Here is a 218,280-nt window from a genome sequence, read left to right on the forward strand (position 1 = left end):
TAATTGCGCAGGCCTTCGTTGGCGATCAAGCTGGAGCCGACATGGATCATCTGCTGGCCGCCGAATTCCACGTCGATGACTTTGGACTGCTCGTCGCCGCTGGAATTTTTCTTGCTCATCGGCTTGTAGGTCTCAATGTGGACTGACTTACCCTTGATCTGGTCGATCTTTTGCCCGTCGTAGTCATAGGTGGAGACGGTAAAGGGGATGCCGACCAGCTTGGACTTGAGGTCCAGGGTGTAGTCGCTGATCATGGAGCAGGAGGACAGGAGAGGCAGGAGGGCCAAGGCCAGGCAGGCCGCCAGGAGTCTTTTCTTTTTCATTTTTTCTCTTCCTTTCATTTAGACAAACGTTTTCTTACTCTTAGTTTAATCGAACTTGCCCCCGAGAAAAATACTATTTTTTATAAAAAAGCCCTTGCCAAGACCCGGCTTTTAGATTATCCTAATAGATGTGTTGCGGAAGTAGTTCAGTGGTAGAACATCACCTTGCCATGGTGGGGGTCGCGGGTTCGAATCCCGTCTTCCGCTTCTTCGGGAATTAGCTCAGTTTGGTAGAGCGCTACGTTCGGGACGTAGAGGTCACAGGTTCAAATCCTGCATTCCCGATTAGCCAATGTGTGATCAAAGCGTTACTTTATAGCGGCGCTTTTTTCTCATTTATGGGCAAAAAAGACTTGCAAAAGAGAAATTTTTTGGTAAACTAATAAATGTATCGCGGAAGTAGTTCAGTGGTAGAACATCACCTTGCCATGGTGGGGGTCGCGGGTTCGAATCCCGTCTTCCGCTTCATCAAAGACTCGCTAATTTAGCGGGCCTTTTCTTTTTGCCTTATAATAGATCTGCAGGGCGCCTGGCTTGTCGAAAAGATCGGGAAATGTTATGCTTGCAAGCATAGCAATTTTTGCCTTTTTACCTATTTACTGGCAGACGTGAAGGAGGAAATCATGGCAGCAGCAAGTCAGGCAGAGTACGAGTTATTGTTTGAGCAGGCCAAGGCCTTGACGGCCGGGGAGAGCGACTGGATCGCCAATACCGGCAATGTTTCGGCCCTTTTGAAGGCGGGGATGAAAAACGTTAATTTTGCCGGGGTCTACCGCTTTGAAAAGGGGGAATTGATCCTGGGACCCTTCCAGGGGATGCCGGCCTGCGTGCACATCCAGCTGGGTAAGGGGGTCTGCGGGAAAGCCGCCCTGGAAAAGAAGACGCAGATCGTGGCCAATGTCCATGACTTCCCAGGCCACATAGCCTGCGACAGTGCCTCCAATTCAGAAATCGTCGTGCCGGTTTTTAACCGGGATGGCAGCCTTTGGGGCGTGTACGACTTTGACTCGACTAATTTAGACAATTTTGATGATTTGGACCAGAAGTACTTAGAGCAGATCGCGGCAGTAGCTTTAGGCAACTAGGTCCAGTGTGAGGCGATTTTTATATGCAAAATTCATACAGTAAGAGCAGCAGACAGGTCTTGGAAATTGCCCAGGAACAAGCCAAGGAGTTTCACCACCGCCTGGTCGGGACAGAGCACGTCCTTTTGGCCCTGGTAATCGAAGCTGACGGCAAAGCCGGCAAGATCCTGCGGACCATGAACGTGACGCCGACCGGAGTCAGGGAAGAAATCGAGCGCTACACGGACTACGGCTCAGCGGCCCCGACCAGCTACATGGAATTTTCTCCCCGCCTGACTTTGGCGCTGGATTATGCCAAGCGGAATTCTGAACTCCGGTCCAGCAAGGAAATCGAAACGACTGACATTCTCCAGGCTTTGGTTTCCAGTGAGCAGATCCTGTCAGCCATGATCCTGCGCAACCTGGACGTGGACCTGGAAAACTTGAAAGACGAACTGGACGACGCCAACCAGGTGACCGGGGAAAGCGGCCAGACCAGCCGGCCAGCCGCGGCAGGCAGCAGCCAGTCGCAGACGCCGATTTTGGACCGCTTCGGGATCGACTTGAACCGGCGGGCTAAAGAAGGCAACATTGACCCGGTGATCGGCCGCCAGCGGGAACTGGACCGGGCGATTCAGATCCTGTCCCGGCGGACCAAGAACAACCCCCTTTTGGTCGGTGAGCCTGGGGTCGGCAAGACCGCGGTCGCTGAAGCTTTGGCCAGCGCGATCGTTGCTAAAAAGGTTCCCCGGGACCTGGCTGACAAGCGGGTGGTTTCACTGGATGTCAACAGCATGGTGGCCGGTACCCGCTACCGGGGTGAATTTGAAGAGCGGATGGACCGCTTAATCAAGGAAGTTACTGCCAGCAAGAATATCATTCTTTTTGTCGACGAAATCCACTCTTTGGTCAAGGCCGGGGACGCGGAAGGGGCGATGAGCGCCTCCAACACCTTGAAGCCGGCATTGGCCCGCGGGGACATTCAATTGATCGGGGCCACGACTTTTGAAGAATACCGCAAGCACATGGAAAAAGACTCTGCCTTTGTCCGCCGCTTCCAGCTGGTCCGCCTGGCTGAGCCAAATGAAGAGGAAACCCTGCAAATTTTGCATGGGATCAAGGACAAGTATGAAGACTACCACCGGGTAGCTTTGTCAGAAGAAGCCTTGCAGGCAGCAGTTGATTTGTCCAGCCACTACATTGCCGACCGCTACCAGCCGGACAAGGCCATCGACTTGATCGATGAAGCCAGCGCGGCGGTTAAACTGGCTAATGACACTGGCGAAGACAAGGACCTGGCTGAAATCGATTTGGAAATCAGCCGGACTCTCAAGCAGAAGAACGATGAAGCAGCCAAGCAGAACTTTGCCCAAGCGGCCAAGCTGCGCAACCAGGAAATCGCCTTGCGGCAAAAGCGGAATGAGATTGCCAAGAAGCTGGCCGGCAAGGATGAGAAGCGGTCAGTCGTTGGGGCTGAAGACGTGGCCAAGGTGGTCTCCATCTGGACCGGGGTTCCGGTAACCCAGCTTAAGACCAGCGAAAATAAGCGCCTGGCCCGCCTGGAAGGGATCCTGCATGAAAGAGTCATCGGCCAAGACGATGCCGTCAAGGCCGTGGCCAATGCCATCCGCCGGTCCAGAAGCGGTTTGAAGGACGAGAACCGGCCGATCGGTTCCTTCCTCTTCCTAGGCCCAACCGGGGTCGGCAAGACTGAACTGGCTAAGGCTGTGGCTGAGGCAGTTTTTGGCTCAGAAGACAATATCATCAGAGTCGACATGTCAGAGTACATGGACCGGGAATCTTCCTCCAAGCTGATCGGGTCAGCGCCTGGCTACGTTGGCTACGAAGAAGGTGGCCAGCTCTCCAACAAAGTCCGGGAACATCCTTACTCAGTGGTTCTTTTTGACGAAGTGGAAAAGGCAAACCCGGAAATTTTCAACGTCTTGCTACGGGTCCTGGATGAAGGCTTCATGACTGATTCTCTGGGCCGGAAGGTCGACTTCAGAAACACGATTATCATCATGACTTCCAACCTTGGTTCCAGAAGCTTGGAAGCTGACAGCCACGTGGGCTTCTCAGCCAGCCAGGAAGACCAGGGCAAGCTGATCGCGGAAAAGGTAACCAGGGCCACCAAGGACTTCTTCCGGCCGGAATTTTTGAACCGGATCGACGAAAAGATCGTCTTCAAGCCCCTGGAAGCCAAGCAGCTGCGGGAAATCGTGACGCTTCTGACCCGGAAACTGGTCAAGCGGCTGGCGGAAAAAGATATTACTTTGCGCCTGTCGCCAGCTGCCTTGGACCAATTGGCCAAGGACGGCTACAATCCGGAAATGGGGGCCCGGCCATTGCGGCGGACCATCCAGGATGAAGTTGAAGACGAATTGGCCCAGGACCTGGTCAGCGAAAAGCTGCAGGCCGGCGACACGGTCAAGATCGGTGCCCGGGGCGGCAAGCTGCGCTTTGAAATCGTCAAGGCCAAGACTGGTGAAAAGATCAAGGGATAATCAATAGATTTTTGGAGGCAGATTATGTTTGGCAAGAAGAATAAAGCTGAAGCTGCTAAGGCAGAACAAGAAGCAAGCAAGAAGACTGACGGGCGGATCCTGCTTTACAGCGACATCATCGACGCGCTTTACGACGAAATGCCAAGAGAAAGCGGGAGGCCCTGCTGGAAGCTAAGCAGCAGCTGGAACAGAAGGTCTACCTGGGCAAGGTGATGCGGGACTTGCGGATCGCTTTAGAGCCGGTCGCGATCAAATCCCAGCTCAGCCCGCAAGGCAAGCAGATTTTCTGGAATATCACGGCTGGCGGCTACCAGCTCACCGGGGTTGGTCTGGCCAGCCAGACAGCCATGCTTTTTAGCGGCCGCTAGGGCTTGCTTTCCTTTAAAATTAGTGGTACAATATTGGGCGATTTAAAAGGCTGAAGTTCAGGATTTTACTGATATATTGTCCAGTAAAATGATACAGACAAAAACGACTGGTTCGTTTTTGTCTTTTTTATGCCCAAAATCCCGGCCTTTTTTAAATGTAACACAAATGTAATATTTGCTTTCTTCAACAGGATAGAAAGGATGTTTTCCTTGCTAAACGGACACGTAGTAAATTACGGACAACACCGGACAAGACGCAGCTTCTCACGGATTAAGGAAATCCTGCCGCTGCCAAACTTGACCGACGTACAGACTGAATCATACAAGTGGTTCCTTGACGAAGGCGTTAAGGAAGTTTTCGACGACATTCTGCCAATCAGCGACGCTTCTGGCCGCCTGACTCTGGAATACGTCGACTACAAGCTGCAAGAACCTAAGTATACTGTCGATGAATCACGCAAGCACGACGCGACTTACTCCGCTCCAATGCACGTGACTCTGAAGCTGACCAACCACGAAACTGGCGAAATCAAGACCCAAGACGTCTTCTTCGGCGACTTGCCGCTGATGACCAAGTCCGGCTCCTTCATCGTTAACGGGGCGGAAAGAGTTATCGTTTCCCAGCTGGTTAGATCACCTGGTGTCTACTACAGTGGCGAATTCGACAAGAACGGCCGGCAAATCTTCGGCACGACTGTCATCCCTAACCGTGGGGCTTGGCTGGAATTCGAAACTGACGCCAAGAACATTTCCTACGTCCGGGTTGACCGGACCCGGAAGCTTCCTTTATCTGTCCTGGTCCGGGCCCTGGGCTTTGGCTCTGACAGCGAAATAAAGGAAATCTTCGGCGACAGCGACACTTTGGACCTGACTTTGGACAAGGATGTTCACAAGAACCCAGCAGACAGCCGGGTAGCAGAAGCCTTGAAGGACATCTACGACCGCCTGCGTCCAGGTGAACCAAAGACTACCGACTCATCCCGGAGCCTCCTGGTTTCCCGCTTCTTTGATCCACGCCGTTACGACCTGGCTGCTGTTGGCCGCTACAAGGTCAACAAGAAGCTGAGCTTGAAGAACCGGCTTTTGGGCTACACTTTGGCTGAAACCCTGGCTGACCCTGACACTGGAGAAGTTCTGGCTGCCAAGGGGACGGTTGTCAACAACGAAGTCATGGACGTTCTGAAGGACTACCTGGACCGCGACGACTTCAAGACTGTTACCTACACCCCATCTGATGAAGGTGTAATCCCAGAACCTGTAACTGTTCAGGAAATCAAGGTCTTCTCCCGTGAAATTCCTGACCGGGAAATCAAGCTGATCTCCAACGGCCACATTGCTGAAGACGTTAAGTGCATCACTCCAGCCGACATCATCGCTTCTGTCAACTACTTCCTGGAACTCCAAGAAGGCGTCGGCAACATCGACGACATTGACCACTTGGGTAACCGTCGCATCCGCCGGGTTGGCGAATTGCTGCAAAACCAGATGCGGATCGGTTTGGCCCGGATGGAACGGGTTGTCCGCGAACGTATGTCAATTCAAGACGCGGCTACGGTTACTCCGCAGCAATTGATCAACATCCGGCCAATCGTTGGTTCAATCAAGGAATTCTTCGGTTCATCCCAGCTTTCCCAATTCATGGACCAAAACAACCCGCTGGGTGAATTGACCCACAAGCGGCGTATGTCCGCCTTGGGGCCTGGTGGTCTGTCCCGTGACCGGGCCGGCTACGAAGTCCGGGACGTTCACTACACCCACTACGGCCGTCTGTGCCCAATCGAAACGCCAGAAGGCCCTAACATCGGTTTGATCAACTCCATGGCCACTTACGCCATCATCAACAAGTACGGCTTCCTGGAAACCCCATACCGGCGCGTTTCCTGGGCAACCCACAAGGTTACCGACAAGATCGACTACTTGACTGCCGATGAAGAAGACAACTACATCATCGCCGGGGCCAATACTCCTCTGAACGAAGACGGCTCCTTCGTTGATGACGTGATCCTTTGCCGGCACCGGGAAGACAACGTCGAAGTAAGTCCAGACCGGATCGACTACATAGACGTTATTCCAAAGCAGGTTGTTTCCGTAACTTCCGCATGTATTCCATTCCTGGAAAACGACGACTCCAACCGGGCCTTGATGGGGGCCAACCACCAACGTCAGGCTGTTCCTTTGATCAACCCGCACGGTCCGCTTGTGGCTACTGGTATGGAATACCGGGCAGCTCACGACTCCGGTGACGCCTTGCTGGCTGAAGCAGACGGTGAAGTTGAATACGTGGACGCAAACGAAATCCGCGTCCGCCGCGAAGACCAGACACTGGACACTTACACCCTTGAAAAGTACCGCCGGTCAAACGCGACTAAGAACTACAACCAGACGCCAAACGTCAAGCGCGGCGACAAGGTTGTTGACGGCCAGGTAATTGCCAACGGTCCGTCAATGGCTGATGGCGAACTTGCCCTGGGTCAAAACCCGGTTATCGCCTTCACCACTTGGAACATGTACAACTTCGAAGACGCCATCATGCTGAGCGAACGCCTGGTTAAGGAAGACGTCTACACTTCAATCCACATTGAAGACTACGACTCAGAAGCCCGTGACACCAAGCTGGGGCCGGAAGAAATTACCCGGGAAATCCCTAACGTTGGTGAAGACGCCTTGAAGGACCTGGACGAAAACGGGATCATCCGGATCGGTGCCGAAGTTCACGACGGCGACATCCTGGTCGGCAAGGTTACCCCTAAGGGGATAACTGAACTGAGCGCTGAAGAAAGACTGCTGCACGCCATCTTTGGTGAAAAGGCCCGTGAAGTCCGTGATACTTCATTGAGGGTACCTCACGGCGGTGGCGGTGTGGTTCAAGACGTTCAAGTCTTCACCCGTGAAGCCGGCGACGAACTGGCACCAGGCGTTAACACCCTGGTTCGGGTTTACATCGTACAAAAGAGAAAGATCCAAGTCGGGGACAAGATGTCCGGTCGTCACGGTAACAAGGGTACGGTTGCCCTGATTGCTCCAGTTGAAGACATGCCTTACCTGCCAGACGGTACTCCAGTCGACATCTGCTTGAACCCAATGGGTGTGCCATCACGTATGAACATCGGGCAGCTGCTTGAAATCCACTTGGGCCGGGCAGCCCGGGCCTTGGGTATCCACGTGGCTACTCCGGTATTCGACGGGGCCAGCGAAGACGACGTTTGGGACTTTGTCCGCGAAGCCGGTGTTGACTCAGACGGTAAGACTGTCCTTTACGACGGCCGGACCGGTGAACCATTCCACAACCGGGTTTCAGTCGGGGTTATGTACTACCTGAAGCTGACTCACATGGTTGACGACAAGATCCACGCGCGGTCAATCGGGCCTTACTCACTTGTTACCCAACAGCCTTTGGGTGGTAAGGCGCAATTCGGTGGCCAGCGTTTTGGTGAAATGGAAGTCTGGGCTTTGGAAGCCTACGGTGCAGCCTACACCCTGCAAGAAATCTTGACCTACAAGTCTGACGACGTTGTCGGCCGTGTCAAGGCCTATGAAGCAATCGTCAAGGGCGAAAGAATTACTAAGCCAGGCGTGCCTGAATCATTCCGCGTTTTGGTCAAGGAACTGCAATCATTGGGTCTGGACCTGCGCGTTTTGGACAGCGACGAAAACGAAGTTGAACTGCGCGACATGGACGAAGACTCAAATGAACATGTAAACATCGATGCTTTATCTCGCCTTGCGGAAGCGCAAGAAAAGAAGAAGTTGGCCGAAGAAGAGGCCGAAATCGCCGCGGAAGGCAGCGCGGAAGAAGACGCAGCTGAAGCAGATGCTGATGCAAATGAAGCTGAAACTGCTGACGACGACAAGGCTTCAAAGTAATTGGGAGGTTAAACTTTGATCGACGTAAATAAGTTTGAAAGCATGCAGATTGGTTTGGCTTCACCAAACAAGATCAGAAGCTGGTCTTACGGGGAAGTTAAGAAGCCGGAAACCATCAACTACCGGACTTTGAAGCCAGAAAAAGACGGTCTGTTCGATGAACGGATCTTCGGGCCGACCAAGGACTACGCTTGTGCCTGTGGCAAGTACAAGGGCGTTCGCTACAAGGGGATCGTCTGTGACCGGTGCGGGGTTGAAGTAACGACCTCTCACGTGCGCCGGGAACGGATGGGCCACATCGAGCTGGCTGCTCCTGTAACCCACATCTGGTACTTCAAGGGTATCCCATCAAGAATGGGTCTGGTTTTGGACGTGTCTCCAAAGCAATTGGAAGAAGTTATCTACTTCGCTGCCTACATTGTCATCGATCCAGGTGACACTGGCCTGGAAGCCAAGCAGCTCTTGACTGAAGCTGAATACCGGGAAGAAAAGGCCAAGTACGGCAACCGCTTCGTGGCTAAGATGGGTGCCGAAGCTATCCGCGACCTGCTTAAGCAGGTTGACCTGGACAAGGAAGTTACTGCCCTTAAGGCAGAACTGCAAACCTTGAAGGGGCAAAAGCGGACCCGGGCCATCCGCCGGCTGGACATCCTTGATGCCTTCAGAAACAGCGGCAACAAGCCTGAATGGATGGTTATGGAAACTGTTCCGGTTATTCCGCCGGACTTGCGTCCAATGGTTCAGCTGGAAGGTGGCCGTTTCGCCACTTCCGACTTGAACGACCTTTACCGCCGGGTTATCAACCGTAACAACCGGTTGAAGAAGCTGCTGGACATGCACGCTCCTAGCTTGATCGTGCAAAACGAAGAGCGGATGCTGCAAGAAGCAGTTGACGCCTTGATCGACAACGGACGCCGGGGCCGCCCAGTTGTTGGGCCAGGCAACCGGCCACTGAAGTCTATCTCACACATGCTGAAGGGTAAGCAAGGGCGTTTCCGTCAAAACTTGCTTGGTAAGCGTGTTGACTACTCCGGCCGTTCAGTTATCGACGTTTCTCCAAAGCTGAAGCTTTACCAATGTGGTGTTCCGCGTCCAATGGCTCTGGAATTGTTCAAGCCATTCGTTATGCGGGAACTTGTCCGCCGGGGCATTGCTTCCAACATCAAGAACGCCAAGCGCAAGATCGATCGGGAAGACGACGACATCTGGGACGTATTGGAATACGTCATTAAGGAACGTCCAGTTCTTTTGAACCGGGCACCTACCCTGCACCGGCTGTCAATCCAGGCCTTTGAACCAGTTTTGGTCCCAGGCAAGGCCCTGCGTTTGCACCCGCTGGCTTGTGAAGCCTACAACGCCGACTTCGACGGTGACCAGATGGCCATCCACGTGCCGTTGTCAGACGAAGCTGTAGCTGAATCCCGCCTCTTGATGCTGGCTGCCCACCACATCTTGACTCCTAAGGACGGTACGCCAATCGTTACTCCGTCCCAGGACATCGTTTTGGGTAACTACTGGCTGACCCAGGCTGAAATCGGCCGGGAAGGCGAAGGCATGATCTTTGCTACTCCAGAAGAAGCAACCATCGCCTACAACAACGGTGATATTCACTACCACACCATCATCGGTGTGTCAGCCGCTTCAATGCCGAAGAAGGACTGGGGCGCGGGCCACGAAGACAGCATTTTCGTAACTACTTACGGCCGCTTGGTCTTCAACTCCCTCTTCCCAGACGACTACTTCTACATCAACGAACCAACCCAGGACAACTTAAAGCAGCCAATGGCTGACAAGTACTTCCTGGAAGATGGCCAGGACATCCAGGACAAGATCGCTGAAATTGGCCAGGACCTGGTGGCTACGCCATTCAAGAAGGGCTTCCTGGGTGACACTATTTCTGAAATCTACAAGCGCTACCGGGTACAAAGAACTTCTGAATATCTGGACGACTTGAAGGAAATGGGCTACTCAGCTTCAACTATTTCCGGCTTGACCATCGGTATGGCTGACGTTCCGGAAACCAAGACCAAGGATGCTTTGGTTGCTGAAGCCCGCAAGAAGGTTAAGCAAGTATCCAAGATGTTCCGCCGGGGCAAGCTGTCCGACAAGGAACGTCACGACAACGTCATCAAGATCTGGACTGACTGTAAGGATGCCGTTCAACAGGAAATTGCTGAATTCAAGGACCAAAGGAACCCAATCTCCGTCATGCAGCAGTCCGGTGCCCGTGGTAACATCTCCAACTTTACCCAGCTGGCTGGTATGCGTGGTTTGATGGCCACTCCAAGTGGTGAGTTGTTCGAAATCCCGGTTATCTCCAACTTCAAGGAAGGTCTGACCGTTCTGGAACTGTTCATGTCCACTCACGGCGCCCGGAAGGGGATGACTGACACGGCCTTGAAGACTGCCCAGTCTGGTTACCTGACCCGTCGTTTGGTCGACGTTGCCCAGGACGTTATCATTCGTGAAGACGACTGTGGCACTGACCGCGGCATTACTGCCAAGGCCATCGTTGACAAGGATGCCGGCTTGATTGAATCACTTTACGACCGTCTGGTCGGCCGCTTTACCAACCGGACTATCCGTGACCCGCAAACTGGTGAAGTCATCTGCCCTAAGGGAGTCTTGATGGACGAACAAATGGCGCAGAAGATTGTTGACGCTGGCGTGCAGGAAGTTCAAATCCGGTCAATCCTGACTTGCAACACTTCCCACGGTATCTGCCGGAAGTGCTACGGCCGGAACCTGGCCACTGGCGAAGAAGTTGAAATCGGTGAAGCAGTTGGTACGGTTGCCGCTCAGTCAATCGGTGAACCAGGTACCCAGCTGACCCTGCGTACTTTCCACACCGGTGGTGTTGCCGGCGCAGAAGACATCACTCAAGGTCTGCCTCGTGTGCAAGAATTGTTCGAAGCCCGCAACCCTAAGGGTCGCGCGGTTATCTCTGAAGTTGACGGTGTTGTTGACAAGATCGAAAGTAACGCGGCTGAACACTTGCAGGAAATCACTGTTAAGGGCAAGATCGACACCAGAGTCTACACCATTCCTTACACTGCTAAGCCAGCAGTTCAGGAAGGCGATGAAATCCACCGTGGTGACAAGCTGATCCCTGGTTCTATCGACCCTAAGGAATTGATCAAGGTAACTGACACCTTGACGACTGAAGAATACATCCTGGCTGAAGTCCAGAAGTCATACCGGACTCAAGGGGTTGACCTGGCCGACAAGCACGCCGAAGTCTTGACCAGACAGATGCTGCAGAAGGTCCGGGTTCTTGACCCAGGTGAAACCGACATCTTGCCAGGTGAAGTCATGGACATCGCTGAATTCCGCGACAGAAACCGTGACGTCATCATCAGCGGCGGGATCCCGGCTACTGCCCAGGCTGACATTCTGGGTATCACCAAGGCTGCCTTGGAAACCAACAGTTTCCTGTCAGCTGCTTCCTTCCAGGAAACTACCCGGGTTCTTACCGACGCGTCAATCCGCGGCAAGAACGACCCGCTTCTCGGTTTGAAGGAAAACGTCATCATCGGGAAGATCATCCCAGCTGGTACTGGTATGCCAATTTACCGCGACCAAGTGCCAAAGGCCGATGTTCAACAACCAGACTCAGTTTACTCAATCGCTGACCTGGAAAAGAAGATGGAAGACGAAAACAAGGAAACTGAAAGCAAGTAATCCAGTTTAATTAACAAGAAAAACGCTCGAATGGCTCAAAGTCATCCGAACGTTTTTTCTTTTACCCTAAAGGAAAAATTGGAGGTTGAGGCCCCAGAATAAGTAGGGCAGGAAGGCAAAGGGCTCTTTACCCGGCCGCTTATGCCAAAGCGCGTGGGCGATGGCCAGCAGGGAGGCCAGCAGGAAACTCTTCACAGCAACGGGACATGAAAAATTTAAAGACAGGAGTAAAAAATGCCAAACGTCTCCGCTGCCCATTTTCCCTGTAAAAGCGAGCCAGACCAGGACTGCCAGAAAAATTGCAGCCTGCCCCAGGCCTTCCGTGTTTGGTGCCTGGAAAAAATGCATCAGCCCGGTGGCCAGCGGTACGACGAGCAGGCAAGTATCAAAAGACTGTTCATGCAGGTCGCTGACAACCATTAAAAAGAAGTTGATTATAAAGAGCAAAGAAATAGCACTGCTCCTAGAATTGGAGATTAAATAAACTAACAAATTTCCGGCCAGAATGATGTAAGGGATATCATCCGCCAGCCAGCTTTTACACTCAAGAAAGGTATTATAACGATAACGGTCGGCGATGAAAACTGCCAAAAGACCGCAGAGTAAAGAAATCATTTCGCTGAGCATTTTTTCCCTCCACTTACTATTACACCTTTTTTGCCAATATTTTTTAAAAAGGCAAAAAATTGTCAGTTTAGGGAAAATTACCTGCTAAAAAACAAATTTCTCCAGAGATTGGGCAATCCCGTCTTCATCATTGCTACTGGTGACATAGTCAGCGGCTTGCTTAACCAGGTCATTGCCGTTGCCCATGGCCACGCTGGTGCCGGCAAAAGCAAACATGTCTAAGTCGTTTCTCTCGTCGCCGATCGCCATGACTTCTTCTGGCGCGATTTCCAGCCGGCCGCAGAGTTCTTTGAGCCCCTGGCCCTTGTTGACCTTGGGATTGAGCAGTTCAAGGAAGCAGGCGTCAGTCCCGCGATTGGCCGGCCGGAACAGAGAACGATTTTAACGCCGCGGTCAAGTGCCTTAGAGATGGCTTCCTTTGTGCTGGCCTGGATTTCTCCTTGGGAGTTGAGCAGGGTACCGTCAGTGTCGATAGCAATTAATTTGATCATTTTTTTACCTCATTTTTTCTTTTCTACTAACAATAAATTAATTTTTTCGCATAAAATCAATCTTAGCATAGATAGAAAACGCTGCCATCGAGTGAAAAAGCGCAGCTTTTTCCAGGCTGGAAATTCTAGAAAAAAGCTTTGCATTAGCTGGCAAATGGAGTATACTAACAGATGTATGTTTTGAAGATTACTCCGCGAGGCAAAAAAGAAACTCCCGGATATGTGAGCAAAATGATATATAAATTTAGGAGGAACTAGTTAATGCCAACCATTAATCAATTGGTTAGAAAAGGCCGTCACTCAAAGACTACTAAGTCAAAGTCACCAGCCTTGAACTACAGCTACAACAGCATGAAGAAGGAACAAGTCTTCAACCCAGCACCACAAATGCGTGGGGTTGCGACTCGTGTCGGTACTATGACGCCAAAGAAGCCTAACTCAGCTTTGCGTAAGTACGCCCGTGTACGTCTTTCAAACTTGACTGAAGTTACTGCCTACATCCCAGGTGAAGGCCACAACTTGCAAGAACACTCAGTTGTACTGATCCGTGGGGGCCGTGTAAAGGACCTTCCTGGTGTACGTTACCACATCGTTCGTGGTGCCCTTGACACTGCTGGTGTTGACGGCAGAAAGCAAGCTCGTTCCAAGTACGGCGCTAAGAAGGGTTAAAGGAGGACTTAAATAATGCCAAGAAAAGGTCATGTTTCAAAGAGAGACGTTTTAGCAGACCCAGTTTACAACTCAAAGCTGGTTACTAAGCTGATCAACCACTTGATGAAGGATGGTAAGAGAGCTCAAGCTTCATCAATCTTGTACGATGCTTTTGACATCATCAAGGACAAGACTGGCAAGGAACCAATGGACGTCTTTGAAGAAGCCATGAACAACGTTAAGCCAGTTTTGGAAGTTAAGGCTCGCCGTATCGGTGGATCTAACTACCAAGTTCCTGTAGAAGTTCGTCCAGAAAGACAAACTACTTTGGCATTGCGTTGGTTGGTTTCATACTCCCGCCTGCGTAACGAACACACTATGGATGAACGTCTGGCAAACGAATTGATCGATGCCTCAAACAACACTGGTTCAGCCGTTAAGAAGCGTGAAGACGTGCACCGTATGGCAGAAGCTAACCGTGCCTTCGCTCACTACCGTTTCTAATCCAGTGCTCGTTATCTAAGGAGATAGAAAATTATGGCTAACAAACGTGAATTCTCATTAGAGAAGACTCGCAACATCGGTATCATGGCCCACATCGACGCCGGTAAGACTACTACTACTGAACGTATCCTTTACTACACTGGTAAGATCCACAAGATTGGTGAAACTCACGAAGGTGACTCCCAAATGGACTGGATGGAAGAAGAAAAGGAACGTGGGATCACGATCACTTCCGCAGCCACTACTGCGCAATGGAAGGACCACCGGATCAACATCATCGACACCCCAGGACACGTCGACTTCACTATCGAAGTTGAACGTTCCCTGCGTGTCCTTGACGGTGCCGTAACTGTTCTGGACGCACAATCAGGTGTTGAACCACAAACTGAAAACGTTTGGCGTCAAGCTGAAAACTACGGTGTTCCGCGGATCGTCTTCGTTAACAAGATGGACAAGATCGGTGCCAACTTCGACTTCTCAGTTAAGAGTCTGCACGAACGTTTGAACGCTAACGCTATCGCCGTTCAAATGCCTATCGGTGCTGAAGACCAATTCGAAGGCGTTATCGACTTGTTCGACATGGTTGCCGACGTCTACGACGAAGACAAGCTGGGCGCAAACTGGGAAACTATTCCAGTTCCAGACGAATACAAGGAAGAAGCCGAAAGCCGTCGTGAAGAAATGATCGAAGAGATCGCTGAAGTTGACGACGACATTATGGAAAAGTTCCTTGGCGGTGAAGAAATCTCCAACGAAGAACTTAAGGCTGCCTTGCGCCGGGCAACTTTGGACTTGAAGGCCTTCCCAGTATTTGCTGGTTCAGCCTTCAAGAACAAGGGTGTGCAAATGATGCTTGACGGTGTTGTTGACTACCTGCCATCACCACTTGACGTTAAGCCTTACATCGCCCACGACAAGGAAGGCAACGAAGTTGAATTGCTGGCTGACGACAACAAGCCATTTGCAGCTTTGGCCTTCAAGATCGCCACTGACCCATTCGTTGGTCGTTTGACTTTCATCCGTGTCTACACTGGTTCATTGGAATCAGGTTCTTACGTTTTGAACGCTTCAAAGAACCAACGTGAGCGTGTTGGTCGTTTGCTGCAAATGCACGCCAACTCACGTACTGAAATCCCAGAAGTCTTCTCAGGTGACATCGCTGGTGCCATCGGTTTGAAGGACACTACTACTGGTGACTCTTTGACTGACCCAGCTCACCCATTGATTCTGGAAAGCCTGGACATCCCAGCTCCAGTTATCCAAGTTTCAGTTGAACCTAAGTCAAAGGCTGACCGGGACAAGATGGATGTCGCTTTGCAAAAGCTGACTGAAGAAGACCCAACTTTCCGTGCTGAAACTAACCCAGAAACTGGTGAAACTTTGATCTCCGGGATGGGTGAACTTCACCTGGACATCATGGTTGAACGTATGAAGCGTGAATTCAACGTTGAAGCAACCATCGGTGAACCACAAGTTGCCTACCGTGAAACCTTCACTGTACCAACTCGAGCTCAAGGTAAGTTTGTTCGTCAGTCCGGTGGTAAGGGTCAATACGGTGACGTTTGGATCGAATTTACTCCAAACGAAGGCAAGGGCTACGAATTCGAAGACGCCATTGTCGGTGGTGTAGTTCCTCGTGAATACATCCCAGCAGTTGACGCTGGTTTGCAAGAAGCCATGAAGAACGGTGTTCTGGCTGGCTACCCATTAATCGACGTTAAGGCTAAGCTGTACGACGGTTCATACCACGAAGTCGACTCAAGTGAAGCTGCCTTCAAGGTTGCCGCATCATTGGCGTTGAAGAACGCTGCTCCAAAGGCCGGCGCTGTTATCCTTGAACCAATCATGAAGGTTCAAGTCATCGCTCCAGAAGAATACCTTGGTGACGTTATGGGCTCAATCACTGCTCGTCGTGGCCAAATGGAAGGTATGGAAGACCGAGCAGGTGCCAAGGTCATCAACGCGATGGTTCCATTGTCAGAAATGTTTGGTTACGCAACTACCCTGCGTTCATCTACTCAAGGCCGTGGTACCTTCACGATGGTTATGGACCACTACTCACCATGTCCTAAGTCAATCCAAGCTGAAATTATCAAGAAGCGCGGCGGCAATGCTTAATGCTTCCTAGCATGATCTAGGCCTTGATTTAGACCAAAACAGAAATCCTAGTAAAGACATTACTTGTCCTTGCTAGGATTTTTTGTATTTTTTAAGAAAAAACTGGCTTCTGGAAATATAAACATGTTAAAAAGGAAAGAAAAAGTTCTCTGCCAAGGGAAAGGAATTCCAGGAAACTTTTTCGAAAAAATAGGGCTAAACCCTTGCTATTTAAGGCTTAAGGCCTTATACTAGATGAAGTGCTTTTGAGAGGGAAAATGCCCTCTGAGTACAAATTGTAGTTAGCTTAGACGCGGAAGGTTGCGGCACACTAGGCTGCATTGCCACAGTGGTTGTGCAGGGAATTTTCGCCGAGCTAGTCATCTTTTAAAGAAGACGTATAGGAGGTAATTAGATGGCAAATGAAAAGATTCGTATTAGACTAAAGTCTTACGAACACAGCATTCTCGATGAATCAGCTGCTAAGATTGTGGACACTGCGAAGAGAACTGGTGCTGAAATCTCAGGTCCAGTTCCGCTTCCAACTGAAAGAACTTTGTTCACTGTTCTGCGTTCACCACACAAGAACAAGGACTCACGTGAACAATTCGAAATGCGGACCCACAAGCGCTTGATCGACATCTTGAGCCCAACCCCTAAGACGGTTGACTCATTGATGAAGCTCGATCTGCCAAGCGGCGTAGACATCGAAATCAAGCTTTAATTTTTAGATAGAAAGAGGTGTAATCATGACCAAAGGAATCTTAGGAAGAAAAGTTGGCATGACTCAAATCTTCACTAAAGATGGTGTTCTTGTGCCAGTAACTGTTATTGAAGCAACTCCAAACGTTGTTATGCAAGTTAAGACTGTAGAAAACGACGGTTACGAAGCTGTACAATTGGGCTACCAAGACAAGCGTGAAGTTTTGAGCAACAAGCCAGAAAAAGGTCATGCTGATAAGGCAAAGACTTCACCTAAGCGCTTCATTCGTGAACTCCGCGGAGTAGAGCTTAGTGACTACGAAGTCGGCTCAGAAGTTACCGTGGAGACGTTCAAGGAAGGTGACGTTGTCAACGTTACTGGTACTTCAAGAGGTCATGGCTACCAAGGTAACATCAAGCGCCACCACCAATCACGTGGTCCTGAAACTCACGGTTCCCGTTACCACAGAATTCCGGGTTCAATGGGTTCAATCATCAACCGCGTGCCAAAGGGCAAGAAGTTGCCAGGTCACATGGGTGTGAAGACTGTTACTATTGAAAACTTAGTAGTAGAAAAAGTTGTTGCAGACAAGAACGTTTTGATGATCAAGGGTAACGTGCCAGGCGCCAAGAACTCATTGATCGTTGTTAAGTCATCTGCAAAGGCTAGCAAGTAGGAAGGAGGACTCAAATGGCTAATTTCAAACTTATGGATCAAAACGGCAACAACGCTGGTGAAGTAACTTTAAACGATAACGTGTTTAGCGTTGAACCAAACGAAGCTGTTGTCTTTGATGCAATCATCAGACAAAGAGCTGGCAAGCGTCAGGGTACCTCTAAGGTGAAGAACAGATCTGCCGTTCGCGGTGGTGGTAAGAAGCCTTGGAGACAAAAGGGTACTGGTCGTGCTCGCCAAGGTTCAATCCGTGCTCCGCAATGGCGCGGCGGTGGTGTTGTCTTTGGGCCTACTCCACGTTCCTACGCTTACAGCATGCCAAGAAAGCAACGCCGGCTGGCTATCAAGTCTGTCTTGTCACAAAAACTCCTTGACCAAAACTTGGTAGTTCTGGACAAGCTGACTCTGGACGCTCCTAAGACTAAGGACTTCGTTGCAATCTTGAACGGCTTGAAGCTTGAAGGCAAGGTTCTGGTTGTTTCAGACGACAAGAACGTACAACTTTCAGCCAAGAACCTGCCAAAGGTTAAGGTTGTTCCAGTTAACGGCTTGAACGTTGAAGACGCCGTTAACTACGACAAGCTCGTTTTGACTCAAGACGACGTTAAGAAGATTGAGGAGGTATTGGCTTAATGGACGCACGCGACATTATCTTAAGACCTGTTATCACTGAAAAGTCAGCCGACTTGATGGACAGCAAGAAGTACACTTTCGACGTGGCCTTAACTGCTACCAAGCTTCAAGTTCGCGACGCTATTGAAGAAATCTTCGATGTTAAGGTTAAGAGCGTGAACATCATGAATGTTCGCGGCAAGGAAAAGCGCGTAGGCCGCTACACTGGCAAGACTGCCCGTCGCAGAAAGGCTATCGTTGCTTTAACTGAAGATTCAAACGACATCAAGATTTTCAAAGACGAAAACAACGAATAAATCAAGTAATTAGGAGGTCAGTCAATTGGCTATTAAAGTTTACAAGCCAACATCAAACGGTCGTCGTAATATGACTTCTTCTGACTTTGCAGAAATCACTAAGTCAAAGCCTGAAAAGACTTTGCTTGCTTCTAAGTCAAAGACTGCAGGTCGTAACTCATACGGTCACATTACTGTAAGACACCGTGGTGGCGGTCACAAGCAACAATACCGTATCATCGATTTCAAGCGTACTAAGGACAACGTTAAGGCTAAGATTGTCGCAATCGAATACGATCCAAACCGCTCAGCAAACATCGCCTTGTTGCACTACACTGATGGTACTAAGGCTTACATCTTGGCTCCTAAGGGCTTGACTGTAGGTTCATGGGTAGAATCAGGCGCAGATGCCGATATCAAGGTTGGTAACGCATTGCCACTGAAGAATATCCCAACTGGTACTGAAGTTCACAACATCGAACTTAAGCCGGGCAAGGGTGGCCAAATCGCACGTAGTGCTGGTACTTCAGCTCAAGTTTTGGGTGTTGACGGCAAGTACACTCAAGTTCGTCTGCAATCCGGCGAAGTTCGTGAAATCCTTTCAGAATGCCGCGCTACTATCGGTGCTGTCGGTAACGAACAACACTCACTGATCAACATCGGTAAGGCTGGTCGTTCACGTTGGATGGGCAAGCGCCCACAATCCCGTGGTTCTGTAATGAACCCTAACGATCACCCACACGGTGGTGGTGAAGGTAAGGCACCTGTTGGCCGTCCACAGCCAATGACTCCATGGGGCAAGAAGTCACGTGGTGTTAAGACTAGAGACAGCAAGAAGGCTAGTGAAAAGTTAATCATCCGTCACCGTAAGGGTCGTAAGTAAGAGAAGGGGGTAATTAAATGAGCCGTAGTATTAAAAAGGGTCCTTTTGCAGATGCCCATCTTTTGAAGAAGGTTGACGAGCAACAAACCGCGGAAAAGAAGCAAGTTATCAAGACTTGGTCACGTCGTTCAACTATTTTCCCTTCTTTCGTAGGGTTGACTATCGCTGTTTACGACGGTAGAAAGCACGTTCCAGTTTTCGTAACTGAAGACATGGTTGGTCACAAGCTGGGTGAATTCGTGCCTACTAGAACCTTCCGCGGCCACAAGGCTGACGACAAGGCATCCAAGTAATAAGGAAGGAGAAACAATTAAATGGCAGAACAAATTAGTTCAGCTAGAGCTGAAGCAAGAACTGTTCGTATCGCCCCAAGAAAAGCTCGTCTCGTTGTAGACTTGATCCGGGGTAAGAGCGTTGCTGAAGCATTGGCAATTTTGAAGTTTACGCCAAAAGCTGCTTCCCCAATCGTTGAAAAGGTTTTGCGTTCAGCAGTTGCTAACGCAGAACACAACTATGATCTTGAAAGTGCAAACCTTTACGTATTAGAAGCATATGTTAACGAAGGTGCTACTTTGAAGAGATTCCGTCCACGTGCCAAGGGTTCAGCTTCTCCAATCATGAAGAGAACCAGCCACGTAGTTGTTGTTGTTTCAGAATTGAACGATTAAGGGAGGTATTTGAATGGGTTCAAAGATTAACCCAATTGGTTTCCGTCTTGGTGTTAACCGCGACTGGGAAGCTAAATGGTACGCTGCTAGAGGCTACAAGGAAACTTTAAACGAAGACCTTCGGATCAGAAAGTTCCTCGATGAAAAGTTGAAGGATGCCTCCGTATCTACCGTTGAAATTGAACGTGCTGCTAACCGTGTAAACATTGCTATCCACACTGCTCGTCCAGGTATGGTTATTGGTAAGGGCGGCGCTGAAGTTGAAACCTTGAACAAGGAAATCAACGCTTTGACTAACAAGCAAGTTCACATTAACATTGTTGAAATCAAGAAGCCAGATCTCGACGCCAAGCTTGTTGCTGACGGCATCGCTCGTCAACTTGAAGCTCGTATCGCTTTCCGTCGTGCCAGCCGTCAAGCTGCACAACGTTCAATGCGTGCCGGCGCCAAGGGTATCAAGGTACAAACTGCAGGCCGTTTGAACGGTGCTGACATAGCTCGCCGTGAATGGCACACTGAAGGCAGTGTTCCACTTCATACTTTAAGAGCTGACATCGACTACGCATGGGTAAACGCATTTACTACCTACGGCGAAATCGGTGTTAAGGTTTGGATCAACCGTGGCGAAATTTTGCCAGGTCGCAAGAATCAACCTGCAAAGCGTTCAAAGGGAGGTAAGAAGTAATGCCTTTAGTACCAAAGCGTGTAAAACACCGTCGTGAATTCCGTGGTAAGATGCGTGGTGCTGCCAAGGGTGGCAAGACTGTAGCATTTGGTGAATACGGTCTTGAAGCACTTGAATCCCACTGGATTACTAACCGTCAAATCGAAGCTGCCCGTGTTGCGATGACTCGTTACATGAAGCGTGGTGGTAAGGTTTGGATCAGAATCTTCCCTCAAAAGTCCTACACTGCTAAGGGTGTTGGTGTACGTATGGGTTCCGGTAAGGGTGCACCAGCAGGTTGGGTAGCTGTAGTTAAGAGAGAAAAGATCATGTTCGAAATTGGGGGCGTTTCAGAAGAAACTGCTCGTGAAGCAATGCGACTCGCAGCAAGCAAGCTTCCAATTAAGTGCAAGTTCGTGAAGAGAGAAGACCAGGAAGCAGGTGGCGCAACTAATGAAGACTAAGGAAATCAGATCATTATCAACTGATGAATTGTTGGCAAAGGAAAAGCAATACAAGGAAGAATTGTTCAACTTGCGTTTCCAACAAGCTACCGGTCAATTAGAAAACACCGCTCGCTTGAGCCAAGTCCGTAAGAACATCGCTCGGATCAAGACTATCTTGAGCGAAAAAGAATTAGAACAAAACTAGTGGAAGGGAGATACTAACTTGAGCGAATCAATCGAAAGAAACCGCCGCCATGTTTACCAAGGCCGTGTCGTTTCCGACAAGATGGATAAGACTATCGTTGTTGTAGTTGATACTTACAAGAACCACCCAGTTTACAGCAAGCGTACTCGTTACTCAAAGAAGTACTACGCTATGGATGAAAATAACGAAGCCAAGGTAGGCGACATCGTTCGTATCATGGAAACCCGTCCATTATCACGTACTAAGCGTTTCCGTTTAGTTGACATTGTTAAGAAATCTGTTTAATTTACGGATTAGCTAAGGGAGGATTTAATAGTGATTCAAACTGAAACTCGTTTGAAGGTAGCTGACAACTCCGGTGCACGTGAATTGCTTGTTATCCGCGTTATGGGCGGGTCAAAGCGTAAGACCGGTAACATCGGTGACATCGTTGTCGCGGCTGTTAAACAAGCAACGCCAGGTGGTGTTGTAAAGAAGGGTGACGTCGTTAAGGCTGTTATCGTAAGAACCAAGTCAGGCGCTCGTCGTGAAGACGGTTCATACATCAAGTTTGACGAAAACGCAGCAGTTATTATCAACGCTGACAAGAGCCCTCGTGGTACTCGTATTTTCGGGCCAGTTGCACGTGAACTTCGTGAAGGGGACTTCATGAAGATCGTTTCACTTGCCCCTGAAGTATTGTAAAAGGAGAGTTGCGCGAATGTTCGTTAAAACTGGTGACAAGGTAAAAGTTATTGCCGGCTCAGAAAAAGGCAAGGAAGGCACTGTCCTTTCCGTAAACGTTAAGAAGAACCGCGTGGTTGTTAAGGGCGTTAACATGATCAAGAAGGCTACCAAGGCTTCAGCTTCTAACGCTAACGGCGGTGTGGTTGAAACTGAAGGTTCAATCCACGCTTCTAACGTTAAGGTTATTGCCAAAGCTGAAAGCAACAAAGACTAATTAGGGAAGGAGGACACTAATGGCTAATAGTTTTGCAACTAAGTACAACGAAGAAATCGTTCCTGCATTGACCAAGAAGTTTAACTACACTTCAAGCATGCAAGTACCAAAGATCGACAAGATCGTTTTGAACATGGGTGTTGGTGACGCCGTTGCCAACGCAAAGAACCTGGACGAAGCTGTTGAAGAATTGACTCTGATCTCTGGCCAAAAGCCAATGATTACCAAGGCCAAGAAGTCAATCGCCAACTTCCGTTTGCGTGAAGGTATGTCTATCGGTGCTAAGGTTACCCTTAGAGGCGACAGAATGTACGACTTCCTGAACAAGCTGATCAACGTATCTCTTCCACGTGTTCGTGACTTCCGCGGTGTTTCAACTCGTTCATTTGACGGCCGGGGCAACTACACTCTGGGTGTTAAGGAACAATTGATCTTCCCAGAAATCGACTTCGATAAGGTTAACCGCACTAGAGGTTTGGATATCGTTATCGTAACTACTGCGCAAACTGATGAAGAAGCTCGTGAACTTTTGACTCAATTTGGCATGCCATTTGCTAAGTAATTTGGAGGACATACATGGCTAAGACATCACAAAAGGTAAGAAATCTCCGTCCTGCAAAGTTTTCTTCACGTGAATACACTCGCTGCGAACGTTGTGGGCGTCCACACTCTGTTTACCGCAAGTTTGGTTTGTGCCGCATTTGCCTGAAGGAATTGGGACACAAAGGTCAAATTCCTGGTCTTAAGAAGGCCAGCTGGTAAATCGGTAAGGAGGATAGCATAGATGGTATTGACTGACCCAATCGCAGACTTTTTGACTAGAATCAGAAACGCCAACATGGCTAAGCACGATTCAGTAGAAATTCCTGCATCAAACATTAAGAAGTCACTTACAGAAATCTTGAAGCAAGAAGGTTTCATCCGTGACTACGAAGTAACTGAAGATGGTAAGCAAGGCGTAATCAAGATTACCTTGAAGTACGGTCCAAACGGTGAACGTGTTATCTCCGGTTTGAAGCGTATCTCCAAGCCAGGCTTGAGAAACTACGTTTCGGCTGACAACCTGCCAAAGGTTCTGAACGGTTTAGGTATCGCCATTGTTTCTACTTCAGCTGGTATCCTTACCGACAAGGAAGCTAGAGAAAAGAACGTCGGCGGCGAAGTTATCGCTTACGTTTGGTAATTCTGACAGGAAGGAGAACAATTAATGAGCCGTATTGGTTTAAAGGTAATTAACGTCCCTGAAAGTGTCACTGTTACCAAGAATGGTAATGAAATTACTGTTAAGGGCCCAAAGGGTGAATTGACTAGGGAATTCGACCCACGCATCAAGTTCGAACAAGAAGACGGAGTAATCCGCTTCAGCCGTTCAAACGAAAATGACAAGGCTATCCACGGCACTATGAGAGCCAACTTGGCTAACATGATCGAAGGTGTCGTAAATGGCTACAAAAAGGAATTGAAGCTGATCGGTGTTGGTTACCGTGCAGTTGCCAAGAACAATGTCTTGACTCTGAACGTTGGCTACTCACACCCAGTTGAAATGAAGGCCCCAGAAGGCGTTACTGTGACTACCTCATCAGCAACTGACGTTACTATTGAAGGTATCTCAAAGCAAGTAGTCGGCCAATTTGCTGCGGAAATTCGTGCCGTACGTTCACCTGAACCTTACAAGGGTAAGGGTATCCGTTACGCTGATGAAGTCGTTCGCCGCAAGGAAGGTAAGACTGGTAAGTAATAGAAAATAAATTTTGAGGTGAAATTGTGATTTCAAAACCAGATAAAAACAAGTTGCGCTTAAAGCGCCACAGACGTGTTCGCGGTAAGATTTCTGGTACTGCTGAGCGCCCACGCTTGAGTGTTTTCCGTTCAAACACTAACATCTACGCTCAATTGATTGATGACGTAGCGGGTGTCACGCTTGCAAGTGCCTCAACTTTAGATAAGTCCGTTTCAAAGGATGCTACCAAGGTGGAACAAGCTCAAGCAGTTGGCAAGGCCATTGCTGAAGCTGGTAAGGCCAAGGGCATCACTGAAGTTGTCTTCGACAGAGGTGGTTACATCTACCACGGTCGTGTAAAAGCTTTGGCTGACGCAGCTCGTGAAAACGGCTTAGAATTCTAGGAAAGGAGATTAACATATGGCAAACCGAAACGATTCAAAAAATCGTAGAAACAAGGACGACATCGAAGATCAATTGGTCGCTATCAACCGGATTACCAAGGTTGTTAAGGGTGGTCGCCGTCAAAGATTTGCTGCCTTAGTTGTCGTTGGTGACAAGAAGGGTCACGTTGGCTTTGGTACTGGTAAGGCAACTGAAGTTCCAGAAGCTATCCGTAAAGCAGTCGAAGCCGGCAAGAAGAACATGATCTCAGTTCCAACTGTTGGTACTACTATTCCTCACGAAGTACTTGGCCACTACGGCTCAGGTAACGTTCTGCTTAAGCCAGCTGAAGCCGGTTCAGGTATTGCAGCTGGTGGTGCCGTACGTATCGTTATGGACATGGCTGGTATCGATGACGTTACTTCCAAGTCTTTGGGTTCAAACACTCCAATCAACGTTATCCGGGCCACTATCGATGGTCTGCAAAAGTTGAAGACTCGCGAAGACGTTCTGAAGCTTCGTGAATCAGCTAAGAGCTTGCAAGATTAGGGAGATTATAGATGACAGATTTAAAGATTACTTTAATTAGAAGTGTTGCCCACCGTCTGCCTGAACAAAGAAAAGTTGTTAAAGCTCTCGGCTTAGGCAAGATCAACAGTACTGTTGTCCAACCAGACAACGCTGCAACTCGTGGCGCGCTGATGAAAATCGCTCACTTAATTTCTGTTGAAGAAGTTAACAAATAAATCAAGGAGGGTCCAATTTAATGAAACTTAATGAATTACACCCATCCGAAGGTTCACGCCACGCTAGAAAGCGTGTCGGCCGTGGTACTTCAAGTGGCTTCGGTAAGACTTCAGGTCGTGGTCAAAAGGGTCAACACGCACGTTCCGGCGGTAACACCCGTTTAGGTTTTGAAGGTGGTCAAATGCCATTGTTCAGAACTATGCCTAAGCGTGGTTTCAAGAACATCAACCGCAAGGAATACGCAATTGTTAACCTTGCAGATTTGAACAAGTTCGAAGAAGGCAGCGTAGTTGACTTCGAAGCTTTGAAGGCTAAGGGCTTGGTTAAGAAGCAATTGTCAGGTGTCAAGGTACTTGGCAACGGCGACTTGAACGTTAAGTTGACTGTAAAGGTTAACAAGGTTTCTGAAGCTGCTAAAAGCGCGATCGAAGCAGCTGGTGGCACTGTAGAGGTGATCTAATGTTTTCAACCTTGAAGAACGCCTTCAAGGATAAGGAAATTAGAAATAAGCTTTTCTATACTTTGTTTATCCTTGTAATTTACCGACTTGGTGCAAATATTATAGTTCCGGGGATAAATGCGAAGGCTCTGACAACAGTTGCTAATACGGGACTTGTTTCCGTGTTAGATACGGTTTCCGGTGGTGGCTTGGACAACTACTCCATCTTCTCATTGGGGGTATCACCATATATCACTGCGCAAATTGTTATCCAACTGTTGCAGATGGACATCGTACCAACGCTTGTCGAATGGGGCAAGCAAGGGGAAGTTGGCCGGCGCAAAACCAACCAGGTTACCCGGTATTTAACGCTGTTTGTTGCTTTTGTCCAGAGTGTGGGAATTACATTAGGTTTTAACGCCTTGTCTTCCTTCGGTCTGGTTAAGACTCAAACTTGGCAAACCTACTTCGAAATCGGTATGATCATGACAGCTGGTACCTTCCTGTTAACTTGGCTGGGTGATGAAATTACCGATAAGGGTTTAGGCAATGGGATTTCAGTAATTATCTTTGCTGGGATCATTGCCCGTCTGCCAGGCGGACTTTACCAAGTCTTCCAAGATCAGGTGATCAACAACAGTGCAAGTGATCGCTGGCAAGGAGTTGCGTTCTTCGTTGCGCTTATTGTCGCAATTTTATTGGTAACGAAATTCGTTACCTGGGTTGAACAAGCTGATCGTCGTATTCCGATTCAATATACGAGAAGAGCGACGATCAGTGGATCAGAAAGTTTTCTACCATTAAAGGTTAACGTCTCCGGCGTTATTCCAGTTATCTTCGCCAGTTCGTTCATCGTTACGCCAGCCACGATTTTGATGGCTTTCCAAGGCAAGTACGGCGACACGACTTGGTATCAGGTCTTATCGAATATCTTTAGCTTGCAGACGACCCCTGGTGCAATTATCTACACCCTTTTGATCATTCTATTTACTTTCTTCTATGCCTTCGTTCAGGTAAATCCTGAGAAGCTGGCGGAAAACTTACAAAAGCAGGGTGCATATATTCCTAGCGTGTGGCCAGGTAAGGACACTGAGAAATATATGAGTTCAATGTTGCTGAAGCTTTCAACGGTCGGGTCCGTATATCTGGGGTTGGTTGCTTTGCTTCCACAGCTTGCAACCAACATCTGGGACCTGCCAAGTTCAATTGGCTTGGGTGGGACCAGCTTGTTGATTGTTATCGGGGTTGTTCTGGAATTGTCACGGCAAATCAACGGTTTGTTGATGAAGCGTGAATATGCCGGATTTATTAGATAGGTGAAAAAATATGATTAATTTGATTCTTCTTGGTCTGCCAGGCGCAGGCAAGGGTACTGCATCTGAACAAATCGTTGACAAGTATCACTTGGCTCACATTTCAACCGGTGATATGTTTAGAGAAGCTATGGCTAACAAGACTCCAGTAGGCTTGGAAGCCAAGTCTTACATCGACAAGGGCGATTTGGTTCCAGACGAAGTAACTGCTAAGTTGGTTGAAGAACGTCTCGGTCAAGACGACGTTAAGAATGGTTTCATTCTTGACGGTTTCCCGAGAACGACTAACCAGGCAGAATTGCTCGACGAAATCACTACCCGCTTGAACAAGCAGCTGACCAACGTCATCGCAATCGATGTCAAGGAAGAGACTTTAATCGATCGTTTATCTGCACGGTTCATGTGCAAGAATTGCGGCGCAACTTACAACAAGTTCTCAAAGAAACCTAAGGTCGAAGGGACTTGCGACCGCTGCGGCGGCCACGAGTTCTATCAACGTGAAGACGACAAGCCTGAAGTTGTCAAGAACCGGCTGGAAGTTAACGAAAAGATGAACGCTCCATTGAAGGAGTACTATGACAAGAAGGGCTTGCTCGCTACTGTAAACGGCGAACAAGCACCTGAAAAAGTTTTTGCAGATATCGACGCTATCCTGAGCAAGGATTAGCCAAAAGAATTTGCAAATTTTTTCGAACATGTTATAATTTCGAAGTATGACTGTTTTGATTGCGGAGGGGCAACTTTGGCAAAAGATGATGTCATTGAAGTAGAAGGTAAGGTAGTTGATACCTTACCTAATGCTATGTTTAAAGTCGAATTGGAAAACGGTGCCACTATTTTGGCTCACGTTTCCGGCAAGATCAGAATGCACTACATTCGGATCCTGCCTGGCGACCGGGTCACTGTGGAGCTGTCTCCATATGACTTGACTAAAGGTAGAATTACGTATCGGTTTATTAAATAAAAACGGAGGCAAACATGAAGGTTAGACCATCTGTTAAGCCAATGTGCGAACATTGCAAGGTCATTAAGAGACATGGTCGTGTTATGGTTATTTGCCCTGCAAATCCAAAGCACAAGCAACGTCAAGGTTAATTTTAGAAAGTAGGAGGTGCATTCTATGGCACGTATCGCTGGTGTTGACTTACCAAGAGATAAAAGAGTTGTTATCGCTTTAACTTACATTTACGGTATCGGTGAACACACTGCACGAGAAATCTGTGCAGCAGCCGGTGTATCTGAAGACATTCGTTCAAAGGACTTGACCCCAGAACAACAAGAAAAGCTTCGTGCAGAAGTCGACAAGTACCGTGTTGAAGGTGACTTGCGTCGTGAAGTAAGCATGAACATTAAGCGTCTTGTTGATATCGGTTCATACCGTGGTATCCGTCACCGTCGCGGTCTTCCAGTTCGTGGTCAAAACACCAAGAACAACGCACGTACTCGTAAGGGTGCTAAGAGAAGCCGTTAATCCAAAAATAATATAAGGAGGTTTATTGATGCCTGCAAATAAAACTGCTCGTAAGCGTCGTGTGAAGAAGCACGTTGAAAGTGGCGTGGCTCACATTCACTCAACGTTTAACAACACTTTAGTTATGATTACTGACGTTCAAGGTAACGCCGTGGCCTGGTCTTCAGCTGGTGCTTTGGGTTTCAAGGGTAGCCGTAAGTCTACTCCATTTGCTGCGCAAATGGCTGCTGAAGCTGCTGCTAAGAGCGCAATTGACCAAGGTATGAAGCACATCGAAGTATCAGTTAAGGGCCCAGGTTCTGGTCGTGAATCAGCAATTCGTGCTCTGCAAGCTGCTGGTCTGGAAATCACTTCAATCCGTGACGTTACTCCAGTACCTCACAACGGTTCTAGACCACCAAAGCGTCGTCGTGTTTAATAAAATCTTATTTTGAGACGTGCGTTTTGAAAGGGGCCCAGTAATGATTGAATTTAAAAAACCAAATATTACCGTCGTGGATCAAGAAGACAGTTACGGTAAGTTTGTCGTTGAACCGCTGGAGCGTGGGTTTGGTACTACCTTAGGTAATTCACTGCGTCGGGTTTTGCTGACTTCTGTCCCAGGGACCGGTTTGGTGAAGGTGAAGATCGATGGTATCTTGCACGAATTCACTACTGTTCCCGGTGTTAAAGAAGACGTAACCAAGATCATCTTGAACCTGAAGAAGCTTGTACTCCGGGCCTACACTGAAGAAGTAAAGACGATCGAACTCGATGTTGAAGGTCCAGCTACGGTAACTGCTGAAGATTTGAAGGCTGATGCTGATGTTGAAGTCTTGAATCCTGACCAATACATTTGTACCATCGCTCAAGGTGGCCACCTGCACATGTGGATTGATGTCTGCAACGGCCGGGGCTACGTACCAGCCAGCGAAAACAAGTCTGCTGAAATGTCCATCGGCGACATTCCAGTTGACTCACTTTTCTCACCAATCGAAAAGGTCAACTACCAAGTTGAATCAACCCGGGTTGGTAAGAGAGAAGACTTTGACAAGCTTACCCTGGAAATTTGGACAAATGGTTCAATCGCTCCGAATGACGCCCTCAACTTTGCCGCCCGTGTTCTGGTCGAACACTTCAAGGCCTTCGAATCAGCTGACGCTGCTGCCGAAATCGGCGAAGTTATGGTAGAACAGGAGAACGACCAAAAGGAAAAGAAACTCGAAATGACTATCGAGGACCTGGACCTTTCAGTTCGTTCATACAACTGCTTGAAGCGGGCTGGCATCAACACCCTGCAAGACTTGACTGTTAAGTCAGAAGCAGAAATGATGCGGGTACGCAACCTGGGACGTAAATCATTGGAAGAAGTTAAGAATAAATTGGCAGACCTGGGTCTTTCACTTCGTCAAGAAGACTAGTCTGCAATAAAGGAGGCACATTAATGTCATACCGTAAATTAGGTTGGGACAGTAGTCAAAGAAAAGCTATGCTCCGTGAAATGACTACCCAATTGATCATTAACGAACGCATCGTCACTACTGAAGCTCGCGCTAAGGAAGTACGTCGCACTGCTGAAAAGATGATCACTTTGGGCAAGCGCGGTGACTTGGCTGCAAGAAGAAAGGCTGCTGCTTTTGTACGTAACGAAATCGCTGATATCCACGAAGAAGGCGACGAAGTAGTTGTTAAGTCAGCACTTCAAAAGCTCTTCAGCGACGTAGCTCCTCGTTACAAGGACCGTAACGGTGGTTACACCCGGATCATGAAGCTGGCAGTTCCTCGTAAGGGTGACGCAGCTCCTATGGTAGTTTTGGAATTGGTTTAATTCTCAAGCTGCAAATTTAATACTTTTTGAAATTATTCATGAAAGTGAGAATAAGCGCGATGATGATGGGGAAACCTTAGTCTAGCTTAGATGGTTCGATATCATCCCTCTTCATGGATGATTTTTTTTTGCGCTTTTTTACCCTGGCTTGATACAATAGAAGGAAATGACCAAATAGGTGGTGACGCGATGAGCGACAATATTATTTCTTTTGACCATGTGACTTTTACTTACCCGGACAGCCCGCGGCCAGCTGTGTCTGACCTCTCTTTTGCGATTGAGCGGGGAAGCTGGACGGCGCTGATCGGGCATAACGGCAGCGGCAAGTCAACGGTCTCTAAATTGATCAATGGCCTGCTGGCCCCAGATGATTTGGATAAGTCCTCTATTACAGTTGACGGGGTCAAGCTGGGGGCTGACACGGTTTGGGAAGTCAGAGAGAAGGTCGGCATTGTCTTCCAGAATCCTGACAACCAGTTTGTCGGGGCCACGGTCAGTGACGATGTTGCTTTTGGCTTGGAGAACCGGGCAGTGCCCCGGCCGGAAATGCTGAAAATCGTCGCTCAGGCGGTCGCTGACGTTGGTATGGCTGATTATGCTGACAGCGAGCCCAGCAACCTCTCAGGGGGGCAGAAACAGCGCGTAGCGATCGCCGGCATCCTAGCAGTCAAGCCCCAGGTCATCATCCTGGATGAATCGACCTCCATGCTGGACCCGGAAGGCAAGGAGCAGATCTTGGACCTGGTTCGGAAGATCAAGGAAGACAATAACTTGACGGTTATTTCCATCACCCACGACCTGGAAGAAGCCGCGGGGGCTGACCAGGTTTTGGTATTAGACGACGGCCAGCTGCTAGACCAAGGTAAGCCGGAGGAAATTTTTTCCAAGGTGGAGATGCTGGAGCGGATCGGCCTGGATATTCCCTTTGTCTACCGGCTTAAGCAGCTCTTGAAGGAACGGGGGATTGTGCTCCCGGATGAAATTGATGATGAGGAAAAGTTGGTTCAGAGCTTATGGCAATTAAATTCGAAAATGTAAGTTATGTCTACAGCCCTGGCTCACCGCTGGAGGCGATCGGCCTGGACCAGCTGAATTTCAGCCTGGAAGAGGGGAAGTTCATCGCTCTGGTTGGCCATACGGGCAGCGGCAAGTCGACCCTAATGCAGCACTTTAACGCGCTGTTAAAGCCCACCAGTGGCAAGATCGAAATCGCGGGCTACACCATCACCCCGGAGACTGGCAACAAGGGCTTGAAGGACCTGCGCCGCAAGGTGAGCCTGGCCTTTCAGTTTCCAGAGGCCCAGCTCTTCGAAAACACGGTTCTAAAGGACGTTGAGTATGGGCCAAGGAACTTTGGCTTCAGTGAAGATGAGGCCCGTGAGGCGGCCTTAAAATGGCTTAAAAAGGTGGGTCTGAAAGATGACTTGATTGAGCATTCGCCATTCGACCTGTCCGGCGGGCAGATGCGGCGGGTGGCCCTGGCTGGGGTTTTGGCCTATGAGCCGGAGATCATCTGTTTAGATGAGCCGGCAGCTGGCTTGGACCCAATGGGGCGGCTGGAAATGATGCAGCTGTTTAAGGACTATCAGGCAGCCGGGCATACGGTGATTTTGGTAACCCACAACATGGATGACGTGGCAGATTACGCCGACGACGTCCTGGTTTTGGAGCATGGCCGCTTGATCAAGCATGCCAGCCCTAAGGAAGTCTTCAAAGACAGTGAATGGCTGCAAAAACACCACCTGGCTGAACCCCGCAGCGCCCGTTTTGCCGCAAAACTTGAGGCGGCTGGCTTAAAGCTGCCGGGCCAGCCTTTAACCATGCCGGAGCTGGCGGACGCGATCAAGCAAAGCTTGAAGGGGGGAGAGCATGAGTAAGATTATTATCGGCCGCTACCTGCCGGGGACGACCTTTGTCTACCGGGTAGACCCGCGGGCCAAGCTGCTGACGACTTTTTACTTTATCATCATGATCTTCTTGGCCAATAACTGGGTCAGCTATCTGGTGATCAGTATCTTCGGCCTGGCCTGCGTTTTCGCGACGGGACTGAAGGCCAGAGTTTTTTGGGACGGAGTCAAGCCAATGATTTGGCTGATTGTTTTCACCTCCCTTCTGCAGACCTTCTTCATGGCCGGTGGAAAAGTCTACTGGCACTGGTGGATATTTACCCTGTCCAGCGAGGGTTTGATCAATGGTTTGTACGTTTTCATCCGTTTTGCCATGATCATTCTGGTGTCAACAGTGATGACGGTGACGACCAAGCCCCTGGAAATCGCGGATGCCATGGAATGGATGCTGACGCCGCTCAAGCTCTTCAAGGTCAACGTGGGCATGATTAGTTTGGTGATTTCGATCGCCCTGCGCTTCGTGCCGACCTTGTTTGACCAGACGGTCAAGATCATGAATGCCCAGCGGTCCCGGGGTGCCGACTTTAACGACGGTGGCCTGGTCAAGCGGGCCAAGTCAGTTGTCCCGATGCTGGTGCCGCTTTTTATCGATTCTCTGGAAGTGGCCCTGGACTTGTCCACAGCCATGGAATCCCGGGGCTACAAGGGCAGTGAAGGCCGGACCCGCTACCGGATCCTGGAATGGAGTAAGGTGGACTTGATTCCAGCAGCCTACTGCCTGCTGTTGACAATTTTGATGATCACGACAAGGAAGCATTGATGACGAGCAGATACAAATTGACATTGTCCTATGACGGCCATGACTTTCATGGCTTCCAGTCCCAGCCGGGGCAAAGAACGATTCAAGGGACGGTAGAGGAGATTCTCAAGCGGATGACTAAGGGCCAGGAGGTCCGGGTCTTCGGGTCAGGCCGGACTGATGCCGGAGTCCACTCAGTCGGGCAGGTAATCCACTTTGACTATCCAGGCAGGGAAATTCCGGCAGCCAACATGATCAAGGCCCTAAATTCCCAGCTGCCGATGGATATGGTTTTTACTGACTGTGAAATTGTGGATAAAGATTTCCACTCCCGTTTTTCCGTCAAGGGGAAGTGGTACCGCTACCGGGTCAGCCTGGACGGCTTCGTAAACCCCTTTAAGCGTTTTTACACAGGACACTACCCATATCCGGTAGATGTGGAAAAGATGCAAGAAGCCGCCAAGGACCTCCTGGGCCGGCATGATTTTACCAGTTTCGCGGCCAGCGGCGGGCAGATTGAGGATAAAGTCCGGGACATGTACTATGTCAACGTGGCCCTGGATGAAGAAAACAACGAAATGATCATGGACTTTATCGCGACCGGCTTTTTGTACAACATGGTCCGGATCCTGGTGGCCACCTTGCTGGAGATCGGCAATGGCCGCCGGCCGGTGCACGACTTAAAGCGGGTGATCGCGGCCAAGAACCGGCTGGAGGTCCAGCAGACCGCCCAGGCCTGCGGCTTGTACCTCTACCATGTCTTTTACGAGGAAGTGCCAAGAAAATATCGGCTCGACCTTGATTTATAATTGACATTTTGGTATTTAGGACATATGATATAAGGGTATGTTTGTCCACGGTAGGCCCCGGAAACTTATTGTATTCAAACTACGAATTAAACGGAGGAATTTACATTGCGTACTACACCATTAGCAAAGACTAGTGAAATTGAACGTAAGTGGTACTTGATTGACGCTACTGATGTTTCATTGGGCCGTCTTTCAACTGCTGTTGCTACTATCCTTAGAGGTAAGAACAAGCCTCAATTTACCCCAAACGTTGACACTGGTGACAACGTCATCATCGTTAACGCTTCTAAGTTAAAGCTGACTGGTAAGAAGGCAACTGACAAGATCTACTACCACCACTCAGAATACCGTGGCGGCTTGAAGTCTGTATCAGCTGGCGAATTGCTTGCCAAGAACCCTGTTAAATTGGTTGAATTGTCAGTTAAGGGTATGCTTCCAAAGAACACTCTTGGCCACCAAGAATTCTTGAAGATGCACGTTTATGCTGGTGAAGAACACAAGCACGAAGCGCAAAAGCCTGAAAAGTTAGACATTAACAATTTGATCTAGGAGGTAGTTTAGATGGCACAACAAGCTGCATATGCAGGTACTGGTCGTCGTAAGGACGCCGTAGCTCGCGTTCGTTTAGTACCAGGCGATGGTAAGATCACTGTTAACAACAAGGATGTTGCTGACTACATTCCATTGCCAATCTTGGTTAAGGACCTTAAGCAACCTTTGACTTTGACTGAAACTGAAGGCCAATACGACGTTATCATTAACGTTAACGGTGGTGGTTTCTCAGGTCAAGCCGGCGCGATCCGTCATGGTATCGCCCGTGCCCTTCTTGAAGTAGACCCAGACTTCCGTGGTCCACTGAAGAAGGCCGGCTTCTTGACTCGTGACCCAAGAATGAAGGAAAGAAAGAAGCCAGGTCTGAAGAAGGCCCGCAAGGCTTCACAATTCTCAAAGCGTTAATCTGGATCGTCAAGAACGGCATCAGATCAGCGGTTTCGAGACTTCAAATGGTCACATATGGTCACAACAGATCATATCGAATCCAAGAGATTTAAAGCATCAGCATCTTGCTGGTGCTTTTTTTCTGCATCAATTTCAGATAATGTTTTTCAGTAGAAACGTGGGTATCTCTTAAGCCATGAAATGTGCTTGTAGGGATGCCCTTTTTTAGCTGTTACTTGTATTTTTGCTTAGTGGGGGTAAAATTGATATGAAATTAAAGGAAAATGCTTACATTATATAAAACGGGAGTATAAAAAGTGCGATGAAAAAAATCTTGACTAGTAAAGTTGCCAGAAGCATATTAGCGTTTATATTTATATTTTTTACGGGGTGGTCTGCCGCAAGATTAACGGTACGGACAGAAAGGTCTAATTCGACATATGACTACTTGATTTTAGGAGGGTTTAGTCTGCTTTTAGGTGTTTTGGAACTCTATAGATTAATGAATAGTAAGTAATCTATAGATCAAAATATAATGTAATGAACAGTGGAGTTTTGCCCATGAATTATGACAATGCCGTTGATCTTATTGACCACTTGATTGACCAGCAATCAGACAAGTATTTTGCTGATTTTGTTCCGTTTACTTTTCAAAATGAAGATTATGCAGAACTAGAGATGTATTTAAACGTACACTTTAAGCCGCGATTTTCAGAAAAATAAAATTTATTGCCTTCGCGCTGATGTACCAGCACGAGTCATATGTCTACTTAGATGAAGCAGTGGCTAATGCCCTTTACCCCGATCTGAAAAATAAGAACCTACGAAACATTGGCTTAGAGCGGCTGGGAGAAATCATCGATACTATGGTGATTGACAATTACGGCAGCTTAAATATCTTGCTTAAGCAGGAGAATGATTTTTCGCTTATGCGGATTGAAGATGGTTTTAGTACAATTTTCTTTAACCTTAAGGGGCAGTTGCGGGAAGAAGTAGAGAGTCTGGTTGAGCACCAAGGATTGTATTTCAAGGAAATTTACTGAGCAGACCAATTTTTCTCCCCAGCTTATCTACATAAGAAAATTAAGCAAGAGTCTAGACCAACTGAATAAAGTAAATCCGTGTCGGAAAGGAAACTTCCAAAATGAAGAGTTTCTCGGAAAAAGGACAAGTCCTTGCATATGCTGCAAAATGGAAATACAATGAGTACAAGCTAAAAAAATTAACTAGTGATGACAAAGGTGTGAAAGCAGGGGACAAGACAATGAAAATTCCGAAAAACTTAGGTCAAGCAGCCTGTGTCTGCCTGGCGGCACTCGCGTTAACGGCATGTGGCTCTTCAAAGGCAAGTTCATCTGCCAAAAAAACTCTGAACTGGTCAGCTAGTGCTGAAATTCCGACCATGGACCTGTCAAAAGCGACCGACTCAGTTTCCTTTACCCAGATCTCCAACACCTTTGAAGGCCTGTACCGCCTGGGCAAGGACTCAAAGATCACTCCCGGCCTGGCAACCTCTGAAAAAGTTTCCAAAGACGGTAAAACTTACACCTTTACCTTGAGAAAGAACGACAAGTGGTCCAACGGGGATCCGGTGACGGCCCAGGACTTTGTCTACTCCTGGCGGCGGACAGTCAACCCGAAGACTGAATCAGAATACTCATACCTCTTCTCTGGCATCAAGAATGCTGACAAGATCGTAGCTGGCAAGAAGCCGGCAACGAGCCTGGGGATCAAAGCGGTTGGTAAGTACAAGCTGGTCGTGATCCTGGAACGGCGGATCCCTTACTTCAACAAGCTGATGGGCTTCGCGGTCTTCTTCCCGCAAAATGAAAAAGCCGTTAAGAACTATGGCTCCAAGTACGGGACAGCTTCCAAGTACCTGGTCTACAACGGCCCTTACATCCAAAAGGGCTGGACCGGGTCCAACCTGTCTTGGAAGATGGTCAAGAACAAGTACTACTGGGACAAGAGCAAGGTCAAGCTGAACCAGATCAACTGGAGCGTACAAAAATCAACCACGACCTCCTACAACCTCTACCAGGCTAAGAAGCTGGACGCTACTTCCCTTGATTCTTCACAAATCAAGCAGCTGAAGAGCGATAAGGCCTTCACCTTGCTGCCGCAAGGCGGGACCTACTACATGACATTCGGCCAGGGCAAGAGCGGCAACGAATACGTCAAGAACGCCAACATCCGCAAGGCCCTGTCACTGGCAATTGACCGCGGGGGCCTGGTTTCTACCATCGACGGCGGGGCCAGCCAGCCGGCCAACACCTTGACCTCCAAGGACTTGACCAAGGTCAACGGCAAAGATTACACTAGCTTGATCTCCAGCAGCGCAAAGAGCCTCTACCCGAAGGACGGTAACAAGAAGCTGGCCAAGCAGTACCTGGCTAAGGGCTTGGCTGAACTGGGCAAGAGCAAGATTAAGCTGACCTTGATCTCCAGTGACACGGACAGTGCCGAGAAGACGGCAGAATCAATCCAGTCCAACATTGAAGCGACCCTGCCGCAGGTTAAGGTGGAAGTTAACAGCGTGCCATTCAAGACCCTGCTGAATCGCCTGGCCAGCCACAATTTCCAGCTGGGCCTGATCGACTGGATCGCCGACTTCGCTGACCCAATCTCCTTCCTGGACCTGTTTACGACTGGCAACAGCCAAAACGACGGGCAATGGTCAAACAGCGAATACGACAAGCTGATTGCTGACTCCAAGACCACCACGTCTGCCAGCCAGCGCTGGAGCGACATGAGCAAGGCTGAAGACATCCTCTTAAACGATGCCGGCATTTGCCCGCTCTACTACTCAACCAGCGTCATGCTGGTCCGGACCAGTGTCAAGAACGCGGTCTACAACCGGGGCAACTGGGACTTCAAGGAAGCCTACGTCAAATAATCGAGATCAAAGATAGTCAAGAAAGCAGATCTCCGGATCTGCTTTTTTGCGCAAAAATTTTCCCCTTTGACTATAATTAAGGCAGAAACAATTACAGCAGAAGGAAGATAGGGCATGATGAAAAAAGGCGACAAATTGATTGACTGGGCCATGGAAATCCAAGCGATCGGGCAGACCGGCCTGGCCTACAGCAAGGACGTTTTTGACACGGAGCGCTACAGCCGCCTGCGGGAAATAGCCGCGGAAATGCTGGCGGAAAAAAGCGCGGTCAGTTATGACAAGGTCAAAGAGCTCTTTTGCAATGAAATTGGCTACCAGACTCCGAAAATCGCGACCAGGGCAGCCATCTTTAAAGATGACCAGATTCTCCTGGTCCAGGAAAAAGAAGGGCGCTGGTCCCTGCCCGGCGGCTGGTGTGACGTCGACCAGTCTCCAGCTGACAACTGCATTAAGGAGTGCCGGGAAGAGTCAGGCTTAACTGTCAAACCGGTCAAAATTATCGCTGTTCAAGACCACTTCAAGCACCATGGCTCCATTCACCCTTATGGGATTACCGACATCTATTATCTCTGCCAGTCTTTAGGTGGGGAATTCCAGGCCAACTCCGAAACCAGCCAGGCGGCCTGGTTTAAGGAAGATGACCTGCCGCCTTTGGCAGAAAACAAGAACTCAACTGAACAGGTGAAGATGTGCTTTGCCGCGCACCGGGATGCCAACTGGCAAACTTTATTCGACTAAAAAACTCGCCGTGCGGCGAGTTTTTACTATCTATTCATTTTTTCAGCTTTTGCCTATTTTTACTTCTTAGCAGCTAATTGCCGGCAGACCAGGACCATCAGAAGGCAGCTGAGCAAGCTGTAGACCCCGACAAAGTAGGGGGTGCTGGCGATCCCGGTCAAGCCTGCCGCTTGCGCTACCGTAAAGGAGCCCAGGGAGATGCCGACATTGGCAAAAATTGAGTTGAAGCTGGAAGCGAAGTCGATTGACTCTGGATATTCAGCCGCGGCCAGGTCTAGGAAATAAACCTGGGTGGAAGACCCGTACATGCTGTTGACGCAGCAGATGCCGACGATGCACAGGAAGGCCAGCCAGGACAGAGGCAAAAGGGGAGCCAAGAGGAAGAGCAGAACAGTCTGGATGCCAAAGACCAAAGGCAGGCGCTTGATCCCGCCATGGTCGGCCGGAAAGCCCCCAGTCTTGTTGCCGGCAATAAAGGCCAAGCCTAGCAGCAAGAGCAGGACATTCAGCCAGCTCTTCGGGAAATGCATGTAGTCGGTGATCAAGGTCCGGATGTAGGTATAGTAGGTATACTGAGCCGCGCAGACCAGGATGATGGCCAGGATGCCAGTTGCCCAGGATGGCAAACTGCTTATTACCCTTGCTGGACTGGCTCTGCGGAGTGTCCCGGGGCACGAAGGCCAGTAAAAGGATAAAGGTTACGAGTGTCGGAAGCGAGATCATCCAGAAACTAGCATGCTAGGAAAAAGTCGTTGAGATCAAGGTCCCGATTGGCAGGCCGATGATGGAAGCAATCGAGAAGCCGGCAAAAATCCAGGAGAGAAGCGAGGCTCTTTTTTTCCAAGGGAGCCACGAAGTTGGCGATAACCAGGATCAGGGAAATAATCGCTCCAGCTGTCGTGGCTGACAGGATTCTGGACAAAAGCAGGCTGACATAGCTGTAAGACAGGGCCGTCCAGGTATTGCCGATAAAGAAGATCCCCATCAAAAAGAAGAGGAGCTGGTGGCGCTTGAAATACTTGGTCAGGGAAGTGACCAGGGGAGTGGCGACAGCATAAACCAGGGCAAATACGGTAACCAGGTAGCCCAAGCTGCTGAGGGAGGCATTTATTTCCCGGGAAATATCCGGCAAAACGTCGACGATCATATATTCATTGCAGCTCAACATGAAGGCTACGAAAACGAAGAGAAAGGCTTGAATTTTGTAACGTGACATGAGAAAACTCCTATAAAATACACCGTTAATTAGTTTAACAGAAAAAATGTTAAAATGAAGATGATGGATAGTAAGTCTTGAGTAAAGAAAGCAGGTTTAACCATGCAGATTCAAGTTAAATTGGATAAGGGCTATTTGCCCGATGAATATGCCAAGTATGCTAGCGTAAAAGAAGCCGGCAACCCGGTAGTGTCTTTTCCTTTTACCCTGACGGACCTGCCGGAAGGGACCAAGTACCTGGCCTGGTCCTTGGTCGACTATGATTCCATTCCGGTCTGCGGCTTTGCCTGGATCCACTGGCTGGCCAGCGACGTGCCAGCAGTCAGCGAAATTCCAGCTGACTTCAGCCGGACGACGGATACGCCCCAGGGTTACAATAGTACTGTTTCCCGCTTTTTAACCGATCCAGAAGAAGTGCATACGGGCTATATCGGGCCGACTCCGCCGGACAAGGACCACGACTACCGCTTCCGGGTTTACGCTTTAAGCGAGAAACTGGACCTGGAGCAGCCTTATTACTACAATGAATTCTTGCGTGCCTTAAAGGGCAAGGTTTTGGCTGAAAACCAGGTCGACCTGCCGGCCCGGGTTTAAGGGAAAAGATTTTTAGAAAAAGTTGCCGAAAACTGTTGACCAAAGCTAGGAAATTAGGTAATATATTATTGGTTGAGCGATCAGCTCACAAGTAAGATTGCGTTATAGCCAAGTGGTAAGGCAACGGTTTTTGGTACCGTCATGCGCTGGTTCGAATCCAGCTAACGCAATAAGCAAGGCCAGGCCGGAAGGCTTGGCCTTTTTTGCGCACCAAAAAAGCAGGTCAAAAATCTGGTAAAATGGAAAAGAACTTTTGTCGTCAGATTGATTTTAAGAAAAGAGGCAGCAAATGGCTGGAAAAGAACAAGAAGTGGAGAAAATTCAAAAGCTGCTGGGCCAGCTGGAAGAAGAAATTTCCTTGAGCTACTTCCTCAAGCCCGGAACAATCACAGTCGGCCGTGACCTCCTGCAGGCCATGCAGGACCTGTTGGCTAATCCTGAAAATTGGGAAGAAAATTAACATATCGCGCTTGACTTTAATTTCTTCTTAAGATATAGTTAAAGCATCAAATGTTGAGAGAGGACAAGAATCATGAACGCTTTAATCAGCAAGAACGCGAAATTCTTTAGCTTTTATTACTGGAACTAGCTTGCATCTGTGGATGCAAGTTTTCAAGCAAGAACATGCATCTGCAGTTTCAATAATAAGAGTTTTCTCAGCATTTTTTGAAACGGCAGGAATCAGGATCCGGCGGTTTCAAGAACACGCGCATTAGCAGACTTTGGTAATCGTGGATCATCTGATCCGCGATTTTTTGTTTTTACGGTAGCCAAGGAGGACACCATGGTTGATTTAACTAAGCACTTTAAGCAGGGAGTAGCGGAAGTAAAGTCTTCAGCTATTCTGAATTTTACCAAGTATACGAGCCAGTACCCGGACATCGTCAAGTTCACGGTTGGTGAGCCAGACTTCAATACCCCGGACCATATCAAGACGGCTGCCATTAAGGGGATCGTGGACAACCACTCCCACTACGCTCTTTCAAACGGGACGCCAGGCCTCAGAAAAGCCGCGGCAGACTTCCTGGCTCGGCATTACGACATGCACTATGAGCCAAGCGAAATCATCGCTACCAACGGGGCAACGGAAGCCATCTACACGGTCATGTCTGCCATCATCAACCCAGGCGACGTGATGGTCCTGCCAACCCCGATCTTTCCTTTATATATTGCTGACGCGGCCCTGGAAAAAGCTGAAGTTGTCCAGATCGACACTTCCCAGACCAGCTTCAAATTAACGCCAGACCAGCTGCAAGCAGCCGTTGACGAATACGGCGACCGCCTCCGGATTCTGGTCATGAACTACCCGACCAACCCGACTGGAGTCATGTACAGCCAGGAAGAGCTGGATGCTTTGGCGGCAGTAATCAAGGACCGGCCAACTTTTGTCCTCTGCGACGAAATCTACAGTGAACTGAACTACGATCAAGAGCACGCCTCAATGGCCAAGTCCCTCAGAAGCCAGGCCATCGTTTTAAACGGGGTCTCCAAGTCCTGGGCCATGACCGGCTACCGGATCGGGATCATGGCGGCTCCCCAGGAAATCACTGACCAGCTGGCCAAGGTCCACCAGTTCATCACCACGACTGAACCGACCCCAATGCAGGACGCGGCCGAGGAAGCTTTTAAAAACGGGGACAGGGATGCCCGGGAAATGAAGGCCGCCTTCAAAGAGCGCCGGGACTACCTCTACCAGGCTTTGACGGAAACCGGCTTTGAAGTGGTCAAACCGCAGGGGGCCTTCTATATCTGGGCCAAGATTCCAGCCGGTCTTAACCAAAAAGACACGGAATTCGTTTATGAGCTGGCTGACCAGGCCCATGTCGGGGTTTGTGCCGGTTCCTGGTTCGCCAAGGGCGGGCAGGGCTGGCTCCGCTTCTCCTACGCGACGGTACTGGACGAAATTAAAGAAGGCGTAAGCAGAATCAAGAAATTTGTCGAGGAAAATAAGAATGACGGAAAGTAAAGAAACAAACGGCCTTAAGCAAGGCACGCTGAACATTTTAAACGGGATCGGACTCGGGGTCATTGCTGCCCTGGTGCCGGCCGCGATTTTAGGCCAGCTGATGAAGGCCCTCTTGGGTGTAGCTCCGGCTTTTGCCCAGACGGTCATCAACATCACTACTTTTACCCAGAGCCTGCTGGCGGCCATGGGCGGCTTCTGCGCGGCCTACCTCTTCCAGATGAACATGATCCAGATGTGTTCGGTCGCAGCCGCGGCCATGATCGGGTCTGGCGCGGTTACTTTTAAAAACGGCTTGATCATGGTCGCCGGGACTGGTGACGTTATCAACATCGGCTTGACGATCACCCTAGCCATCCTCTTGATCAAATTGATTGGCAACAAGCTTGGTTCCTACACGACCATTCTCTTGCCAATCATCGTCTTGGTCGTTGGCGGCGGGATCGGCCTCTTGATATTGCCATACGTTAAAACCGTGACCACTTTTATCGGCATGATCGTCATGGCCTTTACCAAGCTGCAGCCGCTCTTGATGGGTGTCTTGATCGGGATGTCCTTCGCGGCTATGATCGTGTCCCCGATTTCTTCAGTTGGGATCGCGGTGGCGATCGGCTTGACCGGGGTTGCCTCCGGGGCCGCCAACCTGGGCATCACTGGGGCGGCCTACACTTTGGGGATTATGAGCTACAGCGTCAACGGGATGGGGACCACCTTGGCCCACTTCATCGGGACGCCAAAGATCCAGATGGCCAATATGCTGGAGAAGCCGAAGCTTTTTGTCCCGGTCCTGCTTTCGTCTGCTTTGTCCGGTCTTCTGGCCGCCATCTTCAACCTGCAGGGGACGCCTAATTCCGCTGGCTTTGGCTTCAGCGGCCTGATCGGACCCCTGGCGGCTTACGCCAAGATGACGCCAGGCTGGGGGAGCATCATCCTGTTGACGGTTCTCTACGTCGTTTACCCAGTTGCCTTGGGCTTCTTCATGCGCTGGCTCTTCATCGACCGCTTGAGCTTTGCCCAGGCAGAGGACCTGCGCCTGGAAGTTTAAGCCAAAAAGTAAAAAAATCGCCAAAAATCCTTGCACTTGCCCTGTTTTTTTGTTAATATAATAGAGTACTTCAACGGAGGAATAGCGAAGTGGCTAAACGCGGCGGTCTGTAAAACCGCTCTCTCTGAGTTCAGTGGTTCGAATCCACTTTCCTCCATTGATTGCGTTATAGCCAAGTGGTAAGGCAACGGTTTTTGGTACCGTCATGCGCTGGTTCGAATCCAGCTAACGCAATTGTTCTAAAGAACACCCAACCCGAAAAAAGAGCTCCTGACCCAGTCAGAAGCTCTTTTTTTGCCCAAGCAAAAGAAAAATAGTTTTTGGCCAGAAGAAGCGCTTAAAAAACATATGAAAAAACAATTTTAAAAGAAAAAGATTTCTTTCATAAGTAATGATGTACATTCTTAGTATTACTTGCTATACTGAAAAGTAAGTTGTTGGTTACTTTTAGTAAGTTTAATAAATGCAAGTAAGATTAGATTGGATTAGACTAGACAAGTAAACTCTCGGGAGATTAAACGATGCATAAGAAAAAGATTGCTTCAGTAACACTTTTGGCAACGGCCGCGCTTTTGACAGCTTGCGGGCAAAACAAGGGGGCTTCCAGCTCCAAGCAGGTGATGAAGACAGCCGTAACCGGGGAAATCAGTACCCTGGACTCCAGCAAGTACGGGGACACCATCAGCTCTGAAACCCTGCAGAACTCCATGGAAGGGCTCTACCGCTTTGACAAAAAGGGGCAGGCCCGGCTGGCCGGGGCGGTCAAGGTGACCAAGTCCAAGGACCAAAAGGTTTACACTTTTACCCTTAGGAAAAATGCCAAGTGGTCTAACGGGGACCCGGTAACGGCCCAGGACTACGTCACTGCTTGGCGGCGGACGGTTGACCCGAAGAACGATTCCCTGGACAGCGACAGCTACCAGGTGATCAAGAACGGGACGGACATCGTGGCCGGCAAGAAGAAGGTGTCTAGCCTGGGCATCAAGGCCTTGGGCAAGTACAAGCTGCAGATTACTTTGGAAAATCCGATTCAGTACCTGCCGGATCTTTTGACCGGGGCCCAATTCTACCCGCAGGACACGAAGATCGTCAAAAAGTACGGGTCCAGCTACGGGACCAGTTCCAGCAAGCTGGTTTACAACGGGCCATTTACTGTCAGCCAATGGACCGGGTCCAATCTCAAGTGGACTTTGAAGAAGAACAAGACTTACTGGAATGCCAAGTCAGTCAGCTTGAGCGCGGTCAAGGTCCAGGTCATCAAGACTACCTCTACCGGCCTCAACCTCTATAAGGGCGGGCAGCTGGACTACGCGCCAGTTGATTCTGACTACGTCAAGCAGTATGAAAAGAACGCCGACTACCACACGAAGACCACGCCGACCAACGGCTACATGGTCTTTAACTTGAAGCGCAAGACTACTGGTAATGTCCACGTCCGCCGGGCAATCAGCCTGGGCGTGAACAAGCAGGAATTGGTGAAGACGGTTCTGCATTCAGGCAAGGCGGCCCAAGGTTTAGTAGCCAGCGACTTCATCTACGATGAAAACGGCAAGGACTACCGGGCCAGTGCCGGCAAGCTGATGACCTACAATCTGAAGCAGGCCCAAAAGGAATGGGCTTTGGCTAAAAAGCAGCTGGGCAAGTCCAAGATCACCATCGAACTGTTAACCAGTGACATGGACGCTTCCAAGCGGGTAGGCGAATACCTGCAGAGCAACTTGATGAAGAACCTGCCAGGCCTGACGGTAAAATTGCGGTCAATTCCGCTGAAGTCGCGTTTGGCCGACACCACTGCCCACAAGTTTGACATGGTTTACGGGACTTGGCAGCCAAGCTTCCAGGACCCAATCGACTACCTGACTATCGGTGGTTTGTTCAACCTGGAAACTGACTACAAGAACAAGAACTTCTGGAAGCAGATCAACCTGGCTAAGACAACTTATGCAAATCAGCCAGCCAAAAGACAGGCGGCTCTGGTTGCGGCTGAAAAACAGCTGGTCCAAAAGGACGCCTTCACGGCGCCGCTTTACCAGGCTGGGGTATCATACCTTTTAAACAGCAAGGTGAAGGGCTTTCGCCTGTCTCCTTACGGGACTGTTGCCTACTACTGGGACGTCAAGATTAAGTAAAACAAGTTTTAAACCGGTAAAAGCTGCCAGTTTCTTACAATAAGGAAGAAACTGACGGCTTTTTTGCGAAAAAAGAAGCATTCTTCAACTATTTTGCCCGTATAGCGGGTACAATAGTATTTAGTTTTTTGACCAGGAGGCGGACATGAGCAAATACATCAAAGTTGGCAGCGGCGGCGGTGAAATGACCTGGCACCGGGCCATGCTCGACATGGAGCCGGGGGACTATCTGCTGCTGGAGCCCGGCTATTACGTTTGGCCCCGGGGCCGGCTATTAGAAGACGTGACCATCAAGGGCCTGGGGGCCAGTCCGGAAGACACCCGGATCCGCAGCTTTTTCTCCATCGGTGAAAACAGCTCCCGGGTGGTTTTTGAAAACTTGACCCTGGAACCTTACGGGGACGTAAATACCCTGGATTTGCCGGAAGAGACCAACAGCTATCTGATCCTGCGCGGCTGTGTCTTGACCGGGACCGGCAGCAAGACGACTACGATTTCCGTCAACGGCCAGGACACGGTGGAGATGTACTCCTGCCGTCTGCTCAATGGGACCCTGTCCTTTTTTGAAAAAGCCAATTTCCGCCTGGAAATGGCGGACTGCCTGCTGGACTATGAATCAGAAAAATTCGGCACCATCTCTTTGGAAGGGACTGGGACGGCCATCATTAATAACTCTGAGATCCGGGGGACGGTCAACAGCTTTGATTCCAGCAACATTGAATTAAACATCAATAACTCCGCCATCGGCAACCTTAACTTAGGCGGCAAGAGCTGGGTCAACGTTTACGCCTGCCGTTTTCTTAACCGGGACTACAGCCTTTATGCCCGGGGCGAATGCTGGTTGAACATTCTGGAGAGTCAAATGCCCAGTCAATTGGCCATCGAAGACCACTGCCACTTGCTAATGCAGAATAGCCAGCTCTACAATTTCCAGGCCCGGGGGGAGAGCCAGAGCTTTTTGTCCAATGTGCAGATCGCGGCCGCGGCCAGCCTGGAAGGCAAAAGCTTTATGGACGGCAGCTTAGTGACTTTCTCCGGCAATGGCGACTACCCTTACTTCATCTTCCTGGTCGACCAGGCGGTATTGAAGGGGCGGAACCTGCAATTTGACCCGCAAAACTGGCCGGTTCTGGTCGACAATGATGCCCGTTTAGTGGCCAACGCCCTTTACTACCAGGGGGCGCCACTGGAAATCAAGTGCGAGCATCCGGAAAACATCTCTTTGATGGGGATCAAGTGGACTGAACGGAAGGAATAGAAAGGAGCCAGACCATGCGCTTAATCAAAGTAAGCCAGGACCCCCGAGACTTGTCCTGGGAGCAGGCTTTAGATCAGCTGGAAGACGATGACGTGCTCATGCTGGCTCCCGGCTTTTATGAAATTCCTTTTGGGCAAAAGCTGAAGAATATCGTGATCAAGGGGACGGGGACAGCAGCGGATATGACGGTCCTGGTTGGCACGGTCATCCTGGATGGCCGCTATTTGACCTTGGAAAATCTGGCCGTCAAGACTACCGCAATTGCTGGAGCCCTGGTCAGAGTCTATGAAGGAGAAAATGCTCCTTACTTGACCCTGCGCGGCTGCCGGCTGGAAGCAGCAGAAGGGGAGAGGGGCACGTCCCTCATGGCCTTGGGGCCGGTCTGGCTGGAATTCTACTCCTGCCAGGTCAAAGGGGGAATCTGCCTGGTTGGCGATGAGGAGCAGCATGTCCAGATCTCTTCCAGTGAAATCGCGGCAACTCCAGCTGCTTTTACCGGCAATGGCTTTGGCCCATTAGCCATCAGCAAGTCCCAGATCAAGGGGGATTTTGTCCTGGAGGAAAGTTCGGCTTATGAAGGGCACTTTGACCAGACGGCTTTTGACCAGGTGACCAGCTTGAGCGAAGAAAATGACCTTTACTTCACTGAGTCTGCCCTGTCTTTAACTCTGAAAAATGGCCAGGCCGACCTTTTGAACTGCGACTTGCCGGGGACAACCCTTTTGGAAAAAGCTAATTCAGCCGCTTTCCAAAACTGCACTTTTAAGCAATTCAAGCAGGTCAGCGGAAGCAGCAACTTAACCAACTGCCACTTGGAGGCAGGGGAAATCAGGGGCCAGGGCAAGGCTGTTTTTTGCCGGCCGCACTTTTCCTGCAGCGAAGGAACTTGGCTTAGTTTAAGGGATGCAAGCCAGGTCCGCCTGCAGAATGCCCTTTTAAACGTGGCTGGCAGCCACTTGCGCCTGGCTGACAAAGCCGGGATCTTAGGCAATGTTTTGGAGAGCGACCAGGACCAGCTGCTGGTCAAGCAGACTGGCCAGGGCAAGGTAAAATTGACGGGAATAAAATGTAAACTTGTCTAAAGGCCGCCTTTTGCTATAGAATTTAATTAAGATCCAAGCTTGATGATTCTGTGGGGGGAAAGACCGATGCAAGAACCAATGTATATCAAAATTCACAATCAGCTGCGCCGGGACATTGAAAACCATGTCTACCAGGTGGGGGACCGGATTCCAGCTGAACGGCAGCTGGCGGAACAGTTCAAGGTGTCGCGGATGACCCTGCGTCAGGCCATCAAGACCCTGGAGGAAGAAGGGATTCTGGAAAGGCGGCTGGGCAGCGGGACCTACGTGGCCAGCCAGAAGGTCCAGGAGAAGATGTCCGGGATCATGTCCTTTACCGAAATCACCCGGGCTAACGGGCAGACCCCGTCCAGCAAGCTGGTTTCCTACAAGATCACCCAGCCGTCCCTGTCGGAAAAAGAACGCCTGGCCCTGGAGGGCAGCGACAAGGTCCTGCGCATGGAGCGGATCCGTTATGCCGACCAGGTGCCGATCTGCCACGAAATCGTGACGGTGCCGGAAGATTTGATCGCGCCTTTTGCCAAAGATGACGTGTCAAGCCACCTCTACCAGACCTTGGAGAAGCAGGGGGGCTACCAGATCGGGGATGCAACTGAGTACATCTCAGCCGCTGTCGCCAATGAACAGGAGGCCCGCCTGCTCAACTGCCGGCGCGGGGAAGCCTTGATCACCCGCCGGCAGGTTACCAAGCTGGCTGATGGCCGGCCCTTTGAATACACGCGGGCTTCATACGTGGGCGAGCGCTTCGAATTTACTTTCAGCAAATAGCCAGCTGACTAGCTAAAGATAAAAATGACAAAGAGACAGGTTCAGTCCTGCCTCTTTTTGCTTCCTTTAAAAAAGTACAAAAGATGGAACTTGCTTTTGGCGGCAGGGGGCGAATTTGCTAAAATGGACTTGACACTATTAGCTAATGATTAACGAGGCACTATGAAAAGCATACTATTCCGCCTATATCTGGCAGTCATGAAATTTTTGGCCCGCTGGCAAAAAGAAGACTCCAACACATACGTGATCTTGAATGGGGCCGGCCGCTCGGGGTCCAATGGCTACCTCTTTTATAAATACCTGCGCCGCGAGCACCCGGAAGTCACGGCCTACTTGATCGAGCCCTGGCCTTCTTCCCACTTGCCCTGGTCAGACTGGCAAAAAATCGGCCGGGCCAAGTACGTCTTGACCACCCACCAGCCCTTCAAGGTCCGGAAAAGCCAGGTCAACCTGGCCCTCTGGCACGGGATTCCCCTAAAGCGGATGGGGACCATGGCCAACAATACCCAGCGCCGGGACAACCAGAGAAACGAAAAGCTCTGGCACAAGACGGCCGACCTGGTCACCTCCAGTTCGGAACTCTATGAAAGCTTGATGAGCGCCTGCATGGGAATTGAAGGTCCCCGCTATGTCCGGCTTGGTTTCCCCAGGATTGATTCCTTGCTCAAGTCTCCTTATAAAAAGGCCCAGCTCCTGGCTGACTTTTTCTCCTGCCAGGACCCGGAAGCCCAAGTAGGGGTCTATGTGCCAACCTTCCGCTATGAATTGGAAGAGCCGGAAGTGATGGAGCGGATTAAAGAAGGGAACTTTTTTGCCTTCAGCGACTTTGACCTGGCCGCTTTAGACCAGGCTCTGGCTGCTAGAAAGCAGTACCTCCTGGTCAAGCTCCATCCATGGGAAATGAAGCTCTTCAGCGACTTCCACTTGGAGGCCAAGCACGTGGCCTTTTTGAACAATTCCGACCTTTTGGCGAAAAAGCTGGACCTCTACGAAATCCTGGGAGCCACCGACTTCCTCATGACCGACTTCTCCTCGATCTACTTTGACTACCTCCACTTGGACAAGCCGCTGATTTTCATCACCAACTGCCTGGCCCAGTATGAAAAGACCCGGGGCTTTTTGCTGGGGCCTTATGAAAAAATCGTCCCTGGTCCCTGCGTGGCCAGCCAGGCTGACCTGGTCAAGCAGCTGGGTGAAAAAGATGGGTATGGCCTTGAGCGGAAAAAGTGGCTGGAGCTGAGCGACCAGGCCGACCATGGCCAGGCCTGCCAGAAAATTTTTGATTACTTAAGCGGGGTCTGATCCTTGAAAAAAACTTTTCTGAACATCTTTTATAACGCGGTCTACCAGGTCTTCCTGGTCCTGGTGCCCTTGATCACGGTTCCTTATCTGTCCAGAGTCCTGGGCCCAACGACCTACGGGATCTATTCCAGCGTCAACAACACGGTCCAGTTTCTGATGATCTTCTGCGTCCTGTCCTTATCCAATATCGGGGTCAGAAGCATCTCTAAAGCCCGGGCCAAAAGCAAGAGCGGGGAACTGACCGAGGCCTTCTGGGGCCTGTGGTACTTCCAGTTTATCGGCGGCTTGGTAACCATCGCCTTGACTGTCTTGACCTGCCTGGTCTTCAAGGTCCGCTACTGGAACTACTTCCTGCTGATGCTGCCATACTTGATTGCCGCCCAGTTTGACATCTCCTGGTTCTTCCAGGGTCTGGCTGATTTTGGCCGGGTGGTTTTAAGAAATACCATCGTCAAGATTGTCAGCGTTGTCTTTATCTTGCTTTTGATCAAAAGTCCGGCTGACCTTTGGAAGTATTTCCTGATCATGTCCGTGTCCACCATGCTGGGTTCCTTTGTCTTCTGGTTCAGCATCGGCAAATATGTCGGCCGGCCAGTCAAGCATTTCTACTATTTCGCGGAAACCCGCCGGGCCATCATGACCCTGATGATTCCCCAGATCGCGACCCAGATTTACACTTCCTTGGACAAGCCCCTTTTGGGCCTCTTCCAAAATACGGCCCAGGTCTCTTACTATGACAACTCCCAGCGGATTTCTAACATGATCCTGGGGGTTATCACCAGTATTTCCCTGGTAATAATGCCGCAGATGGCGGTCCAGGGGAAGGAAACCCAGAAGAAGGTCTTGAAGAAGTCCCTGGAAGCCACGACCATGCTGGGAACCATGTTTGCCGTGGTGGTCATGGCCAATACCAAGGAATTCGTGCCCTTTTTCTTCGGGAAAAAATATATCCCGATGACCCCCTTGATGTTCTTCTTCACCTTGACCATCATCTTGATTCCCATGGGCGGGGTCTTCGCCAACCAGTTTGCCCTGGCCAACAAGCGGGACAAGGACTATGCCATTCCAGTTACGATCGGGGCGGTCCTAGAGCTGGTATTCAGCTACTTTTTGGACCGGCCTTTCGGGGCAGCGGGGGCCATGGTGGCGATCCTCTTGACCGAAGCCGTTGTTCTCTTTCTGCGCTGCTGGATCGTGCGGGACGGTTATGACTTCAAGGAAACTTTCAGCGACGTGCCCAAGTGCTTTTTGGCCATGGGGATCAGCCTGGCGGCAGGGATGCTGTGGCCTTGGCAGATTCCAAGTGCTTTTATCAACATGACGGTCAAGTCCCTGGTTATTATGGCCTTGTACCTGGCCATCCTCTGGCTCTTGAAGTTTGACTTGAACGAAGACTTGGTCACGATCGTCAAAAAGCGCTTGAAAAAATAGCTATTAATAAGGAAGAAATCAGCAAAAATAAACAAAGAAAGCGTGTAAGCATGGTAAAAATAAACATTTTGGGCGTTGGCTTCGACAAGTACAGCCTGGCGGAATTTGAAGACCGCTTTTTGGACCGCTTGCGGAAAAAAGAATCCACCCTGGTGGTCACGGCCAACCCGGAAATTGTCATGGCCGCTAAGGAAGACCCGGAATACCGGGAAATCATCAACAATGTGGCTGACTACGTGACGGCTGACGGGATCGGCATCATCAAGGGGGCCAAGATGCTGGGGCTGAAGCTGCCGGAGAGAGTAACCGGCTACGACCTCTTCTGCTGGTACCTGCAAATCGCCAATGAAGACCACTTGCGGGTCTACCTGATTGGGGCCAAGCCAGCCGTGATCGCCGCCGTTAAGGAAAAAATTGCCAAGGACTACCCGGGCATCGACTTAGTTGGCGCTGAATATGGCTACTCCAAAGACGCCCTGCCGGAAATTGCCAGCCGGATCGCCCAAAGCGGGCCCGACCTGGTCTTCGCGGCCCTGGGCTTTCCCAAGCAGGAGAAGCTCCTGGCCATCTTGCGCAAGCAAAACTTGTCAGCCAGCATGATGGGGGTGGGCGGCAGCTTTGATGTCTTCGCCGGCGCCGTCAAGCGGGCACCGAAGCTCTTTCAGGACGCCCACCTGGAATGGTTCTACCGTCTTTTGAAGGAACCAAGCCGGATCGGCCGGATGATGGTTTTGCCCAAATTCGTCGTGGAAGTTAAGAAGAGCAAGAAGCAGGACCAGCAATAATGAAAGTACTGCACATCAACGCCGGCCTGGAAAGCGGAGGCGGGCTGACTCATATCGTGAACCTGCTCTCCCAGGCCAAAAAGGCGGGGCAGGACTTTGACCTCTTGACCTTCGCGGAAGGACCGGTTGCCCAGGCTGCCCGGGAAAAGGGGATCAAGACTATCGTTTTGGGCGGCTCCAGCCGCTACGACCTGGCCCTGCTCAAGCGGCTGAAAAAGACAATCAAGGATGGACATTACGACCTGGTCCACAGCCATGGGGCCCGGGCCAACCTTTTTGTCAGCTTGATCAAGTCATCCTTGCCTTGTCCCTGGTTGATCACGGTCCACTCGGATCCCGCGATCGACTTTGAAGGGCGGGGAATCGCTGGGAAGATTTTTACCAAGCTGAACCTGCGGGCGATCAAGCAGGCCGATGGTGTCTTCGCCATCACTCCTCGTTTTGAAAAAATCCTGCTGAATTATGGAGTAAAGCCCGGCCGGATTTACGTTATCTACAACGGGATTAGCTTTAGGGACAATAGAAATATAGCAGGCAAGGAAGACCACGCCGGTTTCAACATCATCAATGTTGGCCGCTTGGAGAAGGTCAAGGGACAAGATCTTTTGCTCAAGGCATTTAAAGCAGCCAATTTGCCGCAAGCTCACCTCTATATCGCCGGCAGCGGTAGCCAGGAAGCGGACTTAAAAAAATTACGGCAGGATTTGGCTTTAACAGACCAAGTGACTTTCACCGGCTTTTTGACCCAAGCAGAATTAAGGCAGCTCTACCGGAAGATGGACCTGGCCGTCTTGTCTTCTTACTCAGAAAGCTTCCCCCTAGTCTTGCTGGAAGCAGCTGACAACCTGCTCCCGCTTTTGGCAACTGACGTGGGCGGGGCCAGGGAACTGATTCCAGAAGGAAAAGGCTGGGTCATGCCGGTCAACGAGGAAAAAGCCATGGCTGACCAGTTAAGAGCAATCGCCGCTTTGCCAAAAGAAGAATTAGCAGCAATTGCCCAAACGGAAAAAGCCTATGCCTGCCAGCACTTTTCCCTGGACCGGCAACTGGCTGACGTTCTGGCCGGCTACCAGGCCTGCCTGCAAGGAGAAAAAGCATGATTCCCAAAATTATCCACTATGTCTGGGTGGGCGGCAATCCCAAGTCCAAGACCATCCAGACCTGTCTGGCCTCTTGGCAAAAGCGCCTGCCGGACTACGAAATCATCGAATGGAATGAAGACAAGCTGGACCTGAATGCCAACAAATATGTCAAGCAGGCCTACCAGGCCAAGAAGTGGGCCTTCGTTTCCGACTATGTCCGGGCCAAGGCCCTCTATGAAATGGGCGGGATCTACCTGGACACCGATGTCATGGTCTTAAAAGATTTTGCCGGCTTGCTAAATGACCGGGCCTTTATCGGCTTTGAAAACAATGACTACTTGTCAGCGGCCATCATCGCGGCAGAGAAGGGGCATCCTTTTATGGCTGACATCCTGCACTACTATGACGACCTGGATTTTGCCTTTGACCAAAAGGACCAGCTGGCCGGGGTCAACTCTCTGTCCGTCACGGAAATTCTCAAAGAAAAGTATGGCCTTAAGACTGGCAACCAAGAGCAAGTGTTAAAGGAGGGAATTCATGTTTATCCAGACGGGATCCTCTGCAACCCTTCCCCTCAGTCCCGGTCCATTCACCTTTTTACCGGGACCTGGCTGGAAGGGAAAAATTCCTGGAAGCACGACCTGGTCACCTTTTTGAAATTACATATCCGCAGTCAAAAAACTGCGAAAATTTACTACCAGCTCTTCAGACGCTAATTTTTTAAAGAATCTCGTGAAAATACATTTCTGAAAGCAGGGACTGCATTTTTTGAGTATAATTAAAGGTAGAAAATACAAAGTAGAAGATTGCGAGGCAGCAAATGAGAGAGTTGCAAAAGAAAATTGTCGAATATGAGCACGTTTTGCCGGAAATCGATCCCCAGGAAGAAATCCGCAAGACAGTTGACTTCTTAAAGGATTACCTGAAGGCTAACCCCTTCTTGAAGTCATATGTTTTGGGGATTTCCGGGGGCCAGGACTCAACCTTGACCGGGAAGCTGACTCAAATGGCAATTTCCGAAATGCGGGAAGAAACTGGCGATGACAGCTACAAGTTCATCGCCGTCCGCCTGCCATACGGCGTCCAGGCCGATGCCGCTGATGCCGCTGACGCGGTAGCCTTCATCAAGCCGGACGTGGACTTGATCGAAAACATCAAGCCAGCCACTGACGCCATGGTGGCTACCTTGAAGGAAACGGGCGTGGAAGTGACCGACTTTAACAAGGGCAACATCAAGGCCCGGCAAAGAATGGTCATGCAGTATGCCATTGCCGGGGCCAATCAGGGCGCGGTTGTGGGGACTGACCACGCGGCCGAAAACGTCTCTGGTTTTTACACCAAGTATGGTGACGGCGCGGCTGACTTAACCCCGCTCTTTCGTTTGGACAAGCGGCAGGGCAAGCAGCTCTTGGCTGCTTTGGGCTGCCCGGAACACCTTTATTTGAAGGCCCCGACGGCCGACCTGGAAGAAGAAAAGCCATCCTTGCCAGATGAAGTTGCCTTGGGCGTGACCTACGAGGAAATCGATGACTACCTGGAAGGCCGGGAAGTCAGCGAGAAGGCAGCGGAAAGAATCGAAGAATTGTGGACCAAGAGCGAGCACAAACGCCACCTGCCGGTTACAATTTTTGATGATTATTACAAAAAATAGGGGCAGATTTGGTAAAAAACTTGTTTCAAGTGCCAATTTTTGCTATATTAATCATGTCATAAGGGAGTAACGGCAAGCATAGCTTGCGACAAGCCCAACAACCGGGAGCCGTGTTGGTTTCCTGGGCTTGTCTTAATTAGTGAGACTTATGTGCTTTTGTTAAGGGGCACGTAAGTCTCTTTTCTTTTTAAAGGAGGAAAATACTGTGGCTAAGAAGTATTACAGCCAGGACATCCCGGGCACTTTAGCCGAGTTTGGCTCGGATGCCAACCACGGGATCAGTTCGGCTGAAGCAAAGAAGCGCCTGGACCAATACGGCCCGAACGCTTTGGCCGGCAAGAAGAAACGTTCAATGTTTGCCCGCTTCATGGACCAATTCAAGGACTTGATGATCATCGTCCTGCTGGTTGCCGCTGTTTTGTCCGGGGTAGTTGCCCAGGAATGGACAGACGCGGGGATTATTTTAGTAGTTGTGCTTTTGAACGCGGTCCTGGGCGTGATCCAGGAAGCCCGATCAGAAGCAGCAATTGAAGCCTTGAAGGACATGTCCACGCCAAGCGCCAGGGTGCGCCGGGACGGAGCGGTAATTGAAATTCCGTCAACGGATATCGTGCCAGGTGACGTGGTCTTGCTGGAAGCCGGTGACGTGGTCCCGGCCGACCTGCGTCTTTTGGTAGCAAAAAGCTTGAAGATTGAAGAAGCTGCCTTGACTGGGGAATCAGTTCCGGTGGAAAAGAGTAATGAAACCCTGCAGGGGGAGGACATTGCCCTAGGTGACCGGATCAACATGGCTTACTCCGGCACCAACGTGACCTACGGGCGCGGGGAAGGTGTGGTTGTCGCTACGGGGATGAACACGGAAGTCGGCAACATCGCCAAGATGCTGAACGAAGCTGATGAAACTGATACTCCTCTTAAGCAGAACTTGAACCAGCTGGGCAAGACCCTGACTTACATGATCCTGGCCATCTGTGTGGTCGTCTTTATTATCGGGGTTATCCGGAACCCGCAGCATGAACCGATGAATGCTTTGCTGATCGACATGTTCTTGACGGCGGTTTCCCTGGCGGTTGCCGCTATTCCGGAAGGTCTGCCGGCGATCGTGACGATCATTTTGGCCTTGGGTACCCAGACCATGGCTGACCATAAGGCCATCGTCAGAAAGCTGCCAGCCGTTGAAACCTTGGGGGCAACGGATATCATTGCTTCTGACAAGACTGGTACCTTGACCCAGAACCGGATGACGGTGGAAAAGGTCTACTACGACGGGATCCTGCATGATGCCAGCGATGACATCGACTTGACCAACCAGGCCTTGATTACCATGCTTTTGGCCAACGACACCAAGATTAAGGACGGCGGGGAACTCTTGGGTGACCCGACTGAAACTGCCCTGGTGCAATTCGGTTTCCACAAGGATCTGCCAGTTAAAGACTTTTTGGCAGAACACCCACGGGTACAGGAAGTACCATTTGACTCTGACCGGAAGTTGATGAGTACGGTCAACAGGTATGACGGCCAGTTTATGGTTGCCGTCAAGGGCGCGCCGGACATGCTTTTGGAAAGAGTCAAGTATGTCAACATCAACGGCGAGCTGAGCGAAATCAGCGCTGAACAAAAGAAAGCCATTTTGGCAAGCAACAATGAAATGGCCAAGCAAGCCCTCCGGGTCTTGGCGATGGCTTACAAGGTTGTTGCTGAGCCATACGCTGACCCGACGACTGACAATGTTGAACAAGATCTGATCTTTGCCGGTTTGGTCGGCATGATCGACCCAGAGCGGCCGGAAGCCAAGGACGCGATCGCGGAAGCTCACCGGGCCGGGATCAGAACGATCATGATTACTGGTGACCACCAAGTTACGGCGCAGGCGATTGCCGAACGGCTGGGCCTGGTTGAAAAGGGCCGCGGCGATGCCGTGATTACCGGGGCGCAATTGGATAAGCTGAGCGACGACTACTTCACCAAGCATGTCGGTGACTACAGTGTTTATGCCCGGGTTTCACCAGAACACAAGGTTAGAATTGTGAAGGCATGGCAGGCAAATGGCAAGATCGTGGCCATGACTGGTGACGGGGTCAACGACGCGCCGAGTCTGAAGCAGGCCGACATCGGGGTCGGCATGGGGATTACCGGTACGGAAGTCTCCAAGGGCGCGGCCGACATGGTTCTGGCTGACGACAACTTCGCGACGATCGTGGAAGCGGTCAAGCAAGGGCGGAAGGTCTTTGCCAACATTCAGAAGGCGATTCTGTACTTGATGAGCTGCAACGTCGGCGAAGTATTGACGGTCTTCTTGATGACTTTGCTGGGCTGGGATGTTTTGAAGCCAGTGCAGCTTTTGTGGATCAACTTGGTAACTGATACCCTGCCGGCGATTGCCTTGGGTGTTGAACCGATTGAAAAGGGGATCATGAATAAGAAGCCGCGGGGGAAGAATTCTAACTTCTTCTCAGGTGGCGTGGCCAGCTCAATTGTCTACCAGGGGATCCTGGAAGGTGCTTTGGTCTTGACCGCTTATGGTTTGGGTCTGCACGTTTTGCCGCAGGGGACTAACCCGCATGAAGACGCGTTGACCATGGCCTTCTTGACTTTGGGTCTGATCCAGCTCTTCCACGCGGTCAACTCTAAGTACTTGAAGCAGTCTATTTTCCAAAAGAGCACTTTTGCCAACAAGTGGTTCAATGGCGCGATTGTTCTGTCAGCCTTGATTATGGCGGCAGTTGAATTGCCATTCTTGACCAGAGTCTTCTCAGTTTCAGAATTGCACCTGGACCAATGGCTGACTGTTCTGGGGATGGGCGTTTTGATGATCGTGATCGTCGAAATCGTCAAGTTCTTTGAGAGAAAAGCTGATCAACGGAATAATTAAAGATAATAATTCACAAAAATGCCTGGACGTAAGTCCAGGCATTTTTTGCTGCGTGAAAAGAGGTACGGTGAAATTGTGGGGACTTGAATCGGCTGCAATGATCTTTATATTATGTTAATAATAACGAGAGAGTTGGAGTAAATAATAAGGTTCAGTGTGGCTTTGTTTGTTAAGAAAAATAGTCTTTGTCTGTTTTTAGGGGCAGTTGTCGGTTTTATGATAACGTTAACTGAAAACATATCAACTGAGATTGGAGGGACTTTATTTACTGTTTCAAATATCTGGGATACTACCAACATTATTAATCCACTAGCGAATGTTATGGTGGAGAATCCATTACCGGCAATCTATTACCTAAATTACGCGACGACTGCAGTTTTCTATATTACGCTAACTGCTGTTTTGTTAAGAATTTGGTACATGAAGAATGTAGAGAAAGGTTAAATTATGCTAAAAACGCGTTATCAGCGCCTAATTGCCATAACACTCTTTTTGGACTTTGTGGTTAGTCTGGGCTGTGGCCTGCAGTTTGCGATGGATGGCGGAGAAGGCGAGATGCCAATGTATTATCTGAATGCCAACTTGATCAGCTTATACATCCAGCCAGGTCTAACCGTCATGGCAGCTGTCCAAATCCTTTCTTTCCGCTCAGTCCGGCCGCTTCTGGCTCCCCGCGGCAAAATGGATTACTTTGACCAGCGCCTGGCCCAGCTGCTTTTCTTAGATTTGGCCATCTACCTTGTTTTCTCCATCGTGCCCTATTTCTTTGACAAGAATCCCTGCTTCCGCTATGGCCCGGCCTGGAAGGGCACCCTCTTGCTTTTGATGCATTACCTGCTGTTCATTGCCTGCTTTATGCTGATCTTGCTCTGCATCAAGACTAAATATCCTTTCTTTATTATCGTTTTTGCCAGTACAGTACCCATTCTTTACCATTACTGGCTGGAGAAGAGCTGGCTTTTACCGAAATACGCTAATATTTATGACCCTCTCTGGCGGGCCATCCACCACATGTATATACTCTAAGTCGAGGAGGAGTTTGTATGTTGAAAGTGGCACATGTTAAGAAGAGCTTTAAAAAACTGGCCGTATTAAAGGACATCTCTTTAGAAACCCAAGCGGGTGAACTGGTCCACATCTCCGGTGTCAACGGCTGCGGCAAGTCCACCCTGTTCAAAATCATCGTCGGCCTCTTAAAAGCTGACAGCGGGGAGATCCACACTGACAAGGATGACTACCTTGGTGCCCTGATCGAAAACCCTGGCTTTATCGAATATGAAACTGCCTGGAACAACTTGACCTTTTTAGGTCACTTCAACCACCGCTTCCAACCCGAAAAGACCCGGGACCTGCTCAAGGCCTTTGACCTGGATCCGGATAACCCGCAATCCGTCGGCAACTACTCAGTCGGGATGCGGCAGAAGCTCGGGTTCGTTAACCTTATGAAAGACTTGCGCAGTGAAAACAAGACCGTCATCGTGGCCAGCCACGACGAAATTCCCGGCCTGGTCTACGACCGCCGTTTAAGAATGAAAGACGGGATCTTGCTGGCCGAAGAGTAAAAGTTGGCATTTTCCGCCTTGACTAGCTACAATAATCCCATGATTAGTGAACAAGAACTGCAGCAGCTGGTCGAAAGCATCTCCCTTGAATCCTTCAGCCGTCCCTTTCTCCACCAAGCGAAAATCAACCGCCGCCTGAAGACTACTGGCGGCCGCTACCAATTATCCGACCATCACCTGGAATTTAACCCGCTCTTTCTTAAGGAAGAAAATCTCCATTATCTGCCGGGCATCATCAAACATGAACTGGTCCACTACCACCTCCACCTGGCCGGCTTGGGCTACCAGCATAAAGACCGGGACTTCAAGCTTTTACTGCAAAAGGTAGGCGGCAGCCGCTATGCGCCAAGACTAGAAGAGAACAAAAGAAGCCGCTGGCACTACCGCTGCCGGCAATGCGGGCAGGACTACTGGCGCCAGCGGCAGGTCAACGTCAAGAAGTATTTCTGCGGCCGCTGCCGGGGAAAATTGGAAAAAATTGCCGGCCCCCTTGCCAAATGAGGGCGGCTTTGCTAAAATGTTAATGTGTTTGCGGGCGTGGCGGAATTGGCAGACGCGCAAGACTAAGGATCTTGTGACCGCTTTTGGTCGTGGAAGTTCAAGTCTTCTCGTCCGCACTAAGATAAGGAGTCGTTGTAAAACGGCTCCTTTTTTGTTGATTCTTAAAACCTGCTTTTCCTCCAATCTGTTATAATTGATAGAACACAATGCAAGATGAATAGAAGGTGTGCTAAATGTACGATTCTGAAGCCAGACAGAAGACCTTGAACCTGACGGTCAGCGCGGTCTTTGTGGCCATTCTGCTGCTGGAAGCTTTTATTCCTAATGTGGGTTACATCACGATTTTGCCGGGCCTGCCGGCCATCACCACGATTCCGCTGACAGTCGCGGTCTTTGCCTCTTTAAGAGGGCCGAAAGCCGGCGCGGCCTTTGGCTTGGCCTGGGGCCTGACTAGTTTGCTTAGGGCCTATGCTGCTCCTAATGGCCTGGTTACCATTCTCCTTTTCCAGAACCCCTTGATTGCCTTATTGCCCCGGCTTGCTGCTGGCTGGGCAGCGGGCCTGGCTGGGCAATTGGCTGATAAATGGGAGAAGGAGAGCGGAAAGCCTCTGGCTTACGCCTTAAGCGGCCTTTTAGCTTCAGCGGTCAACACGCTCATGGTGATCCTTTTGTCTGACCTGGTCTACTTCAGTCATCCCCAGAAGCTGGCTTTAGCCCTGGGGGCCAAGAGCGGGCAGTCTTTGCTGGTCATCCTCTTTACGGCCCTGGCCGTCAACGGCATTTTGGAAGCAGTCTTCAGCGGCTTGATCACGCCGCTCATTACCGCGCCCCTCAAGAAGCGCCTTAAGCGGCGCTAGAAAGCAGATAAGTATGGCTGGACACAGAAAAACACGCAAGGGCAAGCAGACGACCACTATCCTCGTGGTCCGCGTTTTTGCCATCATCCTCTTGTGCCTGGGCTTGTTCGTGGCCTTCCGCTACTACCGCCGCCAGGCCTTGCAGCAAGAACAGATCCGCCAGGCTGAACTGGCCAAGCAGGAAGCAGCCGCTAAGCTTTTGCGGCAAAAGAAAGCCTTTATCCAAAAGGTGGGGCCGATCTCGCAAAAGGTTGACAAGGGGACCGGTCTTTTGCCAAGCATCACTATCGCCCAGGCCTGCCTGGAAAGCAACTACGGGCAAAGCGCCTTGTCCCAGAAGTACAACAATCTCTTCGGGGTCAAGGGGACCAACCCTAACACTTCAGCCGTGATGACGACCAAGGAGTACAGCAACGGCAAGTGGGTGACCGTCAAGGCCCGCTTCCAAATTTATGATTCTTATGAAGCCTCGATCCGGGCCCATGTCCGCCTCTTCCAGCAGGGAACCAGCTGGAACAAGGACCAGTACAAGGACGTTTTGGCGGCCAAGGACTATAAGAGCCAGGCCAAGGCCCTGGTCACTGACGGCTATGCCACCGACCCGGACTACTCGACCAAACTCATCAATTTAATTGAACAATACAACCTGAATAAGTACGATAATTAAGCAGGTTTAACAGGGTTGCCAGAGCTTTTTGGCAGCTTTTTTTGCTATAATGGATAAGCTAAGTTTTTTGATTTTTGAAAGGGTAAAGCATGTCTGAAGCAACGATTTTACAAGGTTTGAATCCGCAACAGGTCCAGGCAGTCAAGACGACTGAAGGGCCCCTTTTGGTAATCGCCGGGGCCGGCAGTGGGAAGACCTCAGTTTTGACCAGGCGGATTGCCTACTTGGTGGAAGAAAAGCGGGTTGCTCCCTGGAACATCCTGGCCATCACCTTCACCAACAAGGCCGCTAAAGAAATGAAGGAAAGAGAAGTCAAGCTCCTGGGCGACCAGGCTGAAAGCATCTGGATGTCCACCTTCCACGCCCTCTGCGTCCGCATCCTCCGCCGGGACGGCCACTTGATCGGCTATGACCGGGACTTCTCCATCGCTGACCCTTCAGAGCAGGTGACCCTGGTCAAGCGCATCCTCCGCCAGCTGGACCTGGATCCCAAGCAATATCTGCCCCGCAACATCTTGAGCCAGATCTCCAATGCCAAGAACCGCCTGCAGACCCCGAAGCAGTATGAGGCCAGCGCGGTCGGTCCTTTTGAAAAAGTTGTCGCCGACGTCTACAAGAAATACCAGGCCATCCTGGAAAGAGACCAGATCCTGGACTTTGACGACTTGATCATGCAGACGCTGACCCTTTTTAAGGCCAGTCCTGATACCCTGGCTTACTACCAGCAGAAGTTCCGCTATCTGCTGGTTGACGAATACCAGGACACCAACGAGGCCCAGTACGAGCTCTGCCGCTTGCTGGCTGACGGCTACCACAATATCTGCGTTGTCGGGGATGCCGACCAGTCAATCTACGGCTGGCGGGGAGCCAACATGGAAAACATCCTCAACTTTGAGCATGACTACAAGAATGCCCAAACTGTCAAACTGGAGCAGAACTACCGGTCAACCGGCCACATCTTGAAGGCGGCCAACTCGGTCATTGACCACAATGAAAACCGGAAGGCCAAGAAGCTGTGGACTGACAAGGGCGACGGGGAAAAGGTCCACTACTACCAGGCCCAGAGCGACCGGGACGAAACCCGCTTCGTCCTTGCCAAGATCAAGGAAGAAGTTGACCAAAAGAAGCGCCGCTACCAGGACTTTGCCGTCCTTTACCGGACCAATGCCCAGTCCCGGGGGATGGAAGAAACTTTGGTTGAAGCCAATGTCCCTTACCAGATCGTCGGCGGGCACAAGTTCTACGACCGCAAGGAAATCAAGGACATCATGGCCTACCTCAAGCTGGTGGCCAACCCCAGCGATTCCATGAGCTTCAACCGGATCATCAACGTCCCAAAGCGGGGGATCGGCCAGGCTACGACTAGCAAATTGGCTGCCTTCGCCGACGAAATGGGGGGCGGGATCTACGAAGCCATACGCAATGTCGAATTGGCTCCGATTTCTTCCGCCGCTGCCAAAAAGCTCCTGGCCTTCAGCGACCAGCTGACTGCCGCCATTGCTTACGCCCAAGACCACACGGTCAGTGAACTGACCGACAAGATCCTGGAAGACTTCGGCTACATCAAAGCCTTGAAGGAGGAAGAAGCTCAAGGGTCCCTGGAAGCTGCCGCCCGCCTGGAAAACCTGCAGGAATTCGCTACGGTTACCAAGCGCTTTGACGACAATTACAATGAAGAAGAAAACCCGGACAGCAGCCGCTTGAGTGACTTTTTAGCGGAAGTATCCCTCTTAAGCGACCAGGATGACCTGGAAGAAAGCGATGACCGGGTAACTTTGATGACCCTGCACGCGGCTAAGGGTTTGGAATTCCCAGTCGTCTTCTTGATCGGGATGGAAGACAACATCTTCCCGCTTTCCCGGGCGATCAAGGACGAAGACCCGAACCAGCTGGAAGAAGAACGCCGCCTGGCTTACGTGGGCATTACCAGGGCCAGGGAAGAGCTTTACTTGACTTCGGCTTACACCCGGATGATGTACGGCAGCAAGCAGTATAATTCCCAGTCCCGCTTCATCGGTGAAATCAAGGATGAGGACCTGGACATCGTGGTTTCAACTGCCCCGAAGTCCAGCACTTCCTTCTTAGACCTGGACCGGCTGCCTTTTGCCGAAAAGTCCCAAGCCAAAGCTGCTCAGCCGGCTAAGATCCACCGGGCCAGCAAGGCAGCCGGGGCCGTCGGCGCTGAAAAGAAGGGCTGGCACCCTGGCGACCAGGTAGAGCACAAGAGCTGGGGCAAGGGCGTGGTCATCAAGGTCACCGGCTCTGGCGAAGACATGGAACTGGACATTGCTTTTGCAAGCAAGGGCAACAAGCGCCTGCTGGCGGCTTTTGCCCCGATCAAGAAAATTTAGGTGAAGAAGCATGGCTGAAAGTTTAGAAGAAGCAAAACAGGAAGTCCGCCAATTGCGGGCCCAGCTGGACCAGTGGGCCAAGGCCTACTATGAGCAGGACGCTCCGGTGGTTGAAGACCACGTTTATGATGAAAAATACGCCCGCCTGCTGGAACTGGAAGCTGCCTATCCGGAATTAAAGTCAGCTGACTCCATCACCCAGAGGGTCGGCGGCGAGGTCAACAGCGACCTGCCCAAAGTTGAGCACCAAGTGCCAATGCTGTCGATGGGGGACGTTTTTTCCAAAGAAGAGCTGGCGGAATTTGACCAGCGGGTGCAAAAAGCAATCGGCCACCCTGTGGCCTACAATGTCGAATTGAAAATCGACGGCCTGTCCCTGTCTTTGGAATATGAAGAAGGGCGCTTAAAGCGAGCCTCAACCCGGGGCAATGGCCAGGTTGGCGAAGATGTGACCAAGAATGTCAAGTATATCAAGGACGTGCCCCAGAAATTGCCGAAAGCCATTACCACTGAAGTGCGGGGGGAATGCTACATGAGCAAGGAGGCTTTCGCCAAATTGAACCAGGAGCGGGACGAGGCCGGGGAGAGTATCTTTGCCAATCCGAGAAACGCCGCGGCTGGTTCTCTGCGTCAGCTGGACCCGAAGGTGACAAAAAAGCGGCAGCTGAGCACCTTTATCTATACCTGGATCAACCCACCAGCCGGTATCGACTCCCAGCACCAGGCGATCTGTGAGATGGCCAAGCTAGGCTTTCACACCAATGAAAACGGCCGCCGGCTGGAAAATCTGGCAGACGTCTACGACTATATCGACGAATTTACCAAAAAGCGCGACAGCCTGCCTTACGTGATCGACGGCATTGTCTTGAAAGTCGATGATCTGGCCCTGCAGGCGGACTTGGGCAACACCGTCAAGGTGCCCCGCTGGGAAATTGCCTACAAGTTCCCGCCGGAAGAAGAAGAAACAGTAGTCCGGGAGATTGAATGGACCGTGGGAAGAACCGGGGTCGTGACCCCGACTGCCGTGATGGATCCGGTGCGATTAGCCGGGACCACGGTAGCCCGGGCCTCTTTGCACAATCCGGACCTTTTGGCCAAACTGGACGTCCGCTTGGGCGACACGGTCAAGCTGCACAAGGCCGGCGACATCATTCCGGAAATTTCCGAAGTTGTCTTAAGCAAGCGGCCAGAAGACTCTGTTCCCTATGAAGTGCCAACTAAGTGCCCTTCCTGCGGGGAAGACCTGGTTCACTTGAATGAAGAAGTGGCCCTGCGCTGCATTAACCCGTCCTGCCCTGCCCAAGTTGAAGAAGGGATTACCCACTTCGCCTCCCGGCAGGCCATGAACATCGCTGGCCTTGGCCCAAAGATCGTCAAGCAGCTGATCGCCAAGGACCTGGTGCACAATGTAGCTGACCTTTACTATCTGACAGCCGACGACTTGAGCCAGCTGGACCACTTTAAGGAGAAGTCGATCAACAATCTTCTGGCGGCCATTGACCAAAGCCGGAAGAATTCCGTTGAGCTGGTCCTCTTTGGCCTGGGGATCGACAATGTAGGCAGGAAAGCCGCCCAATTGATTGCCCAGAAATTTAAAAATATGTCTAAAATCGCTTCAGCAAGCGTGCAAGAACTGACGGCAATCGATACAATAGGAATGACGATTGCTGAGTCTTTGACGGCTTACTTCCAGCAGGAAGAAGCCAAGAAGCTGCTGACCCGGCTGGAAGAGGCCGGGGTCAACATGGACTACTTAGGCGAAGACGGGGAAGCCGCAGACAACTTCTTCAAGGGCAAGACGGTGGTCTTGACCGGGAAACTGGCCCACTATAGCCGGGCGGAGTTTACCAAGAAGCTGCAGGCCTTGGGAGCCAAGGTGACCGGGTCAGTTTCCAAGAAGACCGACTGCCTGGTTTACGGGGAAGATGCCGGCAGCAAACTGGCCAAGGCAGAAGCCCTGGATATTCCGCGCTTAACGGAGGCAGAAGCAATCTCTAAGATCGAAGAGAAGGACACGGAAAAGTGAAGAGATTTTTACAGGCAATAACTTTGGCAAGCTGCAGCCTTCTGCTGGCGGCTTGCGGCAACTTGAAGAATTCCGACCTGGCCAGCAACTCAACGACGACGACCAGCAAGGCGAAGAAGTACGAGACGACTTCCAGCACTGATGGCGGCTACTCCGTCCTTTTGAAAAAGGGGGTCTACAAGACCAGCCCGATCTCCGGCCTGGAAGCCACCAACTATGACAACAGCGTGGACGAGTCGGCCATGGAACGGGGCTTGATCCGGGTCTCCAAGAAGGTCTTCTCAACCAAGGACTATGTCATCCAGGAAGGCCAGCAGCTCGACGAAACGACGGTCACCAACTGGCTGGGCCGGTATTCAAAGAGCAACAAAGAGGGGCTGAACCTCAAGAACAACGGCAAGACCGGGTCAACGACCAGAAACCCGATCATCTTGCAGCAGATCATGGAAGAAGACTTCTATGTCAAGAGCGGGTCCAGCTATAAGCTGGCCGGCATCAGCATCAGCCTGGGCCTCAACTCAGTCGACTACTACACCAAGACGACTGACGGGGCCGAATACAGCACTAAGATTTCCCTGGCCAAGCGGCGGGCCTTCGGGCAGAAGACGGCCAACACGATCGTCTCCCGCTTGCACGCCAAGAAGAAGCTTAAGAATATCCCGATCATGGTTGGCCTTTTCTCTAAGACCGACACCGACTCATTAGTTGGGGGAACTTACTTCTCATATGGGACAGCTAGCGCAAATAGTAGTAAAATATCTAAATGGAATCCCGTGAACGAAAAGACCCAGGTGCTGCCGACAGTCGATGGAGCCAGCGCGGTCAGTGCCAGTGACGAATCCAAATTCACCAGCTTTAAGGATGAAATTGAGGATTACTTCCCGAACGTTTCCGGGGTCACGGCCACTCTGCGCTACTACGATGGCAAGCTGGCTTACGAAAGCATCGCCATCACCACGCAGTTCTATGGCTATCTGCAGGTACAAAGCTTTGCCCAGACGGTTATGAGCCGGGCAAAGAAGTATCTGGGAACCAGCTCACCGGTTGAAATCACCATTTCCTCGGTCAACGACACCCAAGCGGTCGTCGCCAAGGAAACGGCTACCGGGTCTTATCGGATGCACATCTATGGCGGTAATTAGGAGGTACATAAGTGGAAAAGGTAACAAATGATACTATCAAGCACGTTGCGGCATTAGCCCAGCTTGAATTCGGCGAAGAAGAACTGGCCAAGTTCACCTCGCAAATGGGGAAGATTCTGGAAATGGCAGAAGAACTTCAAGCCGTTGACACGACTGGCGTTGAAGAAACGGTGCAAGTAGTTGATCGCGACACTGTCTTCAGAGAAGACGTTCCTGAAAAGTGGCAGACCCGCGAAGAAATGATGAAGAACGTTCCTGACAAGAGCAATGGTTTTGTCAAGGTACCTGTAATTATCGATAAGGATGATAACCAATAATGAACTACTTAAACGAAACGATCGATTCCTTAAACTACAAGCTGAAGAGCGGCGCTGTTTCTGCTGACCAATTGGCCAAGGACACCATCGCCAACATCAAGAAGACTGACGAAAAGATAAACGCCTTTATCACTGTAAATGAAGACGCCAAGCCAGCAGAAGACCTTGACTTTAAAAACAAATTGGCCGGCGTGCCGATTGCCATCAAGGACAACATCATCACCAATGGCTTGAAGACGACGGCAGCCAGCCACATTTTGTACAACTTTGAACCAGTTTACGAATCAACTGTTGTTGCCAAGCTGAAGGCAGCCCAAGCTACCATCATCGGCAAGACCAACATGGACGAATTCGCCATGGGGTCATCCACTGAAACTTCTTACTTCGGTGCCACCAAGAACCCATGGAACTTAAACAAGGTGCCAGGCGGTTCATCCGGTGGTTCTGCAGCGGCTGTTGCCAGCGGTGAAGTGGTTGCTGCCCTGGGTAGTGACACCGGTGGTTCAATCCGCCAGCCAGCATCTTTCAACGGTATCTTCGGGATCAAGCCGACTTACGGCCGGGTATCCCGCTGGGGCTTGATCGCTTTTGCCTCATCACTGGACCAAATCGGGGTGATGAGCAAGCGGGTCAAGGACTCAGCTGAAGTTCTGAACGTGATCGCCGGGGCTGATGACCGCGACGCTACTGTTTCAGAAAAAGAAGTCCCAGACTACACCAGCTTCCTGGGCAAGGACGTCAAGGGCCTGCGGGTTGCCGTTCCTAAGGAATACATGAGCGACGCCGTTGAAGAAGGCGTCCGCAAGGCAGTTGAAGCCCAAATCGAACTTCTGCGGGCAAACGGGGCCATCATCAATGAAGTTTCCCTGCCGCACACCAAGTATGTGGTGCCAACTTACTACATCATAGCTTCCAGTGAAGCTTCAGCCAACCTGGAACGTTACGACGGGATCCGTTACGGTTACCGGGCAGAAGCCAAGAACCTGGACGAAGTCTTCCTCAAGTCCCGGTCAGAAGGCTTTGGCGACGAAGTAAAGCGGAGAATCATGCTGGGTTCCTTCGCCCTGTCCGCCGGCGCTTACGACAAGTTCTTCCTGCAGGCGGCCAAGGTAAGAACTTTAATTTGTCAAGACTTCGACAAGATCTTCGAAGACAACGATGTTATTGTCGGGCCGGTTTCTACCGAAACTGCTTTTGACTTGAACTCAGAAATTTCTGACCAGATCAAGATGTACAACAACGACATCTTGACGATTTCCGCCAACATGGCCGGGATTCCGGCAGCCAGCGTGCCAGCCGGCTTGAGCGAAACGACGGGGATGCCGGTCGGCTTCCAAATCATGGCCAAGCGCTTTGACGAAGGCCATGTCTTCCAAGTAGCTGACTTCATCGAACGCAACAACAAGTTCTACGAACAAACACCAGCTGGATTGGAGGATTAATTTAAATGAATTTTACGTCAACTATCGGTCTGGAAGTCCACTTTGAGTTGAAGACCAAGAGCAAGATCTTTTCACCTTCACCAGTAACTTACGGGGCCAAGCCAAACACCGAAACCAACGTTATTGACTGGGGTTACCCAGGTACCTTGCCAATGGTTAACAAGGAAGTCTACCGCCTGGGCTTGATGGTCGCTTTGGCCACCCACTCTCACATTAACCCGGTAACCCATTTTGACCGGAAGAACTACTTCTACCCGGACAACCCAAAGGCTTACCAAATCACTCAATTCTTCAAGCCACTGGCTGAAAACGGCTATGTTGAAGTCGAAGTTCACGGCAAGAAGAAGAAGATCCATATCCACGAAATGCACATCGAAGAAGACGCCGGTAAGAACACCCACGGGACCAACGGCTTCTCCTACGTTGACTACAACCGGCAAGGGGTACCGCTTTTGGAAGTTGTTTCTGAACCAGAAATGACTGACCCGGACGAAGCTGTTGCCTACCTGGAAAAGCTGCGGGAAATCGTGCAATTTACCGGGGCTTCTGACGTTAAGATGGAGGAAGGGTCAATGAGAATTGACACCAACATCTCCATCCGCCCAGCTGGCCAGAAGGAATTAGGGACCAAGGTTGAAATGAAGAACCTGAACTCCTTTGAACACGTCCGTCTGTCCCTGGCTTACGAACAAAAGCGCCAGCAGGAAATCCTCCTGTCCGGTGGCCGGGTTCGCCTGTCTACCCGCCGTTTTGACACCAACACGGGCAAGACTGTCCTGGAACGTGTCAAGGAAGGGGACGCGGACTACCGTTACTTCCCAGAACCAGACCTGCCTCCATACCACATCAAGCAGGAATGGGTTGATGAAATCGCGGCCAACTTGCCAAAGACGGCTGACGAACGGCGGAAGATCTACGTTGATGAATACGGCCTTAAGCCATACGACGCGAATGTTTTGCTGCAAAACAAGGAAAGCTCAGACTTCTTTGACGCTACTGTAGCAGCTGGTGCTGACCCGCAACAAGCAGCCAACTGGATGAACACCCAGGTTAACGGCTACTTGAACGAAAAGCATGCTGAACTCAAGGACATTGCCTTGACTCCAGAAAACCTGGCAGCCATGATCAAGCTGATTTCTGACGGGACGATCTCATCCAAGATCGCCAAGAAGGTCTTCGCGGAAACTGTTGCCAACGGCACTGACCCGAAGAAGTACGTTGAAGAAAACGGCATGGCGCAATTGTCAGACGAAAGCGTCCTGGCACCAATGGTCAAGGAAGTTGTTGACGCCAACCCGCAGTCTGTCGAAGACTACAAGAACGGTAAGGACCGGGCTATCGGCTTCCTGGTTGGGCAAATCATGAAGCAGACCCGGGGCAAGGCCAACCCTAAGGTGATCAACAAGCTCCTATTGGCCGACCTGGCCAGCCGTTAAGGCAGGAGAAAATTTTTTAGAAAAAGGTGAAGCAGATGACTAAGCGCGCGCGCTTGATTTACAATCCGGTCTCAGGGCATGAACAGATGCCGAAGAACGTTTCTGATATTTTGGATATTTTGGAACAAGCGGGTTATGAAGCCAGTGCATTCAGAACCACGCCAGCTCCGCTTAGTGCTCAAAATGAAGCAACCCGGGTAGCCAAGGACGGTTTTTCACTGGTCGTGGCCGCCGGTGGGGACGGCACGATCAACGAAGTTGTGAGCGGGATCGCCTTTTTGCCTAAGGAAGAGCGCCCGCGCATGGCCATCATCCCGGCAGGGACGACCAACGACTACGCCAGAGCCTTGAAGATTCCGCGCGACGACGTGGTTGCGGCGGCTAAAGTGATTCTTAAGGACAAGGTGCAGAAGATGGACGTGGGCCGGGCCGACTTCGGCGACGGCAGCCAGAAGTACTTCGTCAACATCGCTGCTGCTGGCTCTTTGGCGGAACTGACCTACGGGGTTTCTTCAGACGTCAAGTCCGCCCTGGGCTACGCTGCCTACCTGATCAAGGGGGCGGAAATGCTGCCAAACCTCAGCGAATGCGAAATGCGGCTGACTTTTGACAAGGGCGTTTACGAAGGCAAGCTGTCTCTGCTTTTATTGGGGATGACTAACTCCATTGGCGGTTTTGAAAAGATCATGCCAAACGCGGAACTTTCAGACGGTCTCTTCCAGCTGATCGTGGTCAAGCCAAGCGACCCGGGCAACCTGCTCCGGCTGATGGCTTTGGCTTTGAACGGCAAGCACGTGGACGACCCGAACATCATCTACACCAAGACGACCAGTCTGAAGGCGGAATTGATCGGCCACAACCGCGATGACAAACTTTCCGTCAACCTGGACGGGGAAGAAGGCGGCATGTTCCCGGTAACTTTTGAAAACTTGCGGGAACGGATCGAATTCTACGTCGGTTAGAACTGTTATAATAGAGTTTGACCTTCTGTCAGACTCTATTTTTGTGTTTAGAGGAAAAGCATGATAACCAATATAAAGAAAAAATTAGCAAGAAAGCGGTCTCTGCAGCCTCTGTCGCCAGAAGAGCAGAGCGAGTGGGATCAGCTGCGCCAGTACCGGGAAAAGGCCATTAAGGAGTCCGGAGCCAAATTGGCCGAACACGTGATGACGTTTAACGACGGGGTAATTGCCATTATCATCACCATTGTGTTGGTGGAGATCGCGGATCCCTTGTCCAAGAGTGCCTACCAGGATTTTTTCAGCCAGATTTTTATATACTTGATTTCATTTTTCGTAGTAGCCAATTTCTGGTATGAAATCCACTATACCTTCAGTTTCCATATCATGCGGGCCGGCAAGATGACCATGGTCTGTGACTTTGCCTTTTTGGCCAGTCTGTCGCTGATTCCCGTCATGACAAAGTGGATCATGGGGGATTTATCGGTCTTGAGCGTGGTCTGTTATGGGATCGTCTATTTTTTGGTCCAGATTTTTGAACTGGCAACGGAAATTGTGGGGATGCGGAGCTCACTGCCGCATATCAAGACATTCCGGAAGTTCTGGGGTCGGTTTTCCTGGCTGCGCTTCATCTGGCTCTTCCTGCTCAATTTGGTCTTTATTTTGATATCTTTCGTCCAGCCAAGGTTGGGGATGATTTTGTATCTGGCCTTCCCAATCATCAACTTTGTCATGCCAGATAACCGGAGCCAGCGGGCCCGCAAAGGAGATAAATAATCATGAAGAAAAATGAAATCGTCGAAGTCGAAATCACCGACTTGTCATATGAAGCCATGGGGGTCGGCCATGTTAATGGCGAAACGGTCTTTGTCAACAACGCCCTGCCGGGTGAAGTGGTCAAGGCGCAGATTTTGAAGGACAAGAAGAGCTATGCTTTTGCCAGAATTTCTGAGATCGTCAAGGAAAGCCCGGACCGGGTCAAGGTGCCTCTCCGCCAGTACGTGCAAACCGGCCTGACCAGCCTGGCTCATTTGAAGTACGACAAGCAGCTGGAATTCAAGCAAAAGCAGGTTAAGGAGCTTTTGAGCAAGGCCCACTTGGACCAGATCAAGGTAGCGGAAACTTTGCCAAGTCCCTTGGAAACTGGCTACAGAAACAAGGCCCAGGTACCGGTCAGAATGGTTAAGGGGCAGCTGGAGATTGGCTTTTTCCGCCGGCACTCACATGACCTAGTGCCGCTGGAGGACTTTTTCACCAATGATCCGGAAATTGACCGGGTATTGCTAGCAGTCAGAGATATCTTGCGGGAAAAGCGGATTCCGGCCTATGACGAAGAAAAGCATCAAGGACAGGTAAGATATCTGGAAGTCCGCCGGGGGACGGCTACGGGCGACATGATGGTCGTCCTGGTTTGTCTGGACCGGGACTTCCCAGGCCTGCACGCGGTAGTAGATGAAATTAAGGAAATCGCCGGGGTGAAGTCGATCTTCCTCAACCATAACCCGAAGAGAACCAATGTCATCTTGGGTGAACACGACTACCATTTGTGGGGGAAGAGATACATTGATGACAAGATTGGTGATTTGACTTTTGAAATCTCGCCGCAGTCCTTCTTCCAGATTAATTCTTTGCAGACGCCGCGTTTGTACAAGCTGGCTATTGACCAGGCAGGTCTGACTAAGGACGATTTGATTGTTGATGCCTACTCCGGGATCGGGACGATCGGTCTGTCCGCAGCCAAGTACGTTAAGGAAGTCCGCGGGGTTGAAGTGGTTAAGGCAGCGGTTAAGGACGCCAAGAACAACGCCCGGCTCAACCAGATCCACAATGCCAAGTACTATGCCGGCAAGGCGGAAGAACTGATGCCGAAGTGGGCAGCTGAAGGCTTGAAGACGGATGTGATTTTTGTCGACCCGCCGAGAAAAGGCTTGACCAAGGAATTTATCGATGCCGCGGTTAAGACTGGTCCAAAGAAGGTTGTCTACATCTCCTGCAACCCGGCAACGCTGGTACGGGACATGCAGCTCTTGATGGAGGCTGGTTACACGACTGACCTGGTTTCCCCGGTAGACATGTTCCCGCAGACGCCACATGTGGAATGCGTGACCGTGCTGACGAAAGAATAACTTAGTCGGTCAACCGACGAAAAGATAAGTGACTAAGTTACCGACTAAGATAAAGAAGAGTCCCTTCATGTTTAAGCGTGAGGGGACTTTCTTGTCCAATTATTTGCTCTTTCGTCCAAAATCGGGCAAAATTGGACGAAAAAAGAGCTGGCTGGACGAAAGGAGTAAGACAACTTGGCAAAAAGATGGCTTTACAATCCGCCTGGCAAAGGCCAGTGATGTAGACGATTATTATTTCCAGAACTACTGTCCCTTGGACAGGAAGTGTCCAGACTGACTGGCTGCAAAGAGCATTTTACCAAGGAAGAAGTGACTTCTTTTTTCCTAAAAGCTATCGAAGAAACGGACAGATACTTCTTCTTGATTATAGATCCGAACGGTAAAATTATTGGCGAGAGCGTAATTAATGAAATCGACTGGGACCTGCGTCGGGCTAACTTCCGCATCTCCACCGGCTTGAACTGGACGTCTTCTCTTTTAATCCCCGCGCGGAAAAAGCCTACCTGCGGGCTGGTTTCAAGCGGGAGGGAGTTTTGCGGGATGCAGTTTTCGACAGGGGCCAGTACGCTGACAGTAGATAGTTGATATTTTTATATAAAACTTATTCCATTAAGTCGTTATTTTATAAATAGCAAGCAAGCTTATTATATGGTATACTCAATGTAGTCATGATAGTCATGATAATTATGATAATCATGACGTGATGTACTTATTTTTAAGTAGTTAAAACTCCCTTTAACGTTAAAGTAACGTTAAAGCGATAACTATGATTTGTTGAGGAAAAAATATGACTAAATACCGCGCCGACATTACGGCTCTTAACGCAGAAAAAATTGGCAGCCAGGCTCATGGCTACGTAGAATTCACGACTGAGGCTGACAAGCTTCACATCAAGCTGGAGATGTTCGACACCCCGGCTAACATCCAGCACTGGGAACACTTCCATGGCTTCCCGGACGGCAAGGATGCCCAAGTGCCAACCCTTGCCCAGGACACTAACCAGGACGGCTTTATCGACCTCGTGGAAACCGAACCGGTCTCCGGCACGACTATGGTGCCCCTGGACGCGGCTCCGCACGAAATGTGCATCCCCAACGACAACTACCCAGTTGCCGACGCAAACGGCTACTACAGCTATGAAAAAGATGTCGACTTAGCCAAGCTGGAAGCCAAGTTCAAGGAAGTCTTCAATGACCAGGATCTGGCCCTGGACAAGCGGGTGGTCTACATCCACGGCGTGCCAGCTGACCTGGAATTGCCAGAAAGCGTTGGCGGCAAGATCAACGACCATTACGACCAACACGTCACTCTTCCAATCGCGGCTGGTAAAATCAACCGCGTCGACTAAAACTAAGCCATTCAGAGGATCAAATTCCCCTGGATGGCTTTTTTCGTAAAAAAATTTTTGTAAAAATCCCGATCTTGATAGAAATCAATTGGGAAATCCTGCTTTCCCGGTATATTAAAAGCATCAAAGCAAGGAGGTCAAAAGATCAATGCAAAAATGGTTAATGAAAAATCGCAACCGGCTGACGGCAATTACGGGCATCTTAATCGTCCTGGCCTTTGCCGCAAAATGGTTATTTAAAAGTGAAACAGCAGAGTCCGGCCTGCTCCTGGCCGCCTCCCTCATCGGCGGCTTCCCGATCGCCGCATCCGCTTGGCAGGCCCTGAAAGTCAAAGTCATCAGTATCGACTTGCTGGTGACCCTGGCCATCTTAGGTGCCTTCGTCATCCAGGAATTCGAAGAATCCGCCATCGTGGCCTTCCTCTTCTTGTTTGGGGCTTACCTTGAACAAAGGACCCTGGCCAAGACCCGGTCAGCCATCAAGGAACTGGTGGAGATGGTGCCAGAAACCGCCCTCCGGCAGACGGCAGACGGCGACTTTGAAGAAGTTGACTTAGACGACCTGGACGAAGGGGACATCCTTTTGGTCAAGACCGGCGGCAAGATCCCGGTTGACGGGGAAGTCGTCTCCGGTTCCGGGACGGCCAACGAAGCCAGCATTACCGGTGAATCCATGCCTTTAGGCAAAAAGCCCGGCGACCCGGTCTATGCCGGTACTATTTTGGAAAACGGGACCATCCGGATCAAGGCGGAAAAAGTCGGGGATGAAACGACTTTTGGCAAGATCATCGAACTGGTCGAAGAAGCCCAGGACTCCAAGTCCCAGGCTGAGCGTCTAATTGACCGTTTCTCCAAGTACTACACCCCAGTCGTCCTGCTCCTGGCCATTATTGTTGGCCTCATCAGCCAAGACCTGGAACTGGCTGTAACCATTCTGGTTCTTGGCTGCCCGGGTGCCTTGGTTATCGGGGTTCCGGTCTCCAACGTGGCCGGAATCGGCAATGGTGCCAAGCAGGGAATCCTTTTTAAAGGCAGTGAAGTCATCACCAAGTTCAGCAAGGTCGACACGATCATGTTCGACAAGACCGGGACCTTGACTTACGGCGACCCCCGGGTCAGCCAGGTGAAAAAGTACGGCCAGGGCCAGCTGGCTGAACAGCTTTTGGTCAGCGTGGAAAAAGAATCTGCCCACCCTTTGGCGAAAGCCATCACTGGCTACTATGAAGACCTGGAAGCTAAAGAAGTTGAAGCTTCCCAGGTCCTCCAGGGCGGCGGGATCGTTGCTCAAGTAGCTGGCCAGCAGGTCCTGGTCGGCAACCGCTACTTGCTTGACGAGTACCATGTCCCAGTTACAAAAGAAATGGAAAAGGACATGGAAGAGCTGGCAAGTGCTGGCAATTCCCTGGTTCTGGTGGCTGTAAACGGGCAGCTGGAACTTGCTTTGGGCTTAAAGGACGAGATCCGGGCCGGGGTCAAGGAAGACCTGGCTGCTTTAAAGAAGCTGGGTGTCAAGAACCTGTTCCTCTTGTCCGGTGACAACCAGAAGACGGTTGACCTGGTAGCGGAAGAACTGGGCCTCACTGAGGCATATGGCCAGCTTTTGCCAGAAGACAAGGCCGAATTTGTCAAAAAGCGGCAGGCAGCCGGTGAAATCGTGGCCTTTGTCGGCGACGGGATCAACGACAGTCCGTCACTGGCCCGGGCAGACATCGGGATTGCCATGGGCAGCGGGACTGACGTGGCAATTGAGACTTCAAATGTGGTCCTCATGAACGGCAGCTTTGACCGGATTCCGCGGGCCCTGGCCCTGGCTAAGGCCACCCGGCGGAACATGATTGAGAACATCACCATCGCCCTGGCTGTCGTAGCCGTCCTGCTGGTCAGCGTGTTAGCCAGCTCATGGATGAACATGGCCATCGGGATGTTTGTCCACGAAGGCAGTATCCTGGTTGTAATCTTAAACGCCATGCGCCTTCTGGCCTACCGGTCAAAATTACAAAAATCGCGAAAGTTGATAGAAAACAATTTTTCTCAAGCAACAGGCCCGTATACTAAGGGCATAGAAAGTATCTAATAGAAAAAAGAAAGGACAAGAAATCATGAAAAAAGCAATTTTACAACTTGAAACATTAGCCTGCCCGACCTGCATGCAGAAGATCGCGGGGGCCATCGCCAATGTTGACGGGGTTGAAAAGACCAGCGTCAAGGTCCTCTTCAACGCAAGCAAGGCCAAGGTCAACTTCGACCCGGAAAAAACCAATTTGGACACGATCACTCAAGCCGTGAAGAATATCGGCTATGACGTCTTGAAGGCCAGCGCTAAATAAGAGAAAAAAGCAAAAACAAGAAAAACGACTAATCAAGAAAAAGGAGAAAAATGATGATCAAGGAATTTTTTGACAAGAACGATGAAATGTTAGACTTATATACGCAAGCAATTACCAAGGCCCACGGCGCCCACCACCCGGAAGTCTTTGAAGTCCGCAAGATTTACGAAGACATTCAAAAGAAGGTGAGAGCCGGCCAGGAAGACTTAACTGCCGACTTCAGCAAGCTGCGGTCCTTGACCGCGGATTACACCATTCCGGCTGATGCCTGCGGGGCGATGACTAAGACCTACCAGACCCTGGAAGAATTCGATCACTTGGTCCAGGGCTAATTTTTACCAGCAGAGGAGAGCAAAATGCAGCATATATGTGTCAGCCTGGTTCCCTTATTCGCGGACCTGCCTGAAAAAGATCAGCTTAAGATCAATTCCCTGGCCAGCCACCGGCACTATCAAAAAGGTGAGATGATTTTTCAGCCAGGGGATGAAAAGCTGCAGATCGTGGCCCGGGGAAACATGAAGGTTTACCAGCTGTCCGCCAGCGGCCGCGAGCAGCTGCTCCGGGTTGCCCAGCCGGGTGACTATGAAGGTGAAGCGCAGCTTTTTGGCCTGGAAAACGACAGCTTCTTCGGCCAGGCCATGGAGAATACGGAAATCTGCAGCTTGAGTAAGGCCGACTTCAACCGGGTCCTCATGGAAAATCCCCAGCTCTCCCTCAAACTGCTGGAACTCAGCGCTCAGAAGCTGCTGGCCACCGAAAGACAGACCAAATTCCTGGCCATGGAGCGGGTCGAAGAAAGGCTGGCTAGCTACCTTTTGGACTTGGCTAAGGTGGCTGGCAGCGACCAGGTTCAGCTGTCCATGAAGATGAAAGATATTGCCCTTTACTTGGGAACTACTCCCGAAACCCTCTCCCGCAAATTCAAACTCCTTGAAAAAATGGGCTATCTGAAAAGGACAGGCAAGCAGGTTAAAATCCTCGACGAAGACGGCCTGCTGGACTTGTAGCAAAAAATTTTAATTTTAATAGAGAGCAAATCTCCCTCTAGCAGATCAAATGCTAGAGGGAGATTTTTTGAATTTTAGGCTATAATAAGCAACAGAATAAGAATTTGATGCGTTAAGGGAGAAAAAATGAAGTTTCCGGTAGACCAGCTGACTTGGACCAGAGAACCAGCCAGCTATACTATTTCAGCTGATAAGATTGAGATCGTGACCAAGCCGCACACGGACTTGTGGCAGCGGACTTACTACCATTTCCGCAATGACAATGCCCCGGTTCTGCAAGTGTCCAGTGATGAGAAGTTCTTTTCTTTCATCGTCAAAACTGACTTTGCCAGTCATCATCGCTTTGACCAATGCGGGGTAGTGCTGTACCTCGACAGCGAAAACTGGCTTAAGGGGTCAATTGAATATGAGAATGAAGACTTCCAGCACCTGGGCAGCGTGGTAACCAATCATGGCTATTCCGACTGGGCGACAACCGAGATCCCGGCCACGGTCAAGTCGATGTGGTATCGGCTCAGCCGCCGGGAAGATGACTACTGCATCGAATGTTCAGAAGACGGAGTGACCTACAAGCAGATGCGGATTTGCCACCTGCTGGAAGGCCGCGGGACGGTTCGCTTTGGCATCTACGCCTGCAGCCCGGAAGATTCATCCTTCAAGGCTACTTTCAGCCACTTGGAATTAACTGACTGCCAGTGGCAAAAGCATGATGGCCAGGCTGCTGATCTGGAATAGCGAAAAAATAAAACGAAGCTGATAATGCAAAGGAGAAAAAATGAGCTTAACAGTCAATCTTTATTACCACGGGCAAAACGGCAGTGCCCGCAAGTTTGCGGAAGAAATGGAAGCAAGCGGGGTGGCCCAGGCCATCCGGGAAGAAGACGGCAACCTCCGCTACGAGTACTTCCAGCCGCTCGCTGACCCGGAAACAATCCTCTTGATCGACAGCTGGGAAAGCCAGGAGGCGCTGGACGTCCACCACGCTTCGCCGATGATGGGCCAGCTGGCTGAGCTGCGCGAGAAGTACGACCTGCACATGAGCGTTGAGCGCTATGTTTCAGCAGAAGAAGCAGCTGGCGACGAGCAATTTATCAGAAAATGAAACATACTAATCTAGTGTTGGATGATTACTCGACGGAGTAGTCGTTCAACACTTTTTCTTTCAGCTTCACCATTCAATTGAGAATCTCGTCTAAGTATGTTGGCTGTTAAAGTCCGGTTGAGAAAATTAAATCTGATAGATTAGATGGAGGCAGCTCATCTCCAAGTAAAGCGGAGGTTTATGAGTGACCTTGCTTTCCCTTATATTCTTCAGCCTATTGCTGAAGATCGATTGAAAAAATGCATTCTAATAGTTGAATTCATTTTTTGTGGCTAAGCTAACACTAGCTTGCCCCGCTCGGGTAGAGTTCTGCATGAGATGCGCTCGCTACGCAATAGCCCGTCGGAGATTTTTCTAGCCGGATAATAGGCGCAGAAAAATAGCAGTTCTCCCAGTAGGAAGGGAGAACGCTACTACCTCGTAGAGCCCACACTTTACCTTATAAAGTATAGTAGGTTATACTTTACTTGGGAGTAATCACCGAATTCCAGTTAGAAACTATTTTGTAACTACGTTTTGAGGAGGATAAAATGCTTTCTTACGTCCGGCATTACCCACTAGCGATAGCTAAATTAATGTGTCTGTGCTCTCCTAAAATCTGCTGATTTATTACTGACTAATACAGGAGTTTTTTTATGGGACAGACAATCATATCTGCTATTGGTGTTTATATTTCCACCAGTATAGATTATTTAATTGTTTTGATTATTTTATTTGCACAGCTATCACAGAATAAACAGAAATGGCATATTTATGCGGGGCAATATCTAGGCACGGGCTTACTTGTAGGGGTGAGTTTAGTTGCTGCTTATGTCGTCAATTTCGTGCCTGAAGCATGGATGGTTGGATTGCTTGGTTTAATCCCTATCTATTTAGGGATTCGCTTTGCAATTGTTGGAGAAGGTGAGGAGGAAGAAGAGGAAGAAATTATTGAAAGATTAGAACAAAGTAAGGCAACTCAACTGTTTTGGACAGTTACATTGCTGACAATTGCGTCTGGCGGAGATAATTTAGGTATCTATACACCTTATTTTGCTTCGTTAGATTGGGCACAGACCCTCGTGGCGTTGCTTGTGTTTGCAATCGGCGTAATTATCTTTTGCGAGCTTAGTCGGGTGCTATCCTCTATTCCGTTAATATCCGAGACAATTGAAAAATACGAGCGAATCATTGTGCCCTTAGTATTCATTCCACTTGGACTATACATCATGTATGAAAGTGGCACGATAGAGACTTTTCTAAACTTTATTTTATAGATAAAAAAGCCCCTTAAATGGGCAATGTCATTAAGTTAAGGCATTGACTTTGAACAGGGAACCGCTTTGAGACACTCATCTAAGTTTAGGTGGGTGTCTTTTCTTCTTTTTGGGTATGACAAAAAAACAGAGTTTCCTCTTTAGCTTGGGAAACTCTGTTTTCGCGTTAGGCGCGTTTTTTGCTGATAGCAGCCTTAATGGCTAAAATAACGAAGGTAACAGCGACTGGAACCAGCCAGCCCAGGCCATCCTGGTAAAGGGGTAGGAGGCGGCCGTAAAGGCTAATAACAGCCTTGACCTGCATCCCTGCCGGCAGGGCCTTAAAGAAGTCTCCCAGGGCGCAAAGGAAGGTGACCGCCGTCATAATCTGGTAGTCGACCTGCTTAAAGTCGAAGACCTCGCTGGTCAGTGCCAGCAGGATCAAGGAGATCGCCAGCGGGTAAAGCAGCATCAAGACTGGCAGGGAGAAGGAAATGATGGTGGTCAAGCCCACGTTGGCAATCCCAAAGGCCAGGAGGCTGAAGATAATGGCCCACTTGTTGTAAGACAGGGTCTTCGGGAACATTTCCACGAAGGTCTCGCTACAGGCCGTGATAAGGCCGATGGCCGTCTTAAGGCAGGCCACGAAGATCATCAAGGCAAAAATTACTGCCCCCAGACCTGGGAAGTAGTGGCGGGCAATCTGGGACAGGGCTTCCCCGCCGTTAGCAGCTAAGCCCAAGTCAGTCCGGCTCTGGGCTCCGACCAGGGCAGTAATGGCGTAGATCACCGCCATCAAAAGGCAAGTGAGGACCCCGGTCTTCAAAGTCGCGGAAGCAACTTTTTCCGGCTTGGTAACCCCAAAGGTCCGGATGCTGGAGATGACGATGATGCCAAAAGCCAGGCCTGCCAAAGCGTCCATGGTGTTGTAGCCGGCCAAGACCCCGCTGATTAGTGGGGCGCTGGCGTATTCGCCGACCGGCTTAACTGCATGATAGTTGCCCAAGGGATGCAGCAGCGCCATGATCATGATAAAGAAGAAAAAGAGCAAGAAGGCCGGAGTCAGAAACTTGCCGATCCAGTCCATGATCCGCCCTGGTCTTAAAGAGAAGAAAAGCATGATCGCGAAGAAGATCAGTGAGAAAATAAAGAGGCCGGTGCTTTTTGCCATCCCGCTGGGCAAAAGCGCCGAGATCCCGGTCTCAAAAGGAACCGTGAAGCAGCGGGGAATGGCGAAGAAGGGCCCGATGGTCAAGTACAAAAGGCAGGTAAAGAAGTAGCTGTACTTGTGGCTGACCCGGCCACTGAGGTCTAAAAGCCCTTCTGACCTGGTCATCCCTAATGAGGCGATGGCCAAAAGGGGCAGGCCCACCCCGGTGATCAGGAAGCCCAAGAGGGAGATCCAGAGGTTGGCTCCGCTGGCTTCCCCCAGGTAGGCAGGAAAAATCAGGTTTCCGGCCCCGAAGAAGAGGCCAAAGAGCATGCTGGAAATCGTCAGCGACTCAGCATGCGTCAGCTTTTCTTTCATGTTGATCCTCCATAAACCAAGTTAAAATAACAATACATAGAAATTAAAAACTAGAAAATATAAATTTGAAAACTATTGTGCTAAAGCACACAATAGCTTATATTTTACCATACAACTGACAGAAAGATGAAAACATAGTGAAATGATGCCCCCTTTTGAAAAGTACCAGGCGGTTAAAAAGGCTTATGCGGCCGGGGCTAACAAAGAAAATGCCCAGGCCATGGGCAAGTACATGCGAAATCTTTTTCCCTTCTATGGGCTCAAGACGCCAACGCGGCGGGAATTATCCAAGCCCTTTTTAAAGAGCGTGACTAAGGAAGAAATCGCCTGGGACCTGGTTGACCTCTGCTTTAAAGATGACTACCGGGAAATGCAGTACTTTGCCCTGGACTACTTGAAGAAAGTCCAAAAGCAGCTGACTTTTAAGGACTTACCAAAAATCAAGCAACTGGCTGAGACCAAGTCCTGGTGGGACAGCGTCGACAGCCTGGTCAAACTGGCAGGTCAGATTTTTATCAAAGATGAGGAAAACAAGGAAAAGACGGCAGCCCTCATGCTGGCCTGGGCTCAAGATCCCGACTTCTGGGTTAGGCGGACGGCGATTGAATTCCAGATGGGCTTAAAAGAAGCAACTGACCCGAACCTTTTGGGCAAAATTATCGACCGTAACTTAGGCAGCCAGGAATTTTTTATCAACAAGGCTATCGGCTGGGCTCTAAGGGACTACTCCAAGACCAACCCGGCCTGGGTCAGGGAATACGTGGCTTCCCGCGATCTCTCTGCCTTAAGCCGGCGGGAGGGCAGCAAGTATATCTAGTTGCTGCAGGTAATGATAAGTAAGCAGATAAGAGTGACAAAAAATGTTTGAACTGACCTACTGCCCCCAGTGCGGGCAAAAATTGACTAAAAAGGAATTGCCTCTGGATGGCTTGATCCCTTATTGCGAGCAATGCGGCGACTTCCGCTTTCCATTTTTTTCCGTCGCTGTCAGCATGATCATCATGAATGAAGGAGGCGACCAGGTACTCTTGATCAAGCAGTACGGGAAGGACTCCTATATCCTGGTAGCTGGCTACGTTAACAAAGGGGAGAACGCCGAAGACAGCTGCCGCAGAGAACTAATGGAGGAACTTCATCTAACGGCTAAAAGCCTCCACTTCAACCGCAGCCAGTATTTTGCTCCCTCAAATACCTTGATGCTCAACTACACGGTGACCGTTGACCAGGCTGAAAAGGTTAGTCCAAATGAGGAAATCGACGCCTGGAACTGGCTAAGCATAGACGAAGCCCGCCGGCAGATCCGGCCAAATTCCTTAGCCCGGACTTTTTTGTTGGAATACCTCAATAAATGCAAGCTGGATAGATAACTGAAAACTTATCGCATTAGCGATATATCCTTGATTTATTAAGGCTTACCTAATAAAAGCAATAAGTGCTTTATTATTTCGCGCCAATAGCTTGATTTTATTAATCGAATGCTTTATAGTATTTTTTGCTCTAATAAGGTAGACACTCCCGGCCTAGCCGAGGGTATTTTCTTCAGTTAACGGTATTTTGGCTAGGAAATTTGCATTTTGCTTGGTGAGGTAAAGCTTGGGAAAATACGGCGCTTTTAAAAGGAATTTTGATTTCAGCGGTCTTTCTCTCCCCTGGAAGCTCAGAAAATGCTGGGCTATGTAGAATTGATGAACCAGTGCATGGACCGGGCCTTTAGGGAAAATTCTGGTTACTATATTAGCGATATGGCAGCTTTCAAAGAGACTGATCCTATGTTATATGAGGTATTTTCCCGCCAGGAGCTCAATAGTCTGGTCTTGTGCCCCTTTTACTTTGAAACCGACCTGGTCGGCTTTGTCGGGGTAGATGAACCAAAAGACATGAGTCTGGCCCTCCCGGTCATGCAGATTGCTTCCAGCCACATGTCAGGGCTTTTGCAAAAGTCCTTTTACGTGGAAAAGGGAGCTTCGGCTGACAGCGTGACCAATTTGTGCAGCGTGACCGCCTTCCGTCACCATGTTGCTTATGAATTGGCGGAAATCAAGGCCAATCCCGGCTTGAAGCTGGACCTGGTCCACTTCGACATCAGCAATTTTAAGTTTTTTAATAAAGAACACGGCTTAAAAGCTGGCGATGAGCTCTTAAAGCGCCTGGCCCAGGTGATTAGCCAGGAAGTTGGCAGCCCGTGGCTGGTCCGGTCGGTTGCTGACCACTTTTATGCCTTGATTCCTAATAGCAAGGTGGATCAGGCCATCCGGAACGTTCACGATGTCATTATCGGGGATGAGGCCTTTGGGGCTTCGATCAGAGCCGGGATCTACCCCTTGTCTGCCAGCGACCAGCAGGTCTCCTTTGCCATGGACCGGGCCAGAATCGCGGCCAACAATGCCGTGGGTAACTACCGGAACTACTATTGCCGCTATGAGGAGAAGATGGAGGCGGACCTGACTTTGGCCAACTACTTGCTCAGCCACATCGACGAAGCCGTGGACAAGGGCTGGATCAAGGTCTACTACCAGCCGATCGTGGACACCTTCAGTTCCAAGATCAGCACTTATGAAGCCCTGGCCCGCTGGATTGACCCTAAGTACGGTTTTTTGAACCCGGGAGAATTCATCGAGGTCCTGGAGCGGGGACATTTGATCCACAAGCTGGACCTGCATATTTTGGACCTGGTCTGCCAGGATCTGGAAGAAGCCATGCAAAAAGGTGAGACCTACCCGATGGTTTCGGTCAACTTGTCCCGTTATGACCTGGAGCTGCCCGACCTGCATGAAAGAATCAATAATATTTTGGCCAGTCATGGGGTGAAAAGCTCCCAGATCCGGATCGAAATTACCGAGTCAGCCCTCCTCAGCAACACTGAAGCTGTCATCAAGGAGCACATCAGCCGCTTCCATGAGGATGGCTACCAGGTCTGGCTGGATGACTTCGGCAGCGGCTTTTCGTCTTTGAACAACCTGCAGAACTTCGATTTTGACTTGCTCAAGATTGACATGGCCTTTCTCCGCCACGCCAACGAAAAGACCCCGACCATCTTGATGGACGTGATCGACATGGCCAAGCGGCTGGGGATTGAAACCCTGTCTGAAGGGGTAGAGACTAAGGACGAATACGACTTCCTTCACTCCATCGGCTGCGTTTTGGCCCAGGGCTTCTACTTCTCCCAGCCTTTGCCAAAAGACAAGATTACCGCCAAGCGGAAGGAGCGGGGACTGGAATTTGAAAGTCTGGCTGAGCATGCTTTTTATAAGAAGATCGGCCAGATCAATGTCTTGAACGCCCTCTATCCTTTCAGCGGAAAAAATGACCAGGATCTGGCGGAAACCGTGCCAGTCATGCTCCTTTTGGACAAGGGCGGGGACTTGGAGCCTATTTATTCTAACAAGGCTGCCCAGAACTGGTGCCAGTCCCTGCGTTTAAGGGGGGCTGGATTCGAGTTTGACTGCCGGCGGGAATTTTTGACCCTGGTAAAGCAGCTTGGAGAAACGGCTGACGGTGAAATCATTGAAGAAAATTTCCGGATCAAAGACTATGCCGGCCGCCTGCGCCTGCAGCTGGTGGCAGAGATGCCGGGCCAGCGGGCCTATGTAATCAACACGAATATGGTTTGATTTTTTTAAGGTCTTTTTCTTTTAAACGCTTTTCGCTTATAATTTAACTAGTGTCAATAGTAACCCCTTACTGAAGTAAGGGGCTTGAAGCTCAAGCTTCGGGTCTCTTATCTTTAGCAGGGAAGCTGGAGAAATCCAGCTTTCATTGTCTAGACTAAGCAATCCAATCGGCTTCGGCTGACTGGATTGCTACGTTATCTATGTCATCACACCCAAGGATGATGCCCAAGTCTTTGGCTCTGTGGCAGCTCTGTAAACAGTCATGAGGTTAACGTGACAGTCAACTGCGTTGGCAAGCATGGATAACATTGTCGATGGGCAACAACGCAAATCCGGATTGGGTCTCCTGATTCGGACAAGTGGCAGGAATCACTGTTTCCTGCATTACGGAAAAGGAGAAAAAGCATGAAGCACGAAAATGCCAATCGGGTGTTTCTGCTTAACAAGGACGGCAAGCCGCTAATGCCATGTTGTCCAAGAAAGGCCAGGCTGCTTCTGAAAAGCGGCAAGGCTTTTGTGGTCAAGAAATATCCGTTCACCATTCAGCTGAAATACGGCTCATACGGCTATAAGCAGAAGGTTAGCCTTGGCGTAGACACTGGGCAGAGACACATTGGCTTTGCCATTGTCAGTCAAAACAAGGTGCTGCATCAAAGCGAGGTAGAGCTTCGCCAAGACGTACACAAAAATCTGTACACCCGCAAGATCTACCGCAGAAGCAAAAGAAACCGCAAGACTCGCTATCGCCAAGCCCGCTTTTTAAACAGAGTGCATGGCAAGCGAGACGGCTTATGGCTTCCGCCGTCAATAAAAGGCAAGGTAAGCCATAACATTGCTTGGATCAAACGCTATCTGGCTGTGTTACCAAATCCCGATCTTCACATCGAAGTAGGCAAGTTTGACATGGCCAAAATGGTTAACCCAGAAATTTCGGGCAAGCAGTATCAAGAAGGCTCACTGAAGGACTGGAAGAACTATGAGTATTACGTGCTGGCACGTGACGAGTACACCTGTCAGCTCTGCCATAAACATGGCGAAGGCGTAAAGCTTGTTGTCCACCACATTGTCTACCGCTCACATGGCGGAACGGATCGCATAAGCAATCTGATAACGCTTTGCACGGACTGCCACACGACAAAGAACCACCAGCCAGGTGGCAAGCTCTACAAATGGATGAAAGCCAAGAAGAAAGTGACAAAGCAGCTGAAGGGTGCAACATTCATGAACATTCTGCGCAAGCGGATTATGACTGCCTTCCCAGAAGCAAGCTTTCAGTACGGTTCGCAAACCTACGTAGATCGTAAGAATCTTCTTTTGCCAAAAGGTCACTTTATGGATGCAATCGCAATCAGCGGGATCAAGTCAGTGGGTCAGCTGTCGGATACGGTTACGCTGATCAGCCAGTTCCGCAAGAAGAAGCGGTCGCTTCACGAAGCAACTGCAAGAAAAGGCAGAAAGCAGCCAAATACGTCATCCAAGCGTAATGAGAAGAATATGAATTATGCACGTGGCTTGTGGCTAAATGACTACGTTCGTGTGATAGGAAATCATGCCAAGGGCTATGTAAAAGGCTTCAAGTCGAAGGGATATTACGTTTATCTGACAGACGGCTTAGGCAATTACGTACTAAGCAATGGCAAGAATTACATTAATAGAAAGCAGTGCCGGCTGATCATGCATAACGGCAACTGGCAAAAAGCAGAGCAAAAGCTTTCTCTGTACGAATTTAAGTAAGAAAGAAGGAAGGCAGGCGAGCCCTATTCCTCCACCCATTGAAATAGGTGGAATCCCGGGCTTGCCTGCCGTTGAAAATCATTGAAAAATACTTAAAGGAAAAAGACCATGGATGAACTTGACAAAATGCGCTCCGGTGATTTCTACCAGCTGACGGCACCGGAGGTGGAGCATTACCAGGAAGCGGGAATCATCTGGAACGACGAGTTCAGGCAGGGCAATAACCTGGACCGGCCAGCCCAGCTCCTGCGCTTGAATATGCACCTGAGTGCTTTAGGGGACCAGGCCAGCTTTGGGACCAGCTTCAGCTGCTTGAACGGGCCGAATATCTATATCGGCCATCACTTTCTGGCCGCTGGGGGTTTGACCATCGAAGACGCCGGTGAGGTCCATATCGGCGACAACGTGGTCGTGGAAGCCGGGGCCGTGGTAGCCCAGGATCTGCCCGCCAACGGGGTCTTTGCCGGCATCCCGGCCAGGAAAATCGCTGATCTGGCCAATGATTGCGGATAAGTGTCAACTTATGGTTTGACTTTATCATTATGTTTTAAGTAAAATATCACTATCAGCTTGCACTGAAGTGAAAAGTTGAGGAGTTAACAATGAAAATAGCTTTACAAGTTTTAGCCTGCCTGGTGGCAGTTGAGTTCTTCTATATCATGTATTTGGAAACTTTTGCAACGACTTCCAAGAAGACGGCAGAAGTTTTCCAAATGGACCAGGAAGAATTAAGCCGGCCGTCAGTCAATACGCTGTTTAAGAACCAGGGTATCTACAACGGCCTGCTGGCCGTTTTGACCTTGATCGCGGCCTTTGCCCTGGGCAAGATCGTCCTGCAGCTGGTCTTGGCCTACATGATCCTGGTAGCGGCCTACGGGGCCGTGACCAGCCAGCCGAAGATCCTCTTGATGCAGGGGGGCTTGCCTATCTTGACCTTGATCGTCAGCTTCTTTGCTTAAGGGCGGGATGCAAGATATAACTCTTTTTTCAGAAAAGCCTTGCACTGAATTCTTGTAGGAATATAATATTTTTAATAAAAGGACCAAAATAGTCAGCGCAGCTGTTGAATAGGTGGGAGAAAGAAATGGTTGAATACAAAATCGACAAAACCGACCGGCGCATTTTACAAATGTTGGAAGAGAACGCCCGTATTTCCGTCAAGGATATCGCGGAAGCCAACTTCATGTCTTCTCCGGCCGTAGCCAACCGTATCAGACGGATGGAAGCCAACAACCTCATCAAGCACTACTATGCTGACATTGACTACCCGTCCATGGGCTACGTGGTTAAGGCTTTCATCAATCTGGAAGTCAAGCCGGAAGACAAGAGCGAGTTCTACCCCTTCATCGAAAAGATTCCGAATGTTATCCAGTGCGACTGCGTGACGGGGGACTACTCCATGCTGATTCAGGCTGCCTACCAGCGGCCTGAAGAGCTGGACCACTTAGTCAACGAGCTGCAGAAATTCGGCCGGACCAAGACCGAAATTGCCTTTTCCACCCCGATCGAGCACCGGCCAATCCCGGTCAAGACCGAGAGTGATGACGAAGAAGACAAGAAAGAAGACTGATTTTAAGCCTCTGTCTGCCAAGACGGGGGCTTTTTTTGACCTTTTTGCAAAGAAATAGTTAAGCTCGCCACTTTACCGCTTACAATTATACCAATTTGCGAGAAAAGACTTGACCCGGGCTAAAAAAACGGCTATGATTCCTATTGCAAACGCAAAAATACAAATTAGTCCAATAGCTTAAATTGAACTAGACCAAAGGAGAAGAAATATGTGCGGAATTGTCGGTGTAGTTGGCAAGCCAGCTAGAGAAGTTGTTTTAAACGGTTTGAAGAACTTGGAATACCGCGGCTATGACTCAGCTGGTATCTACCTCAATGACTTACAAGGGCATGAATACTTGACCAAGGCGGTTGGCCGGATTGCCAACCTGGAAGAAAAGCTGACGCCAGAGGAAGAAGGGACGACCGGGATCGGCCACACCCGCTGGGCAACCCACGGCCAGCCAACGGTGGAAAACGCCCACCCACACTACTCAGAAGACGGCCGCTTCTACCTGGTTCACAACGGGGTCATTGAAAACTACCTGGAACTGAAGGAAAAGTACCTGGCAGGCGTTCACTTCAAGTCTGAAACTGATACTGAAGTTATCGTGCAACTGGTAGCCAAGCTGGCCAAGGACGAAAACCTGGATGCTTTTTCAGCCTTCAAGCAGGCTTTGAAGCTTGTTAAGGGTTCATACGCCTTCTTGCTGGTGGACAACACCAAGCCAGACCACATTTACATTGCCAAGAACAAGAGCCCGATGATGCTGGGGTTGGGCGACGGCTTTAATATTATCGCTTCAGACGCGATTTCTGTTTTGGACCAAACCAAGACCTTCATCGCCTTGAACGATGGCGACTGTGCTGACGTAACCAAGGACTCAATCGAAATCCAGGACTACGACGGCAACAAGGTGGAAAGAGAAGCTAAAGTTTTGGACATCGACCCGAACGCTGCTTCCAAGGGCACTTACGAATTCTACATGCTCAAGGAAATCGACGAACAGCCAGCAGTTATGCGCCGCCTGTCAACTGACTACTTAGACAAAGCAGGCAAGCCAGTTGTTGACGAAAAGATCGTCGACGCTGTCAGCCAGGCTGACCGGATCTACATCTTCGCGGCTGGTACTTCCTACCACGCTGGCCTGGTTGGCAAGGAAATTTTTGAGAAGCTCACCGGGATTCCAACTGAAGTTGGCTATGCTTCTGAAGCCGGCTACCACTTCCCAATGATGTCCAAGCACCCATTCTTCATCTTCCTGACCCAGTCCGGTGAAACTGCCGACTCCCGCGTGGTCTTGACTGAAGCCAACAAGCGGGGGATCCCAAGCTTGACCATGACCAACGTTGAAGGGTCAACCTTGTCAAGAGAAGCAACTTACACCATGCTTTTGAACGCTGGTCCGGAAATCGCCGTTGCTTCAACCAAGGCTTATACTGCCCAAGTTGCCCTGCAGGCAATTTTGGCCAAGGCCGTTGGTGAAAAGTTGGGCGACCAGGCGGCCAAGGACTGGAATTTGAAACAAGGCTTGAGCCTGGCCGCTGAAGGTATCCAGGAAATCGTTGACGGCAAGGACAAGATCGAAGAACTGGCTAAGAAGTACCTGGTACCATCTAGAAACGCCTTCTACATCGGCCGGGGGATCGACCATGCCGTTGCCATGGAAGCTGCTTTGAAGCTGAAGGAAGTTTCTTACATCCAAACCGAAGGTTTCGCCGCTGCGGAACTCAAACACGGGACCATTTCCTTGATCGAAGACGGCACACCAGTTATCGCCTTGATCGACGACCCGGTAACGGCTGACCTGACCCGGGGCAACATCCAGGAAGTGGCTTCCCGCGGGGCCAACGTGATCACTATCGTTGGCAAGCAATTTGCTAAGGAAGGCGACAACATCGTCTTGCCGGAAATCGACTACTACCTGTCAGCTTTGCTGTCAGTAGTGCCGACGCAATTGCTGGCTTACTTCGCGTCCAAGAACAAGGGCTTGGACGTTGACAAGCCACGTAACCTGGCTAAGAGCGTTACGGTTGAATAATTTTTGCAGAATATTTAAAACAGGCAGGTGCGGCGGCATCTGCCTGTTTCTGTATCTGAAACTTGCTTTGACTTTTGGCCAAAAATGTATTCTTCTGGTACAATGATAGCGATTTCTTAATGAAGGAGACTGAGCAATGATTGTGACCGACCGGCAGAAGAGAATTCTGCAGATCCTGCTGGAAAATGAAGACGGAATCAGTTTAGCGGAAGTGGAAAAAAGGCTGGAAACCAGCCGGAGGACCCTTTACCGGGAATTTGGCTTGTTGCGCCCGGAACTGGCCAAATCAGACTTGACCTTGACCAATAAGAAGGGCTATCTGCAGCTAACTGGACCGGATGAGTCGATTGCCGACCTGCGCGGCGAACTCAAAGAGAGCCCGGGGCAAGGTGAGATGAAGGCCGAAGACCGGGGAAATGCCCTGGCCGCTCTGCTTCTGTTAAAAGACGAACCGGAAAAAATTATTGCTTTGGCTGATGAGCTGGGAGTCAGCGAAGCGACAGTTCAAGCAGACTTGGCTGCTGTGGCTGAGTCTTTGGCCAAGTACCAGATCGAGCTCAAACGGACCAAGGGCCTGGGGGTCCAGGTCAGCGGCAAGGAAAGCCAGCGGCGCCGGATTCTGAATGGAATCCTGCTCAGTGAAAGCAACGACTATGTCTTTTTCTCTTACCTTAATAAAGAAGATCAGGCCAAGTCGGGAAACTTTTTCATTGACCTGCTCCCGAAAAAAGATCTGCTTAAGTGCTGGCAAGCGGTCAAAGATCTGCTGTCAGTTTTCAATTTTGAGACAGATTATCAGCTGATCGAGCTGATTCTGCTCTTTGCCATTAGCCTGGACCGCCAGCGGCAAGGCAAAAGTGTGGAAAGCATGGCTGCCAAACCGGATTCTTTAAAATACCAAGGCTATGTCTACCAGATTTTTGCCAAGCTAGACGTACCAGAAGTTACCTTGACGCAAAATGAAGTGATCTTTCTCGCTAATCAAATGCAGATGCACGAGGACCAACGGGTGCCTTTTGACAGTGATGACCAGGAAGTCCTCGTCAATCTCCGGGTGGGGCAGTTTATTCAAGACGTTTCTGACCAGGTTCAGTTTGATTTCAGCAAGAATCCGGCCTTTTCCCGCCGCCTGCAAAAGCATATTTCCGCCTTGCTGCAGCACAGCGTCAAGCGCTTGCCAAACGTGCGGATTGAAACCTTGAGTCAGCTGACCATGCACTTCCCCCAGCTTTATGAAGCAATCACGGCTGCCTGGAAGCTGGATTTTTCAGAGGAATTGAATGTAGCTGAATTGCAGCTCTTGCTGCTATATTTTGCCAATGAATATGGCAGCCGGCAGCCCCGCCGCAACTTGTCAGCTTTGGTAATCTGCGACAATGGGCTGGGAACTTCTGCCATTCTGGCGGCTCGCTTGCAAAAAGAGGTTCCAGAGATTAAGCAGGTTAAGACGGCCCGGGCTTCGGGCTTGGCCCAGCTGAAACTGGAAGATTATGACATCATCTTTTCGACTCTGGATTTGCCAGGTTTCCCCCGGGAATACCACTTGGTCAGTCCCTTGCTTTTAGGCGGGGAACTAGACCGGGTCAAGAGTGAGGTGGCCAGTTATGTAGCCAAATACCCGGAAAAAAGCACCGTTCAGCAGCCCTGCCGCTTCAAAAATCCAGCAGCTGTCTTGACCCAGCTGGTAGGAGAAAGCGCCTTTTGCCAGCAGCTTCTGCAACAGATGACCCTGCAGCCGATAGGCAGCCAGGGAATGGATATGAATGCTGTATTGTCGGCGATTGTCACGGCCGTGCCGGATGAGTACGTTAAAGACCGGCTGGAAGTCGCCCAGCGGCTGAAAAAGCGGCTGGACCTGGCTCCCTTGGGTTTGCCAGGCAGTCACTTGGCCCTCTTGCATACGCGGACAAGGGCCGTCAGCAAATGCTTTTTTGCCATTTATGACCTGGCTGAGCCAATTGCCATGACAGCAATGGATCAAAGCAAAATTATGGTTAAAAGGCAGCTCCTGCTTTTAGCGCCGGAAGATTTGCCCGAAGTCAGTGCTAATGTTTTGGGGATGATCAGCAGCTTTTTGGTCATGAGTGACCAGACCCTGCAGCTGTTTGAGTCCGGCAACTGCCAGGAAATCGCGGCTGCTATTGCCCAACAGTACCTGGGCCAGGTAACCCAAAGGCTAAACCAGGCCCGTGGCCAATCTTAATGCAAATATCACAAATAGAAGTCTGACACTGAAACCGATGCCAGACTTCTATTTTCTTTTAATTGAAAGCGGAAACAATTGAAGTTAAGATAAAAATGTAAGTAAAAGTTAAGTAGAGAAAGTTTTATTGGTAATAGTTTTTAGTGTTTAGGAGGAAAAGTAATGTCTGAAACTCAGAGCAAGAGCTCAGCTAAGGCAAAGATCCAGAAATTCGGGACCTTCCTGTCAGGCATGATCATGCCAAACATTGGCGCGATTATTGCCTGGGGCTTCATGACCGCGATCTTCATGTCGCCGAACGGCTGGTTCCCGAACAAGTACATCAATAGCTTTACCAGCTCAATGCTGTACTTCATGATTCCAATCTTGATTGCCTACACGGGCGGCAAGAGCGTCTATGAGGAAAGAGGGGGCGTGGTTGGTGCCATCTCCGTTGTCGGGACCATCGTCTTGGCCTTCCCTTGGGCCAACCCGGTAGCACAGGGTATCGTTTATCCGGCCCTTTACCCATACGCAGCCAACAAGGCTACGGGGATTCCAATGTTCCTAGGGGCCATGATCATGGGGCCGCTCAGTGCCTGGTGCTTGAAGAAGTTTGACCAAGCCTTCCAAAGCAAGGTCAAGGCCGGCTTTGAAATGATCTATAACAACTTCTCCCAGGGGATCATGGGGATGATCTTCGTAGCTATCAGCTACTTCTTGATCGGACCTATTTTGGTTGTATCAACCATTTGGATTGCCAACGGGGTTGACTGGATCATCGCCCACCACCTGCTGCCACTGGCCAACCTGGTTATTGAACCAGCCAAGGTCTTGTTCTTGAACAACGCGATCGGCAACGGTGTCCTGGTTCCTTTAGGTATCCAGCAAGCTGCCAAGGTCGGCAAGTCAGTCCTCTTCTTGATGGAATCAAACCCTGGCCCTGGTTTGGGGATCCTGCTGGCCTGCTCAATTTTTGGCAAGGGTTCAGCCAAGAGCTCTGCTCCGGGTGCAATGATCGTTCACTTCCTTGGTGGGGTGCACGAAATCTACTTCCCATATGTTCTGATGAAGCCAATCCTGATCCTGGCTGCCATGGCCGGCGGGATTACCGGGACCTTCCTCTTTAGCATCCTGGGCGGCGGTTTGACTGCTGCTGCCAGTCCTGGCTCAATTATCGCCATCCTGCTGGTTTCAGCCAAGGATGCCTACTTCGGCAACATTGTCGGTGTGCTTGGTTCAGCAATTGTTTCCTTTGTCGTTGCTGCTGTTATCTATAAGATGGACAAGAGTGATTATGGCGACCTGGCTGCCGCTCAAGGGCAAATGGCAGCTATGAAGGCAGAATCCAAGGGCTTGACTGAAGAAGAAGCCGGAGCTTCAGCTGTTGAAACGGTCGAAAGCTACAAGGATGTGCAAAGAATTATCTTTGCTTGTGATGCCGGCATGGGCTCATCCGCTATGGGGGCATCGCTTCTGAGAGATAAGGTCAGGAAGGCGGGCTTGAACCTGCCAGTTACTAACACTGCTGTCCGCAACTTGAAGGATGAACCGGGCCTGCTGGTCATCACCCAGGAAGAACTGGCTGAACGGGCTAAGGAAAAGACGCCAAACGCTTTGCACGTGGCTGTCGGCAACTTCCTCAGCACGCCAAAATATGACCAGGTCGTTGCCCGTTTGAAGGCAGCTGGTGAAACCCTGCCAGAAGCAGACCAGGTCAAGAAGAGTGAAAAGACAGCTGCTAAGGCAAACAGTCTGGCTTCGATCGATTTCAGCAAGGTTAAGGAAGTCAACTTTATCCGTCACGACCAACATCTAGGTACGGTGACGATGGCGTCAAGCCTGTTCAAGGACCAGATGAAGAAGGCCGGCAAGACAACCCCTGTTAAGGCCGTCAGAATCAATGAACTGGACAATGATCCAAGCCACCTGGTCATCGTTACGCCAATGGCTGGCAAGAACCTGGCTATCCGCTATGACCAGATCCAAGTTATCACCGTTGCTGACTTGCTCAAGGCCGGCGAAGTCAGCGGCCTGGTTGACAAACTGAAGTAAGGAGAGCAGAAGCATGAAACTGGAAAAAGATATGATCAAGTTGAACCAGAATGTTGCCACCCGTGAGGAAGCTATCCGCATGGCCGGGCAGCTCCTGGTAGACCACGGCTGCGTCGAGCCGGAATACATTGACGCCATGCTTGCCCGGAACGCGGATGTGTCAACTTATATGGGGAACTTTATCGCTATTCCGCACGGCACTGATGAAGGGAAGAAATACATTAAGAAGACCGGGATTTCAGTTGTCCAAATCCCAATGGGGGTCGACTTCAGCGACCCAGATAATGACCAGGAGCAATTAGTCACGGTTGTCTTCGGGATCGCAGGCCTGGGCAATGAGCACTTGCAGCTCTTGTCCCAGATTGCCCTGTTCTGCAGCGACGTTGCCAACGTAGCAAAATTAGCCGACGCGCAAACGCCAGAAGAAATTATCGGTTTGTTAGACAAAGTAGGAGAAAATTAAAAATGAGAGCAGTACACTTTGGTGCAGGTAACATTGGCCGCGGCTTCATTGGTGAAACTTTGGCAGCCAACGGTTTTGGAATTGATTTTGTCGACGTTAATGAAACGATCATTGATGCCTTGGTTGAGCGGGGTGAATACGATATTCAACTGGCCGCCCCGGGGAAAAAGAAGATTCACATTAGCAACGTGACCGGGATCAACAACGCCAAGAACCCTGAAAAGGTAGTCGAAGCCATCAAGACAACCAACATGGTTACCACGGCAATTGGCCCCAAGGTATTGAAGATCATTGCTCCTCTGATCGCCCAAGCCTTAAGCGCGAGAGTCAAGGAAAATCACGAACCTTTGGATGTCATTGCCTGTGAAAACATGATCGGCGGTTCCCAGTTCTTGAAGGAAGAAGTCTACAAGCACTTGACTGACGAAGACAAGGCCGAAGTTGACAAGTACGTTGGCTTCCCGAACGCCGCTGTTGACCGGATCGTGCCAATTCAGCACAATGAAGACCCACTCTTTGTTTCAGTTGAAGACTTCAAGGAATGGGTTATCGACGAAAGCCAGATGAAGAACCCGAAGATCCGCTTGGAAGGCGTTCACTACGCTCCAGACCTTGAACCATACATCGAAAGAAAGCTGTTCTCAGTCAATACTGGTCACGCCACTGTTGCTTACACCGGCAAGGCTCTGGGCTATGAAACGATTAGGGAAGCCGTTAAGGATGACCGGGTCGTTGACCAGGTAACCCGCGTTTTGGCTGAAACCCGTTCCCTCCTTTTGGCCAAGTGGGACTTTAGCAAGGAAGAACTTGAAGAATACCATGCTCAAGTCATCAACCGCTTCAAGAACCCATACATCTCTGACGATATCGCCCGGGTTGGCCGGACACCAATTCGTAAGCTGGGCTATGATGAACGTTTCATCCGGCCAATCAGAGAACTGAAGGCCCGGGGTCTTGACTACACGGCCTTGCTTGAAACGGTCGGCAAGATTTACCACTTTGACGAGCCAGCAGACGCTGAAAGCCAAAAGCTGCAACAGATGCTCAAGGATGAACCGCTGAAGGAAGTCGTTTTGGAAACGACTGGCCTCAAGGATGACCCTGACCTGGTTGAAGAAATCATCGCTTCAATCAAGGCGGCTGATTAAGTAAAACAATTTTGCAATAAATTCCAAATCAAAAACTAAAACAACACGAAGCAAAAGCAAGAAGAAAAAGCATGTTTGAAAAAACATGCTTTTTTGCTTCTTATTGAAATATAAATCCGTGGCATTAGCCCGAATTACGCAGGCCGGAAGCGACCCCGTTGATGGTGATGTGGATGATCGATTCGTAGATGCCGCTGAGCTTTTCTTGCCGGCCCCGCTTGATCATTTCCAGCTGGACGTAGTTCAAGACGTTGAAGTAAGGCAGGCGGTAGTCCAAGCTGCTTTCCAAAGACGGGTTGTCTTCCAAAAGCTTGCTGTGGCCTTCGATCTGCAGGATGACTTCCTTGGTCAGTTCCCATTCCTTCTTGATGATGTCAAAGACTGACCGGGTAGCTTCGTCTTCACAAAGACCAGCGTACTTTTCCGCGATTTCCATGTTGGACTTGGACAAAACCATGTCGACGTTGGACAGCAGGGAGTGGAAGAATGGCCAGCCCTGGTACATTTCCTGCAGTTCCTTCAAGTTATTCGGATCAGCATCAATGAAGTGCTTGAAGGCTGAACCAACCCCGTACCAGCCTGGGAACATGACCCGGCTTTGTGACCAGGAGAAGACCCAAGGAATGGCCCGCAAGCCGGACAGTTCAGTAATCTTCTTTCTGGCTGCCGGCCGGGAGCCGATGTTCAAGCTAGAAACTTCCTTAATCGGCGTAGCCTGGAAGAAGTAGTCATGGAAGTGCGGGTTGTCAAAAACAAGTTCCCGGTAAACTCGGTTGCTGTCTTCCACAATGCCGTCCATTGAAGCCGTAAAGTCCTGGATGTGGTCCTGGCTGACATTTTGCTTGGAGACCATCCGGTCAACCGCGGCGGAAACCAGCATTTCCAAGTTGTAGTAGGCAGCGTCCTTGTTACCGTACTTGTTCTGGATGATTTCCCCTTGTTCAGTGGTCCGGATCCGGTCCTTGATGGAGCCGAATGGCTGGGAAGTGATAGCTTCGTATGATGGGCCGCCGCCCCGGCCAACCGTGCCGCCCCGGCCGTGCATGAAGGTGATCTTGATGCCCTGTTCCTCGCCGATGGCTGTCAGTTCCTTTTGGGCCTTGTACAGGCTCCAGCAGGAGGCCAGGTAGCCACCGTCCTTGTTGGAGTCGGAGTAGCCCAGCATGATTTCCTGGTAGTTGCCCTTAGAAGCAACCCAGCGCTTGACGATGTCGAAGCTGAGGTAGCGCTTCATGATTTCCCGGGAGTTCTGCAGGTCTTCCACCGTTTCAAACAAAGGCACCACTTGCACCCGGGCCTTTTCGGAATCGAGCAGGCCGTATTCCTTCAGCATGATGGCTTGTTCCAGCATGTCAGAGATGCTTTCGGTGTGGGAAATGATGTGCTGCTTGATCACATTCTCGCCCAAGGTGTCCTTAAGCAGGCGGGCAGTGTGGTAGATCTTCAGTTCCTTTTGCAAAAGCTCTGACTTCGGTGAGTTGGATGAGTGCAGGCTGCGGGGATCATTGTTTAATTCACTGAGCAGGATCTGGATCTTTTCTTCTTCGTCCAAATCGCTGTAGTTGTCACAAATCCGGGCACTCTTTAAGAGCTCTGCCACGCAGGCTTCGTTGACGCTGGAGTCTTGCCGCATGTCGATCGTAGCCAGGTGGAAGCCAAAGACATCAATAGCTTCTAGGAGGTCGTCAAAGTGGCCGCCGGTAACTGCCCGGTCATGGTTTTGGATTAATGACCGCTTGATGGCTTCCAGGTCTTCCTTGAACTCGTAAGCATCCTTGTAGACCGGAGCCTTGAGGGCAGCTTCTTTCTTAACGACGGCTTCCTTGGAGAAGACGTCCAAAAGCTCCATTTCCGTGTGGGCCAGGCGGCTTTCCAGGTAGTAGAAGGCCCGGCGGTAAGGTTCGTTTTCTCGGAATGGGGAGTTGTCGGCTGACAATTGGCCAGTTCGGTAACTTCCGGCGTTGGCTGCACGTAAGAAGTTGAAACAGACACTGTCCGGTAAAGGTCGTTGAGAGCCTTGATGTAGTATTCAAAAATGACTTCACTTTGAATCGTCGCGCTCAAGCGGAGGGTTTCAGCCGTAACGTAAGGGTTGCCGTCCCGGTCCCCGCCGATCCACATGCCCATGGTGATCGGCGTTGCCCCGTCAACGTTGAGGCCCTTTTCCCGGGCAAGTTCCTTGTAGCGGGCAGTCAGCTTAGTGATGGCCGGAATCAGGGAGTCAGGGTAGTAGACCATGACGTTCTTGATTTCATTGGAGACCTTCAGTTTCTTTTCCCGGATGATGTCCGTCTGCATGATGATTTCAATGTAGCGGCGGAGCTGGTTGGTCCACTCTTTCCGGTTGATGGTGCCGGTCTTGAAGTCCCGGTAGCGGCGGAGCTGGTCGTGGATCTTGTTAGTCAATTCCAGAATGGTCTTGCGCTGCACCTGGGTTGGGTGGGCGGTCAGAACTGGCACGACATTGACATGACTCAGAATTTCAGCGGCATTGTCCTTTTCCGCTACCAGGTCAACCGTTGATTCCAGCTTGCCCAGGTAATCCTTGTCCGTGTTGTTGAGCAGGTTGACTTCGCTGGCCAGGTCAACGTCTTCAGTAATGTTGATCAAAAGTGGCAGGGTCGCGAAGTAGCGGGCGACAATGATCATCTCTTGATTGCTTAAGCAGGCAATCTGACTTTCCAGCTGGCTGTGGTCGCCGCTGGCAGCAATTTTAACCAGGCCCTTGATCTTGGCGAATTCTTCGTCGCCAACCAAATGGCGGGTGCTTTCGTCAAGCAAATCGGTCAAAATCTTGACCTCTTCAGCAATAACCGCGTGGTTACTGTTGTTCTCTAATTTCTTAGCAGTCACGCTTAACTTCCTCTTTCTTTTAAAATAAACTTTGTTTGCTAATGCTTTTTCTCTATCATACGCCTTTTTTGCCCAAAATTGAATTAGCTTGGGCTTGCTTTCAGCAACTTTTTCTAAAAAACGAACAATCGTCTTGACAAAAAATGTCCTTTTTGCTTAATGGGGAACTATACAAGCTGCTTGAGCCAGCTGGCCAGCATAATAATCACGGGCACGCTGACCACAGACATTAAAGTCGACAGGCACAGACAAGCCAATTTTTTCTTAAATAAGGAAGAAGTTGAAAAAAGGGAGGAGAAAATGGTTGAAAAGCATGGAGGCAAAAGGCCAAACCTGTTATACTGATTTAGTCATAATTGCAGTAGAAAATTTAAGAAACAGAGGAAAATCTATTGATCACAGTAACAGATTTAAGTTTGCAAATCGGCAGTCGCACCCTTTACAGCGACGTCAACCTTAAGTTCACGCCGGGCAACTGCTACGGCATCATTGGAGCCAACGGGGCCGGCAAGTCGACTTTCTTAAAGCTGCTGGAAGGAAAAATGGAACCAACCACGGGCTCAATCAGCATGGGCCCTAACGAAAGAATGTCCAGCCTGAATCAGGACCACTTTGCCTTTGAAGATTTTTCCGTTATGGAAACTGTGATTCAAGGCCACCAAAAGCTCTACCAGGTCATGAAGGAGCGTGACGCCCTTTACGCCAAGGCCGACTTTAGTGAAGAAGACGGGGTCAAGGCGGCTGAACTGGAAACGGAATTTGCGGAACTGGACGGCTGGAACGCGGAAGCTGATGCTGCCCAGCTTCTCCAGTCCATGAGCATTCCGGAAGACATGCACCAAAAGCAGATGAGCGAGCTGGCGGAAAGCGACAAGGTTAAGGTCCTTTTGGCCCAGGCCCTTTTTGGCAACCCGGACATCCTTCTTTTGGACGAACCGACCAACGGTCTGGACGTGCACACCACGGCCTGGCTGGAAAACTTCCTGGCTGACTACGAAAACATCGTCCTGGTCGTTTCCCACGACCGTCACTTCCTGAACCAGGTCTGCACCCAGATGTGTGACGTTGACCGCGGGCAGATCAAGCTCTACGTCGGCAACTACGACTTCTGGTACGAATCAAGTAAGCTGGCTACGGAACTGGCCCGCCAGCAAAATGCCAAGAAGGAAGAACAGATCAAGCAGCTGCAGGAATTCATCGCCCGTTTCTCAGCCAACGCTTCCAAGTCCAAGCAGGCTACTTCTAGAAAGAAGCAGCTGGACAAGATCAGCTTGGACGACATCAAGCCATCCAGCCGCAAGTACCCGTACATCAAGTTTGAGGTGAACCGGGACCTAGGAAACGACTTGCTGAGAGTGGACAATGTGTCCTACAAGTCCGGCGACGAGCAGCTTTTGGACAATGTTTCCTTTATCGTCCGGCCAGGTGACAAGGTTGCCTTCTTGTCCAGAAACACCCGGGCAACCACGGCCTTGATGGAAATCATCGCCGGCCGCCTGGAACCAGACTCCGGGACTGTTACCTGGGGGCAGACGACTTCCTTTAACTACATGTCCAGAGACCTTAACGCCAACTTCGACAATGACGAATTGACGATTTTGGATTGGCTGCGCCAATACGCTGACAAGGAACACGACGACAACACCTTCCTGCGGGGCTTCTTGGGCAGAATGCTCTTCAGCGGCGACGAGATCAACAAGCAGATCAAGGTCCTGTCCGGGGGTGAAAAGGTCCGCTGCCAGCTGTCCAGAATGATGCTGGAAGCAGCCAACGTGCTGGTCATGGACGATCCAACCAACCACTTGGACCTGGAATCCATCACCGCCTTGAACGAAGCCATGGAAAACTACCCTGGCTCAATTCTCTTTACCTCCCACGACCACGAGTTCATCCAGACCATTGCCAACCACATTATTGAAGTTGGTCCAAAGGGTGTGGTGGCCCGGGCCGACATCAGCTACGACGACTTCCTGGTCCACCCGACTGTTCAGGAACAAGTTGCAAAGATTTACTAAAAGCAGAAAAAGCCAAAGAAAAAGCTTATCCGTCCTGGATAAGCTTTTTTGCATCTGCCTTATGCTTCATTGTCAAGTACTGACCGGTGACCTTTTAAGGCAAAGACATAAACCAAAAGAGAAATGAAGGCCGCGAATGAGACGTAGTAGAAGAAGAGACTTTCATGGCCGATTGACCGCATGTATAAGGCGACGTATTCGGCCGGTATGTGGAAGACAATTACTACGGGGATGTCTTTGTGATCTGTGTCTTGCCGGATGACTTGTCCATGAAACGAAAAAATAAAATGGTGAAGCTCGAGAATGAGTTTCACCATTTTTGGTATGTGTAATTTTTGGCCACTATTCATGAAAATCGATGGCAAAGCGGGCCAGAAGGATCAGCAAGAGTTGCAAGAGGTTCAGCCAGAGAAAGCCAGAGCCAAAAGCAACAGGGGCGACCATTTCGCCGGCTGTTAAAAGCAGGAGGGCGGCCAGGAAGAAGAAGATTCCCCGGTCGTCCAGCTTGTTTATCCGCAGGCTGAGCCAGGCTTCGCAGATAAGCATGACGATGAAGACCAGGCCGGCGACAATTGAAGGGATGAAAGAGGACCAGCCCATTAGCCTGGCGGAGTTGCAGACGTCAAGCAAGCTGGCCAGGCCGGCCCAAAGAAGAAAGAGGCTGAGCAGAAAGCTGACAGCTTGCAAAATTTTGGTAATGACTTTCAAAAGAACACCTCGATTCTCAAAGAATATTTTTCCTTCAGTATAATGCGAAGAATTTTTTTGAGCAAACGCATAGATTTTGTTAAAATTTGTTATTTTCACTTAAGGACATCTTTGTTTTTGTGAAAAATAGGTAAAATCGGCCCAAACACAGACAAAACAGTGCTTTCTCTTTAGGATAGTCAAGAATAATCTTCAAGCAAAAAGCCCCAAGAATGAATCTTGGAGCTTTTTTGCGCTTAAGCTAGGCAATGTTTTTCAAAATATTAGTCCGGTAAAGAAGCAGGTTGATCACGACAATCCCGCTGGTTATCAGGAAGACGGCGCTGTAGCCGAAGTGGGCGGAAACCGTTGAACCTAGCAGAGGGCCAAAAATATTGCCGACGTACATGGCACTTTGGTTCCAGCTGAAGACCCGGCTGGTCAATTGTTTCGGGCTGTGCTTGGTCAACATGGTCTGCACCTGCGGGAAGAGGCAGGCATCAGTAAAACCGATCAAGAAACGGCAGATTCCAAGTTCGGCGGTATTGCGGACAAAAGCTGTCAAGAAGAAGAGAATGATCGAGCCAATCAAGCCAGCTAAGATGATCTTGTGGGTTCCGATCCGGTCACCTAATCCCCCGAAGTAAGAGGCTGCGGCCACCGTAGCGATTCCTGGCAAAGCCGCAATTACCCCGCTGGCAAAGACAACCTGTCCAGAATTGTGCATCAAGCTTCTGACGTACAAGGAAACGATTGGATTGATGGAGTTATTGGCTGCTTGAATGATCAAAGTAGTTAGCAGCAGGCCGATAATCAGTTGCCCGCTCTTAAACTCCTTAACTGTCTCCTTAAAGTTGCCCCGCTGTCCATTCTTGACCGGCACGAAGTCATCTTCATGGATAAAAAAGACTGACAAGACAAAGCAGATAAAAAGCAGGGTCCCGGTGATAAAGAAGGTTACTCGGTAACTAAAAGCTTGGGAGAGTGCTCCGCCGGCAAATGGCCCTAGCAATTGTCCCCCGGTCGTGGCTGAGCTCATGATCCCTAAGGCCTTGCCCGCCTTGTTTTTTGGCGTTTCTGCCGCGATTAGAGCGTTGGAATTGGAGATAAAGCCAGCAAAAACGCCCTGCATCCCTCTCAAGAACAGCAGCTGCCAGACATTCTGGGCCAGGCCCATGCAGGTAAAGACAACCGCCATCCCCAAAGAAGCCCGCAGAATCATCGGCTTGCGCCCCTTCTTGTCGGCCAGCTTGCCCCAAATCGGGGAAACCAGGGCTGCCACGACGTAAACCGCTGAAAAGACGATCCCGGACCAAAAGCTCAGCTGCTGGTGGCTGAACTTGCCCAGGGTGTCAATGTACAGGGACAAAAACGGCGTGACTTCTGAAAAGGCAATCCCCGCCAAAAAGACGCTGACCGTTGAGACTTGCAGATTTCTTTTCCATACCGGTTTCTTTTGCACTCTAAGACCTTCTTTACAATCACTAATAAATACTTTACATATCTTTTACCTTACTCTTGCAGGAAAAATAGTCAAGGAAAAAAGGCCCTCTAATAGGAAGAGAGCCTTTTCAAAAAAGAAAATCTTAAATTTTAGTTGTCGTTGTCAGCGATCCCGAAGATCCGCAAAAATTGCAGGAAGAGGTTGATGAAGTCCAGGTACAGCATCAAAGCCCCGTTAACGGCCAGGCCAAGTTCTGGCAGCTGGTCGCCGTAACTGGCGTAGATGGACTTCATCTTCTGGGCATCCCAGGCAGTCAAGATCGTGAAAATGATGACCCCGATGATGGAGAAGATGAAGCTGGCTGGCGTGCTCTTCAAGAACATGTTGACCAGGCTGGCCACGATCAAGCCCCAGATGGCGGCTGAAGCGTAAGCCCCGATGGTGTCCAGGTTCTTCTTAGTCACGCTGCCGTAAGCCGCCATCCCGATGAAGACGGCTGAAGCGGATATGAAGGCTCCGCCGATTTGGGCACCCGTGTAGGCAAAAGCCAAAAGGGAGAATTCTAGCCCGTAGATAACCGCGATAGCCATCAACATGAAGAAGGCCGTTGTCGGCTTGCGAGTAGCCTTAAAGCTGATGCCCACGCTCAAAATCAGCGGCAATAGCAGCAAGACCCAGAGGAAGACCCGGTTGGTGAGTAGCGGCAGCAGGCTGCCAGAGAAGACCGTCAAGGTCAAGTAGGCAGTCAAGGCTGAGACCAGAACCGCCAGGCCCATGATGGAATACATTTTCGTTAAAAAGCCATTGAGCGCTGAGTCGTCAACGATGTGGCGGCGCTCTTGTTCAGGCGAAACGTTAAACATAATTTCTTTTGCTCTTTCTAAAAAACTAAAAAAACTGTGGACAGAATTTATTCCCAGATTGCCGTTTTATTCCGGTAATCAACGTGATATCCAGGGTTTAGATATAACAATAACATAGCCTCTAAAAAAAGCAAGCCGGACGGTTCTTCCGCTAAAAAAAACTAAAGAAAAAATCAAGAAAGTCCGGCTTGCAGGAAAAATATCGGAGTCAATAGATTGAAGAAAGCGGATAAAAGGTTCAAAATTAATAGCTAGAGGAGGTCAAAATATGTCAAAAGAATATGCTGATCGGCCAATCGGCGTTTTTGATTCCGGCCAGGGGGGCCTCACGGTCCTCAGCCGCCTGGTTGATCTGATGCCAAACGAAGACTATGTCTTCTATGGCGACTCAGCCAATGCTCCTTACGGGGTAAAGAGCAAGGAAGAAGTCTACCAGCTGGCCAAGCGGGTAGTTGATGAACTGATTGACAAACACCAGGTCAAGGCCGTCATGATTGCTTGCAACACGGCAACCAGCGCGGCGGCTGACCGCCTGCGCCGGGAATACTCCCTGCCGATCATCGGGATCGAACCGGCTGTCAAGCCGGCAGCTGAAGAAAATCCCGGCCGGCAGGTTGTTGCCATGGCCACTCCCTTGACCCTGGAGCAGGATAAGTTCAACCAGCTGGTTGCCGAATGTGCTGAGCCTGGTCAGGTGGTCAAAGTGCCAGCCCCGAAACTGGTCGAATTGATCGAAAAAGGGCAAACTGACAGCCCGGCCATTTACCAGTACCTGGAAGAATTGCTGGCCCCATATGTCGGCAAGGCGGCAGGAGTGGTCCTGGGCTGCACCCACTTTCCTTTTGCCAAGCAGGCCATCCAGGAGATCTTAGGCCCCCAGGCCAAGGTCTATGACGGAGCCATCGGGGCCGCTGCTGAAGTCAAGCGGCAACTGGCCAGCCGGGATGAACTGAATGCCAGCAGCCAGCCTGGCCAGATCCTGTTTGAAAACAGTGCCCCAGCCGGCGCCGATTTGAGCAAGCGCCTCTATGCCCTTTACCGGCAAAAGCAGTAGCTGGCAAAAGGCGTTTTTTCAGCTAGAATAATAGTAAGAAAGCAAACAATTAGCTTTAGATTATTAGAGGAGGATTTATGCAAAAGCCAGCAGAATGCACGACCATTTTAGTCGGCAAGGACGCCACCATTGATGGCTCCACGATGATTGCCCGCAGTGAAGACGGCGGCAGCACCATTATCCCTGAAGCCTTTATCGCGGTTAACCCGAAAGATCAGCCAAAGCACTACAAGGCAGTGATCAGCGGCCAGGAAATCGATGATGAAGACCTGCTGCCAAACCCGCTGCGCTACACCAGCGCTCCAGACGCTTCCGGCAAGAACGGGATCTGGGCCGCTGCCGGGATCAACGACGCTACGGTAGCCATGACGGCCACGGAAACCATCACCACCAACAGCCGGATCCAAGGGATCGACCCCTTAGTTGAAGAAGGGGGCCTGGGCGAAGAAGACTTTGTCACTTTGACTTTGCCATACATCCATTCGGCCAGAGAAGGGGTCAAGCGCCTGGGCTACCTGGTGGAAAAGTACGGGACCTACGAAATGAACGGGTCAGCCTTTGCCGACCATGACGAAGTCTGGTACATCGAAACCATCGGCGGCCACCACTGGGCTGCCCGCCGGATTCCGGACGATGCCTATGTGGCAGCGCCAAACCGCTTGAACATCGATTTCTTTGACTTTAACGACGAAGAAAACTTCATGTGCTCAAGTGACTTGCTGGACATCATCAACGAATACCACTTGAACCCGGACTACCAAGGCTACAACCTCCGTCACATCTTTGGTTCATCCACCATCAAGGATGCTCACTACAACAACCCGCGGGCCTGGTACATCCACCGCTACTTCGACCCTGAATGGGAAGGCGAGCCAGGGGACCAGGACCAGCCTTTCATCACTTACGCCAAGAAGAAGATCAGCCCGGAAGACATCAAGTTTCTGGAAAGCTCCCACTACCAGGACACCAAGTACGATGTCTACAGCACGACCAACACTGAAGCGGAAAAGAAGCTCTTCCGCCCAATCGGGATCAACCGGAACTTCGAAACCCACATCCTACAAATCAGAAATGACGTTGAAGAAGGTATCGCCGGCGTGCAGTGGCTAGCCTTTGGCCCGAACACTTTTAACTGCTTCGTGCCTTTCTACACCAACGTTACGACTACTCCGGCCAGCTTCCAGACCGGTCCGGACTTTGACTTGACCAAGATCTTCTGGCTCAACAAGCTGAACGCCCAGCTCGGCGACACCAACTACAAGGTTTACAGCGCTTTGGAGCAGGCTTTTGAAGAAAAGACCATGGCTAAATTGCGCCAGATCGAAAACGAAACTGACCGGGCTGTTAAGGGCTTGACTGGCCGCGACTTGCAAGAGAAGCTGGAAGAAGCCAACCAGAAGATGGCTGACTTGACTTACAAGCAGACCGTAGCCTTGACCGGGGAAATGGTCAAGGACGGCCACAGCTTGATGAAGCTGAAGTACGACCTGCTGGATTAATTGGAGATTATTGATGAAAAAAGCCGCTGAAATTCAAATGCTGAAGGACTTTTCAAATGCCAACGCCACTTCCGGCTTTGAAAATGAATTCGTTGACCTTTTTACCAAGACGGTCAAGGACTACGCCGACCTTGAAGTCGACGGGATGCTGAACGTCTACGCTTCCAAGAAGCAGAACACTGGCAAGCGGCCGGTGATCCAGCTGGACGCCCACTCAGACGCCGTGGGCTTCTTGACCCAGGCTATCCGGCCAAACGGCTTGATCAAGTTCGTGACCCTGGGCGGCTGGAACAATGTGGTTCTGCCGGCCCTCAAGGTCAAGGTCAGAAACCGGGACGGGGAATACATCCCCGGCGTCGTGGCCTTAAAGCCGCCCCACTTCATGTCGGAAGCTGAAAGAAAGTCTGTCCCGCAGGTCGCTGATTTGTCTATTGACGTCGGCTCCTCCAGCCGGGAAGAAACGATCAATGACTACAAGATCGACACTGGCTGCCCGATTTTCGTTGACGTGGACTGTGAATACAATGAAAAGACTGGCCTCTTCTTCGGCAAGGACTTTGACGATCGCTTCGGCGCTGCTGCCATGGCTGACATCCTGGAAAACTTGAAGGATGAAGAAGTCAACTTTGACCTGGTTGCCGCCTTGTCCAGCCAGGAAGAAGTCGGCCTGCGGGGGGCCTATGTCACGGCCCGCAAGATCAAGCCGGACCTCTGCCTGGTTCTGGAAAGCTGCCCGGCCGATGATACTTTTGAACCGGACTGGCTGTCTCAGACTGGCCTTAAGCGGGGACCAATGTTGCGGGACATGGACGTCACCTTCCTGCCAAACCCCAAGTTCCAGCAATACGCCTGCGACTTGGCTGATAAAAACGGGATTCCTTACACCCGGTCAGTCAGAACTGGTGGCGGGCAAGACGGGGCGGCCATCTACTACGAAAACGGGGCCCCGACCATCGTGATCGGGATTCCGGTCCGCTATGAGCACTCCCCATACTGCTTCAGCAGCTACAAGGACTACAAGGCTGCTGTTGATCTGGCCTTGGCGATTATTAGAGATATCGATAAGGAAAAGCTGGAATCCTTTAAAAGCTTTAATTAATTAAGGGAACTTTTTACCTTGTTAACGCTTTAAGGATCTGCTAGACTAAATTAAGTCAAATTGAATAAAAGCCACTAGGGGAGCGAAAGCTGAGATGACGAAAGTCGACCCTTTGAACCTGACCAAGGTAATTCTTGCGCAAGGGAAGTGTTTCTTAAACATGATTTCAAACTCCTAGCCGGCAATTGTTGGATAGGAGTTTTTTTAATGCTTAGAAGAGAGAGCAAGTGGAATGTGAAGGCTATTATCTTGATGGCCTTGATTGGGATTATTATGGGGGTTATCTACACTTACGTCGTCAACCCCATCTACAATTCAGTTGAATTAGCCTTGAACCTTGTCGGCCTGGGGCCCTTAGCCGGGCAGATCTGCGCCGGTCTTTGGTACATGGCTGCGCCTTTGGCCATGTACTTCGTGCCAACCTTTGGCTCCGGGATTGTCGGGGAAACCCTGGCTGCTACGGTTGAAATGGCCTTCGGTGGCCAGTGGGGGGCAATGACCATCCTGCAAGGGCTGGTGCAGGGGGCCTGCAACGAAATCGGCTTCTTCCCGAAGAAGAAAAACTATGACCGCTTCGGCTGGGGCAGCTTGATTACCGGGGCAGTCTGCTGCGCGGTGGCCGGCTATGTAATGTCTTACTTAACTTACGGCTGGAGTGCCTACAAGCCAGCCCTCTTGATTGAAATGTTCATCGCCTGCATCATTTCTTCCATCGTCTTTGACGCGGTTTTGGTCAAGCTGATCACTAAGCTCTTTGACCGGGTCATGGCCAAGTAGTTTCGTAAAGTTATCATTTTTTTGATAAAAATAATCAAAAAGGCGTGACAAGCCCTCCTTAAAGTTGTATGATGAAAAACATTGTTAGTTATCTTTCAAGGGGGGGAGCAAAATGACGCAATTAATTTTAAGCAGACTAAAGAAGATGAACCGGGCATACTGGAGCACGGTTGGCCTCTTGCTGGCCTTGATGCTGCTGACTACTTGGATTGGCCTGCATACCTTTGCTTACCTGAATCTCTAAAATCAAAATTTGCCAGAAAAAACGCGTGAACTTGCAAGTTCACGCGTTTTTGTTTTCTTCAAAATATTGAGGTTATTTTGTTCCTCTTAGCCGTTGATAATGGACAAGAGCTTGGAGGAGACCATGTCGATGGCCACTTGGTTTTCCCCACCCTGGGGGATGATGATGTCGGCATACTTCTTGCTTGGCTCAACGAACTGGTTGTAGCTTGGTTTAACCGTAGCCAGGTACTGGGAGATGATCCAGTCGATTGACCGGCCCCGTTCCTGGGTGTCCCGCTGCAAGCGGCGGATGAAGCGGATGTCGTCGTCAGCGTCGACAAAAAGCTTGATGTCCATGAACTTCCGCAATTCTTCTGAAGCCAAAACCAGGATTCCTTCCAGGATGATGATGTCGGCTGGCTCAACATGAATAGTGTCCTTGGCCCGGGAGAGGATGTTGAAGTTGTAGGTCGGCATTTCAATTGCCTTGCCATCCAGCAGGTCCTGCAGCTGCTCAATCAAGAGGTCAGTGTCGTAAGCATTGGGATGGTCGTAGTTGATCTTCTTGCGTTCATCCATGCTGAGGGCTGAATTGTCGTTGTAGTAGGCATCTTCAGTCAGAATTAGCACCCGGTCAGCTGGCAGGCGCTTGCTGATTTCCTTGGAGACTGTCGTCTTGCCTGAGCCTGACCCCCCGGCAATCCCAATGACGAGTGGTTTCTGCTTAGCCATTATTCTGCCTCTTTTTCCGCTAAATCATTGCGGCGGAGGATGTCGCGGACTTTCGTGGTCAGCATGTCCAAAGCGACATCGTTGGCCCCGCCTTCTGGCACGATGATGTTGGCGTAGCGCTTGCTTGGCTCAACAAACTGGTGGTAGCTTGGCTTAACCGTGGCCAAGTACTGGTCGATGATTGAGTCAAAGGACCGGCCCCGTTCAGCCATGTCCCGGTGCTGGCGGCGGATCAAGCGGATGTCGTCGTCAGTGTCGACGAAGATCTTGATGTCCATCAAGTTCCGTAATTCTTCCGAGGCCAGAACCAGGATCCCTTCCAGGATGATGATATCAGCTGGCTCAACGTGGACCGTTTCCGTGCTGCGCAGGTGGGTGGTGAAGTCATAGATCGGCATCTCGATGGCTTTGCCATTCAGCAGGTCCTGCAGCTGGCTGATCAAGAGCTCAGTATCAAAAGCATCCGGATGGTCGAAATTAATTTTATTTCTTTCAGCCATGGACATTTCCGGGTGGTTCTTATAATAAGAGTCTTCCGTGATGATCCGGATCCGGTCGTTTTTGAACTGGTCATATAATTCGTGGGCAATGGTCGTCTTCCCCGACCCGCTGCCGCCGGCGATACCAATAATGATGGGGTGTTGCTTTTTTGACATTGTAAAACTCCTTTAGCTATTAATTATAGAGGCCAGCCGGGGCCGGGTCTAGTCAAACTGTGAAAAAACGGGCTTTAAAGCGGTTACGTGTTTCTAAAGTAGAAACAGCTGTTGCTAAACTAGGCAAAATCTAATATAATTAATAATATCTAAGAAGAGGCAAAATGAAATTAAGAATATTTGGGAAAGAAATTAAGATAAGTAAGCAAGTTTCCCGGCTTTTTATTGAAAAAAGCTAAAAGGATGAAGTGGAACTGACAAAAGACTTGCACGAAAGCCCACTTTCTGGTAAATTTAACAAAAATTAAGCATGCTTAAATAAAAATAACCGCTTACGAAAGCAGAAGGGCAAGCTCACATCTCAGATGATTCGGCTCCTGCTTTTAAAAAGGACCGAAAGATCTGGCTGCTTTGCTAAAACAGAGCAAATAAACGAACTTTTACCAAAGGAGCCGCCTGTTTGATCAATACGGCTTAAGCCAAGAAAGCTGAGCCAAACCAACGGTGATTTAATTAAGCAATAATAAAACGAGGAGGACCACTATGGCAGCAATTATCGAATTCAAGAAAGTCAACAAGTTCTACGGTGACTACCATGCCTTAAAAGACATCAACTTAAGCATTGACGAAGGCGAAGTCGTTTCCATCATCGGCCCTTCTGGCGCGGGCAAGAGTACCTTGATAAGAACCATGAACGGCTTGGAAAGAATTTCTTCCGGCGTCTTGGAAGTGGACGGCTATGACCTGGGGGACAAGAAGACTGACTTGAACAAGATCCGACGGAATGTCGGCATGGTTTTCCAGAACTTTAACCTCTACGAAAACCACACCGTCCTGGAAAATGTCATGCTGGCCCCAAGAATCGTTTTGCACCGGGACGAAAAGGAAAACCGGGAAATCGCTGAAAAGCTGCTCAAGCAAGTTGGCCTTTTGGACAAGGAAGACTCCTACCCAAGACAGCTGTCCGGTGGGCAAAAGCAGCGGGCGGCCATTGCGAGATCTTTGGCCATGAAGCCCAAGGTGCTCTTGTTTGACGAACCAACCAGTGCCCTTGACCCGGAAATGATCCAGGACGTTTTGGACGTCATGCAATCCATCGCCGCTGAAGGGATTACCATGGTGGTCGTGACCCACGAAATGGGCTTTGCCAGAGAAGTGAGCGACCGGGTCATCTTCTTTGAACAGGGGCAAGTCTTGGAAGACTCCCACAACCCGAAGGACTTCTTTGAACACCCGAGCAACCTGCGGGCTCAGGAATTCCTCAGCAAGGTAATTTACCACTAATAAAAGGAAAGTAGCGGTTACATGAGACACACGAAACTATTCCGCAAAGTTGCCGCCCTGCTTTTTCTGTTGCTGACCACTGTTTCACTTTCCGCCTGTGCTGTTGAAAGTGACAACTCAGTGCGTGTCTACAACCACGTCAAGAGCAGCAAGACGATTACTTGGGGCGTCAAATTTGATACGGCTTTGTTTGGGATCAAGAGCGTCAAGACCAACAAGCTGGAAGGTTTTGAAATCGACCTGGCCCGCCTTTTGACCAAGGAGATCCTGGGCAAGGACGGCAAGGCAAAATTCATTGAAGTTACGTCCCAAACCAAGATCCCGCAGCTTAAGAACAACAACCTGGACGCGGTTCTGGCCACCATGACCATCACGGATGAGAGAAAGAAGTCGGTTGACTTCTCCACTCCTTACTTTAAGGCGGGGACATCCCTCATGACCAAAACCAGCAGTCCAATCAAGTCGATCAAGGACTTAAACCACAAGGGCCGGGTGGCCATCGTGGTTAAGGGGACAACGGCTGCGGACGATATTGCCCGCCTGGCCCCCAAGGCCAAGATCCGCCAGTACAATGACTACGGTGCCTGCACCAATGCCCTCTTAGCCGGGCAAGGGGATGCGGTCGCCACTGACAACGGGATTTTGGCCGGGATTGCCGAGCAGCACAAGAGCCTGCACCTGGTTGGCGGCACAGTTGCCGTTGAACCTTACGGGATTGCCGTTGAAAAGGGGCAGACCAAGATGCTGGAAGCTATCAACAAGGCTTTGCAGGAAGCTAAGGCAGACGGCAGCTACCACAAGCTTGTCAAGAAATGGTTTGGCAACATTCCAGGATTCAGTGTTAAGGAGGCTGAATATTAATGTTGAGTTTACTTGGAGCAAACTGGTCCACCTTTTTGCTCGGTTTTTGGAATACGATTCTCTGCAGTCTGATTTCCTTGTTTTTCAGTTTGATCATCGGATCCGGCTTAGCCATCCTGGAAACCGTGCCTAACAAGTTCTGGCGCGCGGTTGCCAAGGTCTATGTCGAAATCTTCCGGAACATTCCCTTGCTGGTTGTCACCATGGTCTTTTACCTGGTTTTGCCAACTTACACGCCGCTGAAGCTGACTGGCTTCCAGGCAGGGACAATCGGCTTGTCCATTTACTCATCAGCTTTTATCGCTGAAACTGTTCGCTCCGGGATCCAGTCCGTCGGGACCGGCCAGATGGAAGGGGCCCGGTCAAACGGGATGACCTACTGGCAGGCCATGCGCTACGTTATCCTGCCCCAGGCCTTCAGAATCGTGATTCCGCCATTGGGCAACCAGTTTGTCAACTTGATCAAGAACTCCAGCATCCTGGCTTTCGTAGCCGGCTTTGACTTGATGTACCAAGGGGACATCGTGGCATCCAATACTTTCCAGACCATCCCAAGCTATGTCTTAGTCAGCCTGTTCTACCTGGCTTTGACTCTGCCGCTCAGCTACTACATGCAGTATCTGGAAAAGAAGGGCGTTTAGGAGGCACATAAATGGAAAATCTTACAGAAGCATTATCCTGGATCAACCTCCGCTTTTTGCTGCAGGGTTTCTGGGTCACGATCGAAGTTTCAGTGATTTCAATCATCTTGAGCTTTGTGATCGGCCTGGCCCTGGGTCTGATCCGCTTTACCAGAATCGACGCCAAGACCACCCGGATTTCCAAAGTGGTCGGGGTGATCATCGACATCATCAGAAACCTGCCGCTTTTGCTGATCATCTTCTTCTCCTACTTTGGCCTGCCGGTCATGGGGATCAGAGTTGATGCCGTCCAGGCTTCAGTAATTGCCATGGTGGTCTTTGAATCAGCCATGATCGCGGAAGTTGTCCGCTCAGGGATCATGGCCGTCGACCCTGGCCAGATGGAAGGGGCCCGGTCAAACGGGATGACCTACATGCAGGCCATGACCCACGTGGTTTTGCCCCAGGCCCTGACCAAAATGATTCCGGCCCTTTTGTCCCAGTTCGTGTCCTTGATCAAAGATACTTCCCTGGCCACGATCATCGTTTTGCCGGAACTGCTCTACCACGCTGAAATTATTTACAACCAAAACACCAATTACATGATTCCGATGTACCTGGCCGTGGCAGTAATGTACTTTATCATATGCTTTGCCCTGTCCAGCTTTGCCAACTACTTGAGCAAGCGCATCAAGTACTAAGCACGAAGGAACCAAACCGCGTTTATTGCCGAGGAGAAAAAATGGCACGTAAACTGAGGGAGCTGACCGCCTTTATGGCGGTCTTGCTGTTATCATTAGTTTTTACCGCTTGTTCACACAGTCAATCTAGCAGCACCTATGACCGGGTTAAGCAAACAAACACCATCACCTGGGGGATGCGGGCCGACACCCGCCTGTTCAGCATGATGGACGTGGACAGCGGCAAGGCCACCGGCTTTGAAGTCGACTTGGCCCGGGCTATTACCAAGCAGATCCTTGGCCCTAAAGGCAAGATGAAAATTGAATACATCAGTGAAAAGTCCCGGATCATGGATCTCAAGATCGGCAACGTCGATGCTGTCATGGCTACCATGACCAACACACCCGATCGGCGCAAGATCATCAATTTTTCCGACACTTACTTCATGGCTGGGGAAACCTTGATCGTGCCGAAAAAGAGCAAGCTGAACTCCATCAAGGATTTCAACAACTCCAAGTACTCCATTGCCGCCGTTAAGGGGTCGACCGCTGACAGCGACGTCCACAAGTACGCCCCGAAGTCCCGGGTCATCTTCTATGATGACTATGGTTCTTGCTACAATGCCTTAAAGTCCGGCAAGGCCAACGCCATGGTCAGCGACAACGCCGTTTTGGCCGGCTTGATTTCTGATGACAAGGACAAGTTCAAGATGCTGCCTGATACCTTTACGGTTGAACCATACGGGATCGGCATCAAGAAGGGGGAAGACAAGTTTACGGCTGAGGTCAACCAGGCCTTGAAAGTACTCCGGAAGAACGGGACTTACGCCCGCTTGATGAAGAAGTGGTTCAATGGCGTGCCTGGCTTCAACATCAAGTCCTCTTCCCGCTTGAAGGCAAGCAAATAATTTTTACCAACCTAAGCAGTGTGTTCGACTTTGAACCCGCTGCTTTTTTAGTTCCAGTTAAAATTATGTTAAAAAATAGATTTTTGCCTGGAAAAAGAAGCCGAAGGGGCAGATTTTTTGTACAATTGAAATAGGTGACTTAGCGCTTACAGCTGAGCTTTTAAGCTAATTTGAAATTATTCGAAAGCAACCAGAGGAGAGACATATGAGTAAAAGACAATTTGGTCTAATTTACATATCATCATACCAGGCGCGCCTGTTCATCGTTGACTTGAAGAAACTGGCCATCATTGAACAGTTGAGTTCGGCCCAGTTCGTCCAAGGGGGGAAAAAGTTTGAAGTTTATGAAAACGAACTGCCCCGCTTGACTGATGCCTTGATCGGCTTCAAGCGAAAAATCGCGGAATACGGGATCGACAACTACAAGGTTTACGGTAACCGGCAGCTTTTGGACAAGATTTCTGCCCGTTACCTGGCCGACCAGATCAAGGTCAGAACCGGCCTGGAAATCGAATGGCTGAACGGGGCCCAGATCGCTTACTACAAGATCATTGCCGGAATGGCCCTGCCGCAGTTCTCAGAACTGGCGGATGATGAATTTACTTACCTGCTCAGCATGGGCAGTGCCATGCTCAACCTCACCTTGTTCAAGGGCCAGCACTACCTGTCAACCTGGAACTTTGCCCTGGGCCCGGAAGAAATTGAAGAAATGGCCGCTATGACTCGGGACACGCCAAGCGACCCGATCGACATCATCGGCGACTACATCTCCCGCAAGCTGGTCAGCTTCAAGACCATTGAGAAGCCGACTGGCAAGGCCCGGATCATCATCCAGCATGTCTCCGGCCGAGGCGAGCAGAGCCTGCGGCCCCAAGAAAAGGACCGGGTCATCGACCTCAAGCAGTTTGCCGGCGTTTACTCTGACTTCAGAGAAGCCCCGGACCAGTACCTTATGGAAAAATACGAGCTGGATACCGACTCTTTGGCCCGGATGAAGCCGACCATTGTTTTGATCAACCAGCTGGTTAAGATTATCAAGCCGCACACGATGACTTTGACCCAGTCTTCAGCCATCACCGGTTTGATGATCCAGGAAGCCGCCAGATTGAAGTACCGGCCAGATGAATACTCAACCATCGTTTTGACGGCGACCAAAAATATTGCCCGCCGCTACGAATCAGGCGGCCAGCACATCAACCTGTCCAACAAGTTTGCCCTGCATATTTTTGACCGCCTGGCCCATGCCGGCATGGTTGACCGCCGCGACCGGCAATTACTGGAAATCGCGGCCCGCCTGCACGACATCGGCAACTTCGTCAATTTCCACAACCACTACGAGCACGCTGCCTACATCGTGGGGGCAAACCAGATCATCGGCCTGTCTGACCGGGAAAACGAAATGCTCTTGAGCATTTTGAAGCACCAGGACATCACCAACTTGAACGCTGATGAACGTGAATATCGCCACCTTGACCCGGCCCTGCAGGTCCGGGTAGCTAAGTTGGCTGCCATCCTGCGCCTGGCCAACAGCCTGGATGCTTCCCGCAAGCAGAAGATCAGCAAGATCGTGGTTTCCATCAAGGATGAGAAAATGCTGATCACGGTGACCAGCAAGCGGGACCTGACCTTGGAACGCTGGGTTTTTGAAAAGAATGTCAATTTGGCTGAAGCCGTCTTCGGCATGAAGATTGCCATGAAGCAGAAGAGGGGAAAGTAAAAAATGACAAATGCCAAGAACAAAAAAAAGTTTACCGATCCTAGTTATTACGCCAACCGGGAACTAAGCTGGCTGGACTTCAATGACCGCTGCCTGGACGAAGCCAGAAACCCGGATGAGCCGCTTTTGGAAAGAGCCAACTTCCTGGGGATCACCCAGTCCAACGTTGACGAATTCTACATGGTCCGGGTGGCTTCCTTGAGCAAGCTGGTAGCCGCCGGGGTCAAAAGCCACGATGCCAGTGGCCTTACGCCACTTGAACAATTGACGGCCATCAACCATAAGGAACACGAAGTGGTTGAAAAGCGCTACTCAACTTACTCCCGGTCATTGCTGCCGCTTTTGCGCAAGAACGGGATCAACATTTTGGAAAGTGACGAACTGTCTGAAGACCAGGAAGAATACATCCGCCGCTACTTCTCTAACGAACTCTACCCGGTTTTGACCCCGATGGCTGACGACCAGTCCCGGCCATTCCCGTTCATCAACAACGACTCCTTGAACATCGCCCTGCGCCTTAAGGACCGGGAAAGCGGTGAGCACAAGTTTGCCACGGTCAGAGTGCCGAACATCTTCCCGCGCCTGGTTAAATTGCCAGATGGCGATAATGACTTCATCATGCTGGAAGACATTATCAAGGTCTTTGCCGACCGCCTCTTTGATGGCTACGAAATCCGCCAGGCAGCCTGCTACCGGGTAACCCGGGACATGGATTTGGACGTTTCTGAAAGCGACACTTCCGACTTCCTTTTGGCGGTTAAAAAGCAGCTGGAAGACCGGGAACACGGGCACGTGACCCGGCTGGAAGTGGAAAGCAGCATGAACACCAAGCTGCTCAAGCACTTGATAAAGCGACTGAACGTCGATGAAGGCAGCGTCTTCAGCATCAACGGTCCAATCGACTTGACCTTCCTCAAGAAGCTGCCAAGGATGGTGGAAGGCCATGAAGACCTCCGCTACAAGCCAATGCAGGCCTTTGTTGACCCGGCTTTAAGAAGTGACCACAATATTTTTGACTCAATCCGGGAAAAGGACTACCTGGTGCAGCACCCATATGACAGCTTTGACGCTGTTTTGAACTTCGTCAAGCAGGCCGCCAAAGACCCAGATGTTCTGGCTATCAAGATGACCTTGTACCGGGTTTCCGGCAACTCCCCGATCATCAAGTACCTGGGCCAGGCGGCTAAAGCTGGCAAGCAGGTGACGGTTCTGGTGGAAGTCAAGGCCCGCTTTGACGAATCAAACAACGTGCACTGGGCCAGAACCCTGGAACAGATGGGCTGCCATGTTATCTACGGGCTGGTGGGCTTGAAGACCCACACCAAGGTAACCCTGGTTATCCGCCGCGATGAAGACGGGATCCGCCGCTACCTGCACCTGGGGACTGGTAACTACAATGATGTTACCGCCCACTTCTACACTGACTTAGGCCTCTTTACCTGCGACCGGGATCTGGGCGTTGACGTGACTAATCTCTTCAACATGCTGTCCGGCTACTCCAAGCCGCCTTACTTCAGCGAGCTGCGGATTTCACCAAAATTGATCCGCCAGTTCATCTATGAAAAGATCAACAACGAAATTGCCATTGCCAAGGCTGGCCGGCATGCTGAGATCCACATGAAGATGAACTCCCTGTCTGACCCGGACGTGATCGCCAAGCTCTATGAAGCTTCCGCGGCCGGAGTTAAGATCCACTTGATCGTCCGGGGGATCTGCTGCTTGAAGACGGAAATCCCAGGCGTCAGCGACAATATCGAAGTACACTCAATCGTCGGCCGCTTCCTGGAACACAGCCGGATCTACTACTTCTACAATGACGGCAAGGAAGACGTTTACCTGGCCAGCGCTGACATGATGCGGCGGAACTTGGACCGGCGGGTGGAAACCCTCTTCCCGGTTTTGCAAGAAGACTTGCGGGAAAGAGTTTTGGATATTTTTGCCAAGATGTGGCAGGACAATGTCCAGGCCCGAATCCTGCACAAGACCGAATGGGTGCACGCTGACCGGCGGGGACAGACCCCATTCAACAGCCAGGAATACTTCATCGCTGAAGCCGATGAAAAGGTTCGGATCGTTAAAGAAGAGGAAGAAGAAGAGAAGGCGAAGAAGAAGGACGCTTTTGAAGCTATGAAGCCGCAGGAAAGCGAATTGGAAGACGACGAAAAGTAGGCTGAAAGATGGAAAAAGACCGCCACGAAATCGAAACTTTTAAAATCGATCAAATGTTTATCGGTGACAGCCAGGAAGAACTGATCAAGCAGGGAGAAGGCCGCCGTAAGGAACATCCAATTGCGGCGATCAGCACTTTCAACCCGGTCAAGCGGGACGTGTTTCAATTGATCAAGCTGACTGAGGAGAAAATGATTCCCGAGCTTTTGGGGATGCGGCACAAGCGGATGATGCAGAATCCCTTTTCCTACTTCCGGGCCACGGCCGGAATCATGGAAAAGGACCTGCGCCAGTTTCCAGACGGCCAGTCCCATATCCCGGTAATCATTTGCGGGGACTCCCACCTAACCAATTTCGGCTTCTTCGCTTCCCCGGAGCGCCAGCTTTTGTTTGGCTTGAACGATTTTGACGAGGCCCGGATTGGCAACTGGGAATTTGACCTTAAGCGCCTTTTGACCAGCGTGGTTTTGACCGGCCGGATCAATGGCTATCCTAAAGAGCAGCTGGACGGGATTTTGGCAGAAAGCGTCCACTCTTACCGGCGGGGAATCAAGTACGCCAATTCCTTGCCCCTGCTTGAGCGCTTTAATTTGTCTTATAGCGTTGATGACCTTTTAGGTCAAATGACGGACAATGAGCAAATGAAGCGGGTTCTCTTGAAGGTAGCGGACCGGGCACCGAAGAACAATTCTGATGCTGTGGTCAAGAAGTTTACGGAAAAGACCGAAGACGGGCGCTTGCGCTTTAAGGAAAACCCGCCCCGGGCCCGGCGTGTTTCCCAGAATGTTTATGCCGAGCTTATGGCAGGCCTGGAAGATTACCAGAAGAGCGTAACTGACGACATCCGGGTCCTTTTGATCAATTATGAAGTGACCGACATCATCCGCTACAGCGTGGGCGTCGGCAGCTGGGGAACCCGCTGCTATCTGGCCCTGCTCACTGGCAAGGACGGCAGCCACCTGGTCTTGCAGATCAAGGAGGCATTGCCGCTTCGCTACAACTTGTCTGCTTTGACGGTTGAGGAAAGCCAGGCCCAAGGCAAGGGGGAAGGCAAGCGGATCATTATCGCCCAGCGGGTTTTGCAGACCTACCATGATCCTTTCTTAGGGGCCATGGAAGCTGGCGGCAGAAGCTTTTACGTCCGTCAGTTCCGGGACATGAAGGACTCGATTGACCCGCTCAATCTGGACCAGGAAAGCTTCTCTGCCTACTGCAACATGTGTGCCTTCATTTTGGCCATTGCCCACTACCAAAGCCCGACAGCGCCGATGATTTACGGCTATGTCCACAAGCAAAAAGAGCTGGACATGGGCCTGGCTCATTGGGCCGTCAAGTATGCCGACCAGATGGAAGCCGACTATGCCTGCTTTGCCAAATACCTGCAAGGCGAGGAAGATGAAGAATGATCAATGAAGAATTGACCGACCTGGACCGGGTGGAACTGACCAAGCTGTCTTATGAGGCGCTGAATGTGGGCGAGACAGTTGTAGTCGCCGGCAAAAAGATCGGGCAATTGACCCGGGACGTTTACGCCAAGGACGGGATGCAGGCTTTTTTGATCGAAAACAACAATGAGATTACAGTCTTGTTCAAGGGCTCTTATGGCTTTAAGAAGGGCAACGCGACAACCTGGCGGGACGAGTGGCTGAACACCAACTGGCCGATTTTTCTGGCCATGCTGACTAATCAAAGGCAGGTGCCCAGCGCCTTGGTTACGGCCAGCCGCTATCTTAACCGCTGGCTGGAGGAATTCCCGGATGGTCATTTTTACATCTACGGGCATTCCCTGGGGGCGATCAATGCTGAATACGCTCTGGCTAATTGCCGCTTTCCAGATCAGATCGTTGCTGCTTATCTCTATGAGGGCACCAATATCTGGCGCCTTTTGACTCATAAAGAGCGGCAGCTGCTGGCCCAGCTGCGGGGCAGAATCAATACTTATGTTGATATCTATGACCCGGTGACTTTGGGCTTTACGGCCAGCAAGCGGATGGTGGGCAAGCTGCACTATGTCGACAGCCTGCCCATGAACCCGGTCAAGCAGCACATGTGGGGCGGCTACCGCTTTGATGGAAACGGGAATTTGCTGGAAAAAGAAGTGGACCAGCGTTTTCTGGACTCCAGCAAAATGCAGCAGGCTTTTTTGAGCCGGACCGGGCGGATGGCCAATTACTTGAGGTATCGCCGGAATCTGCAGGCTGACTGGCAAAAGGAGTCTGACCAGCGGGCCGAACAAATCAGAGGAGAATTGTTTAACCACAGCTTTTTGCAAGATTTCAATGACCGAGACAAAAATTCAAAAGATGGTAAAGGCGGGTCCTAGGGCCTGCCTTTTTCTGTATAATTTTTCTTAGATGGATTAATGTGAAGCAGAAAAGAGGAGCATGTAATGAAGATTGAAGAAGTGCTGGCAAAGCAGCTGCTGGCAGAAGACCCGAGCATCGAAAGCTTTGAGGAAGATTTTTACGGGGACTTTTACGACTATTTTGTCAACTTTCTGAAGTTTAAGTGCCTCAGTCAAGGTAAGGACCTGGCCAGCCTGGAAAAGCAGAAACTGGTTTTGTACCTGGATTTGTTTAACTCCCAGGACTTCCCGGGCCGGAAGGCTTACCGTTACAAGTTAGTCTTTGACAGCCAGCTGAACTTTTTAGCGGCGGAGTCAGACTTCACCCTCAGCGCTCTTTGCCGGGACTTGCGGGGGCGGGTGGATCAGCTGAGCGACTACGAGGCTGTCAGAAGCCAGGCCTTAGCTTCTTTGGCAGAACGTTTTGATTCCAAGAATCCAGACCCAAATACCAGGATCCAGAACTTTAACGTTGTCCTGGCCGACTTTTACGACCGCTATAATCTCAGCCGCTTCAAGACGGCCTACCAGTTGGTCGGCTAAAGCGCTTTTTTAAAAGGACGGGAATAGTTATAATTGACTTAGAATTAAAGTTAAGGAGAAAATGCTATGAAAAAGATCGTAGTAATCGGGTCCAGCAACGTGGACACGACCCTGCATGTAGAAAACTTCCCCAAGCCAGGCGAAACCATCAACGCCCACAAGGTCAGCGAGGCTGGCGGCGGCAAGGGGGCCAACCAGGCAGTCGCGGCTGCTAAGAGCGCGGCTGAGACCATCTTCATCTCTAAAGTCGGCGAAGACTCCTATGGGAGCTGGATGAAGGAGCAACTGGCCGGTTACGGGGTCAAGACTGACTATGTCTTGCCAACCGCTGGCGTTAAGACTGGCCATGCCTACATTACCTTGAACGCGGAAGGGCAAAACGACATTATCATCGACCATGGGGCCAACTACAGCTTGACTGAAGCCGACGTTTTGGCGGCTAAAGACGTCATTGAAGCTGCTGACTGCGTCATCGCCCAGCTGGAAACCCCGCTGGAAGCAACAACAGCCGCCTTCAAGCTGGCTAAGGCGGCCGGCAAGGTAACTATCTTGAACCCAGCTCCTGCGATCAAGGACCTGCCAGCTGACCTCTTGGCCGTGACTGACTTGATCACGCCAAACGAAACGGAAAGTGCCCTGCTGACTTCTTTGCCAGTTGTAGAAGAGGCTGACCTGGAAAAGAACGCGGCCAAGCTGCATGAACTGGGCGTTAAGCATGTGATCATCACCTACGGCAGCAAGGGGGCCTACCTGTCTTCTCCAGTCTTTACCGGTCTTGTACCAGCCTTTAAGGTCAAGGCGGTGGACACGACGGCGGCTGGCGATACCTTCTTAGGCTTTTTGGCCGGATCCTTGGCCAGCGACTTCAGCAACCTGCATGAGGCTGCCCGCTTTGCCAACCGGGCGTCGTCTTTAGCCGTGCAGAAGATGGGGGCCCAGCCTTCTATCCCGGACCGGGCCAGCGTTGCGTCTGCGTTAGCTGAGTAAAGGATGGGTGACTAGATGATTATTGCACCCTCAATTCTCAACGCGGACAACCTGCACTTAGGCCAGCAGATCCAGGAAGCAGCTGACAGCGGGATCCGCCGCTTCCACATCGACGTGATGGACGGACATTTCGTGCCCAACCTGTCATATGGTCCCCAGCTGGTCAGTGATTTTAAAAAGCAGTTCCCGGACCTGACCGCGGAAGTCCACCTCATGAGCAACAACCTGCCTGACCTTTTGCCAGCCTTTGTTAAAGCGGGCAGCGACTTGATTGAAATTCACTATGAAGCCGACTACCCAAACCGAATTGACCACTGGTTGGACTACTTAAAGGAAAATGGCGTCTCCTGCGGGTTAGTCCTTAGTCCAGATACTGACATTAAGGTGCTGGAGCGCTACAAGGACAAGCTTGACCAGGTTCTCTTGATGACGGTCTATCCGGGCTTTGGCGGGCAGAAGTTCATGGAAGAAGCAGCAGACCGGATCAAGGCCGCCCGGGCAATTCTGCCAGATCTTCCGATCGAAGTAGACGGCGGGATCAATGCTCAGACGGCGGAAATCACCAAAGAGGCCGGAGCTGATGTTTTTGTGGCGGGCTCTTATATCTTCGGCCGTGACTCAGTGGCTAAGCAGGTAGCTGAGCTGACAAGCATTTTGGAAAAATAGCGGAGGCAAAAAATGGACCAAGCAAAGCAAGATGGATTGAAAAAGGCTGCTGCTAAGAAAGCAGCTGCCTTGGTGGAAGACGGGATGGTTTTAGGTGTCGGCACCGGGTCAACGGTGAAGTTCTTCATCGATGAACTGGGCAAGAAGAAAGCAGCAGGCTTGACTCTTAAGGCAGTCGTGACCACCTCCAGCCGCAGTCAAAAGCAGCTGGAAGGCTATGGCTTTACTGTCAGCCCCCTCAGTGAAGTTGACCAGGTTGATTTAACGGTTGACGGGGCCGACAGAGTGGACAAGCAGTTAAACGGGATCAAGGGAGGCGGGGCCGCCTTGACCTTGGAAAAGAACGTGGCCGTCAACTCCAAGAAGAATGTCTGGATCGTAGACGAAAGCAAGGTGGTTGACCACCTCAGCGGCTTTGCCCTGCCAGTGGAAGTTTTGCCGATCTCCTGCATGCAGGTGGAAAAGCGCCTGGCAGATGAAGGGCTTAAGCCGGAATTCCGTTTAACGGAAGATGGTCAGCGCCTTAAGACCCACTATGGTAACTACATTCTGGACCTCAAGCTGGACCGGATTCCGGTGCCAAGTGGTCTGGCTGACTACCTGGACCATACGGTCGGGGTAGTTGAGCACGGCCTCTTTTTAAACATCTGCGACCAGGTCATCATCGCCCGCGACAACGGGGAGATTGAAGTCCGCAGCCGCTAAAGAAATTTTTTGGAAAAGAAGCAACCGCTTCTTTTCTTTTTATTTGCCGGGTGAAATGATAGAATAAAGCTATTCTGAATAATGGAGAACGATTAATGAACAAGAAACCCTTAATTATTTCAACTGATCCCGGGATCGATGACGCGGTCTGCCTAACGATTGCCCTGTTCGCCAAGGAACTGGACGTGAAGCTGATCGTGCCAACCTGGGGCAACGTTTCTTTGGAGAAGACTTTGAACAACACCCTGCGCCTGCAGGCCTTCCTGGGCACTAAGGTCCCAGTTGTGGCCGGGGCCAAGTTGCCTTTGGTCAAGGAAGCCATCGATGCTTCTGAAGTCCACGGGGCCAGCGGGATGGACGGCTTTGACTTCCCGGAAGCTGACCAGAGCCTTTTGGTAGAAGGCTTAGCCGCGACCAAGATCCACGAAGTAGTCAGCCAAAGCCCGGAAAAGGTGACCTTGATGCAGATCGGGCCAGCCACGGACTTTGCCCTTTACTTCCGCCAATATCCGGAAGACCTGGACAAGATCGACCGCCTTTACATCATGGGTGGAGCCCTGGGCCGGGGCAACTACGGTCCTTACGACGAATATAACGTTTCCGGGGACCCGGAAGCAGCCAAGATCGTCTTTGACTTGGGCGCCAAGGGCCTGGACATCTACGTGGCTCCTTTGGAAGTCGGCAACCAGGCCTTCGTTGACGCGGCCAGCCTAGAAGAAATCAAGGCTTTGGGCCGGGTCGGGGAAATGATCTACGGGCTCAACTCTCAATATGAATTAAACGACGCTGACGCCGATTCTGGCAAGCGGATCTATGACGCCTTGACGGCTGCCATGCTGCTGGCGCCAGATCTGTTTGAAGTCAAGGAAGCTTACGTGGCGGTAGACACCAAGGGTCCTTACACTTACGGGGCTTCAGTCATGGACTTTGAAGGCTTCTTTGGCCAAAAGGCCAACGCCAAGATCGCGGTCAAGGTTGACCGCCAGGCCTTCAAGGACTGGTTCCTGGCTGCAATCGCACAAGCAAAGTAGGTGGCTGAATGGCCGATTATGTTTACCGGACGGTCATGCTTGACATCAAACGCCGGATTTTAGCGGGCGAATATGAGGGGATGCGGCTGCCCGATGAGCGCAGCCTGGCCGAACAGTATCAGGTCAGCCGGTCGTCGATGAAGCGGGCTCTGGAACTTCTTGCCCAGCAAGGTATCGTTTTTAAGAAGCGGGGCAGCGGGACTTTTATCAACCCCTTGTACTTGAAGAACCAGGCCATGTTCCGTTATGAAGGGTCCAACCTGGGCTTGACGGACAGCTTTTTAGCGCCAGGCAAGAAGCAGGGGATTAAGCTGCTGGAATTCAAGGTGGTCAAGGCCAGCCCGGAAACGGCCCAGGACCTCTTCTTGAGTGAAAATGACTTTGTCTACCAGTTCAAGCGCCTCCGCCTTTTGGACGGCCAGCCCTTCTTGATTGAAGAAGGCTTCGTGCCGATCAAGATCCTGCCGGAGCTTAAAGAAGAGATTCTGCAGGGGTCCTTGTTCAACTACCTGGAAGACGCGCAAAACAAGGCGGTCACCCGGTCTTATTTGACCATTACGGTTTCCCCTTCAAGCGCGGAAGACCAAGAAGCGCTGCAGCTCAAGGCCACTGAGCCGGTTGGCGTGATGGACGGGATCTTCTTTTTGGATGACGGCACGCCATTTGAAGTCTCCAGCATGCGGGTTCACTACAAGTACATGCGCTTCAACAGCTTTGTCAATTTGAATTAAGAGTAAATAAAGCGGACAGGCATACCTGTCCGTTTTATTTTTCACTTTTTCTATCTTTTCTATCTTTTGTCTTTTCTTCTTTGCAAAGTATTTTAAGGATTTGTAAAATTGGTAGGATCCAATTATCAGATTGATTGACTTGCTTTTTGTAAATGGTATGATTGAAACAAGTAAAACAGAGAGTTCCTCAAAGGAGTAAAAAGATGACAGCAGATTACGATTCAAAAGAATATTTAAAGAGCGTCGACGCTTGGTGGCGGGCCGCCAACTACTTGTCAGTCGGCCAGTTGTTCCTGCTCAAGAACCCCTTGCTTAAGGAAGAACTGACGGCAGACGACGTCAAGATCAAGCCGGTTGGCCACTGGGGCACGATCGCGCCGCAGAACTTTATCTACGCCCACTTAAACCGGGTTATCAAGAAGTATGACTTGAACATGTTCTACATCGAAGGTTCCGGTCACGGCGGCCAGGTGATGGTTTCCAACTCATACCTGGACGGGTCTTACTCTGAAATCTACCCGGAAATCAGCCAAGACGAAGCCGGGATGACCAAGCTCTTCAAGCGCTTCAGCTTTCCGGGCGGGGTAGCTTCCCACGCGGCTCCGGAAACCCCGGGTTCAATCCATGAAGGCGGGGAACTGGGCTACACTTTGTCGCACGCGACTGGCGCGATTCTGGACAACCCGGACGTGATTGCCGCCGCTGAAATTGGTGACGGGGAAGCTGAAACCGGCCCGCTGGCTGCTGGCTGGTTCTCCAACCGCTTCATCAACCCGGTCAAGGACGGGGCTGTCTTGCCAATCCTGCAGGTTAACGGCTTTAAGATTTCCAACCCAACCATTACTGCCCGCATGAGCGATGAAGAACTGACCAAGTACTTTGAAGGCATGGGCTGGAAGCCTTACTTTGTTTCAACTTTCAAGGGTGGCCGCTTTGACGGGATGAAGGATATTGACCGGATCCATGAGGAAATGGCCAAGACCCTGGATGCCATCATTGAAGACATCAAGGCTATTCAAAAGAATGCCCGTGAAAACGGCGATGAATCATTTGCCCACTGGCCGCTCTTGATCTTCCAATGCCCGAAGGGCTGGACTGGTCCTAAGGCCGATTTGGACGGCAACCCAATTGAAAACTCCTTCCGGGCTCACCAGATTCCGCTTCCGGTTGACCAGAAGCACATGGACCACAAGGAACTGTTGCTGGACTGGCTGAAGAGCTACAAGCCGGAAGAACTGTTTGACGAAACCGGCTACCCGACTGACTTAGTCCTGCAAAACGCGGTTCATGGTGACCAAAGAATGGCTATGAACCCAGTCACTAACGGGGGGATCAATCCTAAGCGCTTGAACCTGCCAGACTGGCGCGACTTTGCCTTTGAAGTTGGCAAGCCGGGCTCCAAGGACGCCCAGGATATGGTGGAATGGGCCAAGTACCTGACCAAGGTGGCAGAACTGAACCCGACTACTTTCCGGGGCTTTGGCCCGGACGAATCCAAGTCCAACCGCTTGTTTGACTTCCTGGATAGCGAAAAGCGGCAATGGGAAAGTGAAATCCACGAACCAAACGATGAAAACCTAGCCGCGCAAGGCCGTTTGATTGACTCACAATTGTCAGAGCACCAAGATGAAGGGATGCTGGAAGGCTACATTTTGACTGGCCGCCACGGCTTCTTCGCTACTTACGAAGCCTTTGGCCGGGTGGTTGACTCCATGCTGACCCAACACATGAAGTGGCTGCGGAAGGCTAAGGAACAATACTGGCGCCGCGATTACCCATCATTGAACTTTGTAGCTACGTCAACTGTCTTCCAGCAGGACCACAACGGCTACACCCACCAGGATCCAGGTCTTTTGACCCACTTGTTTGAAAAGAACCGGCCGGACATGATTCATGAATACCTGCCAGCTGACACCAATACTTTGCTGGCCGTAGCTGATAAGGTCTTCCGTGACCGGGAAGGGATCAACCTGCTGGTAACTTCCAAGCAGGAACGGCCGCAATGGTTCACTCCTGAAGAAGCCGCCAAGCTGGTTGACAAGGGCCTGGGCTACATCGACTGGGCTTCAAATGACAAGGATGCCAAGCCGGACGTGGTCTTCGCTTCAACTGAAACTGAACCGACCATGGAAACCCTGGCAGCAATCGACATCCTGCACCAGAACTTCCCAGACTTGAAGATCCGCTACATCAACGTGGTTGACGTGATGAAGCTGATGGCGCCAAAGGATAACCCAGCTGCTATTTCCCAAGAGGAATTCGACCGCCTCTTCCCAACTGACGTGCCAACCATTTTTGCATGGCATGGCTACAAGACCATGATGGAATCCATCTGGTTTGCCCGCAAGCGTTACAACGTTTCAATTCACTGCTATGAAGAAAATGGTGACATTACCACGGCATTTGACATGCGGGTCTTGAACCACCTTGACCGTTTCGACCTGGCCAAGGACGCGGTTGAACAAATCCCAGCCTTGAAGGACAAGAGTGCTGCCTTCATCGACAAGATGGACAGCCTGCTGTCTAAGCACCACGCTTACATCCGGGACCACGGTGAAGACATTCCAGAAGTAACTTCTTGGAAGTGGACTGGCCTGGACAAGTAAGAGCAGAAATAATTTCGCAAAATTTATTAAATTGTCGTTCCGCGAGGGACGGCATTTTTTCTTTTGACTAGCTAAAAAAGCGAAAACATGGTAAAATGGGTCGGGATTCCCGCCTTCTTTTCACTGACCTGCCCCGGATGAAAAAGGGGGACGTCTTCTACGTCCACAATCTGGGTAAGACCCTGGCTTATAAGGTGGACCAGATTAAGGTTATCAAGCCAACCCAAGTCGACCAGCTCAAGATTGTCAAGGGCAAGGACCTCTGCACCTGGATTCCTTACAATCCAAAGGCCGAAGCCAAGGCTAAGGAGAGAATCCGGAACCGCCTCTTCTGGATCATCATCGCCATCCTTTTACCGGTCTTGGCGATCATCATCTTCATCTGTCACAAGAAGCGGAAGAAGAAGAAGGCTAAGGCAGACAAGGAAAAAGAACAAGAATAAGTAGGTAAAACGGGCCGTCCGGATTTTCCCGGACAGCCCGTTTAATATTTTCCGGGATTAATGTGGTTTGTGAAAAAAACTCTGCAAATGATGATAGAATAAAGGTAAATAGTTCAATTGGAGTAATAGGTGAATTACAGTGACGACAACACAAATCTGGATTAATTTACTAGCAATCGGTGTGATCTTTGTTTTTGCCTCCTTCTTTGTCGCGGCGGAGTTTGCCTTGGTGCAAGTCCGGCCCAGCCAGCTGGAGGACATGATTGCCAACGGGCAGGGGAACGTGAAGAAACTTAAGCGGGCCCTGCACATGTCGCAAAATTTAAATGAGTACCTGTCAACCACCCAGGTTGGGACTACCTTGGTCGGGGTTATCCTGGGCTGGTTCGGGGCGGACACCATCGCCAGCATTTTTGAAAGGCTGCTGGCCCTGACCCCCATATCCAAAAATCTGGTCAACTCAGTCGGAGCCTTGATCGGGGTCATTGCCTTGACCTACTTGGAAGTGGTTTTGACGGAAATCGTGCCGAAAAATATCGCCATCGATGCTCCGGTTAAGATGCTGATGTGGATCGTCAATCCCCTCCAGCTCTTCCACACCTTGGTCTATCCCTTTGTCTGGCTTTTGAACGTCAGCTCCTCTGGCATCTTAAAGATGCTGGGCTTTAACCCGGCCGATGAAGAAAACCAGGTCTACTCCCAGTCAGAAATCATCCGCTTGAGCAAGAACGCGGTGCATGGCGGTGCCCTGGACAAGGAAGACTTGACCTATATGGAAAGAGCCTTCCAGCTGAACGACAAGACGGCTAAGGACATCATGACTGACCGGACCCGGCTGACAGTTTTAGATGCCAGCGAAAACATCAAGACTGCCCTGGACAAGTATCTGGAAGACGGCTACAGCCGCTTCCCGGTAGTGCGAGAAAATGACAAAGATGATGTGGTCGGCTATGTCTACGCTTATGACATTGTTCAGCAGAGCCGGATTGACGACCGGGTACCAGTAACCAGGATCAACCGGACCATCATTACCGTGCCGGAATCTATGCCCATCCAGGACATCCTCCGCTTGATGATCAGCAAGCACACTCCAATCGTGCTGGTTGTCGACGAATACGGCGGCACCAGCGGGATCGTGACTGACAAGGATATTTACGAAGAGCTCTTCGGGTCAGTTAAGGATGAAATCGACGACGTTTCTGATGACTACATTATCAAGGACGCCGAAGACAATATCCGGGTCTCCGGCAAGACCACCCTTTATGACTTTGAGCGCTACTTCCACCAGAACCTCAAGAGCTTCCAGAACAGTGACATCATCACTATCGGCGGCTATATGATGGAACGGTATCCCGACTTGAAGAAGGGAGAGTCAATAGAACTGGAAGGCTTCCGCTTCACCCTGGACGATATCCAGCAAGGTTTCATGCGCTGGTTCATCGTTGAAGGGCCAAAGACAAACGATCAAGCCAAAAAAGAAGAATAAGATTCAGAAAAAAGAACGGTTTTTAGGCAAAATCCGTTCTTTTTTGTTAAAATAATGGTATAATCTTGATATATTATTTTGAAAGCAATTAGCAATCGAGGAAACCTAATGAAAAGTATTCATGACGCAGTTGATCACAAGTTGTACAGCGAAGAAGACATCGCGGAAATGACCAAGCGGCTTGGCCAGCAATTGACCAAGGACTACGCTGGCAAGCGGGTTCTGGTTGTTGGTGCCTTGAAGGGGGCTATCTTCTTTCTGACTGACCTCCTGCGGGAAATGGACCTGGCTTGCGACATTGACTTCATCGACGTTTCCAGCTACGGCAACGGGACTGAATCCAGCGGCAAGATCACGGTAACCCATGACCTGGAAGCTGACGTGACTGGCCGGGACGTTTTGATCGTCGAAGACATCGTGGACACTGGTTTGACTTTGAAGTTTATGAAGGACGAACTGCTCAGCCGTGGCGCCAACTCAGTCAAGTGCTGCGTCTTGCTGAACAAGACGGCCCGCCGGACGACTGAAGTAGATGTTGAATACTACGGCACCCACGTGGGCAACGAATTCGTCATCGGCTACGGGATGGACTTTGCGGGCCTTTACCGGAACCTGCCTTACATCGGCGTCATCAAGCCAGAAGTCGTTGAAGAATTCAGCAGCAAGCACGAACACGACTAATTTTTCCTAAAAGAAAATGGATCATCCAGACGGATGGTCCATTTTTGCTTGATTTTCTTTTGTCTGTTATTTTCTTTTGCCCTAATGAAGCTCTTTCCAGTAGTAGACCGGCAGGCCCAGGAGGGTGATGCTCAGGCCAATCATGGAGAGGGCGAACTGGTTGATGACGGTCATCACGATGATGAAGAGACCCCCGATGATGGAAATCAAGGGAATGACCGGGTAAGCCGGCGTCATGAAAGGCCGGGCCAGGTCCGGCTCTCTTTTTCTCAGCAAAATGACGGCCACTGACAGGAGGGTGGTGAAGGTCCACATGACGAAAACCAGCATGTCGGTCAAGATTTCAAAGTTACCCAGGGAGATCATGATCAAAGCTATGGCATTGATCAAAAGGGCGGAGAAGACCGGGACTCCGCTTCTGACAGAAGTCTTGGCCAATTTCTCAGAGCCGGGCAGGCGGTTGGCCTGGGCCAGGATATATGGCGTCCGCATCCCCGTCAGCATAAAGCCGTTGCAGGCTCCGTAAACCGACAGGAGAATGCCGACCGTGACGATTTTTCCCCCGGCCTGGCCAAAGAGCTTAAGAGAAGCGTAGTAGGCGGTATTGTCGTTGCCGATGATCTTGTCAAAAGGCAAAATCGCCATAAAGGCGTAATTGACCAAGACGTAAACGACCGTGACCAAGGAGAGGCCAAGGATGATGGCCCGGGCCAGGTCCTTTTTCGGATTCTTCATTTCCTTAGCTAGGTTGGTCACCACGATCCAGCCTTCAAAGGCAAAGAGGGCAGACAAGAGCCCTTGGCTGATCCCGGCCAGCCAGCCGCCACTGCTATCCACCGTAACTGGCCAGAGACTGACGGAGACTTGCGGGCGGATGATTGCAAAGACGATGATCAAAAAGAGGGGGATGAGCTTGATGACCGTGATCACCGACTGCATCCAGGCTGAAGCCTTGGTCCCCAGCATATTGATCAAAAAGAGCAAAAGAACCACGCCGGCAGCGATCCACTTGCTGCTGGAGGCCGGCAGGCCCGCCAGGACCACGAACTGCTGGCCGAAAATTGAAGCTAAAGCCGCGATCTGGGCGGGGAAGTAGACAGTCATTTCCGCCCAGCCGAAGAGAAAACCCCAGATATTGCCATAGCTGTAGTCCAGGTATTCAATGGCCCCGTTGACATTCAAGGCGGCCGCGATTTCTGACACGGTCAAGCCCGAGCAGATCGAGATGACTCCGGCTAAAAGCCAGACTAAGATGGTGGCTGAGGCCGACTCGGTGCTTTGGGAGATGCTGCCGATCTTAAAGAAGACCCCGGCCCCGATGACTGAGCCGATAACGGTTGCCAGCGCCTGGCCAAAAGAAATCTGTTTTTTCACGAAATACCTCCAGTAAAACAAGTCTAACACTTAAATTATACAAGAAATCTTTCTGCTTGGTCTAGGCGGATTTCTCGGCTAAAATGGTAGAAGGAGGTTTTGGGCGATGGGGCAAAAAAAGCATTTCCAGCATCCGGCGACACTGCCGGCCCTTTTGATTCTGCTGGCCGCGATTATCAGCCTTTTGGCATATGGCCTGTACAATTATGCCAGCCAGACGACCCTGCCAAAAGGAGCCAGCCAAAGCGCGGTCGGCCTGAAGGTCAGCCAGGCAGATTTTGACCTCAGCCGCCTGGAAAAGGGCGGCTTGTCTTTCGTTTATCTGCCGGTTGACCAGAATTTTGCCGCCAGGCGCGAGCAGGTAGCCAAGACCAAATTGGCCTACGGCAGCATCATTGAGGTGCAAGGGGAAAAAAATGCGGAAAAGCAATTATCCCGGGCGAAGCGCCTGGCGGCTGGGCATTGGGGGGCCTTGCCCATCCTGCTGGACAGCGGGCAAGATGACCCCAGCGCCGCCAATTTAACAGCGATGAGCAAGCTGGCCTATTCCCTGGTCAATAGTCATGAGATTATGGTCAACGCCCCGGTCAAGTACAAGAAGCTTTTTCCGGCGGGATGCAAGTTCCTGGCTACCTCGGCGTCAGCGCCAAGCAAGCTGGACTACTGCTTCTGGCGCTATACGGAAAAGGGCAACGTGGCCGGAGTCAGCGGGATCGGCTGCAAGAATGTCATGTATGCCTATATCGGGACCAGCCAGCAATATAAAGAAAAGTATGGACAATTAGCACAATGATTTACACAGAACAAATTCAAGCAGTTTTGCAAAAGGAAGGCAAGAGCCAGCCAACCTTGATCCAGAAAGAGACTTATGAGGCCATTAAGAATGGGGCCAGCCTGGTCGCTTTGGCCAAGACAGGGACAGGCAAGACCCTGGCCTATGCCCTGCCGGCTTTAGAGCGGGTCATCCCGGGGGAGAAAAATTCCCTGGTGATTTTGGCCCCAACGACTGAACTGGCCGTCCAGATCAGAAATGCCATCCTGCCTTTTGCCAAGGCCCTGGGTCTGAAGACTTTAGCCTTGGTTGGGGCCGGCAACCGGCAAAGACAGGACGAACGGCTGAAGAAGGACAATTGTGAGGTCCTGGTCTGCACTCCGGGCCGCTTCTTTGACTTCTTCTCCTCGGGCCGGATTAAACTGGTCCAGATCAAGACCCTGGTGATCGATGAAGCTGACGACATTTTGGAATTCGCCAAGCTAGAGCTTTTGAGTTCTTTAGGGCAGAACCTGCCTTCTTCCAGCCAGATCCTCCTCTTTGGGGCCACTGAATCCCAGATTACCCAAGAGGCGGAAGAAATTTTTGCCCGCCACTTCCTTTTAGTCGACGTCCGCCCCGACCAGGGCAGCCAGACTGAACACGTCTTTTTGCAGGTGGACAATGAGCACAAGCTGGAATACCTGCAGCGCTTGTGTAAGCTGGACGGCTTCCGGGGCCTGCTCTTCTTTGACTCAAATGAGGGAATGCTGCGCTTTGCCAGAATTTTTGCCCACAGCAAGACCCGCTTTGAAGTTTTGGCCAATAATTTCTCAAAAGACAAGCGCCAGCGGGCCATCCGGGACCTGGCCAAGGGGAAGGTCAAGCTGCTCTTGGCCACTGACCTGGCGGCCCGGGGCTTGGACATTCCAAAACTAACCTATGTGGTTAACTACGAAATCCCGACTGATGCCAACACCTACATGCACCGGGCAGGCCGGACCGGCCGGATGCAGCAGGAAGGCAAGGTGGTGTCTCTGGGTAACGACCACGACCTGCGCAAGCTGAAGAAGCTTTTGGAAGGGGAAGTGACCGTCGACCGGGTCTACTTTGCCGGCTACCACTTGAGTAAAGAAAAGCCGGTCAAGAAGGAAAAGGCTGAAGACAAAGACAAGCCAGCTGTAATTGAGCAGCCAGTTAAGAAGAAAAAGAAGTCCAAGAAGAAAAACAAGAACAAGGGTTATCACCCGCATTATCTGAAGGGGAAGAAGCAAAGTGAATAGCGTGATTGACTGGCTGGAGCGGCACCTGCTGCCCTTGGCCAATAATCTGGCCTCGGTCCGCTGGCTGGTGGCCCTCAGGGATGCTTTTATTTCCACCCTGCCGATCAGTTTGACCGGGTCGGTGGCGGTTTTAATCAAGAGCCTCATCATTGCCGCCAACCGCAACTGGGGCTGGCATGTTTTTTACCAGCTCATGCAGCCATCGATCTCCATCTGCAACTCCGTCTGGCGGGGGAGCGTGGCCATGTTTGCCCTCTTCTTCGTCCTCAGCTGGGGTTACCAATTGGCCAAGGCCTGTGAGGTGGACCCCTTGGCCGGGGCGATGACGGCTCTTTGTTCTTTCATGATGAGCATTGCCAACTATTCCTACCTCATGCAGGGGAATAAGCGGATTAAGCTGGACCAGGCTTTTAACATCAAGCAGCTGTCAACGACAGGGATGTTTACGGCAATTCTTTTTGGCGGCCTGGGCGTGGCCCTGTACATCCTGGGGGTCAAGGCCCGGCTGGGCCTGCATATCCAGACGGCCATGCCCCCGGCCCAGATCGCGGCCTTTGAAGCAGCGATCCCGGTCATGCTTGCCCTCTTTATCGTGGGCGGGCTGAACTATCTCTTCCAGACCATTACCGGCCAGTATTTTGGCGACTGGCTCTTAGAGATCATTCAGCTGCCACTTTTGAAACTGGGCCAGGGCTTTATCATGGTGATTGCCATTACGGCTTTGACCCAGCTCTTCTGGTTCTTCGGGATCAATGGGGCCAGTGCCTTAGCTCCGGTTGTCGGGTCGATCTGGGCTACGGCCCAAAATGCCAACCTTTTGGCGGCGGCTAACGACCACAAGATCCCGTATTTGTGGACCAATACTTCTTTTGTGGTCTTTGGCGTCAATGGGGTCTGCCTGCCTTTAGTCATCGCGATTTTGCTGACCTCCAAGCGGGGGGACCAGCGGACTTTGGCCAAGGTGGCCCTGGCTCCGGCTGTCTTCAACGTCAATGAGCCCATGCTCTATGGGCTGCCGATCATCTTGAACCCGGTCTGCTTTTTGCCTTTTACCCTGGCTCCTTTAGCCAATGTTTCCTTGGCTTATCTGGCGACCAAGCTGGGCTGGATCAATCGGGTCCAGGCTTCGGTGCCTAATATCATGCCCCCGGTCATCGGCCCTTATCTGGTCACTAACTATGACTGGCGGGCCCTGGTCTTGTCCTCGGTCAACCTGGTCATCGCGATCTTGATTTGGTTGCCCTTTGTCAAGGCGGCTGACCAGATTGGGCAGACGGATGAACCCCGCCGTTTTTTCATGCCGCAATACTAATGACTTAAGCGAAAGCACTAGCTTTTTCAACACATTTTTTGTAGAATAAAATGTGTTGTATGGCCTGGTAGCTCAGTTGGATAGAGCACTGGTTTCCTAAACCAGGTTGTCGCGAGTTCAAATCTCGCCCGGGTCATATCTGCCCCTCACGGAAGTGAGGGGTTTTCTTTTTGCCTTTTGCTACTTTTTTCATACTTTTTTCCGCCTTAGCTTATTGCTCTTTGCTTTTAATTTTGGTAAAAAAAGGCTGGTTTTTAACAAAAATTTAAAGAAAATAAAGTATCCAGAAAAAGAAAGTGGATTTTTGCTCTTCAATAAGAAAATTATTAAAGTGTTGACGAACAGCATTGCAAAGGACGGGAGCTTCCTCTTCTGGGCAACCATGAAGGTTGACAAGCCAGGTGTGCAAGTTGCTATCTTCTTAGGCGCCATCAAGATGATGATGCCAAACTTCCTGAGATACCCAGTGATCGGGATCCCGATCGCTTTAACAGCGGCTATCTCAACTCTCTCCGTGCCAATCCTTGGCATGCAGGGGACCCCGGCTTCCGGTGGTTTCGGCTTGATCGGGGCGGTTTCTCCTTTAGCAGCCTACAATGCCGGCTTCCACAACGTGCTGGTGCTGGTCATCGTCTGGGTAGTCGTGCCATTCGCGGTTGGCTACCTGATGAAGAAGGTCTTCGTTGACTGGACCAAGATCTGCAAGCCGGAATACTTCATCAGTCCGGCCCATTAATTGTCATTAAAATACTCCTTAATCTATTCCAATAAACCATATTTTTCCTCAGATAGTTCAAGTCCGCGGCTGAAGCTTTGTCAGCCGCGGCTTTTTCGTCTTCCTTGACAAAAAATAATATTATTAGTAGGCTAAAGTAGTCAATTGTTAAGGAACCTTTAAATTCAGTCCCGTGAGGCTGACAAGGACATTTCTGTTCCGGGTTCCAGTATTTGGAAAGGAAGATTTCTTTTGAAAGAAGACAAGACATTCCGGAACCCTGAAGCGGTTTTGGACGTCCAGGACAAGCCGAAGTTCGGTCCCTGGCTGCTGCTCTCAATCCAGCACCTCTTCACCATGTTCGGTTCGACCGTCCTGGTTCCGCTTTTAATCGGCTTAAAGCCAAGCATCGCCCTCTTCTGTTCAGGGGTGGGGACCTTGGTCTACATCCTCTGCACCCAGGCGAAGATCCCAGCCTACCTGGGCTCATCTTTTGCCTTTATCGCTACTATGCAGGCCTTGATGAAAAATTACGGCTACCCGGCCGTAGGGCAGGGGGCCATCGCGGCTGGTCTGGTCTACGTCATCGTGGCCCTCTTGATCGCCCGCTTCGGTTCCCGCTGGCTGGACAAGATCCTGCCGCCAATCGTGGTTGGCCCGATCATCATCGTTATCGGCCTGTCACTAGCGACGACCGCGGCTAACGACGCCATGTTCAACGCCAGCGGCAAGTACAGCCTGGCTTACTTCGGGGTAGCGATTTTTACCCTGGTTATTACCATTATCTTCAACATGTTTTTGAAGGGCTTCCCGAGCATGATACCGGTTTTGCTGGGGATCATCTGCGGCTACTTCATGGCCCTCTTCTGCGGGATCGTTGACCTGTCCGGCGTTGAAAGCGCCAAGTGGTTCTCTTTGCCCGCCTTTGATGTTTTAGGCGTCAGTTACAAGTTCAAGTGGTACCCGGCCGCCATCATCACTATGGCGCCAATTGCTTTTGTTACTATGACTGAGCACATGGGCCACATCATGGTCTTAAACAAATTGACCAAGCGGAACTTCTTTGAAGACCCGGGCCTGCACCGGACCCTGCTGGGCGACGGTCTTTCCAGCATCATTGCCGGCTTTTTAGGCGGCCCGCCAACCACCTCCTACGGGGAAAACATCGGCGTTTTGGCCATGACCAAGGTTCACAGCGTCTTCGTCTTGGGCGGGGCAGCCTTTTTCGCCATCGTCTTCTCCTTCGTCGGTAAGGTGTCAGCGGTGATCGAATCCATCCCAACCCCGGTTATCGGGGGGATCTCCTTCCTGCTCTTCGGGATGATCGCGGCCAACGGCCTGCGGATCCTGGTTGACAACAAGGTCGACTTTGAAAAGAAGCGAAACCTGGTCATCGCTTCCGCCATCCTGGTTATCGGGATCGGGGGCACCTACCTCAAGATCGGCTCATTCCAGCTGACCAGCATCGGTTTGGCTACGGTCTTCGGGATTCTCTTGAACCTGATCTTGCCGGAAAAGGCAGCCAGCGAACAATAGAACTTTTGCAAATAGCTTTCCATAATTGCATGGAAGGCTATTTTTTATTTAAAAAGCTGCCTTTTTGGTTTAAGATAGGTAAGTAACAAAGAACAAACAGAGGGATTTTTTGATGAACAATTTACCAGAAGAATTAGCAAAAATTGTTAAGGAAGTCGACGAGCAGATCGCCGGCCGCCTGCATGAAATCGACGAACAGGTTATTTACAACCAGGCCAAGGTCCTGGAAGCCTTCGTGGACAACGCGGTCGCTGAATCTGACTTGAAGGGGACCAACGGCTACGGGGACGACGATGAAGGCCGGGACAAGCTGGAGCGGGTCTACGCCCAGGTCTTCCACACTGAAGACGCCCTGGTGCGGCCGCAATTCGTTTCCGGGACCCACACCCTGGCAACAGCCCTTGACGGCAACCTGGTGCCAGGCGACACTTTGACTTACCTGACGGGGATGCCTTACGACACCCTGCAGCACGCTATCGGCCTTACCCCAGACAAGGCCGGCACCTTGATTGAAAAGGGGGTTAAGTTCTCCTATGTGCCGCTAAAAGAAGACGGCAGCGTCGACTTTGAAGAGGGGGAAAAGATCTTAAAGCGGGACCAGCCGAAGATCGTGGCTATTCAGCGGTCCCGGGGTTACGACACCCGGGAAAGCTTCCCGGTTGCCAAGGTCAAGGAAATGATCGACTTTATCAAGGAAGTCAGTCCCCAGTCCTTGATCTTCGTTGACAACTGCTACGGGGAGTTTTCGGAAAAGCATGAGCCGACTGAATATGGGGCCGACTTCATGGCCGGTTCTTTGATCAAGAATGCCGGGGGCGGGATTGCCCAGACTGGTGGCTACATCGTCGGCAGAAAAGACTTGATCCACCGGGCAGCCAGCCGGCTTTTTGCCCCGGGGATCAGCGACTCAGAAGGGCCAACCTTAAACAGCCTGCATGAGTTCTACGAAGGCTTCTTCCTGGCGCCAAACGTGACCGGGGAAGCCATCAAGGGGATGATCTACTCAGCCGCCTTGATGGAAAAGCTGGGCTTCGACGTGTCTCCTAAGTGGGATGCCCCGCGGACTGACCTGATCGAACTGATCACCTTCAACGACAAGGAAAAGATGATCAAGTTCTGCCAGGAAGTGCAGAAGAACTCACCGGTTGACTCCTTTGTTACCCCAATTCCAAGCCACATGCGGGGCTACGAAGATGAAGTCATTATGGCCGGGGGGACCTTTGTCTCCGGGTCAACGGTTGAATTCTCAGCTGACGGCCCGATCCGTCCGCCCTACGCTGTCTACATGCAGGGCGGTTTGACCTACGCTCATGACAAGATCGCCGTGACCAACGCAGTCAAGTCAGTTCTCTTTGGTGACTAAGGGAAAAAGAAAAAATAAAAAATAGTTCAGAAGATAGAAAAAACGTTGGCACGATTGTGTCAACGTTTTTTGTCAGCTTAAGATTCTTTAAGGACTTCAGCCCAGACTTCGCCGTCCTCTTGGTAGACCCCTTGGATTTCCGGATCAAGTCCCGGGAACTTTCGGGCAGCGCCGATCAAGACTTGGAAGTAGGCAACGTCCAGGTCCTGCCAGCGTTCACCAGGTGCCACGATGAAGACACCAGGCGGGTAAGGGAGGGCGCCTTCCAAGGCCATCCGGCCCTTGGCGTCGGCCAGTTTGACCAGTTCGCTGTTGCCATGGACGAATTCGCGGTCAGCTTCTTTTGGCGTCAGCTCGTAATTTTGGAAACTGTCCTTTAGGAAAAGAGCTTGCTGGAGCTTAAAGATCTCATGCTCTTGGTAGTAGTGGTGGAGCTCCTGGCAGAGCTGGTAGAGGGTATAACCCTCGTAGCGGTCAGGGTACTGGGCTACTAATTCCGGCATGATGGCAGACAGGGGCGCCTTAGTCAAGTAGGCTTCTTCAAAGGCCATTAAGGCCGAGAAAAGGCCGTTCATATCGACTTGCCCCTCGCCTGGCGTGAGCAGGTAGAGGGTGGAGTAGCTGTCGGACTTTTCCGGGATGATGTGCTTTTCATGCAGGTAGAGGGAAACGATGGCGCCAGGGATGCCTTCTTCGGTGAAGGCAGCTTTTGCCAGGTCAATGCCGGGCGTCATCAAGGTGACTTTTACCGGGCTTAGGGCAACTTCACCCGGAGCAAGCAATTTGAAGCCGTGCCAGTCATCATCTGGGGACAGTTTCCAGGCTTCCGGGTCCTGGGCCAAGACATCAGTTGGCAGGTTCTCCCACTTTTGCCCGTGGACAGTTGGGGGAACGAGGGGCTTAAAGAGCTTGCTTTCCTTTAAAAGGCGCTTGCGGAAGTCGATGCCTAATTTAACCGTATCGTTCCACCAGCTGTTAACGGCCGGTGAAGCAGCCATGGCGCTGTTAGCGACAAGAGAAGCGTAGACCGGGTAGGAGTAGCTGGTCGTAACGTACTTCATGTAGGCATGGTTAAAGTGCTTGTGGTCGACGTAGCGCTTTTGTCCCTTGATGTGGCTGTCTTTTTTTAAAATCTGGGAGGCCTGGCCCACGCCGGCTTGCTGCTTGTGGACGGACTGGGTGACCAGGATGCCTGGGTCATCGGGGCCGTAGGTCTGCTGGAAAGGAGAGAAGTCTCTGAGGACGTCGACAAATTGTTCATAGCCGCCCCAGGCGCAGTCAAAGAGGATGTAGTCACAGAGGCGGCCGAGCTTTTTCAAGATAAGCTTGGCGTCATAGAAGATGCCGTCGTAGGTTTCTAGCTGCAGAACCGCCAGGCGGAAAGGTCGGTCAGCCTTGGCGCGTCCAGGGGCGACCTTGGCGATTTCCCGGCGGATCAAGTCTTCATCAAGACTGGCGGCGGTCAAAGGCCCGATCAAGCCGTCAGCGTTCCGGTCAGTTGGCAGGTAGACCGGCTTGGCCCCGGTCATGACCAGGGCGCTGTTGTAGATGGACTTGTGGTTGTTGCGGTCAAAAAGGACCAGGTCGCCTTCATCTAAAAGGGCGGTGGTGCAGATAGTGTTGGCGCTGGTTGTGCCGTTGGTGCAGAAGTAGACCTTGTCGGCGTTGAAGGCTTTAGCTGCTTCTTGCTGGGCTTCTAAGGGCCCGCCAGTGTGGTTCATCATATCGCCGAGTTCTGAGACGCAGTCAGAAGTATCGGCTCTGAAGTAGTTGTCACCGAAGAAGTTGCGCAAGACTGCTGCAGCTGGGTGGCGGTCATAGAAGCGGCCGTTGTGGTGGCCAGGAGTATCGAAGACCAGGTCGTCTTGGTCAGAAAAAGCCGTCAGCTCCCGGATGAAGCGGGGAACGTTGGCTTCTTCGTAGGTCTGGGCCAAGCGGCTGATTTCAGCTGGAGAGGTCTCAGGAGTAAATTCGATCAAGGGCAAGTCCAGACCCAGCTTTTCCTTCATGGTCTGGTAGATGCCCCGGGACCGGCTGTCTTTTTCATCGATGACTACGGCAGCCAGGCTTGCGGGGTTGACCAGCTCGGTCAGTTCAGTTTTGGGCCAGTCGATTGGCAGATAGGGCAGAAGCTCTTTTTTAGCAGCGATTGCTAGATAATGCATTGAAAAATTCCTTTCTGTTTCATGGGTTGATGGAAGTTGCTACTTGTACTTGCGGTCACGTTCATCGCGGAGAAAATGATCAAAGAACCAGTCATATTGAGAGACAAACAAGAGGATACCGGCGATGACCGCGATTTGAAGCCAGCCGGGGATGCCATTACCGCCGGTCAGCTTAAGAAAGGCAACCCGCAAGTAGGAATGGCCAACAAAGAGCCAATACAAAGAGTCGAGAATAGCTGCAGCGGACAAAAGTGTCGCGGTTACTCGCAAAAACTTTTTCATATCTGTTCCTTGCTGTTACTTGGCATTTTTCATAAAAGCGCGTACCGCTCAATTCAGCATCTTTATAAAAAATTGTAGTATGCATAGGTAGATTATACACTTTCAAGCTCTTTTTGCCAAAAAGCATTCTTAATTGACGCATTGAGTGATGTTTACTTTTTGCGCATTTACTTGCATGAAAAAGGCCTGCTGTTCTTGCCAAGAGCAAATTAACCAAATATTTTTTACTAAAAGCTGGCTAATGACCGGTATGTGGATAACTTTCACTTAACGCTTGAAAGAATTTTTATCAAATTGAAAAAGCTATAGAATTTTCAAAACAATTGGAATAAAATGAAAACGACACTTTTTTGATTGGAGACGGTGCAGTGATCAGCTTTTTAAAGCGCCAAAATAAGCCCCCGTCCAGGCAAATTGCCGCTTAAGACAATTTGACCAATAAGGAGCTTGACTTACAGAATGATTGAAGAAACCCCAAAAAAGCACTACATGGCCTGGATGACCTTGGCGATGCTCGACTTCGTCACCATCATCCGCTTTGAAGATGTTTTCTACCCATACCAAAACCAAGGTCTGTCCGTAATCTTTTCATGGATTTTCCTTTTGATTTGCTACCAATTGCCATATACTTTGATCGCCACCCAATTGGGCCTGGCCTACAAGGATACTGAAGAAGGGGGCCTGGCCTCCTGGATCCGGCGGGGGACGGGCAGCGACGTATTAGGCTACGCTACCAGCTGGATGTACTGGGCTCAAACCGTGCCCTACCTGGTGGACGTGTCCAACTCCATCATCGTTTCCATTTCCTGGATGATCCTGGGCAACAACACTTTAGGCAAGCACATGTCACCTTTCATGTTCGGCCTTTTGACCTTTGTCATCATCTTGATCTTTATCTTGTGCGAAAGTGCATATAAAAACTCCCTGGACCTTCTGTCCTTGATCGGGGGGATTGCCATGTTCGCCATGTCCGTGATCTTCGTGATCCTGATCATCTGGGCTCTCATGCACGGCGGCCACATCGCCACCAAGATGGAATGGTCCAGCTTTAAGCCGAACTTCAGCGTCCACTATTTCTCCACGACTGGCCTTTTGATCTTTGCCATGTCCGGGGCGGAACTGGCCGCGCCTTACGTTACCCGGCTGAAGAACCCCCGCAAAGAATTCCCGAAGTCAATGTGGATGCTTTTTGCCATGACGGTCTTCATGACCTTGACCGAAACTCTTGGTCTGGCCGTCCTCTTTGACGCTAAACACATCCCGCACGACTTTAAGATGAACGGGGCCTTCTATGCCTTCCAGCTTCTGGGTGAAGAAGCCGGCATGGGCAAGAGCCTCATGTATATGTACGCCATCGTCTGCCTCTTGAACTTCATGGCCGACCTGGCCGCCTTAATCGACGCCGCCAGCCGGGTCTTTGCCTCTGATACTTCTGAAAAGTACATGCCAAGCTGGCTCAGAAAGAAGAACAAGGATGGGCTGCCCGTTAACAGTTACGTGCTGACTTGCAGCATCACTCTCTTCCTTTTGCTTTTGTCAGGGACCTTGCCGGAAATCAACGATATCTTTAACTGGCTCTTGAACTTGAACGGGATCGTATCCCCGTACAAGACTTCCGTAGTCTTCCTGGCCTTCTTAGCCTTCCGCTACCGGCACAAGACTTTTGCCAAGGACGACTTCGTCTTCATCAGAAACAACAAGGGGGCCCTGGCGGTCGGCTGGTGGTGCTTCATCTTCACCTTCATCTGCGCGACGATGGGCTTCCTGCCGCAAGACGTTACTTTTGAAAGTCCGCAATGGACCAAGCAGCTCTGGATGAACATCATCACCGTTATCGTCCTCTTCGGGACTGGCTTCCTCTTGCCATGGCTCAGAAAGCTGGAATTAAAGCACCAAGCCAAGGTGAACAGCTAATAATGCAGTAAAAAGAGTAAAGAAATAAGGAATCAGCTGGACTGATCCCTTATTTTTTGTGCTATTCAGTTTTTTCCCGCCTCATCAATTGATAAGCAGGGGATGCTGCAGGGTCCAAATGCTCAAGAGGATGATGGCTAGGAGCAAAAGGAGGCTGGTAATTCTTAAAATCTGCCGCGTCTTTTGCCCCAAGGACCCGTCAAAGGAGTAGACCAGGCTGAAGCCGGCCAGGATTATCAAGAGGCTGTCACCCAGGAGGGAAAAAATATTGACTGTCATAGTTCACCTCAAAAATGATTTATCGATTATTTTATGAAAAATGCGCCGCTTTCGCGCCTTTTTGCTATGATTAAGTTAGCAATTTACTAAGGAGATTAAGTATGCAGAAAATTAAAGTAATGACCGTTTTCGGTACCAGGCCAGAAGCCATCAAGATGGCCCCCCTGGTGCTCAAGCTGATCAGTGACGACCGCTTCCAGGCAGTTACGGTAGTCACGGCCCAGCACCGGGAAATGCTGGACCAGGTTCTGGAGATTTTTAAAATCCAGCCGGACTACGACTTAAACATCATGCAGCCCCAGCAGACCCTGGCTGACATCACCACCCGGGTTTTGACTGCTTTAAGCCAGATCATCCAGGAAGAAAAGCCGGACATCGTCCTGGTCCACGGGGACACAACGACTTCCTTTGCCGCCAGCCTGGCTGCCTTTTACCAGCGGACTCCCCTGGGCCACGTTGAAGCGGGCCTCAGAACCTGGAATAAGTATTCTCCTTTCCCGGAAGAGATGAACCGGCAACTGACCGATGTCTTGTCCGACCTCTACTTTGCCCCGACCTCTGTCAGCCGGGCCAACCTTTTAAAAGAAGGGCACCCGGAAGAAAATATTTTTGTCACGGGCAACACGGCCATCGATGCCCTGGCCCAAACCGTCCAGGCCGACTACCAGCATGAAGTCTTAGACAAGATTGGCCAGGGCAAGCGGATCATCCTGGTCACCATGCACCGGCGGGAAAACCAGGGCGAGCCAATGCGGCGGGTCTTTAAGGTGATGAAGGACGTGGTCGACCAAACTGACGACGTTGAAATTGTCTACCCGGTTCACCTCTCGCCAAGAGTCCAAGAAGCAGCCAAGGAAGTTTTAGGCGGCGACCCCCGGATTCACTTGATCAAGCCTTTAGACGTGGTCGATTTCCACAACCTGGCCAAGCGCAGCTACTTTATCATGACCGACTCTGGCGGCGTCCAGGAAGAAGCCCCGTCTTTGGGCAAGCCGGTTTTGGTCTTGCGGGACACGACCGAACGGCCGGAAGGGGTGAAGGCCGGAACCTTGAAACTGGTTGGAACTGAAGAAGACGCGGTTAAGGCAGCCATGCTGGAGCTGCTGACTGACCCAGCTGCCTACCAGCAGATGGCTGAAGCTAAGAACCCATACGGGGACGGGCAGGCCAGCGACCGGATTTTAGATGATATTGCCTGGTATTTTGCCGGCAAAAAAGGCTCCAAGCCAGTAGACTTTTCTTGATTGGCCAACTTGCACGAATAAAAAAGCAGTGAAGCTCAGCTTCACTGCTTTTTTATTTTCTTCTCCAGCCGCTTCTTCAGGCTCTTTTCCTGCTTCTCGAAGACTGATTTGGTGGTCAGGTAGTTGAAGATGCCGACCAGGATCTGGTCGATGACCTTGACGATCAAGGCTGGCCAGCCCAGGACAGTCATCCCCAGCCACATGATCAAGGTGTCCGGCAGCAGGCTGATGATCCGGTAGGCAAAAAAGGACAGCAGCTTCTGCCACAATTTGTGTTCATGGTCCACGTTCTTGGTGAAGACCGCCTTGTGGTTGAACCAAAAGGAGGCCAGGTTGGACACGATAAAGGCAATCGTGTTGTCGATGACCAAGACGGTGTGCAAAAAGTCATGCATGAACATGAAGACAACCGTGTTGATCAAGGCCGCTATAAAGCCAAAGAACATGTAGACCCATAAATTGCGGTGGCGCTTGAAGATCCGCTCGCCTAAAGTCCGCCGCCGGTTAAAATCTTTATCCATTTAATTTATCCGCCAACTCCTCAGCAGCTTGATCGATGCGCGCGATATCGTCATCGTCAGGGGCGTTTTCAACCGTGAGCGGGGGAATCAGTTCCTTGGCCCCGCAGGCCAGGAAGGCCTTCTCAAAGTCAAAAACGTTCTCGCAGTAGTGTTCCTTGTAGGTCTTGTCGCCAGAACCCATGACGGCAAAAGACTTGCCGGTCAAGTCCAGCTCCTTGAGCTGGTCGTAAAAGTCGGCAATTTCGTCAGTCATGGCGCCTTCCCCGTAAGTGTAGGTGATAAAGACGCACAGGTCGCTGTCTAAATAATCGCTGGCGTCAGTGAAGCTGACGTCAGAAGAATCTACTTCCAGGCCTCGGTCCAGCAGGCCTTCCTCCAGGATTTCGGCCATGTCCTCGTCGTTGCCGGTCATGCTGGCAAAAACAATCTTTGCTTTCATAAGTTAAGCTCCCAAAAAACAATTTCTAGAGTATTATACACGATTTGCCCCGGCTTGGCGAATCGGGCGCATTGCTACTTTAGCAAACTTTTAAAAAAGGTTATAATAGTGAAGACAAACTACTTCATTATGAAAGGAAAAACAAATTGATTACTATTAAATCTGTTCGTGAATTGAAGGGCATGCAGGCTTCCGGCCACTTGCTGGCGACAATGTTTGAGGCCCTGCGTGACGTGATCAAGCCAGGCATCTCCACCTGGGACATTGAAGAATTCTGCCAGGAATTCGTTTCCAGCCGGGGCGGCCGCTTGTCAGAACAAGGTTTTGAAGGCTATAAGTACGGCACCTGCATCTCTGTTAACGATGAAATTGCCCACAACATTCCCCGTAAAAATGTCTTTTTAAAGGAAGGCGACTTGGTCAAGGTTGACGCAACCTGCAACTTGAACGGCTATGAATCCGACTCTTGCACCACTTACGGGGTCGGCCAAATCTCAGAAGAAGACCAGCACTTGATGGACGTGACCAAGAAGGCCATGTACATGGGGATCGACCAAGCCGTAGTTGGCAACCGGATCGGGGACATCGGGGCTGTCATCCAGCACTATGTGGAGGATGAAGAAGGCTACGGCGACGTCCGGGAATTGATCGGCCACGGCATCCAGCCATCCATCCACGAAGACCCGGAAGTTCCTCACTGGGGCAAGGCCGGCCACGGCCTGCGCCTGCGGGAAGGGATGACCATCACCGTTGAACCAATGGTGGAAGCCGGCGGGGACTGGAGGATTTTGCAAAAGACGGTTGACGACCCGAATGACGACTGGGTCTTCTACGCAACCCCGGACGGGTCCAAGTCAGCCCAGTTCGAGCATACTTTTGCCATCACCAAGGACGGCCCGAAGATCTTGACTTTGCAAAAGCCATACGACGGCCTGGAAAAGTACATTCCGCACTTTGACGAAATGGAAGACTAGGCATGGCGGAAAAAGTTGAGCCAGGACAAAAGGGGGTCCGGCGCTTTCTTACAACTCTTTCCTCGGTCGTTTCCCAGGGGGAGATTTTTCAAAGTTCCATCGTGATTGCCTACTACATCCTGTTTTCAATTTTTCCCATCGTCATCATTGTCGGTAACGCCCTGCCCTGGTTTCACCTGGCCACGGGACCGATTGCTGATTATTTGGAAATGATCTTTCCAAGTGACGTGGCCCGCTATATCATCCCGATCGTCGATACCCTGCTCAAGTCGAATTCGACCAGCTACATTTCCTTCGGTGCGATCATGGCCCTGTGGTCCATGTCCTGTATGGTGAACGCGGTCAGAATCGGGATGAACCGCCTCTATGGCGTCCACAATAAGGAACTGAAGCTGGGCTTCTGGCACTTTATCTGGAACCGGACCTTGACCGTGATCTTCAGTGCCTTGATGGTCACTATGTTCATTATTTTAGCCCTGGTCGTGGTCTTTGGCCAGGAGGTCCTGCATTTCCTGGCTCCTTACTTTAACCTGCCCCTGGCCTGGATTGACAAGCTCTCCAGCTACCGCTGGCTGGTTTTGCTAGTCTTGATGTTGATCGGGGTCTACTATTTAAACGCTGTAGCGCCCAATGTCCACTTCAAGAAGGCTCTTTTGCCCGGGACCATCGTGACGGTGGCCGGCTGGGAAGCCCTGTCTTATCTCTTTTCCTTCTACTTGAAAAATTTTCCGGTTAAGTGGGAAAATTATGGTATAGTTGGAACTTTTATCATTTTTATGCTCTGGCTCAATCTCCTGGCCATCCTGTTACTTTTTGGCACGGCGGTCAATGTCAGTTTGGACCAGCTGCGCTATGGGCCAGCGACCTATTCTAACGGCCCTTTGGCTGAGTTTATCGCCAAGCGGCGGAAAAAATAATTTTCCTTTTTCAAGAAGATTGGTCTAGGTTTACTAGATTCTTTTCTAGAAATATGTTATTATACGCTTGCATTTAAAATGCTTTCATTAATGTGTGAAGTTAAGAAAAGAGGATGTAAATACATGAAAGTCAGAAAAGCGATCATCCCAGCTGCCGGTTTGGGAACCAGATTTTTGCCAGCAACCAAGGCCATGCCTAAGGAAATGCTGCCAATCGTTGACAAGCCAACTATTCAATTTATCGTTGAAGAAGCCATGGCTTCAGGGATTGAAGACATTCTGATCGTTACTGGCAAAAGCAAGCGGGCAATCGAAGACCACTTCGACTCAAACCCGGAACTGGAAGACAACCTGACTGAAAAGCACAAGGACGCGCTTTTGAAGCTGGTCCGGGAAACCACCATGTCTAACACGAAGGTTAACCTTTACTTTACCCGGCAGCCGCATCCAAATGGTTTGGGGGATGCCGTCAACCGGGCTCGCAGCTTCATCGCCGGTGAACCTTTCGTGGTTATGCTAGGCGACGACTTGATGAGAGACAAGACGCCATTGACCAAGCAATTGATCGACTGCTACGATGAAACTCACGCTTCAACCATCGCGGTTATGAAGGTGCCGCATGAAGAAGTTAACAAGTACGGTGTCATCGACCCAATCGGCGAAACTGCTCCGGACCTGTACAACGTTAAGGCTTTTGTGGAAAAGCCAGACATTGACAAGGCCCCAAGTGACCTGGCTATCATCGGCCGCTACCTGCTGACTCCGGAAATTTTTGACATGCTGGACAAGCAAAAGGCCGGTGCCGGCGGCGAAATCCAATTGACTGACGCCATCGACGCCCTGAACAAGACCCAACGGGTCTTCGCCCATGAATTCAAGGGCCAGCGTTTTGACGTCGGCAACAAGGAAGGCTACGTGGAAACTTCCATCCAATACGGTCTTCGTCACCCGGAAACCAAGGATGCTTTGCGCAAGTACATCATTGACTTGGGCAAGCGGCTGGAAAGCGAAGGCAAGAAGAAGCCAGCCGGCAAGTAAAATACGCAAAGAAAGAAGCTGTCTGAAGACCAGACAGCTTCTTTTTTCTACGCTTTTTTGTTACTTGCAGATGATCTTGCCCTCAGCTGGCAGGATCTGGACCCCGTAGACGGGAATTTCTTTTTCCTGCCAGCAGAAGCTGAGGGGGATGGACTTGCTCCCCTTGCCGGTCAGCTGGCGGAATTTAGCTAGGGTCATTGCCTGCCCGCCGCACAATAGCTGGCAGTCTTCCCGAGCCAAGACAAACTTACTGAGGGGGAGGGTCTGGTCTTGTATCTGCAGGTAGAGGACATTTTGCCCGCCCAGGCCAGCCAGGAGCTGTAAAAAATCTTCAAGCAGCATGGATAAACCTTTCTTTTTTTATTGTGGTATACTGTTCATATTGCTTAAAATAAAGGAACAAAGCGATAAAAAATGCAGAAACTATAGATAAAGAGGGAAAGAGGAGAGGAAACTGGTGAAAAAGAAGAATAAAAAGAGAAGCAATTACCGCCTGGTCAAAATTTTAGGGGGCCTCTTAGCCGTCTTAGCCCTGGCCTTGGTCGGGGCCGGCTACTACTTTTTCAACATGGCCGTGGTGCCGGGCAAGAAAAGCTTCGTGACCAACGGGACGGTGCAGTTGACCAAGTCCACCCCCCAGTACAAGCAGAAGCTCTGGTACAAGCAGGTGAAAAAGCAGCACTGGCAGCTGCGGTCGGCTAAGAACAATTATCTCCTGCGGGCCAATTATATTCCAGCTAAAAACTCGGCTAAAACCGTGATTATCCTGCACGGCTACATGTCCAACAAGGAAAATATGGGGGCCTATGCCCAGCTTTTCCACTCCCTGGGCTACAACACCCTTTTGCCAGACGCGGAAGCTCATGGGCAAAGCCAGGGCAAGTATGTCGGTTACGGCTGGCTGGAGAAAAATGATGTCAAGAAGTGGGCCGAGCAGGTTATCAAGAAAAATGGCCAAAAGAGCAAGATCGTGATTTTCGGGGTCTCCATGGGCGGGGCCACGACCATGATGACCTCCGGCTTAAACTTGCCTAAGCAGGTCAAATGCTTTATCGAAGACTGCGGCTACACCAGTGCTAAAAATGAAATCGAGCACGAAGCCCAAGCGCTTTACAATATGCCGGCCTTTCCCCGTTTTCCCCTGGTGGAAATCTTGAGCGGGATTACCAAGTTAAAAGCCGGCTACTTTTTGGCCCAGGCCTCAAGCCTTGCCCAGCTGAAGAAGAATACCCGGCCCATGCTCTTTATCCATGGCAGCAAGGATACCTTTGTCCCAACTAAGATGGTTTATAAAAATTACCGGGCCAGCCGGGGGCCAAAGCAGCTCTTGATCGTCAAAGGGGCCCAGCATGCCAAGTCCTATGAGCACAATCCGGCTTTATATGCACGCGCGGTCAAGCAATTTTTAGCAAAATACGCAAAATAATCCCTTGCAAGCGTTTGCACATCATGCTATACTGAAGGCGTGGAAGAGGTAGAAAACAACTGAACAGAAGTTTTTATCTCCAGATTGTAATTATTATTCGTTGTCTCTCTTATTGAGACCATAATAAAGGCTTGAAGCTTTTAACCAAGTGGCTATACACAATGGTCTAATTCATTTCATACGCTAGCACGTAAAACTCGAACAAGTGACTGTTTTATCTTAGCCGATATTAGCCATTGGTGAATTCTTAAAATTGAATATCGTGACTATTAATTTGATGAGCTACCTCATCCACTTGGAAAGACTGCCGAGGGCAGTTTAAAGGCGAGAAGATTTGATCTTCTCGCCTTTTCTAATGCTTATTTTCTTTTTGTGCTTCCTACTTGCGCAGGGTCAGCTTGGCGATGCACTCGCAGCGCGGGGTCTGCGGCAGCATGTCGACGTTTTCGATGACCCGGACATCGTAAGCCTCGCCCAAAAGGACCAGGTCCTGGGCCAGGGTGGACGGGTTACAGGAAATGTAGACGAAGCTGGCCGGCTTGACTCTGAGCAGGGTCTTGATCAAGGACTTGGCCAGGCCGGTCCGCGGCGGGTCGACGATCAAGGCATCGATTGGCAGACCGTCTTCCTTCAAGCGGGGAAGGAGCTTTTCCACGCTGCCCTGCAGGTATTCTGCGTTTCTGACATGGTTGAGCTCAACATTGTGCTGGGCGTCCAAAACAGCTTCAGGGATGCTTTCGATCCCGACCACCTGCTTGACCTGGTCAGCCGCCAGGATCCCCAGGGTGCCGACTCCGGAGTAAGCATCGATCAAGGTCATGTCCGGCGTTAAGCTGAGCAGCTTCAAGGCTTCAGAATACAGGGTAGCCGTCTGGACCGGGTTCAGCTGGAAGAAGGACCGGGGACTCAAGTCAAACTTCTTGCCCATGATCTCTTCTGTTATCTGGTTCTTGCCCCGGAGCTTGCTGGTCTTGTTCCCCCAGACTTGCGGGTTCTGCCAGTCGGTTTCGTTTTGGTAGACGGAAACGACCTTTGGCAGGCGCATGATCTCGTCAGCCAGCTGCAGCAGATTGTCCAACTTGTGGCCAACAGTGATCAAGGTAACCTGCATCTCCTGGCTGGCTTCCGCCTGCCGGACCACAATAGTCTTAACGCCTGGCAAGTTCCGCCGGCGGTTGGCGATCGGGACGCGGAGCTTGATAATCAGATCCCGGATGGCCCGTTCAGTTGCCTGGGTGTCCTCGCTTTGGGTCGGCATTTCCGGCAGGTCGATCAATTGGTGGGAGTTAGGCGCGTACAGACCCAGGGAAACATGGTGGTTTTCCCGTTCGATCTGGTACTGGGCCTTGGCCCGGTAGTGCCACTGGTCTGGGGCCGGGATGGTGTTCTTGATCTTGTAGTTCTTGTAGCCGCGCGGGTGGTACTTTTCAAGGGCAGAGACCAGATTGTCCTTCTTGAACTTGAGCTGACCCGCGTAAGACAGTTGGGCCAGTTCCAGGCCCCCGATTCTCGGGTCAACGCCGGATGGGAAGGGAACCCGGTCCGAGCTGGCTTCCTTGATCCGGACTAATTCACCTTCCAGGTATTGGGGGTGGTCCTTGACGATCTTGGCCACCACGACTTCGTCTGGCAGGGCGCCGGGGATGAAGATGATCTTGCGCTTGTAGTAGCCGATCCCTTCACCGTTGATCCCCAGCCGCTTGATGGTGATGATGACGTGCCGCTCTTTAGAAGCGTTTTTTGAAAAATGTTTTTTCTGCATGTGAGCCTTCTTCTTTGTCTATTCTTTCTACAATAAAAATAACTGGAAACTTCGTAACATACTATTATACAGGGCTTTTTAAAAGGGGCGCAAGTTTTTCGCAGCTTTTGCGGCAATTTGCTAAGATAGAGTTGCCAGATTTGCCAAAAAAGGAGGAAAAAATGGCCATTATCACGAAAGTTAGTGCACAAAAGCGGCAGGGGCGCTACAATATTTTTTTGGACCAGGAATACGCCTTTTCCGTCAGCGAGAAGACCCTGGCGGAATTTGTCCTGCTCAAGGGCCAGGAGCTTAGCCCCCAGAAGATCAATGAAATCCTGGACTATGAAGCCAGCGCCAAGGCCAGCGACCTGGCAGCCAGATACCTGTCCTACCAGCCCCGGACGGTCAAGGAAGTGACTGACTACCTCAGCCAGCATGAAATTTCTCGGTCAGCGGCCAAGCGGGCCGTTAACGAGCTGACCCAGCTGGGCTACCTGGAAGACGCGGCTTATGCCCGCCTTTTTGTCAAAAATAACCTCCAGGTCGGCAAGAATGGACCAGGGGCTGTCCGCCGGGACTTAAAGAAAAAGGGCGTTGACGATGACTTAATCGAAGCTGCCCTGGCAGACGTGACTGATGAGGAATGGGCCGGGGTTGGCAAGCGCCTGGTCAAGTCACTTTTGGGCCAGCAGGGGAAGATTGCCAAGCGGGAAGTCGACCGCAAGATGCAGACTAAACTGCTCAGCCACGGCTTCTCCGGCTCCCTGGCCCAGGCCGTGACCCAGGATTTAGTCCCGGAAGCAGATGAGGACCAGGAAAGAGCGGCTCTGGCCAAGCAGGGCCTTAAGGCCTACAAGCGCTTCAAGCGCTATGAGCCAGGCGTAAGGGAGCAGAAGATGCGGCAGTATCTGTACAGCCACGGCTTTTCCGGGGATGAAATCAGCGCCTTTTTGGCCGGGGAAATCATTCCTTTAGAAGAACTGGAAGAATACTAGAAAATAGAAAGAAGTAAAGAGATGCAGACAGAAATTAACGAACTTACTTTTATCGGCAAGGCCTTTCCTGACCGGATGATGGATGCAAACGGGACCTTCGCGGCCGCCAACCAGGAACTGGAAGCTGACCCGGCCTTTCAAGCCTTTGTCAAAGAGGCCGGCCTTGCCGGGCAGCGGGCGTCCTTGATCGTTTTTGGCCCGGAAAACTTCATGTACTGGCACGGGGTGATCGCGCCTAAGGATAGCGAAGTTAGCGGCCTGCTCAAGTTTTCCCTGCCAAGCGCCCGGGTTTTCCAAAAAGAAGAGACGGCCAACGCGGCCTATTTCGACCTGCCCCTGAACTTTGAACTGCCCCGCTTTTTGGATGAAGCCGGCGACTTAGGCAGCGACTTCCAGGCTCAGCTGGAGGAGAATCCTAACCCTTATATCCTCCGCCAGCTGGATTTAGGCAGTAAAAAACTGACCAAGAGCCTTTACCTCCCGGTCAGTCAGAATTAGGATTGCTTGATTTCAGCGTCAATGGACAGGTTGTCGTATTCGATATAGGCCCCCAGGCAAGTTGAAATGAACATGACCAAGATGACGAAGCCCATGGAGGTGCCGACGATCCATTCCAGGGGCAAAAGCAGGCGGATCACGATCGTGGCCAGGGTGCAGAGGACAAAGTCCAGGATAAAGTTGGCTACCTGCAAGAGTGGCCGGCGGCGGATGCTGAAGAAGCGGAGAATCTGCTGCAGGAAGCTGTCATAGATATCTCCGGCCAGCAAATTCAAGGGCCGCTGGATCGTGGCCTTGACGGCCAGCATGATGATGGCCCCGACAAAGGCCCCTACAGCCGTGCGGAAGGGGTCAGTCGAGTGCAGGACCAGGGCGTTAAAGCCGATCCCGATGATGGCTAGGCTGCAGATGTAGGGGATCAAGAGCAGGAAAACGAAAACTAACATAATGCGGCGCATTTTCATGGTAAAACACCTCTTTCTACTGGGCTATTTTAACATATTCCCGTAAGATCATATGCTATAATGTAAATATTTAAGGATTTTACGAAAGAGAGTTAAGAAAATGACAAGCGACCCTGCGACCGGCAGCCTGTTTGGCAAACTGAGAAGCCGTTTTTCCAGCAATGAAGAAAGCGGCAAGGACCAGCTGCAGGCAGAAATTGACCAGCTGCATGCCGGCAATGTTTTGACTGATATTGAATATTCGATGATTGAGGGCAGTATGGCTTTCCATGACAAGGTAGCCCGGGAAGTCATGGTGCCGCGGACTGACGCCTTCATGATCGACATTGAGGACGACCTGGAGGAAAACCTGGATGACATCCTCCGCCAGCCTTATTCAAGAATTCCCGTCTACCGCCAGGACAAGGACCAGATCGTGGGTGTCATCCACATCCGTACCATTCTTAGAGAGGCCCGCCAGCACGGCTTTGACCAGCTGACTTATGACCGCTTGATTTCCCCGCCCCTTTTTGCCCCGGAAACGATCGAGCTGGACGACTTGCTGGTGCAGATGCAGACCGGCCAGCAGCAATTGGCCATCCTAACTGATGAATATGGCGGGGTGACCGGCCTGGCCAGCATCGAGGACTTGCTGGAAGAAATCGTTGGCGACATTGACGACGAGGTCGACAAGGCAGAAGTTTTGGTCCGGCAGCTGAATGACCGGCAATTTGACATTTACGGCAAGATGCCTTTGACCGACTTCAACGACCGCTTTGGCACCGACCTGGAAATGGAAGACGTTGACACCCTGGCCGGCTATATGATCACCAAACTTGGCGTGATCCCGGGCAGAGGCGAGCAGCTGGAAGTGCCCCTGGACAACGGCATGGTTTTGACGACCAGAAGAATGCGGGGGTCGCGGCTCTTAACTGTCTTGTTGACCCTGCCAGAAGAAAATTACGAGGAAGAAACTGAAGAATAATGAACAAAGAACTTTTAGACAAAGTAAACAAGCGGCGGACTTTCGCAATCATTTCCCACCCCGACGCCGGTAAGACGACGATTACGGAACAAATGCTGCTCTTGGGTGGGGTGATCCGCAGCGCCGGGACCGTTAAGGCCCGCAAGACCGGGAACTACGCCACCAGTGACTGGATGGAAATCGAAAAGAAGCGTGGGATTTCCGTTACCTCATCCGTTATGCAGTTTGAATACCAGGGCAAGCGGATCAACATCCTGGACACCCCAGGCCACCAGGACTTCTCAGAAGACACCTACCGGACTTTGATGGCGGTTGACGCCGCGGTCATGGTTATCGACTCCGCCCGCGGGATCGAGCCGCAGACCAAGAAGCTCTTCAAGGTCGTGCGGCAAAGGGGAATCCCGGTCTTTACCTTCATGAACAAGCTGGACCGGGACGGCCGGGAACCCCTGGACCTGGTCGCTGAACTGGAAGAAGTCCTGGGCATTGAAGGTGTGGCCATGAACTGGCCGATCGGGATGGGGCAGAGCCTGCTGGGCCTTTACGACCTGGCCAACCAGCGGGTTGAACTCTACCACCCGGAAGAAGGGCAGGACCGCTTTATCGCTTTAGCAGACGGAAAGGCGCCAGCCGGCAGTCCTTTGGCCGATGACCCGCAGTTTGAAGAAACCTTGGGTGAAATCGAGCTTTTGGAAGGGGCCGGGGCCAGCTTTGACCGGGCAAAGGTTTTGGCCGGCCAGCAGACTCCAGTCTTCTTCGGGTCAGCCTTGACCAACTTCGGGGTAGAAACTTTCCTGGAACAATTCGTTGACCTGGCACCAGCGCCAGGCGAGCACGAAGTCAACGGGGATGAAGAACTGAAGCCAGATGATGACGAATTCTCCGGCTTCATCTTCAAGATCCAGGCCAACATGAACCCCCAGCACAGAGACCGGATTGCTTTTGTCCGGGTCTGCAGCGGGGAATTCAGCAAGGGCCTGGACGTAACCCTGGCCAGAACCGGCAAGCAGGTCCGCTTGAACAATGCCGTTGAATTTGAATCCAGTGCCCGGGTCCAGGTTTCTGAAGCCGTGGCCGGGGACATTGTCGGCCTCTACGACACTGGCAACTTCCAGATCGGGGACTCTATCTACGCTGGCAAGCGCAAGCTGGAATTCCCGCCGCTGCCGGAATTTACCCCGGAACTCTTCATGCGGGTTTCACCAAAGAACGTCATGAAGCAGAAGTCCTTCCACAAGGGGATGAACCAGCTGGTTCAAGAAGGGGCTGTCCAGCTCTACCGCAACTACCAGACCGACGACTACATTTTGGGGGCGGTTGGCCAGCTGCAGTTTGAAGTCTTCCAGTACCGGATGAAGAACGAATACAACTCTGAAGTTGAAATGACTTCCATCGGCCACCGGGTAGCCCGTTGGATCAACCCGGACCAGCTGGACCCGAAGATGTCTTCCAGCCGGAACCTCCTGGTCAAGGACCGCTTTGGCAATCCTCTCTTCCTCTTTGAGAACGCCTTTGCTGAACGCTGGTTCCACGACAAGTACCCGGATGTGGAACTGACGGAAAAGTTGTAATGCAAAGAAGCAAGTAAAAACAAATCAGCAAAAGAAGATAGCAAACAAGAAAAACGATGCCGCGAGGCATCGTTTTTTTGCGCATGATTGGTTTGACTGACTAGCATTCAGTCATTTCTGTTTTGCTCTTTGGCAAAAAGTAGTAAACGAGGTCAATGACCGCTTGGGCAAACATTACCCCGGCCATCCAGTACATAGCCATCATCGTCTTGTTGGTAAAGGTGTAGAAGGCGACGATGCCGTACAGTAAGACCCATAAAATCTTCAAGTAAAGGTTGTTGTTCATCATAATTCTGATCCTACAAGTTTTTTAGTGGTGGCTGGCCCCGCTGGTCGCGTCGTGGTGGCCTTCATGACCTGCTCTTGAAGCGGCAGTAACGGCTTCGACCAAGCGGCGGCTGGTCGAAGCTTCAGCCGCGTGGAAGCAGGCACCCATGTCCATGTCTTCAACGTCCATCCCTGGCATGAAGACTTCGCCTGGTTCAACGCCCATTTCTTCTGCAAAGGCGTTGGTGATGGTTTCCATGTCCATCAGCTTGTAGGTCTTGTCCGGATCCTTCGGGTCAACGATTTGGATCTGGGCCATCATGCCGGCATCTTCGTGCTCGATGATGTGGCAGTGGTACATGAAGACCCCGGCGTTTTGGAAGTAGACCTTCAGGCGGACAGTTTCGCCTGGGCCGACTTCAATAGTGTCCTTGTAGACATTGATTTCGTTCGGGTTAGGCTTTTGCCCGTTGCGGGAAACAACCAGGAAGTGGGCCCCGTGGATGTGGAAGGGATGCAGCATCCCTGAAGCAGAGTTGTTGGTGTTTGTTACGTCCCAGTATTCAACTGAGTTCAAGGTCTGCTTCATGTCGATTCTTTCCATGGAGAAGCGGAGACCGTTGATCTTGTCGTGGTCGTCCATGGTTACGTGGCGGACTGGCGCTTCGCTGTTCACAGCCGGGTCGTCCGGAGTGAAGATGTTGAATGGCAGTTCACGGTCGTCTTTTTCAAAGGCGTGGATGCGGAATTCAACCAGCTTGAAGTCGTCAGTGTAGAGGCTGACAACGTCGCCTTCCTTGTAGCCGGCAAAGTCAACGATGACTTGTTGTCTTTCCCCTGGCCCGATCAAAAGCTTCTTAACGTCAATCGGGTGTCTGAGGAAGGAGTCGTCCCCGCCGATTTGCGTCATGGTCAAGTCGTTTTCAAAGTGCAGGCGCCATTCCCGGCGGTCAGACCCGCCCAAGAAGAGCAGACGGACCTTTTGGGTCGTCACGTCAACGTAAGGACGGACCACGCCGTTGATCAAAGGTACTTCACCAAAGACGCCCATCGGGTCGTAGTCAGCCCGGTAGTCGAGCTGGTTGTCGTGGAAGGTCCGGTCTTGCAGGATGATCGGGAATTCGTCAACCCCGTAGTTCTTTGGAATCGGCAGGCGGGCTTCGTTGTCGTCAGTAACCACAACCCCCATGGCCAGGCCCATCCAGACCTGCATGGCCGTTGACGGACATGGGTGGGCGTGCAGCCAGGTCAGAGCGGCTGGCTGCTTGACCGTAAATTCGATGTCTTTTTCTTCGCCAGGGTATACTGGGGCGTGGCAGCCGCCGTCAGTAATTGGTCCCGGAACTTCCATGCCGTGCCAGTGGAATGAAGTGAGGACAGGCAGGCTGTTCTTCAAACGCACGTGGACTCTTTGCCCGGTCTTGACTACCAGGGTCTGGCCCAAAAGGGGAGCGTTGTAGCCCCAGGTCTTGGTCTTCTTGCCTGGCAGGATCTGGCTTTCGCCTTCCTGGGCCTCGATGGTGTAGTAGATGTCATTGCCGTCAACCTTGTCCGGCGCTAAAAGCGGGGGAACGGCCAAAGGCTGGGCCTCAACGCCAGCTGGAATGGTCAGCGGCTTGTAGCCCATGTGGCTCTTATCAAAGTCTTTTTCAGAATAAAAGTAATCCGGATAAACTGTCATGATCAGTGCCTCCTTATTTTTACTAAATCAACAGTTTAAAATTGCTGCTTTTTACACATTCACTTTCTTTTCTAAAAGCGCTTTCCAGTGCTCAAAGGAGATTATAGAACTATTTTTTATAGAAAAATTGACATAGGTCAATTTTGACAATTTTTTTGAAAAAAGGCTGTTTTTCGCAAGTTAATCTGTAATTTTGCTAAAAAACAAGTATTTTTTGAATTTTGCTGAAAAGAATAAGGGAAGAAGACAGGGAAGAAAAAAAGAGCCCAGTGGGCTCTTTTTGCAGGGATTACTTGTCAACGTGGATTTCGACGACCCGGCGGTGCTTGTCAACCGTAAGCTGATAGCTGGTCTGGTCGGGAATCAGCCGCTTGATTACAAATTCGAGTTCTTCCTCGCGGATCTTGCGGTGGTGGTTTTCCAGAACGATCCCAATGGCGATTGGGCTTTCGGTATAAATTACGGTAGTGTTGCCTAAGGAGTAAACTTTCACATAGTTCACGCTCGTAGTATTTAGCTGACTGTGAACTAATTCGGCATAGCTATTAGTGACATCAATTAAGTGCATAAAACTTCACCCGTTTCTATTTGTCTCTGATATTCCCCTCACTTTCATTATAACGCATTCAAGAAAAAACAAGGATCCTTTTTGGATAATCCTTGTTTTTTCTGCTCAGAGATAGTTATTTTTCTTTGCTTGCTTCAGTGACTGGCAAGGCGGGAACTTCTTCGAAAATCGTGATTTCCCCGTCCTTTAAGTCCGCCACTAATTGCTTGGCTTCAGTGTGGTCCAGCTTGTAGTCGGCCACCTTGTCTTCAATTTCTTCCTGGATGACCCGGCGAAGCGGACGAGCGCCCATTTCCGGATCGTAGCCTTCCTCAACCAGCTTGTCCTTGGCCGCGTCGGTAACCTTGATGTGCAGGCCCTGGTCGCTGACCATGGCATTGGTCTTGTCCAAAAGGAGGTTGACGATCTGCAGGAGGTTGCCCTTGCTCAATGGGTGGAACTGGATGATGTCGTCAAAACGGTTCAGGAATTCCGGCTTGAAGTACTGGCTCATCACCTTGCGGGTTTCTTCAGCTTCATTCTTGTTGTTTTCTGCCGCGAAGCCTACGCTGGCCGTCTTGATTCCCTGGCCGGCGTTTGAGGTCATGATGATGATCGTGTCCTTGAAGGAAACAGTCCGCCCTTGTGAGTCGGTCAAGCGGCCGTCGTCAAGAATCTGCAAGAAGAGGTTCAAAACATCCGGGTGGGCCTTTTCAACTTCGTCCAAAAGGATCAAGCTGTATGGGTTGTGGCGGACCCGTTCGGTCAATTGGCCGGCTTCTTCATAGCCGACATAGCCCGGGGCAGACCCAATCAATTTGGAGACGGAGTATTGCTCCATGAATTCGGACATGTCGAAGCGGATCATGGCGTCTTCGCTGCCGAACATCTTCAAGGCCAGCTGCTTGGCCAGCTCGGTCTTGCCGACCCCGGTCGGGCCAACAAAGAGGAAGGAGCCGATTGGCCGGCCGGACTTGTTGAAGCCGATCCGGTTTCTTCTGATGGCCCGGGCCACCTTGTCAACGGCCTCGTCCTGGCCGATAACCTTAGCCTTGAGGTCGCTGGCTAGGTTGATCAGCTGGTTTTCTTCTTGTGCCTGGATGTCGCCGACCGGGATGTTGGTCTTTTCTTCCACGATCTTGTCCATGACCTTGGCCGTAATGGTTGGGGTCTTGTCCGGGTCGACGTTTTGGTCCTTCAGCTTCTCGTATTTTTCGATCTGGTCGCGGTAGTAGGCAGCCTTTTCGTAGTCTTCGTTCTTCAAGGCATCCTGCTTGAGCTTCTCAGCCGCGTCGATTCTTTCCTGGATCTTTTCCTTATCGATGTAAGGGATGGTCAGGTTCATTCTTGACCCGGCTTCGTCCAGAAGGTCGATGGCCTTGTCTGGCAGGAAGCGGTCCTGGATGTAGCGGGCAGACAGCTTGACGGCGGCTTCGATGGCGTCGTCAGTGTATTTGACGTGGTGGTAGTCCTCGTAGCGCTTCTGGATCCCCTTGAGGATCTTGATTGTCTCGTCGATGCTTGGTTCCTTGACTTCAACTGGCTGGAAGCGCCGGGCCAGGGCGGAGTCCTTTTCGATTTCCCGGAATTCCTTGATAGTCGTAGCCCCGACTAACTGCAGCTCACCTCTGGCCAGAGCCGGCTTGATGATGTTGCCGGCGTCCATGCCGCCTTCAGAATTGCCGGCGCCGACGATTTCATGGATTTCGTCGATAAAGAGGATGATGTCCGGCTGGCTCTGCAGTTCCTTGATCAGCTGCTGCATTCTTTGCTCAAACTGGCCCCGGATCCCGGTCCCTTGGACCATGGAAACCATGTTGAGGGAGATGATCCGCTTGTTTTGTAACTTGGCTGGAACTGACCCGTCCACGATGTCCTGGGCCAGGCCTTCAACGACCGCGGTCTTGCCGACCCCGGCTTCCCCGATCAGGACTGGGTTGTTCTTGGTCCGCCGGTTGAGGATTTCAATTACCCGGGCGATTTCCCGGTCCCGGCCGATAACTGGGTCGATCTTGCCCTTCTTGGCCAGAGCTGTTAAGTCGGTCCCGAACTGGTCAAGAAGGGACTGGCCGCCGCCATTGCCGCCCCGGCCCGGGGTCGGGCCGAATGGATTTTGGTTGTTGTAACGGTTTGCGCCATTTGACTGCCCGTTCAAAGCATTGAAGAGGTCGTCAAAGTCGCCGAAAAAGTTGTTATTATTCATTTGATTTCCTTGTTGATTCCTTAACTCTTGGTAGCATTGCTGACATAAGTCTATTTCATTGTTTTGGCCGTTGATCTTCGTGTAAAGATGTATCGAGGCCTGCCGTTGGTGGCAGTTTTGACACAACATGTTAAAATACCGCCTTTCATCAAAGCTCTGCCTAAATTATAGAGCTTAGCACTCTAATTAGTCAAGTGCTAAGACTCGGGGGAGAAAATAGCCGGCCTTTGAGACTTCTTCCTTTAATTTTGACAAAAAATTGCGCTAAAATAATGGACAGGAGGTTGTGACATTAATATGGACTATACTGATATTTTGGAGAAATTGGTCTCAGGCGACTTGCTGGAGTACCAGATCGACCCGCAGAAGGACCCGGAAGATGCGTTTGCTTTCCAGCAGAGCCTGCGCAATTACGGAAAAAACAAGAAAATCACCGGCCGGGCCGGCCGCGGCGGGGTTATTACCTATACTTCGATAGAGAATAAGCCCAAATATTAATGAAAACATTTACAATTAAGTTGTATTGACCTCGAAAACATGTTATTCTTTAAAAGAAACGGTACTTTGGTACCCAATTCTTGATTTTTAAAGGAGATAATTTACGATGGAAAAGAAAGAATTTCACATTATCGCTGAAACTGGTATTCACGCTCGTCCAGCTACCTTGTTGGTACAAGCTGCTTCAAAGTTTGGTTCAGACATCAACCTTGAATACAACGGTAAGTCAGTTAACCTTAAGTCAATCATGGGCGTAATGTCATTGGGTGTTGGCCAAGGTGCAGACGTAACTATCAGCGCTGAAGGCGATGACGAAAAGGAAGCTATCGCAGCTATTGCTGAAACTATGTCAAAAGAAGGTTTGGCTGAATAATGACTGAAACTTTGAGGGGTATCGCAGCCAGTGACGGCGTTGCTGTTGCTCCAGCCTACCTCCTGGTCGAACCGGACCTTTCTTTTGAAAAGAAGTCCGTTGCTGACGTGGAAGCTGAAGTAGCCCGCTTTGATAAGGCAGTTGCCGAATCACAAGCTGAATTGGAAAGCATCCGCAAGGTTGCCGCAGAAAGCTTGGGTGAAGAAGAAGCGCAAGTCTTTGACGCCCACTTGATGTTCCTGTCAGACCCTGAATTCACTGGCCAGATCAGCGCCAAGATCAAGAGCGACGCTGTCAACAGTGAAGCAGCTTTGGATGAAGTTGCCCAAAACTTCATCACTATCTTCCAAAGCATGACTGACAATGCCTACATGCAAGAACGTGCAGCTGACGTCCGCGACGTTTCAAAGCGGATCATGGCGCACTTGCTGGGCAAGGAACTGCCTAACTTGGCAAGCATCGACCACGAAGTAGTTCTGGTGGCTGAAGACTTGACGCCAAGTGACACGGCACAATTGAACAAGAAGTACGTTAAGGGCTTCGTAACTGACCTGGGCGGCCGGACTGCCCACTCAGCCATCATGGCCCGGTCTTTGGAAATCCCAGCTGTTGTCGGGACTGAAAAGATCACCACTTCTGTAGAAAACGGCCAAATGCTGATCGCTGACGGTTTGGATGGGGTGGCTATCGTTGAACCAAGCGAAGAACAAGTGGCTGAATACCGCAAGAAGGGCGACGACTTCGCTAAGCAAAAGGCTGAATGGCGGAAGTTGAAGGACGAACCATCAGTAACTGCTGACGGCAAGCACTTCACGATCGCTGCCAACATCGGTACTCCAGACGACCTGGCTGGCGTTTTGGAAAACGGTGCTGAAGCAGTCGGCTTGTTCAGAACTGAATTCTTGTACATGAACTCAAACGACTTCCCAACTGAAGAAGACCAGTTTGAAGCCTACAAGAAGGTTCTGGAAGGCATGAACGGCAAGCAGGTTATCATCAGAACCATGGACATCGGTGGCGACAAGCACCTGTCCTACTGGGACCTGCCAGAAGAAATGAACCCATTCCTGGGTATCCGGGCCGTTCGTCTGTCCTTGAAAAACAAGGAAATCTTCCGCACCCAGCTGCGGGCCTTGCTGAGAGCATCAGCTTACGGCAAGCTGGGGATCATGTTCCCAATGATCGGTACTTTGGACGAACTTCACCAAGCCAAGGCTGTTTTGGCTGAAGAAAAGGACAAGCTGGTCAAGGAAGGCGTCAAGGTTGGCGACGACCTGCAAGTCGGCATGATGATCGAAGTTCCGGCAGCTGCCGTTCTGGCAGACCAATTTGCCAAGGAAGTCGACTTCTTCTCAATCGGGACCAACGACTTGATCCAATACACTATGGCTGCTGACCGGGGCAACGAAAACGTTTCTTACCTCTACCAGCCATACAACCCGTCAGTTCTCCGCCTCATCAAGCACACGATCGACTCAGCTCACGAAGCTGGTATCTGGTGCGGGATGTGTGGTGAAGCAGCTGGTGACTCAATCATGTTCCCAATCCTGCTTTCCATGGGCTTGGACGAATACTCAATGAGCGCAACTTCAATTCTGCGGATCAGAAACGAAATGAAGAAGCTCTCAACTGAAGAACTCGCTAGCCTGGCTGACAAGGCAACCAAGGAATCATTGACCAACGAAGATAACATCGAACTGGTTAAGAACTTGATGGCTGACAAGTAAAGAGCAAATTAAAAGCGATTAGCGTGAGCTGACCGCTTTTTTCTTGATTAATTAAGAAATTTAAAAGAAAGCCAATTACCCCCCTTCCTTTTTGTAAGTATCCATGCTAAACTATATAGTAAGCAACGAATGTGTGTTCATGCAATCTCATTTTAAAGGAGCGTGGTAACAATGGTAGATTTATATGTTTCTCCAAGCTGCACCTCATGCCGCAAGGCAAAGCAATGGCTTGAACAGCACAATATTCCCTACAAGGAAAGAAACATTATTTCAGATCCTTTGAACCGGGAAGAAATCATTCATGTTCTGAGAATGACTGAAGAAGGCACGGAAGAAATCGTGTCAACACGGTCGAAGGCTTTCCAAGAGCTGAATATCGACCTGGACGACATTTCAATGAATGAACTGATCGATTTGATTGAAAAGAACCCAAGCCTGCTGAGACGGCCAATTATTTTGGATGACCGCCGGATGCAGGTTGGCTACAATGAAGATGAAATCCGCCGCTTCCTGCCGCGCAGCGTGCGCCGGCTGGAAATAGCCCGGGCTAAGCGCCTGGCAGACCAGGATTTTTAATTTCAGAATAGAAAGTTGCAGGCGTTGGCTTCTAGAAGCTAACGCTTTTGCTTTGTTGGCTTTTTAGGTTACAATAACGGTACACATATAAGGAGGGATGAAGATGCGCGTTGAAAAGGTGAATGAGAACACGCTTCGCGTAAGCATGACCCGGGAGGATCTGAACCAGCGGGGCTTGAAGATCTTGGATTTACTCGGCAACCGGGAAAGAGTCCAGGAATTTTTCCTGTCAGTTCTCCGCGAAGTGGACGAGGACAATGACTTTGCCAGCGATGCGCCGGTGACTTTCCAGGTCATGCCCAACGACGGCGGGATCGATCTCCTGATTACCAAGATGAATGCAGGCAGCGACCTGCCGGAAGAAATGCGGCGCTTCTTTGATCCTGAAGCCAATGGGGTCGGAGACGATATGGCGGAAGCGGTTGAGGAAGATGACTGGGCCTTTTCCGACTTGAACCCGGCTGATGACGCTAACACTGAGATGGACCCGGTGATCATGCAGGACCTGGGCAACACCGATGATGAAGACTACGAGGACTACTGGAGTTACCAGGAGACCCATGTTTTAGTCTTTGACGATATCGATGACCTCCTGGCTTTGGCTGACAGCCTCAAGGTTAGTGACCTGGCGTCCAGCGTCTACTACTACAAGCAGCAGTTTTATCTCAAGCTGGCTTTTATGGACGAGAATTACGCGGAAATCAAGCCAGCTGCTGCCTGGGCGATCGCCAATGAATTTGGCCGCCAGGTGTCCGCTGACGAATTCCAGCAGGCCCAAGCCCACGGCCAGTGCCTCTTCCAGCAGGACGCGCTGGGGGCTTTGCGCCGGCAGTTTGCCAGCAAGCGGGCTTAAGAATCCAGATGATAATTTAAGGACTCCTTCGGGGGTCCTTTTATTTTGCCTATTTTAAAAAAATCTCCCCTTTTTGGCGTACTAGTTAATGGGGGATTATTTTGTATGCAGCTTTGTTAAATAAAGAACTGGTCCTGGCCGTCAGTGAGGCCGGCAAGGTCCGGGAGAACCCGGCCTATCTCAACCAGGAAGTCTACCGCTGCCCGCGCTGCCGGAAACCGGTCATCCTGGTTTTATCGCAGAAGGCAGAGCCTTTTTTCAAGCACTACCAGGCTTACCGGGGGCTAGGAGAACAAGAGGAGCACCGGCAGGGGAAAATGCTCCTCAAAGCCGCTTTGACCGCGGCGGGGCTAAATGCGAAAGCTGAAGTGCCGCTGGCTGACGGTGCCTTGCGGGCTGACATTTTGGCCACACCGCTTTTGGCCTTTGAAGTCCAGTGCGCGCCCTTAAGCAAGGGGGAGTTTGCCCACCGGCATGCCCTTTACCAGGCGATTGGGATTAAGGATGTCTGGTTGGTCGGCCGCCGGCATTTTTTAGGGGAAAAGCTAAAGCAGACCCAGCTGATCTTTTTCCGGGAAAACCGGTGCTGGGGAAGCTATTATCTGGAAATCCACCAAGAGGCAGGCTTGATTAGATTGAAGTACCAAATAAGGCAGGCCCCTGTCAGCCAGACCTTGCTGTACCGGCAGGTGGACTTCGCCTTGGACGCGGAAGGAATTGCCGCTTTATGGCACTTTAGGCCCCTTTTGCCCCCGCCTTTGGCCGATGACTGGGTCAAGGAGCGGGACTATCTGGACCAGCAGCTGAAGGAAAAGAGCAAGCTGGGTCAGAAGCTGGGGGAATTGATGTACCTGGCCGGCTACACTGTCTTTACTTTGCCCAAGGAAGCTTTTTCCACTTGGCGCAGGCCGGGGGAGAAAAGCTGGCTCTTGAAATTTTTGCAGCAAAAAACAGCCCCTAAAGGAGAGGCTGGCTATAAGAGATGAAGGTGGCTTACCGGATAATAAAGTGGAGCATTCTCCGTTAGCTGCATCAAGGGTTCAAGGCAGCTGTCTGCGCTGTTTTGGAAAATTTGCAGGAGTTCGTCGTCGCTTAATTCACCATCAAGCAAGAGACCGCTGTCATCGATCTGGTCGTCAAAAATCACGGTTGAAGGCAGGGCCGTGATTTGGAATTTCCTGGCCAGCTGCTGGTCCTGGGCAATGACGTCTTTAAGGCAGGCATCTTTCAAAGTAGATGAAATTTTCTTTGGTTTGATATTGAGGCTTTCCATCAATTCTTCAGCCAAGGCCGGGGAATAAGACCGCTGGCCGTCACTCAAACTTTCCTGCAACTTGAACAAAAAGCTCCTGGCCTTCTTCTTGCCATAAGCGATTTGCACGGCATAGTAAAAGCTCTGGGCGCTGACTGAGGCATTGTGATAATTGGCTAAATTGATGGAAGTGTTGAAGTTCCAGTTCCGCTTGACCATGTCGGCTTTCATGGCTTCCATGGTTACCAGGGGAATGTAATTGACGGAAATTTCAAGTTGCAGTTCTTCCGCCAATAGCCGGATGCGTTTTTCAAGCTGGTAGCAGGATAAACCTAACGGATTGATAAACAGAAAAAGTTCGAACATGGTCGACCTCCAATTTTTGCTTCATCTGCTACTTTAACAAAGCTTTTACTTGAAAACAAAAGAAAAGCTTTCGCCTATTTTTACTTGGCATGCTGGCTGGCCCGGGCAATCTTGCTCTGGTTGTTGGCTGACTTGACCGGCAGGGCAAAGCGGGTCTTAATTTCTGCCAGGGCTTCCTTGATAGCAGCCGGGGAGTCATTTTCAATTTCCATTTCCCAGTCCTGGTAGCCGTCCGGGTAGCTGGTCTGGTCTAAAGTCAGCTCGCAGCCCTTTGGCCCGTCTAAAAGGATCCGCCGGGTCTTGCTCCAGGAAAAAAGGGTCAGCTGGCTGGCTTTGTCTGGGTAATGCTCTAAAAGGTACTGGCCAACATTGCCAGTCAGACTTGGCCGGCCCTTTTTTAAAAGGTCCTCGGCTTCAGGCAGGGTTAAATCATCATTGATTTCCAGGCTTTCATGGTAGGTCTCCTGCAGCTTCTTGACCGGAACCTTGATGGTTTCCTCGGCCCGGTCTTGGAAGCAGCGGATTCTGAGGGCACTGTGGTCTTCTTTTAGCTGCTTGTCCGGGGTGTCAAAATAGTAGTTGCTCTGTTTGAAGTCGCTCTTGACCGGGTAGGCAGCGACGATAGCCTCATAGCTGGCCTGGTCCAGGGCGACTTTGGCTTCAATTTCGCGGTTTTTGCTCATTTTTTAAGACTCCTTTGTTAGATAAAAATTAAAAAGGTTGCGTTGGTGCTTTCGCTAACATCTATGTTAAAATGAATTTGTTTAAGATGGAAGGAAAATGTCTGTGATTACTGATTGGGATACTTTTTTATGGCCATACAATGAAGCCGTAAATGAACTAAAAGCTAAATTCAGAGCTCTCCGGCAGAGTTTCTTGACCAAGGGAGAGCATTCGCCAATAGAATTCGTGGTTGGCCGGGTGAAAACGGTCGACTCCATTAAGGAGAAAATGCAGCGGCGGGTCATCAGCCCGGACGTGATCGAAACCGACATGCAGGACATTGCCGGTATCCGGATCATGTGCCAGTTTGTTGATGACATCTACCGGGTCGTTGACCTGCTCCATGCCCGCGATGACCTGGAAGTCGTCGAAGAGCGCGACTATATCCAAAATGCCAAGCCGTCCGGCTACCGGTCCTACCACATGGTGGTGGCCTACACGGTTTATCTGCCCGAGGGGGCCAAGCGCCTTTTGGCGGAAATCCAGATCCGTACTCTGGCCATGAACTTCTGGGCCACGGTTGAGCATACCTTGAACTACAAGTACCAGGGGGCCTACCCGGAAGATATTTCTGAGCGGCTCAAGCGGACGGCGGAAGCTGCCTACCAGCTGGATGAAGAGATGTCCTCGATCAGAAATGAGGTCAAGGAAGCGCAGAAGATCTTCACCAAGAACAAGGGCAAGGAAAAGTCATGAAAGTAGCTATCGTTCACAATGACCGCGTGACCACCCAGGTGGCGGTCCGGCACCTGCAGGTGCTGCTCGCGGAAAAAGGCATTTTGCAGGACCAGCAGCATCCCGACCTGGTAATTTCTGTCGGCGGTGACGGTACCTTGATCTCTGCCTTTCACAAGTATAAGCAGCAGCTGGACAAGATCTGCTTTGCCGGTATCCACACCGGCCACCTGGGCTTTTACACCGACTGGCGGAACTACGACATGGAGAAGCTGGTTGACGCCCTGGCCAGCCATCCCGTTGAAGAAAACGAGGTGGGCTACCCGCTTTTGGAGATGAAGGTAACCACCAGCTGCGGGGAGAAGCGCTTTTTGGCCTTAAATGAAGCCTCAATCAAGCGGATTTCCAAGACCATGGAAGCTGAGGTCTGGCTCGGGGGCGAGCGCTTTGAGAATTTCCGGGGCGACGGGCTCTGCGTGTCAACCCCGACCGGGTCAACGGCCTACAGCAAGTCCCTGGGCGGAGCGGTAATCCACCCCCGCCTCAAGACCCTGCAGCTGACCGAAATTGCCTCGATCAACAACCTGGTCTTTCGGACGGTGGGCTCGCCCATCGTTATTGCCCCGGATGAGTGGATCACCATCGTGCCGAAGATTTCCGACCGGGCGGTCGTGATCGTCGACGGGGAAAGGATCAGCTTGACCGACGTGCAGAAAGTAGATTATAAAATTGCGGCGGAAGAGATTCGCTTTTACCAGTATGGCCACCACCATTTTTGGGAGCGGGTCAACGACGCCTTCATTGGTGACAGATAGTGCAAGTATACAAAATGATTGTTGCGAAAAATGACCCAGGCCAGCTGAGTCATTTTTTGCTGAAAAAAGGTTTTTCCCGGCGGGCAGTCAACAACTGCAAGAACCACGGCGGGATGATGCTGGTCAACCACCACCGCCGGAATGGCAGCTACCGGTTAAAAGAAGGGGACGTGGTCCACTTTTTGATGGGCCAAGAGCCGGTCAATCCCTGGCTCAAGGTCTCCCGCCTGCCCTTGGACATTGTTGAAGAAACGGCTGACTATTTGGTGATCAACAAGCCGGCCGGCCTTTTGTCGATTCCTTCCGGCTTTCATGCGGAAGACGCGGTAATCAACCGGGTGCTGGCTTACTTTGAAAAGCAGGGGGTCAACCCGGCTTACGTCAAGCCCCACATCGTGACCCGGCTGGACCAGGACACTTCCGGCCTGGTTCTCTTGGGCAAGAACGCCATCGCCCATGACCGCTTCAGCAAGCTGGGCAAGGATACTTTTATCAAAAAGTACCACGCTATCGTGCATGGTAATTTCGCCGAAGGAGATTTAAGCGGTCTGATCGACAAGCCCCTGGCCCGGGTGGGGGACACGGTCAAGCGGGAGGTCAATCCAAAGGGGCAAAGGGCCTTGACTGAATACCGGGTCCTTGACCAGGTCCCGGGGGCCAGTTTAGTTGAACTCCGCCTGTTGACCGGTCGGACCCACCAGATCCGGATCCACATGGCTTCTATCGGCCATGTCCTTTACGGAGACGACCTATACGGGGCCAGGGATGCTTTTGCCCGCCAGGCCTTGAACTGCTTCTACCTGTCCTTCCCCAACCCCTTCAGCGGGGAAGAGCGGGAGATTGAGATTCCCGACCCAGGCGACATGCAGGGCTTGTGGCAGCAGCTGAAGCAAGAAGCAGGGAAATAAATTAGCAGCAAAATAACAAAACAATAAAGTCAAAAAAGGAGACAGGCCGGCCTGTCTCCTTTTCTTATTCATCTGTTATCTATTTTTACGCGTTTGAGATTACTGCCCAAGCCAGGCCCCCGAGGGCACAGATGGCTAGCAGCGGCAAAACTACTGAGCTGAGCAAGGCAAAGGCCAGGCCGACCCCGATCAAAAAGATCAGAACCCGCCAGAGGGCCACGCCCATCTTCCAGCAGAGCCATAAAATAAAAAGTAAGCAAAGCAAACTTAACATGTTTATTCACCGTCCTCTAGCTTGCTATCCTTAAGCGATAATCATAGCATATTTTCGCGTGAATACGAGGATTACGCAAATACCAGACCGCAGATGATGACGATGATCCCCAAAACAATCCGGTACCAGCCGAATGGCTTGAAGTCGTGGGTCTGCACGTACTTCAGCAGGAACTTGATTGACAGGTAGGCCACGATGAAGGAAACGACCATGCCAACCAAGAGGATAGCTAGCTGGTTGCCGACAAAGACGTGGCCGGCCTTGAAGAACTTGAACAGCTTCAAAAGCGACGCCCCGAACATGGTCGGGATAGCCAGGAAGAAGGAGAACTCAGTTGCCACGTAGCGGCTTGACCCGATCAGCATGGCCCCCAGAATAGTTGCCCCAGACCGGGAAGTCCCCGGGATCATGGACAAAATCTGGAAGCAGCCGATCAAGAGGGCGGTCTTATAGCTCATCTTGTTTAAATCAGTCAAGCTCGGCTGCCGCTTGGCGTAGTAGTTTTCCAAGACGATGAAGAGGATACCGTAGATGATCAAGGTGGCGGAAATTACCTGCCAGGAGGTCATGTTTTCTTCCAGCCAGTCATTCAGCGGCAGGCCGATGATGATTGACGGCAGGACAGCCGCGATGACCTTGAACCAGATCTGCCAGGTCTGCCCTTTTTCCCGCTTGCTCTTTGACGGGGCAAAAGGATTCAGCTTGTTAAAGTAGATCACGATGACGCTCAAGATGGCCCCCAGCTGGATGACAACCATGAACATGTTGATGAAGCTGGTTGGCTGGTCTAACTTGATGATGTAGTCGGCCAGGTAGAGGTGGCCAGTTGAGGAGATCGGCAGAAATTCCGTAACCCCTTCGATGATGCCGAGAATGATGGCTTTGAAAATGTCTAGCATGTTACTAAAAAAATACTCCTAATTTAATCAGTGAATAAAACTCTGGTGCCTTCTGGAACCGCGATGTCCTTTTCCAGCGGGGTCAAGGTCCCGTCGCTTTGCCGCTGGTAGAGGGTAGCGTTGTTGCTGTTTTGGTTGGCGGCAACGACGTACTTTTCCTCCGCGTCCCAGTTGAAGTCCCGCGGGAATTCGCCAAAAGTTGACACCCGCTGGACCAGCTTCAGGGCCTGGTCCGGCAAAACGGCAAAGACGGCGATGGAATCGTGGCCGCGGTTGGACACGTAAAGGAACTTGCCGTCACTTGACAGGCGGATGGCCGCCGCCCCGTTGTGCTGGTCCCAGCTTTCCGGAATGGTTGAGTAGGTGGCCAGGGACCGGAACATCCAGTTTTCTTCGTCAAACTTGACTGCGTTGACCTGGCTGGAAAGTTCACCGGCCACGTAGAAGTACTTGCCGTCCGGTGAGAAGGCCAGGTGGCGGCTGCCGAAGCCGTCTTCGTTTTGGTAGCTGGCCAGGTGGGTCAGCTTTTGCCCGTCAAAGCCGTAGAAGTCGACTCTGTCTTGGCCCAGGTCGCAGGAAACCAGGTGCCCGCCCGGAGTTTCATCAAAGTAGTGCGGGTGAGCGCCGGCTTGTTCAGGCCGCGGCCCTAAAGCCTTGTTTTCATGCTTGACCTGGTCAAGCAGGGTCAGCTGCCCCTGGTCATCATAGCTGATGACGGCCAGGACCCCAGTGTGGTAGTTGGCCGTGTAGAGCAGCTTTTTTCCCTTGTTGATGCCGATGTAGGCCGGAGAAGACCCCTCGTGCAGCAGCTGGCTGACCAGCTTGCCGTTTGCAAAGGCCGCGATGCCCCCCTGGCCGTTTTCATTCTTAATGGTAAAAATGAACTGGCCGTCTTTTTGGAAATAGGTTGGCCCGCCGACTTCAACGACGTTTCTTCTTTGTTCCAGATGGGCCTGGTCACCGGAGCCGATAAAGTCAAACTGGTAGATGCCGGCTGACTCGTGCTTGGTGTAGCCGCCAATTAAAATATGCAATTTAAACCTCCTTATTTACTCCACAATAACTCTAGTTTAAATATTAAGCTTATCTTTAGCAAATGTCGATAAGAGATAGTCGTCCGTAAAGAATAATTAACAATTCTTTTCTTCTTAGCTTTAAGTTCCCGGTGAGTATGTTAGAATTTAACCAGGTGATAAAAATGAAATGGATATCTACAATTAAAGCAATCGGACCAAACGCGATCAGTGAAAAGGACCGCGTCGTAATTTTGTTTGGCCAGACGGCCAAAGATGAACTGCAGGACGTTTCCGTCATCCAGGCCTTTGATGATGAACAGGCTGCCCAGGCAGTCGTTCTTAAGAAGGGCGATACGGTGACCATTGACGGGACGACCTTTTTGATCAACTATGTTGGCCCTATGGCGGTCAGCAACTTGCGGGCCTTGCATCACGCCAGCCTCTTTTTCACTGACAAAGTGCCAAAGAAGCCGATGTCCAACGCCCTCTACCTGGACTTGCCAGAAGACCAGGAAATGCCGAAGTTCAGAGTCGACGACGAAATCGTTTACGAACACCTGTAGGCTGGATTAATGAAGAAAAGAGACACGAGCCTCTTTACGGACTGGGTGCTTAACAACCGCTTCAGCGTCGGCTTGATCAATGTGCTCTTGGTCCTGGTGATCGTGCTGGTCTTTAACAAGATTTCCTTTATCTTGAATCCGGTCAACACCTTCATCAGCGCCATCCTGCCACCCCTTTTGGTGGCCATGGTCCAGTACTATCTGATGGAGCCGGTGGTTGATAAGCTGGAAGAGAAGTTCAAGGTGCCGCGGACGGTCACCATCATGGTGATTTTTGCTATAGTCACGGTCTTCTTGATCTGGGCCATCAATTCCCTGATTCCGGTCGTCCAGAGCCAGATTGACTCCTTAGTCAAGAACTGGCCCACGATCTGGAAGAATTCGACCAACGCGGTTGATGAGCTCCTGCACAGTCCGAAATTCAGCGGCCTGCGCGATTCTCTGCAAAAGCAGATGACTTCTTTGCAGAAGAATTTCAGCAAGAGCATGGGGTCAACCGTCTCCAACGCCCTGGGGAATTTAACCAGCGCGGTCACCGTAGCGACAGCCGTCTTCACGACCCTGGCCACAGCTCCGTTTTTGCTCTTCTTTATGCTGAAAGACGGGCACAAACTGCGGCCTTTTCTGGTCAAGTTCGCTCCCCAGCGCTGGGAGCAGGCGACCAGCAAGTTGCTGCATGAAGTCAACCAGGCTGTGTCTTCTTACGTGATCGGCCAGGTTTCCGTGGCTATCTGCGTGGGGATCATGTTATTCATTGGCTATACGATTATCGGCGAGCCTTACGGGGCAGCCCTGGCGATCTGTTCTGGCTTTTTGAACCTGATCCCTTACTTTGGGACCTTCATCGGTTTGATTCCGGCCTTAATCATCGCTTTAGTGACTGATTTGTCGATGGTAGCCAAGGTCTTAGTGGTTTTCTTTATTGAGCAGATCATTGAAACCCGGGTCATCAGCCCGCTGGTTGTCGGCAACCGCTTGAAGATGCACCCGGCGACGACGATTATCGTCATGCTGGGGGCTGGCTCAGTCTGGGGCCTGTGGGGCGTGATCGGCGGGATTCCGATCTACGCGGTGATGAAAATCCTTTTGACCCATGTCTACCGGTACTACCGGAAGGTTTCCCACCTTTATGACGACAGTTTCCAGGATGAAGCAGACCAGGCTGGACGAGAAGAAAAGGAAAGGAAAGGAAATAAATGACCAACCATATTGTTTTGTTTGAGCCGGAAATTCCCGACAACACGGGCAACATTGCCAGAACCTGCGCGGGAACCAACACGGTGCTGGACTTGATCGAGCCCTTGGGCTTCCACCTGGACGACAAGCATCTCAAGCGGGCCGTTTTAGACTACGGCGGTGAAGTTGAAATCCGCCGCCATGACGACCTGCGGGCATTTCTGGCTACTTTGCCGGACAATGCCGAGATGTACTTGATCTCCAAGTTCTCCAGCAAGGCTTATACTGACGTCGACTACACGGACGAAAGCAAGGACTACTACTTTGTTTTTGGCCGGGAAACGACCGGTTTGCCGGAAACCTTCATGCGGCAATACGCGGACCGCAATCTCCGCATTCCCATGTCCGACAAGATCCGGGCCTTCAACCTGTCCAATTCGGCAGCGATTGTAATTTTTGAAGCCCTGCGCCAGCAAGGCTTTCCCCACATGGAAAAGTCCCACCACTATGAAAACGACAAGCTCAAGGACGACTACAATCGTCCTGGCCGCTACCAGCGGAACCTGCCCAAGCATTAGTGGCTAAAAAGAAATTTATGAGGTAAAATCATGGAATTTAACAAGCAGACCCCAATCATCGTTCGTGCCTTTCACTATGACCTGCTCGATGAGCCAGAAGAAAAGAACGAAGTCAACGTAGCCATCCGCCAGGTTGTCGCTACGGGCGAAGACGGCGTTGAAGATGCCGGCGAGGCAGGCGGCTACTACGAAGTAGCCGTTGTCTACGACGTTACGCCAGACGAAGACAACATCATCGAAATCAGCGGGGTCAACACCCAAGTCGTTCAGCTTCTGGGCTACCACGGCGACGGCCAGGACCTGGACCAGGAAACCTACCGTTTGCTCAGCCGGCCGCTGGTTGAATACATCGAAACTTTGACTTACGAAGTTAGCCAGGTCGCCTTGGATGAACCGATCAACTTGGACTTTGAACCTAATTTCTAAGGATTGAGCAGGTGAAGAAATGCCTCGAAAGAAAAGGCAGGCTAATCGTAAAAACAAAAATAAAAAGAAAACAGAAGAATCTTTGAGCTGGGTGGTTACCGGGATCGTCTTGATCCTGGTAGCCATTTTGGCGTTATTACGCTTTGGCTGGTTGGGCAAGGAACTGGCTAATCTTTTGCGGCTCTTGATTGGGGACAGCTATCTTTTAGGCGGAGCCTTCCTGGCCATTTTGGGCCTGGTCATGCTGATTTACGGGCAGCCGCCCCGCTTTGGCTTTAAGCGGACAAGCGGCTTGACTTTGGCTTACCTGGGCCTTTTGTACATTTTGGCCAGCCGCTTTTTCAATGTCAGAAGCGTCCACAGCGAATTTTTGCCCGCCTTCAAGAACGTGATCTTTGAAGAACTGGCCCGGGCCAATGTCACCGTCAGCGTCGGCGGGGGCTGGATCGGGAGCTTCCTGTACGGGATCTTCTACCAGCTTTTAGGCCAGATTGGCGGCCTGTGCCTGGCTGTTTTGAACATAATCAGCGGGATCTTGATGTTCTTTGACGTCAAATTCCGCTCCCTGGTCGCTGCTTTTCAAAAAATCAGCCGCTCCTTTATCCGGCAAAGCAAGGATGGAGCCGGCCAGCTAAAGGAAAAGTACTCTGAATACAGGGAGCAGCAAAAAAAAGATCCCAAAAACCGGGAGAAGCTGACCGACTCTTGGCAGTATAGCGAAGAAGTCAAGCCGGAGAAAAAAACAAGGCAAGAGAAGGCAGAGAAGCAGGCAGCCAAGCCTTCCCTGCCGGAAATCCAGGTGGCAGAGCAGCACCCTGACCCGCCGGTCACTCATTCACTGGAACTGGATGACCCGCCCAAGCCCCGCAGCCAGGCTGAAGATGACCAGAAGATGATTTTGGCCGACCAGCAGGTTGACCATGGTCTGGACAAGAGCACGGTCAGCTATGATGACAACTACCAGTTCCCGCCCCTGTCTCTGTTAAAGGCCGTCCAGGCCAGTGACCAGTCCAGCGACAAGGATAAAATCAAGCAGAGCACGGCTATTTTGGAGGAAACCTTCAAGAGCTTCGGGGTGGAAGTCAATGTTAAAAAGGCTATCTTAGGCCCGACCATCACCCGCTACGAAGTCCAGCCAGCCGTCGGGGTCAAGGTCTCCCGGATTGTCAACCTGGCCGATGACTTAGCCCTGGCCCTGGCGGCCAAGGACATCAGAATTGAAGCCCCGATTCCGGGCAAGCCTTATATCGGGATTGAAGTGCCTAACCAGAAGGCCCAGTCCGTGGCTTTTAAAGATGCCATGGAGCACCAGGACCAAAAGGCCAAGGACCATCCTTTGATGGTGCCTTTGGGCAAGGACGTGACCGGGCAGATCATCAGCGCTGACTTGACCAAGATGCCCCACCTGCTGGTGGCCGGGTCAACCGGGTCCGGTAAGTCCGTGGCCATCAACACGATCTTGACCAGTATCTTGATGAAGGCCCGGCCGGATGAAGTCAAGCTGGTTTTGATCGACCCGAAGATGGTCGAATTGTCAGTCTACAGCGGGGTTCCGCACTTGATGATCCCGGTTGTCACTGACTCCCGCCTGGCTTCCAAGGCCCTGAAAAAAGTCGTCGACGAAATGGAGCGGCGCTACAAGCTTTTTGCTGCCGGCAGCGTCCGCAATATGGGCGAATACAACCGCAAGGTGGCTGAGAACAATAAGGATACCAGCCGGCCGGTAATGGAGCCTTTGCCTTATATTCTGGTCGTTGTTGACGAATTGAGCGACTTGATGATGGTCGGCGGCCACGACGTGGAAAACTCCATCGTCCGCCTGGGCCAGATGGCCCGGGCCGCCGGCATCCACATGATCCTGGCTACCCAAAGGCCGAGTGTGGACGTCATCACCGGTTTGATCAAGGCCAATGTGCCGTCAAGAATTTCCTTTGCCGTTTCCAGCGGGGTCGACTCCCGGACTATTTTGGACCAGGTCGGCGCTGAAAAGCTGCTGGGCAGGGGGGACATGCTCTACCTGCCGATCGGGGCCTCCAAGCCTGACCGGATTCAAGGGGCCTACATCGATGTCGATGAGGTCGAAGCCGTCGTTGATTGGGTCAAGGGCCAGCAAAGCGCTGAATACGACGAGAAAATGATTCCCCAGGCCGGGGATGATGACGAAAGCAGCGATGACGACGTTGACGACGAGTACTACCAGCAGGCAGTGGACCTGGTCCGCCGCCAGCAGTCAGCCAGCACCTCCATGCTGCAGCGGCGGTTCAGAATCGGCTACAACCGGGCTGCCCGCCTGATTGACGAGCTGGAGGAGCACGGGGTAGTCGGCCCGCCGGAAGGCTCCAAGCCGCGCAAGGTGCTTTTGCCGCCTGAAGGACAAGAAGAATAAAAATAATGAACGAAGAAAATATCAGCATTCAAAGCAATCAAAAATTCACCAGCGGCAACCTGGGCCTGTTCGTCCGCCTGCCGCTGACCAAGCACAACATGTCTATGGCCAGCCTGCTCTGCCGCATGCAGATGAACGAAAGCGAACTCTTTCCGGATCCCGGCCTCCAGCAGGTCGAATTGCAGCAGCGCTACTCCTTCCAGTTTGAAGCAGTCGTGCAGCTTTTTGGCAAGGAAATGGTCATTTCTTACCTGGCCAATTTCGTTGAGCCCCAGGAAATCCTGGACCCGGACTACAACTACCGGCAGATAGCAGAAACTTTTGCTGGCCTGGCCACCCGGCCCTTGATTACGCCCAGCTCTGTCCAGCTGGCCCAAAGACAGCTGGAAGAAGAATACCAGGAGCTCATGGCTGAGCCGAGCAACGCGGCTTTAAGCGCCTTTTTCAACAACTGGTACGCGGACCAGCCAGATTACGCGGCCAGCTTCATCGGCTCGATTGAAGATATTACGAAAGCGACCAGCCAAGAAGTCCGCCGCTTTGCCGATGCCATCAAGACCCAGGCCAGCTGCGTATTTGGCCATGTCTATGATGCCCGCCAGGTTAAGCGCCTTTTGCAAAAGAAGCTGCAAGAAGAAGGCTGGCCGGGCCTGGCCTTGGACTTTGGCAGCCGGGACTTATTGATTTCGGCCCCGGACTTGCGGATTGAGAAAACAGACGAGCAGGGCAAGCAGCAGGCCCAGCTTTTCCTGGGCTATGCCTACAAGGGCCAGCCCAGCCTGCAGGATTTGGCCACGGGGACGGTCTTGCGCCAATACTTGACCGGAGACCAGTCCTCCCGGCTCTTCAGCAAGGTCAGGGAGGAAAACGGGGCGGCTTACGCGGTGGAAAGCAACTGGTATGCTGACAATGCCCTCTTCTTGGTCAACGCCGGCCTGGATCCGGACAAGTTGGACTTAGCCCGGCAGATCATCGGCAAGGAGATGCAGATGGTGGCTGACGGCCGGATCGATCCGGGCCTGCTCAAGCAGAGCCGGCAGGCGCTGGCCAACCGCCACTTGCTCAACCAGGACCATGCCAGCTGGCTTTTAGCCAAAGACCTCCGCTACAAGCTCCATGCCGACTACGAGGACTTTGATATGATGGCCGCGGTCAGCCGGGTGACCAGCGGCCGGCTGGCTGACTTTGCCCAAAAGCTGTATCTGAATGAAAGCTATGTATTAAAATGATCAAACCAGAAATTATCAGAAAAGATTTCCCTTCCGGCTTCAAGGCCCAGGTGATCCGGCGCAAGGGTTTTAACCAGCGCTTTTTCGGCATTATCGTCGATTTCGGCAGCGCTGATTCCCAGCCCGTGCCCGGCCTGGCCCACTTTTTGGAGCACAAGCTTTTTGCCGCGGAAGAAGGCGACTTGTCCCTGGAATTTGAAAAGATGGGGGCCAGCGTCAATGCCTTTACCTCTTTCAATGAAACCATGTATTACGCCAGCGGGCTCAAGAATGTTGGCCCCATGATCGACCTGCTCTTCAAGCTGGTTGGCCAGCCCTACTTTACCGATGAGAATGTGGCCAAGGAAATCCCCATCATCCAGCAGGAATTAGCCATGTACCAGGATGAGCCTGACTGGATCCTGGGCGACCGGCTCCTGCGGGGCATCTATGGTGACTGCAATTTGGCCATCGACGTGGCCGGGACCAAGGAATCGATTGCCAGCGTGACTAAGGAAAAGCTCCAGGCTGCTTATGATGAAAACTACGTGGCCGCTCGCATGTCCTTTGTTGCCTGCGGGGACTTTACCGACAACCAGGTCAAGAGCATTCTTAGACAGGCCATGAAATTGTCAAACCAATACCTGCGCCCGGGCAAGCCGCAAAAAGAAGCGGACTTGGTGCCCTTTTTGCCAAGCGGGCAGGACTGGAACCTGATCGGCGGGGAAGTGCCCCTGTTTATGGTGGCTATCCCTTTGCCAAACTTTAAGAAAGTTTTAGCAAGTCGGGATATGAGTCAAATTTTGCTGGAAATCATGCTAGAATCAAAGCTAGGTGCCGCCAGCCACTGGTTTGCCAGCGCCAGACAAGCCGGCCTGGTCAGCCAGCCACTCCAGATCAGCGTAACTTATACCCGGCAGGGGGCCTACGCGGCCTTGCTGGGGATGAGCCCGGAAGCAGAAGAGCTGCTGGACCAGATCAAGGCAGAACTGGCGCCAGACAAGCTTTTTTCCAAAAAGCAGGAAATGGAAATGCGCCAGCTCTTTGAGATTCACAAAAGAAGCTGGCTGGCCCAAACCGTGCGCAGCCTGGACAATTTGTCGGGTTTTGCCGTGGAGATGGCTGAAGAAAGCCTGGGTGAGGAAGACTTGTTTGCCAATGTTGAGCAGATGCAGGCCATGAATTTTGCCGACTACCGGGCCTACTGCCAGGAGCTTTTCAAGGGCGCCAGCATCAACACGGCCCGCCTGCTTGAGGAGCATGACCAATGAAGCGAGCACTGATTTTCGGGGCAACCGGCGGCATTGGCCAGGCCATTGCGGCCCGCCTGGCTGAGTCTGGCTGGTCCATGTACCTGCACTGCAACCGCAACTGGGAAGAGGCCAGCGATTTGGCCAGGACTCTGGCGGAAAAGCATTCCTTGCAGGATTTCATGCCGATCAAGCTGAACTTTTTAGCAGGCGACGACCAGCTCAAGAATTTTGCCAGCAGTCTTTTGCCCGTCAACGCGGTCGTTTTTGCCCAAGGGATCACCAACTATGACTTCCTGGGCAGCCAGAGTTCCCAGGTCATTGACCAGATCATCAAGGTCAATTTGGAGAACCCGATCAAGCTAACCAAGCTTTTGGAAAGCCAGCTTTTAAAGCAAGAGCACAGCCGGATCGTCTACCTGGGCTCAGTTTACGGGGGCCAGGGCAGCGCCATGGAAGCAGTCTACAGCGCGACTAAAGGCGGGATCAGCCGCTTTGCGCAGGCCTATGCCCGGGAAGTTGCCGCCAGCCGCTTCACGGTTAATGTCGTTGCCCCAGGGGCGGTCAACACGGCCATGAATGCCATGTTTTCCCCGGAAACCTTAAAAGAGCTGGCAGAAGAAATTCCGGCCGGCCACCTGGCCAAGCCCAAGGAAATTGCCTACTGGGTTGACTGTCTGCTTAACCCTGAGAGCGACTACCTGACCGGGCAAACGATTTATGTCAGTGGCGGCTGGCTGGAATAGGGCGACACATCCGCGGCTATTGTGCTATAATTTATAAACGAATTTTAAAGTGATTGAAGAGGTTAATAATGTCAGGCATTGGAGAACAACTACGTAAGGCAAGAGAGGCCAAGGGCCTTTCAATTTCCGATATTGAGAAGGCTACGAAGATCCAGAGCCGCTACCTGGAAGCAATCGAAAACAGCGATTTCGACAAGCTGCCAGGCGACTTTTACGTCCGGGCTTTCATCCGCCAGTACGCGCAAATCGTCGGCTTGGACGGCAAGGAATTGCTGAGCCAGTACCAAGGCGAAGTTGCAAATGAAGTCACGAGCGAAGTCAGCCAGCCGGCAGCAAGCAGTCCGGCTCAAGAAGTTCATGAGGAAGCTCATGAAGAAGAAGCAGCTCCAGTAGAGCCGGCCAGAATCAGTGCCAGCCGGCCAGCCAAGCGGGAAGCTGCCGAGAAAGCTCCTAAGGACGCCAAGTGGCGCAAGCTTGTGCCCCGCTTGGCCCTGGGCTGCGGGATCGCCCTTTTGCTTTTGATCGGGGGGATGGTCTTTGCCAACATGAAGAAGACCGGGTCAAGCAGCCAGAAGGAAAATGCTGGCTCCAGCGTCACGATTACTTCCAAGAAGTCTTCCAGCAAGAAGAGCTCATCAGCTTCTTCTTCATCCAAGAAAAAGAAGACCAGCTCAATCAAGGTTGCTTCACTTGGCGGCTCAAGCTACCGGGTAACTGGCATCAAGTCCAGCACGCCATTGGTAGTCCGGTCAAGCAAGCAAAGCATCTACTACTACGTTTCCGTTGACAACGTGATCACCAACCAGGGGACCCTGCAAAGCGGTGAAAAGCACACGGAAACTGTCAAGAAGGGGCAAACTTTGATCGTTTACCTGGGGACTGATACTGGCGTGACTGTAACTGTTGGCGGCAAGAAGATTCCGTTCACTCCAATCAACGGCACGACCCGTTTGACTATCTACCTGGGTGACAGCTCTGCTTCAGCAAGCAGCTCCGCGGCAAGCCGCACGACTAGCACCAACACTAACACCAATACCAGTACGAGCTACAGCAGCCGGGCAAGTTCCAGCGTGCAAAGCTCAGCTTCCAGCCGGCCAGCTGCTTCCAGCTCCAGCGTTAAATCAAGCTCACAAGCTTCATCCAGCGCTGCCCCAAGCAGCCAGTCATCAGCTGCTCCATCATCATCTGCCGCTTCCAGCAGCAAGCAATAAGAGAAGAATGACCATTAATTCTTAAAAGTGAGGAATTTAAAGCAATGAATTTACCAAATAAACTGACTGTTTTCCGAATCTTTTTGATTCCTGTCTTCATGATCCTGCTGATTGCCCAATGGCCAGCCGGCTCATTCACCCTGGCAGGGACTGAAATTCTGTGGAGCCGGGTGGTGGCCATGATCGTCTTTGCCGTTGCTTCCGCAACCGACTGGTTTGACGGTCACATCGCTCGCTCCCGGGGACTGGTAACCAACTTTGGTAAGTTTGCTGACCCGCTGGCGGACAAGATGCTGACCATGACGGCCTTCATCTTCATGGTTGCATTGAATCTGGCTCCAGCCTGGGTGGTAGCCATCATCGTCTGCCGGGAACTGGCTGTGACCGGCCTGCGCCTGATCGTGGTCGAAAACAACGGCAAGGTCATGGCGGCTGCCATGCCTGGCAAGATCAAGACCACCTGCCAGATGCTGTCAATCATCTTCCTGCTCTTTGGCGACATCTTCCACCTGGGCACCATCCTGCTCTACCTGGCTCTGATCTTCACGATCTACTCCGGCTACGACTACTTCCATTCTTCATGGGATGTCTTCAAGGGTTCAATGTAAGCATTTAGAAAATCACTATTCTTTAAAAATGAGTATCAGCAAGGTACTCATTTTTTATTTTTTAAGTCAGATTGGGGAAAAAAGGGCTTTTTTCTTGTACTAGTAAGTGGAGAGGAAACAATTTGAACGTTAGTTCGGATTTTTCTTGCTTTTTACCAGGCCTTCAAAGTATAATGTTTATTAGTAAGTTTCCAGGAGGGAAAAAATTGGCTAAAGATGAAAAACAAGCGGCTCTTGAAGCGGCTTTAAAGAAAATTGAAAAGAACTTCGGTAAAGGCGCGGTCATGCGGATGGGCGAGAAGGTCGACACCCAGATCTCGACTGTTCCGTCAGGCTCACTGGCCCTGGACGCGGCCTTGGGCGTGGGAGGCTACCCGCGGGGCCGGATCGTGGAAATCTACGGGCCGGAATCTTCCGGTAAGACGACCGTTGCCCTGCACGCCGTAGCTGAAGTGCAGAAGCGGGGCGGCACGGCGGCCTACATCGACGCGGAAAACGCCATGGACCCGGCTTACGCTGAAGCCTTGGGCGTGGACATCGACCAATTGATCCTGTCTCAGCCAAACACTGGGGAAGAAGGGCTGCAAATCGCGGACACCTTGATCTCCAGCGGGGCCATCGACATCGTCGTGGTCGACTCCGTTGCCGCCCTGGTGCCGCGGGCCGAAATCGAAGGTGAAATGGGTGACTCCCACGTCGGTCTCCAGGCCCGCCTGATGAGCCAGGCCTTGCGCAAGCTCTCCGGGACGATTGCCAAGACCAAGACCATTGCCATCTTCATCAACCAGATCCGGGAAAAGGTCGGCGTCATGTTTGGTAATCCCGAAACCACCCCAGGTGGTCGGGCGCTGAAGTTCTACTCAACCATCCGGCTGGAAGTCCGCCGGGCGGAACAGATCAAGCAGTCCACCAACGTTATCGGTAACCGGGTCAAGATCAAAGTGGTCAAGAACAAGGTTGCTCCGCCATTTAAGGTAGCTGAAGTCGACATCATGTACGGGCAGGGGATCTCCCAGTCCGGCGAACTGCTGGACATGGCTGCTGACCAGGACATCGTCGACAAGGCCGGGGCCTGGTACTCCTACCACGGTGAAAAGATCGGCCAGGGCCGGGAAAACGCCAAGCAGTACCTGGAGGAACACCCGGACGTTTCCGAGGACATCCAGACCCAGGTCCGCAAGGCTTACGGAATCGATGCTGAATCTCTGGAAGAAAAGGAAAATCCGGAGAAGGTCAAGGAACAGCGGGCTAAGAAGGCAGCTCCTGGCGAAGAGAAGCCAGCAGAGCCGCCAAGTCCGGAAAAGACTGATAAGTAGGTAGTTTTTGGCCAATAAAAAGATTGCCAGCAGAGGCCTGGCAATCTTTTTTGTTTCCGCAAATGCAGCTAAGGAATTGACTTGACCAAAAATGTAACATATGATTAGTAATGTGTGAATAATTCTAAATACAAAGGCGACGTAACTCATGATGAATAATACTATATTTCTTCTCGCAACAGTCGCTGTAATTTTTCTTATTTCACTTGTCGTGGGATGCCTGATTGGTTATGCCATCCGGAAGAATGCCTGGGAAACCAAGGCGGAAAACGCCCGGCAGAGCGCGGAGGCAATTTTGGCCAAGGCGAAAGCCGAAGTCGAAGCAGCCAAGGCTGAGGTCCAGGCGCAGAAGCAGGCCGCTGAAGCCGTTAAGCGGGATGCTGAAACGGAGAAGAAGGCCAAGATCCTGGAAGCCCAGGAAGAAATCAGGGATTACCGGCAGAAGGTTGAAGACGAGCTGAACAGGCGCCGCGCAGAAGCGGCCCGCAAGGAAAACCGCCTTCAGCAGAAAGAAGATGCCCTGGATCACCGCAGCAGCCTGCTCGATGACCGGGAGAAACAACTCACACAAAGGAAAGACCAAATCAAAAAGCAGGAAGAAAAAGCCGCTGGTTTGCTGGAAGAAGCGCACGGGCTGGTCGAGAAGCAGAATGACAAGCTGCTGGAAATCTCCCACTTAGACGAAGAAGAGGCCAAGAAGATTGTCCTGGCCCAGGTCTCCGACCACCTGACCAAGGAGAAGGCGGAGCTGATTCGGGCTAACGAGGAAGAAATCAGTGCCAGAGCCGACCGCTTTGCCCACCAAATCATCGTGGATGCCATCCAGAGCAGCGCGGCGGATACGGTCGCGGAAACGACCGTGTCAGTCGTGGACCTGCCAAACGATGACATGAAGGGGCGGATCATCGGCCGCGAAGGCCGGAACATCCGCTCTTTTGAAGCCATGACTGGGGTAGACTTGATCATTGACGATACGCCAAAGACGGTCACCTTGAGCGGTTTTGACTCCATCAGACGGGAAGTTGCCAAGCGGGCCCTGCAGAAACTGATCAAGGACGGGCGGATTCATCCGGCCCGGATCGAAGAGATGGTTGACAAGGCGCGCAAGGAAGTCAACGACGATATTTACGAGGCTGGTGAAAGTGCCTTGATGGAACTGGGCATCCACCGGATGAACCCGGAACTGGTCAAGATTCTGGGCCGGCTGAAGTACCGGACTTCCTATGGCCAGAACGTGCTGGCGCACTCGATTGAAGTCGGGAAGCTGGCCGGGACCATGGCAGCTGAACTTGGTTTGGATGAAAAATTAGCGGTTCGCGCGGGATTATTACACGATATTGGCAAGGCAATCGACCATGATATCGAAGGCTCCCACGTAGAAATCGGTGTTGAATTGACCCGGAAATACCATGAACCGGACCTGGTGGTCAACGCGATCGCTGCCCACCACGGTGACGTGCCAAAGCTCTCCTTCATCGCTGACCTGGTCGTGGCGGCGGATACGATTTCTTCCGCCCGGCCTGGGGCAAGAAGCGAAAGCTTGGAGAACTACATCCGCCGTTTGACGGAACTGGAAGACATTGCTGGCAGCTATGACGGCGTCAAGCAGGCATATGCCATCCAGGCCGGCCGGGAAGTCCGCGTAATGGTTGAGCCAGGCAAGATCTCAGATGATGAGACCACGGTTTTGGCCCACGAAATCCGGGACAGGGTCGAGAAAGAACTCGATTACCCGGGCAATATCAAGATCACCGTAATACGGGAGAAACGTGCCGTGGCAGTTGCCAAATAAAGCAGAAAGTCCAGATTGAATTCTGGACTTTTTTGTTAGCATTTGGCAAATCGCCTTAAAGCCCGGTATAATTAACTCAACTAGACTCAGAAAGCAGAATTTCATGTTTAAGATTATCGTTGACCTTTTTTTACTGGTGATCATCCAAGTAGCGATCACGCCTTTCATCCGGCGCCTGGCCTTTGTCCTGGGGGCGGTGGACAATCCTAACGCCCGCCGGGTCAACAAGAAACCCATGCCGACTATCGGGGGACTGGGGATTTTCGTGACTTACAATATCGGGACCTTCATCTTGCTCAGAGAGCAGTTTCCGACCCACGAGCTCTTTGCCCTTTTGCTGGCGTCCAGCGTGATCGTCTTGACCGGGATGATCGATGATATTTTAGAACTCAAGCCCGGGCAAAAAATGGGCGGGATCTTCATCGCGGCCATGATTACCTACTTTTTGGCCGAAATCCGGATGACCGAGCTGAATATTCCTTTTACCGGCCAGACCATCAATTTGCCCTGGTATCTCAGCCTGCCGATTACCATCTTCTGGATCCTGGCCTTGACCAACGCGGTCAACTTGATTGACGGCTTAGACGGCCTGGCGGCCGGTGTGTCCTGCATCTCGCTTTTGACCATGGGGATTGTCGGCTACTTCTTCTTGCGTAACCAGGGCCTGTACGTACCGATCGCCTGCCTTATGCTGGCGGCCTGCCTCCTGGGCTTTTTGCCTTACAACTTCAACCCGGCCAAGATCTTTTTAGGGGACACCGGGGCCCTCTACCTGGGCTTCATGATCTCGGTTTTAGCCTTAAAGGGCTTGAAGAACGTGACCTTTATTTCTTTGCTGGTACCGGTGATCATCTTGGGAGTGCCGATCTCTGATACGGTCTATGCCATGATCCGCCGCAAGCTGAACAAGAAGCCGATTTCCCAAGCGGACAAGCACCACCTCCACCACCAGCTGATGAACTTGGGCCTGACCCAAAGACAGACGGTACTGCTGATTTACGCCCTGTCCTTGATCTTCTCCTTCGTGTCCATGCTTTTCCTCTTGTCGCCGATCTGGGCCATGGCCCTCTTGCTGGTCGGCCTCTTGATCGCCGTTGAGCTCTTCGTGGAATCGATCGGCCTTTTAGGGGAAAAATACAAGCCCCTCAGCCACTTGATTAACCGCCTGGTTTTACATAGCACTCACACTAAGGAGCCGGACGTTGAAGTCTGGCATCAGGGCGAGGCCAAGCCCCGGAAGTGGCAGGAGCGGTCCAAGGGGGGGCACAAGCCTGCTGAGAAAAATAGCGGTAAAAAACAATAAAGCTGAACAGACAAAAGAAAATGACCAAGCAGAAATGCTTGGTCATTTTTGGTTAGAATCTTTTTTCTCCGCTTTTAACGGGAATTTCGTTATAGCGCTGGTCCCCCTTGATCAGGTTGGGTTCACCGTTTAAGAGCTCGGTTAGATCGCTGATAAAGGGGTCAATCTGGTCCAGGTCCAGGTAGATGGAAATGGTGATGTTTACGCCATATTCAGTGCCGGCAACGAAGACCTCTTTTTCCTTAAGGAAGTGGTCGACCTTGTCATAGCGGTTGTAGGGGATCGTAAAAATCAATTCCTGCTGCTTAACCCGCTTGACGATGCCGATGGCTTCAGCTGCCTCGCTGACGCTGGAAGAGTATGCCCGGATGAGGCCGCCGGCCCCTAATTTGATTCCGCCGAAATACCGGGTCACGACGACGGCGACATTCTTCAGGCCCATTAATTGCAGGGTCTTTAATTCCGGCACCCCGGCCGTACCGGCTGGTTCGCCGTTGTCGCTGCTTTTGACCCGGTCGTCATTAATGCCCAAGGTGTAGGCATAGGTGTTGTGGGTGGCGTCATGGTACTTTTTGCTGGTCGCGGCAATAAAGTCCCGGGCCTCTTCCTCATCCTGGACCCGGGCAAGAGTCGCGATGAAGCGGCTCTTCTTGATGACCAGCTCATGCTGGCCGTTTTCTTTGATTGTTAAAAAATCTGCTTCTTTTGACAAAAAATCATCCCTTTTTGGTGTATTAGTTAGTGGAGGCAAAAAAATGACAGAAGAAAAAGAATCTCTGACCGGCCGCCAATGGCTGGTTGACAAAGTGGATAATAGCATAAAAGAGGGGCAGACGGCAATTCCCGCCATCGAAAATGGCATCTGCCAGCGCTGCGGCAGCTCATGCTGGGCCCGCCTGCCGTCGGGCTTTTTGTATTGCCGTGCTTGCGTGGGCCTGGGCCGGCTGGATGAGGGCAAGCTTTTGGTCCGCCAGGCGGCTGGCAGTCATTACCCGCCCAGGGCGGGGATGACCTGGACAGGGCAGCTGCAAGAGCGGCAGGAGGGTGTGAGCCGCTTCTTATTGGAGAAATTTGCCGCTAAAGAGGACTGCCTGGTTGAGGCCGTGACCGGGGCGGGTAAGACGGAGATGATTTTCCCCTTATTGGCTGAGGCTTTCAGCCGCGGCTGCCGGGTAGCCATTGCCACGCCCAGAATCGACGTGGTCAATGAGCTTTACCCCCGCCTAGTAGCAGCCTTCGGGGAGGTGGAGATCGGCAAGTACCATGGCCGGGAGGAAAAGGAAGCGGCCAATGAGCAGCTGGTCATCTGTACGACCCACCAGCTGCTGAAGTACTACCAGGCCTTTGGCCTTTTGATCATCGATGAGATCGACTCCTTTCCATATGCCGGCAATCCCCAGTTGCATTTTGCCGCGGGCAATGCTGTTAAAAAAACGGGCAGCCGGGTCTTTTTGACGGCCACCCCGCCTGAGGACCTGCTAAAAGCGGCCAGGCAGGGGAAACTGGCCATCGTTAGGCTCAACCGCCGCTTTCACGGCTATACCTTGCCTGTGCCCCGGCTGGACCTGTACGTCAAGCCTTTTTTGACCAAGGGCCGCCTGCATCCGAAATTAGCCCGGCGGATCAAAATGGCGGCTAAAAGCGGCCACCCCCTCCTGGTCTTTTTGCCCAGAATTGCCCAGATGCCCCAGTATTTTGCCGCTGTCAAAAGGCTCCTGCCCGACTTGCGCCTGGCAACCGTCTATGCCCAGGACCCGGACCAGCTGGAGAAGGTGGAAAAATTCCGCAAAGGCGACCTGGACCTGCTTTTGACGACCACAATCTTGGAGCGGGGGGTGACCTTTAAGCATGTCTGGGTGATCATCGTGGCCGCTGATGATGAGATTTATTCCGCTGCCAGCCTGGTCCAGATTGCCGGCCGGGTGGGCAGAGACAAGCAGGATCCGGACGGGCTGGTGCTTTTTGGCTACCGGCGCTACAGCCGGCAGATCAGAAGCGCGGTCAAGCAGATCAAGGAGATGAACCGGGGATGAGTCTTTGCCTTTTTTGCGACCAGCCTTTTACCGGAGATTTGGACATGAGGCGCCTGCTTTTGCCGGGCAAAAGCAAGACTTCCTGCCTGTGTCCATCCTGCCGCCAGCAGTTTGCGCAGATCGGCCCCGCCTTTTGCCCCCAGTGCGGCCGCCAGCAGGATAGCGGGGAAATCTGCCAGGACTGCCAGAAGTGGCGGCGGATCTACCAGGGGAATTTTTTGCACAACCAGGCCGTCTACTGCTACAACCAGGCCTTTCATGACCTGATGGTCCGCTACAAGCGCTATGGGGACTACTTGCTCTGCCAAGTTTTGCAGGAATTGGCCGCCCCTGCTGTTCAAAAATTAGCGGCCGACTACTACGTCCCGGTCCCGACTTCACCTGAGCACCGGAAAAAGCGGGGCTATGACACGGTCTGGGAAATTTTTACCCCTCTTTTGCCCTTAACGCCTCTTTTAGCCAAGAAGGCTGGAGCTGGGGCCCAGGGGGAAAAGGGAAAAAAAGCCAGGATGCAGGCTAAGCAAAATTTCTTTTTAAATCCGGAATTTAGGGGTACAATAACAGGTAAGATCATCCTTTTGGATGACATTTACACCACAGGCCGAACACTTTACCATGCGCGCGACGCGATTGAAACGGCTTTTCCTAAATGCCAGGTCGAAAGTTTTTCAATTAGTCGCTAAATATTTTCACAAAGCGCTTTCAAATTTGGTATAATATGAGTGTAAAGAAACCGCGCAAGCGTGAAAGGAGATAATTATTATGTTAAAGTACAATGTTCGTGGCGAAAATATTGAAGTCACTGAAGCTTTGAGAGATTATGTTGAAAAGCGCTTGACCAAGTTGGAAAAGTACTTTGATCTGAGCCAGGACGTAATCGCTCATGTAAATCTGAAGGTATACCGTGACCACTCAGCTAAGGTTGAAGTAACCATTCCGCTTCCATACCTGGTTTTGAGAGCTGAAGAAACTACGGATGACATGTACCGCAGCATTGACTTTGTTTCCGAAAAGCTTGAACGCCAAATCAGAAAGTACAAGACCCGCGTCAACCGCAAGAGCCGTGAAAAGGGCGTTGAAGAATTCTTCATCCCTGAAGAAGCTCCGGTTGAAGAGGAGAAGGAAGAAAAGGCTCCAATGTTCAAGATTGTCCGCAACAAGCGGGTTAGCTTGAAGCCAATGGACCCAGAAGAAGCCATCTTGCAAATGGACATGCTGGAACACGACTTCTTCGTCTTCCAAGACGCTGAAACCAACGGCACCAGCGTGGTTTATCGCCGCAACGACGGCAGCTACGGCTTGATTGAAACTAACGAATAGTTTCGCCGCTTATCCAACTGAATACTAAGGCTGCAAGCCAAGCAGGGCACGATAATTATTGTGCCCTGCTTATTTTTGTAGATTATTTTAATTTTTGGCATTTACATGTTAAAATTATTCTGTGATTTTAGACTAAATATCAGAATTAAGGACGATTAGATGGCAAACATTTTAAAGAAGTTATACAACGCTGATAAAAGAGAACTTAAACGTTTTGAAAAAATTGCTGACCAAGTAGAGTCATACGCTGACCAAATGGCCGCTCTCTCTGACGAAGAATTGCAGGCCAAGACGCCGGAATTCCGGAGCCGGATTGAAAAGGGCGAAAGCTTAGACGACCTGCTGCCGGAAGCCTTTGCCGTATCCCGGGAAGCTTCCAAGCGGGTTCTGGGCCTGTACCCATTCCACGTGCAGATCCTCGGCGGGATTGCCCTGCACCGGGGCAACATTGCCGAAATGATGACCGGGGAAGGTAAGACCTTGACGGCCACCATGCCGGTTTACCTCAACGCTTTGTCTGGCAAGGGCGTGCACGTTGTTACTGTCAACGAATACCTGTCCAGACGTGACGAAACTGAAATGGGCCAGCTCTACCGCTGGCTGGGCTTGACGGTCGGCTTGAACGTCAGCACCATGTCCCCGGAAGAAAAGCGGGAAGCTTACGCCTGCGACGTAACTTACTCAACCAACTCTGAACTGGGCTTTGACTACCTCCGGGACAACATGGTTGTCTACAAGGAACAAATGGTGCAGCGGCCGCTTAACTACGCCATCATCGACGAAGTTGACTCCATCTTGATCGACGAAGCGCGGACGCCTTTGATCATTTCCGGTGAAGCTGAGCAAGCCAACGCTGACTACATCCGGGCTGACCGCTTTGTCAAGAAGCTGGTGGAAGACAAGAGCGACAATGACGCCGATGACGATGAAGACCACGGCGATTACAAGATCGACTGGCCAACCAAGACTATTTCCTTGACCAGAACCGGGATCCAGAAGGCCTGCGACCACTTTGGCCTCAAGAACCTTTATGACGTTGAAAACCAGAAGCTGGTTCACCACATCGACCAAGCCTTGCGGGCCAACTACATCATGCTCAAGGACATCGACTACGTTGTCCAAGACGGTGAAGTCCTGATCGTTGACTCCTTTACCGGCCGTGTTATGGAAGGCCGCCGCTACTCAGACGGCCTGCACCAGGCCATCGAAGCCAAGGAAGGGGTCAAGATCCAGGAAGAATCCCAGACCCAGGCCACGATTACTTACCAGAACTACTTCAGAATGTACCAGAAGCTGTCCGGGATGACCGGTACGGCCAAGACTGAAGAAGAAGAATTCCGTGAAATCTACAACATGGAAGTCATCACCATCCCGACCAACCGGCCAGTCATCAGACAAGACATGCCAGACCTGCTCTACCCGACCCTGGACTCCAAGTTCAAGGCCGTGGTTGACGAAATCAAGGAGCGGCACGCCAAGGGCCAGCCAATCCTGGTCGGCACGGTGTCCATTGAATCTTCTGAACGCTTGAGCCACATGCTGGACAAGGAACACATCCCGCACGCTGTCTTGAACGCCAAGAACCACGCCAAGGAAGCAGCCATCATCATGAATGCCGGCCAAAGAGGGGCAGTTACGATTGCCACCAACATGGCCGGGCGTGGGACTGACATCAAGCTGGGGCCTGGCGTCAAGGAACTGGGCGGTTTGGCTGTAATCGGGACTGAAAGACACGAATCCCGCCGTATCGACAACCAGCTGCGGGGCCGGTCCGGCCGGCAGGGTGACCCGGGTTACACCCGCTTCTACCTGTCCTTGGAAGACGACTTGCTGAAGCGCTTCGGGGGCGACCGGGTCAAGGACTTCCTTGACCGCCTGTCCGACAATGACGACGACAAGGTCATCGAAAGCCGCCTGATCACCCGCCAGGTTGAATCAGCCCAGAAGCGGGTTGAAGGGAACAACTACGACATCCGGAAGCAGACCCTGCAATACGACGACGTTATGCGGATCCAGCGTGAAATCATCTACAAGGAACGGATGCAGGTTATCGATGAGCAGCAGTCCTTGAAGAGTGTCTTGATGCCGATGATCCACCGGACTATCGACCACCAAGTGGATATGTTCACCCAAGGCGACCGGTCGACTTGGCGCCTGGACTCCTTGCGCGACTTTATCGTTTCCAGCCTGGCCAGTGAAGAATACGTTAATTCAGAAATCGACTTCAAGACCTTCACGCCAGATGCCCTTAAGCAGCAGCTTTACCAGCTGGTTGAAGACAACTACCAGGAAAAGGAAGCTGCCCTGGCTGATCCGGAACAAATGCTGGAATTTGAAAAGGTGGTTATCCTCCGCGTGGTTGACGAGCACTGGACCAACCACATTGACGCCATGGACCAATTGCGGCAGTCAATCGGCCTGCGGGGCTACGGCCAGCTGAACCCGCTGGTTGAATACCAGGACTCCGGCTACAACATGTTTGAAGAAATGATCAGCGACATCGAGTTTGACGTGACTCGCCTCTTCATGAAGGCGCAGATCAGAAACAACTTGAGTCGGTAATAAATCAGCAAAGAGGGGGCGGGAGCCTCCTCTTTTGGTTATAATTGTAGTAAACAAAAAGAGTATTTTTAGCAAAGGAAAAAGACAATGGAAATCAATGAAATTCAAAATGCTTTAGACGAGTTGCGGACCCGGCTTAACCACTTCAGGGGGTCTCTTTGACTTCGATAATATCAGCGAAAGCATTGAAATCAACGAAGCCAAGATGGCGGAACCGGGCTTTTGGGACAATCAGGAAAAGGCCCAGAAATTGATTAGTGAGACCAACCTGCTCAAGGAAAAGCGGGACTCCTTCCTGGCTCTGGAAAAAGACCTGACCGATGAAGAAACGGCCCTGGAATTGCTGCGCCTGGAAGCAGACGCGGACCTGCAAAAGGACACCGAAGACCAGCTGGCCAAGCTGCAGGAAGAGTTCCACCAGTATGAATTGAACCTGCTCTTGTCGGGCGAGTATGATGACCATAACGCCTTGATGGAAATCCACCCGGGGGCCGGCGGCACTGAAGCCATGGACTGGGGGAACATGCTGCTCCGGATGTACCAGCGCTATTGCGACTCCCGTGGCCTTAAGTTTGAAGTCAACAACTTTGAACCAGGTGATGAAGCCGGCTTAAAGAGCGTCAGCGTCCGGATTTCCGGCAAGAATGCCTACGGGCTGCTGAAGTCTGAACACGGCGTTCACCGCCTGGTCCGGATTTCGCCTTTTGACTCAGCCAAAAGACGGCACACTTCTTTTGCCTCGGTTGAAGTTATCCCCGAAGTCGATGACTCCATTGAAATCGATATTGACCCTAAGGACCTCAGAATTGACGTCTACCGGTCATCCGGGGCGGGCGGCCAGCACATTAACAAGACTTCCAGTGCCGTCCGGATTACTCACATCCCAACCGGGATCGTGACGACTTCCCAGGCCCAGCGGTCCCAGTTCCAGAACCGGGACACGGCCATGAATGAAATGCGGGCCAAGCTTTTCCACCTGGAAGAAGAGAAGAAGCGCAAGGAAAAGGCGGCCTTGAAGGGTGAGCAATTGGACATTGCCTGGGGCTCGCAGATCCGGTCTTACGTCTTCCACCCATACAGCATGGTCAAAGACCACCGGACCGGCTATGAAACCGCCGATGTGGGCGGGGTGATGGACGGGAAGCTGGATCCCTTCATCTACGCCTACCTGCAGTGGCGTTTGAGCCAGGAAAATCCAGAATAAGAGGAAAAATATGTCATTTACCACGATAGTACTGCTGGTTTTGGCGGCGGTAGTCGCCCTGGCCCTGCTCTCGGTTTTCTTCAAGGCCTTGATTGCCTTGCTGCCGGTGGGCCTGGTCGTAATTTTGCCATTATGGCTCTACTACCGCTTTTACTGGCGGAAGAAATACAAGCTGCCCAGCTGGCCGGAGCCAGACAGGTTCAAGCCAGGCCAGGCAGATCCGGAGCGGCCGCGGAAACAGGCGCAAGATGTGACAGTGCGAGATGTTGATGATAGTGAGGTACATGATGACGAACACGGTAAAACTAACTGAGCTCATTAATGACAATTACAACCTGCGGGTTCTGCAGGGACAGGAATGCGTGTCTGGCAAGAAGATTACGGTTTCCGACGTTTACCGGCCGGGACTGGAATTGAGCGGCTACTTTGACTTTTACCCGGCTGACCGGGTCCAGCTTCTGGGCAGAACGGAAATTTCCTACGCTGCCCGGCTGGACCACGACCTGCGCCGGAAAGTTTTTGAAAAAATCTGCCAGAAAGAAACTCCCTGCCTGCTGGTTTCCCGCAACCTGCCGGTGCCGGTTGAACTTAAAGAAGCGGCAGAAGCAGCCGGGACCCCGATCTTGATTTCCAATGACGCCACGACCTACTTGATGAGCATGATCACCCAGTACCTGGCCGTCAAGCTGGCGGAAAGAAGCAGCGTTCACGGGGTCCTGGTCGAAGTTTTCGGGATGGGGGTCCTCTTGACCGGGGAATCCGGGGTCGGCAAGTCCGAAACCGCCCTGGCCCTGGTGCAGCACGGTCACCGCTTGATCGCTGACGACCGGGTGGATGTCTACCAAAGAGACCACGAGACCGTGGTCGGGGAAGCTCCCCGTATTTTGAAGCACTTGATGGAAATCCGGGGGATCGGGATCATTGACGTCCTCAAGCTCTTCGGGATTGGGGCCATCAAGGATGAAACCGAGATCTCCCTGGTTATCAACTTGACCAACTGGGACTCCAAGGCCAACTATGACCGCCTGGGCTTCCAAGAAAACACCCGGATCATCTGCGGGATCGCGGTTCCCCAGGTCACTATTCCGGTCAAGGTCGGCCGGAACATGGAAAACATCGTGGAAGTGGCCGTCATGAACTTCAGAGCCAAGGCCATGGGCTTTGACGCGGCCAAGACTTTTGATGAAAACCTGACCAGCCTGATCGCGGAAAACAGCGAGGAAGAAAAAGGGGGTAAAGCAGACTAATGACTTTAGCACTGAATCCAATCGCCTTCAGTATCGGGGACATTCACGTTCGCTGGTACGGAATCATCATCGCCTGCGGGATCCTGCTGGCTACCTTCATGTCGATCAGAGAAGGGCAAAGACGGCAGATCATGAGCGATGACTTCATCGACTTGCTCTTGTGGGGCGTGCCGATCGGCTTTATCGGGGCTCGGATCTACTATGTCATTTTTGAATGGGGCTACTTCTCCCAGCACCCGGATGAAATTATCGCCATCTGGAACGGGGGGATTGCCATTTACGGGGGCTTGATCGCCGGGGCGATCGTCCTTTTGGTCTTCTGCTACCGGCGCTTCTTGTCGCCATTTCTAGTCCTAGACATCGTGGCGCCGGGCGTGATGGCGGCCCAGGTCCTGGGCCGGTGGGGCAATTTTATGAACCAGGAGGCCCACGGGGCCAAGTGCAGCCTGCAGTATCTGCAAAACCTCCACTTGCCCCAGTTCATCATCGACCAGATGTACATTAATGGCAGCTACTACAAGCCGACTTTTTTGTATGAATCTTTCTTTAACCTGATCGGTCTGATCATCATCCTCTCCCTGCGCCACAAGAAGCATCTTTTTAAGCAGGGGGAAGTCTTCATGCTTTACCTGGCCTGGTACTCCGTGGTCCGCTTTTTCGTGGAAGGGATGCGGACGGACAGCCTCTATATCTTTGGCGTCATCCGGGTTTCCCAGGCCCTCAGCCTCCTGCTTTTAATCGCTGTGGTTATTTTATTTGTCTACCGGCGTGTCAAAGTCAAGCCAAAGTGGTATCTTGAAGGAAGCGGTTTAAAATATCCATACGAGAGGTAGAAAAAATGGCAAAAATTTCCGTTTTAGGCGCCGGTTCCTGGGGGTCAGTCCTGGCCTCCATGCTGGCTGACAACGGCCACGAGGTGGCCCTTTACGCCCACCGGCAAGTTATTGCTGATGAGATCAACCAAGATCACACTAACCTGCACTACATGAAGGACTGGACCTTGAACCCCAGCGTTTGGGCCAGTACCGACATGGGGCAGGTTCTGAAAGACTGTGACGTTATCCTGTTCGCCGTGCCGACCAGCGCGATCCGGTCAGTGGCTAAAGCGGTCCGGCAGGTCTTGGACGAAAATGGCCGCCAGCCTTACCTGGTTTCAGCCACCAAGGGGATTGAACCGGGGACTAAAAAGCTGGTTTTGCAGATTTTTAAAGACGAAATCTACCCGGACGGATTTGACAAGATGATCGTCCTGTCCGGACCCAGCCACGCGGAAAATACCGCCCAAAAGGACCTGACGGCCATTACCCTGGCTTCAACCAGTCTGGACAACGCTGCCAAGATGCAGAAGATTTTTTCAAATGACTATGTCCGCTTCTACACCAGCAACGACCCAATCGGGGTCCAGGTCGGCGGGGCTGTTAAAAATGTCATCGCCATCGCGGCTGGGATCCTGGCGGGCCTGGGCTACGGGGACAATGCCAAGGCAGCCTTGATGACCCGGGGCCTGGCGGAAATCACCCGCCTGGGCGTGGCCTTTGGCGGCCAGCCTTGGACCTTCAGTGGCCTGTCCGGGATCGGCGACTTGATCGTTACTTGTACCTCAGTCAACTCCCGGAACTGGCGCTGCGGCTACCAGCTGGGCCAGGGCAAGCCCCTGGACGAAGTCTTGGCCAACATGGGCCAGGTTGTTGAAGGGGCCACGACCGTCAAGGCCGTGTACGAAATCTGCGACAAGTATTCTTTGGACATGCCGATTTCAGCTTCCATCTACAAGGTCCTCTATGAGGAGGCCAAGATCGACGATGAGATCAAGCTGATGATGAGCCGGCAGATGGGACCGGAAATCAGAATTTAAAAGAGGCTTGCAATCTTTTGAAAATCCTGTATGATATTACTTATAAAAAGTAAGTGGCAAGGAGGCTGTTTATGACTAAAGAAGTTGACGTAGTAATCATTGGTGCCGGTCCAGCCGGCATGACGGCAGCAGTTTACGCGGCCCGGGCCAACCTGAAGACGGTCCTCTTAGACCGGGGGATTTACGGGGGGCAGATGAACAACACTGCCGACATCGACAATTACCCGGGCTTTGTGGAAGTTCAGGGGCCGGAACTGGGCGAAAAGATGTACCAGACCGTGCAAAACGCCGGGGCCAGCTATGAATATGGCGACGTCCAGGCCGTCAAGCTGGAAGGCGACTACAAGCGGGTGATTACGGACAGCGAGGAATACCTGGCTCCAGCCGTGATCATCGCGACTGGATCAGAGCACAAGCACTTGAACGTGCCGGGAGAGGAAACTTATTCCGGCCATGGTGTTTCTTACTGCGCCGTCTGCGATGCAGCTTTCTTCAGAGATGAAGACGTGACGGTGATCGGCGGGGGCGACTCAGCCATCCAGGAAGGGCTCTACCTGGCTCAGTCAGCCAAGTCAGTCACGGTCGTTCACAGAAGAGACCAGCTGCGGGCCAAGCCTGAACTGCAGGAGAGGGCCTTCAAGCACCCGAAGATCAAGTTTGTCTGGAACGCCCTGACTGAAGAAATCGTCGGCGAAGACGGCAAGGTCAGCGGGATCCGTTACAAGGACAAGGTCAGCGGGGAAGAAAAGGAATTTGCCACCAAGGGCGTCTTCATTTACGTTGGCGTTTTGCCAGTGACTAAGGCCCTGGATGGCCTGGACATCCTGGACGAAAACGGCTGGATTCCTACTGACGAATTGATGCGGACCCGGCAGGAAGGGATCTTCGCGGCCGGCGACGTGCGGCCAAAGGATTTGCGCCAGGTAACGACCGCCGTGGGCGAAGGCAGCGTGGCCGGGCAGGAAGCTTACAACTACCTGCAAGCCAAGGGCTTTTTGAAATAGATATTAAAAGCAGCGGACAAGTGGTCTGCTGCTTTTTTTCTTTGAGCAAAATATTGTTAGAATCTATGTTCGGGTAGTAAAATAGATTACGACTGATTATTGCAAGTTTAAGGGGGAAAAAGTGATTAAGCGGCAAGACAATAACAAATTTGAACTCGTCTCACCATATAAGCCGGCCGGTGACCAGCAGCAGGCCATCGACCAGCTGACGGCCGGTTTTCAAGCCGGCGATAAAGAGCAGATCCTCAAGGGGGCAACGGGGACGGGGAAGACCTATACCATGGCCAATGTAATTGCCAAAATGAACAAGCCGACCCTGGTCATTACCCACAACAAGACCTTGGTTGGCCAGCTCTACAATGAATTTAAGGAATTTTTCCCGAACAACGCCGTGGAATACTTCGTTTCCTACTATGACTACTACCAGCCGGAAGCCTACGTGCCCCAGTCAGACACTTACATTGAAAAAGACGCCTCGATCAACGACGAAATCGACCAGCTGCGGCACGCCGCCACCAGCGCCTTGATGTCCAGAAATGACGTCATCGTGGTGGCTTCCGTTTCCTGTATATACGGCTTGGGTGACCCAAGAGAATACGCGGCCAGCGTGTTAAACGTCTATACTGGCCAGGAATACGAAAGAAACACCCTGCTCAGAGACTTGGTCAACATCCAGTACGACAGAAACGACATCGACTTCCAGCGGGGCCGCTTCCGGGTCCGGGGCGACGTCGTGGAAGTTTTCCCGGCCGGCTATTCTGACCGGGCCTACCGGATTGAATTTTTTGGCGACGAAATCGACCGGATTGTCGAAGTTGACCCTTTGACCGGGGAAGTGCACGGGGTCAGAGACAGCATCTCCCTTTTCCCGGCCACCCACTTCATGACCAACGATGATCAGCTGGCCGGGGCTATCGACCGGATCAAGGCTGAGATGGACGACCAGGTCAAGAAGTTTGAAAAAGAAGGCAAGCTGCTGGAGGCAGAAAGAATCAAGCAGCGGACCACCTACGACTTGGAAATGCTGAGAGAAGTCGGCTACACCAACGGGATTGAAAACTACTCCCGGCAGATGGAAAACCGCAAAGCCGGTGAGCCGCCATACACCCTTTTGGACTTCTTCCCCAAGGATTCCCTGATTTTAATCGACGAATCCCACGCCACCATGCCGGAAATCCGGGCCATGTATAACGGGGACAGAAACAGAAAGCAGACCTTGATTGACTATGGCTTCCGCCTGCCATCAGCCTTGGACAACCGGCCCCTAAAGCTGGAAGAATTTGAGCAGCATGTCAACCAGATCATGTATGTGTCAGCCACCCCGGGTGACTATGAATTAAACCAGACTAGCCGGATCGTGGAACAGGTCATCCGGCCGACCGGCCTTTTGGACCCGAAGATCGAGGTCCGGCCAATTGAAGGGCAGATCGATGACCTGGTTGCTGAAATCAACCTGCGGATTGAAAGAAAGGAACGGGTTTTTGTCACTACTTTGACCAAAAAGATGGCTGAAGACTTGACCGACTACTTGAAAGACCTGGGCATCAAGGTCCGCTACCTGCACTCGGACATTAAAACCCTGGAAAGAATGCAGATCATCCGCGACCTCCGCTTGGGCAAGTTTGACGTTTTGATCGGGATCAACCTGCTTAGGGAAGGGATCGACGTACCGGAAGTTTCCCTGGTGGCCATTCTGGACGCGGACAAGGAAGGCTTTCTGCGGGCCTACCGGCCGCTGATCCAGACCATGGGCCGGGCGGCCCGGAACGCCAACGGTGAAGTTATCATGTATGCTGACCGGATCACCGATTCCATGAAGCTGGCGATTGATGAAACGAACCGCCGCCGGGCCATCCAGATGAAGTACAATGAAGAGCATGGGATCGTGCCAAAGACCATCATCAAGCCGGTCCGGGACATGATCTCCGTGGTCAAGGCCGACAAGGAAGCCGAAAAGTCAGACTCCTTCGCCGACCTCAACTTCGACGAGCTGACGGCCAAGCAGAAGAAGCAGATGATCGCCAACTTGAAAGAGCAGATGCAAGACGCGGCCAAGCGCTTGGACTTTGAAAGCGCGGCTAACCTCCGCGACGCGATTATCGAATTGGAAGGCTCTGTAAGAAAACCGATTAAGAAGAAAGGCAAGGACTTCAATGGCAGATAGAAAGATTGTCATCCGCGGTGCCCGTGAGCACAATTTAAAAGATATCGACGTAACCATTCCTAAAGACCAGCTGGTCGTTATTACTGGCTTATCGGGTTCTGGCAAGAGCTCACTGGCTTTTGACACCCTGTACGCTGAAGGCCGGCGCCGCTACGTCGAATCTCTGTCCAGCTATGCCCGCCAGTTTTTAGGGCAAATGGACAAGGCCGACGTCGACTCAATCGACGGCCTTAACCCGGCCATTTCCATCGACCAGAAGACGACCTCCCACAACCCCCGCTCAACGGTCGGCACGGTTACTGAAATCAACGACTACCTCCGCCTGCTCTGGGCCAGGGTCGGCCACCCTTACTGCCCAAACGACGGCACCTTGATCCAGCGGCAGTCGGTTGACCAGATGGTGACCCGGATCCTGGATTTGCCGGAAAGAAGCAAGATCCAGCTTTTGTCTCCGGTTATCCGGGGCAAGCGGGGCGAGCACAAGGAGGTTTTCGCCCGAATCCGCCGGGCCGGCTATGTCCGGGTGATCGTTGACGGCGAGCTGCACGACGCCAGTGAGGAATTTGCTTTAGAGAAAAACAAGCGCCATGATATCGAAATCGTGGTTGACCGCCTGGTCATCAAAGACGGGATCAGGTCCCGCCTCTTTGACTCGGCTGAAGCAGCCCTGCGCTTGTCTGAGGGCTACATGGACGTTGACGTGATCGGGGGCGAGACGTTCAGTTTTTCTGAATACTACGCCTGTCCTCTTTGCGGCTTTACAGTCGGGGAAATGGAGCCCCGCCTTTTCTCCTTCAACGCGCCTTTCGGGGCCTGCCCGGCCTGCGATGGCCTGGGGATGAAGCTGGCGGTTGACCCGGACTTAGTGGTCCCGGACAAGGACAAGAGCTTGGCTGAAGGGGCCCTGGCTCCTTGGGCAGGGTCAAAGTACTACATGGGGATGCTGGAGCAGGCCTGCGCGGCTTTGAAGATCCCGATGGACAAGCCTTTTAAAAAGCTGACCAAACGGCAAAGAGACATTATCTTAAATGGGTCAGACAAGGAAATCCACTTCCACCTGGAAGGGGACTTCGGGGTCAACGACACCAAGCAGCCCTTTGAAGGGGTGATCAACAATGTCGACCGCCGCTACGCCAAGCCAATGTCCAAGTTCATGCAGGAAGTCATGGGCAAGTACATGACTGAATTGCCTTGTGAGGTCTGCGGCGGCAAGCGGCTTAATGAGAAGGCCCTGGCCGTTAAGGTCAATGGCAAGAACCTGGCTGAAGCCAGCGACTTGTCAATCAAGGACGGCCTGGCCTTTTTCAAGGCAGTTGACTTAAGCGAGCAGGAAGCTGCTATCGCCAAGCCGATCCTAAAAGAAGTCTGCGACCGCTTGAATTTCCTGGTTAGCGTCGGCCTGGACTACCTGACCCTGTCCAGATCAGCCGGTACTTTATCCGGAGGGGAAGCCCAGCGGATCCGCCTGGCAACCCAGATCGGGTCCAACCTGTCCGGGGTTATGTATGTCTTGGATGAACCGTCTATCGGCCTGCACCAGCGGGACAACGACCGCTTGATCGCTTCTTTGAAGCGGATGCGGGACTTGGGCAACTCCTTGATTGTCGTTGAACACGACGATGAAACTATGCGGGCTGCTGACTACTTGATCGACATGGGGCCAGGGGCCGGCAGCCAGGGCGGGGAGGTTATGGCGGCCGGAACGCCGGAAGAAGTCATGGCCAATCCGAAGTCTTTGACTGGCCAGTACCTGCGGGGAGAAAAGTTCATCCCGGTACCATTGAAGCGGCGCAAGGGCAGCGGCAAGAAGCTGAAGCTGACCGGGGCGGCGGAGAACAACCTGAAGAATATCAGCGTCGAATTCCCTTTGAGTGAATTCGTGGTCGTGACCGGGGTTTCCGGGTCCGGCAAGTCCACCCTGGTCAACCAGATTTTAAAGCGGGTCCTGGCCCAGAAGCTCAACCACAATTCCGCCAAGCCGGGCAAGTATGACAAGCTGACCGGCTGGAAGAATATTGAAAAAGTGATCGACATCGACCAAAGCCCGATCGGCCGGACCCCGCGGAGCAACCCGGCGACCTACACCAGCGTCTTTGACGATATCCGGACCCTTTTTGCCCAGACCAATGAAGCCAAGATGCGGGGCTACACCAAGGCCCGCTTCTCCTTCAACGTCAAGGGCGGGCGCTGCGAAACCTGCCACGGGGACGGGATCCTCAAGATCGAAATGAACTTCCTGCCGGACGTATACGTTCCTTGTGAAGTCTGCCATGGCCAGCGCTATAATTCTGAAACTTTGGAAGTGACTTACCGGGAAAAGAATATCGCCCAGGTCCTGGACATGACGATCAGTGAAGCTTGTGACTTCTTCGTTAATATTCCCAAGATCCACCGCAAGCTGCAGACCATCGTCGACGTTGGTCTGGGCTATGTCAAGCTGGGCCAGCCAGCCACCACTTTGTCCGGCGGGGAAGCCCAGCGGATGAAACTGGCCAGCGAACTGCAGAAGTTATCGACTGGGAAAAATTTCTACATCCTGGATGAACCAACTACTGGCCTGCACACCGACGACATCAAGCGCCTTTTGGAAGTCCTCCAGCGCCTGGTGGACCAGGGCAACACGGTTTTGGTGATCGAACACAACTTGGACGTGATCAAGACGGCTGACTGGCTGATCGACCTGGGCCCTAACGGGGGCGAGCGGGGCGGCCAGGTGGTCTGCACGGGGACGCCGGAAGAGGTGGCAGACTGCCCAGAGTCCTGGACTGGCAAGTATCTCAAGCCAGTTTTGGGCCGGGACAAAGCTTTGACTGAAAGCAGTCTTGCAAATAAAGAAAAAGAATCTTAATCACGCCTTAAACCTTTTTTAGCAAAGTATTGTAAAATGAAAGTTGAAGCCAAATAATTGTCAGAATTTTTACTTCAGTGTGAAGGGGTGATTTTTATGTTTGATTCTGGCTACAACGAAAAACGCGGCTTTGACTGGGGCGTCTTCATCGCTGGGGTCATCTCCGTCGTTTTAAGCATTTTTCTCTTTGCCAACCCTGGCAAGGGCTTGCGGGGCCTGGTCATCGTTCTGGCCGTCTTGTTGATCATGCAGGGGAGCGCTTGGATTTCCATGTATGCCGGCTTTCACGGTATCTTTGGCCCGTCTTGGACGACCCTTTTATCGGGGATCTTTGACATTTTGATCGGGATCTTCTTCCTGTGGGATAACAAGGTCGGGGCATACACGATCGCGATCTTGGTGGCTATCTGGTTCATCGTCGACTCGGTGATCGGGATCGTCTTTGCCTGGCACCTGCGTTTCTTTGAGACCGGCTGGTATTTCTTCTTCAACCTGCTCTTGAACATCCTGGGCCTGGTTGTCGGGGTTATGCTTCTGCTTAGACCGGTTATCGCGGTGTTGAGCACTATCTACTTGATCGCGATCTACTTGATGATCTTCGGGATAAATGAGATTGCTTTGGCCTTTATGCACCGTTAAGCATTTTAAACTGCCGATACTTAACAGATTGTTTAAGTGTTGGCAGTTTTTTTGATGGTAAAATGAAAGTAAGTAGTAAAAAGTGTAAGGAAAAAGCAAAAGCAGGGAGGCAAGGGAAAATGGAGAAAAAGATTTATATTTCCTGTGACATGGAGGGCTGCGCCGGCGTTACTAGCTGGGAGCAGACCCATTATGGCCACAAGGGCTATGACCTGGCTTTAAAAGAAATGACCCGGGAAACCGTGGCCGCGGTCAAGGCCTGCCAGCAGGCCGGCTACCAGGTGACCGTCAAAGACGGGCATGAGGACGGGATCAACCTGGATCCGGCCCTGTTGCCGGCGGGCACGGAACTGATCCAGGGCTGGGACTCTTCACCAGAAGAAATGATGGCGGGAATTTCATCCGACTATGCCGGGGCAATCCATATCGGCAGCCACTAAAAAAGGGGTGGGCAGCGCGACTGTCAATAAGAGCCCCCAGGAAGTCGCAGCGGGCATCGCGACCGGGATCAAGGAAGCCTTGGCGGGGCCCGGTGGTCTGCCGCTTTTAGCTGACGAATACCTGCTGGAATTCTGCTTTTCTTCAGCAGGCCGGGCCAGAGCCGCTTCTTTTTACCCGGGAGCTGAGCGAGCAGGCGAGCGGATCGTTTCCTACCGGGCCAAGAGCATTATGGAACTCTTGACGGCGAAAATGTTCATGACGGAAATCTGAGGTGGAAGATGGGCTTAAAAGGAGAACTGTTTTTGCCCCGGGCTTATCAAACCGAAGAGAAAAACGACATAACCGATGTTCCGGGGATCAAGGTGGGCCAGGTGACCCTGCGAAAGGGCGGGGTTAATACCGGCGTCACGGCAATCTTGCCCGGGAGTGATATTTTTAAGCAAAAAATGCTGGCCAGCGGCCAGGTCATCAACGGCTTCGGCAAAACTACCGGCCTGGTTCAGATCAATGAGCTGGGTACTTTGGAGACTCCGATTCTCATGACCAACACCCTGGCCGTGGGGACCTGCTGGACGGCCTTGACCCGCTACATGCTGGACCGGAACCCGGAGATCGGCCTCACAACCGGGACGGTTAACCCGGTCGTAATGGAGTGTAACGACGGGGATTTGAATGATATTAGGTCCCTGCCGGTTAAAGAGAGCGATGCTCTGACGGCTTTAGATTTAGCTGAGGGTAATCCGCCCCTGCTGGAGGGTAATGTCGGTGCCGGAACCGGTATGCGATGTTTAGGCTTTAAGGGCGGCATCGGGTCAGCTTCACGGCTTTTGGAACTGGGCGGGAAAAAATATCACGTAGCCAGCCTGGTCTGCGCCAATTTCGGGGCTTTTGGCAAGTTGCGGGCTGGCAGCCGCCTTTTGGGACAGGAACTAAAAGATGCCGTTTTGGCCCTGGCGAAAGCAGAAAATAACCAGCTTTATGCCCGCTATCAAAAAGACCAGGGGTCAATCGTGATGGTGATCGCCACCGACCTGCCTCTCTCCAGCCGGCAACTAGGCCGCCTGGCCCGCCGGAGCGCGGTTGGCTTAGCCAGAACCGGGTCGTATATCGGCGATGGTTCTGGCGACATTGCCCTGGCTTTTTCCACGGCGCAAAGGGTCAGCCATTTCGCTAAAGAAGCGGAAAGCTTTAGCTTTTTGCCGGACAGCCAGCTGGACCCGGTCTTTGAAGCCGGGGCGGAGACAATCGAAGAAGCGGTCTTGAGTGCCTTGGTCCACGCTGAGACCTTGACCGGTTTTCAAGGGAGAAGGGTCTACGGCTTAGGGGATTTTTTATAAAAATAGTGGAGAATAGGAATGCAGCTAGGGCAAAATAATTGCCAAGACGCGGCACGCCCGGTATGATAGAGTTTAACGTTTTATGGGAGCAATACGGAATCATGCATGAAAAACATAAGAAACAGCTGTTGATTTTGACGGGGATGAGCGGGGCCGGCAAGACGGTCGCCGCCCACTCATTAGAAGATATCGGCTACTTCGTGGTTGACAACCTGCCCCCGGAATTGCTGGGCAATTTCTGGGACTTGATGAACACTTCGGAAGACTTTGAAAAAGTTGCCGTGGTGATCGACCTCAGGGTCAAGTCCTTCTACAAGGACCTAATCGACGAAATCAACTCCCTGGAAGACAGCGGCCAGACCCAGGCCACGATTGTCTTTTTGGAAGCTTCTGACGACACCTTGGTGGCCCGCTACAAGGAAACCCGCCGCCTGCCGCCTTTAGCGGAAAACGGCCGCCTTTTAGACGGGATCCGGGATGAACGCCGCATTTTGACTCCGGTCAGAAACCGGTCCAACTACATTTTGGATACCTCCAAGATGACGACGAAGGAACTGAAGCAGAAGCTGCAGAGCAAATTCGGGGAACTCCACAAGCCAAAATTTGGGATTGAGGTCATGTCCTTCGGCTTCAAATATGGAATGCCAATTGACGCTGACATCGTCATGGATGTCCGCTTTTTGCCTAATCCCTTCTACATTCCGGAACTGCGTCCCTTCACGGGGCTGGACAAGCGGGTCTTCAACTATGTCATGGACAAGGATGAAACCAAGGTCTTTTATGGCAAGCTGCTGGACCTCTTGTTGACAGCAATTCCCGGCTACATTGACGAAGGCAAGGAAAAACTGACGATCGCCATCGGCTGCACGGGCGGTCAGCACCGCAGCGTTTCGATCGCCCAGCAGCTGGCGCGCGACTTGTCTGAAAAATATCCGGTTGACATTACCCACCGGGAAATCAGCCGTTATCTCAGAAAGTAGGAATTCAGCATGTCTTTTGGCGAAAACAAGATCATCCGCATCATCAAGCGCCGCCGGCCCCGGGTGGTCGTCATCGGCGGGGGGACCGGCCTGCCAGTCATTTTGCAGGCCTTGAAAAAGCAGGATGCGGAGATCACGGCGATCGTGACCGTCTCTGACGACGGCGGGTCATCCGGGATCATCCGCAACTACATCAACGTCGTTCCTCCGGGCGACATCCGCAATGTCCTGGTTTCCTTGAGCGACCTCTCGCAAGAAAAAAAGCAGATCTTCCAGTACCGCTTTGAATCAAAGGACTCCTTTTTCTCCGGCCACGCCATCGGCAACTTGATCATCGCGGCCTTAAGCGAGATGCAGGGGAATATTTTTGACGCTGTCCAGAACTTATCAGCCATGATGGAGGTTGATGGTCACATTTATCCTTCTGCTAACGAACCTTTGACCTTGAACGCGGAATTCATGGACGGCAGCCAGAGCAGCGGGGAAGTGGAAATTACCAGCCAGCACAAGCAGATCAAGCGGGTCTGGGTAACAGCTGATGACGGTGAGCCGGCAGCTCCCAGTCCGGTGATCGAGGCCATTATGCAGGCCGATGCTATTGTCCTGGGGCCAGGGTCCTTGTTTACCTCGATTCTGCCGAACCTGATGATCCCGAATGTTGGCCAGGCAGTCCGGGAGACTAAGGCTGAAGTGGTTTACGTCTGCAACATCATGACCCAGGCCGGGGAAACGGTGGGCTTAAGCGATGCCGACCACGTCCGGGTCATCAACCAGCACCTGGGCGGCAATTATATCGACACTGCCCTGGTCAATGGGGCCCGGATCGACATGACCAAGTTCCATCCGGAAGACTATGATGAGTATTTAAAGCCGGTCGCCAACGACTTTGCCGGCCTGCAGGAACAGAACTGCCGGGTGATTACGGATGACTTTATCGACCAGCGAAGCGGCCTGGTCTTCCATGACGGCGACAAGGTGGCCAGGGAAATCATTGACCTGGCCCTGCAGGAAATGTTTAAGAGAAAGTAGGAAGTTAATGGCGAGTTATGCCAGTGAGGTAAAAAAAGAACTGACTTCAATCAAGGTCCATCCCGAGCATGCCAAGGCGGAACTGGCGGCCTTTTTGCGGATGAATGCGGTTTTGAGCCGGCATGACGGGCAGATGAGCCTGGACATCGTGACGGAAAACCCGGCCATTGCCCGGCGGATTTTTTCCCTGATCAAGACGGCCTACGGCTTTGAGCCCCAGCTGATCGTGACCCGGAAGATGAAGCTGAAGAAGAACCACCAGTATCTGGTCAGAGTGGCCCAGAGGGTCAGCGAGATTATGGCGGATTTAGAGATCTATTCCCCGAAAAAAGGCTTCATCACCGGGGTGCCGGACAAGATCAAGTATTCAGAGCAGCGGTCAATGTCCTACCTGCGGGGGGCCTTTTTGGCCAGCGGCAGCGTCAACAATCCGGAGACCAGCCGCTACCACCTGGAAATCTATTGCACCTATGCCAACCACAGCCAGGATCTGCAGGAGATCATGAACAAGTACTTTGACCTCAATGCCAAGGTGACGGCCCGCAGAAGCGGCAGCATCGTCTACTTGAAAGAAGCGGAAAAAATCGGCGACTTCCTTCATGTGGTCGGGGCGGTCAATGCCATGCTGGCCTTTGAGGACCTGCGGATCATGCGGGACATGCGCAATTCCGTCAACCGCCTGGTCAACTGCGACACGGCCAACCTCCGCAAGACGGCCGGCGCGGCCGCCAAGCAGGTGGAAGACATTGAATTGATTGACCAAAAGCAGGGCCTGGAGTCTTTGCCGGAAAAGCTGGCCAGCCTGGCCCGCTTCCGCCTGCAGCACCCGGAACTTTCCCTCAAGGAACTGGCTGAGCAGGTTCCCGACGGGCCGATTTCCAAGTCCGGGGTTAACCACCGCTTGAAGAAATTGCATGAGATCGCGGAAAACCTCCGCTAATAATAAGACAACAAAAAATCCAGACGGCTATTTCAGTCGTCTGGATTTTCTTTTCCCGATAAGCGGATTACTTGTTTTGGTTGACCATGATGTCGTCAATCAAGCCGTAGTCCTTGGCTTCCTGAGCGGTCATGTAGTGGTCGCGTTCAGTGTCGCGCTTGATGGTTTCGATGTCCTGGCCGGAGTCCTTGGCCAAGATTTCATTGATCATCTTTCTGGTCTTCAAGATTTCTTCAGCGGCAATTTGGATTTCCGTGGCTTGCCCTTGCGCCCCGCCCAAAGGCTGGTGGATGAGGACAGTAGCGTGCGGCAGGGCAAAACGCTTGCCCTTTTCGCCTTCAGCCAAAATGATTGAGGCCATGGAAGCTGCCATACCGGTGGCAATGGTGGAAACTGGTGACTTGATGAAGTTCATGGTGTCCACGATAGCCATGCCGGAAGTGATCACACCGCCTGGTGAGTTGATGTACATGTAAATGTCTTTAGTATTGTCTTGCGCGTCAAGGAAAAGCAGCTGGGCAATGATGGAGTTGGCCATTTGGTCGTTAACTTCACCGCTCAGCATGACGATCCGGTCCTTCAGCAAGCGGGAGTAAATGTCATAAGCGCGTTCGCCGCGGGCCGTTTGTTCAATAACTGTAGGTACTAACATAATTTTCCTCCTAGTGATTGGATTAGCACTCATTTGGATATAGTGCTAATTAAAACACTCCTGGCCGGGTCTGTCAAACTTGGCGCACTCTTTTTCAAAAAATAAACTGGTGCTATAATGTCCTTGTGTGAAAAGGCTTTTTTAGCTGGAAAGAATCTAATTTATATAGAAAGTGAAAAAGAAATGGATAAGAAACTGCTCTGCTTGCTCCTACTGGCGGCGGCCTTTATTGGCCAGGCCCAAACGGCCCAGGCGGCCACGGTCAGCAAGATGCCTGGCACGAAAAACATGGGGATCTATGCCAAAGTAACCAAGAAGGGCGCCAGCAAGAAAGTGACGACCACTAAGTACTTTAAGTACAGCAAGATCCAGTCAACGGCCAGCAAGAAGACCAAGAAGGGGACTTATGCCTATATCTATGCCAACGGCCGCCCTTTAGGCTGGGTTAGTGAAAAGTGGTTTGTCAGAAACAAGATTTCCGCGGCCAAGCAAATCTACCTGGTCGAAGATGACAACCGCTTTAACTACAAGGACGCCATCAGCTATGTTACCGACGCTCACGGGACCATGGTGGACCCGGCAAATGGCGCGGTTAAGGCCAGTCTGTCCGGGAACAAGCTGACTTTTACTTATGGCAAGGCCAAGACGACCGTTGAATTGGTGAAGACGGCTAACCCGAACCGGAACCTTAAGCCGGCTGTTAGCGCGAAGAAGGGCCCTAAGGAAGTGGTCAGCACGAGAAAGCATTCCGGCAGCTCCAAGAACTGGAACGCCGCCCACCGCTATGGCACAGAGACCAGCGGCAACCGCTGGACCAGCGGCGGCTTGACCCTGGCCACCCAGCTTTGGGAGCCGCGCAACTTGAGCCTGGAGACCAATGACTGGCAGCAGGTCGGTCCGGTTATGGAAGGCTTGGCCGTAAATGGCGGCTGGGCTTACAGCAGCTGGTACCGGTCAGCCGCGGCCAGCGACCAGCTTAAGGGCAACATCGTGGCCTTCAACATGAAGAAGCTGAACAAGTACCAGGCCCAGTATCTGTCACCGTGCAGCTACCTCTACAAGAAGCTGAGTTTTGGCAAGTTTAAGAGCTACTCCCAAAATGTCAAAGTGAGTCCTTACATGCGCCTGGGCCACGGCCAGTCACTGGGGGCAAGTTCAAAGTACATATATGTCCTGGCCAACGAAAACAAGCTGCCAGGCGGGGCAAGCAACGGTTTTTACTCGGAAGAAATCCTGCAGCTGAAGAAGAGCGACTTGACCCTCAACAAGGTCTGGAGCATCCGGGTAGACGTCGGCAGCTCTGGCCGCTACTTCTACAACGCCGCTTTTGCCGGCGACAATACCATGTACGGGGTCTTCCACAACGCGGCATTTGGCCGCTATGAATTCTGGCGCCTTAACCTGGTCAACAACCGCTGGCAGGTCAGTCAGGTAACGGCGACCCAAAGCCACTTCGTCAAGCAGCAGGCCGGCAGTTCTCCGGTCCAGGGCTTCAGCGTAAGCGGCAGCAACATGTACCTGGCCTTTAACAACTTGATCTTCAAATTGCAGACTGATGGGACTTACCAGAAGACCTGGAAGCATGTCTCCAACCGGGAAATCGAAGGTCTGGCCAGTGACGGCAGCCAGCTATATGCTCAATTGGCCCAAAGAGGGGAAATTCTTTCCGGCCGCTGGTAAAAAGCCGAAAAATAGCCTTGACAGGGGAAAGGCTTTCCAGTAAGATTGGTTAAAAACAAATTAAATGTTAACCGAGAGGTAAAAAAGATGAACTTTCAAGCAATGGTAAAAGAAAGCTGGCAATTCAAGTAGAGATTGTTTCGCGGGGCGATTCAATCTGTTTTGGCTTGAATTGCTGTCTGAATTGCTAAAAGTTGATTAGGGTCCGGATAGTAAATAAATCTATCCGGATTTTTCTTTTAGAGACAGAAAAGGAGGATCCAGGTGGATCCGCCTTTTTATTTTGCTTTCGGTTAGTTTGTTATTTTTTCTGTATTTACAGTACTTTAGTTTTTGCTTTAATTTGCGAGGTAACAGAATGAAAAAGGTGCTCGCGGCCTTTGCCGCAATTTATCTTTTTTTGGCAGCCGCCCTGTTTATCAATATCAAGCCGGCGGCCCAAAAGAGCAAGGAAGTCAGAGTGGGGGTCTTGACCCTGATGCGCCACCCGGCCCTGGACGAAATCTACCGGGGCTACAAGGCCGGCCTGGCCAAGTCGGGCTACAAGGTCAAGATCGACTACCAAAATGCCAACAATGACCAGAGCAATCTGAAGACCATGGCGGAAAAACTAGTCAACAGCCAGGACCAGGTCCTCTTCGGGATCACCACCCCGTCTTCCCAGGCCCTGGCCAACGCGACCAAAAAGAAGCCGATTGTCTTAGGGGCAGTGACTGACCCTAAGGGGGCGGGCCTGGTGAAGAACAACAAGCGTCCCGGCGGCAACATCACCGGGGTCAGCGACCGGGCGCCGATCAAGCAGCAGCTCAAGTTGATCCAGCGTTTTTTGCCCAGGCTGAAGACCCTGGGGATCATCTACACCTCAAGCGACAGCTCAGCCGTGTCTGGCTACAAGCAGATCGTCAGCTACTGCAAGCAGATGGGGATCAACTACAAGGCCTACTCCATTTCCAACAGCAATGACTTAAACCAGGTCTCCCAGCAAATGCTGACCCAGGTCGACGCGGTGATCGTGCCGACTGACAACACGATTGCCGGGGCCATGCAGACCCTGGTCAAAAACGCCAACGCGGCTGAAAAGCCGGTCTTCCCGGCTGCCGGCACCATGGTTAAAGACGGGGGCCTGGCCACCTACAGCGTGGACCAGTACCAGCTGGGCTTGATCGGGGCCAAGATGACCGTCCAGATCTTGCAGGGCAAAAAGCCAGGCAACATGGCCATCCGCTATGTTGAACACGGCACCCCGTATCTTAACCTCAAGGAGGCTAAGAAGCTGGGCACCAAGGTTCCGGCCAGCTTCTTGAAAGAAGCCAAGTCTAAGGGAACCATCTACAAGTAGTTTACAAGGAGGATTTTTATGAATTTGATCGTATCGGCAATTGGCCAGGGCTTCTTATGGGGGCTCCTGGGCCTGGGCCTCTTTCTCAGCTTCAGAATCATGAATACGACGGATATGACCGTGGAAGGGACCTTCCCTTTAGGCGCGGCCGTTTCCGTCAGCCTGATCGTGCAAGGGACCAACCCCTTTTTAGCCACTTTGGCCGCCTTTGTGGCGGGGGCTTTAGCCGGCCTGGTCACGGCCCTTTTGATCACCAAGGGTAAGATTCCCAGCCTATTAGCCGGGATTTTGACCATGACCGGGATCTACTCTATCGACTTGATGGTTATGGGCAAGTCTAATGTCTCCCTTTTAGGCAAAAAGACCATCTACTCCCTGGCCTTTTTGCAAAAACTGCCCCAGTACTTTGACAGCGTCGTTGCCGGCACCATCTTGATGGTTCTGGTCACCTGCGACTTGATCTGGTTCTTGTCAACCGACTTTGGCCAGGCCTTTATTGCCACGGGTGACAACCCGCAGATGGCCAAGTCTCAGGGGATCAGCCCCCAGCAGATGACGGTGGCGGGCCTCATGATTTCCAACGGCCTGGTTGGCCTCTGCGGGGCGGTGGTCGCCCAAAACAACGGCTACGCAGATGTGAACATGGGGATGGGGACGATCGTTATTGCCCTGGCCTCCATCATCATCAGTGAGGTCGTCTTCAGAAACCTTGGCCTGGCCAGCCGGTTATTCGCAGTCAGCCTGGGCAGCATTATCTACCGCCTGCTCTTATTGGCAGTTCTCCAGGTGGGCCTGTCTTCAAACAACTTGAATTTGATTTCTTCACTAGTTCTGGCCGCCTGCATGATGCTGCCGCAAGTTGAAGAAAAACTCCGCCTCAAGCAGACATTTATGAAAGGATTTAAGCATGACTAGTCAAAATTTACTGGAACTGACCGATTTGGAAGTGGTCGTAGGCCGCGGTACTAGCGAGGAAAACAAGATCCTGGGCAAGCTCAGCTTAAAGATCAAGCCAGGGGACTTCATCTGCCTTCTAGGCGGCAACGGGGCCGGCAAGAGCACCCTGCTCAATGTTTTGGCCGGGGCCATCCAGCCGACCAGCGGAAAAATTCTACACGCCGGCAAAGACATCAGCAAGGAAAGCGAGGTCAAGCGCAGCAGCTACATCGCCCGGGTCTTCCAGGATCCCAAGCTGGGAACGGCGCCCCGGATGACGGTGGCTGAAAATCTGCTTTTGGCCGCAAAAAGAGGGCAGAAGCGGGGGCTGAAGCTGCGCCGGCTGAAGGAAAATATTCCGGCCTTCAAAGAAGCCCTGGAAAAGGTCAACCCCGACCTGGCCGGCAAGCTGGACCTGCCGGTCGACCAGCTCTCAGGCGGCCAGCGGCAGGCCTTGAGCTTCGTCATGGCTACCTATAATAAGCCGGAGCTTCTGCTTTTAGACGAGCATACCGCGGCGCTTGACCCCAGATCCAGCCGCAAGCTGATGGAGGCAACCGATGAACAGATCCGGGCCAAGAAGATCACCGCGGTGATGATCACCCACCATATGGAAGACGCCTTAAAGTATGGCAACCGCCTTTTGGTTTTAGACCATGGTCAAATCAGCCACGACTATCAAGGCCAGGCCAAGCAGGACTTGACCCTGCAGGACTTAGCCGCCTTGTTTGACTGATAAAGAAGAGGCAGAGCAGACAGAAAAACAAAACGAAAAAAGACAAAAAGAAAACCGCTGCTAAAAAGCAGCGGTTTTCATATGATGGACCCCCTGGGAGTCGAACCCAGATTTCAAGAACCGGAATCTTGCGTGCGATCCATTACACTAAGGGTCCCAATCACAGTTATTAATTATAGCAGAGATTCAGAGAATGGGAAGGGGTTAAAGCAAAAAAATGCAAAAACTTGTAAAGTATCTGCGAAAAAGGTCAAGAAAGTTATAAAACAGGCTTTTTGCCCGGGCTGGGTTAGAAAAAACTTGCATACGGAGCAAATTCTGTTATACTAAGAGTGTCGAGAGAGAAATGGAGATTGAAGCGAAGTCTTGTTTCTCTTATATTTTTAAGCAACGTGGGACAGAAAGCGACAACAGCGTGGTCGGGGAGCGCCCCACTAGAAGGATGGTTACTTTGAACACGGATTTATCCCTGCTCGAACTGCTTGTTCCCGATGCTTTAAAGATCTTTCGACAAAGATATCTCATCCTTGAACAGATTAGCTTGCATGCTCCAATCGGCCGCCGGACGGTGGCCAGGCAGCTAGGGCTGAGCGAGCGGAACATCCGGACCGAAACTGATTACCTGCGTGACCAGGGTCTGATCGAAATCAAGAATTTCGGGATGTTCTTGACTGAAAAAGGAGAGAGTGTTGTAAAAGATGCAGCACCAATTGTTGATCGACTTTTTAATGCCAGCCAAGCAGAAGTATGGTTGGCCCAGGCTTTAGGAATAGATCGGACAATTATCGTAGCTGGCGACGCGGACCTGCAGAGCCGGGTTTATGACCTGGCTGGCGAAGAGCTGAATTCAGCCTTGAATCTCCTCTTGCCCCTGGCAGACTGCATTGTCACCGTTATGGGCGGCAAGACAATAGCCAAAGTGGCCAAGAAGCTGAACCGCAGCTTGAGTGAGAACCGGAGCTTGATATTCGTCCCTGGCAGAGGGGCATTGGGCGGCCGGGTCAACACGGAAAGCAACGCGGTCGTTCAAGAAATGGCCCGGGCGACCGGCGGCAGCTATGAATCCCTCTTTTTACCGGAACATGTTTCCAAGGACGCTTACCGGTCTTTGGTCCGGGATCCGGAAATCAGCGGGGTGTTGCAGGATATCTCCCAAAGCGATGTCGTGATTCACGGCATTGGCTTGGCTAGTGAAATGGCCAGGAGGCGGGGCTACGATTCAGTTGCCCTGGCACGTCTGCGGGAGAACAAGGCCGTCACCGAATGCTTTGGATGTTTCTTCGATGAAGAAGGCCACGTTGTCGAACGCATCAGACAGGTTGGATTGCAGTTCGAGAACCTAACGAATGTCCCGCATATTCTGGCGATTGCCCTTGGCACGAGAAAGGCCAAGGCCATCAAGGCCTATATGCGCAACGCTCCTCATCAAACCTGGCTGATTACTGATGAGGCAGCCGCAAATCAGATTTTAAACGGGTCATCCCGCTTAAAATAAAATGTTTTTTATAGTTCTTAAGGAGGACTTTTCGAATATGACAGTTAAGATTGGTATTAACGGTTTTGGCCGTATTGGTCGTTTGGCATTTCGTCGTATCATGGACTTGGGTGAAGAAACCAAGGACATCGAAGTTGTTGCTATCAACGACTTGACTACTCCAGCTATGTTGGCTCACCTGTTGAAGTATGACTCAACTCACGGCACTTTCGACCACGAAGTTTCAGCTACTGAAGACTCACTGGTTGTAGATGGCAAGAAGTACCGCGTATACGCTGAACCACAAGCTCAAAACATTCCGTGGGTTAAGAACGACGGCGTTGACTTCGTTCTTGAATGTACTGGTTTCTACACTAGCAAAGCTAAGTCACAAGCCCACCTTGACGCTGGTGCAAAGCGTGTCTTGATCTCAGCTCCAGCCGGCAACGACTTGAAGACTATCGTTTACTCAGTAAACCAAGACACTTTGACTGCTGACGACACTATCGTTTCAGCTGGCTCATGCACTACCAACTCACTTGCTCCAATGGCTAACGCTTTGAACAAGGAATTCGGTATCGAAGTTGGTACTATGACTACTATCCACGCTTACACTGCAACTCAAAAGGTTTTGGATGGTCCTGACAGAGGCAACAACTTCCGCAACGCCCGTGCCGCTGCTGAAAACATCATTCCTCACTCAACTGGTGCTGCTAAGGCCATCGGCCTGGTATTGCCAGAATTGAACGGCAAGCTTGATGGTCACGCACAACGTGTCCCAGTTAAGGACGGTTCAGAAACTGAACTTGTTACTATCTTGAACAAGAAGGTAACTGCTGAAGAAGTTAACGCAGCTATGAAGAAGTACGAAAGCCCATCATTTGCTTACAACGCAGACCAAATCGTTTCTACTGACGTATTGGGCATGACTGCTGGCTCAATCTTCGACCCAACTCAAACCCAAGTTATCACTGCAGGCGACAAGCAACTTGTTAAGACTGTTGCTTGGTACGACAACGAATACTCATTCACTTGCCAAATGGTTCGTACTTTGTTGCACTTTGCTACTCTTTAATTTAAAGTTTTCTAAATTGAATTAGTAGTGTGAAAGAAGGCGGAGGGAAATTTCTTCCTTCCGCCTTTTTTCGATGAATATAGGAGATTTTTTCAATGGCTAAATTGATTGTTTCTGACGTAGACGTTAAGGACAAGAAGGTTTTGGTTCGCGTTGACTTCAACGTGCCGATTAAGGACGGCGTTATCGGCGACGACAACCGTATCGTGGCTGCTTTGCCAACTATCAAGTACATCATCGAAAACGGCGGCAAGGCTATCTTGCTTTCCCACCTTGGCCGGATCAAGAGCGATGAAGACAAGAAGAGCTTGAGCCTGGCTCCAGTTGCCAAACGTTTGGGCGAATTGCTTGAAAAGCCTGTAACTTTCGTACCTTCAAACGAAGGCAAGGAAGTTGAAGACGCCATCAACAACATGAAGGACGGCGACGCAGTTGTTTTGGAAAACACCCGTTTCCAAGACATCGACAACGACTTCGGCAAGCGTGAATCAAAGAACGACCCTAAGCTGGGCGAATACTGGGCATCATTGGGTGACGTTTTCGTAAACGACGCCTTCGGTACTGCTCACAGAAGCCACGCTTCAAACGTTGGTATCGCTACGGCCATGAAGGCTGCCGGTAAACCAGCAGCTGCTGGTTTCCTGCTTGAAAAGGAAATCAAGTTCCTGGGCAACGCTGTTGCTAACCCAGTTCACCCATTCGTAACTATTCTTGGCGGGGCTAAGGTTTCTGACAAGATCGGCGTTATTACCAACTTGATTCCAAAGGCTGACCACATCATCATCGGTGGTGGTATGGCTTACACCTTCCTTAAGGCTCAAGGCCACAATATCGGCAAGTCCCTGGTTGAAGACGACAAGGTTGAATTTGCCAAGGAATTGCTGGAAAAGGCTGGCGACAAGCTGGTTCTGCCAATCGACCACGTAGCCGCAACTGAATTCAACAACGATGCTGCTTCAGAAGTTGTTGGCCAAGACATCCCAGACAACGAAATGGGCTTGGACATCGGTCCTAAGACTATTGAACTCTTCAAGAAGACTCTTGAAGGTGCCAAGACTGTTGTTTGGAACGGGCCAATGGGCGTCTTCGAAATGCCAAACTTCGCCAAGGGTACTTTGGAAGTTGGCCGTGCTTTGGCTGACTTGCCAGACGCTACTACTATTGTCGGCGGTGGTGACTCAACTGCTGCTGCTAAGCAATTGGGGATCGCTCCTAAGTTGACTCACATCTCAACTGGTGGTGGTGCATCTCTTGAATACCTTGAAGGTAAGGAATTGCCAGGTATCGCTTGCGTTTCAGACAAGTAGTTTAGGAGGATTTTTCAAATGTCACGTACCCCAATTATTGCTGGTAACTGGAAGCTGAACATGAACCCAAAGGAAACTGTTGAGTTCGTAAACGCTGTTAAGGACCAATTGCCAGACCCATCAAAGGTTGAATCAGTGATTTGTGCACCAGCAGTTGACTTGGACGCCTTGCTGAAGGCTGCCGAAGGCTCAAACCTGCACGTCGGTGCAGAAAACTGCTACTGGGAAAACTCCGGTGCCTTCACTGGTGAAACTTCTCCAGCAGTTTTGAAGGAAATGGGCGTGCAATACGTCATCATCGGACACTCAGAACGCCGTGACTACTTCCACGAAACTGACGAAGACATCAACAAGAAGGCCAAGGCTATCTTTGCCAACGGCTTGACTCCAATCCTTTGCTGCGGTGAATCACTGGAAATCCGGGAAGCCGGCAAGGAAAAAGAATGGGTTGTCAGCCAAATCAAGGCTGACCTGGAAGGCTTGACTAGTGAACAAGTTTCCAAGCTGGTGATCGCTTACGAACCAATCTGGGCGATTGGCACTGGCAAGACTGCTTCAAGCGACCAAGCTGAAGAAATGTGCAAGACTATCCGGGAAACTGTTAAGGACTTGTACAACGAAGAAACTGCTGAAAACGTCCGCATCCAATACGGCGGTTCAGTAAAGCCAGCCAACATCAAGGAATTGATGGCTAAGCCAAACATCGACGGTGGCTTGGTTGGTGGTGCATCATTGGTACCAGACTCATACCTGGCTTTGGTAAACTACCAAGACTAATTTTTGACTGTCATATCAAAAAACGCTCCCGAAGGAGCGTTTTTTCTTTGTCTGCTATTCGATACTTTTCTGTCTTCTTTTGTACTTTTCGCTTTTTTGCTTTTTAAAACTATTTTCCCAAAAATCTCGGCCTATTGGCTGACAACGTTTACAAAGGTGGCATTATATAAGTGTAGACAAAAGAAAAGAGTTAATGTTCAAGGAGGATTGATATGACCCCCGAAATTAGGACACTAATTTCGGGGGTTATTTTCATGACTAAATACACTAAAGAAATCAAA

At 51.3% G+C, this 218,280-nt stretch carries 217 protein-coding genes, 9 tRNA genes, 4 pseudogenes and 1 riboswitch (1 of these 231 cut by a window edge); of the genes and pseudogenes, 196 read left to right on the forward strand and 34 right to left on the reverse strand.

The features are described from left to right. Window positions 1-341, reverse strand: partial view of a DUF5052 family protein gene (locus tag DS743_RS05425; protein ID WP_003616936.1) — the 5' portion only. 286 nt of this gene lie to the left of the window's left edge; only the first 341 of its 627 coding nucleotides appear in the window; its start codon is at window positions 339-341; the stop codon falls past the left edge of the window. Between the two features lie 117 nt (window positions 342-458). Between DS743_RS05425 and DS743_RS05430 the strand changes: the two genes are divergently transcribed. The 9 genes from DS743_RS05430 to rpoC all read left to right on the forward strand — a co-directional run bounded on the left by DS743_RS05430 (window position 459) and on the right by rpoC (window position 11,804). Next, window positions 459-530, forward strand: a tRNA-Gly gene (locus DS743_RS05430). A 4-nt stretch (window positions 531-534) separates the two neighbouring features. Then, window positions 535-608 (forward strand) — tRNA-Pro (locus DS743_RS05435). A gap of 108 nt (window positions 609-716) precedes the next feature. Beyond that, a tRNA-Gly gene (locus tag DS743_RS05440) sits at window positions 717-788 on the forward strand. Window positions 789-946: 158 nt separating this feature from the next. Continuing rightward, window positions 947-1,408, forward strand: a complete 462-nt coding sequence (msrC, locus tag DS743_RS05445) for a free L-methionine (R)-S-oxide reductase MsrC (RefSeq protein WP_035183860.1) — start codon at window positions 947-949, stop codon at window positions 1,406-1,408. Window positions 1,409-1,431: 23 nt separating this feature from the next. Next, complete coding sequence (locus tag DS743_RS05450; protein WP_035183858.1) at window positions 1,432-3,891, forward strand: ATP-dependent Clp protease ATP-binding subunit; 2,460 nt, start codon at window positions 1,432-1,434, stop codon at window positions 3,889-3,891. A 24-nt stretch (window positions 3,892-3,915) separates the two neighbouring features. Continuing rightward, window positions 3,916-4,104, forward strand: a complete 189-nt coding sequence (locus DS743_RS05455; RefSeq protein WP_035183855.1) for a hypothetical protein — start codon at window positions 3,916-3,918, stop codon at window positions 4,102-4,104. Next, window positions 4,101-4,259, forward strand: coding sequence for a hypothetical protein (locus DS743_RS05460; protein ID WP_181406077.1), 159 nt, complete (start codon window positions 4,101-4,103; stop codon window positions 4,257-4,259). The genes DS743_RS05455 and DS743_RS05460 overlap by 4 nt, the downstream gene beginning before the upstream one ends. Window positions 4,260-4,469: 210 nt before the next feature. After that, the gene (gene rpoB, locus DS743_RS05465) at window positions 4,470-8,123 is read left to right on the forward strand and encodes a DNA-directed RNA polymerase subunit beta (protein WP_041812092.1); all 3,654 of its coding nucleotides are present in this window, start codon (window positions 4,470-4,472) and stop codon (window positions 8,121-8,123) included. A 15-nt stretch (window positions 8,124-8,138) separates the two neighbouring features. Next, window positions 8,139-11,804 (forward strand): DNA-directed RNA polymerase subunit beta', encoded by a 3,666-nt coding sequence (rpoC, locus tag DS743_RS05470; protein WP_072544244.1) that lies wholly within the window; start codon window positions 8,139-8,141, stop codon window positions 11,802-11,804. A gap of 66 nt (window positions 11,805-11,870) precedes the next feature. Here the strand turns inward: rpoC and DS743_RS05475 are convergent, their stop codons facing one another. After that, complete coding sequence (locus tag DS743_RS05475; RefSeq protein ID WP_035183851.1) at window positions 11,871-12,431, reverse strand: hypothetical protein; 561 nt, start codon at window positions 12,429-12,431, stop codon at window positions 11,871-11,873. Between the two features lie 84 nt (window positions 12,432-12,515). Next, window positions 12,516-12,922: pseudogene (locus DS743_RS05480) on the reverse strand (HAD family hydrolase). A gap of 261 nt (window positions 12,923-13,183) precedes the next feature. Here DS743_RS05480 and rpsL point away from each other — a divergent pair. From rpsL to rpsI, 38 genes are all read left to right on the forward strand, one after another. Continuing rightward, a complete protein-coding gene (gene rpsL / locus DS743_RS05485; protein WP_003613306.1) occupies window positions 13,184-13,591 on the forward strand; it encodes a 30S ribosomal protein S12 in 408 nt (135 codons plus the stop codon). 15 nt (window positions 13,592-13,606) lie between these two features. Then, window positions 13,607-14,077, forward strand: coding sequence for a 30S ribosomal protein S7 (rpsG, locus tag DS743_RS05490; protein WP_002878218.1), 471 nt, complete (start codon window positions 13,607-13,609; stop codon window positions 14,075-14,077). Between the two features lie 33 nt (window positions 14,078-14,110). Then, window positions 14,111-16,195 carry an elongation factor G gene (gene fusA / locus DS743_RS05495; protein ID WP_003616949.1) on the forward strand — a complete coding sequence of 695 codons (2,085 nt, stop codon included), beginning with the start codon at window positions 14,111-14,113 and terminating at the stop codon, window positions 16,193-16,195. Between the two features lie 394 nt (window positions 16,196-16,589). Next, window positions 16,590-16,898, forward strand: a complete 309-nt coding sequence (rpsJ, locus tag DS743_RS05500; protein WP_002878215.1) for a 30S ribosomal protein S10 — start codon at window positions 16,590-16,592, stop codon at window positions 16,896-16,898. A gap of 25 nt (window positions 16,899-16,923) precedes the next feature. Then, the gene (gene rplC, locus DS743_RS05505) at window positions 16,924-17,553 is read left to right on the forward strand and encodes a 50S ribosomal protein L3 (protein ID WP_002878214.1); all 630 of its coding nucleotides are present in this window, start codon (window positions 16,924-16,926) and stop codon (window positions 17,551-17,553) included. Window positions 17,554-17,567: 14 nt separating this feature from the next. Next, a complete protein-coding gene (gene rplD, locus DS743_RS05510; RefSeq protein ID WP_002878213.1) occupies window positions 17,568-18,185 on the forward strand; it encodes a 50S ribosomal protein L4 in 618 nt (205 codons plus the stop codon). Beyond that, on the forward strand, window positions 18,185-18,481 hold the full coding sequence (gene rplW / locus DS743_RS05515; protein ID WP_002878211.1) for a 50S ribosomal protein L23: 297 nt from the start codon (window positions 18,185-18,187) through the stop codon (window positions 18,479-18,481). Before rplD ends, rplW begins: the two co-directional genes overlap by 1 nt. A gap of 25 nt (window positions 18,482-18,506) precedes the next feature. Further along, window positions 18,507-19,343 (forward strand): 50S ribosomal protein L2, encoded by an 837-nt coding sequence (gene rplB, locus DS743_RS05520; RefSeq protein ID WP_002878210.1) that lies wholly within the window; start codon window positions 18,507-18,509, stop codon window positions 19,341-19,343. 17 nt (window positions 19,344-19,360) lie between these two features. Beyond that, the gene (gene rpsS / locus DS743_RS05525; RefSeq protein WP_002878208.1) at window positions 19,361-19,636 is read left to right on the forward strand and encodes a 30S ribosomal protein S19; all 276 of its coding nucleotides are present in this window, start codon (window positions 19,361-19,363) and stop codon (window positions 19,634-19,636) included. Between the two features lie 21 nt (window positions 19,637-19,657). Then, window positions 19,658-20,011 carry a 50S ribosomal protein L22 gene (rplV, locus tag DS743_RS05530; protein WP_258945819.1) on the forward strand — a complete coding sequence of 118 codons (354 nt, stop codon included), beginning with the start codon at window positions 19,658-19,660 and terminating at the stop codon, window positions 20,009-20,011. A gap of 13 nt (window positions 20,012-20,024) precedes the next feature. Beyond that, a complete protein-coding gene (rpsC, locus tag DS743_RS05535; RefSeq protein WP_002878206.1) occupies window positions 20,025-20,696 on the forward strand; it encodes a 30S ribosomal protein S3 in 672 nt (223 codons plus the stop codon). Beyond that, window positions 20,696-21,139, forward strand: coding sequence for a 50S ribosomal protein L16 (gene rplP / locus DS743_RS05540; RefSeq protein ID WP_002878205.1), 444 nt, complete (start codon window positions 20,696-20,698; stop codon window positions 21,137-21,139). The genes rpsC and rplP overlap by 1 nt, the downstream gene beginning before the upstream one ends. After that, window positions 21,129-21,326, forward strand: a complete 198-nt coding sequence (rpmC, locus tag DS743_RS05545; RefSeq protein WP_002878201.1) for a 50S ribosomal protein L29 — start codon at window positions 21,129-21,131, stop codon at window positions 21,324-21,326. Before rplP ends, rpmC begins: the two co-directional genes overlap by 11 nt. A gap of 18 nt (window positions 21,327-21,344) precedes the next feature. After that, the gene (gene rpsQ / locus DS743_RS05550; RefSeq protein ID WP_002878196.1) at window positions 21,345-21,611 is read left to right on the forward strand and encodes a 30S ribosomal protein S17; all 267 of its coding nucleotides are present in this window, start codon (window positions 21,345-21,347) and stop codon (window positions 21,609-21,611) included. Between the two features lie 30 nt (window positions 21,612-21,641). Next, entirely contained in the window at window positions 21,642-22,010 is a 369-nt protein-coding gene (gene rplN / locus DS743_RS05555; protein WP_002878195.1) for a 50S ribosomal protein L14, read from the forward strand. A 16-nt stretch (window positions 22,011-22,026) separates the two neighbouring features. Then, window positions 22,027-22,266, forward strand: a complete 240-nt coding sequence (rplX, locus tag DS743_RS05560; protein WP_002878194.1) for a 50S ribosomal protein L24 — start codon at window positions 22,027-22,029, stop codon at window positions 22,264-22,266. A gap of 19 nt (window positions 22,267-22,285) precedes the next feature. Next, window positions 22,286-22,828 carry a 50S ribosomal protein L5 gene (gene rplE / locus DS743_RS05565; RefSeq protein ID WP_002878193.1) on the forward strand — a complete coding sequence of 181 codons (543 nt, stop codon included), beginning with the start codon at window positions 22,286-22,288 and terminating at the stop codon, window positions 22,826-22,828. Between the two features lie 14 nt (window positions 22,829-22,842). Continuing rightward, window positions 22,843-23,028, forward strand: coding sequence for a type Z 30S ribosomal protein S14 (locus DS743_RS05570; protein WP_072544241.1), 186 nt, complete (start codon window positions 22,843-22,845; stop codon window positions 23,026-23,028). A 22-nt stretch (window positions 23,029-23,050) separates the two neighbouring features. After that, the gene (rpsH, locus tag DS743_RS05575) at window positions 23,051-23,449 is read left to right on the forward strand and encodes a 30S ribosomal protein S8 (RefSeq protein ID WP_002878190.1); all 399 of its coding nucleotides are present in this window, start codon (window positions 23,051-23,053) and stop codon (window positions 23,447-23,449) included. Window positions 23,450-23,473: 24 nt separating this feature from the next. Beyond that, window positions 23,474-24,004 (forward strand): 50S ribosomal protein L6, encoded by a 531-nt coding sequence (gene rplF / locus DS743_RS05580; protein ID WP_002878187.1) that lies wholly within the window; start codon window positions 23,474-23,476, stop codon window positions 24,002-24,004. Between the two features lie 26 nt (window positions 24,005-24,030). Further along, window positions 24,031-24,390: a 50S ribosomal protein L18 gene (gene rplR / locus DS743_RS05585; RefSeq protein ID WP_002878185.1), complete on the forward strand. Its 360-nt coding sequence runs from the start codon at window positions 24,031-24,033 to the stop codon at window positions 24,388-24,390. Window positions 24,391-24,406: 16 nt separating this feature from the next. Further along, entirely contained in the window at window positions 24,407-24,919 is a 513-nt protein-coding gene (gene rpsE, locus DS743_RS05590; RefSeq protein WP_002878184.1) for a 30S ribosomal protein S5, read from the forward strand. An 11-nt stretch (window positions 24,920-24,930) separates the two neighbouring features. Then, window positions 24,931-25,116 carry a 50S ribosomal protein L30 gene (gene rpmD, locus DS743_RS05595; protein ID WP_002878183.1) on the forward strand — a complete coding sequence of 62 codons (186 nt, stop codon included), beginning with the start codon at window positions 24,931-24,933 and terminating at the stop codon, window positions 25,114-25,116. A 20-nt stretch (window positions 25,117-25,136) separates the two neighbouring features. Beyond that, complete coding sequence (gene rplO / locus DS743_RS05600; RefSeq protein ID WP_002878182.1) at window positions 25,137-25,577, forward strand: 50S ribosomal protein L15; 441 nt, start codon at window positions 25,137-25,139, stop codon at window positions 25,575-25,577. Next, window positions 25,577-26,872, forward strand: coding sequence for a preprotein translocase subunit SecY (secY, locus tag DS743_RS05605; protein WP_035183846.1), 1,296 nt, complete (start codon window positions 25,577-25,579; stop codon window positions 26,870-26,872). The genes rplO and secY overlap by 1 nt, the downstream gene beginning before the upstream one ends. Window positions 26,873-26,882: 10 nt before the next feature. Further along, a complete protein-coding gene (locus DS743_RS05610; RefSeq protein ID WP_002878179.1) occupies window positions 26,883-27,536 on the forward strand; it encodes an adenylate kinase in 654 nt (217 codons plus the stop codon). A 75-nt stretch (window positions 27,537-27,611) separates the two neighbouring features. Then, window positions 27,612-27,833 (forward strand): translation initiation factor IF-1, encoded by a 222-nt coding sequence (gene infA, locus DS743_RS05615; protein WP_002878178.1) that lies wholly within the window; start codon window positions 27,612-27,614, stop codon window positions 27,831-27,833. 14 nt (window positions 27,834-27,847) lie between these two features. Continuing rightward, window positions 27,848-27,964 carry a 50S ribosomal protein L36 gene (rpmJ, locus tag DS743_RS05620; protein WP_002878160.1) on the forward strand — a complete coding sequence of 39 codons (117 nt, stop codon included), beginning with the start codon at window positions 27,848-27,850 and terminating at the stop codon, window positions 27,962-27,964. A 25-nt stretch (window positions 27,965-27,989) separates the two neighbouring features. Next, on the forward strand, window positions 27,990-28,340 hold the full coding sequence (gene rpsM / locus DS743_RS05625; RefSeq protein WP_013439115.1) for a 30S ribosomal protein S13: 351 nt from the start codon (window positions 27,990-27,992) through the stop codon (window positions 28,338-28,340). Window positions 28,341-28,368: 28 nt separating this feature from the next. Continuing rightward, the gene (gene rpsK, locus DS743_RS05630; protein WP_002878139.1) at window positions 28,369-28,758 is read left to right on the forward strand and encodes a 30S ribosomal protein S11; all 390 of its coding nucleotides are present in this window, start codon (window positions 28,369-28,371) and stop codon (window positions 28,756-28,758) included. Between the two features lie 43 nt (window positions 28,759-28,801). Next, on the forward strand, window positions 28,802-29,740 hold the full coding sequence (locus DS743_RS05635) for a DNA-directed RNA polymerase subunit alpha (RefSeq protein ID WP_013439116.1): 939 nt from the start codon (window positions 28,802-28,804) through the stop codon (window positions 29,738-29,740). A gap of 23 nt (window positions 29,741-29,763) precedes the next feature. Next, window positions 29,764-30,147, forward strand: coding sequence for a 50S ribosomal protein L17 (gene rplQ, locus DS743_RS05640; RefSeq protein ID WP_002878136.1), 384 nt, complete (start codon window positions 29,764-29,766; stop codon window positions 30,145-30,147). 189 nt (window positions 30,148-30,336) lie between these two features. Beyond that, on the forward strand, window positions 30,337-31,185 hold the full coding sequence (locus DS743_RS05645; RefSeq protein ID WP_002878135.1) for an energy-coupling factor ABC transporter ATP-binding protein: 849 nt from the start codon (window positions 30,337-30,339) through the stop codon (window positions 31,183-31,185). Beyond that, window positions 31,161-32,024: an energy-coupling factor transporter ATPase gene (locus tag DS743_RS05650; protein WP_003613344.1), complete on the forward strand. Its 864-nt coding sequence runs from the start codon at window positions 31,161-31,163 to the stop codon at window positions 32,022-32,024. Before DS743_RS05645 ends, DS743_RS05650 begins: the two co-directional genes overlap by 25 nt. Further along, window positions 32,017-32,814: an energy-coupling factor transporter transmembrane component T family protein gene (locus tag DS743_RS05655; protein ID WP_003613308.1), complete on the forward strand. Its 798-nt coding sequence runs from the start codon at window positions 32,017-32,019 to the stop codon at window positions 32,812-32,814. The genes DS743_RS05650 and DS743_RS05655 overlap by 8 nt, the downstream gene beginning before the upstream one ends. Continuing rightward, a complete protein-coding gene (gene truA, locus DS743_RS05660; RefSeq protein ID WP_035183844.1) occupies window positions 32,814-33,602 on the forward strand; it encodes a tRNA pseudouridine(38-40) synthase TruA in 789 nt (262 codons plus the stop codon). Before DS743_RS05655 ends, truA begins: the two co-directional genes overlap by 1 nt. A gap of 105 nt (window positions 33,603-33,707) precedes the next feature. Beyond that, the gene (rplM, locus tag DS743_RS05665; RefSeq protein WP_003613334.1) at window positions 33,708-34,151 is read left to right on the forward strand and encodes a 50S ribosomal protein L13; all 444 of its coding nucleotides are present in this window, start codon (window positions 33,708-33,710) and stop codon (window positions 34,149-34,151) included. Between the two features lie 12 nt (window positions 34,152-34,163). Continuing rightward, complete coding sequence (gene rpsI, locus DS743_RS05670) at window positions 34,164-34,559, forward strand: 30S ribosomal protein S9 (protein WP_002878121.1); 396 nt, start codon at window positions 34,164-34,166, stop codon at window positions 34,557-34,559. Between the two features lie 71 nt (window positions 34,560-34,630). Here the strand turns inward: rpsI and DS743_RS05675 are convergent. Further along, window positions 34,631-34,767 (reverse strand): annotated as a pseudogene (locus DS743_RS05675) (site-specific integrase); the annotation flags it as partial. A gap of 335 nt (window positions 34,768-35,102) precedes the next feature. Here DS743_RS05675 and DS743_RS05680 point away from each other — a divergent pair. The 4 genes from DS743_RS05680 to DS743_RS05695 all read left to right on the forward strand — a co-directional run bounded on the left by DS743_RS05680 (window position 35,103) and on the right by DS743_RS05695 (window position 38,175). After that, window positions 35,103-35,264, forward strand: a complete 162-nt coding sequence (locus DS743_RS05680; protein ID WP_231128235.1) for a hypothetical protein — start codon at window positions 35,103-35,105, stop codon at window positions 35,262-35,264. A 59-nt stretch (window positions 35,265-35,323) separates the two neighbouring features. Beyond that, a complete protein-coding gene (locus DS743_RS05685; protein ID WP_231520471.1) occupies window positions 35,324-35,584 on the forward strand; it encodes a hypothetical protein in 261 nt (86 codons plus the stop codon). Window positions 35,585-35,805: 221 nt separating this feature from the next. Beyond that, a complete protein-coding gene (locus DS743_RS05690; RefSeq protein ID WP_035183839.1) occupies window positions 35,806-37,437 on the forward strand; it encodes a peptide ABC transporter substrate-binding protein in 1,632 nt (543 codons plus the stop codon). A 114-nt stretch (window positions 37,438-37,551) separates the two neighbouring features. Further along, window positions 37,552-38,175 (forward strand): NUDIX hydrolase N-terminal domain-containing protein, encoded by a 624-nt coding sequence (locus DS743_RS05695; RefSeq protein ID WP_035183836.1) that lies wholly within the window; start codon window positions 37,552-37,554, stop codon window positions 38,173-38,175. Window positions 38,176-38,234: 59 nt separating this feature from the next. Here DS743_RS05695 and DS743_RS05700 read toward each other — a convergent pair. Continuing rightward, a pseudogene (locus DS743_RS05700) lies at window positions 38,235-39,391 on the reverse strand (MFS transporter). Between the two features lie 102 nt (window positions 39,392-39,493). Here DS743_RS05700 and DS743_RS05705 point away from each other — a divergent pair. The 42 genes from DS743_RS05705 to DS743_RS05910 all read left to right on the forward strand — a co-directional run bounded on the left by DS743_RS05705 (window position 39,494) and on the right by DS743_RS05910 (window position 79,779). Further along, entirely contained in the window at window positions 39,494-39,985 is a 492-nt protein-coding gene (locus tag DS743_RS05705; RefSeq protein ID WP_035183834.1) for a YbhB/YbcL family Raf kinase inhibitor-like protein, read from the forward strand. A 98-nt stretch (window positions 39,986-40,083) separates the two neighbouring features. Beyond that, window positions 40,084-40,155: transfer RNA gene (locus DS743_RS05710), tRNA-Gln, on the forward strand. Window positions 40,156-40,274: 119 nt separating this feature from the next. After that, window positions 40,275-40,445, forward strand: a complete 171-nt coding sequence (locus DS743_RS05715) for a hypothetical protein (protein WP_181406076.1) — start codon at window positions 40,275-40,277, stop codon at window positions 40,443-40,445. Between the two features lie 324 nt (window positions 40,446-40,769). Then, window positions 40,770-41,951 carry an aminotransferase class I/II-fold pyridoxal phosphate-dependent enzyme gene (locus DS743_RS05720; RefSeq protein WP_035183831.1) on the forward strand — a complete coding sequence of 394 codons (1,182 nt, stop codon included), beginning with the start codon at window positions 40,770-40,772 and terminating at the stop codon, window positions 41,949-41,951. Continuing rightward, complete coding sequence (locus DS743_RS05725; RefSeq protein WP_035183828.1) at window positions 41,938-42,993, forward strand: PTS sugar transporter subunit IIC; 1,056 nt, start codon at window positions 41,938-41,940, stop codon at window positions 42,991-42,993. Before DS743_RS05720 ends, DS743_RS05725 begins: the two co-directional genes overlap by 14 nt. A 75-nt stretch (window positions 42,994-43,068) precedes the next feature. Next, a tRNA-Tyr gene (locus DS743_RS05730) sits at window positions 43,069-43,150 on the forward strand. A 5-nt stretch (window positions 43,151-43,155) separates the two neighbouring features. Next, window positions 43,156-43,227 (forward strand) — tRNA-Gln (locus DS743_RS05735). 287 nt (window positions 43,228-43,514) lie between these two features. After that, window positions 43,515-45,122: a peptide ABC transporter substrate-binding protein gene (locus DS743_RS05740; protein ID WP_035183826.1), complete on the forward strand. Its 1,608-nt coding sequence runs from the start codon at window positions 43,515-43,517 to the stop codon at window positions 45,120-45,122. A 145-nt stretch (window positions 45,123-45,267) separates the two neighbouring features. After that, window positions 45,268-46,380: a phage tail protein gene (locus DS743_RS05745; RefSeq protein ID WP_016395811.1), complete on the forward strand. Its 1,113-nt coding sequence runs from the start codon at window positions 45,268-45,270 to the stop codon at window positions 46,378-46,380. A 14-nt stretch (window positions 46,381-46,394) separates the two neighbouring features. Then, window positions 46,395-47,462 (forward strand): hypothetical protein, encoded by a 1,068-nt coding sequence (locus DS743_RS05750; protein ID WP_035183823.1) that lies wholly within the window; start codon window positions 46,395-46,397, stop codon window positions 47,460-47,462. A gap of 66 nt (window positions 47,463-47,528) precedes the next feature. Further along, window positions 47,529-48,230, forward strand: a complete 702-nt coding sequence (locus DS743_RS05755) for a GntR family transcriptional regulator (RefSeq protein ID WP_002878105.1) — start codon at window positions 47,529-47,531, stop codon at window positions 48,228-48,230. A 162-nt stretch (window positions 48,231-48,392) separates the two neighbouring features. Next, window positions 48,393-49,532 (forward strand): CDP-glycerol--glycerophosphate glycerophosphotransferase, encoded by a 1,140-nt coding sequence (locus tag DS743_RS05760; protein WP_035183820.1) that lies wholly within the window; start codon window positions 48,393-48,395, stop codon window positions 49,530-49,532. Window positions 49,533-49,535: 3 nt separating this feature from the next. Next, a complete protein-coding gene (locus DS743_RS05765; protein WP_035183818.1) occupies window positions 49,536-50,963 on the forward strand; it encodes an oligosaccharide flippase family protein in 1,428 nt (475 codons plus the stop codon). Between the two features lie 50 nt (window positions 50,964-51,013). Continuing rightward, a complete protein-coding gene (locus DS743_RS05770; protein WP_035183816.1) occupies window positions 51,014-51,748 on the forward strand; it encodes a WecB/TagA/CpsF family glycosyltransferase in 735 nt (244 codons plus the stop codon). Beyond that, window positions 51,748-52,848, forward strand: coding sequence for a glycosyltransferase (locus DS743_RS05775; protein ID WP_035183813.1), 1,101 nt, complete (start codon window positions 51,748-51,750; stop codon window positions 52,846-52,848). The genes DS743_RS05770 and DS743_RS05775 overlap by 1 nt, the downstream gene beginning before the upstream one ends. Then, window positions 52,845-53,546 (forward strand): glycosyltransferase family 32 protein, encoded by a 702-nt coding sequence (locus DS743_RS05780; RefSeq protein WP_004560662.1) that lies wholly within the window; start codon window positions 52,845-52,847, stop codon window positions 53,544-53,546. Before DS743_RS05775 ends, DS743_RS05780 begins: the two co-directional genes overlap by 4 nt. 104 nt (window positions 53,547-53,650) lie before the next feature. Next, window positions 53,651-54,481 (forward strand): NAD(+) synthase, encoded by an 831-nt coding sequence (nadE, locus tag DS743_RS05785; protein ID WP_002878098.1) that lies wholly within the window; start codon window positions 53,651-53,653, stop codon window positions 54,479-54,481. A 205-nt stretch (window positions 54,482-54,686) separates the two neighbouring features. Further along, a complete protein-coding gene (locus DS743_RS05790; protein ID WP_035183810.1) occupies window positions 54,687-57,353 on the forward strand; it encodes a calcium-translocating P-type ATPase, PMCA-type in 2,667 nt (888 codons plus the stop codon). Window positions 57,354-57,908: 555 nt separating this feature from the next. After that, the gene (locus tag DS743_RS05795; RefSeq protein ID WP_003614812.1) at window positions 57,909-58,379 is read left to right on the forward strand and encodes a hypothetical protein; all 471 of its coding nucleotides are present in this window, start codon (window positions 57,909-57,911) and stop codon (window positions 58,377-58,379) included. 17 nt (window positions 58,380-58,396) lie between these two features. Continuing rightward, complete coding sequence (locus tag DS743_RS05800; RefSeq protein WP_035183805.1) at window positions 58,397-58,915, forward strand: ATP-binding cassette domain-containing protein; 519 nt, start codon at window positions 58,397-58,399, stop codon at window positions 58,913-58,915. A gap of 42 nt (window positions 58,916-58,957) precedes the next feature. After that, entirely contained in the window at window positions 58,958-59,416 is a 459-nt protein-coding gene (locus tag DS743_RS05805; RefSeq protein WP_035161059.1) for a SprT family protein, read from the forward strand. A gap of 30 nt (window positions 59,417-59,446) precedes the next feature. Further along, window positions 59,447-59,532 (forward strand) — tRNA-Leu (locus tag DS743_RS05810). Window positions 59,533-59,649: 117 nt separating this feature from the next. Continuing rightward, window positions 59,650-60,273: an ECF transporter S component gene (locus DS743_RS05815; protein ID WP_035183802.1), complete on the forward strand. Its 624-nt coding sequence runs from the start codon at window positions 59,650-59,652 to the stop codon at window positions 60,271-60,273. 13 nt (window positions 60,274-60,286) lie between these two features. Continuing rightward, complete coding sequence (locus DS743_RS05820) at window positions 60,287-60,940, forward strand: glycoside hydrolase family 73 protein (protein ID WP_003617011.1); 654 nt, start codon at window positions 60,287-60,289, stop codon at window positions 60,938-60,940. Window positions 60,941-61,029: 89 nt separating this feature from the next. Next, window positions 61,030-63,291, forward strand: coding sequence for a DNA helicase PcrA (pcrA, locus tag DS743_RS05825; protein ID WP_035183799.1), 2,262 nt, complete (start codon window positions 61,030-61,032; stop codon window positions 63,289-63,291). Between the two features lie 10 nt (window positions 63,292-63,301). Then, window positions 63,302-65,317 (forward strand): NAD-dependent DNA ligase LigA, encoded by a 2,016-nt coding sequence (ligA, locus tag DS743_RS05830; RefSeq protein WP_035183798.1) that lies wholly within the window; start codon window positions 63,302-63,304, stop codon window positions 65,315-65,317. Beyond that, window positions 65,314-66,459 carry a CamS family sex pheromone protein gene (locus DS743_RS05835; RefSeq protein WP_035183797.1) on the forward strand — a complete coding sequence of 382 codons (1,146 nt, stop codon included), beginning with the start codon at window positions 65,314-65,316 and terminating at the stop codon, window positions 66,457-66,459. Before ligA ends, DS743_RS05835 begins: the two co-directional genes overlap by 4 nt. An 11-nt stretch (window positions 66,460-66,470) precedes the next feature. Further along, complete coding sequence (gene gatC / locus DS743_RS05840) at window positions 66,471-66,776, forward strand: Asp-tRNA(Asn)/Glu-tRNA(Gln) amidotransferase subunit GatC (RefSeq protein WP_035183796.1); 306 nt, start codon at window positions 66,471-66,473, stop codon at window positions 66,774-66,776. Further along, entirely contained in the window at window positions 66,776-68,218 is a 1,443-nt protein-coding gene (gene gatA / locus DS743_RS05845) for an Asp-tRNA(Asn)/Glu-tRNA(Gln) amidotransferase subunit GatA (RefSeq protein WP_035183794.1), read from the forward strand. Before gatC ends, gatA begins: the two co-directional genes overlap by 1 nt. 5 nt (window positions 68,219-68,223) lie before the next feature. Next, window positions 68,224-69,654, forward strand: a complete 1,431-nt coding sequence (gene gatB, locus DS743_RS05850) for an Asp-tRNA(Asn)/Glu-tRNA(Gln) amidotransferase subunit GatB (protein WP_003617022.1) — start codon at window positions 68,224-68,226, stop codon at window positions 69,652-69,654. 35 nt (window positions 69,655-69,689) lie between these two features. Then, window positions 69,690-70,616 carry a diacylglycerol kinase family lipid kinase gene (locus DS743_RS05855; RefSeq protein WP_003617024.1) on the forward strand — a complete coding sequence of 309 codons (927 nt, stop codon included), beginning with the start codon at window positions 69,690-69,692 and terminating at the stop codon, window positions 70,614-70,616. A gap of 60 nt (window positions 70,617-70,676) precedes the next feature. Beyond that, the gene (locus tag DS743_RS05860) at window positions 70,677-71,390 is read left to right on the forward strand and encodes a TMEM175 family protein (RefSeq protein ID WP_035183792.1); all 714 of its coding nucleotides are present in this window, start codon (window positions 70,677-70,679) and stop codon (window positions 71,388-71,390) included. Window positions 71,391-71,392: 2 nt separating this feature from the next. Next, entirely contained in the window at window positions 71,393-72,739 is a 1,347-nt protein-coding gene (gene rlmD / locus DS743_RS05865; RefSeq protein WP_035183789.1) for a 23S rRNA (uracil(1939)-C(5))-methyltransferase RlmD, read from the forward strand. Between the two features lie 264 nt (window positions 72,740-73,003). Then, entirely contained in the window at window positions 73,004-73,324 is a 321-nt protein-coding gene (locus DS743_RS05870; protein ID WP_196768176.1) for a hypothetical protein, read from the forward strand. Between the two features lie 202 nt (window positions 73,325-73,526). Then, window positions 73,527-74,087, forward strand: a complete 561-nt coding sequence (locus DS743_RS05875) for a hypothetical protein (protein ID WP_035183787.1) — start codon at window positions 73,527-73,529, stop codon at window positions 74,085-74,087. 148 nt (window positions 74,088-74,235) lie between these two features. Continuing rightward, window positions 74,236-76,161, forward strand: coding sequence for a heavy metal translocating P-type ATPase (locus DS743_RS05880; RefSeq protein ID WP_035183785.1), 1,926 nt, complete (start codon window positions 74,236-74,238; stop codon window positions 76,159-76,161). 25 nt (window positions 76,162-76,186) lie between these two features. Beyond that, window positions 76,187-76,414: a heavy-metal-associated domain-containing protein gene (locus tag DS743_RS05885; protein ID WP_002878072.1), complete on the forward strand. Its 228-nt coding sequence runs from the start codon at window positions 76,187-76,189 to the stop codon at window positions 76,412-76,414. 50 nt (window positions 76,415-76,464) lie between these two features. Continuing rightward, complete coding sequence (locus DS743_RS05890) at window positions 76,465-76,746, forward strand: hypothetical protein (protein ID WP_035183782.1); 282 nt, start codon at window positions 76,465-76,467, stop codon at window positions 76,744-76,746. A gap of 24 nt (window positions 76,747-76,770) precedes the next feature. Then, the gene (locus DS743_RS05895) at window positions 76,771-77,421 is read left to right on the forward strand and encodes a Crp/Fnr family transcriptional regulator (RefSeq protein WP_003617051.1); all 651 of its coding nucleotides are present in this window, start codon (window positions 76,771-76,773) and stop codon (window positions 77,419-77,421) included. Window positions 77,422-77,547: 126 nt separating this feature from the next. Beyond that, window positions 77,548-78,156, forward strand: coding sequence for a DUF1349 domain-containing protein (locus tag DS743_RS05900; protein WP_035183779.1), 609 nt, complete (start codon window positions 77,548-77,550; stop codon window positions 78,154-78,156). Between the two features lie 40 nt (window positions 78,157-78,196). Continuing rightward, on the forward strand, window positions 78,197-78,523 hold the full coding sequence (locus DS743_RS05905) for a putative quinol monooxygenase (protein ID WP_013439158.1): 327 nt from the start codon (window positions 78,197-78,199) through the stop codon (window positions 78,521-78,523). 635 nt (window positions 78,524-79,158) lie between these two features. Further along, entirely contained in the window at window positions 79,159-79,779 is a 621-nt protein-coding gene (locus tag DS743_RS05910; RefSeq protein ID WP_035183776.1) for a CadD family cadmium resistance transporter, read from the forward strand. A 166-nt stretch (window positions 79,780-79,945) separates the two neighbouring features. Here the strand turns inward: DS743_RS05910 and brnQ are convergent, their stop codons facing one another. After that, complete coding sequence (brnQ, locus tag DS743_RS05915) at window positions 79,946-81,286, reverse strand: branched-chain amino acid transport system II carrier protein (RefSeq protein WP_035183774.1); 1,341 nt, start codon at window positions 81,284-81,286, stop codon at window positions 79,946-79,948. Window positions 81,287-81,431: 145 nt separating this feature from the next. Between brnQ and DS743_RS05920 the strand changes: the two genes are divergently transcribed. The 12 genes from DS743_RS05920 to DS743_RS05975 all read left to right on the forward strand — a co-directional run bounded on the left by DS743_RS05920 (window position 81,432) and on the right by DS743_RS05975 (window position 96,069). Continuing rightward, a complete protein-coding gene (locus DS743_RS05920; RefSeq protein WP_035184187.1) occupies window positions 81,432-82,103 on the forward strand; it encodes a DNA alkylation repair protein in 672 nt (223 codons plus the stop codon). A 43-nt stretch (window positions 82,104-82,146) separates the two neighbouring features. Beyond that, entirely contained in the window at window positions 82,147-82,653 is a 507-nt protein-coding gene (locus DS743_RS05925; protein ID WP_035183772.1) for an NAD(+) diphosphatase, read from the forward strand. 297 nt (window positions 82,654-82,950) lie between these two features. Further along, window positions 82,951-84,897 (forward strand): GGDEF domain-containing phosphodiesterase, encoded by a 1,947-nt coding sequence (locus tag DS743_RS05930; protein WP_181406059.1) that lies wholly within the window; start codon window positions 82,951-82,953, stop codon window positions 84,895-84,897. Window positions 84,898-85,302: 405 nt separating this feature from the next. Further along, complete coding sequence (gene iscB / locus DS743_RS05935; protein WP_035183770.1) at window positions 85,303-86,631, forward strand: RNA-guided endonuclease IscB; 1,329 nt, start codon at window positions 85,303-85,305, stop codon at window positions 86,629-86,631. A gap of 108 nt (window positions 86,632-86,739) precedes the next feature. Then, the gene (locus tag DS743_RS05940) at window positions 86,740-87,144 is read left to right on the forward strand and encodes an LbetaH domain-containing protein (RefSeq protein WP_035183768.1); all 405 of its coding nucleotides are present in this window, start codon (window positions 86,740-86,742) and stop codon (window positions 87,142-87,144) included. 89 nt (window positions 87,145-87,233) lie between these two features. Next, window positions 87,234-87,590 (forward strand): DUF1304 domain-containing protein, encoded by a 357-nt coding sequence (locus DS743_RS05945; RefSeq protein WP_003617088.1) that lies wholly within the window; start codon window positions 87,234-87,236, stop codon window positions 87,588-87,590. Between the two features lie 125 nt (window positions 87,591-87,715). Then, window positions 87,716-88,201 carry an Lrp/AsnC family transcriptional regulator gene (locus tag DS743_RS05950; protein ID WP_002878057.1) on the forward strand — a complete coding sequence of 162 codons (486 nt, stop codon included), beginning with the start codon at window positions 87,716-87,718 and terminating at the stop codon, window positions 88,199-88,201. A gap of 208 nt (window positions 88,202-88,409) precedes the next feature. Beyond that, window positions 88,410-90,221: a glutamine--fructose-6-phosphate transaminase (isomerizing) gene (glmS, locus tag DS743_RS05955; protein WP_035183766.1), complete on the forward strand. Its 1,812-nt coding sequence runs from the start codon at window positions 88,410-88,412 to the stop codon at window positions 90,219-90,221. A 136-nt stretch (window positions 90,222-90,357) separates the two neighbouring features. Beyond that, window positions 90,358-92,424, forward strand: coding sequence for a BglG family transcription antiterminator (locus DS743_RS05960; protein ID WP_035183763.1), 2,067 nt, complete (start codon window positions 90,358-90,360; stop codon window positions 92,422-92,424). 162 nt (window positions 92,425-92,586) lie between these two features. Beyond that, on the forward strand, window positions 92,587-94,458 hold the full coding sequence (locus DS743_RS05965; RefSeq protein WP_003611500.1) for a PTS mannitol transporter subunit IICB: 1,872 nt from the start codon (window positions 92,587-92,589) through the stop codon (window positions 94,456-94,458). A 13-nt stretch (window positions 94,459-94,471) separates the two neighbouring features. Continuing rightward, entirely contained in the window at window positions 94,472-94,921 is a 450-nt protein-coding gene (locus DS743_RS05970; protein ID WP_035183761.1) for a PTS mannitol transporter subunit IIA, read from the forward strand. A 2-nt stretch (window positions 94,922-94,923) separates the two neighbouring features. Beyond that, on the forward strand, window positions 94,924-96,069 hold the full coding sequence (locus DS743_RS05975; RefSeq protein WP_013439171.1) for a mannitol-1-phosphate 5-dehydrogenase: 1,146 nt from the start codon (window positions 94,924-94,926) through the stop codon (window positions 96,067-96,069). 124 nt (window positions 96,070-96,193) lie between these two features. Here DS743_RS05975 and ppc read toward each other — a convergent pair. Next, window positions 96,194-98,859 (reverse strand): annotated as a pseudogene (ppc, locus tag DS743_RS05980) (phosphoenolpyruvate carboxylase). A gap of 455 nt (window positions 98,860-99,314) precedes the next feature. On the opposite strand from ppc, the gene DS743_RS05985 reads away from it, so the two are divergent. Beyond that, the gene (locus DS743_RS05985) at window positions 99,315-100,937 is read left to right on the forward strand and encodes an ABC-F family ATP-binding cassette domain-containing protein (RefSeq protein ID WP_035183755.1); all 1,623 of its coding nucleotides are present in this window, start codon (window positions 99,315-99,317) and stop codon (window positions 100,935-100,937) included. Window positions 100,938-100,996: 59 nt separating this feature from the next. On the opposite strand, the gene DS743_RS05990 is transcribed toward DS743_RS05985, so the two are convergent. From DS743_RS05990 to DS743_RS06005, 4 genes are all read right to left on the reverse strand, one after another. Then, the gene (locus tag DS743_RS05990) at window positions 100,997-101,119 is read right to left on the reverse strand and encodes a hypothetical protein (protein WP_035184183.1); all 123 of its coding nucleotides are present in this window, start codon (window positions 101,117-101,119) and stop codon (window positions 100,997-100,999) included. A 160-nt stretch (window positions 101,120-101,279) separates the two neighbouring features. Beyond that, window positions 101,280-101,645, reverse strand: a complete 366-nt coding sequence (locus DS743_RS05995) for a hypothetical protein (protein ID WP_035183754.1) — start codon at window positions 101,643-101,645, stop codon at window positions 101,280-101,282. Window positions 101,646-101,886: 241 nt separating this feature from the next. Then, on the reverse strand, window positions 101,887-103,086 hold the full coding sequence (locus DS743_RS06000; RefSeq protein ID WP_035183752.1) for an MFS transporter: 1,200 nt from the start codon (window positions 103,084-103,086) through the stop codon (window positions 101,887-101,889). Between the two features lie 131 nt (window positions 103,087-103,217). Continuing rightward, window positions 103,218-103,931 carry a Bax inhibitor-1/YccA family protein gene (locus DS743_RS06005; protein WP_002878038.1) on the reverse strand — a complete coding sequence of 238 codons (714 nt, stop codon included), beginning with the start codon at window positions 103,929-103,931 and terminating at the stop codon, window positions 103,218-103,220. Window positions 103,932-104,199: 268 nt separating this feature from the next. Between DS743_RS06005 and murI the strand changes: the two genes are divergently transcribed. The 5 genes from murI to DS743_RS06030 all read left to right on the forward strand — a co-directional run bounded on the left by murI (window position 104,200) and on the right by DS743_RS06030 (window position 108,604). Further along, complete coding sequence (gene murI / locus DS743_RS06010) at window positions 104,200-104,985, forward strand: glutamate racemase (protein ID WP_003617115.1); 786 nt, start codon at window positions 104,200-104,202, stop codon at window positions 104,983-104,985. 77 nt (window positions 104,986-105,062) lie between these two features. Beyond that, window positions 105,063-106,484, forward strand: coding sequence for a C69 family dipeptidase (locus DS743_RS06015; RefSeq protein ID WP_035183750.1), 1,422 nt, complete (start codon window positions 105,063-105,065; stop codon window positions 106,482-106,484). A gap of 13 nt (window positions 106,485-106,497) precedes the next feature. After that, the gene (locus DS743_RS06020; protein ID WP_013439183.1) at window positions 106,498-107,583 is read left to right on the forward strand and encodes a M42 family metallopeptidase; all 1,086 of its coding nucleotides are present in this window, start codon (window positions 106,498-106,500) and stop codon (window positions 107,581-107,583) included. Window positions 107,584-107,649: 66 nt separating this feature from the next. After that, window positions 107,650-107,746, forward strand: a riboswitch (TPP riboswitch). A 44-nt stretch (window positions 107,747-107,790) separates the two neighbouring features. Further along, window positions 107,791-108,360: an ECF transporter S component gene (locus DS743_RS06025; protein ID WP_035183748.1), complete on the forward strand. Its 570-nt coding sequence runs from the start codon at window positions 107,791-107,793 to the stop codon at window positions 108,358-108,360. Window positions 108,361-108,472: 112 nt separating this feature from the next. Continuing rightward, a complete protein-coding gene (locus tag DS743_RS06030) occupies window positions 108,473-108,604 on the forward strand; it encodes a hypothetical protein (RefSeq protein WP_257786105.1) in 132 nt (43 codons plus the stop codon). 86 nt (window positions 108,605-108,690) lie between these two features. On the opposite strand, the gene udk (DS743_RS06035) is transcribed toward DS743_RS06030, so the two are convergent. Both udk (DS743_RS06035) and udk (DS743_RS06040) read right to left on the reverse strand, forming a co-directional pair. Beyond that, complete coding sequence (gene udk / locus DS743_RS06035) at window positions 108,691-109,317, reverse strand: uridine kinase (protein ID WP_016395746.1); 627 nt, start codon at window positions 109,315-109,317, stop codon at window positions 108,691-108,693. After that, window positions 109,317-109,973, reverse strand: coding sequence for a uridine kinase (udk, locus tag DS743_RS06040; RefSeq protein ID WP_003617126.1), 657 nt, complete (start codon window positions 109,971-109,973; stop codon window positions 109,317-109,319). The genes udk (DS743_RS06035) and udk (DS743_RS06040) overlap by 1 nt, the downstream gene beginning before the upstream one ends. Window positions 109,974-110,516: 543 nt before the next feature. On the opposite strand from udk (DS743_RS06040), the gene DS743_RS06045 reads away from it, so the two are divergent. The 19 genes from DS743_RS06045 to hpt all read left to right on the forward strand — a co-directional run bounded on the left by DS743_RS06045 (window position 110,517) and on the right by hpt (window position 130,435). Then, a complete protein-coding gene (locus tag DS743_RS06045) occupies window positions 110,517-111,257 on the forward strand; it encodes an amino acid ABC transporter ATP-binding protein (RefSeq protein ID WP_035183747.1) in 741 nt (246 codons plus the stop codon). Window positions 111,258-111,278: 21 nt separating this feature from the next. Continuing rightward, window positions 111,279-112,118 carry a transporter substrate-binding domain-containing protein gene (locus DS743_RS06050; RefSeq protein WP_035183745.1) on the forward strand — a complete coding sequence of 280 codons (840 nt, stop codon included), beginning with the start codon at window positions 111,279-111,281 and terminating at the stop codon, window positions 112,116-112,118. Continuing rightward, complete coding sequence (locus DS743_RS06055; RefSeq protein ID WP_035183743.1) at window positions 112,118-112,759, forward strand: amino acid ABC transporter permease; 642 nt, start codon at window positions 112,118-112,120, stop codon at window positions 112,757-112,759. The genes DS743_RS06050 and DS743_RS06055 overlap by 1 nt, the downstream gene beginning before the upstream one ends. Before the next feature lie 11 nt (window positions 112,760-112,770). Further along, on the forward strand, window positions 112,771-113,439 hold the full coding sequence (locus tag DS743_RS06060; protein ID WP_002878011.1) for an amino acid ABC transporter permease: 669 nt from the start codon (window positions 112,771-112,773) through the stop codon (window positions 113,437-113,439). Window positions 113,440-113,480: 41 nt separating this feature from the next. After that, complete coding sequence (locus DS743_RS06065; RefSeq protein ID WP_035183740.1) at window positions 113,481-114,326, forward strand: transporter substrate-binding domain-containing protein; 846 nt, start codon at window positions 113,481-113,483, stop codon at window positions 114,324-114,326. A 205-nt stretch (window positions 114,327-114,531) separates the two neighbouring features. Next, complete coding sequence (locus DS743_RS06070; RefSeq protein ID WP_003617134.1) at window positions 114,532-116,043, forward strand: HD domain-containing protein; 1,512 nt, start codon at window positions 114,532-114,534, stop codon at window positions 116,041-116,043. A gap of 3 nt (window positions 116,044-116,046) precedes the next feature. Then, a complete protein-coding gene (locus tag DS743_RS06075; protein ID WP_072544234.1) occupies window positions 116,047-118,212 on the forward strand; it encodes an RNA degradosome polyphosphate kinase in 2,166 nt (721 codons plus the stop codon). 8 nt (window positions 118,213-118,220) lie between these two features. Beyond that, a complete protein-coding gene (locus DS743_RS06080) occupies window positions 118,221-119,618 on the forward strand; it encodes a DUF2252 domain-containing protein (RefSeq protein ID WP_035183735.1) in 1,398 nt (465 codons plus the stop codon). Continuing rightward, window positions 119,615-120,535 (forward strand): alpha/beta hydrolase family protein, encoded by a 921-nt coding sequence (locus DS743_RS06085; protein ID WP_035183732.1) that lies wholly within the window; start codon window positions 119,615-119,617, stop codon window positions 120,533-120,535. The genes DS743_RS06080 and DS743_RS06085 overlap by 4 nt, the downstream gene beginning before the upstream one ends. A 66-nt stretch (window positions 120,536-120,601) precedes the next feature. Next, window positions 120,602-121,099, forward strand: coding sequence for a hypothetical protein (locus DS743_RS06090; RefSeq protein WP_035183730.1), 498 nt, complete (start codon window positions 120,602-120,604; stop codon window positions 121,097-121,099). A gap of 66 nt (window positions 121,100-121,165) precedes the next feature. Beyond that, a complete protein-coding gene (gene rbsK / locus DS743_RS06095) occupies window positions 121,166-122,086 on the forward strand; it encodes a ribokinase (RefSeq protein WP_035183728.1) in 921 nt (306 codons plus the stop codon). A gap of 15 nt (window positions 122,087-122,101) precedes the next feature. After that, window positions 122,102-122,752, forward strand: a complete 651-nt coding sequence (rpe, locus tag DS743_RS06100) for a ribulose-phosphate 3-epimerase (RefSeq protein WP_003617149.1) — start codon at window positions 122,102-122,104, stop codon at window positions 122,750-122,752. 12 nt (window positions 122,753-122,764) lie between these two features. After that, entirely contained in the window at window positions 122,765-123,457 is a 693-nt protein-coding gene (rpiA, locus tag DS743_RS06105; RefSeq protein WP_003617150.1) for a ribose-5-phosphate isomerase RpiA, read from the forward strand. A 95-nt stretch (window positions 123,458-123,552) separates the two neighbouring features. Beyond that, window positions 123,553-124,488, forward strand: coding sequence for a nucleoside hydrolase (locus DS743_RS06110; RefSeq protein ID WP_002877998.1), 936 nt, complete (start codon window positions 123,553-123,555; stop codon window positions 124,486-124,488). 8 nt (window positions 124,489-124,496) lie between these two features. Next, on the forward strand, window positions 124,497-125,219 hold the full coding sequence (locus tag DS743_RS06115; protein WP_002877995.1) for a GntR family transcriptional regulator: 723 nt from the start codon (window positions 124,497-124,499) through the stop codon (window positions 125,217-125,219). A gap of 203 nt (window positions 125,220-125,422) precedes the next feature. Continuing rightward, a complete protein-coding gene (locus DS743_RS06120; protein ID WP_035183726.1) occupies window positions 125,423-127,825 on the forward strand; it encodes a phosphoketolase family protein in 2,403 nt (800 codons plus the stop codon). Between the two features lie 95 nt (window positions 127,826-127,920). Continuing rightward, complete coding sequence (locus DS743_RS06125; protein ID WP_072544233.1) at window positions 127,921-128,268, forward strand: sortase; 348 nt, start codon at window positions 127,921-127,923, stop codon at window positions 128,266-128,268. Between the two features lie 139 nt (window positions 128,269-128,407). Next, entirely contained in the window at window positions 128,408-129,754 is a 1,347-nt protein-coding gene (locus DS743_RS06130) for a hemolysin family protein (protein WP_072544232.1), read from the forward strand. 108 nt (window positions 129,755-129,862) lie between these two features. After that, entirely contained in the window at window positions 129,863-130,435 is a 573-nt protein-coding gene (hpt, locus tag DS743_RS06135; RefSeq protein ID WP_002877987.1) for a hypoxanthine phosphoribosyltransferase, read from the forward strand. A gap of 81 nt (window positions 130,436-130,516) precedes the next feature. Here hpt and DS743_RS06140 read toward each other — a convergent pair whose 3' ends face one another. Continuing rightward, window positions 130,517-131,809 carry an APC family permease gene (locus tag DS743_RS06140; protein WP_035183708.1) on the reverse strand — a complete coding sequence of 431 codons (1,293 nt, stop codon included), beginning with the start codon at window positions 131,807-131,809 and terminating at the stop codon, window positions 130,517-130,519. A 106-nt stretch (window positions 131,810-131,915) separates the two neighbouring features. Between DS743_RS06140 and DS743_RS06145 the strand changes: the two genes are divergently transcribed. The 7 genes from DS743_RS06145 to DS743_RS06175 all read left to right on the forward strand — a co-directional run bounded on the left by DS743_RS06145 (window position 131,916) and on the right by DS743_RS06175 (window position 138,769). Next, the gene (locus tag DS743_RS06145) at window positions 131,916-132,602 is read left to right on the forward strand and encodes a glycoside hydrolase family 25 domain-containing protein (RefSeq protein ID WP_072544231.1); all 687 of its coding nucleotides are present in this window, start codon (window positions 131,916-131,918) and stop codon (window positions 132,600-132,602) included. Next, complete coding sequence (locus DS743_RS06150; RefSeq protein ID WP_035164643.1) at window positions 132,599-133,843, forward strand: DEAD/DEAH box helicase; 1,245 nt, start codon at window positions 132,599-132,601, stop codon at window positions 133,841-133,843. The genes DS743_RS06145 and DS743_RS06150 overlap by 4 nt, the downstream gene beginning before the upstream one ends. Then, a complete protein-coding gene (locus DS743_RS06155) occupies window positions 133,836-135,155 on the forward strand; it encodes a PTS sugar transporter subunit IIC (protein WP_035183706.1) in 1,320 nt (439 codons plus the stop codon). The genes DS743_RS06150 and DS743_RS06155 overlap by 8 nt, the downstream gene beginning before the upstream one ends. 61 nt (window positions 135,156-135,216) lie before the next feature. Further along, a tRNA-Arg gene (locus DS743_RS06160) sits at window positions 135,217-135,291 on the forward strand. 195 nt (window positions 135,292-135,486) lie between these two features. After that, a complete protein-coding gene (locus DS743_RS06165; protein WP_072544318.1) occupies window positions 135,487-135,891 on the forward strand; it encodes a PTS sugar transporter subunit IIC in 405 nt (134 codons plus the stop codon). 231 nt (window positions 135,892-136,122) lie between these two features. Then, the gene (locus DS743_RS06170) at window positions 136,123-137,406 is read left to right on the forward strand and encodes a uracil-xanthine permease family protein (RefSeq protein WP_035183704.1); all 1,284 of its coding nucleotides are present in this window, start codon (window positions 136,123-136,125) and stop codon (window positions 137,404-137,406) included. 112 nt (window positions 137,407-137,518) lie between these two features. Continuing rightward, window positions 137,519-138,769, forward strand: a complete 1,251-nt coding sequence (locus tag DS743_RS06175; RefSeq protein ID WP_003611533.1) for a methionine gamma-lyase family protein — start codon at window positions 137,519-137,521, stop codon at window positions 138,767-138,769. A 77-nt stretch (window positions 138,770-138,846) separates the two neighbouring features. Here the strand turns inward: DS743_RS06175 and DS743_RS06180 are convergent, their stop codons facing one another. Continuing rightward, the gene (locus tag DS743_RS06180) at window positions 138,847-140,934 is read right to left on the reverse strand and encodes a putative ornithine decarboxylase (protein WP_258945820.1); all 2,088 of its coding nucleotides are present in this window, start codon (window positions 140,932-140,934) and stop codon (window positions 138,847-138,849) included. 39 nt (window positions 140,935-140,973) lie between these two features. Continuing rightward, window positions 140,974-141,216, reverse strand: coding sequence for a hypothetical protein (locus DS743_RS06185; RefSeq protein WP_013439208.1), 243 nt, complete (start codon window positions 141,214-141,216; stop codon window positions 140,974-140,976). Window positions 141,217-141,675: 459 nt separating this feature from the next. Between DS743_RS06185 and DS743_RS06190 the strand changes: the two genes are divergently transcribed. Continuing rightward, window positions 141,676-143,130: an APC family permease gene (locus DS743_RS06190; protein WP_013439209.1), complete on the forward strand. Its 1,455-nt coding sequence runs from the start codon at window positions 141,676-141,678 to the stop codon at window positions 143,128-143,130. A gap of 84 nt (window positions 143,131-143,214) precedes the next feature. Here the strand turns inward: DS743_RS06190 and DS743_RS06195 are convergent, their stop codons facing one another. Further along, window positions 143,215-143,409 (reverse strand): hypothetical protein, encoded by a 195-nt coding sequence (locus tag DS743_RS06195; RefSeq protein WP_035183699.1) that lies wholly within the window; start codon window positions 143,407-143,409, stop codon window positions 143,215-143,217. Between the two features lie 101 nt (window positions 143,410-143,510). Between DS743_RS06195 and wecB the strand changes: the two genes are divergently transcribed. Next, complete coding sequence (wecB, locus tag DS743_RS06200; RefSeq protein ID WP_035183698.1) at window positions 143,511-144,653, forward strand: non-hydrolyzing UDP-N-acetylglucosamine 2-epimerase; 1,143 nt, start codon at window positions 143,511-143,513, stop codon at window positions 144,651-144,653. 41 nt (window positions 144,654-144,694) lie between these two features. Here the strand turns inward: wecB and DS743_RS06205 are convergent, their stop codons facing one another. Both DS743_RS06205 and DS743_RS06210 read right to left on the reverse strand, forming a co-directional pair. Then, the gene (locus DS743_RS06205) at window positions 144,695-145,174 is read right to left on the reverse strand and encodes a GtrA family protein (protein ID WP_002877969.1); all 480 of its coding nucleotides are present in this window, start codon (window positions 145,172-145,174) and stop codon (window positions 144,695-144,697) included. After that, window positions 145,167-145,613, reverse strand: coding sequence for a flavodoxin (locus tag DS743_RS06210; RefSeq protein WP_013439213.1), 447 nt, complete (start codon window positions 145,611-145,613; stop codon window positions 145,167-145,169). Before DS743_RS06210 ends, DS743_RS06205 begins: the two co-directional genes overlap by 8 nt. A 146-nt stretch (window positions 145,614-145,759) precedes the next feature. Here DS743_RS06210 and map point away from each other — a divergent pair, with 146 nt between their 5' ends. The 3 genes from map (at window position 145,760) to galU (ending at window position 148,542) form a co-directional block, all read left to right on the forward strand. Continuing rightward, entirely contained in the window at window positions 145,760-146,587 is an 828-nt protein-coding gene (gene map / locus DS743_RS06215) for a type I methionyl aminopeptidase (protein WP_003617182.1), read from the forward strand. 2 nt (window positions 146,588-146,589) lie between these two features. Continuing rightward, window positions 146,590-147,504 (forward strand): YihY/virulence factor BrkB family protein, encoded by a 915-nt coding sequence (locus tag DS743_RS06220; protein ID WP_013439215.1) that lies wholly within the window; start codon window positions 146,590-146,592, stop codon window positions 147,502-147,504. Window positions 147,505-147,627: 123 nt separating this feature from the next. Beyond that, on the forward strand, window positions 147,628-148,542 hold the full coding sequence (gene galU, locus DS743_RS06225; protein WP_013439216.1) for a UTP--glucose-1-phosphate uridylyltransferase GalU: 915 nt from the start codon (window positions 147,628-147,630) through the stop codon (window positions 148,540-148,542). A gap of 60 nt (window positions 148,543-148,602) precedes the next feature. Here galU and DS743_RS06230 read toward each other — a convergent pair whose 3' ends face one another. Beyond that, window positions 148,603-148,884, reverse strand: a complete 282-nt coding sequence (locus DS743_RS06230) for a hypothetical protein (RefSeq protein WP_035183695.1) — start codon at window positions 148,882-148,884, stop codon at window positions 148,603-148,605. A gap of 115 nt (window positions 148,885-148,999) precedes the next feature. Between DS743_RS06230 and DS743_RS06235 the strand changes: the two genes are divergently transcribed. Continuing rightward, window positions 149,000-149,968: an alpha/beta hydrolase gene (locus DS743_RS06235; RefSeq protein WP_035183692.1), complete on the forward strand. Its 969-nt coding sequence runs from the start codon at window positions 149,000-149,002 to the stop codon at window positions 149,966-149,968. Window positions 149,969-150,347: 379 nt separating this feature from the next. On the opposite strand, the gene rlmD (DS743_RS06240) is transcribed toward DS743_RS06235, so the two are convergent. Beyond that, window positions 150,348-151,730, reverse strand: a complete 1,383-nt coding sequence (gene rlmD / locus DS743_RS06240) for a 23S rRNA (uracil(1939)-C(5))-methyltransferase RlmD (RefSeq protein ID WP_035183687.1) — start codon at window positions 151,728-151,730, stop codon at window positions 150,348-150,350. A 161-nt stretch (window positions 151,731-151,891) separates the two neighbouring features. On the opposite strand from rlmD (DS743_RS06240), the gene recX reads away from it, so the two are divergent. Continuing rightward, complete coding sequence (recX, locus tag DS743_RS06245; RefSeq protein ID WP_002877951.1) at window positions 151,892-152,707, forward strand: recombination regulator RecX; 816 nt, start codon at window positions 151,892-151,894, stop codon at window positions 152,705-152,707. A gap of 21 nt (window positions 152,708-152,728) precedes the next feature. Next, entirely contained in the window at window positions 152,729-153,205 is a 477-nt protein-coding gene (locus tag DS743_RS06250; protein WP_072544230.1) for a hypothetical protein, read from the forward strand. Here the strand turns inward: DS743_RS06250 and DS743_RS06255 are convergent. Beyond that, entirely contained in the window at window positions 153,202-153,669 is a 468-nt protein-coding gene (locus DS743_RS06255) for a hypothetical protein (protein WP_003612252.1), read from the reverse strand. The two genes, DS743_RS06250 and DS743_RS06255, sit on opposite strands and share 4 nt — an antisense overlap. Before the next feature lie 100 nt (window positions 153,670-153,769). On the opposite strand from DS743_RS06255, the gene DS743_RS06260 reads away from it, so the two are divergent. Both DS743_RS06260 and DS743_RS06265 read left to right on the forward strand, forming a co-directional pair. Next, entirely contained in the window at window positions 153,770-154,633 is an 864-nt protein-coding gene (locus tag DS743_RS06260; protein ID WP_035183686.1) for a hemolysin family protein, read from the forward strand. Then, window positions 154,633-156,204 carry a peptide chain release factor 3 gene (locus DS743_RS06265; RefSeq protein ID WP_002877942.1) on the forward strand — a complete coding sequence of 524 codons (1,572 nt, stop codon included), beginning with the start codon at window positions 154,633-154,635 and terminating at the stop codon, window positions 156,202-156,204. The genes DS743_RS06260 and DS743_RS06265 overlap by 1 nt, the downstream gene beginning before the upstream one ends. 100 nt (window positions 156,205-156,304) lie before the next feature. On the opposite strand, the gene DS743_RS06270 is transcribed toward DS743_RS06265, so the two are convergent. From DS743_RS06270 to DS743_RS06285, 4 genes are all read right to left on the reverse strand, one after another. Beyond that, a complete protein-coding gene (locus DS743_RS06270) occupies window positions 156,305-156,493 on the reverse strand; it encodes a hypothetical protein (protein ID WP_035183685.1) in 189 nt (62 codons plus the stop codon). Window positions 156,494-156,514: 21 nt separating this feature from the next. Next, the gene (locus tag DS743_RS06275; protein WP_003617202.1) at window positions 156,515-158,152 is read right to left on the reverse strand and encodes a multicopper oxidase family protein; all 1,638 of its coding nucleotides are present in this window, start codon (window positions 158,150-158,152) and stop codon (window positions 156,515-156,517) included. 289 nt (window positions 158,153-158,441) lie between these two features. After that, complete coding sequence (locus DS743_RS06280; protein WP_002877935.1) at window positions 158,442-158,720, reverse strand: DUF1827 family protein; 279 nt, start codon at window positions 158,718-158,720, stop codon at window positions 158,442-158,444. A gap of 115 nt (window positions 158,721-158,835) precedes the next feature. After that, on the reverse strand, window positions 158,836-161,031 hold the full coding sequence (locus DS743_RS06285) for an ATP-dependent Clp protease ATP-binding subunit (RefSeq protein WP_035162369.1): 2,196 nt from the start codon (window positions 161,029-161,031) through the stop codon (window positions 158,836-158,838). 168 nt (window positions 161,032-161,199) lie between these two features. Here DS743_RS06285 and ykzS point away from each other — a divergent pair, with 168 nt between their 5' ends. From ykzS to DS743_RS06315, 6 genes are all read left to right on the forward strand, one after another. After that, on the forward strand, window positions 161,200-161,400 hold the full coding sequence (gene ykzS / locus DS743_RS06290) for a protein YkzS (protein ID WP_002877932.1): 201 nt from the start codon (window positions 161,200-161,202) through the stop codon (window positions 161,398-161,400). A 106-nt stretch (window positions 161,401-161,506) separates the two neighbouring features. Next, complete coding sequence (locus DS743_RS06295; protein ID WP_002877930.1) at window positions 161,507-161,773, forward strand: phosphocarrier protein HPr; 267 nt, start codon at window positions 161,507-161,509, stop codon at window positions 161,771-161,773. Next, the gene (ptsP, locus tag DS743_RS06300) at window positions 161,773-163,500 is read left to right on the forward strand and encodes a phosphoenolpyruvate--protein phosphotransferase (RefSeq protein WP_035183684.1); all 1,728 of its coding nucleotides are present in this window, start codon (window positions 161,773-161,775) and stop codon (window positions 163,498-163,500) included. Before DS743_RS06295 ends, ptsP begins: the two co-directional genes overlap by 1 nt. 171 nt (window positions 163,501-163,671) lie before the next feature. After that, on the forward strand, window positions 163,672-164,076 hold the full coding sequence (gene spxA, locus DS743_RS06305; protein WP_003614101.1) for a transcriptional regulator SpxA: 405 nt from the start codon (window positions 163,672-163,674) through the stop codon (window positions 164,074-164,076). 103 nt (window positions 164,077-164,179) lie between these two features. Next, complete coding sequence (locus DS743_RS06310) at window positions 164,180-164,929, forward strand: adaptor protein MecA (protein ID WP_035183683.1); 750 nt, start codon at window positions 164,180-164,182, stop codon at window positions 164,927-164,929. 101 nt (window positions 164,930-165,030) lie between these two features. After that, entirely contained in the window at window positions 165,031-165,915 is an 885-nt protein-coding gene (locus DS743_RS06315) for a competence protein CoiA (RefSeq protein WP_025895193.1), read from the forward strand. On the opposite strand, the gene DS743_RS06320 is transcribed toward DS743_RS06315, so the two are convergent. Beyond that, a complete protein-coding gene (locus DS743_RS06320) occupies window positions 165,903-166,547 on the reverse strand; it encodes a DsbA family protein (RefSeq protein ID WP_035183682.1) in 645 nt (214 codons plus the stop codon). The two genes, DS743_RS06315 and DS743_RS06320, sit on opposite strands and share 13 nt — an antisense overlap. A gap of 80 nt (window positions 166,548-166,627) precedes the next feature. After that, window positions 166,628-167,230: a CYTH domain-containing protein gene (locus DS743_RS06325; RefSeq protein WP_016396422.1), complete on the reverse strand. Its 603-nt coding sequence runs from the start codon at window positions 167,228-167,230 to the stop codon at window positions 166,628-166,630. A gap of 103 nt (window positions 167,231-167,333) precedes the next feature. Between DS743_RS06325 and yjbM the strand changes: the two genes are divergently transcribed. The 3 genes from yjbM to DS743_RS06340 are packed head-to-tail and all read left to right on the forward strand — an operon-like array spanning window position 167,334 to window position 169,668. After that, window positions 167,334-167,966: a GTP diphosphokinase gene (yjbM, locus tag DS743_RS06330; protein ID WP_002877053.1), complete on the forward strand. Its 633-nt coding sequence runs from the start codon at window positions 167,334-167,336 to the stop codon at window positions 167,964-167,966. Then, entirely contained in the window at window positions 167,963-168,760 is a 798-nt protein-coding gene (locus DS743_RS06335) for an NAD kinase (protein ID WP_002877050.1), read from the forward strand. Before yjbM ends, DS743_RS06335 begins: the two co-directional genes overlap by 4 nt. A gap of 14 nt (window positions 168,761-168,774) precedes the next feature. Continuing rightward, complete coding sequence (locus DS743_RS06340) at window positions 168,775-169,668, forward strand: RluA family pseudouridine synthase (protein WP_035183681.1); 894 nt, start codon at window positions 168,775-168,777, stop codon at window positions 169,666-169,668. An 85-nt stretch (window positions 169,669-169,753) separates the two neighbouring features. Here the strand turns inward: DS743_RS06340 and DS743_RS06345 are convergent, their stop codons facing one another. The 3 genes from DS743_RS06345 to DS743_RS06355 all read right to left on the reverse strand — a co-directional run bounded on the left by DS743_RS06345 (window position 169,754) and on the right by DS743_RS06355 (window position 171,875). Continuing rightward, the gene (locus DS743_RS06345) at window positions 169,754-169,942 is read right to left on the reverse strand and encodes a hypothetical protein (RefSeq protein WP_002877046.1); all 189 of its coding nucleotides are present in this window, start codon (window positions 169,940-169,942) and stop codon (window positions 169,754-169,756) included. Between the two features lie 71 nt (window positions 169,943-170,013). Continuing rightward, the gene (locus DS743_RS06350; RefSeq protein WP_016396420.1) at window positions 170,014-170,841 is read right to left on the reverse strand and encodes an undecaprenyl-diphosphate phosphatase; all 828 of its coding nucleotides are present in this window, start codon (window positions 170,839-170,841) and stop codon (window positions 170,014-170,016) included. A 23-nt stretch (window positions 170,842-170,864) separates the two neighbouring features. Next, window positions 170,865-171,875, reverse strand: coding sequence for a lactonase family protein (locus DS743_RS06355; protein WP_035183674.1), 1,011 nt, complete (start codon window positions 171,873-171,875; stop codon window positions 170,865-170,867). 164 nt (window positions 171,876-172,039) lie between these two features. Here DS743_RS06355 and DS743_RS06360 point away from each other — a divergent pair, with 164 nt between their 5' ends. From DS743_RS06360 to DS743_RS06420, 13 genes are all read left to right on the forward strand, one after another. Further along, complete coding sequence (locus DS743_RS06360; RefSeq protein ID WP_035183671.1) at window positions 172,040-172,420, forward strand: PTS glucitol/sorbitol transporter subunit IIA; 381 nt, start codon at window positions 172,040-172,042, stop codon at window positions 172,418-172,420. Between the two features lie 9 nt (window positions 172,421-172,429). Beyond that, on the forward strand, window positions 172,430-173,620 hold the full coding sequence (locus DS743_RS06365; protein ID WP_035183669.1) for an AI-2E family transporter: 1,191 nt from the start codon (window positions 172,430-172,432) through the stop codon (window positions 173,618-173,620). Further along, on the forward strand, window positions 173,617-174,174 hold the full coding sequence (locus DS743_RS06370) for a tRNA (cytidine(34)-2'-O)-methyltransferase (RefSeq protein WP_002877038.1): 558 nt from the start codon (window positions 173,617-173,619) through the stop codon (window positions 174,172-174,174). The genes DS743_RS06365 and DS743_RS06370 overlap by 4 nt, the downstream gene beginning before the upstream one ends. 30 nt (window positions 174,175-174,204) lie before the next feature. After that, entirely contained in the window at window positions 174,205-174,600 is a 396-nt protein-coding gene (locus DS743_RS06375; RefSeq protein ID WP_002877037.1) for a DUF1149 family protein, read from the forward strand. 19 nt (window positions 174,601-174,619) lie between these two features. Next, a complete protein-coding gene (locus DS743_RS06380; protein WP_035183666.1) occupies window positions 174,620-176,986 on the forward strand; it encodes a DNA translocase FtsK in 2,367 nt (788 codons plus the stop codon). 5 nt (window positions 176,987-176,991) lie between these two features. Further along, entirely contained in the window at window positions 176,992-178,215 is a 1,224-nt protein-coding gene (locus DS743_RS06385; RefSeq protein WP_002877028.1) for a M16 family metallopeptidase, read from the forward strand. Beyond that, window positions 178,212-179,465, forward strand: a complete 1,254-nt coding sequence (locus DS743_RS06390) for a M16 family metallopeptidase (protein WP_141372415.1) — start codon at window positions 178,212-178,214, stop codon at window positions 179,463-179,465. Before DS743_RS06385 ends, DS743_RS06390 begins: the two co-directional genes overlap by 4 nt. Further along, window positions 179,462-180,190 (forward strand): elongation factor P 5-aminopentanone reductase, encoded by a 729-nt coding sequence (ymfI, locus tag DS743_RS06395; RefSeq protein WP_003617244.1) that lies wholly within the window; start codon window positions 179,462-179,464, stop codon window positions 180,188-180,190. Before DS743_RS06390 ends, ymfI begins: the two co-directional genes overlap by 4 nt. A gap of 68 nt (window positions 180,191-180,258) precedes the next feature. Next, on the forward strand, window positions 180,259-181,401 hold the full coding sequence (locus DS743_RS06400) for a helix-turn-helix domain-containing protein (RefSeq protein ID WP_035183660.1): 1,143 nt from the start codon (window positions 180,259-180,261) through the stop codon (window positions 181,399-181,401). A 44-nt stretch (window positions 181,402-181,445) separates the two neighbouring features. Continuing rightward, on the forward strand, window positions 181,446-182,009 hold the full coding sequence (gene pgsA / locus DS743_RS06405; protein WP_002877019.1) for a CDP-diacylglycerol--glycerol-3-phosphate 3-phosphatidyltransferase: 564 nt from the start codon (window positions 181,446-181,448) through the stop codon (window positions 182,007-182,009). A gap of 206 nt (window positions 182,010-182,215) precedes the next feature. Further along, the gene (gene recA, locus DS743_RS06410; RefSeq protein WP_035183653.1) at window positions 182,216-183,325 is read left to right on the forward strand and encodes a recombinase RecA; all 1,110 of its coding nucleotides are present in this window, start codon (window positions 182,216-182,218) and stop codon (window positions 183,323-183,325) included. A gap of 148 nt (window positions 183,326-183,473) precedes the next feature. Then, complete coding sequence (gene rny / locus DS743_RS06415; RefSeq protein ID WP_003617251.1) at window positions 183,474-185,117, forward strand: ribonuclease Y; 1,644 nt, start codon at window positions 183,474-183,476, stop codon at window positions 185,115-185,117. A gap of 103 nt (window positions 185,118-185,220) precedes the next feature. Beyond that, entirely contained in the window at window positions 185,221-186,420 is a 1,200-nt protein-coding gene (locus DS743_RS06420; RefSeq protein ID WP_035183648.1) for a glycosyltransferase family 4 protein, read from the forward strand. 52 nt (window positions 186,421-186,472) lie between these two features. Here the strand turns inward: DS743_RS06420 and DS743_RS06425 are convergent, their stop codons facing one another. After that, window positions 186,473-187,132: a YigZ family protein gene (locus DS743_RS06425; protein ID WP_035183647.1), complete on the reverse strand. Its 660-nt coding sequence runs from the start codon at window positions 187,130-187,132 to the stop codon at window positions 186,473-186,475. Window positions 187,133-187,175: 43 nt separating this feature from the next. Between DS743_RS06425 and DS743_RS06430 the strand changes: the two genes are divergently transcribed. The 19 genes from DS743_RS06430 to whiA all read left to right on the forward strand — a co-directional run bounded on the left by DS743_RS06430 (window position 187,176) and on the right by whiA (window position 208,023). Beyond that, a complete protein-coding gene (locus DS743_RS06430) occupies window positions 187,176-188,453 on the forward strand; it encodes a DEAD/DEAH box helicase (protein ID WP_072544229.1) in 1,278 nt (425 codons plus the stop codon). After that, on the forward strand, window positions 188,450-189,136 hold the full coding sequence (locus tag DS743_RS06435; RefSeq protein ID WP_003617260.1) for a ComFC family protein: 687 nt from the start codon (window positions 188,450-188,452) through the stop codon (window positions 189,134-189,136). Before DS743_RS06430 ends, DS743_RS06435 begins: the two co-directional genes overlap by 4 nt. Before the next feature lie 79 nt (window positions 189,137-189,215). Further along, window positions 189,216-189,773, forward strand: a complete 558-nt coding sequence (gene hpf / locus DS743_RS06440) for a ribosome hibernation-promoting factor, HPF/YfiA family (RefSeq protein ID WP_002879957.1) — start codon at window positions 189,216-189,218, stop codon at window positions 189,771-189,773. A gap of 159 nt (window positions 189,774-189,932) precedes the next feature. Then, window positions 189,933-192,335 (forward strand): preprotein translocase subunit SecA, encoded by a 2,403-nt coding sequence (secA, locus tag DS743_RS06445; RefSeq protein ID WP_002879958.1) that lies wholly within the window; start codon window positions 189,933-189,935, stop codon window positions 192,333-192,335. 87 nt (window positions 192,336-192,422) lie between these two features. Then, window positions 192,423-193,539, forward strand: a protein-coding gene (gene prfB / locus DS743_RS06450; protein ID WP_120490266.1) for a peptide chain release factor 2 whose coding sequence is annotated in 2 segments (ribosomal slippage) — window positions 192,423-192,494 and window positions 192,496-193,539 — 1,116 coding nt in all. Because the reading frame shifts where the segments join, the coding sequence is not laid out codon by codon here. A 10-nt stretch (window positions 193,540-193,549) separates the two neighbouring features. After that, window positions 193,550-193,852 carry a hypothetical protein gene (locus DS743_RS06455; RefSeq protein ID WP_035183643.1) on the forward strand — a complete coding sequence of 101 codons (303 nt, stop codon included), beginning with the start codon at window positions 193,550-193,552 and terminating at the stop codon, window positions 193,850-193,852. Next, window positions 193,827-194,786, forward strand: coding sequence for an HPr(Ser) kinase/phosphatase (gene hprK, locus DS743_RS06460; protein WP_035184179.1), 960 nt, complete (start codon window positions 193,827-193,829; stop codon window positions 194,784-194,786). Before DS743_RS06455 ends, hprK begins: the two co-directional genes overlap by 26 nt. Beyond that, window positions 194,786-195,619 (forward strand): prolipoprotein diacylglyceryl transferase, encoded by an 834-nt coding sequence (gene lgt / locus DS743_RS06465; protein ID WP_002879962.1) that lies wholly within the window; start codon window positions 194,786-194,788, stop codon window positions 195,617-195,619. Before hprK ends, lgt begins: the two co-directional genes overlap by 1 nt. A 5-nt stretch (window positions 195,620-195,624) precedes the next feature. Next, window positions 195,625-196,641: an NAD(P)H-dependent glycerol-3-phosphate dehydrogenase gene (locus DS743_RS06470; RefSeq protein ID WP_002879963.1), complete on the forward strand. Its 1,017-nt coding sequence runs from the start codon at window positions 195,625-195,627 to the stop codon at window positions 196,639-196,641. Window positions 196,642-196,712: 71 nt separating this feature from the next. After that, on the forward strand, window positions 196,713-197,645 hold the full coding sequence (trxB, locus tag DS743_RS06475; RefSeq protein ID WP_072544228.1) for a thioredoxin-disulfide reductase: 933 nt from the start codon (window positions 196,713-196,715) through the stop codon (window positions 197,643-197,645). A 121-nt stretch (window positions 197,646-197,766) separates the two neighbouring features. Further along, a complete protein-coding gene (gene uvrB / locus DS743_RS06480; protein ID WP_003614729.1) occupies window positions 197,767-199,809 on the forward strand; it encodes an excinuclease ABC subunit UvrB in 2,043 nt (680 codons plus the stop codon). Continuing rightward, entirely contained in the window at window positions 199,799-202,657 is a 2,859-nt protein-coding gene (gene uvrA / locus DS743_RS06485) for an excinuclease ABC subunit UvrA (RefSeq protein WP_035183639.1), read from the forward strand. Before uvrB ends, uvrA begins: the two co-directional genes overlap by 11 nt. Window positions 202,658-202,753: 96 nt before the next feature. Further along, window positions 202,754-203,296: an HdeD family acid-resistance protein gene (locus DS743_RS06490; protein WP_035183637.1), complete on the forward strand. Its 543-nt coding sequence runs from the start codon at window positions 202,754-202,756 to the stop codon at window positions 203,294-203,296. Between the two features lie 119 nt (window positions 203,297-203,415). After that, window positions 203,416-203,736 (forward strand): M55 family metallopeptidase, encoded by a 321-nt coding sequence (locus DS743_RS06495; RefSeq protein WP_035161916.1) that lies wholly within the window; start codon window positions 203,416-203,418, stop codon window positions 203,734-203,736. A 7-nt stretch (window positions 203,737-203,743) separates the two neighbouring features. Then, window positions 203,744-204,007 carry a M55 family metallopeptidase gene (locus DS743_RS06500; RefSeq protein WP_035183634.1) on the forward strand — a complete coding sequence of 88 codons (264 nt, stop codon included), beginning with the start codon at window positions 203,744-203,746 and terminating at the stop codon, window positions 204,005-204,007. Window positions 204,008-204,015: 8 nt separating this feature from the next. Beyond that, the gene (locus DS743_RS06505) at window positions 204,016-205,074 is read left to right on the forward strand and encodes a DmpA family aminopeptidase (RefSeq protein WP_035183632.1); all 1,059 of its coding nucleotides are present in this window, start codon (window positions 204,016-204,018) and stop codon (window positions 205,072-205,074) included. A gap of 101 nt (window positions 205,075-205,175) precedes the next feature. Next, window positions 205,176-206,054 carry an RNase adapter RapZ gene (rapZ, locus tag DS743_RS06510; protein ID WP_035183630.1) on the forward strand — a complete coding sequence of 293 codons (879 nt, stop codon included), beginning with the start codon at window positions 205,176-205,178 and terminating at the stop codon, window positions 206,052-206,054. 9 nt (window positions 206,055-206,063) lie between these two features. After that, on the forward strand, window positions 206,064-207,083 hold the full coding sequence (gene mgfK / locus DS743_RS06515) for a gluconeogenesis morphogenetic factor MgfK (protein ID WP_016396401.1): 1,020 nt from the start codon (window positions 206,064-206,066) through the stop codon (window positions 207,081-207,083). Between the two features lie 7 nt (window positions 207,084-207,090). After that, window positions 207,091-208,023 carry a DNA-binding protein WhiA gene (gene whiA / locus DS743_RS06520; RefSeq protein WP_035183628.1) on the forward strand — a complete coding sequence of 311 codons (933 nt, stop codon included), beginning with the start codon at window positions 207,091-207,093 and terminating at the stop codon, window positions 208,021-208,023. 67 nt (window positions 208,024-208,090) lie between these two features. On the opposite strand, the gene DS743_RS06525 is transcribed toward whiA, so the two are convergent. Next, window positions 208,091-208,675 (reverse strand): ATP-dependent Clp protease proteolytic subunit, encoded by a 585-nt coding sequence (locus DS743_RS06525; RefSeq protein ID WP_035183625.1) that lies wholly within the window; start codon window positions 208,673-208,675, stop codon window positions 208,091-208,093. A 183-nt stretch (window positions 208,676-208,858) separates the two neighbouring features. Between DS743_RS06525 and DS743_RS06530 the strand changes: the two genes are divergently transcribed. The 4 genes from DS743_RS06530 (at window position 208,859) to DS743_RS06545 (ending at window position 213,366) form a co-directional block, all read left to right on the forward strand. After that, window positions 208,859-210,355 carry an SH3-like domain-containing protein gene (locus DS743_RS06530; protein WP_035183622.1) on the forward strand — a complete coding sequence of 499 codons (1,497 nt, stop codon included), beginning with the start codon at window positions 208,859-208,861 and terminating at the stop codon, window positions 210,353-210,355. A 358-nt stretch (window positions 210,356-210,713) separates the two neighbouring features. After that, on the forward strand, window positions 210,714-211,694 hold the full coding sequence (trpX, locus tag DS743_RS06535) for a tryptophan ABC transporter substrate-binding protein (RefSeq protein WP_003617297.1): 981 nt from the start codon (window positions 210,714-210,716) through the stop codon (window positions 211,692-211,694). A gap of 18 nt (window positions 211,695-211,712) precedes the next feature. Beyond that, window positions 211,713-212,609: an ABC transporter permease gene (locus DS743_RS06540; protein WP_035183619.1), complete on the forward strand. Its 897-nt coding sequence runs from the start codon at window positions 211,713-211,715 to the stop codon at window positions 212,607-212,609. After that, the gene (locus tag DS743_RS06545; RefSeq protein WP_003614741.1) at window positions 212,602-213,366 is read left to right on the forward strand and encodes an ABC transporter ATP-binding protein; all 765 of its coding nucleotides are present in this window, start codon (window positions 212,602-212,604) and stop codon (window positions 213,364-213,366) included. Before DS743_RS06540 ends, DS743_RS06545 begins: the two co-directional genes overlap by 8 nt. A gap of 85 nt (window positions 213,367-213,451) precedes the next feature. Here DS743_RS06545 and DS743_RS06550 read toward each other — a convergent pair. Then, a tRNA-Arg gene (locus DS743_RS06550) sits at window positions 213,452-213,523 on the reverse strand. Between the two features lie 294 nt (window positions 213,524-213,817). On the opposite strand from DS743_RS06550, the gene DS743_RS06555 reads away from it, so the two are divergent. The 4 genes from DS743_RS06555 (at window position 213,818) to tpiA (ending at window position 217,999) form a co-directional block, all read left to right on the forward strand. Further along, window positions 213,818-214,861: a sugar-binding domain-containing protein gene (locus DS743_RS06555; RefSeq protein WP_013439259.1), complete on the forward strand. Its 1,044-nt coding sequence runs from the start codon at window positions 213,818-213,820 to the stop codon at window positions 214,859-214,861. Window positions 214,862-214,898: 37 nt separating this feature from the next. Then, window positions 214,899-215,915: a type I glyceraldehyde-3-phosphate dehydrogenase gene (gap, locus tag DS743_RS06560; protein ID WP_002879985.1), complete on the forward strand. Its 1,017-nt coding sequence runs from the start codon at window positions 214,899-214,901 to the stop codon at window positions 215,913-215,915. A gap of 95 nt (window positions 215,916-216,010) precedes the next feature. After that, entirely contained in the window at window positions 216,011-217,222 is a 1,212-nt protein-coding gene (locus DS743_RS06565) for a phosphoglycerate kinase (protein ID WP_072544226.1), read from the forward strand. 18 nt (window positions 217,223-217,240) lie between these two features. Then, window positions 217,241-217,999, forward strand: a complete 759-nt coding sequence (gene tpiA, locus DS743_RS06570; RefSeq protein ID WP_002879988.1) for a triose-phosphate isomerase — start codon at window positions 217,241-217,243, stop codon at window positions 217,997-217,999. The last annotated feature ends 281 nt before the right edge of the window (window positions 218,000-218,280 follow it).

Source organism: Lactobacillus leichmannii (genome assembly GCF_024701915.1).
Lineage (GTDB): Bacteria > Bacillota > Bacilli > Lactobacillales > Lactobacillaceae > Lactobacillus > Lactobacillus delbrueckii.

Bases quoted from the DNA above. Each gene is read 5' to 3' on its own strand.
- msrC (WP_035183860.1), top strand. From the start codon at position 947: ATGGCAGCAGCAAGTCAGGCAGAGTACGAGTTATTGTTTGAGCAGGCC.
- DS743_RS05450 (WP_035183858.1), top strand. From the start codon at position 1,432: ATGCAAAATTCATACAGTAAGAGCAGCAGACAGGTCTTGGAAATTGCC.
- DS743_RS05455 (WP_035183855.1), top strand. From the start codon at position 3,916: ATGTTTGGCAAGAAGAATAAAGCTGAAGCTGCTAAGGCAGAACAAGAA.
- DS743_RS05475 (WP_035183851.1), bottom strand. From the start codon at position 12,431: ATGCTCAGCGAAATGATTTCTTTACTCTGCGGTCTTTTGGCAGTTTTC.
- rpsL (WP_003613306.1), top strand. From the start codon at position 13,184: ATGCCAACCATTAATCAATTGGTTAGAAAAGGCCGTCACTCAAAGACT.
- rpsG (WP_002878218.1), top strand. From the start codon at position 13,607: ATGCCAAGAAAAGGTCATGTTTCAAAGAGAGACGTTTTAGCAGACCCA.
- fusA (WP_003616949.1), top strand. From the start codon at position 14,111: ATGGCTAACAAACGTGAATTCTCATTAGAGAAGACTCGCAACATCGGT.
- rpsJ (WP_002878215.1), top strand. From the start codon at position 16,590: ATGGCAAATGAAAAGATTCGTATTAGACTAAAGTCTTACGAACACAGC.
- rplC (WP_002878214.1), top strand. From the start codon at position 16,924: ATGACCAAAGGAATCTTAGGAAGAAAAGTTGGCATGACTCAAATCTTC.
- rplD (WP_002878213.1), top strand. From the start codon at position 17,568: ATGGCTAATTTCAAACTTATGGATCAAAACGGCAACAACGCTGGTGAA.
- rplW (WP_002878211.1), top strand. From the start codon at position 18,185: ATGGACGCACGCGACATTATCTTAAGACCTGTTATCACTGAAAAGTCA.
- rpsS (WP_002878208.1), top strand. From the start codon at position 19,361: ATGAGCCGTAGTATTAAAAAGGGTCCTTTTGCAGATGCCCATCTTTTG.
- rplV (WP_258945819.1), top strand. From the start codon at position 19,658: ATGGCAGAACAAATTAGTTCAGCTAGAGCTGAAGCAAGAACTGTTCGT.
- rpsC (WP_002878206.1), top strand. From the start codon at position 20,025: ATGGGTTCAAAGATTAACCCAATTGGTTTCCGTCTTGGTGTTAACCGC.
- rplP (WP_002878205.1), top strand. From the start codon at position 20,696: ATGCCTTTAGTACCAAAGCGTGTAAAACACCGTCGTGAATTCCGTGGT.
- rpmC (WP_002878201.1), top strand. From the start codon at position 21,129: ATGAAGACTAAGGAAATCAGATCATTATCAACTGATGAATTGTTGGCA.
- rplX (WP_002878194.1), top strand. From the start codon at position 22,027: ATGTTCGTTAAAACTGGTGACAAGGTAAAAGTTATTGCCGGCTCAGAA.
- rplE (WP_002878193.1), top strand. From the start codon at position 22,286: ATGGCTAATAGTTTTGCAACTAAGTACAACGAAGAAATCGTTCCTGCA.
- DS743_RS05570 (WP_072544241.1), top strand. From the start codon at position 22,843: ATGGCTAAGACATCACAAAAGGTAAGAAATCTCCGTCCTGCAAAGTTT.
- rpsH (WP_002878190.1), top strand. From the start codon at position 23,051: ATGGTATTGACTGACCCAATCGCAGACTTTTTGACTAGAATCAGAAAC.
- rplF (WP_002878187.1), top strand. From the start codon at position 23,474: ATGAGCCGTATTGGTTTAAAGGTAATTAACGTCCCTGAAAGTGTCACT.
- rpsE (WP_002878184.1), top strand. From the start codon at position 24,407: ATGGCAAACCGAAACGATTCAAAAAATCGTAGAAACAAGGACGACATC.
- rpmD (WP_002878183.1), top strand. From the start codon at position 24,931: ATGACAGATTTAAAGATTACTTTAATTAGAAGTGTTGCCCACCGTCTG.
- rplO (WP_002878182.1), top strand. From the start codon at position 25,137: ATGAAACTTAATGAATTACACCCATCCGAAGGTTCACGCCACGCTAGA.
- secY (WP_035183846.1), top strand. From the start codon at position 25,577: ATGTTTTCAACCTTGAAGAACGCCTTCAAGGATAAGGAAATTAGAAAT.
- DS743_RS05610 (WP_002878179.1), top strand. From the start codon at position 26,883: ATGATTAATTTGATTCTTCTTGGTCTGCCAGGCGCAGGCAAGGGTACT.
- rpmJ (WP_002878160.1), top strand. From the start codon at position 27,848: ATGAAGGTTAGACCATCTGTTAAGCCAATGTGCGAACATTGCAAGGTC.
- rpsM (WP_013439115.1), top strand. From the start codon at position 27,990: ATGGCACGTATCGCTGGTGTTGACTTACCAAGAGATAAAAGAGTTGTT.
- rpsK (WP_002878139.1), top strand. From the start codon at position 28,369: ATGCCTGCAAATAAAACTGCTCGTAAGCGTCGTGTGAAGAAGCACGTT.
- DS743_RS05635 (WP_013439116.1), top strand. From the start codon at position 28,802: ATGATTGAATTTAAAAAACCAAATATTACCGTCGTGGATCAAGAAGAC.
- rplQ (WP_002878136.1), top strand. From the start codon at position 29,764: ATGTCATACCGTAAATTAGGTTGGGACAGTAGTCAAAGAAAAGCTATG.
- DS743_RS05645 (WP_002878135.1), top strand. From the start codon at position 30,337: ATGAGCGACAATATTATTTCTTTTGACCATGTGACTTTTACTTACCCG.
- DS743_RS05650 (WP_003613344.1), top strand. From the start codon at position 31,161: ATGGCAATTAAATTCGAAAATGTAAGTTATGTCTACAGCCCTGGCTCA.
- DS743_RS05655 (WP_003613308.1), top strand. From the start codon at position 32,017: ATGAGTAAGATTATTATCGGCCGCTACCTGCCGGGGACGACCTTTGTC.
- truA (WP_035183844.1), top strand. From the start codon at position 32,814: ATGACGAGCAGATACAAATTGACATTGTCCTATGACGGCCATGACTTT.
- rpsI (WP_002878121.1), top strand. From the start codon at position 34,164: ATGGCACAACAAGCTGCATATGCAGGTACTGGTCGTCGTAAGGACGCC.
- DS743_RS05680 (WP_231128235.1), top strand. From the start codon at position 35,103: ATGAATTATGACAATGCCGTTGATCTTATTGACCACTTGATTGACCAG.
- DS743_RS05690 (WP_035183839.1), top strand. From the start codon at position 35,806: ATGAAAATTCCGAAAAACTTAGGTCAAGCAGCCTGTGTCTGCCTGGCG.
- DS743_RS05695 (WP_035183836.1), top strand. From the start codon at position 37,552: ATGATGAAAAAAGGCGACAAATTGATTGACTGGGCCATGGAAATCCAA.
- DS743_RS05705 (WP_035183834.1), top strand. From the start codon at position 39,494: ATGCAGATTCAAGTTAAATTGGATAAGGGCTATTTGCCCGATGAATAT.
- DS743_RS05715 (WP_181406076.1), top strand. From the start codon at position 40,275: ATGGCTGGAAAAGAACAAGAAGTGGAGAAAATTCAAAAGCTGCTGGGC.
- DS743_RS05720 (WP_035183831.1), top strand. From the start codon at position 40,770: ATGGTTGATTTAACTAAGCACTTTAAGCAGGGAGTAGCGGAAGTAAAG.
- DS743_RS05725 (WP_035183828.1), top strand. From the start codon at position 41,938: ATGACGGAAAGTAAAGAAACAAACGGCCTTAAGCAAGGCACGCTGAAC.
- DS743_RS05740 (WP_035183826.1), top strand. From the start codon at position 43,515: ATGCATAAGAAAAAGATTGCTTCAGTAACACTTTTGGCAACGGCCGCG.
- DS743_RS05745 (WP_016395811.1), top strand. From the start codon at position 45,268: ATGAGCAAATACATCAAAGTTGGCAGCGGCGGCGGTGAAATGACCTGG.
- DS743_RS05750 (WP_035183823.1), top strand. From the start codon at position 46,395: ATGCGCTTAATCAAAGTAAGCCAGGACCCCCGAGACTTGTCCTGGGAG.
- DS743_RS05755 (WP_002878105.1), top strand. From the start codon at position 47,529: ATGCAAGAACCAATGTATATCAAAATTCACAATCAGCTGCGCCGGGAC.
- DS743_RS05760 (WP_035183820.1), top strand. From the start codon at position 48,393: ATGAAAAGCATACTATTCCGCCTATATCTGGCAGTCATGAAATTTTTG.
- DS743_RS05770 (WP_035183816.1), top strand. From the start codon at position 51,014: ATGGTAAAAATAAACATTTTGGGCGTTGGCTTCGACAAGTACAGCCTG.
- DS743_RS05775 (WP_035183813.1), top strand. From the start codon at position 51,748: ATGAAAGTACTGCACATCAACGCCGGCCTGGAAAGCGGAGGCGGGCTG.
- DS743_RS05780 (WP_004560662.1), top strand. From the start codon at position 52,845: ATGATTCCCAAAATTATCCACTATGTCTGGGTGGGCGGCAATCCCAAG.
- nadE (WP_002878098.1), top strand. From the start codon at position 53,651: ATGAGAGAGTTGCAAAAGAAAATTGTCGAATATGAGCACGTTTTGCCG.
- DS743_RS05795 (WP_003614812.1), top strand. From the start codon at position 57,909: ATGCCAATGTATTATCTGAATGCCAACTTGATCAGCTTATACATCCAG.
- DS743_RS05800 (WP_035183805.1), top strand. From the start codon at position 58,397: ATGTTGAAAGTGGCACATGTTAAGAAGAGCTTTAAAAAACTGGCCGTA.
- DS743_RS05815 (WP_035183802.1), top strand. From the start codon at position 59,650: ATGTACGATTCTGAAGCCAGACAGAAGACCTTGAACCTGACGGTCAGC.
- DS743_RS05820 (WP_003617011.1), top strand. From the start codon at position 60,287: ATGGCTGGACACAGAAAAACACGCAAGGGCAAGCAGACGACCACTATC.
- pcrA (WP_035183799.1), top strand. From the start codon at position 61,030: ATGTCTGAAGCAACGATTTTACAAGGTTTGAATCCGCAACAGGTCCAG.
- ligA (WP_035183798.1), top strand. From the start codon at position 63,302: ATGGCTGAAAGTTTAGAAGAAGCAAAACAGGAAGTCCGCCAATTGCGG.
- gatA (WP_035183794.1), top strand. From the start codon at position 66,776: ATGAACTACTTAAACGAAACGATCGATTCCTTAAACTACAAGCTGAAG.
- gatB (WP_003617022.1), top strand. From the start codon at position 68,224: ATGAATTTTACGTCAACTATCGGTCTGGAAGTCCACTTTGAGTTGAAG.
- DS743_RS05855 (WP_003617024.1), top strand. From the start codon at position 69,690: ATGACTAAGCGCGCGCGCTTGATTTACAATCCGGTCTCAGGGCATGAA.
- DS743_RS05860 (WP_035183792.1), top strand. From the start codon at position 70,677: ATGATAACCAATATAAAGAAAAAATTAGCAAGAAAGCGGTCTCTGCAG.
- rlmD (WP_035183789.1), top strand. From the start codon at position 71,393: ATGAAGAAAAATGAAATCGTCGAAGTCGAAATCACCGACTTGTCATAT.
- DS743_RS05875 (WP_035183787.1), top strand. From the start codon at position 73,527: ATGACTAAATACCGCGCCGACATTACGGCTCTTAACGCAGAAAAAATT.
- DS743_RS05880 (WP_035183785.1), top strand. From the start codon at position 74,236: ATGCAAAAATGGTTAATGAAAAATCGCAACCGGCTGACGGCAATTACG.
- DS743_RS05885 (WP_002878072.1), top strand. From the start codon at position 76,187: ATGAAAAAAGCAATTTTACAACTTGAAACATTAGCCTGCCCGACCTGC.
- DS743_RS05890 (WP_035183782.1), top strand. From the start codon at position 76,465: ATGATGATCAAGGAATTTTTTGACAAGAACGATGAAATGTTAGACTTA.
- DS743_RS05895 (WP_003617051.1), top strand. From the start codon at position 76,771: ATGCAGCATATATGTGTCAGCCTGGTTCCCTTATTCGCGGACCTGCCT.
- DS743_RS05900 (WP_035183779.1), top strand. From the start codon at position 77,548: ATGAAGTTTCCGGTAGACCAGCTGACTTGGACCAGAGAACCAGCCAGC.
- DS743_RS05905 (WP_013439158.1), top strand. From the start codon at position 78,197: ATGAGCTTAACAGTCAATCTTTATTACCACGGGCAAAACGGCAGTGCC.
- DS743_RS05910 (WP_035183776.1), top strand. From the start codon at position 79,159: ATGGGACAGACAATCATATCTGCTATTGGTGTTTATATTTCCACCAGT.
- brnQ (WP_035183774.1), bottom strand. From the start codon at position 81,286: ATGAAAGAAAAGCTGACGCATGCTGAGTCGCTGACGATTTCCAGCATG.
- DS743_RS05920 (WP_035184187.1), top strand. From the start codon at position 81,432: ATGCCCCCTTTTGAAAAGTACCAGGCGGTTAAAAAGGCTTATGCGGCC.
- DS743_RS05925 (WP_035183772.1), top strand. From the start codon at position 82,147: ATGTTTGAACTGACCTACTGCCCCCAGTGCGGGCAAAAATTGACTAAA.
- DS743_RS05930 (WP_181406059.1), top strand. From the start codon at position 82,951: ATGCTGGGCTATGTAGAATTGATGAACCAGTGCATGGACCGGGCCTTT.
- iscB (WP_035183770.1), top strand. From the start codon at position 85,303: ATGAAGCACGAAAATGCCAATCGGGTGTTTCTGCTTAACAAGGACGGC.
- DS743_RS05940 (WP_035183768.1), top strand. From the start codon at position 86,740: ATGGATGAACTTGACAAAATGCGCTCCGGTGATTTCTACCAGCTGACG.
- DS743_RS05945 (WP_003617088.1), top strand. From the start codon at position 87,234: ATGAAAATAGCTTTACAAGTTTTAGCCTGCCTGGTGGCAGTTGAGTTC.
- DS743_RS05950 (WP_002878057.1), top strand. From the start codon at position 87,716: ATGGTTGAATACAAAATCGACAAAACCGACCGGCGCATTTTACAAATG.
- glmS (WP_035183766.1), top strand. From the start codon at position 88,410: ATGTGCGGAATTGTCGGTGTAGTTGGCAAGCCAGCTAGAGAAGTTGTT.
- DS743_RS05960 (WP_035183763.1), top strand. From the start codon at position 90,358: ATGATTGTGACCGACCGGCAGAAGAGAATTCTGCAGATCCTGCTGGAA.
- DS743_RS05965 (WP_003611500.1), top strand. From the start codon at position 92,587: ATGTCTGAAACTCAGAGCAAGAGCTCAGCTAAGGCAAAGATCCAGAAA.
- DS743_RS05970 (WP_035183761.1), top strand. From the start codon at position 94,472: ATGAAACTGGAAAAAGATATGATCAAGTTGAACCAGAATGTTGCCACC.
- DS743_RS05975 (WP_013439171.1), top strand. From the start codon at position 94,924: ATGAGAGCAGTACACTTTGGTGCAGGTAACATTGGCCGCGGCTTCATT.
- DS743_RS05990 (WP_035184183.1), bottom strand. From the start codon at position 101,119: ATGCGGTCAATCGGCCATGAAAGTCTCTTCTTCTACTACGTCTCATTC.
- DS743_RS06005 (WP_002878038.1), bottom strand. From the start codon at position 103,931: ATGTTTAACGTTTCGCCTGAACAAGAGCGCCGCCACATCGTTGACGAC.
- murI (WP_003617115.1), top strand. From the start codon at position 104,200: ATGTCAAAAGAATATGCTGATCGGCCAATCGGCGTTTTTGATTCCGGC.
- DS743_RS06015 (WP_035183750.1), top strand. From the start codon at position 105,063: ATGCAAAAGCCAGCAGAATGCACGACCATTTTAGTCGGCAAGGACGCC.
- DS743_RS06020 (WP_013439183.1), top strand. From the start codon at position 106,498: ATGAAAAAAGCCGCTGAAATTCAAATGCTGAAGGACTTTTCAAATGCC.
- DS743_RS06025 (WP_035183748.1), top strand. From the start codon at position 107,791: ATGCTTAGAAGAGAGAGCAAGTGGAATGTGAAGGCTATTATCTTGATG.
- DS743_RS06030 (WP_257786105.1), top strand. From the start codon at position 108,473: ATGACGCAATTAATTTTAAGCAGACTAAAGAAGATGAACCGGGCATAC.
- udk (WP_016395746.1), bottom strand. From the start codon at position 109,317: ATGGCTAAGCAGAAACCACTCGTCATTGGGATTGCCGGGGGGTCAGGC.
- udk (WP_003617126.1), bottom strand. From the start codon at position 109,973: ATGTCAAAAAAGCAACACCCCATCATTATTGGTATCGCCGGCGGCAGC.
- DS743_RS06045 (WP_035183747.1), top strand. From the start codon at position 110,517: ATGGCAGCAATTATCGAATTCAAGAAAGTCAACAAGTTCTACGGTGAC.
- DS743_RS06050 (WP_035183745.1), top strand. From the start codon at position 111,279: ATGAGACACACGAAACTATTCCGCAAAGTTGCCGCCCTGCTTTTTCTG.
- DS743_RS06055 (WP_035183743.1), top strand. From the start codon at position 112,118: ATGTTGAGTTTACTTGGAGCAAACTGGTCCACCTTTTTGCTCGGTTTT.
- DS743_RS06060 (WP_002878011.1), top strand. From the start codon at position 112,771: ATGGAAAATCTTACAGAAGCATTATCCTGGATCAACCTCCGCTTTTTG.
- DS743_RS06065 (WP_035183740.1), top strand. From the start codon at position 113,481: ATGGCACGTAAACTGAGGGAGCTGACCGCCTTTATGGCGGTCTTGCTG.
- DS743_RS06070 (WP_003617134.1), top strand. From the start codon at position 114,532: ATGAGTAAAAGACAATTTGGTCTAATTTACATATCATCATACCAGGCG.
- DS743_RS06075 (WP_072544234.1), top strand. From the start codon at position 116,047: ATGACAAATGCCAAGAACAAAAAAAAGTTTACCGATCCTAGTTATTAC.
- DS743_RS06080 (WP_035183735.1), top strand. From the start codon at position 118,221: ATGGAAAAAGACCGCCACGAAATCGAAACTTTTAAAATCGATCAAATG.
- DS743_RS06085 (WP_035183732.1), top strand. From the start codon at position 119,615: ATGATCAATGAAGAATTGACCGACCTGGACCGGGTGGAACTGACCAAG.
- DS743_RS06090 (WP_035183730.1), top strand. From the start codon at position 120,602: ATGAAGATTGAAGAAGTGCTGGCAAAGCAGCTGCTGGCAGAAGACCCG.
- rbsK (WP_035183728.1), top strand. From the start codon at position 121,166: ATGAAAAAGATCGTAGTAATCGGGTCCAGCAACGTGGACACGACCCTG.
- rpe (WP_003617149.1), top strand. From the start codon at position 122,102: ATGATTATTGCACCCTCAATTCTCAACGCGGACAACCTGCACTTAGGC.
- rpiA (WP_003617150.1), top strand. From the start codon at position 122,765: ATGGACCAAGCAAAGCAAGATGGATTGAAAAAGGCTGCTGCTAAGAAA.
- DS743_RS06110 (WP_002877998.1), top strand. From the start codon at position 123,553: ATGAACAAGAAACCCTTAATTATTTCAACTGATCCCGGGATCGATGAC.
- DS743_RS06115 (WP_002877995.1), top strand. From the start codon at position 124,497: ATGGCCGATTATGTTTACCGGACGGTCATGCTTGACATCAAACGCCGG.
- DS743_RS06120 (WP_035183726.1), top strand. From the start codon at position 125,423: ATGACAGCAGATTACGATTCAAAAGAATATTTAAAGAGCGTCGACGCT.
- DS743_RS06125 (WP_072544233.1), top strand. From the start codon at position 127,921: ATGGGTCGGGATTCCCGCCTTCTTTTCACTGACCTGCCCCGGATGAAA.
- hpt (WP_002877987.1), top strand. From the start codon at position 129,863: ATGAAAAGTATTCATGACGCAGTTGATCACAAGTTGTACAGCGAAGAA.
- DS743_RS06145 (WP_072544231.1), top strand. From the start codon at position 131,916: ATGGGGCAAAAAAAGCATTTCCAGCATCCGGCGACACTGCCGGCCCTT.
- DS743_RS06150 (WP_035164643.1), top strand. From the start codon at position 132,599: ATGATTTACACAGAACAAATTCAAGCAGTTTTGCAAAAGGAAGGCAAG.
- DS743_RS06175 (WP_003611533.1), top strand. From the start codon at position 137,519: ATGAACAATTTACCAGAAGAATTAGCAAAAATTGTTAAGGAAGTCGAC.
- DS743_RS06180 (WP_258945820.1), bottom strand. From the start codon at position 140,934: ATGCATTATCTAGCAATCGCTGCTAAAAAAGAGCTTCTGCCCTATCTG.
- DS743_RS06185 (WP_013439208.1), bottom strand. From the start codon at position 141,216: ATGAAAAAGTTTTTGCGAGTAACCGCGACACTTTTGTCCGCTGCAGCT.
- DS743_RS06190 (WP_013439209.1), top strand. From the start codon at position 141,676: ATGATTGAAGAAACCCCAAAAAAGCACTACATGGCCTGGATGACCTTG.
- DS743_RS06195 (WP_035183699.1), bottom strand. From the start codon at position 143,409: ATGACAGTCAATATTTTTTCCCTCCTGGGTGACAGCCTCTTGATAATC.
- wecB (WP_035183698.1), top strand. From the start codon at position 143,511: ATGCAGAAAATTAAAGTAATGACCGTTTTCGGTACCAGGCCAGAAGCC.
- DS743_RS06205 (WP_002877969.1), bottom strand. From the start codon at position 145,174: ATGGATAAAGATTTTAACCGGCGGCGGACTTTAGGCGAGCGGATCTTC.
- DS743_RS06210 (WP_013439213.1), bottom strand. From the start codon at position 145,613: ATGAAAGCAAAGATTGTTTTTGCCAGCATGACCGGCAACGACGAGGAC.
- DS743_RS06220 (WP_013439215.1), top strand. From the start codon at position 146,590: ATGGCGGAAAAAGTTGAGCCAGGACAAAAGGGGGTCCGGCGCTTTCTT.
- galU (WP_013439216.1), top strand. From the start codon at position 147,628: ATGAAAGTCAGAAAAGCGATCATCCCAGCTGCCGGTTTGGGAACCAGA.
- DS743_RS06230 (WP_035183695.1), bottom strand. From the start codon at position 148,884: ATGCTGCTTGAAGATTTTTTACAGCTCCTGGCTGGCCTGGGCGGGCAA.
- rlmD (WP_035183687.1), bottom strand. From the start codon at position 151,730: ATGCAGAAAAAACATTTTTCAAAAAACGCTTCTAAAGAGCGGCACGTC.
- recX (WP_002877951.1), top strand. From the start codon at position 151,892: ATGGCCATTATCACGAAAGTTAGTGCACAAAAGCGGCAGGGGCGCTAC.
- DS743_RS06250 (WP_072544230.1), top strand. From the start codon at position 152,729: ATGCAGACAGAAATTAACGAACTTACTTTTATCGGCAAGGCCTTTCCT.
- DS743_RS06255 (WP_003612252.1), bottom strand. From the start codon at position 153,669: ATGAAAATGCGCCGCATTATGTTAGTTTTCGTTTTCCTGCTCTTGATC.
- DS743_RS06260 (WP_035183686.1), top strand. From the start codon at position 153,770: ATGACAAGCGACCCTGCGACCGGCAGCCTGTTTGGCAAACTGAGAAGC.
- DS743_RS06265 (WP_002877942.1), top strand. From the start codon at position 154,633: ATGAACAAAGAACTTTTAGACAAAGTAAACAAGCGGCGGACTTTCGCA.
- DS743_RS06270 (WP_035183685.1), bottom strand. From the start codon at position 156,493: ATGATGAACAACAACCTTTACTTGAAGATTTTATGGGTCTTACTGTAC.
- DS743_RS06275 (WP_003617202.1), bottom strand. From the start codon at position 158,152: ATGACAGTTTATCCGGATTACTTTTATTCTGAAAAAGACTTTGATAAG.
- DS743_RS06280 (WP_002877935.1), bottom strand. From the start codon at position 158,720: ATGCACTTAATTGATGTCACTAATAGCTATGCCGAATTAGTTCACAGT.
- DS743_RS06285 (WP_035162369.1), bottom strand. From the start codon at position 161,031: ATGTTGTGTCAAAACTGCCACCAACGGCAGGCCTCGATACATCTTTAC.
- ykzS (WP_002877932.1), top strand. From the start codon at position 161,200: ATGGACTATACTGATATTTTGGAGAAATTGGTCTCAGGCGACTTGCTG.
- DS743_RS06295 (WP_002877930.1), top strand. From the start codon at position 161,507: ATGGAAAAGAAAGAATTTCACATTATCGCTGAAACTGGTATTCACGCT.
- ptsP (WP_035183684.1), top strand. From the start codon at position 161,773: ATGACTGAAACTTTGAGGGGTATCGCAGCCAGTGACGGCGTTGCTGTT.
- spxA (WP_003614101.1), top strand. From the start codon at position 163,672: ATGGTAGATTTATATGTTTCTCCAAGCTGCACCTCATGCCGCAAGGCA.
- DS743_RS06310 (WP_035183683.1), top strand. From the start codon at position 164,180: ATGCGCGTTGAAAAGGTGAATGAGAACACGCTTCGCGTAAGCATGACC.
- DS743_RS06320 (WP_035183682.1), bottom strand. From the start codon at position 166,547: ATGTTCGAACTTTTTCTGTTTATCAATCCGTTAGGTTTATCCTGCTAC.
- DS743_RS06325 (WP_016396422.1), bottom strand. From the start codon at position 167,230: ATGAGCAAAAACCGCGAAATTGAAGCCAAAGTCGCCCTGGACCAGGCC.
- DS743_RS06335 (WP_002877050.1), top strand. From the start codon at position 167,963: ATGAAAGTAGCTATCGTTCACAATGACCGCGTGACCACCCAGGTGGCG.
- DS743_RS06340 (WP_035183681.1), top strand. From the start codon at position 168,775: ATGATTGTTGCGAAAAATGACCCAGGCCAGCTGAGTCATTTTTTGCTG.
- DS743_RS06345 (WP_002877046.1), bottom strand. From the start codon at position 169,942: ATGTTAAGTTTGCTTTGCTTACTTTTTATTTTATGGCTCTGCTGGAAG.
- DS743_RS06350 (WP_016396420.1), bottom strand. From the start codon at position 170,841: ATGCTAGACATTTTCAAAGCCATCATTCTCGGCATCATCGAAGGGGTT.
- DS743_RS06360 (WP_035183671.1), top strand. From the start codon at position 172,040: ATGAAATGGATATCTACAATTAAAGCAATCGGACCAAACGCGATCAGT.
- DS743_RS06365 (WP_035183669.1), top strand. From the start codon at position 172,430: ATGAAGAAAAGAGACACGAGCCTCTTTACGGACTGGGTGCTTAACAAC.
- DS743_RS06370 (WP_002877038.1), top strand. From the start codon at position 173,617: ATGACCAACCATATTGTTTTGTTTGAGCCGGAAATTCCCGACAACACG.
- DS743_RS06375 (WP_002877037.1), top strand. From the start codon at position 174,205: ATGGAATTTAACAAGCAGACCCCAATCATCGTTCGTGCCTTTCACTAT.
- DS743_RS06380 (WP_035183666.1), top strand. From the start codon at position 174,620: ATGCCTCGAAAGAAAAGGCAGGCTAATCGTAAAAACAAAAATAAAAAG.
- DS743_RS06385 (WP_002877028.1), top strand. From the start codon at position 176,992: ATGAACGAAGAAAATATCAGCATTCAAAGCAATCAAAAATTCACCAGC.
- DS743_RS06390 (WP_141372415.1), top strand. From the start codon at position 178,212: ATGATCAAACCAGAAATTATCAGAAAAGATTTCCCTTCCGGCTTCAAG.
- ymfI (WP_003617244.1), top strand. From the start codon at position 179,462: ATGAAGCGAGCACTGATTTTCGGGGCAACCGGCGGCATTGGCCAGGCC.
- DS743_RS06400 (WP_035183660.1), top strand. From the start codon at position 180,259: ATGTCAGGCATTGGAGAACAACTACGTAAGGCAAGAGAGGCCAAGGGC.
- pgsA (WP_002877019.1), top strand. From the start codon at position 181,446: ATGAATTTACCAAATAAACTGACTGTTTTCCGAATCTTTTTGATTCCT.
- rny (WP_003617251.1), top strand. From the start codon at position 183,474: ATGATGAATAATACTATATTTCTTCTCGCAACAGTCGCTGTAATTTTT.
- DS743_RS06420 (WP_035183648.1), top strand. From the start codon at position 185,221: ATGTTTAAGATTATCGTTGACCTTTTTTTACTGGTGATCATCCAAGTA.
- DS743_RS06430 (WP_072544229.1), top strand. From the start codon at position 187,176: ATGACAGAAGAAAAAGAATCTCTGACCGGCCGCCAATGGCTGGTTGAC.
- DS743_RS06435 (WP_003617260.1), top strand. From the start codon at position 188,450: ATGAGTCTTTGCCTTTTTTGCGACCAGCCTTTTACCGGAGATTTGGAC.
- hpf (WP_002879957.1), top strand. From the start codon at position 189,216: ATGTTAAAGTACAATGTTCGTGGCGAAAATATTGAAGTCACTGAAGCT.
- secA (WP_002879958.1), top strand. From the start codon at position 189,933: ATGGCAAACATTTTAAAGAAGTTATACAACGCTGATAAAAGAGAACTT.
- DS743_RS06455 (WP_035183643.1), top strand. From the start codon at position 193,550: ATGTCATTTACCACGATAGTACTGCTGGTTTTGGCGGCGGTAGTCGCC.
- hprK (WP_035184179.1), top strand. From the start codon at position 193,827: ATGACGAACACGGTAAAACTAACTGAGCTCATTAATGACAATTACAAC.
- lgt (WP_002879962.1), top strand. From the start codon at position 194,786: ATGACTTTAGCACTGAATCCAATCGCCTTCAGTATCGGGGACATTCAC.
- DS743_RS06470 (WP_002879963.1), top strand. From the start codon at position 195,625: ATGGCAAAAATTTCCGTTTTAGGCGCCGGTTCCTGGGGGTCAGTCCTG.
- trxB (WP_072544228.1), top strand. From the start codon at position 196,713: ATGACTAAAGAAGTTGACGTAGTAATCATTGGTGCCGGTCCAGCCGGC.
- uvrA (WP_035183639.1), top strand. From the start codon at position 199,799: ATGGCAGATAGAAAGATTGTCATCCGCGGTGCCCGTGAGCACAATTTA.
- DS743_RS06490 (WP_035183637.1), top strand. From the start codon at position 202,754: ATGTTTGATTCTGGCTACAACGAAAAACGCGGCTTTGACTGGGGCGTC.
- DS743_RS06495 (WP_035161916.1), top strand. From the start codon at position 203,416: ATGGAGAAAAAGATTTATATTTCCTGTGACATGGAGGGCTGCGCCGGC.
- DS743_RS06505 (WP_035183632.1), top strand. From the start codon at position 204,016: ATGGGCTTAAAAGGAGAACTGTTTTTGCCCCGGGCTTATCAAACCGAA.
- rapZ (WP_035183630.1), top strand. From the start codon at position 205,176: ATGCATGAAAAACATAAGAAACAGCTGTTGATTTTGACGGGGATGAGC.
- mgfK (WP_016396401.1), top strand. From the start codon at position 206,064: ATGTCTTTTGGCGAAAACAAGATCATCCGCATCATCAAGCGCCGCCGG.
- whiA (WP_035183628.1), top strand. From the start codon at position 207,091: ATGGCGAGTTATGCCAGTGAGGTAAAAAAAGAACTGACTTCAATCAAG.
- DS743_RS06525 (WP_035183625.1), bottom strand. From the start codon at position 208,675: ATGTTAGTACCTACAGTTATTGAACAAACGGCCCGCGGCGAACGCGCT.
- DS743_RS06530 (WP_035183622.1), top strand. From the start codon at position 208,859: ATGGATAAGAAACTGCTCTGCTTGCTCCTACTGGCGGCGGCCTTTATT.
- trpX (WP_003617297.1), top strand. From the start codon at position 210,714: ATGAAAAAGGTGCTCGCGGCCTTTGCCGCAATTTATCTTTTTTTGGCA.
- DS743_RS06540 (WP_035183619.1), top strand. From the start codon at position 211,713: ATGAATTTGATCGTATCGGCAATTGGCCAGGGCTTCTTATGGGGGCTC.
- DS743_RS06545 (WP_003614741.1), top strand. From the start codon at position 212,602: ATGACTAGTCAAAATTTACTGGAACTGACCGATTTGGAAGTGGTCGTA.
- gap (WP_002879985.1), top strand. From the start codon at position 214,899: ATGACAGTTAAGATTGGTATTAACGGTTTTGGCCGTATTGGTCGTTTG.
- DS743_RS06565 (WP_072544226.1), top strand. From the start codon at position 216,011: ATGGCTAAATTGATTGTTTCTGACGTAGACGTTAAGGACAAGAAGGTT.
- tpiA (WP_002879988.1), top strand. From the start codon at position 217,241: ATGTCACGTACCCCAATTATTGCTGGTAACTGGAAGCTGAACATGAAC.